214 protein-coding genes and 5 tRNA genes (2 of these 219 cut by a window edge) are annotated in these 228,001 nt (G+C 68.7%); 151 read left to right on the forward strand and 68 right to left on the reverse strand.

Annotated features, from left to right (window positions below):
* The 3 genes in view from kdpB to DDQ50_RS17510 are tightly spaced (at most 3 nt apart) and all read right to left on the reverse strand, a layout consistent with a single transcriptional unit that may run on beyond the window.
* Window positions 1-1,075 carry the 5' portion of a potassium-transporting ATPase subunit KdpB gene (gene kdpB / locus DDQ50_RS10885; protein ID WP_116756754.1) on the reverse strand. It extends 1,100 nt beyond the left edge of the window, so only the first 1,075 of its 2,175 coding nucleotides appear in the window; its start codon is at window positions 1,073-1,075; the stop codon falls past the left edge of the window.
* 3 nt (window positions 1,076-1,078) lie between these two features.
* Window positions 1,079-2,752, reverse strand: a complete 1,674-nt coding sequence (gene kdpA, locus DDQ50_RS10890; protein WP_116756755.1) for a potassium-transporting ATPase subunit KdpA — start codon at window positions 2,750-2,752, stop codon at window positions 1,079-1,081.
* The gene (locus tag DDQ50_RS17510) at window positions 2,752-2,841 is read right to left on the reverse strand and encodes a potassium-transporting ATPase subunit F (RefSeq protein WP_116756756.1); all 90 of its coding nucleotides are present in this window, start codon (window positions 2,839-2,841) and stop codon (window positions 2,752-2,754) included. The genes kdpA and DDQ50_RS17510 overlap by 1 nt, the downstream gene beginning before the upstream one ends.
* 394 nt (window positions 2,842-3,235) lie before the next feature.
* Between DDQ50_RS17510 and DDQ50_RS10900 the strand changes: the two genes are divergently transcribed.
* Window positions 3,236-3,781 (forward strand): hypothetical protein, encoded by a 546-nt coding sequence (locus DDQ50_RS10900; RefSeq protein WP_116756757.1) that lies wholly within the window; start codon window positions 3,236-3,238, stop codon window positions 3,779-3,781.
* 66 nt (window positions 3,782-3,847) lie between these two features.
* Here DDQ50_RS10900 and ppgK read toward each other — a convergent pair whose 3' ends face one another.
* Together ppgK and map are read right to left on the reverse strand one after the other, a co-directional pair.
* Window positions 3,848-4,651, reverse strand: a complete 804-nt coding sequence (gene ppgK / locus DDQ50_RS10905) for a polyphosphate--glucose phosphotransferase (RefSeq protein ID WP_116756758.1) — start codon at window positions 4,649-4,651, stop codon at window positions 3,848-3,850.
* 328 nt (window positions 4,652-4,979) lie between these two features.
* Complete coding sequence (gene map, locus DDQ50_RS10910; RefSeq protein ID WP_116756759.1) at window positions 4,980-5,846, reverse strand: type I methionyl aminopeptidase; 867 nt, start codon at window positions 5,844-5,846, stop codon at window positions 4,980-4,982.
* Between the two features lie 45 nt (window positions 5,847-5,891).
* Here map and DDQ50_RS10915 point away from each other — a divergent pair, with 45 nt between their 5' ends.
* Window positions 5,892-6,068: an SPOR domain-containing protein gene (locus DDQ50_RS10915; protein WP_116757400.1), complete on the forward strand. Its 177-nt coding sequence runs from the start codon at window positions 5,892-5,894 to the stop codon at window positions 6,066-6,068.
* 64 nt (window positions 6,069-6,132) lie between these two features.
* Here the strand turns inward: DDQ50_RS10915 and panB are convergent, their stop codons facing one another.
* Entirely contained in the window at window positions 6,133-6,948 is an 816-nt protein-coding gene (gene panB / locus DDQ50_RS10920; protein WP_116756760.1) for a 3-methyl-2-oxobutanoate hydroxymethyltransferase, read from the reverse strand.
* Between the two features lie 97 nt (window positions 6,949-7,045).
* Between panB and DDQ50_RS10925 the strand changes: the two genes are divergently transcribed.
* The 4 genes from DDQ50_RS10925 (at window position 7,046) to DDQ50_RS10940 (ending at window position 14,821) form a co-directional block, all read left to right on the forward strand.
* A complete protein-coding gene (locus DDQ50_RS10925) occupies window positions 7,046-7,678 on the forward strand; it encodes a DinB family protein (RefSeq protein ID WP_133245958.1) in 633 nt (210 codons plus the stop codon).
* 116 nt (window positions 7,679-7,794) lie between these two features.
* Window positions 7,795-9,153, forward strand: coding sequence for a glutamine synthetase family protein (locus DDQ50_RS10930; RefSeq protein WP_116756762.1), 1,359 nt, complete (start codon window positions 7,795-7,797; stop codon window positions 9,151-9,153).
* Between the two features lie 32 nt (window positions 9,154-9,185).
* On the forward strand, window positions 9,186-12,197 hold the full coding sequence (locus DDQ50_RS10935) for a bifunctional [glutamine synthetase] adenylyltransferase/[glutamine synthetase]-adenylyl-L-tyrosine phosphorylase (RefSeq protein ID WP_116756763.1): 3,012 nt from the start codon (window positions 9,186-9,188) through the stop codon (window positions 12,195-12,197).
* Between the two features lie 446 nt (window positions 12,198-12,643).
* Complete coding sequence (locus DDQ50_RS10940; protein ID WP_116756764.1) at window positions 12,644-14,821, forward strand: glutamine synthetase III family protein; 2,178 nt, start codon at window positions 12,644-12,646, stop codon at window positions 14,819-14,821.
* Between the two features lie 154 nt (window positions 14,822-14,975).
* On the opposite strand, the gene glnA is transcribed toward DDQ50_RS10940, so the two are convergent.
* The gene (gene glnA, locus DDQ50_RS10945; protein ID WP_116756765.1) at window positions 14,976-16,412 is read right to left on the reverse strand and encodes a type I glutamate--ammonia ligase; all 1,437 of its coding nucleotides are present in this window, start codon (window positions 16,410-16,412) and stop codon (window positions 14,976-14,978) included.
* 211 nt (window positions 16,413-16,623) lie between these two features.
* Here glnA and DDQ50_RS10950 point away from each other — a divergent pair, with 211 nt between their 5' ends.
* Window positions 16,624-16,953: an RDD family protein gene (locus DDQ50_RS10950; RefSeq protein ID WP_338065153.1), complete on the forward strand. Its 330-nt coding sequence runs from the start codon at window positions 16,624-16,626 to the stop codon at window positions 16,951-16,953.
* Between the two features lie 17 nt (window positions 16,954-16,970).
* Here DDQ50_RS10950 and DDQ50_RS10955 read toward each other — a convergent pair whose 3' ends face one another.
* The gene (locus DDQ50_RS10955) at window positions 16,971-17,342 is read right to left on the reverse strand and encodes a J domain-containing protein (RefSeq protein WP_116756767.1); all 372 of its coding nucleotides are present in this window, start codon (window positions 17,340-17,342) and stop codon (window positions 16,971-16,973) included.
* A 4-nt stretch (window positions 17,343-17,346) separates the two neighbouring features.
* The gene (locus DDQ50_RS10960; protein ID WP_116756768.1) at window positions 17,347-18,060 is read right to left on the reverse strand and encodes a DUF4191 domain-containing protein; all 714 of its coding nucleotides are present in this window, start codon (window positions 18,058-18,060) and stop codon (window positions 17,347-17,349) included.
* Window positions 18,061-18,218: 158 nt separating this feature from the next.
* Between DDQ50_RS10960 and DDQ50_RS10965 the strand changes: the two genes are divergently transcribed.
* Window positions 18,219-19,565, forward strand: a complete 1,347-nt coding sequence (locus DDQ50_RS10965) for a protein kinase domain-containing protein (RefSeq protein ID WP_165829784.1) — start codon at window positions 18,219-18,221, stop codon at window positions 19,563-19,565.
* A 76-nt stretch (window positions 19,566-19,641) separates the two neighbouring features.
* Here the strand turns inward: DDQ50_RS10965 and sucB are convergent, their stop codons facing one another.
* The 3 genes from sucB to DDQ50_RS10980 all read right to left on the reverse strand — a co-directional run bounded on the left by sucB (window position 19,642) and on the right by DDQ50_RS10980 (window position 24,301).
* On the reverse strand, window positions 19,642-21,243 hold the full coding sequence (sucB, locus tag DDQ50_RS10970; RefSeq protein WP_116756770.1) for a 2-oxoglutarate dehydrogenase, E2 component, dihydrolipoamide succinyltransferase: 1,602 nt from the start codon (window positions 21,241-21,243) through the stop codon (window positions 19,642-19,644).
* Window positions 21,244-21,355: 112 nt separating this feature from the next.
* Entirely contained in the window at window positions 21,356-22,729 is a 1,374-nt protein-coding gene (gene lpdA / locus DDQ50_RS10975; RefSeq protein ID WP_116756771.1) for a dihydrolipoyl dehydrogenase, read from the reverse strand.
* A gap of 63 nt (window positions 22,730-22,792) precedes the next feature.
* On the reverse strand, window positions 22,793-24,301 hold the full coding sequence (locus tag DDQ50_RS10980) for a leucyl aminopeptidase (protein WP_116756772.1): 1,509 nt from the start codon (window positions 24,299-24,301) through the stop codon (window positions 22,793-22,795).
* A 120-nt stretch (window positions 24,302-24,421) separates the two neighbouring features.
* Between DDQ50_RS10980 and DDQ50_RS10985 the strand changes: the two genes are divergently transcribed.
* Window positions 24,422-25,339, forward strand: a complete 918-nt coding sequence (locus DDQ50_RS10985) for a proteasome assembly chaperone family protein (protein ID WP_116756773.1) — start codon at window positions 24,422-24,424, stop codon at window positions 25,337-25,339.
* Window positions 25,340-25,611: 272 nt separating this feature from the next.
* On the opposite strand, the gene DDQ50_RS10990 is transcribed toward DDQ50_RS10985, so the two are convergent.
* Window positions 25,612-26,478 carry an SDR family NAD(P)-dependent oxidoreductase gene (locus DDQ50_RS10990; protein WP_165829785.1) on the reverse strand — a complete coding sequence of 289 codons (867 nt, stop codon included), beginning with the start codon at window positions 26,476-26,478 and terminating at the stop codon, window positions 25,612-25,614.
* 55 nt (window positions 26,479-26,533) lie between these two features.
* Between DDQ50_RS10990 and DDQ50_RS10995 the strand changes: the two genes are divergently transcribed.
* Both DDQ50_RS10995 and DDQ50_RS11000 read left to right on the forward strand, forming a co-directional pair.
* Window positions 26,534-27,874 carry an MFS transporter gene (locus tag DDQ50_RS10995; protein WP_116756775.1) on the forward strand — a complete coding sequence of 447 codons (1,341 nt, stop codon included), beginning with the start codon at window positions 26,534-26,536 and terminating at the stop codon, window positions 27,872-27,874.
* A gap of 346 nt (window positions 27,875-28,220) precedes the next feature.
* Window positions 28,221-29,552 carry an RNA polymerase sigma factor gene (locus tag DDQ50_RS11000; protein WP_116756776.1) on the forward strand — a complete coding sequence of 444 codons (1,332 nt, stop codon included), beginning with the start codon at window positions 28,221-28,223 and terminating at the stop codon, window positions 29,550-29,552.
* Between the two features lie 120 nt (window positions 29,553-29,672).
* Here the strand turns inward: DDQ50_RS11000 and DDQ50_RS17285 are convergent, their stop codons facing one another.
* On the reverse strand, window positions 29,673-30,284 hold the full coding sequence (locus DDQ50_RS17285) for a hypothetical protein (protein ID WP_165829786.1): 612 nt from the start codon (window positions 30,282-30,284) through the stop codon (window positions 29,673-29,675).
* 113 nt (window positions 30,285-30,397) lie between these two features.
* Between DDQ50_RS17285 and DDQ50_RS11005 the strand changes: the two genes are divergently transcribed.
* From DDQ50_RS11005 to DDQ50_RS11035, 7 genes are all read left to right on the forward strand, one after another.
* Window positions 30,398-31,660: a MurT ligase domain-containing protein gene (locus DDQ50_RS11005; protein WP_165829787.1), complete on the forward strand. Its 1,263-nt coding sequence runs from the start codon at window positions 30,398-30,400 to the stop codon at window positions 31,658-31,660.
* Complete coding sequence (locus tag DDQ50_RS11010) at window positions 31,657-32,358, forward strand: type 1 glutamine amidotransferase (protein ID WP_116756778.1); 702 nt, start codon at window positions 31,657-31,659, stop codon at window positions 32,356-32,358. Before DDQ50_RS11005 ends, DDQ50_RS11010 begins: the two co-directional genes overlap by 4 nt.
* A gap of 114 nt (window positions 32,359-32,472) precedes the next feature.
* Window positions 32,473-33,681 carry an inorganic phosphate transporter gene (locus DDQ50_RS11015; protein WP_116756779.1) on the forward strand — a complete coding sequence of 403 codons (1,209 nt, stop codon included), beginning with the start codon at window positions 32,473-32,475 and terminating at the stop codon, window positions 33,679-33,681.
* An 11-nt stretch (window positions 33,682-33,692) separates the two neighbouring features.
* Window positions 33,693-33,986, forward strand: coding sequence for a hypothetical protein (locus tag DDQ50_RS11020; protein ID WP_116756780.1), 294 nt, complete (start codon window positions 33,693-33,695; stop codon window positions 33,984-33,986).
* The gene (locus DDQ50_RS11025) at window positions 33,983-34,630 is read left to right on the forward strand and encodes a DUF3349 domain-containing protein (RefSeq protein WP_116756781.1); all 648 of its coding nucleotides are present in this window, start codon (window positions 33,983-33,985) and stop codon (window positions 34,628-34,630) included. Before DDQ50_RS11020 ends, DDQ50_RS11025 begins: the two co-directional genes overlap by 4 nt.
* 144 nt (window positions 34,631-34,774) lie before the next feature.
* Window positions 34,775-35,203: a MarR family winged helix-turn-helix transcriptional regulator gene (locus DDQ50_RS11030; RefSeq protein ID WP_165829788.1), complete on the forward strand. Its 429-nt coding sequence runs from the start codon at window positions 34,775-34,777 to the stop codon at window positions 35,201-35,203.
* A gap of 18 nt (window positions 35,204-35,221) precedes the next feature.
* A complete protein-coding gene (locus tag DDQ50_RS11035) occupies window positions 35,222-35,629 on the forward strand; it encodes a YchJ family protein (protein ID WP_116756783.1) in 408 nt (135 codons plus the stop codon).
* A gap of 112 nt (window positions 35,630-35,741) precedes the next feature.
* Here DDQ50_RS11035 and DDQ50_RS11040 read toward each other — a convergent pair whose 3' ends face one another.
* Window positions 35,742-35,942: a hypothetical protein gene (locus DDQ50_RS11040; RefSeq protein WP_116756784.1), complete on the reverse strand. Its 201-nt coding sequence runs from the start codon at window positions 35,940-35,942 to the stop codon at window positions 35,742-35,744.
* Between the two features lie 77 nt (window positions 35,943-36,019).
* Here DDQ50_RS11040 and DDQ50_RS11045 point away from each other — a divergent pair, with 77 nt between their 5' ends.
* Window positions 36,020-36,610 carry a TetR/AcrR family transcriptional regulator gene (locus DDQ50_RS11045; protein ID WP_116756785.1) on the forward strand — a complete coding sequence of 197 codons (591 nt, stop codon included), beginning with the start codon at window positions 36,020-36,022 and terminating at the stop codon, window positions 36,608-36,610.
* Window positions 36,611-36,725: 115 nt separating this feature from the next.
* Here the strand turns inward: DDQ50_RS11045 and DDQ50_RS11050 are convergent, their stop codons facing one another.
* On the reverse strand, window positions 36,726-37,169 hold the full coding sequence (locus tag DDQ50_RS11050; RefSeq protein WP_240614345.1) for a VOC family protein: 444 nt from the start codon (window positions 37,167-37,169) through the stop codon (window positions 36,726-36,728).
* Between the two features lie 4 nt (window positions 37,170-37,173).
* Window positions 37,174-38,115: an NAD(P)/FAD-dependent oxidoreductase gene (locus tag DDQ50_RS11055; protein ID WP_116756786.1), complete on the reverse strand. Its 942-nt coding sequence runs from the start codon at window positions 38,113-38,115 to the stop codon at window positions 37,174-37,176.
* A gap of 77 nt (window positions 38,116-38,192) precedes the next feature.
* Here DDQ50_RS11055 and DDQ50_RS11060 point away from each other — a divergent pair, with 77 nt between their 5' ends.
* The 9 genes from DDQ50_RS11060 to DDQ50_RS11100 all read left to right on the forward strand — a co-directional run bounded on the left by DDQ50_RS11060 (window position 38,193) and on the right by DDQ50_RS11100 (window position 46,457).
* Window positions 38,193-38,771 (forward strand): helix-turn-helix domain-containing protein, encoded by a 579-nt coding sequence (locus DDQ50_RS11060; RefSeq protein WP_116756787.1) that lies wholly within the window; start codon window positions 38,193-38,195, stop codon window positions 38,769-38,771.
* Between the two features lie 96 nt (window positions 38,772-38,867).
* The gene (locus tag DDQ50_RS11065; protein WP_240614346.1) at window positions 38,868-40,223 is read left to right on the forward strand and encodes a hypothetical protein; all 1,356 of its coding nucleotides are present in this window, start codon (window positions 38,868-38,870) and stop codon (window positions 40,221-40,223) included.
* A gap of 124 nt (window positions 40,224-40,347) precedes the next feature.
* On the forward strand, window positions 40,348-41,214 hold the full coding sequence (locus DDQ50_RS11070; protein ID WP_116756788.1) for a PhzF family phenazine biosynthesis protein: 867 nt from the start codon (window positions 40,348-40,350) through the stop codon (window positions 41,212-41,214).
* 10 nt (window positions 41,215-41,224) lie between these two features.
* Window positions 41,225-42,547: an MFS transporter gene (locus DDQ50_RS11075; protein ID WP_116756789.1), complete on the forward strand. Its 1,323-nt coding sequence runs from the start codon at window positions 41,225-41,227 to the stop codon at window positions 42,545-42,547.
* A gap of 26 nt (window positions 42,548-42,573) precedes the next feature.
* Entirely contained in the window at window positions 42,574-42,885 is a 312-nt protein-coding gene (locus tag DDQ50_RS11080; RefSeq protein WP_116756790.1) for a hypothetical protein, read from the forward strand.
* 103 nt (window positions 42,886-42,988) lie between these two features.
* Window positions 42,989-44,713: a cation:proton antiporter gene (locus DDQ50_RS11085; protein ID WP_116756791.1), complete on the forward strand. Its 1,725-nt coding sequence runs from the start codon at window positions 42,989-42,991 to the stop codon at window positions 44,711-44,713.
* A complete protein-coding gene (locus DDQ50_RS11090; RefSeq protein ID WP_116756792.1) occupies window positions 44,710-45,090 on the forward strand; it encodes a DUF1801 domain-containing protein in 381 nt (126 codons plus the stop codon). The genes DDQ50_RS11085 and DDQ50_RS11090 overlap by 4 nt, the downstream gene beginning before the upstream one ends.
* Window positions 45,091-45,170: 80 nt before the next feature.
* Window positions 45,171-46,004 (forward strand): polyphosphate kinase 2, encoded by an 834-nt coding sequence (ppk2, locus tag DDQ50_RS11095; RefSeq protein WP_116756793.1) that lies wholly within the window; start codon window positions 45,171-45,173, stop codon window positions 46,002-46,004.
* A 111-nt stretch (window positions 46,005-46,115) separates the two neighbouring features.
* A complete protein-coding gene (locus tag DDQ50_RS11100; protein ID WP_116756794.1) occupies window positions 46,116-46,457 on the forward strand; it encodes a hypothetical protein in 342 nt (113 codons plus the stop codon).
* A 50-nt stretch (window positions 46,458-46,507) separates the two neighbouring features.
* Here the strand turns inward: DDQ50_RS11100 and DDQ50_RS11105 are convergent, their stop codons facing one another.
* A complete protein-coding gene (locus DDQ50_RS11105) occupies window positions 46,508-48,316 on the reverse strand; it encodes an AMP-dependent synthetase/ligase (protein WP_116756795.1) in 1,809 nt (602 codons plus the stop codon).
* A gap of 65 nt (window positions 48,317-48,381) precedes the next feature.
* On the reverse strand, window positions 48,382-49,365 hold the full coding sequence (locus DDQ50_RS11110; RefSeq protein WP_116756796.1) for an NYN domain-containing protein: 984 nt from the start codon (window positions 49,363-49,365) through the stop codon (window positions 48,382-48,384).
* Window positions 49,366-49,452: 87 nt separating this feature from the next.
* Here DDQ50_RS11110 and DDQ50_RS11115 point away from each other — a divergent pair, with 87 nt between their 5' ends.
* The 6 genes from DDQ50_RS11115 (at window position 49,453) to DDQ50_RS11140 (ending at window position 54,798) form a co-directional block, all read left to right on the forward strand.
* Window positions 49,453-49,845, forward strand: a complete 393-nt coding sequence (locus DDQ50_RS11115) for a DUF1304 domain-containing protein (protein ID WP_116756797.1) — start codon at window positions 49,453-49,455, stop codon at window positions 49,843-49,845.
* Window positions 49,842-50,609 (forward strand): putative protein N(5)-glutamine methyltransferase, encoded by a 768-nt coding sequence (locus DDQ50_RS11120; protein WP_116756798.1) that lies wholly within the window; start codon window positions 49,842-49,844, stop codon window positions 50,607-50,609. The genes DDQ50_RS11115 and DDQ50_RS11120 overlap by 4 nt, the downstream gene beginning before the upstream one ends.
* 147 nt (window positions 50,610-50,756) lie before the next feature.
* Entirely contained in the window at window positions 50,757-52,184 is a 1,428-nt protein-coding gene (locus DDQ50_RS11125; protein WP_240614347.1) for an APC family permease, read from the forward strand.
* 2 nt (window positions 52,185-52,186) lie between these two features.
* Window positions 52,187-52,768 (forward strand): dienelactone hydrolase family protein, encoded by a 582-nt coding sequence (locus DDQ50_RS11130; protein WP_205663622.1) that lies wholly within the window; start codon window positions 52,187-52,189, stop codon window positions 52,766-52,768.
* 9 nt (window positions 52,769-52,777) lie between these two features.
* Window positions 52,778-53,650 carry an alanyl-tRNA editing protein gene (locus DDQ50_RS11135; RefSeq protein ID WP_116756799.1) on the forward strand — a complete coding sequence of 291 codons (873 nt, stop codon included), beginning with the start codon at window positions 52,778-52,780 and terminating at the stop codon, window positions 53,648-53,650.
* Window positions 53,651-53,916: 266 nt separating this feature from the next.
* Window positions 53,917-54,798: a hypothetical protein gene (locus DDQ50_RS11140; protein WP_116757405.1), complete on the forward strand. Its 882-nt coding sequence runs from the start codon at window positions 53,917-53,919 to the stop codon at window positions 54,796-54,798.
* A gap of 16 nt (window positions 54,799-54,814) precedes the next feature.
* Here the strand turns inward: DDQ50_RS11140 and DDQ50_RS11145 are convergent, their stop codons facing one another.
* Both DDQ50_RS11145 and DDQ50_RS11150 read right to left on the reverse strand, forming a co-directional pair.
* Window positions 54,815-56,251, reverse strand: coding sequence for a signal peptidase I (locus DDQ50_RS11145; RefSeq protein WP_116756800.1), 1,437 nt, complete (start codon window positions 56,249-56,251; stop codon window positions 54,815-54,817).
* A 96-nt stretch (window positions 56,252-56,347) separates the two neighbouring features.
* Complete coding sequence (locus DDQ50_RS11150) at window positions 56,348-56,953, reverse strand: TasA family protein (protein ID WP_116756801.1); 606 nt, start codon at window positions 56,951-56,953, stop codon at window positions 56,348-56,350.
* 195 nt (window positions 56,954-57,148) lie between these two features.
* On the opposite strand from DDQ50_RS11150, the gene DDQ50_RS11155 reads away from it, so the two are divergent.
* Entirely contained in the window at window positions 57,149-57,619 is a 471-nt protein-coding gene (locus tag DDQ50_RS11155) for a MarR family winged helix-turn-helix transcriptional regulator (protein WP_116756802.1), read from the forward strand.
* A 105-nt stretch (window positions 57,620-57,724) separates the two neighbouring features.
* Here the strand turns inward: DDQ50_RS11155 and DDQ50_RS11160 are convergent, their stop codons facing one another.
* Window positions 57,725-57,949 carry a DUF7455 domain-containing protein gene (locus DDQ50_RS11160; RefSeq protein ID WP_116756803.1) on the reverse strand — a complete coding sequence of 75 codons (225 nt, stop codon included), beginning with the start codon at window positions 57,947-57,949 and terminating at the stop codon, window positions 57,725-57,727.
* Window positions 57,950-58,160: 211 nt separating this feature from the next.
* Between DDQ50_RS11160 and DDQ50_RS11165 the strand changes: the two genes are divergently transcribed.
* Window positions 58,161-60,260: a DNA gyrase/topoisomerase IV subunit B gene (locus tag DDQ50_RS11165; RefSeq protein WP_116756804.1), complete on the forward strand. Its 2,100-nt coding sequence runs from the start codon at window positions 58,161-58,163 to the stop codon at window positions 60,258-60,260.
* Window positions 60,261-60,270: 10 nt separating this feature from the next.
* On the opposite strand, the gene DDQ50_RS11170 is transcribed toward DDQ50_RS11165, so the two are convergent.
* Complete coding sequence (locus tag DDQ50_RS11170; RefSeq protein ID WP_116756805.1) at window positions 60,271-60,726, reverse strand: Lrp/AsnC family transcriptional regulator; 456 nt, start codon at window positions 60,724-60,726, stop codon at window positions 60,271-60,273.
* Between the two features lie 111 nt (window positions 60,727-60,837).
* Between DDQ50_RS11170 and DDQ50_RS11175 the strand changes: the two genes are divergently transcribed.
* The gene (locus DDQ50_RS11175; protein WP_116757406.1) at window positions 60,838-61,311 is read left to right on the forward strand and encodes a DUF2000 domain-containing protein; all 474 of its coding nucleotides are present in this window, start codon (window positions 60,838-60,840) and stop codon (window positions 61,309-61,311) included.
* Window positions 61,312-61,363: 52 nt separating this feature from the next.
* Entirely contained in the window at window positions 61,364-61,774 is a 411-nt protein-coding gene (locus DDQ50_RS11180; RefSeq protein WP_116756806.1) for a VOC family protein, read from the forward strand.
* A gap of 10 nt (window positions 61,775-61,784) precedes the next feature.
* On the opposite strand, the gene DDQ50_RS11185 is transcribed toward DDQ50_RS11180, so the two are convergent.
* A complete protein-coding gene (locus tag DDQ50_RS11185) occupies window positions 61,785-64,244 on the reverse strand; it encodes a DNA gyrase/topoisomerase IV subunit A (RefSeq protein WP_240614348.1) in 2,460 nt (819 codons plus the stop codon).
* Between the two features lie 182 nt (window positions 64,245-64,426).
* Between DDQ50_RS11185 and DDQ50_RS11190 the strand changes: the two genes are divergently transcribed.
* On the forward strand, window positions 64,427-65,566 hold the full coding sequence (locus DDQ50_RS11190) for an alkaline phosphatase family protein (protein ID WP_338065154.1): 1,140 nt from the start codon (window positions 64,427-64,429) through the stop codon (window positions 65,564-65,566).
* 37 nt (window positions 65,567-65,603) lie between these two features.
* On the opposite strand, the gene DDQ50_RS11195 is transcribed toward DDQ50_RS11190, so the two are convergent.
* Together DDQ50_RS11195 and sepH are read right to left on the reverse strand one after the other, a co-directional pair.
* A complete protein-coding gene (locus DDQ50_RS11195) occupies window positions 65,604-66,890 on the reverse strand; it encodes an FAD-dependent oxidoreductase (RefSeq protein ID WP_116756808.1) in 1,287 nt (428 codons plus the stop codon).
* Window positions 66,877-68,013 (reverse strand): septation protein SepH, encoded by a 1,137-nt coding sequence (gene sepH, locus DDQ50_RS11200; protein WP_116756809.1) that lies wholly within the window; start codon window positions 68,011-68,013, stop codon window positions 66,877-66,879. The genes DDQ50_RS11195 and sepH overlap by 14 nt, the downstream gene beginning before the upstream one ends.
* Before the next feature lie 187 nt (window positions 68,014-68,200).
* Here sepH and DDQ50_RS11205 point away from each other — a divergent pair, with 187 nt between their 5' ends.
* Window positions 68,201-68,494 (forward strand): DUF4193 domain-containing protein, encoded by a 294-nt coding sequence (locus DDQ50_RS11205; RefSeq protein WP_116756810.1) that lies wholly within the window; start codon window positions 68,201-68,203, stop codon window positions 68,492-68,494.
* Between the two features lie 205 nt (window positions 68,495-68,699).
* On the opposite strand, the gene DDQ50_RS11210 is transcribed toward DDQ50_RS11205, so the two are convergent.
* Window positions 68,700-69,134 carry a DUF3093 domain-containing protein gene (locus DDQ50_RS11210; protein ID WP_116756811.1) on the reverse strand — a complete coding sequence of 145 codons (435 nt, stop codon included), beginning with the start codon at window positions 69,132-69,134 and terminating at the stop codon, window positions 68,700-68,702.
* Window positions 69,135-69,173: 39 nt separating this feature from the next.
* Here DDQ50_RS11210 and dut point away from each other — a divergent pair, with 39 nt between their 5' ends.
* The 6 genes from dut (at window position 69,174) to DDQ50_RS11240 (ending at window position 77,169) form a co-directional block, all read left to right on the forward strand.
* Complete coding sequence (dut, locus tag DDQ50_RS11215) at window positions 69,174-69,656, forward strand: dUTP diphosphatase (protein ID WP_116756812.1); 483 nt, start codon at window positions 69,174-69,176, stop codon at window positions 69,654-69,656.
* Window positions 69,653-70,294 carry a DUF3710 domain-containing protein gene (locus tag DDQ50_RS11220; protein WP_116756813.1) on the forward strand — a complete coding sequence of 214 codons (642 nt, stop codon included), beginning with the start codon at window positions 69,653-69,655 and terminating at the stop codon, window positions 70,292-70,294. Before dut ends, DDQ50_RS11220 begins: the two co-directional genes overlap by 4 nt.
* Window positions 70,287-71,087 (forward strand): DUF3159 domain-containing protein, encoded by an 801-nt coding sequence (locus tag DDQ50_RS11225; protein WP_116756814.1) that lies wholly within the window; start codon window positions 70,287-70,289, stop codon window positions 71,085-71,087. The genes DDQ50_RS11220 and DDQ50_RS11225 overlap by 8 nt, the downstream gene beginning before the upstream one ends.
* 157 nt (window positions 71,088-71,244) lie before the next feature.
* Window positions 71,245-74,100, forward strand: coding sequence for an aconitate hydratase (locus DDQ50_RS11230; RefSeq protein ID WP_116757408.1), 2,856 nt, complete (start codon window positions 71,245-71,247; stop codon window positions 74,098-74,100).
* 98 nt (window positions 74,101-74,198) lie between these two features.
* Entirely contained in the window at window positions 74,199-76,166 is a 1,968-nt protein-coding gene (dxs, locus tag DDQ50_RS11235) for a 1-deoxy-D-xylulose-5-phosphate synthase (RefSeq protein ID WP_116756815.1), read from the forward strand.
* A gap of 25 nt (window positions 76,167-76,191) precedes the next feature.
* Window positions 76,192-77,169, forward strand: a complete 978-nt coding sequence (locus DDQ50_RS11240; protein ID WP_116756816.1) for an aldo/keto reductase — start codon at window positions 76,192-76,194, stop codon at window positions 77,167-77,169.
* 15 nt (window positions 77,170-77,184) lie between these two features.
* Here the strand turns inward: DDQ50_RS11240 and DDQ50_RS11245 are convergent, their stop codons facing one another.
* Window positions 77,185-78,123, reverse strand: coding sequence for a helix-turn-helix domain-containing protein (locus DDQ50_RS11245; RefSeq protein WP_116756817.1), 939 nt, complete (start codon window positions 78,121-78,123; stop codon window positions 77,185-77,187).
* Between the two features lie 142 nt (window positions 78,124-78,265).
* Between DDQ50_RS11245 and DDQ50_RS11250 the strand changes: the two genes are divergently transcribed.
* On the forward strand, window positions 78,266-79,123 hold the full coding sequence (locus DDQ50_RS11250) for an alpha/beta fold hydrolase (protein ID WP_116756818.1): 858 nt from the start codon (window positions 78,266-78,268) through the stop codon (window positions 79,121-79,123).
* On the opposite strand, the gene DDQ50_RS11255 is transcribed toward DDQ50_RS11250, so the two are convergent.
* The 5 genes from DDQ50_RS11255 to DDQ50_RS11275 form a co-directional block, all read right to left on the reverse strand.
* Entirely contained in the window at window positions 79,120-79,668 is a 549-nt protein-coding gene (locus DDQ50_RS11255; protein ID WP_116756819.1) for a dihydrofolate reductase family protein, read from the reverse strand. The genes DDQ50_RS11250 and DDQ50_RS11255 overlap by 4 nt on opposite strands.
* Window positions 79,669-79,717: 49 nt before the next feature.
* The gene (locus DDQ50_RS11260; protein WP_116756820.1) at window positions 79,718-81,880 is read right to left on the reverse strand and encodes a 3-hydroxyacyl-CoA dehydrogenase NAD-binding domain-containing protein; all 2,163 of its coding nucleotides are present in this window, start codon (window positions 81,878-81,880) and stop codon (window positions 79,718-79,720) included.
* The gene (locus tag DDQ50_RS11265; protein WP_116756821.1) at window positions 81,877-83,151 is read right to left on the reverse strand and encodes a thiolase family protein; all 1,275 of its coding nucleotides are present in this window, start codon (window positions 83,149-83,151) and stop codon (window positions 81,877-81,879) included. Before DDQ50_RS11265 ends, DDQ50_RS11260 begins: the two co-directional genes overlap by 4 nt.
* 78 nt (window positions 83,152-83,229) lie before the next feature.
* Window positions 83,230-84,426, reverse strand: a complete 1,197-nt coding sequence (locus DDQ50_RS11270) for an HRDC domain-containing protein (protein WP_116757409.1) — start codon at window positions 84,424-84,426, stop codon at window positions 83,230-83,232.
* A gap of 82 nt (window positions 84,427-84,508) precedes the next feature.
* Window positions 84,509-85,102 carry a DUF3000 domain-containing protein gene (locus DDQ50_RS11275; protein ID WP_116756822.1) on the reverse strand — a complete coding sequence of 198 codons (594 nt, stop codon included), beginning with the start codon at window positions 85,100-85,102 and terminating at the stop codon, window positions 84,509-84,511.
* Between the two features lie 149 nt (window positions 85,103-85,251).
* Here DDQ50_RS11275 and DDQ50_RS11280 point away from each other — a divergent pair, with 149 nt between their 5' ends.
* On the forward strand, window positions 85,252-86,415 hold the full coding sequence (locus tag DDQ50_RS11280; RefSeq protein WP_165829789.1) for an alpha/beta hydrolase family protein: 1,164 nt from the start codon (window positions 85,252-85,254) through the stop codon (window positions 86,413-86,415).
* A gap of 46 nt (window positions 86,416-86,461) precedes the next feature.
* On the opposite strand, the gene DDQ50_RS11285 is transcribed toward DDQ50_RS11280, so the two are convergent.
* From DDQ50_RS11285 to DDQ50_RS11295, 3 genes are read right to left on the reverse strand one after another with little or no spacing between them, the layout of a single operon-like run.
* Window positions 86,462-87,169 carry a dihydrofolate reductase family protein gene (locus DDQ50_RS11285; RefSeq protein WP_116756824.1) on the reverse strand — a complete coding sequence of 236 codons (708 nt, stop codon included), beginning with the start codon at window positions 87,167-87,169 and terminating at the stop codon, window positions 86,462-86,464.
* A complete protein-coding gene (locus DDQ50_RS11290) occupies window positions 87,166-87,600 on the reverse strand; it encodes a SufE family protein (protein WP_116756825.1) in 435 nt (144 codons plus the stop codon). Before DDQ50_RS11290 ends, DDQ50_RS11285 begins: the two co-directional genes overlap by 4 nt.
* A 27-nt stretch (window positions 87,601-87,627) precedes the next feature.
* On the reverse strand, window positions 87,628-88,527 hold the full coding sequence (locus DDQ50_RS11295) for a sulfurtransferase (RefSeq protein ID WP_116756826.1): 900 nt from the start codon (window positions 88,525-88,527) through the stop codon (window positions 87,628-87,630).
* Window positions 88,528-88,695: 168 nt separating this feature from the next.
* On the opposite strand from DDQ50_RS11295, the gene zapE reads away from it, so the two are divergent.
* The 4 genes from zapE (at window position 88,696) to DDQ50_RS11315 (ending at window position 92,892) form a co-directional block, all read left to right on the forward strand.
* Window positions 88,696-89,730 (forward strand): cell division protein ZapE, encoded by a 1,035-nt coding sequence (gene zapE, locus DDQ50_RS11300; protein ID WP_205663623.1) that lies wholly within the window; start codon window positions 88,696-88,698, stop codon window positions 89,728-89,730.
* A gap of 192 nt (window positions 89,731-89,922) precedes the next feature.
* On the forward strand, window positions 89,923-91,203 hold the full coding sequence (locus tag DDQ50_RS11305; RefSeq protein ID WP_116756828.1) for an ammonium transporter: 1,281 nt from the start codon (window positions 89,923-89,925) through the stop codon (window positions 91,201-91,203).
* A 168-nt stretch (window positions 91,204-91,371) separates the two neighbouring features.
* Entirely contained in the window at window positions 91,372-92,667 is a 1,296-nt protein-coding gene (locus DDQ50_RS11310) for an ammonium transporter (RefSeq protein WP_116756829.1), read from the forward strand.
* 24 nt (window positions 92,668-92,691) lie between these two features.
* A complete protein-coding gene (locus tag DDQ50_RS11315; protein ID WP_116756830.1) occupies window positions 92,692-92,892 on the forward strand; it encodes a multidrug transporter in 201 nt (66 codons plus the stop codon).
* A gap of 98 nt (window positions 92,893-92,990) precedes the next feature.
* On the opposite strand, the gene DDQ50_RS11320 is transcribed toward DDQ50_RS11315, so the two are convergent.
* Entirely contained in the window at window positions 92,991-94,181 is a 1,191-nt protein-coding gene (locus DDQ50_RS11320; protein WP_165829790.1) for an MFS transporter, read from the reverse strand.
* A gap of 124 nt (window positions 94,182-94,305) precedes the next feature.
* Window positions 94,306-94,378: transfer RNA gene (locus DDQ50_RS11325), tRNA-Val, on the reverse strand.
* A 127-nt stretch (window positions 94,379-94,505) separates the two neighbouring features.
* Between DDQ50_RS11325 and DDQ50_RS11330 the strand changes: the two genes are divergently transcribed.
* From DDQ50_RS11330 to DDQ50_RS11340, 3 genes are all read left to right on the forward strand, one after another.
* Window positions 94,506-94,577: transfer RNA gene (locus tag DDQ50_RS11330), tRNA-Gly, on the forward strand.
* Window positions 94,578-94,615: 38 nt separating this feature from the next.
* Window positions 94,616-94,686, forward strand: a tRNA-Cys gene (locus DDQ50_RS11335).
* 42 nt (window positions 94,687-94,728) lie between these two features.
* A tRNA-Val gene (locus DDQ50_RS11340) sits at window positions 94,729-94,800 on the forward strand.
* A gap of 260 nt (window positions 94,801-95,060) precedes the next feature.
* Here DDQ50_RS11340 and DDQ50_RS11345 read toward each other — a convergent pair.
* Both DDQ50_RS11345 and DDQ50_RS11350 read right to left on the reverse strand, forming a co-directional pair.
* Complete coding sequence (locus DDQ50_RS11345; RefSeq protein WP_165829791.1) at window positions 95,061-95,606, reverse strand: DUF2238 domain-containing protein; 546 nt, start codon at window positions 95,604-95,606, stop codon at window positions 95,061-95,063.
* 77 nt (window positions 95,607-95,683) lie between these two features.
* Window positions 95,684-96,520 carry an endonuclease/exonuclease/phosphatase family protein gene (locus tag DDQ50_RS11350; RefSeq protein ID WP_116756833.1) on the reverse strand — a complete coding sequence of 279 codons (837 nt, stop codon included), beginning with the start codon at window positions 96,518-96,520 and terminating at the stop codon, window positions 95,684-95,686.
* Between the two features lie 125 nt (window positions 96,521-96,645).
* Here DDQ50_RS11350 and DDQ50_RS11355 point away from each other — a divergent pair, with 125 nt between their 5' ends.
* Together DDQ50_RS11355 and DDQ50_RS11360 are read left to right on the forward strand one after the other, a co-directional pair.
* On the forward strand, window positions 96,646-97,005 hold the full coding sequence (locus DDQ50_RS11355) for a DsrE family protein (RefSeq protein WP_116756834.1): 360 nt from the start codon (window positions 96,646-96,648) through the stop codon (window positions 97,003-97,005).
* Window positions 97,006-97,187: 182 nt separating this feature from the next.
* Complete coding sequence (locus DDQ50_RS11360) at window positions 97,188-97,457, forward strand: hypothetical protein (protein WP_240614349.1); 270 nt, start codon at window positions 97,188-97,190, stop codon at window positions 97,455-97,457.
* A gap of 47 nt (window positions 97,458-97,504) precedes the next feature.
* Here the strand turns inward: DDQ50_RS11360 and DDQ50_RS11365 are convergent, their stop codons facing one another.
* The 3 genes from DDQ50_RS11365 to DDQ50_RS11375 all read right to left on the reverse strand — a co-directional run bounded on the left by DDQ50_RS11365 (window position 97,505) and on the right by DDQ50_RS11375 (window position 99,768).
* Entirely contained in the window at window positions 97,505-98,566 is a 1,062-nt protein-coding gene (locus tag DDQ50_RS11365) for an endonuclease/exonuclease/phosphatase family protein (RefSeq protein ID WP_116756835.1), read from the reverse strand.
* A 59-nt stretch (window positions 98,567-98,625) separates the two neighbouring features.
* Window positions 98,626-98,835 carry a PspC domain-containing protein gene (locus tag DDQ50_RS11370; RefSeq protein ID WP_116756836.1) on the reverse strand — a complete coding sequence of 70 codons (210 nt, stop codon included), beginning with the start codon at window positions 98,833-98,835 and terminating at the stop codon, window positions 98,626-98,628.
* A gap of 198 nt (window positions 98,836-99,033) precedes the next feature.
* Window positions 99,034-99,768, reverse strand: a complete 735-nt coding sequence (locus DDQ50_RS11375; protein ID WP_165829792.1) for a maleylpyruvate isomerase N-terminal domain-containing protein — start codon at window positions 99,766-99,768, stop codon at window positions 99,034-99,036.
* Between the two features lie 221 nt (window positions 99,769-99,989).
* On the opposite strand from DDQ50_RS11375, the gene ligD reads away from it, so the two are divergent.
* Both ligD and DDQ50_RS11385 read left to right on the forward strand, forming a co-directional pair.
* Window positions 99,990-100,949 (forward strand): non-homologous end-joining DNA ligase, encoded by a 960-nt coding sequence (gene ligD / locus DDQ50_RS11380; protein ID WP_116756838.1) that lies wholly within the window; start codon window positions 99,990-99,992, stop codon window positions 100,947-100,949.
* 118 nt (window positions 100,950-101,067) lie between these two features.
* Window positions 101,068-101,526: a DUF6630 family protein gene (locus tag DDQ50_RS11385; RefSeq protein ID WP_116756839.1), complete on the forward strand. Its 459-nt coding sequence runs from the start codon at window positions 101,068-101,070 to the stop codon at window positions 101,524-101,526.
* A 3-nt stretch (window positions 101,527-101,529) separates the two neighbouring features.
* On the opposite strand, the gene DDQ50_RS11390 is transcribed toward DDQ50_RS11385, so the two are convergent.
* A complete protein-coding gene (locus DDQ50_RS11390; protein WP_338065156.1) occupies window positions 101,530-101,985 on the reverse strand; it encodes a GntR family transcriptional regulator in 456 nt (151 codons plus the stop codon).
* Window positions 101,986-102,024: 39 nt separating this feature from the next.
* On the opposite strand from DDQ50_RS11390, the gene DDQ50_RS11395 reads away from it, so the two are divergent.
* Together DDQ50_RS11395 and DDQ50_RS11400 are read left to right on the forward strand one after the other, a co-directional pair.
* Window positions 102,025-102,447 carry a TlpA family protein disulfide reductase gene (locus DDQ50_RS11395; protein ID WP_116756840.1) on the forward strand — a complete coding sequence of 141 codons (423 nt, stop codon included), beginning with the start codon at window positions 102,025-102,027 and terminating at the stop codon, window positions 102,445-102,447.
* 34 nt (window positions 102,448-102,481) lie between these two features.
* Window positions 102,482-102,976, forward strand: a complete 495-nt coding sequence (locus tag DDQ50_RS11400; protein ID WP_116756841.1) for a DUF4395 domain-containing protein — start codon at window positions 102,482-102,484, stop codon at window positions 102,974-102,976.
* Between the two features lie 63 nt (window positions 102,977-103,039).
* On the opposite strand, the gene DDQ50_RS11405 is transcribed toward DDQ50_RS11400, so the two are convergent.
* A complete protein-coding gene (locus DDQ50_RS11405) occupies window positions 103,040-103,210 on the reverse strand; it encodes a CsbD family protein (RefSeq protein WP_116756842.1) in 171 nt (56 codons plus the stop codon).
* A gap of 317 nt (window positions 103,211-103,527) precedes the next feature.
* On the opposite strand from DDQ50_RS11405, the gene DDQ50_RS17410 reads away from it, so the two are divergent.
* The 14 genes from DDQ50_RS17410 (at window position 103,528) to DDQ50_RS11475 (ending at window position 118,054) form a co-directional block, all read left to right on the forward strand.
* Window positions 103,528-103,824, forward strand: a complete 297-nt coding sequence (locus tag DDQ50_RS17410; protein WP_205663624.1) for a TM2 domain-containing protein — start codon at window positions 103,528-103,530, stop codon at window positions 103,822-103,824.
* A 199-nt stretch (window positions 103,825-104,023) separates the two neighbouring features.
* Window positions 104,024-105,949: a threonine--tRNA ligase gene (gene thrS / locus DDQ50_RS11415; protein ID WP_240614417.1), complete on the forward strand. Its 1,926-nt coding sequence runs from the start codon at window positions 104,024-104,026 to the stop codon at window positions 105,947-105,949.
* A complete protein-coding gene (locus DDQ50_RS11420) occupies window positions 105,946-106,521 on the forward strand; it encodes an HIT family protein (protein ID WP_116756844.1) in 576 nt (191 codons plus the stop codon). The genes thrS and DDQ50_RS11420 overlap by 4 nt, the downstream gene beginning before the upstream one ends.
* Before the next feature lie 144 nt (window positions 106,522-106,665).
* Complete coding sequence (gene pdxS / locus DDQ50_RS11425; RefSeq protein WP_377940126.1) at window positions 106,666-107,565, forward strand: pyridoxal 5'-phosphate synthase lyase subunit PdxS; 900 nt, start codon at window positions 106,666-106,668, stop codon at window positions 107,563-107,565.
* Complete coding sequence (gene pdxT, locus DDQ50_RS11430) at window positions 107,555-108,175, forward strand: pyridoxal 5'-phosphate synthase glutaminase subunit PdxT (protein ID WP_116756846.1); 621 nt, start codon at window positions 107,555-107,557, stop codon at window positions 108,173-108,175. Before pdxS ends, pdxT begins: the two co-directional genes overlap by 11 nt.
* Before the next feature lie 27 nt (window positions 108,176-108,202).
* Window positions 108,203-108,811, forward strand: a complete 609-nt coding sequence (locus tag DDQ50_RS11435) for a hypothetical protein (RefSeq protein WP_116756847.1) — start codon at window positions 108,203-108,205, stop codon at window positions 108,809-108,811.
* A gap of 63 nt (window positions 108,812-108,874) precedes the next feature.
* Complete coding sequence (locus tag DDQ50_RS11440) at window positions 108,875-109,633, forward strand: YebC/PmpR family DNA-binding transcriptional regulator (RefSeq protein WP_116756848.1); 759 nt, start codon at window positions 108,875-108,877, stop codon at window positions 109,631-109,633.
* 6 nt (window positions 109,634-109,639) lie between these two features.
* Entirely contained in the window at window positions 109,640-110,209 is a 570-nt protein-coding gene (ruvC, locus tag DDQ50_RS11445) for a crossover junction endodeoxyribonuclease RuvC (RefSeq protein ID WP_116756849.1), read from the forward strand.
* 412 nt (window positions 110,210-110,621) lie between these two features.
* On the forward strand, window positions 110,622-111,251 hold the full coding sequence (gene ruvA / locus DDQ50_RS11450) for a Holliday junction branch migration protein RuvA (protein WP_116756850.1): 630 nt from the start codon (window positions 110,622-110,624) through the stop codon (window positions 111,249-111,251).
* Window positions 111,248-112,270, forward strand: a complete 1,023-nt coding sequence (gene ruvB, locus DDQ50_RS11455) for a Holliday junction branch migration DNA helicase RuvB (RefSeq protein WP_116756851.1) — start codon at window positions 111,248-111,250, stop codon at window positions 112,268-112,270. Before ruvA ends, ruvB begins: the two co-directional genes overlap by 4 nt.
* Before the next feature lie 191 nt (window positions 112,271-112,461).
* Window positions 112,462-112,875, forward strand: a complete 414-nt coding sequence (yajC, locus tag DDQ50_RS11460; RefSeq protein ID WP_133245961.1) for a preprotein translocase subunit YajC — start codon at window positions 112,462-112,464, stop codon at window positions 112,873-112,875.
* An 87-nt stretch (window positions 112,876-112,962) separates the two neighbouring features.
* On the forward strand, window positions 112,963-114,735 hold the full coding sequence (gene secD / locus DDQ50_RS11465) for a protein translocase subunit SecD (RefSeq protein ID WP_116756853.1): 1,773 nt from the start codon (window positions 112,963-112,965) through the stop codon (window positions 114,733-114,735).
* Window positions 114,735-115,721 (forward strand): protein translocase subunit SecF, encoded by a 987-nt coding sequence (gene secF, locus DDQ50_RS11470; protein WP_116756854.1) that lies wholly within the window; start codon window positions 114,735-114,737, stop codon window positions 115,719-115,721. Before secD ends, secF begins: the two co-directional genes overlap by 1 nt.
* Window positions 115,722-115,795: 74 nt before the next feature.
* Window positions 115,796-118,054, forward strand: coding sequence for a RelA/SpoT family protein (locus tag DDQ50_RS11475; protein WP_116756855.1), 2,259 nt, complete (start codon window positions 115,796-115,798; stop codon window positions 118,052-118,054).
* Window positions 118,055-118,072: 18 nt separating this feature from the next.
* Here DDQ50_RS11475 and DDQ50_RS11480 read toward each other — a convergent pair whose 3' ends face one another.
* The 3 genes from DDQ50_RS11480 to DDQ50_RS11490 form a co-directional block, all read right to left on the reverse strand.
* The gene (locus tag DDQ50_RS11480; RefSeq protein ID WP_205663625.1) at window positions 118,073-118,618 is read right to left on the reverse strand and encodes a type IV toxin-antitoxin system AbiEi family antitoxin; all 546 of its coding nucleotides are present in this window, start codon (window positions 118,616-118,618) and stop codon (window positions 118,073-118,075) included.
* Window positions 118,619-118,749: 131 nt separating this feature from the next.
* Window positions 118,750-119,979 carry a DUF349 domain-containing protein gene (locus DDQ50_RS11485; RefSeq protein WP_116756856.1) on the reverse strand — a complete coding sequence of 410 codons (1,230 nt, stop codon included), beginning with the start codon at window positions 119,977-119,979 and terminating at the stop codon, window positions 118,750-118,752.
* A 138-nt stretch (window positions 119,980-120,117) separates the two neighbouring features.
* The gene (locus tag DDQ50_RS11490) at window positions 120,118-120,912 is read right to left on the reverse strand and encodes a peptidylprolyl isomerase (RefSeq protein ID WP_116756857.1); all 795 of its coding nucleotides are present in this window, start codon (window positions 120,910-120,912) and stop codon (window positions 120,118-120,120) included.
* Window positions 120,913-121,117: 205 nt separating this feature from the next.
* Here DDQ50_RS11490 and DDQ50_RS11495 point away from each other — a divergent pair, with 205 nt between their 5' ends.
* The 15 genes from DDQ50_RS11495 (at window position 121,118) to nusB (ending at window position 136,832) form a co-directional block, all read left to right on the forward strand.
* Entirely contained in the window at window positions 121,118-122,536 is a 1,419-nt protein-coding gene (locus DDQ50_RS11495; protein WP_240614419.1) for a replication-associated recombination protein A, read from the forward strand.
* Window positions 122,537-122,696: 160 nt separating this feature from the next.
* Complete coding sequence (gene rpsD, locus DDQ50_RS11500; protein ID WP_116756859.1) at window positions 122,697-123,326, forward strand: 30S ribosomal protein S4; 630 nt, start codon at window positions 122,697-122,699, stop codon at window positions 123,324-123,326.
* A gap of 278 nt (window positions 123,327-123,604) precedes the next feature.
* Window positions 123,605-124,000: a DUF948 domain-containing protein gene (locus DDQ50_RS11505; protein ID WP_116756860.1), complete on the forward strand. Its 396-nt coding sequence runs from the start codon at window positions 123,605-123,607 to the stop codon at window positions 123,998-124,000.
* Window positions 124,001-124,073: 73 nt separating this feature from the next.
* Complete coding sequence (locus DDQ50_RS11510; RefSeq protein WP_133245962.1) at window positions 124,074-124,283, forward strand: hypothetical protein; 210 nt, start codon at window positions 124,074-124,076, stop codon at window positions 124,281-124,283.
* 111 nt (window positions 124,284-124,394) lie between these two features.
* The gene (gene alaS, locus DDQ50_RS11515) at window positions 124,395-127,046 is read left to right on the forward strand and encodes an alanine--tRNA ligase (RefSeq protein ID WP_116756862.1); all 2,652 of its coding nucleotides are present in this window, start codon (window positions 124,395-124,397) and stop codon (window positions 127,044-127,046) included.
* A 1-nt stretch (window position 127,047) separates the two neighbouring features.
* Window positions 127,048-127,509, forward strand: coding sequence for a Holliday junction resolvase RuvX (ruvX, locus tag DDQ50_RS11520; protein ID WP_116756863.1), 462 nt, complete (start codon window positions 127,048-127,050; stop codon window positions 127,507-127,509).
* 9 nt (window positions 127,510-127,518) lie between these two features.
* Entirely contained in the window at window positions 127,519-128,835 is a 1,317-nt protein-coding gene (mltG, locus tag DDQ50_RS11525; RefSeq protein ID WP_116756864.1) for an endolytic transglycosylase MltG, read from the forward strand.
* The gene (locus tag DDQ50_RS11530) at window positions 128,832-129,662 is read left to right on the forward strand and encodes a shikimate dehydrogenase family protein (RefSeq protein ID WP_240614350.1); all 831 of its coding nucleotides are present in this window, start codon (window positions 128,832-128,834) and stop codon (window positions 129,660-129,662) included. Before mltG ends, DDQ50_RS11530 begins: the two co-directional genes overlap by 4 nt.
* A 2-nt stretch (window positions 129,663-129,664) precedes the next feature.
* Window positions 129,665-130,867 carry a chorismate synthase gene (aroC, locus tag DDQ50_RS11535; protein ID WP_116756865.1) on the forward strand — a complete coding sequence of 401 codons (1,203 nt, stop codon included), beginning with the start codon at window positions 129,665-129,667 and terminating at the stop codon, window positions 130,865-130,867.
* The gene (locus tag DDQ50_RS11540; protein WP_116756866.1) at window positions 130,860-131,372 is read left to right on the forward strand and encodes a shikimate kinase; all 513 of its coding nucleotides are present in this window, start codon (window positions 130,860-130,862) and stop codon (window positions 131,370-131,372) included. The genes aroC and DDQ50_RS11540 overlap by 8 nt, the downstream gene beginning before the upstream one ends.
* Complete coding sequence (aroB, locus tag DDQ50_RS11545) at window positions 131,369-132,454, forward strand: 3-dehydroquinate synthase (protein WP_116756867.1); 1,086 nt, start codon at window positions 131,369-131,371, stop codon at window positions 132,452-132,454. The genes DDQ50_RS11540 and aroB overlap by 4 nt, the downstream gene beginning before the upstream one ends.
* A gap of 140 nt (window positions 132,455-132,594) precedes the next feature.
* Window positions 132,595-135,288, forward strand: a complete 2,694-nt coding sequence (locus DDQ50_RS11550; RefSeq protein ID WP_116756868.1) for an RCC1 domain-containing protein — start codon at window positions 132,595-132,597, stop codon at window positions 135,286-135,288.
* A gap of 29 nt (window positions 135,289-135,317) precedes the next feature.
* On the forward strand, window positions 135,318-135,755 hold the full coding sequence (gene aroQ / locus DDQ50_RS11555; protein ID WP_116757415.1) for a type II 3-dehydroquinate dehydratase: 438 nt from the start codon (window positions 135,318-135,320) through the stop codon (window positions 135,753-135,755).
* An 89-nt stretch (window positions 135,756-135,844) separates the two neighbouring features.
* Window positions 135,845-136,408, forward strand: coding sequence for an elongation factor P (gene efp, locus DDQ50_RS11560; RefSeq protein ID WP_116756869.1), 564 nt, complete (start codon window positions 135,845-135,847; stop codon window positions 136,406-136,408).
* 1 nt (window position 136,409) lies between these two features.
* The gene (gene nusB, locus DDQ50_RS11565) at window positions 136,410-136,832 is read left to right on the forward strand and encodes a transcription antitermination factor NusB (RefSeq protein ID WP_116756870.1); all 423 of its coding nucleotides are present in this window, start codon (window positions 136,410-136,412) and stop codon (window positions 136,830-136,832) included.
* Window positions 136,833-136,896: 64 nt separating this feature from the next.
* On the opposite strand, the gene DDQ50_RS11570 is transcribed toward nusB, so the two are convergent.
* Together DDQ50_RS11570 and deoC are read right to left on the reverse strand one after the other, a co-directional pair.
* The gene (locus DDQ50_RS11570; protein ID WP_116756871.1) at window positions 136,897-138,747 is read right to left on the reverse strand and encodes a choice-of-anchor I family protein; all 1,851 of its coding nucleotides are present in this window, start codon (window positions 138,745-138,747) and stop codon (window positions 136,897-136,899) included.
* 153 nt (window positions 138,748-138,900) lie between these two features.
* Entirely contained in the window at window positions 138,901-139,584 is a 684-nt protein-coding gene (gene deoC, locus DDQ50_RS11575; protein ID WP_116756872.1) for a deoxyribose-phosphate aldolase, read from the reverse strand.
* Between the two features lie 149 nt (window positions 139,585-139,733).
* Here deoC and pyrR point away from each other — a divergent pair, with 149 nt between their 5' ends.
* The 29 genes from pyrR to pyk all read left to right on the forward strand — a co-directional run bounded on the left by pyrR (window position 139,734) and on the right by pyk (window position 174,009).
* Window positions 139,734-140,264 (forward strand): bifunctional pyr operon transcriptional regulator/uracil phosphoribosyltransferase PyrR, encoded by a 531-nt coding sequence (gene pyrR, locus DDQ50_RS11580; protein ID WP_116756873.1) that lies wholly within the window; start codon window positions 139,734-139,736, stop codon window positions 140,262-140,264.
* Window positions 140,261-141,208, forward strand: coding sequence for an aspartate carbamoyltransferase catalytic subunit (locus tag DDQ50_RS11585; protein ID WP_116756874.1), 948 nt, complete (start codon window positions 140,261-140,263; stop codon window positions 141,206-141,208). Before pyrR ends, DDQ50_RS11585 begins: the two co-directional genes overlap by 4 nt.
* Window positions 141,205-142,542, forward strand: coding sequence for a dihydroorotase (locus DDQ50_RS11590; RefSeq protein WP_116756875.1), 1,338 nt, complete (start codon window positions 141,205-141,207; stop codon window positions 142,540-142,542). Before DDQ50_RS11585 ends, DDQ50_RS11590 begins: the two co-directional genes overlap by 4 nt.
* Window positions 142,535-143,080: a PH-like domain-containing protein gene (locus DDQ50_RS11595; protein ID WP_116756876.1), complete on the forward strand. Its 546-nt coding sequence runs from the start codon at window positions 142,535-142,537 to the stop codon at window positions 143,078-143,080. Before DDQ50_RS11590 ends, DDQ50_RS11595 begins: the two co-directional genes overlap by 8 nt.
* Window positions 143,067-144,344, forward strand: coding sequence for a glutamine-hydrolyzing carbamoyl-phosphate synthase small subunit (gene carA / locus DDQ50_RS11600; protein ID WP_116756877.1), 1,278 nt, complete (start codon window positions 143,067-143,069; stop codon window positions 144,342-144,344). The genes DDQ50_RS11595 and carA overlap by 14 nt, the downstream gene beginning before the upstream one ends.
* Window positions 144,344-147,691 carry a carbamoyl-phosphate synthase large subunit gene (gene carB, locus DDQ50_RS11605; RefSeq protein ID WP_116756878.1) on the forward strand — a complete coding sequence of 1,116 codons (3,348 nt, stop codon included), beginning with the start codon at window positions 144,344-144,346 and terminating at the stop codon, window positions 147,689-147,691. Before carA ends, carB begins: the two co-directional genes overlap by 1 nt.
* The gene (gene pyrF, locus DDQ50_RS11610) at window positions 147,688-148,545 is read left to right on the forward strand and encodes an orotidine-5'-phosphate decarboxylase (protein WP_116756879.1); all 858 of its coding nucleotides are present in this window, start codon (window positions 147,688-147,690) and stop codon (window positions 148,543-148,545) included. Before carB ends, pyrF begins: the two co-directional genes overlap by 4 nt.
* Complete coding sequence (gmk, locus tag DDQ50_RS11615) at window positions 148,542-149,447, forward strand: guanylate kinase (protein ID WP_116756880.1); 906 nt, start codon at window positions 148,542-148,544, stop codon at window positions 149,445-149,447. Before pyrF ends, gmk begins: the two co-directional genes overlap by 4 nt.
* Window positions 149,448-149,556: 109 nt before the next feature.
* A complete protein-coding gene (gene rpoZ / locus DDQ50_RS11620; protein WP_116757416.1) occupies window positions 149,557-149,802 on the forward strand; it encodes a DNA-directed RNA polymerase subunit omega in 246 nt (81 codons plus the stop codon).
* A gap of 17 nt (window positions 149,803-149,819) precedes the next feature.
* A complete protein-coding gene (gene coaBC / locus DDQ50_RS11625) occupies window positions 149,820-151,046 on the forward strand; it encodes a bifunctional phosphopantothenoylcysteine decarboxylase/phosphopantothenate--cysteine ligase CoaBC (RefSeq protein WP_377940125.1) in 1,227 nt (408 codons plus the stop codon).
* Window positions 151,047-151,182: 136 nt separating this feature from the next.
* Window positions 151,183-152,397, forward strand: a complete 1,215-nt coding sequence (metK, locus tag DDQ50_RS11630) for a methionine adenosyltransferase (protein WP_116756881.1) — start codon at window positions 151,183-151,185, stop codon at window positions 152,395-152,397.
* A gap of 12 nt (window positions 152,398-152,409) precedes the next feature.
* Window positions 152,410-154,239, forward strand: a complete 1,830-nt coding sequence (locus DDQ50_RS11635) for a primosomal protein N' family DNA-binding protein (protein ID WP_116757418.1) — start codon at window positions 152,410-152,412, stop codon at window positions 154,237-154,239.
* A gap of 27 nt (window positions 154,240-154,266) precedes the next feature.
* Complete coding sequence (gene fmt, locus DDQ50_RS11640) at window positions 154,267-155,196, forward strand: methionyl-tRNA formyltransferase (protein WP_116756882.1); 930 nt, start codon at window positions 154,267-154,269, stop codon at window positions 155,194-155,196.
* Window positions 155,193-156,575, forward strand: coding sequence for an RsmB/NOP family class I SAM-dependent RNA methyltransferase (locus DDQ50_RS11645; protein WP_116756883.1), 1,383 nt, complete (start codon window positions 155,193-155,195; stop codon window positions 156,573-156,575). The genes fmt and DDQ50_RS11645 overlap by 4 nt, the downstream gene beginning before the upstream one ends.
* Window positions 156,576-156,841: 266 nt before the next feature.
* Window positions 156,842-157,510, forward strand: coding sequence for a ribulose-phosphate 3-epimerase (rpe, locus tag DDQ50_RS11650; protein ID WP_116756884.1), 669 nt, complete (start codon window positions 156,842-156,844; stop codon window positions 157,508-157,510).
* Window positions 157,511-157,570: 60 nt separating this feature from the next.
* Window positions 157,571-157,834 (forward strand): phosphoribosyl-ATP diphosphatase, encoded by a 264-nt coding sequence (locus DDQ50_RS11655; protein ID WP_116756885.1) that lies wholly within the window; start codon window positions 157,571-157,573, stop codon window positions 157,832-157,834.
* Window positions 157,835-157,895: 61 nt separating this feature from the next.
* Complete coding sequence (gene hisG, locus DDQ50_RS11660) at window positions 157,896-158,735, forward strand: ATP phosphoribosyltransferase (protein ID WP_116756886.1); 840 nt, start codon at window positions 157,896-157,898, stop codon at window positions 158,733-158,735.
* Between the two features lie 2 nt (window positions 158,736-158,737).
* Window positions 158,738-159,502, forward strand: coding sequence for an imidazole glycerol phosphate synthase subunit HisF (hisF, locus tag DDQ50_RS11665; RefSeq protein WP_116756887.1), 765 nt, complete (start codon window positions 158,738-158,740; stop codon window positions 159,500-159,502).
* Window positions 159,499-159,924, forward strand: coding sequence for a phosphoribosyl-AMP cyclohydrolase (gene hisI / locus DDQ50_RS11670; protein ID WP_116756888.1), 426 nt, complete (start codon window positions 159,499-159,501; stop codon window positions 159,922-159,924). The genes hisF and hisI overlap by 4 nt, the downstream gene beginning before the upstream one ends.
* Complete coding sequence (locus tag DDQ50_RS11675; RefSeq protein ID WP_116756889.1) at window positions 159,905-161,434, forward strand: anthranilate synthase component I; 1,530 nt, start codon at window positions 159,905-159,907, stop codon at window positions 161,432-161,434. Before hisI ends, DDQ50_RS11675 begins: the two co-directional genes overlap by 20 nt.
* Window positions 161,435-161,499: 65 nt before the next feature.
* Window positions 161,500-162,030: a Trp biosynthesis-associated membrane protein gene (locus DDQ50_RS11680; RefSeq protein WP_165829793.1), complete on the forward strand. Its 531-nt coding sequence runs from the start codon at window positions 161,500-161,502 to the stop codon at window positions 162,028-162,030.
* Between the two features lie 62 nt (window positions 162,031-162,092).
* A complete protein-coding gene (locus DDQ50_RS11685; protein WP_116756890.1) occupies window positions 162,093-162,326 on the forward strand; it encodes a DUF6704 family protein in 234 nt (77 codons plus the stop codon).
* A gap of 9 nt (window positions 162,327-162,335) precedes the next feature.
* The gene (gene trpC / locus DDQ50_RS11690; protein WP_116757420.1) at window positions 162,336-163,106 is read left to right on the forward strand and encodes an indole-3-glycerol phosphate synthase TrpC; all 771 of its coding nucleotides are present in this window, start codon (window positions 162,336-162,338) and stop codon (window positions 163,104-163,106) included.
* A complete protein-coding gene (trpB, locus tag DDQ50_RS11695) occupies window positions 163,103-164,329 on the forward strand; it encodes a tryptophan synthase subunit beta (protein ID WP_116756891.1) in 1,227 nt (408 codons plus the stop codon). The genes trpC and trpB overlap by 4 nt, the downstream gene beginning before the upstream one ends.
* Window positions 164,330-164,334: 5 nt before the next feature.
* Window positions 164,335-165,168 carry a tryptophan synthase subunit alpha gene (gene trpA, locus DDQ50_RS11700; protein WP_116757421.1) on the forward strand — a complete coding sequence of 278 codons (834 nt, stop codon included), beginning with the start codon at window positions 164,335-164,337 and terminating at the stop codon, window positions 165,166-165,168.
* Between the two features lie 11 nt (window positions 165,169-165,179).
* On the forward strand, window positions 165,180-166,193 hold the full coding sequence (gene lgt, locus DDQ50_RS11705) for a prolipoprotein diacylglyceryl transferase (protein ID WP_116756892.1): 1,014 nt from the start codon (window positions 165,180-165,182) through the stop codon (window positions 166,191-166,193).
* A gap of 248 nt (window positions 166,194-166,441) precedes the next feature.
* Entirely contained in the window at window positions 166,442-170,983 is a 4,542-nt protein-coding gene (gene gltB, locus DDQ50_RS11710; RefSeq protein WP_116757422.1) for a glutamate synthase large subunit, read from the forward strand.
* Between the two features lie 68 nt (window positions 170,984-171,051).
* A complete protein-coding gene (locus tag DDQ50_RS11715; protein WP_116756893.1) occupies window positions 171,052-172,509 on the forward strand; it encodes a glutamate synthase subunit beta in 1,458 nt (485 codons plus the stop codon).
* A 45-nt stretch (window positions 172,510-172,554) separates the two neighbouring features.
* On the forward strand, window positions 172,555-174,009 hold the full coding sequence (gene pyk, locus DDQ50_RS11720; RefSeq protein WP_116756894.1) for a pyruvate kinase: 1,455 nt from the start codon (window positions 172,555-172,557) through the stop codon (window positions 174,007-174,009).
* Between the two features lie 625 nt (window positions 174,010-174,634).
* Here pyk and DDQ50_RS11725 read toward each other — a convergent pair.
* Window positions 174,635-174,717, reverse strand: a tRNA-Leu gene (locus tag DDQ50_RS11725).
* Window positions 174,718-174,769: 52 nt separating this feature from the next.
* Between DDQ50_RS11725 and DDQ50_RS11730 the strand changes: the two genes are divergently transcribed.
* Both DDQ50_RS11730 and DDQ50_RS11735 read left to right on the forward strand, forming a co-directional pair.
* Window positions 174,770-175,378, forward strand: a complete 609-nt coding sequence (locus DDQ50_RS11730) for an ANTAR domain-containing response regulator (protein ID WP_116756895.1) — start codon at window positions 174,770-174,772, stop codon at window positions 175,376-175,378.
* A 27-nt stretch (window positions 175,379-175,405) separates the two neighbouring features.
* Window positions 175,406-176,326, forward strand: coding sequence for a DUF6578 domain-containing protein (locus DDQ50_RS11735; protein WP_116756896.1), 921 nt, complete (start codon window positions 175,406-175,408; stop codon window positions 176,324-176,326).
* A 68-nt stretch (window positions 176,327-176,394) separates the two neighbouring features.
* Here the strand turns inward: DDQ50_RS11735 and DDQ50_RS11740 are convergent, their stop codons facing one another.
* Window positions 176,395-176,823 carry a PaaI family thioesterase gene (locus DDQ50_RS11740; protein WP_116757423.1) on the reverse strand — a complete coding sequence of 143 codons (429 nt, stop codon included), beginning with the start codon at window positions 176,821-176,823 and terminating at the stop codon, window positions 176,395-176,397.
* 81 nt (window positions 176,824-176,904) lie between these two features.
* Here DDQ50_RS11740 and polA point away from each other — a divergent pair, with 81 nt between their 5' ends.
* From polA to DDQ50_RS11755, 3 genes are read left to right on the forward strand one after another with little or no spacing between them, the layout of a single operon-like run.
* Window positions 176,905-179,598: a DNA polymerase I gene (gene polA, locus DDQ50_RS11745; protein WP_116756897.1), complete on the forward strand. Its 2,694-nt coding sequence runs from the start codon at window positions 176,905-176,907 to the stop codon at window positions 179,596-179,598.
* Window positions 179,599-179,635: 37 nt separating this feature from the next.
* Window positions 179,636-180,109 (forward strand): PTS mannitol transporter subunit IIA, encoded by a 474-nt coding sequence (locus tag DDQ50_RS11750; protein ID WP_116756898.1) that lies wholly within the window; start codon window positions 179,636-179,638, stop codon window positions 180,107-180,109.
* The gene (locus tag DDQ50_RS11755; RefSeq protein WP_116756899.1) at window positions 180,106-181,776 is read left to right on the forward strand and encodes a DUF885 domain-containing protein; all 1,671 of its coding nucleotides are present in this window, start codon (window positions 180,106-180,108) and stop codon (window positions 181,774-181,776) included. The genes DDQ50_RS11750 and DDQ50_RS11755 overlap by 4 nt, the downstream gene beginning before the upstream one ends.
* 109 nt (window positions 181,777-181,885) lie before the next feature.
* Here DDQ50_RS11755 and DDQ50_RS11760 read toward each other — a convergent pair whose 3' ends face one another.
* From DDQ50_RS11760 to DDQ50_RS11770, 3 genes are all read right to left on the reverse strand, one after another.
* Window positions 181,886-182,719 carry a MetQ/NlpA family ABC transporter substrate-binding protein gene (locus DDQ50_RS11760; RefSeq protein ID WP_116756900.1) on the reverse strand — a complete coding sequence of 278 codons (834 nt, stop codon included), beginning with the start codon at window positions 182,717-182,719 and terminating at the stop codon, window positions 181,886-181,888.
* Window positions 182,720-182,856: 137 nt separating this feature from the next.
* On the reverse strand, window positions 182,857-183,612 hold the full coding sequence (locus tag DDQ50_RS11765) for a methionine ABC transporter permease (RefSeq protein WP_165829794.1): 756 nt from the start codon (window positions 183,610-183,612) through the stop codon (window positions 182,857-182,859).
* A complete protein-coding gene (locus tag DDQ50_RS11770; RefSeq protein WP_116756901.1) occupies window positions 183,609-184,607 on the reverse strand; it encodes a methionine ABC transporter ATP-binding protein in 999 nt (332 codons plus the stop codon). Before DDQ50_RS11770 ends, DDQ50_RS11765 begins: the two co-directional genes overlap by 4 nt.
* 254 nt (window positions 184,608-184,861) lie before the next feature.
* Here DDQ50_RS11770 and rpsA point away from each other — a divergent pair, with 254 nt between their 5' ends.
* Window positions 184,862-186,349 (forward strand): 30S ribosomal protein S1, encoded by a 1,488-nt coding sequence (gene rpsA / locus DDQ50_RS11775; RefSeq protein WP_116756902.1) that lies wholly within the window; start codon window positions 184,862-184,864, stop codon window positions 186,347-186,349.
* Window positions 186,350-186,484: 135 nt separating this feature from the next.
* On the opposite strand, the gene DDQ50_RS11780 is transcribed toward rpsA, so the two are convergent.
* Window positions 186,485-187,333 carry a LysR substrate-binding domain-containing protein gene (locus DDQ50_RS11780; protein WP_116756903.1) on the reverse strand — a complete coding sequence of 283 codons (849 nt, stop codon included), beginning with the start codon at window positions 187,331-187,333 and terminating at the stop codon, window positions 186,485-186,487.
* A 133-nt stretch (window positions 187,334-187,466) separates the two neighbouring features.
* Here DDQ50_RS11780 and DDQ50_RS11785 point away from each other — a divergent pair, with 133 nt between their 5' ends.
* Both DDQ50_RS11785 and coaE read left to right on the forward strand, forming a co-directional pair.
* Complete coding sequence (locus DDQ50_RS11785) at window positions 187,467-188,762, forward strand: MFS transporter (protein WP_240614351.1); 1,296 nt, start codon at window positions 187,467-187,469, stop codon at window positions 188,760-188,762.
* A 9-nt stretch (window positions 188,763-188,771) separates the two neighbouring features.
* Entirely contained in the window at window positions 188,772-189,380 is a 609-nt protein-coding gene (gene coaE, locus DDQ50_RS11790) for a dephospho-CoA kinase (protein ID WP_116756904.1), read from the forward strand.
* Window positions 189,381-189,407: 27 nt separating this feature from the next.
* Here the strand turns inward: coaE and DDQ50_RS11795 are convergent, their stop codons facing one another.
* Entirely contained in the window at window positions 189,408-190,304 is an 897-nt protein-coding gene (locus DDQ50_RS11795) for an EamA family transporter (RefSeq protein WP_133245963.1), read from the reverse strand.
* Between the two features lie 68 nt (window positions 190,305-190,372).
* Here DDQ50_RS11795 and DDQ50_RS11800 point away from each other — a divergent pair, with 68 nt between their 5' ends.
* The 14 genes from DDQ50_RS11800 (at window position 190,373) to DDQ50_RS11865 (ending at window position 206,061) form a co-directional block, all read left to right on the forward strand.
* Entirely contained in the window at window positions 190,373-191,239 is an 867-nt protein-coding gene (locus DDQ50_RS11800; RefSeq protein ID WP_165829795.1) for a LysR family transcriptional regulator, read from the forward strand.
* 99 nt (window positions 191,240-191,338) lie between these two features.
* Window positions 191,339-193,420, forward strand: coding sequence for an excinuclease ABC subunit UvrB (gene uvrB, locus DDQ50_RS11805; RefSeq protein WP_116756907.1), 2,082 nt, complete (start codon window positions 191,339-191,341; stop codon window positions 193,418-193,420).
* Window positions 193,421-193,511: 91 nt separating this feature from the next.
* Window positions 193,512-196,403, forward strand: a complete 2,892-nt coding sequence (gene uvrA, locus DDQ50_RS11810; RefSeq protein WP_116756908.1) for an excinuclease ABC subunit UvrA — start codon at window positions 193,512-193,514, stop codon at window positions 196,401-196,403.
* Window positions 196,404-196,415: 12 nt separating this feature from the next.
* Window positions 196,416-198,416 (forward strand): excinuclease ABC subunit UvrC, encoded by a 2,001-nt coding sequence (gene uvrC / locus DDQ50_RS11815; RefSeq protein WP_116756909.1) that lies wholly within the window; start codon window positions 196,416-196,418, stop codon window positions 198,414-198,416.
* Window positions 198,417-198,495: 79 nt separating this feature from the next.
* The gene (gene rapZ, locus DDQ50_RS11820) at window positions 198,496-199,410 is read left to right on the forward strand and encodes an RNase adapter RapZ (protein WP_116756910.1); all 915 of its coding nucleotides are present in this window, start codon (window positions 198,496-198,498) and stop codon (window positions 199,408-199,410) included.
* A 58-nt stretch (window positions 199,411-199,468) separates the two neighbouring features.
* Window positions 199,469-200,443, forward strand: a complete 975-nt coding sequence (whiA, locus tag DDQ50_RS11825; RefSeq protein WP_116756911.1) for a DNA-binding protein WhiA — start codon at window positions 199,469-199,471, stop codon at window positions 200,441-200,443.
* A 165-nt stretch (window positions 200,444-200,608) separates the two neighbouring features.
* Window positions 200,609-201,235: a superoxide dismutase gene (locus tag DDQ50_RS11830; RefSeq protein WP_116756912.1), complete on the forward strand. Its 627-nt coding sequence runs from the start codon at window positions 200,609-200,611 to the stop codon at window positions 201,233-201,235.
* A gap of 100 nt (window positions 201,236-201,335) precedes the next feature.
* Window positions 201,336-202,340 (forward strand): type I glyceraldehyde-3-phosphate dehydrogenase, encoded by a 1,005-nt coding sequence (gap, locus tag DDQ50_RS11835; RefSeq protein WP_116756913.1) that lies wholly within the window; start codon window positions 201,336-201,338, stop codon window positions 202,338-202,340.
* A 3-nt stretch (window positions 202,341-202,343) separates the two neighbouring features.
* Window positions 202,344-203,543: a phosphoglycerate kinase gene (locus DDQ50_RS11840; protein ID WP_116756914.1), complete on the forward strand. Its 1,200-nt coding sequence runs from the start codon at window positions 202,344-202,346 to the stop codon at window positions 203,541-203,543.
* Entirely contained in the window at window positions 203,531-204,325 is a 795-nt protein-coding gene (tpiA, locus tag DDQ50_RS11845) for a triose-phosphate isomerase (protein ID WP_116756915.1), read from the forward strand. The genes DDQ50_RS11840 and tpiA overlap by 13 nt, the downstream gene beginning before the upstream one ends.
* A gap of 112 nt (window positions 204,326-204,437) precedes the next feature.
* Entirely contained in the window at window positions 204,438-204,689 is a 252-nt protein-coding gene (secG, locus tag DDQ50_RS11850) for a preprotein translocase subunit SecG (RefSeq protein ID WP_116756916.1), read from the forward strand.
* A 63-nt stretch (window positions 204,690-204,752) separates the two neighbouring features.
* Window positions 204,753-205,124, forward strand: coding sequence for an RNA polymerase-binding protein RbpA (locus DDQ50_RS11855; protein ID WP_116756917.1), 372 nt, complete (start codon window positions 204,753-204,755; stop codon window positions 205,122-205,124).
* Between the two features lie 63 nt (window positions 205,125-205,187).
* On the forward strand, window positions 205,188-205,637 hold the full coding sequence (locus DDQ50_RS11860) for a helix-turn-helix transcriptional regulator (RefSeq protein WP_116756918.1): 450 nt from the start codon (window positions 205,188-205,190) through the stop codon (window positions 205,635-205,637).
* 10 nt (window positions 205,638-205,647) lie between these two features.
* Window positions 205,648-206,061, forward strand: a complete 414-nt coding sequence (locus tag DDQ50_RS11865) for a VOC family protein (protein ID WP_116756919.1) — start codon at window positions 205,648-205,650, stop codon at window positions 206,059-206,061.
* A gap of 26 nt (window positions 206,062-206,087) precedes the next feature.
* Here the strand turns inward: DDQ50_RS11865 and pgl are convergent, their stop codons facing one another.
* From pgl to tkt, 6 genes are read right to left on the reverse strand one after another with little or no spacing between them, the layout of a single operon-like run.
* Window positions 206,088-206,858 carry a 6-phosphogluconolactonase gene (gene pgl, locus DDQ50_RS11870; RefSeq protein ID WP_116756920.1) on the reverse strand — a complete coding sequence of 257 codons (771 nt, stop codon included), beginning with the start codon at window positions 206,856-206,858 and terminating at the stop codon, window positions 206,088-206,090.
* A 2-nt stretch (window positions 206,859-206,860) separates the two neighbouring features.
* Entirely contained in the window at window positions 206,861-207,844 is a 984-nt protein-coding gene (locus DDQ50_RS11875; protein ID WP_116756921.1) for a glucose-6-phosphate dehydrogenase assembly protein OpcA, read from the reverse strand.
* Window positions 207,841-209,379, reverse strand: a complete 1,539-nt coding sequence (zwf, locus tag DDQ50_RS11880; RefSeq protein WP_116756922.1) for a glucose-6-phosphate dehydrogenase — start codon at window positions 209,377-209,379, stop codon at window positions 207,841-207,843. Before zwf ends, DDQ50_RS11875 begins: the two co-directional genes overlap by 4 nt.
* Before the next feature lie 31 nt (window positions 209,380-209,410).
* Complete coding sequence (locus DDQ50_RS11885) at window positions 209,411-211,018, reverse strand: glucose-6-phosphate isomerase (protein ID WP_116756923.1); 1,608 nt, start codon at window positions 211,016-211,018, stop codon at window positions 209,411-209,413.
* Entirely contained in the window at window positions 211,015-212,139 is a 1,125-nt protein-coding gene (tal, locus tag DDQ50_RS11890) for a transaldolase (RefSeq protein ID WP_116756924.1), read from the reverse strand. The genes DDQ50_RS11885 and tal overlap by 4 nt, the downstream gene beginning before the upstream one ends.
* 32 nt (window positions 212,140-212,171) lie before the next feature.
* The gene (gene tkt, locus DDQ50_RS11895; protein WP_377940123.1) at window positions 212,172-214,289 is read right to left on the reverse strand and encodes a transketolase; all 2,118 of its coding nucleotides are present in this window, start codon (window positions 214,287-214,289) and stop codon (window positions 212,172-212,174) included.
* Between the two features lie 169 nt (window positions 214,290-214,458).
* Here tkt and DDQ50_RS11900 point away from each other — a divergent pair, with 169 nt between their 5' ends.
* Window positions 214,459-215,403, forward strand: coding sequence for a heme o synthase (locus DDQ50_RS11900; RefSeq protein WP_116756926.1), 945 nt, complete (start codon window positions 214,459-214,461; stop codon window positions 215,401-215,403).
* Between the two features lie 175 nt (window positions 215,404-215,578).
* Here the strand turns inward: DDQ50_RS11900 and DDQ50_RS11905 are convergent, their stop codons facing one another.
* Window positions 215,579-216,562: a COX15/CtaA family protein gene (locus DDQ50_RS11905; RefSeq protein ID WP_240614352.1), complete on the reverse strand. Its 984-nt coding sequence runs from the start codon at window positions 216,560-216,562 to the stop codon at window positions 215,579-215,581.
* A 303-nt stretch (window positions 216,563-216,865) separates the two neighbouring features.
* Here DDQ50_RS11905 and sufB point away from each other — a divergent pair, with 303 nt between their 5' ends.
* From sufB to DDQ50_RS11940, 7 genes are all read left to right on the forward strand, one after another.
* Window positions 216,866-218,284: a Fe-S cluster assembly protein SufB gene (gene sufB, locus DDQ50_RS11910; RefSeq protein ID WP_116756927.1), complete on the forward strand. Its 1,419-nt coding sequence runs from the start codon at window positions 216,866-216,868 to the stop codon at window positions 218,282-218,284.
* Window positions 218,285-218,339: 55 nt separating this feature from the next.
* A complete protein-coding gene (gene sufD / locus DDQ50_RS11915) occupies window positions 218,340-219,518 on the forward strand; it encodes a Fe-S cluster assembly protein SufD (RefSeq protein WP_377940300.1) in 1,179 nt (392 codons plus the stop codon).
* Entirely contained in the window at window positions 219,518-219,874 is a 357-nt protein-coding gene (locus DDQ50_RS11920; protein WP_116756928.1) for a non-heme iron oxygenase ferredoxin subunit, read from the forward strand. Before sufD ends, DDQ50_RS11920 begins: the two co-directional genes overlap by 1 nt.
* Window positions 219,875-219,921: 47 nt before the next feature.
* Window positions 219,922-220,680: a Fe-S cluster assembly ATPase SufC gene (gene sufC, locus DDQ50_RS11925; RefSeq protein WP_116756929.1), complete on the forward strand. Its 759-nt coding sequence runs from the start codon at window positions 219,922-219,924 to the stop codon at window positions 220,678-220,680.
* Window positions 220,680-221,009, forward strand: a complete 330-nt coding sequence (locus tag DDQ50_RS11930; RefSeq protein WP_116756930.1) for a metal-sulfur cluster assembly factor — start codon at window positions 220,680-220,682, stop codon at window positions 221,007-221,009. The genes sufC and DDQ50_RS11930 overlap by 1 nt, the downstream gene beginning before the upstream one ends.
* A 157-nt stretch (window positions 221,010-221,166) precedes the next feature.
* Window positions 221,167-222,000: a class I SAM-dependent methyltransferase gene (locus DDQ50_RS11935; RefSeq protein WP_116756931.1), complete on the forward strand. Its 834-nt coding sequence runs from the start codon at window positions 221,167-221,169 to the stop codon at window positions 221,998-222,000.
* Between the two features lie 32 nt (window positions 222,001-222,032).
* On the forward strand, window positions 222,033-223,379 hold the full coding sequence (locus DDQ50_RS11940; RefSeq protein WP_116756932.1) for a CoA transferase: 1,347 nt from the start codon (window positions 222,033-222,035) through the stop codon (window positions 223,377-223,379).
* A gap of 139 nt (window positions 223,380-223,518) precedes the next feature.
* Here the strand turns inward: DDQ50_RS11940 and DDQ50_RS11945 are convergent, their stop codons facing one another.
* Window positions 223,519-224,109 carry a biotin transporter BioY gene (locus DDQ50_RS11945; RefSeq protein ID WP_116756933.1) on the reverse strand — a complete coding sequence of 197 codons (591 nt, stop codon included), beginning with the start codon at window positions 224,107-224,109 and terminating at the stop codon, window positions 223,519-223,521.
* Window positions 224,110-224,265: 156 nt separating this feature from the next.
* Here DDQ50_RS11945 and DDQ50_RS11950 point away from each other — a divergent pair, with 156 nt between their 5' ends.
* Window positions 224,266-225,864, forward strand: a complete 1,599-nt coding sequence (locus DDQ50_RS11950) for an ABC-F family ATP-binding cassette domain-containing protein (RefSeq protein ID WP_116756934.1) — start codon at window positions 224,266-224,268, stop codon at window positions 225,862-225,864.
* Here DDQ50_RS11950 and DDQ50_RS11955 read toward each other — a convergent pair.
* Genes DDQ50_RS11955 through DDQ50_RS11965 form a run of 3 tightly spaced genes read right to left on the reverse strand, consistent with a single transcriptional unit; the run spans window position 225,851 to window position 227,270 of the window.
* Window positions 225,851-226,696 carry an SURF1 family cytochrome oxidase biogenesis protein gene (locus tag DDQ50_RS11955; RefSeq protein ID WP_116756935.1) on the reverse strand — a complete coding sequence of 282 codons (846 nt, stop codon included), beginning with the start codon at window positions 226,694-226,696 and terminating at the stop codon, window positions 225,851-225,853. The genes DDQ50_RS11950 and DDQ50_RS11955 overlap by 14 nt on opposite strands.
* Complete coding sequence (locus DDQ50_RS11960) at window positions 226,693-226,908, reverse strand: hypothetical protein (protein WP_116756936.1); 216 nt, start codon at window positions 226,906-226,908, stop codon at window positions 226,693-226,695. Before DDQ50_RS11960 ends, DDQ50_RS11955 begins: the two co-directional genes overlap by 4 nt.
* Window positions 226,905-227,270: a DUF3099 domain-containing protein gene (locus DDQ50_RS11965; RefSeq protein ID WP_240614353.1), complete on the reverse strand. Its 366-nt coding sequence runs from the start codon at window positions 227,268-227,270 to the stop codon at window positions 226,905-226,907. The genes DDQ50_RS11960 and DDQ50_RS11965 overlap by 4 nt, the downstream gene beginning before the upstream one ends.
* Window positions 227,271-227,434: 164 nt before the next feature.
* On the opposite strand from DDQ50_RS11965, the gene fabG reads away from it, so the two are divergent.
* Window positions 227,435-228,001: the 5' portion of a 3-oxoacyl-ACP reductase FabG gene (gene fabG / locus DDQ50_RS11970; protein ID WP_116756937.1), read on the forward strand. 144 nt of this gene lie beyond the right edge of the window; the window shows 567 of its 711 coding nt (coding positions 1-567); its start codon is at window positions 227,435-227,437; the stop codon falls past the right edge of the window.

Raw genomic sequence — 228,001 nt, forward strand, 5'->3', positions numbered from 1 at the left:
CGAACTCGGTCGCCTGGCGGTTGCCGTACGTGATCGTGCCGGTCTTGTCGAGCAGCAGGGTGGTGACGTCACCCGCCGCCTCGACGGCACGACCCGACATCGCGAGCACGTTGCGCTGCACGAGACGGTCCATTCCGGCGATGCCGATGGCCGAGAGCAGCGCGCCGATCGTGGTGGGGATGAGGCAGACCAGCAGGGCGATGAGGATCGGGATGCTGACCGGGCTCGCCGCGTACGACGCGATCGGGTTCAGGGTGAGCGCGACGACGACGAACACGATGGAGAGCGCGGCGAGCAGGATGTTCAGCGCGATCTCGTTCGGCGTCTTCTGCCGGGATGCGCCCTCGACGAGCGCGATCATCCGGTCGACGAACGTCTCGCCGGGCTTCGAGGTGATGCGCACGACGATCCGGTCCGACAGCACCCGGGTGCCGCCGGTGACCGCGCTGCGGTCGCCTCCCGATTCGCGGACGACGGGCGCCGACTCTCCGGTGATGGCCGACTCGTCGACCGAGGCGATACCCCAGACGATGTCGCCGTCGCCGGGGACGAGCTCGCCCGCCGTCACGACGACGTGGTCGCCGAGTCGCAGGTCGGGGGAGGCCACCTCCGCGATGGCGGCCGTCGCCCCGTCGCCGCCGGTCGCCGGGTCGTAGCCGTCGATGCGATGGGCCATCGTGGTGGTGCGGGTCTTGCGGAGGCTGTCGGCCTGCGCCTTGCCGCGCCCTTCGGCGACCGCCTCGGCCAGGTTGGCGAAGATGACCGTCAGCCAGAGCCAGACCGCGATGGTTCCGGTGAAGACGCCGGGCACGGGGGTCCCGCCCGACTGGGCGGGGCCGCCGAGGAACGGTTCCGCGATGGCGAGGACCGTGGTGAACGCGGCGCCGACCCAGACGATGAACATGACGGGGTTCCGCCACATCTCGCGGGGGTCGAGCTTGCGGAACGCACCGGGGAGGGCCGCGACGACCTGCGCCCAGGTGAAGGCGCCCTTGGGGGCGGTGGAGCCGCCTGCGGGGGCGCCCGGGGTCGCCGGGCCCGTCTCGGTCGAGTGTGCGGGGAGGAGTGTCGACATGGTTTATAGAAGCCCTTCCGCCAGGGGACCCAGCGTGAGAACGGGGAAGAAGGTCAGGGCGGTCACGATGACCGTGACGCCCGCGAGGAGGCCCGCGAAGAGCGGACGGTGGGTGGGAAGGGTCCCCGCGGTGGCGGGCACCCTGTCCTGGGCGGCGAGCGCGCCGGCGAGGGCGAGTACGAAGACGATCGGCAGGAAGCGGCCGAGCAGCATGGCGGCGCCGAGCGCCGTGTTGAGCCACGGGGTGTTCGCGGTGAGACCGGCGAACGCCGACCCGTTGTTGTTCGCCGCGGACGTGAACGCGTACACCACCTCGGAGAGGCCGTGGATTCCGGGGTTCCAGATCGACGTGCTCTCCACGTCCTCACGGACGCCGGGGATCGCGAAGCTGAGCGCGGTTCCCACGAGCACGAGGACGGGCATCACGAGGATGTAGAGGCTCGCGAGTTTGATCTCGCGCGTCCCGATCTTCTTGCCGAGGTACTCGGGGGTGCGTCCGACCAGCAGACCGGCGATGAACACCGTGATGATGGCGAGGATCAGGATGCTGTAGAGCCCCGATCCGACACCGCCGGGTGCCACCTCGCCGAGCATCATGTTGATCATCGGCATGAGGCCGCCGAGTGCCGTGTACGAGTCGTGCATCGAGTTGACGGCACCCGTCGAGGTGATCGTGCTGCCGGTGGCGAAGAGGGTCGAGCCGAAGATGCCGAACCGGGTCTCCTTGCCCTCCATCGCTCCGCCCGCGAGCTGCGGTGCGGTGCCGGCCCCGTTCGCCTCGAAGATCGAGAGGAAAGTGAGCGAGACGAGGAAGAGTCCGGCCATGACGCCGAGGATCGCGTAACCCTGCTTGTTCGAGCCGACCATGCGGCCGAAGGTGCGGGGCAGGCTGAACGGGATGACCGTCATCAGCACGATGGCGAACAGATTCGTCCAGGCGGTCGGGTTCTCGAACGGATGCGCCGAGTTGACGTTGAAGAAGCCGCCGCCGTTCGTGCCGAGCTGCTTGATCGCCTCCTGCGACGCGACCGGGCCGCCCGGGATGCTCTGGGCGCCTCCCGACACCGTGATGATGTCGGTGAAGCCGGCGAAGTTCTGCACGACGCCGCCGATGATGAGCACGATCGCCGCGACCGCGGCGAGCGGCAGCAGCAGGCGGAAGACACCGCGGATCAGGTCGACCCAGAAGTTGCCGAGTGTGCCCGACGAGGTGCGGGCGAACCCGCGGACCAGGGCGATCGCCACGGCGATGCCGACCGCGGCGGAGACGAAGTTCTGCACGGCGAGGCCGAGCAGCTGGACCGTGTAGCCGAGGGTGACGTCGCCCGAGTAGCTCTGCCAGTTCGTGTTCGTCACGAACGAGATGGCCGTGTTGAACGACAGCCCCTCGGGGACCGCGGGGAAACCGAGCGAGTAGGGGAGTACCGCCTGCAGGCGCTGGATCAGGTAGAGCAGCAGCACGCTGACGAGCGAGAACGACAGGACACCGCGCAGGTAGGCCTGCCAGGTCTGCTCGGAGTCCGGGTCGACGCCGATGATGCGGTAGATGCCGCGCTCGAAGCCGAGGTGCCGTCGCGCGGTGAAGGTGTGCGCCATGTAGTCGCCGAGAGGGCGGTACAGCACCACCAGGATGAGGACGAGAGTGGCGACCTGGAGGATCGCGAAGAGAGCCGCCATCAGAACCTCTCGGGCTTCACGAGGGCGAAGACGAGGTAGACGGTTGCGGCCACGCCGAGCACGGCGGCCAGCAGTTCGAAGACGATCACAGCTTCTCCACCGCCTTCGCCACGAGGGCGACCAGTGCGAAGAGGGCTACCGCTCCGAGGATGTACACGATGTCGAGCACGTTGAAGGGACTCCATCACGAGGAAGTTGACCCCGCCGCACACGGCGACGGGCACGCCGGATTCGGCGCGACTCCTGATTGAAAGCCCGTGAGGAGGCGCCCCGCCCGGCCCTAACGGAACCCATACGGCCACTCTGCTGCGCCCTAACGGGCGGGTCGCGAAGGCGTGAGGATCACGCGATGCTCGCCGTATGGAGTCCGTCAGGACCGGCCGCGCGGCGCCGTCCCCGGCGTAGACCTGCAGTCATGGACATCTCAGATCCCGCTCCCGCGGACGACGACCCTCTGCATCGACTCCTCGGCGGAGGCGCTCGATGACGCTCACCTCGATCATGCCGAGCCTGCGTCGCAGCATCCCCGACCCCCTGAACCCGGACCGCTGGCCCGAGTTCACCCACCCCACGACGGATGACGTGGTGGTCGCGGGCGTGTCGCTGACCGCCCTCACGGCGCTCGCCGGGAGCCCGTGCGTGCACACCGCTGCCGCCGTGGTGCCCGGGACGCACGGACGTCCGTCGGCGACGGAGGGCGCGTCGACCGTGGTCGCGACGGTCACACGGCTCGAGATCGATTCGGTCGGGACGCGTCATGCGTTCGTCGACTGCCGGTTCGGTCATCTGCCGGTGATCTGGTCGGAGATGCGGCTGATCGGCCGGGCATCGACCGTGCGCGGGGCGGCGACGGTTCTGCGCCCCGACGACGACAGCGAGGACGCCGGGCATCTCGTGTTCCTGCCGGGCGACCTCGTCGAGGGCGACCTCGTCGTCGTGCCCTGCCCCGGTTACCTCGTCGTGCGCGCGATCCGCTGCGCCCGGCGCGGGGACATGGATGCCGCGCCGCTCGTCGAGCGCTGCGGCTGACGCCAATCGCCCGGTTCGGGCAGTCCGCGAGCGCGCTGACTGCCTGAACCGGGCGACTCGGCGGAGCTAGTTGGTCTTGTCGACCGCGACCTCGGCGCTCTTGCGGCGCCGGGTTCCCGCACCGTGGGCGGCGAGGGATGCGCAGCCGAGGATGCCCGCATTGTTGCGGAACCGGGCCGGCACGATCTCGGTCGTCAGATCGAGCAGCGGCAGGAAGTCGTCGTAGTGCTTCGAGACGCCGCCGCCGACGATGAACAGGTCGGGGGAGAAGAGCCGCTCGAGGTAGCTGTAGTACTTCTGCAGACGCTCGGCCCACTTCTTCCAGCTGAGGTCCTCGCGCTCCTTGGCGGCGTACGAGGCCTGCTTCTCGTAGTCGTCGAACCCGTCGAGGGCGAGGTGGCCGAGCTCGGCGTTGGGCACGAGGTGGCCGTCGTAGATGATCGCGCTGCCGATGCCCGTTCCGAGAGTCGTCATGAGGATCAGGCCGCGCTCGTCTTTGCCGGCACCGAACTGGGTCTCGGCGTAGCCGGCCGCATCGGCGTCGTTCACGAAGGTGATGTCGCGGCCGATGGCCTTCTCGAACAGGTCCTCCGCCTGGAGTCCGATCCATCGGTGCGACACGTTCGCGGCCGACATGGTGACCCCGTGCTGGACGACGGCGGGGAAGCAGACGCCGACGGGCGTGCCCTCGGCGACTCCGGGGATCTGCGAGATGACATCGGTCACGGTCTTCACGATGTCCTCGGGCTCGCCGCCCTTGGGGGTCGCCAGCTTGATGCGCTCGGAGAGGAGTTCTCCGGTGTCGACGTCGACTAGAGCCCCCTTGATGCCGGTGCCGCCGATATCGATGCCGATCGCCTCAGTGCTCACCCCACAAACCTACCCAACGCGGGCGTTCCGGCTAAATGCGCACGTTCCGGCCGGCCCCGCACGCCGGAACGTGCGCGCGGAGGGGCTGCTGAATCCGAACACCCGGCCCGGATCTCAGCCCAGCTGGGTCGGATCTTCGGGGCACATACGCACGTCTCGGCGTGCGCTCATGTCCGGAATATCGGCAGGAGCCCGGAACGTGCGGGCTTGGAGTGCCCGCCGCGCGCACGTTGCGGCGTGCGGGGCCGGCCGCAACGTGCGCTTCCGCCCGGAACGCCCGTCTCGGTTGGCGCTGCGTGGGCGGTCGGTCGGCCCGTCCGTCAGCTGGTCAGGGGAGGGTGAGGATTTCTGCGCCTCGGTCCGTGACGACCAGGGTGTGCTCGAACTGGGCGGTCAGGCTGCGATCGCGGGTGGTGACCGTCCAGTCGTCCTCCCACAGATCCCACGTGATGCCGCCGAGGGTCAGCATCGGCTCGATCGTGAACACCATGCCGGGCTCCATCAGTGCGTCGTACCGCGGCGCCGCGTCGTAGTGAGGGATGACCAGCCCCGAGTGGAACGCCTCGCCCACTCCGTGACCGGTGTAGTCGCGCACGACGCCGTATCCGAACCGCTTCGCGTACGCCTCGATCGCTCGACCGATCACGTTGATCTGCCGACCGGGCGCCACCGCCTTGATGCCGCGGTTCAGCGCCTCGCGGGTGCGCTCGACGAGCAGACGCGCCTCCTCGGAGACGTTCCCGACGAGGAACGTCGCATTCAGGTCGCCGTGCACCCCGTCGCGGAACGCGGTGATGTCGACGTTGATGATGTCGCCGTCGACCAGCACGGTGTCGTCGGGGATGCCGTGGCAGACGACCTCGTTGATCGAGGTGCACACGGACTTCGGGTATCCGCGGTAGCCGAGGGTCGACGGGTACGCGCCGGCCGCGATGATGTGCTCGTGCCCGATCCGGTCGAGCTCGTCGGTCGTCACCCCGGGCCGCACTGCGGCCTCGACCGCCTGCAGGGCCTGCGCGGCGATCCGGCCCGCACTGCGGATGCTCTCGACCGTCTCGGGAGAGACGACATCGGATCCGGCGTACGCGGCGGGAGCGGCCTTGCCGACGTATTCAGGGCGCCCGATCGACTGCGGCACGGCCCGGCGAGGGCTGATGCGTCCGGGGACGAGGTGGCCCTGGGAATCGCGCGGCATAGGATCAAGCCTACGGGCGGAGGCCCGCAGCGGATGGGAGTCAGCATGGCCGACAAGTGGTGGTACAACTCGCGCACCGGCGAGGTCGAGCTCGGACCGCAGTCCAACTCGATCGACCGGGTCGGCCCGTTCGATACCCGCGAGGAAGCGGCTCACGCACCCGAGAAGCTGCGCCAGAACGCGGAGAAGTGGGCTGCGGACGACGCAGCCGAGAACCGCTGACGAGGACGCCCTCCCGCCATGCTCCGACGTGAGTAGGCAGATGGGCGAAGGTGGCCGGCCCCGGTCACTCGTACTGGTGCTCGGGCCCCGGGTACGTACCGCCGGTGACCTCGTCGCGGTACTCGCGGGCGGCATCGAGCAGCTGGCCGCGCAGATCCGCGAACTTCTTGACGAACTTGGGGTACCGCCCGCCGGTCAGGCCGGCGAAATCCGTCCATACCAGGATCTGGCCGCTGACGTGCGGACCCGCTCCGATGCCGATGGTGGGGATGGCGATCGCCTCGGTGACCCGCTTGGCGACCTCGCTCGGCACCATCTCGAGCACGACGGCGAAAGCCCCGGCGCGCTCGACGGCCAACGCGTCGGCGAGCACCTGCTCGGCCCCCTCACCGCGACCCTGGACGACGTGTCCGCCGAACTGATGCTCGCTCTGAGGCGTGAAGCCGATGTGCGCCATCACCGGGATGCCGGCTTCGACGACGCGGCGGATCTGCTCCTCGCTGCGTTCACCGCCCTCGAGCTTGACGGCGTGGGCGCCGGTCTCCTTCATGAATCGGAATGCGGTCTGAAGCGCCTGGTCGGGGCCGAGTTCGTATGAGCCGAACGGCATGTCCGCCACGACGAGGGCTCGGGACACGGCACCTGCGACCGCACGCGCCATCGGGATGAGCTCGTCGACGGTGACGGGCACGGTCGAGTCGTAGCCCAGGACGACGTTTCCGGCCGAGTCGCCGACCAGGAGGAAGTCGATGCCCGCCTCGTCGAAGATCGCAGCCGTCAGCGCGTCGTAGCTCGTCAGCCCCGTGATGGGGATGCCGTTCTCCTTCGCCTGCTGGAAGTGCCGTTTGCGCACCCGCTTCAGCGCGGACTGTTCGCTCATCGGACCAGTCTAGGTCGGCGCGGTCAGCGCTCGCCCAGCCTTCACGCGGCCGTCGAGGAGGGTGATGACAGCCCGGAGGTCCTAGGGTGTGAGGACCATGCGCGCTTACGTCGAGGTGCACACCGACGAGACCGGAGGCATGTCCTCACGCGCATGGACATTCGATCTCGGCTTCTGGGGAACCGCCCGGACCGCGGAGACGGCGGTCGGCGCCCTGGCCATGCTGCAGCGGTCGACGGGGGCGCCGACGATCGAGCTCGAGGAGCAGGTCGACGACTTCGACCCGTCCTTCGCACGCGACCTCGAACCGGCGACGCCGGGCGAACGCGCGACGACGATGGAGATCCTCGAGCGGGCGCGAGCCCGGACGCTCGAACTCGTCGAGAACGCGGAATGGTGGCAGCTGTCCCGCCCGAGCAATGAGGTGCCCGACATCGATCCGCTCGGTTACGCATCGGCCGGCGATCTGGTGCGTGCCTTCGCCGACAAGGAGAGCCGGGTCTACCTGCCCGCTCTCGGCTTCGAGCCGCGGGAGCCGCTGCCCGACCTCGTCGACGAACTCGAGGCATCGCACGAGCACGTGATGCGGGTCGTCGCGTCCCTTCCCGACGTCCTGATCTCGGTCACACCCGACGGCGGGGAGTGGACCTCGGTCAAGCTCCTCCGAATGCTCGCCTGGCATGAGCGCGCCCACCTCGGTCTGCTCGAAGCGCTGATGCGGATCTGGTGACCCGAGCGCGACGGCGCTCCGCTTCGCCGGTGCCAAGCGAAGGTTCCGCAGACCCACTAGCCTGAGAGGGCATCAATCAGGGGTGTTCAGCGCCCCCGAGGCGAGGGGAAACCTAAGTGGTCGACAAGCAGCGCGACTTCGTTCTGCGCACCATCGAGGAGCGCGGCATCAAGTTCGTGCGCCTCTGGTTCACCGACGTCGTCGGCACTCTCAAGTCCGTCGCGATCGCTCCGGCCGAGGTCGAGGGCGCGTTCACCGAGGGGCTCGGCTTCGACGGATCGGCGATCGAGGGCCTCACCCGCGCCTACGAGGCGGATGTCCTCGCCCACCCCGACCCCACCACGTTCCAGGTGCTCCCGTGGCGGGGCGAGATCGATCCGACCGCTCGCATGTTCTGCGACATCACCACCCCCGACGGCCAGCCGCACGCCGCCGATCCCCGCCAGGTGCTCAAGCGCACCCTCGCGAAGGCCGCAGACCGCGGCTTCACGTTCTACACGCACCCCGAGATCGAGTTCTACCTGCTGAAGTCGAGCCAGTTCGGCGCCGACGGCCCCGAGCCGGTCGACCGTGCCGGCTACTTCGACAACGTTCCCGGCGGCACGGCGCACGACTTCCGACGCCGTTCGGTGCGGATGCTCGAAGACCTCGGAATCTCGGTCGAGTTCAGTCACCACGAGGCGGGCCCCGGCCAGAACGAGATCGATCTGCGCTACGCCGACGCGCTGACGACCGCCGACAACATCATGACCTTCCGCACCGTCATCAAGGAGGTGGCGATCGAGCAGGGCGTCTACGCGACGTTCATGCCGAAGCCGCTGCAGAACGAACCCGGTTCGGGCATGCACATGCACCTGTCGCTCTTCGAGGGCGACACGAACGCGTTCTTCGACGCCGGCGCCCAGTACCAGCTGTCGACGATCGGTCGCCAGTTCATCGCGGGTCTGATGAAGCACGCGCCCGAGATCACCGCCGTGACGAATCAGTTCGTCAACTCGTACAAGCGCCTCTGGGCGGGCGAGGGCGAGTCGAAGCTCGGTGAGGCACCCAGCTACGTGACCTGGGGCCACAACAACCGTTCCGCGCTGGTGCGAGTGCCGCTGTATAAGCCCGGCAAGGGGCAGTCGTCCCGTGTCGAGTACCGGGCGATCGACTCGGCTGCGAACCCCTACCTCGCGCTCTCGCTTCTGCTCGCTGCAGGTCTCAAGGGCATCGAGGAGGGCTACGAGCTGCCGCCCGAGGCCGAGGACAACGTGTGGGAGCTCAGCGAGGGCGAGCGCCGCGCTCTGGGCTACGCGCCTCTGCCCGCCAGCCTCGACCACGCGATCTCCTACCTCGAGGAGTCCGAGCTCGTCGCCGAAACCCTCGGCGAGCAGGTCTTCAAGTACCTGCTGCTCAACAAGCGTGCCGAGTGGCGTCAGTACCGTGCCCAGGTCACGCCGTACGAGCTGCGCTCGAACCTCGAAGTGCTCTGATCCCGCCGCGGATCCGTTAGGCGTCACGCACCATGCGACGCGAGCTCGCGAACCTGACCGAGCTGGCTCGGCTCGGCTTCACCGAGCTGGGCGAGGTGCACGGCAGGCTCGATGAGCTGACCACGCTGCTGCCGACCGACGTCGTCCCGCTGCTGCCGTCGTTCGGTCCCGCCGCCGATCCCGACGCGGCCCTCACGTCGCTGTTGATGCTCGCCCGTCGGCATCCCGACGCCGTGGCGTCCACCCTCGAGTCCCCGGCGTCCGCCTCGCGGCTGATCCTCGTGCTCGGAGCCTCATCGGGTCTCGCCGAGTTCCTGCTGCGGCACCCGGAGCAGCTCGTCGCCCTTCGGGAGCCGTTCACCTCGCGTCCCGACGCCGATGAGCTGCGCGCGAGCCTGCTCGAGTCGGTCGGGGCGGTCGACGGAGTGGCGACGATCGCGGGGGATGACGGGCGTACGGCGCTGAGAGTCCGTTACCGACGTCACATCCTGCAGGTGGCCGCATGGGATCTCGGTCAGCCGCGACCGCTCGACGCACTGCAGGCTGTGACCGAGATCCTCGCCGACCTGGCCGGTGCCGCCCTCGAGGCCTCACTGGCCGTGGCGCGCGCCGACGCGACGAAGCCGGGCAACGGACCCGGCACATTCAGAGCCGCAGAGATCGCCGAGACCTGCCTCGCCATCATCGGCATGGGCAAGGCGGGCGCGCGAGAGCTCAACTACGTGAGCGATGTCGATGTGATCTTCGTAGGCGAGGCCGCGGCGGGTTCGGAGATGAGCGGAGAGCGGGCGATGGCCGCTGCGACCCGCCTCGCCATGCTCACGATGCGCGGCATCCACGAGGCGGCGATCGAGCCGCCCCTGTGGGAGGTCGATGCCAATCTGCGACCCGAGGGAAAAGCCGGTGCGCTCGTGCGCACGCTCGAGTCGCATCTCGCCTATTACGACAGGTGGGCGAAGGACTGGGAGTTCCAGGCCCTGCTCAAAGCGCGCCCGATAGCGGGGGACATCCCTCTCGGTGAGCGGTACGTCGACGGCATCTCGGGCAAAGTGTGGAGCAGTGCGAGCCGGGAGAGCTTCGTCGAGCAGGTGCAGCGCATGCGCGGACGCGTGACCGACAACATCCCGGCCGACGAGGTTGACCAGCAGCTGAAGCTCGGTCCGGGTGGACTGCGCGACGTCGAGTTCACGGTCCAGCTGCTCGAACTCGTGCACGGGCAGACCGACCCGACGGTTCGCGAACAGGCGACCCTGCCCGCTCTCGAGGCTCTCGCGGCCGGGGGCTACATCGGCCGGGCCGAGGCGACGGAGTTCGCGGACGAGTATCGCCTGCTCCGCGTGCTCGAGCACCGTCTGCAGCTCCAGCGGCTCTCGCGCACCCATCTGATGCCGCGTGACGAGGAGGCTCTGCGGGTGCTCGCCCGTGCGAGCCGCCTCGGCGGCTCGTCGGCCGAACTGCTGGCGCGCTGGCAGCGCACGAAGGCGGCCGTCCGCAGCCTGCACGAGCGGCTCTTCTACCGTCCGCTGCTGTCCGCGGTCGCGCGGCTTCCCGAGCAGACTCTCGCCCTCACGAGCGATCAGGCCGCGGCCCGTCTGTCGGCGATCGGATTCCGCGATCCCCGAGGAGCGCTGGCCCACATCGCGGCCCTCACCTCGGGAGTCTCGCGCCGTGCGGCGATCCAGCGGACGCTGCTCCCCGTGCTGCTGCAGTGGTTCGCCGATGGGGCGGATCCCGACGGCGGTCTGCTCGCGTTCCGACGGATCAGCGAGAGCCTCGGCGACGCGCACTGGTACCTGAGGATGCTCCGCGACTCGCAGGCGGCCGCTCAGCGCCTGACCGAGGCGCTGTCGGCATCGCGGTTCGTGGTCGAACTGCTCGAACGGTACCCCGAGGCGGCGCGGTGGCTCGAGAACGACGACGATCTGCGCCCACGCTCGTGGGAGTCGCTGCGCGAGGAGACGAGCGCGACCGTGGCCCGGCACGGCGATCGCGACTCGGCGGCCCAGGCGCTGCGCACCGCCCGAGGACGTGAGGTGCTGCGTCTTGCCCTGGCGAGCATTGCGGGCACGATCGACATCGTGGAACTGGGCGAGGGCCTGTCGAACATCACGAGCGCCATCCTCACGGGGGTGCTGCGGAGCATCCGCAGCGGTGAAGGGCCGTGGCCCGAATTCGCGATCATCGCCATGGGCCGGTACGGGGGAGCGGAGCTCGGGTTCGGCTCGGACGCCGACATCATGTACGTCTACCGAGCCGTCGCTGGGATGTCGCCCGAGCTCGCGCAGAACAGGGCCGAGCACATCGTCTCCGAGATCAAGCGGCTGACGACCGACCCGCGGCTGCCGCTCGACCTCGACCTGGGCCTGCGGCCCGAGGGCAAGAACGGCGCGGTCGTGCGTTCGCTGCGCTCGTACGAGGCCTATTACCAACGCTGGTCGCTGACCTGGGAGGCGCAGGCGCTGCTGCGGGCGCGCGGGGTCGCCGGCGACCACCAGCTCGTGCTCGACTTCACCGCACTCGCCGATCGGGTCCGCTACCCGTCAGCGGTGCCCGACACGGAGATCCGCGAGATCAAGCGGATCAAGGCCCGGGTCGAGAGCGAACGGCTGCCGCAGGGCGCTGATCCGACCCGGCATCTGAAGCTCGGGCGCGGCACGCTGAGCGATGTCGAGTGGCTTCTGCAGCTGCTCCAGCTGCGCCACGGCGCCCGGGTGCCCGGGCTACGCACCCCGTCGACCCTTCAGGCTCTTGCAGCCGCGGAGGACGCGGCGCTGCTGCGGTCCGACGACGCGGCCAAGCTGCGGGCCGCCTGGATCCTGTCGTCGCGGCTGAGGTCGGCGATGACCCTGTGGAGTAACAGGACCTCCGACATCCTGCCGACCGAGATGCGTCAGCTCGACGCCGTCGCCCGGCTCCTCGAGTACGCGCCCGGGTCGGCCGCGGTCCTCGAGGACGACTTCCTCCGCACGACGCGCCTCGCCCGCGCGGTGTTCGAGCGAATCTTCTACGGCACCCAGACCCGCCCGCGCCCCTCCACCGCCTGACCCGCGGAGCCGACGACCCGCCCTGGCGCAGGTATTCCGGGCGAGTACGCACGTTCCGGCGTGGCGCAATGTCCGGAACGTGCGTACAAGTCCGGGATATCCGATCCGAGGTCAGGTGCGGAGCGGGACCGGCGAGCGCTTCTCCACCTCGGTCGACGCGGGTTCGCGTGCGCTCGGGCGCGGGGCCGGGGAGACGACCCGGCGCTGCACCTGGTAGCTCCGGAGTACGCACCGAATCCAAGCTGCGATCCGGTATCCGATGTGGTCGACCTATGAGGCCCGCGACTCATGGGCGTCGCATAGAAAGCTCACTGATTCGAGCTGGTGCAAACGGAATCCAGACGGTAATCACGCCGAAACATACGCGGTAGTCGGCATCCCTAGATTGACGGCACAGACGCCGTGCCAACGGTGTTTCCCAGCAGCATTCTCTGAGAGGGGCACCAATGACCGGCAATGTCGTCCGCCTGCAGGCCATCAAGGATGTCGAGGCCTATGTGCCTCCCGCCATCAGCTTCACCGATGCCGAGACGCCCGGGCAGGTCTTCGGCGAGAACGTCTTCAACAAGGTCGTCATGCAGAAGCGCCTTCCGAAGTCGGTCTACAAATCGGTGGTCGCCACGATCGAGAACGGAGCTCCACTCGACCCGCTGGTCGCCGACGCCGTCGCCTCCGCGATGAAGGACTGGGCGCTCGAGAAGGGCGCCACCCACTACGCGCACGTGTTCTACCCGCTCACGGGTCTCAGCGCCGAGAAGCACGACAGCTTCCTCGAGCCCGTCGGTGACGGAACAGCCCTCGCCGAGTTCGCGGGCAAGACGCTCGTCCAGGGAGAGCCCGACGCATCCAGCTTCCCCAACGGCGGCCTTCGCAACACGTTCGAGGCTCGCGGATACACCGGATGGGATGTGACGAGCCCGGCCTATGTACTCGAGAACCCGAACGGCAACACCCTCTGCATCCCCACGGTCTTCGTCTCGATGACCGGTGAGGCTCTCGACCACAAGACCCCGCTCCTGCGTTCGCAGCAGGCCATGGGCACTCACGCCGAGCGCATCCTCAAGCTCTTCGGGCACGAGAACCTCAACAGCATCGTGTCGTTCTGCGGCCCCGAGCAGGAGTACTTCCTGGTAGACCGCCACTTCTTCCTCGCCCGACCCGATCTGCTCAACGCGGGCCGCACCCTGTTCGGCACCAAGCCGCCGAAGGGTCAGGAGTTCGACGACCACTATTTCGGCGCCATCCCCGAGCGCGTGCTCGGCTTCATGATGGACACCGAGCGGGAGCTGTTCAAGCTCGGCATCCCGGCCAAGACCCGCCACAACGAGGTCGCCCCCGGCCAGTTCGAGATCGCGCCCATGTTCGAGCGCGGCAACATCGCCTCCGATCACCAGCAGCTGCTGATGACGACCTTCAAGAGCATCGCCAAGAAGCACGGCATGGAGATCCTCTTCCACGAGAAGCCGTTCCAGGGCGTCAACGGGTCGGGCAAGCACGTCAACTTCTCGCTCGGCAACAATGAGCTGGGCAGCCTGTTCGTGCCGGGTGACACCCCGCACGAGAACGCCCAGTTCCTCGTGTTCTGCGCCGCTGTGATCCGTGCCGTGCACCTGTACGGCGGTCTGCTGCGCGCATCGGTCGCGTCGGCATCGAACGACCACCGCCTGGGCGCGAACGAGGCGCCGCCGGCGATCATCTCGATCTTCCTCGGCGACCAGCTCGCCGACATCTTCGATCAGATCGCGAAGGGCTCGCTGACCTCGTCGAAGGGCAAGGGCACCATGAAGATCGGCGTCGACACGCTGCCCGTGCTGCCGACCGACCCTGGAGACCGCAACCGCACGAGCCCGTTCGCCTTCACGGGCAACCGGTTCGAGTTCCGTGCCCCGGGCTCGCTGCAGACGGTCGCCGCGCCGATGACCACGATCAACACGATCATGGCCGAGTCGCTCGACTACGTCGCCAGCAAGCTCGAGACCGCGGTCGCGAACGGCGAGGACTTCGATGCTGCGGTGCAGACGCTGCTCACCGAGATCATCACCGAGCACGGTGCCGTCGTGTTCAACGGCGACGGCTACTCGGACAGCTGGCCGATCGAGGCCGAGAAGCGCGGACTGAAGAACCTGCGCACGACCCTCGACGCGCTTCCCGAGCTCATCACCGATGAGGCGATGGACCTGTTCGAGAAATACCGGGTCTTTAATCACCGCGAGATGCACTCCCGCTACGAGATCGGACTCGAGCAGTACGCGCTCTCGATCGGAGTCGAGGCTCGCTTGACGCTCGAGATCGGGTCGACGATGGTGCTGCCGGCCGCCGTCCGCTACCAGACCGAGCTGGCGACCAATGTCACCGCCCTCAAGACGGCGGGAGTCGACGCGGACACGACGGCACTCGACGAGGTCAGCGCACCGATCGCCGATCTGCGCAGCGCTCTTGCCACGCTGAAGTCCGCTCTTGCCGCCGACGCGGGACACGAGAGCCTCGCCGAGGCGGAGCACGCTCGCGACGCCCTCCTCCCCGCGATGAACGCGGTCCGCGCGGCGGCCGACACGCTCGAGACCCTCGTGGCCGACGACCTGTGGCCGCTGCCCACCTACCAGGAGATGCTCTTCATCCTGTAGCCCTCGCCCTCAGCAGGCAGCACGACGCCTCAGCAGGAAGGATCAGCCGATCCACTCCTGCTGAGGCGTCGTCGTTCCTGCTGAGGGCGAGGGCCGGGGACGACGAAGGCCCCGGCTCCCTCGGGAGACGGGGCCTCGCGGTCACTCGGCGGGATCAGACGCCGTAGTACAGCTCGTACTCGAAGGGGTGGGGACGCTGCGCGAGGGGCTTGATCTCCTTCTCGCGCTTGTAGTCGATCCACGTGTCGATGAGGTCCTGCGTGAACACGCCACCCGCGAGCAGGTAGTCGTGGTCGGCCTCGAGGGCGTCGAGCACCGCGTCGAGCGATCCGGGGACCTGGGGGATTCCCTTGGCCTCCTCGGGGGGAAGCTCGTAGAGGTCCTTGTCGACGGGCTCGTGCGGCTCGATGCGGTTCTTGATCCCGTCGAGGCCCGCCATGAGCTGAGCGGCGAACGCGAGGTACGGGTTGCCCGAGGCGTCGGGTGCACGGAACTCGATGCGCTTGGCCTTGGGGTTGGTGCCCGTGATCGGGATGCGGATCGCAGCCGAACGGTTACCGGCCGAGTAGACCAGGTTGACGGGTGCCTCGAAGCCGGGGACCAGACGGTGGTAGCTGTTCACCGTGGGGTTGGTGAAGGCCAGCAGCGACGGGGCGTGCTTGAGGATTCCGCCGATGTACCAGCGGGCGATGTCGGAGAGTCCGCCATAGCCCGCCTCGTCGTAGAACAGCGGCTTGCCGTCGCTCCACAGCGACTGGTGGGTGTGCATGCCCGAACCGTTGTCGCCGAAGAGCGGCTTCGGCATGAACGTGGCGGTCTTGCCCCACTGGTGGGCGACGTTCTTGACGATGTACTTGAACTTCAGGATGTCGTCGGCCGCGTGCACCATGGTGTCGAAGCGGTAGTTGATCTCGCCCTGACCGGCGGTGCCCACCTCGTGGTGAGCGCGCTCGAGGATGAGGCCGGCGTCGATCAGCTTGAGCGAGATGTCGTCGCGCAGGTCGGCGTGCTGGTCGAGCGGGCTGACCGGGAAGTAGCCGCCCTTGTAGGGCGTCTTGTTGGCGAGGTTTCCGCCGGCCTCCTCGCGGCCCGTGTTCCACGCCGCCTCGGAGGAGTCGACCGAGTAGAAGCTCGAGTGCTGGTTCACCTCGTAGCGGACGTCGTCGAAGATGTAGAACTCGGCCTCGGGGGCGAAGAACGCGGTGTCGGCGATGCCGGTGGAGGCGAGGTACTTCTCGGCCTTCTTTGCGACCTGACGCGGGTCCTTGCCGTAGACCTCGCCGTTGCGCGGGTTGTAGATGTCGAAGACGACGATCAGGGTGCGCTCGATGCGGAACGGGTCGATGTAGGCCGTCGAGATGTCGGGGATGAGCTGCATGTCGGACTCGTGGATGTTCGCGAAGCCGCGGATCGACGAGCCGTCGAAGAGCTGGCCGACGGAGAAGAACTCCTCGTCGACCGTCGACGCAGGGATGTTGAAGTGCTGCTGCACTCCGGGAAGGTCGGTGAAGCGGATGTCGAGGAATTTGACGTCAGTGTCCTTGATGAACTTGATGACCTCGGAAGAGTCACTGAACTTCGGGTGTGACATAGAGCACGTCTCCAAAACTGCGTGTAGGACCGCGGCTGCGGATACAGCCGTTTCGACAATACGCAGACGCAGTTTCGCCGCCGTGAAGGCATTGTTTCGGCGATGTTACAGAGGTCCTCGTTATGGTGGACCGGTGAGCGCTTCTGCGTCTGCGTCAGAAGCAGACTATCCCGGTCGCCGGTTGGGCCGTCCCGCGGAGGGTCCGGGGTCGGTGGCCCGCACCAATCGCCGACTCGCTGCGATCGGCATCGATTTCGCCCTCTGCGCGATCATCTACTACGCGTTCTTCTTCGGCAGCGACTGGGCGAGCCTCGCCATCTTCGCCGGTGAGCAGATCGTGCTGGTCACACTGCTCGGTGGCGGGGTCGGTCATCTGCTGCTCGGTCTGCGGGTCGTCCGTCTCGACGGTCGGTGGGCGGGCTGGTGGCGGCCCACGGTGCGCACCCTGCTGCTGTGCCTTCTGATCCCCGCCGCGATCTGGGACCGGGACCAGCGCGGCCTCCACGACGTCTTCGCCGGGACGGTCCTCATTCGCCGCTGACAGCTCGGCGTTCCGGCTCAGGGAGCCTGGATGACCCCGCCGCGCAGATTCTGGACCGTGTCGCTGCGGTAGGCATCGGCTGCCGTAACGAAAGCCACGAGAGCTGCGGCGAGGAGCAGAAGGATCACGACGGAACCGCCGATCCCACGGCGCTTGCGCGGCGGGGGAGCGAACTGGACCGGGATGACCGGGTGCTGCGCGAGCATGAGGTCGCGTGCATCGGCCAGAAGGGCGAAGCGGGCACCGGCGCGATGCCATTCCTCGTCATCGGTCTCCGAGAGCAGATCGGGATGATTCTGCCGTGCGGCCCGGACGAAGGCATGCTGAACGTCCTCGATGGACGCGCCCGGGCGTACGCCCAGGAGAGCGGCGGCCTCGGACTCGGTCATCGGATCAGCGCATGCGCTGCGGGCGGACCCGCAGGGGATCGACGCCCTTGGGAATGGGCAGCTGGCTACCGCTCAGCGAGCTGAGTCGGTTGCTGACCGCCACGACCTCGGCGCGAGTGAGGGTGTTCTTGAACTTGCCGAGGCTGCGGTTGATGTTGTGCAGCTGGATCGAGTCCTTGTCGGGCCCGACGTGGAGCACCGACACGGGAACGTTGGGCAGCACTCGGGACACCTTGCGCCGCTCCTCGTCGAGCATGCGGTTGGTGCGCGACTTGGGGCCTTCCGCGATGAGGACCACGCCCGGACGACCGACAGCGCGGTAGATGGCGTCCTTCGACTTCGGGTTGACGGCGACCGGCATCTCGTTGCCGCGCCAGCCGCGACGCAGCGAGCTGCGGAGCACAGCGCCGACCGCCCCGGGCTCTCCGGCGATCTGGCCGTAAGCGGCGCGTTCGGCCCGGCGGCCGAGCACGATGAGGCCCAGCAGGATTCCGAGGAGCACACCGGCGACGACCCAGATGGCGATGACGAAGCCGTTGCCGTCGGAGGTGAAGATGCCGACGAGGATCGACGCGATGATCGGCAGGATCACGACGGCGATCAGGTAGGGGACAGCACGCTTGTCGAGTCGGCGGGTCATCTTGAAGACCTGCCAGAGCTGCCGGAAGCGCCCCGGCTCTTTTTCGGTGGGGCGCGACGAAGCGCTGCTACGAGCCATGCCACCAGGATACCGCCGCCCGGGACGATCCGATGTCGGAACCTCCACGACTTCACGGGGTCGACCCGCGTTCCTCCACAGGCGGTCTTGAGCGGCGGATGCGCACAGGTCGGCGCCGGCGTCGCCCGCTGCAGGGAGCCGCGGATCAGGGTGGAGGCATGGAGTCCGTCTGCGGTTACCGCGTGCTGCGTGACCTCGGAGGCGGGAGGCGCTCCGAGGTCATGCTCGCGCGTGACGCCGATGATCGCGTGGTGGTCCTGCGCCTGTTCGGTACCGACGTGGCGGAGGGTGCGCTGATGAGCCAGATCGGCGCCGCCCGAGCGGTCGACTGCGATCATCTCCTCCCGCTCGTCGATGTCGCCACGACCGCGGAGGGGCGCGTGCTCCTCGTCACCCCATGGCTCGCCGGTGGGTCGCTCGGCGAACTCCTGGCGACACGGGGCGCCCTCTCGGTTGCAGAGGCGGTGGGGGTCCTCGTCGCGGTGCTTCGCGCGGTCGAAGCGCTGCACGACGCGGGCTGGAGTCACGGCCGGGTGCATCCGAGCAGCGTGCTCCTCGCCTCCGACGGTACGCCGGTGCTCGCGGGACTCGGTGATGCGGCGCCGCTCGACGAGCCGACCCGGGTCGATGATCGCGAGGGGCTCGCAGAGCTCGCGACCAGGATCCTGCCCGATGCGGAGGTGCGCGGCATCCCGCGCCTGCTGCGGGAGCGTGCTCTCCGTGAAGCCGAGCTGGCTGTGCTCGCCTCGGCTGACCCCCGACCCGTTTCGATGACGGCTCGATCGGCGACGCCGCCCGACATCCGTTCGCTCGTCGCGGCCGACTCTGGGACCGTTGAGACCGTGAGCCAGCGCCCGTCGCGGCTCGATCCGGTGCTGGGATGGTTGGGCGACTCGCCCGTGGCCGCCTCGATCAGCGACGCCTGGGGCAGGATGCGGACGACCGTCGGCTCGGTGCGGCGCGGCGTATGGCTCGTCGCAGCGCTCTCCGTCTCGGCGCTGATCGCAGCCGCGGTGCTGATCCCGCAGACGGGAAGGCCGGCCGAGGCCCTCTCCACCGATCCCTCGCCGCGCGCCTCGATCGCGGCACCGGAACCCGCCGAGGGGACACGGGATGCGACCGACCGGGCGGCGGAGCCCACCGCTCCGTCGTCGCCCTCCTCGAGCGCTGAGCCGTCCGAGTCTGCGATCGACGGCGACGATCCGCTATCCGCTCTCGTGGCGCTCCTCGACCTGCGCGAGCGATGCTACGACGCGGGTTCGGTCGAATGCCTCGACGGCGTCGATCAGGCGGGCTCGGCCGCGTACGACGCCGACGCTTCCCTCGTCGGCCGTCTGGAGTCGGGGGCCGTCCGCCCGCCGCGTCTCACGACCGGGCACGCGCCGTTCGTCCAGCGGACCGGCGACTCGGCGCTCGTCGCGACGACGTCGGTATCGGTGCTGCTGATCAGAACCGAAGAAGGATGGAGGATCCGCGACACCTTCGACGCCCCTCCCGACCCCTGATCGAGTGGGCCCCGCCCAAAAAGGAAGGAGGCCCCGCCGGAACCGGCGGGGCCTCCTTCGGAGGATGCTCGAGAGGCTAGATGCCGAGGTCGCCCTCGAAGTCGCCCGTCTCGAGGCGATCCTTGATCTGCACCAGGAACCGAGCCGCGTCCGCGCCATCGACGATGCGGTGGTCGTAGCTCAGGGCGAGGTACACCGTCGAGCGGATCGCGATCGAGTCGGAACCGTCGGCGGTGATGACGACCGGCTTCTTCGTGACGACGCCGGTGCCGAGGATGGCGACCTGGGGAAGGAAGACCAGGGGAGTGTCGAAGAGGGCGCCGCGTGAACCCGTGTTCGTGAGCGTGAACGTGCCCCCGGCGAGCTCGTCGGGCTTGAGCTTGTTCTCGCGGGTCCGCGAGGCCAGGTCGGCGATCTGAGCGGCGAGGCCGGCGATGTCGAGGGAGCCGGCGTCTCGGACGACGGGCGTCAGCAGTCCTCGTTCGGTGTCGACCGCGATCGAGAGGTTCTCGGTGTCGGGGTAGGCGATGCTGTCACCCTCGACCGTCGCGTTGATGATCGGGTACGACTTGAGCGCCTCGGTCGCCGCGATGGCGAAGAAGGGCAGGAACGACAGCTTGACGCCCGTCTTCTCGAGGAAGCGGTCCTTCACCTTGGTGCGCAGCTGGGCGACCTTGGTGACATCGACCTCGACGACGGTGGTGAGCTGGGCCGTCGACTGCATCGACACGACGGCTCGTTCGGCGACGACCTTGCGGAGACGCGTCATCTTGACCGTTGTCCCTCGGAGGTCGGACACCGTCGGTGCCGCCTTGGCCGGGGCTGCGGGAGCCGACGCAGCGAAAGCCGCCGGCGTCGCGGACTTCTCGGCGGCGGCCAGGACGTCCTCCTTGCGGATGCGTCCTCCGACCCCGGTGCCGGTGATGCTCGACAGCTCGACACCGCGTTCGCCCGCGAGCTTGCGGACGATCGGCGTGACGTAGGGCGCAGTGCCGTCGGCCGGTGCCGAGGGGGCCTCGGTGGTTCCGGTCTCACTCGGCTGCACGGCCTGGTGGTCGGGAGCGGGCTCGCTCGGCGCCGACTGCGGCTGCGCAGGGGCCGGCGGGGTCACGGGGGCACTGGCTGCAGGGGCCTCTGCCGACTCGGGTGCGTCGACGGAGGGGACCTCGGTCGACTGCTCGGGGGCCGCCGGCTGAGCCGGGGCGGCCTGCTCGGCGGGTGCCTCGGACGGGGCCGGAGCGACCTCCTGCTCGAGAGTGGGCTCGGAGTACGAGCCGCCGAACGAGTCGTCCGCGTTGGGATCGGAGGTCTCAGGCGCCTCGGGCTGAGGTGAGGGTGCCGGTGCCGAGGGCTGCTCGGACACGGGCTCGGGCGCGGTGGCCGCGGGCTGCGCCTCTTCTTCGGGCTCGGGGGTGGTCTCGCCGCTGGGGGCGGACCCCGACCCGTCGCCGATGCGCACCAGCGCGGTGCCGACATCGACGGTCTCGTCCTCCTGGACGAGGATCTCTTCGATCACACCCGCCACCGGAGACGGGATCTCGGTGTCGACCTTGTCAGTCGAGACTTCAAGCAGGGGTTCGTCGACTTCGACGCGGTCCCCGACGTTCTTGAGCCAACGGGTCACCGTCCCCTCGGTGACACTCTCTCCGAGTGCGGGGAGGCTGACGGACTCGCTCATGTGAGGTATTCCCTTCGGGCAGAACTGCTGTTTTCTAGTCTAGGTGGACCGGCATGACGCGCCGGGGTGCGGCGTGCGGGCGGCAGTGCTCGAACCGCCCGCACACCGATCATCACAGTGCGTGCAGCGGCTTTCCTGCGAGTGCGAGGAATGCCTCGCCGAGGGCCTCGTTCTGCGTGGGGTGAGCGTGGATGAAGGGCGCGATGTCCTCGGGGTACGCCTCCCAGCCGACGACGAGCTGCGCCTCGCCGATGAGCTCGCCGATGCGGGTGCCGATTCCGTGGACTCCGACGACGGGGCCGTCCTTGACGCGGACGACCTTGATCGAACCGGATGTGCCGATGATCTCGCTCTTGGCGTTGCCGGCGAGGCTGTAGTCGTAGGCGGCGACCTTGTCGGCGCCGTACTTCTCGACGGCCTTCGCCTCGGTGAGGCCGACGGACGCGACCTCGGGCTCGCTGTAGGTGATGCGGGGGATGTTCGACTCGTCGATCACGACCGGCTTGAGCCCGGCGATCTCCTCCGCGACGAAGATGCCCTGCTGGAAGCTGCGGTGGGCCAGCTGGAGTCCGAAGACGATGTCGCCCACGGCGTACACGTTGGGCTTCGTGGTGAGGAGGCGCTCGTCGGTCTTGACGAAGCCGCGGTCGATCTCGATGCCCGCCTCTTCGAGGCCGAGACCCGAGGTGGCCGGGCCGCGGCCGACGGCGACGAGCAGCAGGTCGGCCTCGATCGTCTCGCCGTTCTCGAGCGTGACGACGACTCCCTGGTCGTTCTGCACGACGCCCTGGAAGCGGCTGCCAAGCTTGTAGTTGATGCCGCGGCGGCGGAACGCGCGCTCGAGGGCCTTGCTCAGCACCTCTTCCTCGTTGGGGACGAGGTGGGGGAGCGCCTCGATGATCGTGACGTCGGCGCCGAACGACTTCCAGACGCTCGCGAACTCGACGCCGATGACTCCGCCGCCGAGGATGGCGACGGACTTCGGGACGAAGTCGAGCTGGAGTGCGTCCTCTGAGGTGATGACGCGGCCGCCGGTCTCGAGGCCGGGCAGGCTGCGCGAGTAGGAGCCCGTCGCGATGACGAGGTGCTTGCCGGTGATGGTGTCATCGCCGACCTGGACGCTCGTGGCGCCGACGACCTTGCCTTCACCTTCGATGGTGGTGATGCCGCGGGCCTTCACCAGCGACTGGAGACCCTTGTACTTCTTGGCGACGATGCCCTCGCGGTAGGAGGTGACGCCGGCGATGTCGACGCCTTCGAAGGTCGTCTTGATGCCGTAGTGCTCGGAGTCGCGGGCCGAGTCGGCGACCTCGGCGGAGTGGAGGAGCGCCTTGGTCGGGATGCAGCCGCGGTGGAGGCAGGTGCCGCCCACTTTGTCCTTCTCGATCATGGCGACGGAGAAGCCGAGCTCGCTCGCTCGAAGAGCTGTCGCGTAGCCCCCGCTTCCCCCACCGAGTACGACGATGTCGAAGTTCTGCTCAGGCACCCAATGCTCCTTGACGCTCGTGGCGGCGGCGATGCTGATCGGCGAATCGCCTCCAATAACCTACTACTTCGTCGCCGTGCTCTCGCCGTTCGCGAAGCGCTCTACCAGGGCGATCAGAGCGCGCACCATGACTCCGGTCGGACCCTTGCCGGTGAATCCGTGGAAGGCGCCCGAGTTGTTCGCGGCCCCCGCGATGTCGAGGTGGACCCAGGGGATGCTCGATCCGTCCTCGCGCTTGCCGATGAACTCCTTGAGGAAGACGCCGGCGATGAGCATCCCGCCCGCGGTGTTGCCGGGGCGCACGTTCGCGATATCGGCGATGTCGGAGTTGAGCAGTGCCCGGAGCTCGCCGGGGAGCGGCATGTGCCAGACCGGCTCGCCAGCGGTCTTGGCTGCAGCGAGCGTGTCGGAGACGAGGCTCTCGTCACCCATCGCCGCGACGTAGCGGGTGCCGAGCGCGACCGACGCGGCGCCGGTGAGGGTGGCGACGTCGACGATGGCGTCGGGCTGCTCCTCGCTGGCGGCGACGAGTCCGTCGGCGAGGACGAGCCGTCCCTCGGCGTCGGTGTTGAGGTTCTCGACCGTCTTGCCGCCGCGGATGCGCAGCACGTCGTTGGGGCGCCCCGCACTGCCGGAGGGCATGTTCTCGGCGAGGCAGAGCCAGGCCGTGACCTTGACCGGCAGGTTCAGGGCAGCCGCGGCCAGCGCGGTCGAGAGCACGGTCGCCGCACCGGTCATGTCGTACTTCATGCCGATCATGGATGCCGCGGGCTTGAGGGAGAGGCCGCCGCTGTCGAACGTGATGCCCTTGCCGACCAGCGCGACGTGGCGGGTCGCGGCCTCGGGGGCCCAGACGACCTTCACGAGACGAGGCGGCCTGACCGAGCCCTGGCCGACGCCGAGGATCCCGCCGAACCCCTCGCGGGCGAGCGCTTCGGCATCCCACACGGTGATGTCGACGTCGACGCCCTCGGCGAGTCCGGGGATGCGGTCGGCGAAGCTCGCCGGGAAGAGGTCGGACGGGGGAGTGTTGACGAGATCGCGGACCGTCTGCATCGCCGTCGCCGCGACGGTGGCGCGGAGCAGGACGTCATCCCCGACCTCCTGGTCGCCGGTGAGGACGACGATCGACGACGCGGGCTTCTGGGTGCTCGCGAGCGAGTCGACGCGGTAGTCGAGGTAGGCGTACGCCCCGATGGCGGCGCCCTCGAGGACGGCCAGTGCGGCCTCGTCATCGGCCACGGGGAGGGCGAACGCGACGGATTCGGGGCCGCGGAGCTGTCGGGTCGCGGATCCGGCCGCCGAGCGCAGCGCCCCCGCGGTGAGGTCACCGGTGCCGACGCCGACGAACGCGACGCTCTTCGCCGCGACACCGCTGGGGGACGGGATGCGGACGAGCTGATCGCGACGGCCCGTCACGCCGAACGACGCGAGGTCGATCCCGAGCGGGTCGAGCCCCGCGACCTCGAGTAGCTGCGGCTCGTCGTCGACGGAGGCGACACCGACGACCAGGACATCCGCCCCGATCGAGGAGGCGGCATCGGAACTGAAGGACAGGGCGGGAAGCGGCATGCTCCAACCCTACGGGCGCACCCGGCCGGCAATCTGGGACACCTCCGGGCCGCGGCTCGCCGGTGTGCGCCCAAAGCGGACAGAGGTTCAGCATCCGAACCCGCTGGCTAGCATCGAAGGATGCGGGATCCGGATGACCTCTACGAACTGACGCCCGCGGCGCATCGAGTGCCGCTCGGTCTCCCTCTCGTGGCAGGCCTCACCGGCTTCGCCGACGCGGGAGGGGTCGTCACCCAACTCGGCCAGTACCTGAAGGACAACCTCGAGGTCACCGAGCTCGCCGTCTTCGACAACGACGAACTGCTCGACTACCGCGCCCGGCGTCCCACGATCCTCTTCGACCAGGACCACCTCGCCGACTACTCGCCGCCGACTCTGACGCTGTCGCTCGCGCTCGACGATCTCTCGACGCCTTTCCTGCTGCTTACGGGATACGAGCCCGACTTCCAGTGGGAGCGCTTCGCGGCCGCCGTGCTCGGCTTCATCGAGCGCTACGAGGTGTCCTCGACGACCTGGGTGCACGCCATTCCGATGCCGGTGCCGCACACCCGACCCGTTCAGGTCACCGTGAGCGGCAACCGCGAAGAGCTGGTCGAGGCCATGTCGGTCTGGAAGCCCCGCACCCAGGCGCCCGCCAACCTGCTGCACCTCGTCGAGTGGAAGCTCCAAGAGGCGGACGCTCCCGTGACGGGATTCGTCGCCCTGGTTCCCCACTACCTCGCCGACACCGAGTTCCCGGGCGCCGCTGTCACCGCGCTCGAGAGCATCAGCGCCGCCACGGGCCTCATCTTCCCGACCGACCGCCTCCGCGAGGAGGGGCGGGTGTTCCTCGGAAAGGTCGAGTCGCAGGTCGCCGGCAACGAGGAGCTCGCCCGGCTCGTCGCGACCCTCGAGGAGCGCCACGACTCCTACATGGAGGGCAACCCCCTCCCGTCGCCTCTCGTCGACCAGGCGGGCGACGTGCCCTCCGCCGACGAGATCGCCGCGGAGCTCGAGAAGTTCCTCGCCGGCCGACGCCCCGAGGACGACCTGTTCTGAGCCCCGACGGCGCTCCGCCTGCAGGCCTCCGGGTCGCCGCCCGCTGAGCCCGTCGCCGCTCGCTGAGGCCGTCGACGCGAAGCCGTCTCGATACGGCCTCCGGCCCACGCGCAGGGTCTCGGTACCCGCTGGGGCGCTACTCGACCTCCGGAGTCTCCGCGGCGCCCACACCTACTGCTTCTCGGAGGTCGAGATGCTGCGGAGCGGCTTACCGAGACCCGTCGAGTAGCGCTCGTATCGAGACGCCCGAGTCCGTGCCGCCTCAGCGGTCGCTACCAGGCGATCCGCGTCAGCTGGCCCGAGATGCGCCAGAGTCGTGCCGACAGCAGCGCGTCGTCCGCGAACGACGGGACCGAGATCGGCTCCGGCGCACCGCGCGTCTGGAAGCGACCAGACGGGGCCAGGTACTCGCCGCCGAGCAGATCGGGATCGGTGACGGCCCTCACGATGGGTCCCGCGCCGGCGGCGTAGTCATGGGCGAACCCGCGCTCGTAGAGGCGGCGCGCCGAACGCAGCCGTTCGGAGCTCACCGCGTAGCCGGGGTGGGTCGCGATCGACCTGATGCCGAGTCGCTCATCGAGGCTCTTGCGGTGCAGGGCGCGGGCGAACACCAGTCCCGCGCGCTTGCTCGCGGCGTAGGCGCGGAACGGGGTGTACCCGTGGTCCCAGCGCAGGTCGTGGAACTGGATGCGCCCCATCCGGGCCGCGATCGAGCTCGCCGTGACGACCCGAGCATTCGGCGCCGCCAGCGGCAGCATCAGGCCGGTGAGGGCGAAGTGGCCGAGATGGTTGACGCCGAGGTGCATCTCGAAGCCGTCCTGAGTCATCTCCCTGTGCGGCACGAGGATCGCTCCCGCATTGAGCACGAGCGCCGACCACGGGTCGAATCGGTCGGCGTAGATCGCCGCGAACTCGCGCACCGAGCCGAGGGAGGCGAGATCGAGAGGGAGCAGATCGACGGAGGCATCGGGAGAGGCCTGGAGGATCGAGCGCCGAGCGGCCAGTCCGCGTTCGATGTCGCGGACCGCGAGGACGAGCGGGATGCGGCGCGCCGCCAGCTGGAGGGCTGCTGCGTGGCCGATGCCGCGGGCGCCTCCGGTGAGGACGACCCGGCTCCCCGTCCCGCTCACCTCAGCCACGTTCACGATGCTAGTCCGGGGTCGTGCCCGTCGTGCGCGGCATACAGTTGTGGGAGTGAACTCGCGGCGGGCATGGCTGATCTGGGCCGTCGGCGTGTTCGCCTACGTCGTCGCCGTCCTCCAGCGCTCGAGCCTCGGTATCGCGGGCGTCGAGGCCAGCGAGCGTTTCGACTCCGGCGCTGCCGCACTGTCGAGCCTCGGGGTGCTCCAGCTCGTCGTCTACGCGGGCCTGCAGATCCCGATCGGGGTCCTGATCGACCGGATCGGCCCGAAGCGGCTCGTCGTCTCGGGAGCGCTTCTGATGGCGATCGGACAGGCCGTCGTGGCCCTGTCGCCGGACCTCGGGGGAGCGATCCTCGGTCGGGTGCTGGTGGGAGCGGGCGACGCGGCCATCTTCACGTCGGTGCTGCGCCTCACGAACACCTGGTTCCGGCCGTCGCGGGTGCCTCAGCTCACCCAGTGGCTCGGCAATCTGGGCCAGCTGGGACAGGTCCTCTCGGCCGTTCCGTTCGCGATCCTGCTGCACGCGGAGGGGTGGACCCCGGCCTTCCTCTCGATCGCGTCGATCTCGCTCCTGTCGTTCGTGCTCTGCCTCGCGGTGCTCTCCGATGGGCGCGGGGTGCTGCCGAACTCAGCGGGCGCCGCCGACATGCGATCGGCTCTCCGCGCGCTCGGTGAGAGCTTCCGCCGCCCCGGCACCCAGCTCGGCTTCTGGGCGCACTTCACGACGCAGTCGCCGGGCACGGTGTTCGCCCTCTTCTGGGGTGTCCCGTTCCTCGTCTACGGGCTCGGATACGACGCGGCTTTCGCCTCGGCGATGATCGCGCTGATGGTCGTGGCCGCGCTGCTCGTCGGTCCGCTGCTGGCCCTGCTGATGGTCCGGTACCCGCTCCGCCGGTCGAGCCTTGCACTCGGGATCGTCGCGCTCATCGGGGTGGTCTGGACGGCCGTGCTGCTCTGGCCCACGCCGGCTCCCGCGTGGCTCGTCGTCCTGCTCGCCATCGCCCTGGGGGTCGGTGGGCCGGCTTCGCAGATCGGTTTCGACTTCGCCCGGACTTTCAACCCGTCCCGGCGCCTGGGCTCGGCGAACGGGATCGTCAACGTCGGGGGCTTCACGGCGAGTTTCATCATGATGCTGCTCATCGGCGTCGTCCTCGACCTCTCGAGTCCCGCCGGGGCGGGAACCGACCCGAGCGAGCTGTACACCTTCGACGGGTTCCGGCTGGCGATGCTCGTCCAGTACCCCGTGGTCGGGTTCGGTGTCGTGATGCTCATCCATGCGCGGCGGCGCACTCGGCGCCTGATGCTGCAGGAGGAGGGAATAGCCGTGGGGCCGTTCTGGGTTGCACTCTTCAGAAGATTGGGGTTGCAGCGCTTCCGACGGCGCGGCCTCTGAACGTCGAGGTCGGCTGACACCGAGAGGTTTCATAGCTCACTGCTATTGCCGCGAAGTGCCGCCGACTGGTAATGCGTCCGGCGAGACCGTGCAATAATTGACGAGGACCCTTGATCGTAAGTCCGACGGACATCCCGTGCTCCAGCACGGTTCGTCCCGGGACTTGACATGGGTCCTAGTGCTGTCCGAAAACAGGTCTCCGCGGGTCCGCCCGTCGAGTCTGAAGAAGGACTACACCGACGAAGCGTTGCCCAGAGCGTGGAATCGGCACAGCCGTACCGGTGGGGTGCGGCTCCCTCGTCTCATCCGATCGCGACCCCCGCTTCCCGGAGTGAAAGGTGCACCGATGACCGCAAGCAAGGCATCAACAGCAGTAGTAGAACCCGAGGCCACCGAGGCCGAGGTGGCAGCGCCCGCAACGAAGCGTCGCGCGCCCGCGAGCAAGACCGCCGCGAAGGCTCCCGCAGCCAAGGCAGCGGCGAAGGCCCCCGTCAAGAAGTCAGCGAGCAAGAAGGCCGCCGATGACGACGAGGTCGACGCCCCCGACGACGATGTCGTCGTGGACGACGAAGTCGAAGAGGTCGAGGTCGTCGTCGAGGCAGTCGCCGACGACGCAGCGGAAGGCGACACCGCCGACGGCGACGACGACGAGGAGGCCAAGCCGGCCGCCGCGGTCGACGCCGACGAGAAGCTCCCGACGGGTGCGCTCGTGCTGTCGCTGGTCGACGACGATGACGAGGTCCCGGTCTATTCGACCCAGATCACCGGCGCCACCGCCGACCCCGTCAAGGACTACCTGAAGCAGATCGGTAAAGTCCCGCTGCTGAACGCGGCCGAAGAGGTCGAGCTGGCCATGCGCATCGAGGCGGGTCTCTTCGCCGAGGACAAGCTGGCCAACGAGAAGGGCCTGTCCAAGGAGCTCACCCGTGAGCTGCGCTGGGTCGCGAAAGACGGACAACGCGCCAAGAGTCACCTTCTCGGAGCCAACCTCCGACTCGTGGTCTCGCTCGCCAAGCGCTACACCGGTCGTGGAATGCAGTTCCTCGACCTGATCCAGGAAGGCAACCTGGGCCTCATCCGTGCGGTCGAGAAGTTCGACTACACCAAGGGCTTCAAGTTCTCGACCTACGCCACCTGGTGGATCCGTCAGGCGATCACCCGCGCGATGGCCGACCAGGCCCGCACGATCCGCATCCCCGTCCACATGGTCGAGGTCATCAACAAGCTGGCCCGCGTGCAGCGGCAGATGCTCCAGGATCTGGGTCGCGAGCCCACGCCCGAGGAGCTGAGCCGCGAGCTCGATATGACGCCGGAGAAGGTCGTCGAGGTCCAGAAGTACGGTCGCGAGCCCATCTCGCTGCACACCCCGCTGGGTGAAGACGGCGACAGCGAGTTCGGTGACCTCATCGAGGACACCGAGGCAGTGGTCCCCGCCGACGCGGTGGGCTTCACGATGCTGCAGAAGCAGCTCGAGAGCCTGCTCGACTCTCTCAGCGAGCGCGAGGCCGGCGTCATCCGCATGCGCTTCGGTCTCGGCGACGGCATGCCGAAGACGCTCGACCAGATCGGTGACACCTTCGGGGTGACGCGTGAGCGGATCCGCCAGATCGAGTCGAAGACGATGGCCAAGCTGCGTCACCCGTCGCGTTCGCAGTCGCTGCGCGACTACCTCGAGTGATCGAGCGGTTCTGACACGAGAAGGGCCGGCACCGTCATGGTGCCGGCCCTTCTGCATTCGCTGACTCGCCCACTTCGGGCAGTGTGCAGGTCGCAGCACTGCCCGAAGTGGGCAGGTCGGCTACCTCGCGGTGAGGATCTCGATCAGCTGCGCCTTGTTCTTCGACGCGTAGGACGGGATTGCCCGCTCGCGAGCGAGGGCGCGCAGTCGCACGACCGTCCACGCCTCGCTCGGCTGGTCCTTGTAGTCGGGGTGCGGCAGCGGAGGAGTCAGGTCGATCGGGGCGTCCTGAGCCGATGCCGCCTTCGTCGTCTCCGGCTCCGTCGCCTCGGGGGTCTGCGGTTCGGGCGACCTCTCCAGTTCGGCAGGTGCCGACTCCCGGGGCGGGGCGGCCGTCGGCAGGGGCGGTGTGTAATCGATCGGCGCACCCGCTCGCGCCTTCGACGATCCGGTTGCGCTGTCGGCGAGAGCACGCGCCCTGGTCGCCTCCACCAGCGCCTTCTCGGCTCGCCGCTCGGCCTTCTGCACCGCCTTCTGGATCTCCGCCAGGCGCTCCTTGCCGTGCTTGCGCGCCACCTTCAGTTCGGCGAGACGCTCTTTCGCTTTCGCCTCGGCGGCATCCGCAACGGCCGCACGCTTCTTCGCGAGCTTCTTGGCGGCCTTGGCCTCCGCCTCCGCCGCCGCACTCTTGGCTGCCTTCGGATCGGGCTTCTTCTTGGACTTCTTCGCCATCGGTCCTCCTTCGTTGCCCCGCATTCTGTCGTAGTCGGGTGAACGGGCGGTTGCCGGGTACTCGGGACGCCTTCCGCCCCGTCCGCGCGTTGCCCGTCTGTCAGGATGGACGGGTGACTCCGCGACCTGCAGGCATCCGCTGGACACCCGCCGTGATCCTGGGCCGGGCCGTGCGAATCGCGGCTCGACTTCGTAAGAAGGGGGGCGGGTCCGCTGTTCCCGGACTGGTCGTGAACCGGTTCGCCCCCGGATTCCTCGGCTCCGTGCTGTCCTCATTCCCGGAGGGGCTCGTCGTCGTGACCGGTTCCTCCGGCAAGTCGACGACCACGAAGATGCTTGTGACCATCCTCGAGGCGCACGGAAAGCGCGTCTTCACCAACCCGTCGACGGCGAACATCAGTCAGGGGCTCACCTCCGCTCTTCTCGAGCGCGCGTCTCTCACGGGCCGGATCGATGCCGACATGGCCGTCCTTGAGATGGACGAGGGCCACGGCGCGCTCCTCTCGCCTCAGTTCGAGGCGCGTCTGGTGCTGCTCACCAACGTCATGACCGATCAGATCGACCGTTTCCACGACTCGGAGAAGGTCGTGGGGATGCTCGACACGATCGCGCGCCGCGCAACCGAGCGACTGGTGCTGAACGGCGACGACGCCATGCTCGACGCCATGGCCGCTGACACGCACGACACGGCGCTGGCCCGCTTCGGCGTCACGGCGGAGGTCTTCGACTCCCTGCCTCGCGGTCTGGGGTACGCGCAGACGACTCCGGGGCGTGACAGCGAGGGAACGCTGGTGTCGCGCGTCGACGGACGATCCGCCTCCATCCGCTGGGACGGCTTCGATCACGACGTGACACTGCCCGCGCGCGGTGTGCACTACGCGGTCGACGCGGCCGCGGCGATCGCCGCGAGCCGCGAACTGCTGGGCGACGCGTTCGAGTCGACGACCGCCGTCGACGCCGTCTCCTCGGTGCGCGCCGTCTTCGGACGGGGCGAGGTGGTGACGGTGCGGGGCAAGAGGATCGAGTTCGTGCTCGTGCAGAACCCCGCGAGCTTCCAGCTCAATGTCGACGAGCTCGAGGAGGGGCTCGATCAGGTCATGGTCGCGATGGGCTCCGACGTCGCCGACCCGTCCTACTTCTGGCCCGTCGATGCGTCGCGCATCGGCCGGGCGCGCATCGTCAGTGGATCGAAAGCGGATGAGATGGCGCTGCAGCTGCTCTACCAGCACGTGCAGGTCGACGAGATCGACGCCGATCTGCCCGCTGCGCTCGACCGCTTCATCGCCCTGCCCGAACCCGAGACGGGAGTGAAGACCATCGTGTTCACCGCTGATCCGATGCGGCGCACCCGCAGCCACCTGGGACTCGCCCAGTGAGCGCGATCCTGCAGCTCTTCCCCGAGCTGACCAACGTCAACGGCGATGCGGAGAACGCGTTGGTGCTCGCACGCCGTGCCCAATGGGTCGGCATCGACGCCGAGCCGGTCCCGGTTCCCGCGGGCGGTGGGCTGCCGACCGAGTCCCCGGTTGCCGTCGTGCTCGGATCGGGGGTGGACTCCGCGCTCGAACAGACCAGAGACGCACTCCTCGGCATCCGCGAGGCGCTGGATGAGTGGATCGCCGCCGGCATCCCCATCCTGGCGGTGGGCACGGGCTTCGAGCTGCTCACCGCATCGATCGAACTCGAGGGCCGCGTACTCGACGGACTGGCGGTCCTGCCCGGCAGGGCCACCCCGCTCGAGACCCGGGCGGCGGGGGAGGTCGTCGTCGCCTCGACCTGGGGCGAGCTCATCGGCTACGAGAACCACGCCCGCGGCTACCGGTCCGAGGGAGCCGCGACCCTGGGCGCTGTGCAGACCGGGGTCGGCAACGGCGACGGGACGGAGGGCGTCGTCTCGGGCTCCGTCTTCGGCACCCATCTGCACGGGCCGATCCTGGCCCGCAACCCGTCGTTCGCGATCGCGATCCTCACCGCGGCGTTCGGCGACGACGGCGATCTCTACGCCAAGACGCGCGCCGACGGGGTCGCCGAGGCGATCCGGGTTGCTGCGCTCCGGAGAGCCCGGACCGTCTGACCCCGCGCCGCTGGCGTGACCCGGACCGTCATGGCGGATGAACAGTGAATGAACCGGGCGGCGAGTCGCGATCGGGGCGTTGAGGTGCGGCGCTGACGGGCGCATGATCCTTGCGTGGACACAACCATCCTGCTGGTGCTCGTCATCGTCACAGCCCTCGCCTTCGACTTCACCAACGGCTTCCATGACACGGCCAACGCCATGGCGACGTCGATCGCCACCGGGGCGCTGAAGCCGAAGGTCGCGGTGGCCCTCTCGGCGACGTTGAATCTCGTGGGGGCTTTCCTCAGCGTGCAGGTGGCCTTGACGGTCACCAACGCGGTCGTGAAGATCCAGGACTCGTCAGGAGCGCCCGACCCCGCTCTGCTGGACGACGGGGGCAGTGCGCTCCTGCTGATCGTCCTGGCCGGCCTCATCGGAGGCATCATCTGGAATCTGCTGACCTGGCTGCTCGGGCTCCCGTCGAGCTCGTCGCACGCGCTGTTCGGCGGGCTGATCGGGGCCACGATCGCCGGTCTCGGCTTCGCCGGCGTCAACTGGGCGGGCGACGGGTCGAAGCTCGACGGGGTCGTCGGCAAGGTGATCCTCCCCGCGCTCATGTCACCGGTTCTCGCCGGAGTCGTCGCCGCCATCGGCACCTGGCTCGTCTTCCGAGTCATCGGGGGCCTGGCGGAGAGGTCCATCACCCACGGATTCCGGATCGGGCAGATCGGCAGCGCCTCGCTCGTCTCCCTCGCCCACGGCACGAACGACGCCCAGAAGACGATGGGCGTCATCACCCTCGCGTTGATCGCGGCGGGCGCGTGGGACGACACCGAGGCGGTTCCGTTCTGGGTCAAGCTGTGCTGCGCGCTCGCGATCTCTCTCGGCACCTACCTGGGCGGCTGGCGCATCATCCGGACCGTCGGCAAGGGCCTGGTCGAGATCAACACGCCCCAGGGCATGGCGGCCGAGAGCTCGTCGGCTGCGGTCATCCTGGCCTCGAGCCACCTCGGCTTCGCGCTCTCGACGACGCACGTGGCAACAGGATCGATCCTCGGATCGGGGGTCGGCCGGCCGGGTGCCCAGGTCCGCTGGCGCGTCGCGCTGCGGATGATCATCGCCTGGGTGATCACGCTCCCCGCCGCCGGACTGGTCGGCGCTGCGATGTGGTGGATCGGCCACCTCGCGGGCGGGGTGATCGGCGGCGTCATCATGGTCGTCATCCTCGCCGGGCTGGCGGTCTTCATGTACCTGCGCTCCCGTCTCAACTCGGTCGGCGCCCACAACGTCAACGACGAGTGGGACGATGCGCCCAAGTCCCGTCAGACCACGTCCGCCTAAGGAGATCGATCGTGTTCCCTCTCTTCCTCGACGCCGCGTGGCAGGTAGCTCTCGCGGCTCTTCTCCTCGGCGCAGGGCTCCCCGCGCTCTTCGCGCTCGGCGTGCGCTCCTTCGCGGTCGCGGGCGGTGCCGTCGACGGCGGCGGCTCCGGTCCCGCGAGACCGGCCCTGCGGTTCGCCGGTGTGCTCTGCTTCGTGCTCGTGGTCTGCGCGGTCCTCGTCGGGCTCACCGTGATCATCGCGACCGGCTTCGGGCAGACGGTGAGCTTCGAGCACATCGTCCCGACCCTCGTGGACAAGGAATGACGACGGACGAGCCGGGAGCGACCCGCGACGACGGGGTCGTCCAGCGGATCGTCGGATGGTTGCGCGCCGGCTACCCCGACGGCGTCCCGCGCCAGGACTACGTCGCACTGCTCGGGATCCTGCGTCGGACTCTGACACCGGTGGAGGTGGACCGGGTGGTCGGGCGCCTGGTCGGCGAGTTGGCCGAAGCCGGGGATGACGGCGTGGTCACGCCGGAGCAGATCAGGGCTCAGGTCGAGGAGGAGCTGATCGGCCCCGCCCTTCCGCAGGACGTGACCCGGGTCGCGGCGCGGCTCGCCGGGGCCGGCTGGCCGCTCGGGTCGGCGACCGAGGTGGTTCCGCCGTCCACCTCACGGCCGGGACTCGTCGGACGGGTCGTCGGATGGCTGCGCGAGGGATACCCCGCGGGCCTGCCGGCGGGTGACTTCGTTCCGCTCGTCGCACTGCTGCGGCGCCGGCTCTCGGACGAGGAGCTCGCCGAGGTCGCGGGGCACCTCACCCGAGCAGGCGTCCTCGCCCCCGATCGAGTGGACGTGGGACAGGCGATCGCTGGGGTCACCTCGGAGCTGCCCTCGGACGAGGACATCGCCCGGGTCCGGCAGTACCTCGTCGACCACGGCTGGCCGGTGGACTTCCCCGTCTGATCCCGGCTCGGGGGCGTGCCCCGTTGAGAGGGTGCGCCTCCATCGTCTGCAGGCTCGCGGATCGGGATAGCGGTGGTGGCAAGTATCGTCATGGGGAGATGACGGCGTGCACCCGGCGCGTGTCACGACGAAGGGGTGGCCGACGTGGTCGACCGGACGAGGTCCACATCGCTCGAGGCGCGACTCGCGTTCGTCGTCGGACGGTTCAACCGGCGTCTGCTGGGCGCTACCGGCGGACTGAGCCACGGGCTCCTCTCCGCGCTGTCCACCGTCGCCAAGCGCGGGCCGATCCGGATGGCGGAGCTGGCGGTGATCGAACTCGTCTCGGCCCCCAGCATCACGCGGGTGGTGGCCGAGCTCGAGAGCCGCGGCCTCGTCGAGCGGAGCGACGATCCCGATGACGGCCGGGCGTTCCTCATCCAGGTCACGCCGGCGGGTGAGGATGCTCTCGTGCGCGCGCGGGATGCTCGCGCCGAGGTGGTGTCCAGCATGCTCGACGGTCTCGACGCGGACCAGATCGCTGCGATCGACTCCGCGATCCCGGCCCTCGAAGCCGCGCTCGGCGACGGCTGACCTGGTGCTCTGAGCGTCGTGGATGAAGAACCGGCGGGTGTCCGCAGCGCGGCATCGGCTGCGTGCCCCTGCGGGAGCGGTCGCCCGTACTCCGACTGCTGCGGCGTCGTACACGCCGGGGCTGCCGCGCTGACGGCGGAGCAGCTGATGCGCTCGCGGTACAGCGCTTTCGTACTCCGGCTCGCGCCCTACCTGCTGAAGACGTGGGATCCCTCGACGAGGCCGCGGACGATCGAACTCGACGACACCCGGTGGAGGCGCCTGCAGATCGTCGACACGGTCGGCGGCGGTCCTCACGACGCGGACGGTGTCGTCGAGTTCCGGGCCAGCTACCGGACCGACGAGGGCGTCGGGGTGCTGCACGAGCGCAGTCGGTTCGTCCGGGCGGACGGCGACTGGGTCTACCTCGACGGCCGGCAGCTCTGATCTCGCCGACCGGGGCCGGCGGTTCCGGCTCGTGATCGACCGGGTCGCGCCACGTTGCAGGCGGCCTCGCACCGGCGACCGGCGTCCACACGCGGCCCGCGGCGACGGGGTGTCAGACGGCTTCGGCGTCGCCCGTCAGCTCGGAGTGGTCGCGCAGGTCGGGGACGGCGCGCTCGAGATCGGCGATCTCCTCCTCGGGGCGCGGAGCGATGTCCTCGTCCTCCTCGAGCTCCGGAATCTCGGGGAACCCCTGACCGGACTCGCCGCCGGGGATTTCACGGTCGGGGCCGGAGCTGTCTGAATCGTTCGACATGGTCTCGCTCTCTTCTCGGTCAGAGCCTATGCCGCCACGTCCTGTGCCACGAGGTCGTCGCCTCCTATAGTGCGGGAATGGATCCGCGTTTCAAACGCTCCCGCGATCTGCTGCGGGCGGCGGTCTACGAGCTCGCCGGGGAACGGCCGATCACCGAGGTGTCGGTGTCGGACCTGTGCCGTCGGGCCGGTGTCTCCCGCGACACCTTCTACCGGCATGCGTCCAGCCCGCTCGTGCTCCTCACCGATTCGCTCGCCGCCGAGGTGATGGCGCTCGCGGAGTCCTACGGGGATCTGCCCGCACGCTCGGCGGACGGATCCAGTGTCTTCGATCCGGCGGAGCGGGCGCTCCTGTCGCACATCGCAGAGCACGCGACCGTCTACCGGAACGCGTTGCAGCCACAGATCGTCGCCCCGCTGCGCGCCAGTCTCGAGGGGATGATCCGGGCATCGCTGCTCGAGCACGTGCGCCGGCACCCCGAGATCCTCCCGGACGCGGTCAGAGCCGCCGACGAGCAGACGCTCACCATGCTGGCCGCCTATGCAGCGTCGGGAACGGTGGGAGCCATCGAGATCTGGCTGGCAGGCGACGACCTCGACGTCGACCGGGGATCGGCCGTCATCCTCGCCGCATCACCCGAGTGGTGGCACGGACACCCCATCGACTGACCGGAACGCGGGCCGACGACGAACAGCGCGGCGCCAGGTGCTCGACCGACGGGGTCGTCGCGCCAGCTGCGCGACCGACGGCGTCGTCGCGTCGACACGAGGACGGGGCAGCGCGTCAGCCGAAGGTCACGGAACCGTCGGCCGCGATGCTCCAACCGGGGTTGTGCGCGATCTCCCAGACGATCCCGTTGGGGTCGCGGACGATCGCGTGGAAGATGCCGCCGAACGCGCCCGGCGAGGGCGCCACGAGCGTGGTGCCGCCCGCCCCGGCCATGGCTTCGGTGATCAGTCGGACCTCGTCGGGGCTGCCGACGTTGTGCGCGATCGTCGAACCCGACACGTTCGTCTCGTCGACCGGGATGCCGAGGTCGGACGCGAACTTCGCCGACTCGAACAGGCCGAGGACGAGCCCGGGAGCGATCTGGAAGAAGACGATCTCGTCCGGGACGTCGAGCAGCGGATGCCAGCCGAGTCCGTCGATGTAGAAGGCCCGTGCCGCGTCGAGGTCGCGGGTCGCGAAGGTGATGAAGTGAGCCTGCTGGCCCATGACGCCTGCCATGACCTCAGACTCGCACAGGGTGCGCGGCGGCGGCACGGATGTCCTCGCCGATGAGATCCATGTTGATCGCGGCGCCCGCGCTCGATCCGGCTCCCATCGCCACCGGTACGCCGGCGGCGGGGTTGACGACGTTCCCCGCGGCCCAGACCCCCGGAACACTGGTGAGCCCCGTCGGGTCGACGGCGACGAACGGCACTCCCATCAGCGCGCTCCGGGTGGCGCCCAATCCGACGAGCAGATCGTCCTGGGGCACCGACGAAGGGTTCACGAAGATCGAGTCGACTGGGATCGTCTCGCCCTCTTCCGTCTCGATGCCGGACAGATCACCGCCTCGGGCGACGATGCGTCGGATCCGCCTCTCCTCGACCCGGATGCCGCGAGCGTCCAACCCGGCTCGCTCCTCCGCGGTCGGGGGAGTCGAGCCGTTCGTCAGGTAGACCACGTCGGCGCTCCACTGCCGCAGCATCTGCGCTTTGAGCACGCCGTGACCGCCGCTGCCGAGCACGGCGATCCGCCGGTCCCGCACCTCCCATCCATCGCAGTAGGGGCAGGTGACGACGCCCGTGCCCCATTGCTCGGCGAGTCCGTCCACCTCAGGGAGCGCATCGCGCAGCCCCGTTGCGACGAGCAGTCGTCGAGCCGTGTGCCGAGCTCCGCTCCCGGTCGTCACCGCGAAACCGTCGCGGACGATCTCCGCCCCGGTCACACCGTCCTCGAGGATCGTTCCGCCGTAGCCCTCGACCTCCCGTCGCCCGTCGGCCAGAAGGTCGAGCGGCGAGTAGTCGTCGCGACTCAGCACCGCGTGCATGTGCGGCGCGGTGCGGTTCCGCGGCTCGCCGCCGTCGAGCACCAGCACCTGCCGCCGTGCTCGAACGAGCATGAGCGCTGCGCTGAGGCCGGCACTTCCGCCACCGACGATGATCACGTCCCAGTTCTTCTGCGTCATACCGACGACTCTCGAACGACGCCAGCAGATCGGCAAGTAAAGTTGCTGAAACCGCAAACAGTCGAGGGGGAAGCCCAGTGGCCGACGACGGTATCTCCGAGGTGCTCGGACTCGTGGCTCCGCGGTTGCGGGCGCTCCGGCGCGCTCGCTCGATGACGCTCGCCGACGTCGCCGCCGCGACCGGCATCGCGGTCAGCACGCTGTCCCGACTCGAGTCCGGGAACCGGCGCCCCTCGCTCGACCTGCTCCTCCCGCTCGCCAGGGTCTACCGGGTCCCGCTCGACGATCTCGTCGGCGCTCCCGCCACCGGCGACCCGCGCGTCCACCCGAAACCGTTCCGGCGGCACGGCTGCACGTTCATCCCGCTCACCCGCAATGCCGACGGGCTGAGTGCGTTCAAGATCATCTACCCCGGTGGTCGCTCGGATGTGCCGATAGAGCAGCGTGTGCACGACGGCTACGACTGGGTCTACGTGCTCACCGGCCGCCTCCGTCTGGCGCTGGGCGACGAGGTCATGGAGCTGTCGCCGGGGGAAGCGGCGGAGTTCGACACCCGTGTGCCGCACGGTTTCGCGAGCGCTGGACCCGAACCGGTCGAGGTCATCAGCCTCGTCAGCCAGCAGGGCGAGCGCGTCCACGTCCGACCCGTCAACTGACCGACCGGAAAGCGGCCCAGGCATGTCGTTGCACGCAAACACATCAACGTCGCTAGCGTGACTTTCGTCGCGCCGTAGCGAATTGAGGGAGTCACTGTGAGTGAAGAGAGCGCCTGGAATGCAGCTCGTCTGATTCCGACGTCTGGGATCAACGGGGCCGAGGAGCAGGAGCGGCGGGCGACATCCGCGCTCTTAGCCGTGATGGCCTCCGTGCGTGAATTCGGGCGTACTCTTGTCGGCCCGCTCGGGGCTCCTGCCGGACACCTCGAAACCTTTATTGAGGTCCCGTTCATGCTGGGCGAAAAGAGGGTTTTCCCGGACGGCTTGATTCGGTCGCGCCGAGGGTCCAAGTCTTGGACTGCTTTGGTTGAAGTGAAGACTGGTACAAACCAGTTAGCTTCGGAACAACTCGAGAACTATCTCGACGTGGCACGCGAGCACGGTTTCCAGGCGGTGATTAGTATCTCGAACGAGATACCGCCCGCGCCTGGGCTTCACCCGACGACTGTCGATCGACGCAAACTGCGGAAGGTCGAACTGCACCACTGGTCGTGGACGGAGGTGGTGACGCAAGCTGTCATGCAGAAGGAGTTCCGAGGCGTGGCCGACCCCGATCAGGCCTGGATCCTCGGCGAGCTCATTCGATACCTCGAACACCCCCGGTCCGGCGCCCTCTCCTTCGAAGACATGGGTGGGAGCTGGGTCGGCGTACGTGAGGCGGTTGCCTCCGGAACCTTGCGCGCCAACGATAAGGGCGTCAGCGACGTCGCCGCTCGTTTCGATGCTCTCATCCGCTTCGCATGCCTACAGCTGGGGCGGAGGCTTGGCACCGAGGTGACTCCAGCGTTATCGCGACAGGAGGTCGCGGACCCTGGCCTCCGCAACGCTGCTCTGGTGGGTGCTCTGGTCTCGGATGGTGTTATGCGTGCGTCCATCCGCATTCCAAACGCAGTATCCCCGTTGCTCGTCGAGGCTGACCTGAGGGGATCGCGCGTTATCTGTTCCTTCGATATCGATGCGCCGAAGGAAGGCCGAGCGACTACGCGGGTCAATTGGCTGATCCGCCAACTGAAAGATTCACCGGACAGTGTTCGTGTCGAATCGTTTGCTGCGAGGTCACGTACTGGTTCAGCCGAGCTACTGAGGGTTGTTCGGGAGACACCCGCGAAGCTGATCAGCGACCCGTCGAAGGAGATCAAGTCCTTCCGAGTAGCGCAGATCCATCCCATGGGTGCGAAGCGAGGCACCGGTCGCGGTGCCTTCGTTGATTCGGTGCTGGCTGCGATCGACGGAACGTACGGCGATGTCGGTCAGCGGCTCAAATCTTGGTCGGCTGCACCGCCCAGGCTTCGGTCCACGGACGAGGTCGAGGTCGACACTACTGTTGAAGCTGACCTGCCCTCCGCCGCGTTCTCGTCTCAGGATGAGGACATCGCCATATCTGTGGAGTAGCAGTCATCTTTGGCCCGCGCGCTGCCCGGCTGACCGCGCTGGCCCGCGGACGCAGGATGCGGGGGCGCGGCGGACCGCCGGTATCGCATCGCGACGTCCGAACGAGACCGCACGAGGAGCAACCATGACCGCCGCCGGATCCGACGTACTGCGCTACGCGGCCTTCTCAGCCGCACCCGGCGGTGGCAATCCCGCCGGCGTCGTGCTCGATGCCGGCGGGTTGGATGACCCCGCCATGCTGGCGATCGCAGCGGAGATCGGGTACGCGGAGACGGCGTTCGTGATCTCGCGCGGCCCCGATCGCAGCGCGGGTCTCCGCTACTTCTCGCCTCACGCCGAAGTCCCCTTCTGCGGGCATGCGACCATCGCAACCGCCGTGGCGCTGGCCGAGCGCGAGGGTGTCGGACCATTCCGCTTCGACACCCCGGTCGGGCCCGTCGTCATCGAGACCTCGGCCCTCGACGGGGTCATCGGAGCGACCTTCACCAGCGTGGAGCCTCGGATCCGCGATCTGGAGGATGCCGTACTCGACGAGCTGCTCGCACTGCTGGGACTCGTCCGCGACGACCTCGACCGTCGCTTCCCACCGCGCGAGTCATTCGCCGGCAACTGGCATCCCATCCTGACCCTGCAGGATGCGGCGACCTTCGACGCGTTCACCTTCGCGCCCGCCGACATGCGGGCCATCATGGACCGCGAGGGCTGGACCGGCACGGTCACGATCGTCCACGCCCTCGGGCGCTTCCGGTTCGATTCGCGCAACCTCTTCCCCGTCGGGGAGATCACCGAGGACCCCGCGACGGGATCGGCCGCAGCGTCTTTCGGCGGTTACCTCCGCGAGCTCGAGCTGGTGGAGGTCCCGGCGACGCTGGAGGTGCTGCAGGGGCGCCACGTGGGTCGGCCGAGCCTTCTCCGCGTCGAGGTTCCGGCAGTCGGAGGGATCAGGGTCAGCGGGGGAGCGGAACCGATTCCGGGGGCGGACGTCCGATAGCGTCGTCGGGATGCCATCATCGCACCGAGGGGTAGTCGCGACCGCCGTCACGCTCCTGCTCACCTCTCTCGTCGGACGTCTCCCGCAGGCGATGAGCGCCCTCGCGATCGTGCGCCTCGTCCTCGACGCCGGCGGCGACTATCTGCTCGCCTCGGGGCTCACCGCCGCGTACGTCCTGGCGCAGACAGTGGGGCAGCCCGTGCTGGCGTTCGCGGTCGACCGGACCGGCCGGCCGCGATGGATCATCCTCGGGGCCGCGCTCCTCGCGGGCGGAGCATTCGTCCTGCTCGCGGCGACGAGTGTCGAGCTCCCTCTCGTCGCCGGGGCGGCAGCTGTCGTCGCAGGACTCGCGACCCCGCCGATCGAGCCCGTGCTCCGCAGCCTCTGGCCGCGCATCATGACGCGAGGCACCCAGCTCTCGCGGGCGTTCAGCGCCGATGCCGCCGTGCAGGAACTGCTGTTCATCATCGGCCCCCTCGTCACCGCCGTCGCCGTCGCCCTCATCGGCGCTGACGGCTCGGTCCTCCTGATGGCCGTTCTCGGCCTCATCGGCGCGTCGGCTTTCGTGCTGCATCGCGAACTCGGTCTCATCGGGCCCTCGCAGCCGGAGCGCAGCCGGCCCGTTGCCGCCGATTCGGCCGGGCGGAAGCCGGTCCGCACCGCGATCGCGATCCCCGGCGTCCAGCTGCTGGTCGCGGTGCAGGTCGCGGTGGGTCTGTCCGTTGGGGTGCTGACCATCAGCGCGACGGCGCATTCCGAGTCTGCGGGCGACCCCGCACTCGCGGGCTGGGCGCTCGCCATCAACGCGGGCGGGGCGCTCACGGGTGCGGTGCTCGTCGCGCGATTCCCTGTTCGACTGAGCATCGGGCGGGCACTGTCCGTCCTCCTCGCTGTGCTCGGGGTGCTCTACCTGCCGACGGCGGTCATCACGGCGCCGAGCCCGTACTGGCTGGCGGCCGCGTACCTCAGCGGTCTGACGCTTCCGCCTCTGCTCACGCAGGTCTTCTCCGCGGTGGAGCGCGCGGCGCCCCGCGAGCGGCTGACCGAGGCGAATGCGTGGACGGTCAGCGGTTTCAGTGTCGGGATCGCGGTGGGGACCCTGGGTGCGGGACTGGCCGCCGACGCGGCCGGATTCGCCGGTACGGGCGCTGCGGTCGTCGTCGCGGCGGTCGTCGCGATCATCGTCGCGCTCATCATGAGGCCCGGAGCGCTCTTCGACGCCTCACCGGACCACGAGACCGTCCCCGAGGGGTCGGAGGTTTCCGGACCGGAGGGTGCGGAACGCGCCGGCACAGTCGAAGATGGGACCGTGGCGGGGCAGCACGACGCCTGATCCACCGCCCAGGACGAGAGGTTCAGATGTCCGCCGACGAGGTGTTCGACGAGTTGGCTGCGGATCTCGTCGAACGCGGTGCCCGGCAGGGTCGCATGATGGGACGACCGATGCTGTCCACCGGCGGGCGGATGTTCGCCTGTCTCAACGCCGGCGCCCTCGGCCTGAAGCTGGGCGAATCGAGCAGGGAGCACGCCGAGGCTCTCGCGATCCCCGGGGCCGGGCTCTTCAGCCCCGCGAAGGGCCGGATCTTCCGCGACTGGGTCTCGCTTCCTCTGACGGCGTCGGATGACTGGGAGCGCTTCGCGGTCATCGCGATGGACCGTCTGCAGGCGTAGACGCGGTAGCGCTCCGACTCGCGGCGGGTCGGGTCGGCGGAAGCTGAGCCCCGCCGGGGATCGATAGCCTGATGCGGGCCGAGAACGTCACGAGGAGGACCGCATGGAGCCGATCATCTTCCTGGTGCTCGCGCTCCTCACGATCGCCGGCGTCACGGCGCTGAGCTCCAAGGCGGGCGTGGCATCTCCGCTCGTGCTGGTCGGTGTCGGCATCGCCGTCAGCTTCCTGCCCTTCGTTCCCGCCATCGAGATCGAACCCGAGTGGATCCTGGCGGGCGTTCTGCCGCCCCTGCTGTATTCGGCGGCCGTTTCGATGCCGTCGATGGACTTCCGCCGCGAGTTCGGGGCCATCAGCGGTCTCTCCGTCGTGCTCGTCGTGGCGAGTTCGGTCGTGCTCGGCGTGGTGTTCGCGGCTCTCATCCCCGGGCTGGGGCTCGCCTGGGGGATCGCGCTCGGGGCCATCGTCAGCCCTACCGATGCCGTGGCCACGTCGATCGTGAAGCGACTCGGGGTATCGCCTCGCGTGACGACCATCCTCGAAGGCGAGAGCCTGCTCAACGACGCGACCGCCCTGGTTCTGCTGCGCGCCGCGGTAGCGGGGGCAGCCGCCTCGATCAGTCTCTGGCAGGTCGCCGGTCAATTCGTGGTCGCCGTGGTCGTCGCCGTCGTCATCGGATTCCTGGTGGGACGACTCAACCTCGTCGTGCGCGCACGGATCACCGACCCGACGGTCAACACGGTCCTCTCGTTCACCGTTCCGTTCCTCGCCTCGATCCCCGCGGAACTGCTCGGCGGGTCGGGACTCGTCGCCGCTGTCGCAGCGGGGATCGTCACGGGGCGCCTGGCTCCCCGCAAGCTGTCGCCCCAGCACCGACTCTCGGATACCCAGAACTGGAGGACGATCGAACTCGTCCTCGAGGGGGCGGTGTTCCTGCTCATGGGGCTGCAGCTGTTCGGCATCGTCGAGGAGGTGGAGGAGGCTCACGCCGGGGCCCTCACCGCCGTCGGCATCGCCGCGCTCGCGCTGCTGCTGACGATCGCGGTGCGGACAGCGTTCGTGTCTCCGCTTCTCGTTCTCCTGAAGCGCCGCGCAGCACGCAGCGCACGCCTGGTCCCGAGACTGACGGCCTTCCAGGACCGACTGGCCCAGCGGGATGACCCGACTGCGCCGATGCTCGTGCCAGCCGGCCCGGGTGGTCGTGGGGGCAGGGAGGGCCGAGGACGGCGCCTGTCCGAGTCGCAGCTCGCCCAGTTCTCGACACGGGTGCGACGCGGGCTCGCCGACATCGACTACCTGCTCGCCGCCCCCCTCGGCTGGCGCGAGGGGAGTGTCGTCGTGTGGGCGGGCATGCGGGGAGCGGTCACGCTCGCCGCCGCTCAGACTCTGCCGACCGAAGCGCCGGCGCGTCCGCTCCTCGTTCTCATCGCCTTCCTCGTTGCGGCCGGCTCACTTGCGATCCAGGGCGGTTCCCTCGCCTGGTTCGTGCGGCTCGTGAAGCCGGCGGTTCCCGATCCGGCGGCCGCCGTGGAGGAGCGCGGGCGCATCCTCGAGCTCCTCGACGAATCGGCGGTCACCGCTGCGACCGATGCCGGCTTCCCGCCGGCGCCGGGCGCCCGGATCGAGCTCACGCATCTGCCGAAGAGCGTCGCGCTCACGGTCATCGATGCCCAGCGAACGATGCTCCTCGACGCCCGCGATGACGGCGCCTTCGCCTCCGACCTTCTCGCGGGTGCGCTCGCGAGCCTCGACGCCGACCAGCTGAATCTCATGCTGAAAGGCGGTCCCGACGACAGTTCGGAAGGCGGCCCGAAAGGCGGCCTCGAATGACCCGCACCGAGACGGACGCGCACCTAGCATCCCTCGACCATCCGCTCACGTCCGCGCTGAGCGAGCTGTGCCGAGTGGTCCGTTCGAGCGATCCGAGGGTGGGCGAGGAGATCAACTGGAACTCGCCCAGCTTCTTCATCTCGGATCATTTCGCGACCACGAATCTGCGTCCTCGAGGCCCGCTGCTGCTCGTGCTCCACGCCGGGGTCAAGAAGACCGACCTCGCTCTGCGTGATCAGGTCGCCGACCCCGACGGTCTTCTCGAGTGGAAGTCCGCGGACCGGGCGATCGTTTCGTTCGCCGGTACCGCCGAGGTCCATGATCGGGAGGACGCTGTCACCGCGATCCTGAACGACTGGATCGCCGCCACCCAGTAGCGCTCCCTCACAGCCGCGGGGGGTCTAGGCTCGCGCACTATCCAGCGGATCGCGCCGGTGAGAGTCCGGGAGGCCCAGCCATGTCGAAGTCGCACAGCAAATCGCACAAGTCGAAGAAGCATCAGCCGGCACGCATGCCCAAGGCCGCGTACGAGGCGGAGCTCGAACGCCTTCAGATCGAGCTGGTCCGAATGCAGCAGTGGATCGTCGACACCGGAGCCCGTGTGGTCGTCGTGTTCGAGGGACGGGATGCCGCAGGCAAGGGCGGCGCGATCAAACGCGTCATGCAGTACCTCAACCCGCGATCCGCTCGTGTCGTCGCCCTGCCGACGCCGAGCGAGCGGGAGAAGGGCCAGTGGTACTTCCAGCGGTACCTCTCCAATCTCCCGACGAGTGGCGAGATCGTGCTCTTCGACCGTTCCTGGTACAACCGCGCCGGTGTGGAACGGGTGATGGGCTACTGCACCGACGAGCAGTACGAGCGGTTCCTGACCCAGGTCCCCGTGCTGGAACGACTCCTCGTCGAGGACGGGATCACCCTGATCAAGTACTGGTTCTCGGTTTCCGACACCGCCCAGGAGCAGCGCTTCCGCAGTCGCCTGAAGGACCCGATGCGGCGGTGGAAGCTCTCCGAGACCGACCTCGCATCGATCACCCGATGGGAGGACTACTCGCGGGCGAAAGACGCGATGTTCGCGGCGACGGACATCGACGAGGCTCCCTGGTGGACGATCGAGAGCGATGACAAGCGCGCTTCACGGATCAACACCATCAGTCACCTCCTCTCGCAGATCCCCTACGAGGCCCGCGAACCCGACCCGGTCGAGATCCCGCCCCGACCCGACGCGACCGATTATGTGCGGCCGCCCCGCGAGGGGCAGCGCTACGTCCCGGACCACGCCGCGGAGGTCTAGGGCACCGACCCGGGCAGACCGCGAGAGCGCGAGCGCGTCGAGCGCTCCGAGCCTCCGTCAGGTCTGGCGCCGCTCGATGCTCGCGGTGGACAATCGTCGGGGGAGGCGCCTGTGGACAGGTACGTCGTGCCCGACGTCGTCGGGATGAGATTCGAGACGGCGCGGTCGTTCGCGTCGCAGCTCTCCATCGCGCTGGCGAATCCGGATCCGGATGGTCCACCGATCTCGCTGCTGGCGTGGTCGGTCCATCAAGCGCGTCCCCTCGATGTCGTCATCGAACGGCAGGATCCCGAGCCGGGCCATCGCTTCACCTCGCCGTGGTGCTCGCTTCGGGTCTGGCTGGCGCCCCGCACCGGCCCCGAAACGCGCGAGTCGGTCCCGGCTCCGCCGGGCTCGGTTCCGCCGTCCCTCGTCGCACACGCCTCTCCGGACCCGGAGGCGGCTCCGCGCTAGTCCGCGCGCCCGGTCCCGTGGGGGTGCCTGCGCCCGGGATCACGCGCGATTCATTTGTAGATCCATTCGACGCTGTCGGCGAAGTGCTCGAGCACGACGGCGCGTCGGACCTTCAGAGATGCTGAGAGCTCTCCCTGCTCCTCGCTCAGCTCGCGGGGCAGCACGGCGTACTTCTTGATCCCCTCCGCATGCGAGACCGTGCTGTTGGCCTCCGCGATCGCGCGGTCGAGTTCGGCTCGCACCTGCGGGTTGCGGGCTGCCTCGTCGACGGTCATCGGACCGAGGCCCTGGCTCTTCAGCCACCCCGGAAGCATTGCGGAGTCGAGTGCGATCAGCGCGGCGATGAACGGACGCCGGTCGCCGATCACGACGACCTCGGAGATGATCGGGTCGGCGCGGATCACGTTCTCGAGCCCGGCGGGCTGCACGTTCTTGCCGCCGGCCGTGATGATGATCTCCTTCTTGCGGCCCGTGATGTACAGGTAGCCATCGGAGTCGAGTCGGCCGTAGTCGCCCGTGACGAACCAGCCGTCCCGGAAGTCGGCGGCGGTCGCGGCGGGATCGCCGAGGTAGCCGCGGAAGACATTCGGCCCCTTGACGAGGATCTCGCCGTCGTCGGCGATCCGCACGCCGGTTCCGGGGTAGGGCGCTCCGACGCTGCCGATCTTGATCAGGCCGGGACGATTCACGGCGGTCGGGGCGGACAGCTCGGTGAGGCCGTAGCCCTCCATCACCGTGATACCCATGCCGCGGAAGAAGTGGCCCAGCCACTCGGCGAGGGGTGCGCCGCCGGAGATGGCGTAGCCGACCTGGCCTCCCATCACTCCGCGGATCCGCGAGAGCACGAGACGGTCCGCGAGCCGCAGGCGGGCCCGGAGGACCGCCGAGGGTCCGCCCGGGGTGTCGAGTGCACGGGAGTAGGCCTGCGCGGTCGCCGCGGACCAGCGGAAGATCCGCTTCTTCGCCCCGCTGCCGGCGAGGGTGTCGGCCGAGTTGTAGAACGTCTCGAACACCCGAGGGACGGCGAGCAGCCAGGTGGGGCGGAAGGCCTGAAGATCGGCGACCAGTGTCTTGGTCGAGGGGGTGTACCCGATGACCGAACCCGAGTAGACGCAGAGGAAGTTGATGAACCGGCCGAAGACGTGCGCGAGTGGCAGGAACATCAGAGTTCGACGCGACTGCCCCTGGACCACGCCTCCGAGGTTGGGGTCGTCGGCACCGTTGACGAGGTGGCTGACGAAGTTCCCGTGGGTGAGTTCGACCCCCTTGGGCCGACCGGTCGTTCCCGAGGTGTAGACGATCGTCGCGAGCGTCTCCATGTCGGACGCTGCCGCGCGATCGCGCACGGTCTGCTCGCTGACGGAGGCCCCGGCGAACTGCAGTTCCTCGAGCGCGCCCCCATCGATGACGAGCACCCGCTCGAGACCGGCACGGTCGACGAGCGGCGTCACGAGGTCGGCCATGGCGGTCGTCTCCGCGATGACGAGCCTCACACCGGCGTCACGGACGATCCACTCCACCTGCGCCGCCGACGACGTCTGATAGATCGGCACTGAGACGCCGCCCGCGAACAGTGTCGCGAAGTCCAGCACGGACCACTCGTAACGGGTGCCCGCCATGATGCCGACCCGGTCGCCGACCTCGACGCCGAGACCGACGAGGCCACGCGCGGCCTGGATCACATCGGCGGCGAACCGTGCAACCCCAATCGCCTCGAACCGGCCGTCATCGGTCTTGCGCTCGGCGAAGACGCCGTCGGGGTCGCGCGCGAGGCGCTCGGTGAGCACCGAGCACAGCGACATATCGGGAGTCGTCGACCCGTGGGCCGGCGTCCAGGTCTCGCGGAGTTGCTCTGGCATTCGTCTCGCTTCGGTTCTCGTCGGTGCCGCTCCGCCACCCTAACCAGCGAACGCGACGAGATCGGTCAGCGCAGACGGACGAGCCGCTCGTTTCCCTCGGCCTTGAACTCGACCAGGCTGTTCCGCGAGCGGATGAACTCGGTGAAGCTCTTGTAGCCGAGAGGACGCTCGCTGAACGACGGGTCGAGACGCCTGATCTGCGATTTCACCGACGCCGCGTTCTTCCACTCGTCGTCGTCCTTCGCCTGCAGGAGTTCGAGCGCGCGGACCAGAAGACGTGTCGCGGCCTTGTCGGACATCTTCGTCGCGGGCCGGTCGACGGGGTTGCCGCCCGGGGGAGTGGCGGCGGGATCGGCGGCGGCGGCCTCGGCGGCGGCCTTTCCGCCCCGACGGCTCTTCGGAGCGGGTTCGGCGACGATGGTCTCGACCGCCACTTCGTCGTCCCGGTCGTCGTCCTCCTCGAGCACGCGGGGTTCGGTGGCGCCCGGGATCGAGTCGTACATCTCGAAGTGGTCGCAGGCGGCGATGAGGGCGGGACTCGTGCGACCGCTCACACCGATGCCGAGCACGAACCGGCCGAGCCGTTTGCAGCGCTGGGCGAGCGCGATGTAGTCGGAATCTCCCGCGACGATCACGACGTGCGTCAGGTCGGGCAGCCGGAAGAGATCCTCGAGCACGTCGACGGACAGCCGGATGTCGGCCCCGTTCTTGAGCGCCTGAGTTACCGGGAAGAGCTGGGTGAGGTCGACGGCGCGGTTGACGAGCTGCCGCCGATAGCTGGCGTTCGCGGGAACCGACCAGTCGGCGTACGCGCGGCTGATGGCGACGGTTCCGAAGGACGATGCGTAGTCGAGGATGGCGCCGACCTCGACCTCCGCTGCCGCGAGCTTCGCCGACACGTCGTCGGGTCCTCCGGACGAATCCGGGGCGACGGTGCGGGCGTTGTCGCGTCGCCAGGCCCCGTTGCCGTGCAGCTGGTCGTATCGCGAGATCACGATGTTGTCAAAGTCGATGTACACCGCGACGCGGCCCTCGGTCTGGTCTGCCATGGTGATCCGATCGTCAGCACGCCGTGTTCGTCGTGCGGCTCACCCTACCGAGGACCGCTCCTGGGCGTCGGTCACTAGGATCGCGCCATGCCCCTCGCCGTCCTCGCCAGCGTGTTCGTGCTCCTCGCGGGTGTGCTGCACGGCTACATCTTCCTGATGGAGAGCGTGTGGTGGACCAGGCCGACGATCTGGCGGCGTTTCGGCGTGGGCTCGCAGGCCGACGCCGAGGTGCTGCGGCCGATGGCCTACAACCAGGGGTTCTACAACCTGTTCCTCGGCGTCGGAGCTGTGCTCGGGACGGTCCTGTTCTGGTCGGGAGCTCCTGAGGTCGGGCGCGGCATCGCGATGTTCGCAACGGGCAGCATGGTGCTCGCGTCCCTGGTCCTCCTGAGCACCGGAGCCCGCAATCTGCGACCGGCGCTCATCCAGGGCGTGCTCCCGCTCATCGGTTTCGTCTTCTTCCTGTTCGTCTGGCGATGACGGACCCGACCCTCGTCGCGCGGCTCCGCGCCGCCGGCTGCGTCTTCGCGGAGGACGAGGCCGAGCTGATCACCGCAGAAGCGACGTCGGCCGCGCAGCTCGAATCGCTGGTCCGGCGTCGGATCGGCGGCGAACCGTTGGAGCAGGTCCTCGGCTGGGCGGCGTTCGACGGGCTCAGGATCGCCGTGGAGCCGGGGGTGTTCGTACCGCGTCGGCGTACGGAACTGCTGGTGCGCGAGGCGGCCGCGATCCTGTCCGAGGGTGACACAGTTCTCGACCTCTGCTGCGGATCGGGTGCGGTGGCAGCTGCGGTCCATGCGCGCGTTCCGGGCGTCGCCGTCTTCGCGGCCGACATCGATCCGGCTGCTGTCCACTGCGCCCGCCGCAACGTCCCCGGCCCGGGAGCGGTCTTCGAAGGGGATCTCTATTCGGCGCTTCCGCGCGAACTGATGGGACGCGTCGACGTCATCGCGGTGAACGCTCCGTACGTGCCGACCGAGGCCATCGACCTCATGCCGCCGGAGGCGCGGCTGCACGAACCGACGGTCGCGCTCGACGGCGGCGAGGACGGGCTCGACATCCAGCGCCGAGTGGCCGAGCAGGCGCCGGAGTGGTTGGCTCCCGGCGGCGACCTCCTCATCGAGACCAGCCGGCGTCAGGCGCCCGTCACGGTGGAGATCATGGAGACCTGCGGTCTCGTCGCCCGCATCGTCCGCTCCGAGGACATCGATGCGACCATCGTGATCGGCTCCGTGGCTCGCTGAACTCGAGGTCCGGCCGTCCAGCGGCGCACGGATGAGTGCTTCGGATACTCCAAGGCCCCTTTCAGCGTGTTCGGAGAACACTGGATGATCAGCACCGACAGAGCACTCCCCAGAGGCGGAAGCCGACGAACAGAGGGACTCATCGATATGGCCATCACCGAGCAACAACCCGCGTCGTCGCAGCCCGAGCTCAAGCGGGTGATGGGCCCGAAGCTGCTGCTGCTGTTCATCATCGGCGACATCCTCGGCACCGGTATCTACGCCTTGACCGGGCAGGTCGCGGCCGAAGTCGGTGGAGCAGCCTGGCTGCCGTTCCTGATCGCCTTCGTCGTGGCCACGATCACCGCCTGCTCCTACCTCGAGCTGGTGACGAAGTTCCCGCAGGCGGCGGGAGCCGCCCTGTACGCGCACAAGGCTTTCGGAATCCACTTCGTCACCTTCCTCGTCTGCTTCACGGTGATGGCGTCCGGGATCACCTCCGCGTCGGCGGCGTCCGGCGCCTTCGCGAGCAACTTCGCGATCGGGTTCGGATTCGAGAAGACTCCGGGGACGCTCCTGTTCATCGCGCTGGCCTTCATGCTGCTCATCGCCGCGGTCAACCTGCGCGGGGTCGCCGAGAGCGTCGGCCTCAACGTCGTGCTGACCCTCATCGAGCTGTCCGGTCTGCTGCTCGTGATCTTCATCAGCTTCTTCGCCATCTTCGGCGGCCAGGCCGACTTCTCGCGGGTGGTCGCCTTCGAGACCGCGGACGACAAGAACGTGTTCCTGGCGATCAGCGCGGCGACCTCGCTGGCGTTCTTCGCGATGGTCGGTTTCGAGGACTCGGTGAATATGGCCGAGGAGACGAAGGATCCGAGCAGGATCTTCCCGAAGATCATGCTGACGGGGTTGGGCATCACCGCCATCGTCTACGTGCTGGTGTCGGTCGTCGCAGTTGCCGTGGTTCCCGTCGGAGAACTGGCCGGCAACGACACCCCGCTCGTCACCGTGGTCCAGACCGCGGCTCCCGATTTCCCGATCTCCGCTCTCATCCCGTTCATCTCGCTGTTCGCCGTCGCCAACAGCGCGCTGATCAACATGATGATGGCGAGTCGCCTGCTCTACGGGATGAGCAAGCAGGGCGTTCTGCCTCCGTTCCTGTCGAAGGTGCTCCCCGGCCGCCGCACCCCGTACGCCGCCATCATCTTCACGACCGTCATCGCACTCGGTCTGACCTCCTACGTCTCGATCGACCCGGCCAACCCCATCGCGGTGCTGCTCGGGGGCACGACCTCGCTTCTCCTGCTGGCCGTCTTCGCGGTGGTGAACGTCGCCGTGCTCGTGCTGCGCCGCCAGCCCGTCGACCACAAGCACTTCAAGACCCCGACCTTCCTGCCGGTCGTCGGCACGATCGCCTGCCTCTACCTCGTGCTGCCCTGGACATCGGGCCGCGATATCAACCAGTACTTCATCGCCGGCATCCTGCTCGTGCTCGGCGTCGTCCTCTGGGCGATCACCTACATCGACCGGCGGGTGCGCGGCTACGACCGCAGCGCCGTCGCGCCGCCCACCGCCGAGATCCCCACGATCGACTGACCGTGTCGAGCGTCGCGATCTTCCACTCGGTGCTCGGCGTCCGCCAGGGCGTCACCGATCTGGCCTCCCTGTTCGAGTCGAACGGGCATCGGGTCGTCGTCGTCGACCAGTACGAGGGTCGGATCTTCGACGACTACGAAACCGCGAGCGGGTACGTCGACGAGGTGGGCTTCCCGGCTCTCATGCGCGTGGCGCTCGACGCGGTCGCCGATCTCGATGACGGGTTCTTCGTCGCCGGATTCTCGAACGGCGCGGGTATGGCGCAGCATGTCGCGCTCAACCGGAGGACCGCCGGGGCGCTGCTGCTGAGCGGTGCGATGCCGATCCAGTACCTCGGTGCCGAGACCTGGCCGCAGGCCACGCCGGTCCAGATCCACTTCACCCTGGGCGACCCGTTCCATGACGACGACGGACCCGAGCAGTTCGCGCAGCAGGTGCTCGCCTCGAGGGCGTCGCTGGAGTTCTACGAATACCCGGGCTCGGGGCATCTGTTCACCGACCCGTCGCTGCCGGGGGAGTACGACGCCCGCGGGGCCGCCCTCGTCGCCGCCCGCTCTCTGCGCTTCGTCGACGACAGCGATTAGCGTGGTGGGGTGACGCTACCCCGCACCGACACGCTCGTCGACTATCCGGCCGGAGCCGTCGAGAGCTCCAGCACGGTCGTCCATGCCGCAGCTCACGGAGACCGCACCGTCGTCCTGCTCGATCGGACCGCAGCCCACGCCGTGGACTCCGCCTGGCCCGATCAAGGTCCCGACCTGGGCGTGCTCGTCGTCCGCGATGTCGAGGTGCCGATCCTCGATGTGGTGGTGGGCGCGACGGATGGCACCGGCCTGTTCCTCGGGACCGACGTCCCTGTCCGCAAGGGGACAGACGGATGGGCCTTCGTCGTCGCTCACCTCGTCGACGCGGCGGCCGAGGTGGTCGAAGGCGATGAGGTGCAGGTCGTCGTAGACGCGGCGTACCGCGGGGCGCTGTCGGCCGGTCACACGGCCTGCCACCTCGCGTCGCTCGCGCTCAACCGCGCCCTGGCGAACGCCTGGTCGAAGGAGGTCGCCGTCGACGCGCTCGGGCAGCCGAACTTCGACGCCCTCGCCGTCGAGACGACGGCGATCCTCGAATACGGTTCCCGCGACGAATACCGGATCGGCAAGTCGCTTCGCCGGAAGGGCTTCGATGTCGGATCGCTCGACGCTCTCGCGTCGCTCGAGGCCGAGGTGAACGAGACCCTCACCTGGTGGCTCGACACGGGAGTCGACGTCCGAATCGATCGCGACGGGGGCGGCCTGACCGATCGGCGCTACTGGGTGTGCGAGCTGCCGGAGGGCGAGGCCCGCATCCCGTGCGGCGGTACCCACGTCTCGTCGCTCAGCGCGCTTGGAGGCATCTCCGTGTCGCTCGAGCTCGCTCAGCTCGAGGGCGCGCTCGGTCTCACGATGCTGACGACCGCCCTTCCCGGCTCCTGATCGAACCGGCACCGCCCGCCCGGTGAGCCCGTCGAAACGCTGGCTGGCACCGCCCGTTGAGCCCGTCGAAACGAAGGCCGGGCGTCGCCCGTTGAGCCCGTCGAAACGCAGGCTGGGCACCGCCCGTTGAGCCCGTCGAAACGCAGGCTGGGCACCGCCCGTTGAGCCCGTCGAAACGCAGGCTGGGCACCGCCCGTTGAGCCCGTCGAAACGAAGACACCGGCGTCCCGTCAGATCCGGTGCCGCACCTGCGGGATGATGGGGTGGTGCCTGATCTCGGTCTTCTCTTCGACGTCGACGGTCCACTCGCGAGTCCTGACTCCCGCACCGTGGCCGTGCCCAGCATCCTCACCGACCTGGTGACCCTCGCCCGCGGAGGTGTCCCGATCGCGTTCATCACCGGGCGGTCCGATGTCTTCATCCGCTCGCAGGTCGTCGAGCCGCTCTTCGCGACCGGTCTCGCTGACGCTTTGCGGCAGGGTGGGGCGGGAATGTTCGCCGTCTTCGAGAAAGGCGGCGCTTGGGCCGAGATAACCCCCGAGGGAATGCCGGAGGCGACGGTCGACGAATCCGTCGCGTTCCCGGACGACGTGGTTCGCGGAATCGAGGCCCTGGTCGCTGACGGTTTCGCCGACACGATGTTCTTCGACGACACCAAGCGGGCGATGATCTCGATCGAGGCGCGCACCGATGTCGACCGCGCCGCCTATCACGCGGCGCAGGGACCCTTCGAGGCGGCGGCGTTCGATCTGATCGCCGGGCGCGGTCTCGGAATCCGGATGGGCGACGAGCTGCGCCCCGACGCAGACGGCGCCGTGTCGTTCCGTGTCGAGCCGACGATCATCTCGACCGACATCGAGTCGATCACCCTCGATAAGGACCGCGGTGCCGAACGCGCGCTCGCCTACTTCGCGTCCTTCGGTGATCTGCCGACGCGGTGGCGGACCGTCGGCGACTCGCGCAGCGACTACCTGATGGCCGATCACCTGCACACTGAGGGCTACGACGTCGCGCATGTCGACGTCCGGCCGAGCGACGGCGTGCTCGAGCGGCCGTATCCGATCGTCACCGTCGGGGACCTGATCCACGACGAGGCCGGAGCCGCATTCCTCGCCCACTGGGTCGAGGAGCTCGGACTCGCCCGCTGAGTTCCCTCTGGAGGGATCAGCGGCCCGCGGCGTAGTGCGCGGCGACCTTGGCGGCAGTGAGGGCTGTCGTGTAGGCAGCGGTTCCGTCGACGGTGCCGGCGAAGAAGTTGCTCGTCGGCGCACTGGGCCATCCGCTGAGCGTGTCACCGCCGACCCGCCAGTACCCGGTCAGAGAACGCGCTGCGGTGACCGACGAGTTCGTGGCCACCTGCGTGCCGTCGATGTAGAGGATCATTCCCGCCGAAGACAGCGTCGCCGTCGCGAGGTGCCAAGCGCCGTCGTTGTACGAGATCGGGCTGGTGATCGCGGTCCTGGTTCCGGTCGGCTGAACACCGAACGAGATCTTGCCGGCGTTCGTCATGTAGAGGTGACGATCGGCGTTGCTCGAGGTGCCGGTCTGCGCGTTTCCGAAGCCGATGATGCGGCCGCCCGAGGCGGTGGTGGTCTTGAACCAGGCCTCGATCGTGAACGTGTTGGTCCCGGCGACGCTGTTCGGCGTGCTGACGTAACCGGTGCTGCCGTCGAGGGTGAGCGCCGGCGTGGCGCCCGCAACGCAGCTGCCGGCAACCCGCGTGGTTGTTCCGCGGAGCGTTCCGGTACGGGCGTTGCCTGAGGTGTCGGTCACGGAGGTGCCCGTGGTCTCGGCGTAGCGGTAGTAGAAGTACGGGCTGTCGGGCGCTGCGGGCGTGAGGCAGTCGTACGCTGCGGCGGCCGACAGAGCGGATGACGGGTTGGGGCTCGCGGCCGAGAAGGCGGCGCTTGCGGGCGCCGACGTGAGTGTCGTGAGTCCGATGCCCGCGAGGATGACTCCGACCACTGCGCCAACGGTACCCACGAGGACGAAGGGTCGGCGGTTCGGGGCCGTCCGCGGGCGGCGGCTCGCGACCGCAGCACGCGACCGCAGGCGGAAGAGAGCCGGCGTGGTCGGGTCCATCTTGACCATCAGGAAGAGAAGGGCGCCGACGGCGGCGGCCGCGACGAGCGGAAGCGGCTGAGCGTCGCGCAGCCAGACGACGGGCAGGCCGACGTAGGGGATGCGGAGGACTCCAGCGCCGACGACGTCGGCCGGGTCGACGTGCGACGAGTCAGGCTCGGGGTTGGCGTCGCCCTTGAGGACGAGCATTCCCTTGTCGTCCGTCGACGCGAAGCGGTGCAGACGCAGCCGGCCTTCGTGGTCGGGATCCTTCACGAGCAGGATCTGACCGACCTTGAGGTCCGTACCGGCCAGGGGCATCGAGACGATGACGTCTCCGGTGCGGACGTTCGGGGCCATCGAGTCGCTCATCACGGTGGTCGGGGCCCAGCCCCAGGTCGCGGGGATCGCGGCCCAGAGCAGCATGCTCGCTGCCGCGAGGAGGATTCCTCGGGCAAGGGATGAGATGGTCGCGGCGACGGGCGCCGGAAGACGACGAGGTCGGCGAGGTGCCGCGTCGTCCATGTTGTTGGTGATCATTGGTTCCTCCCCTTCCTCGTCGTCATTCCATTGCGTCTGTCACGCGTTGTGTTGCCCGACCGATCGATATCCCCCTCGATCGGCCGGACGCTCGGGTCAGCTGTTCTGGGTCTCCCAGGTGAAGCCGAGGGCGGCGGTGCCGCCCTGAGTCGTGTTCGGCGCCGCGGCGTCGACGGTATAGGTGATCTGGTAGGTGCGCGTCTCGGTCGCGGTTCCGGTGGGCGCCCAGTTGCCGAGACCATTCGAGTAACCCGTGTGCGAGGTGCCGAAGGCGGCGAGCGTGCCGTTGTAGAGCGACGATCCCGACGAGAGGGCGGTGAAGCCGGTGCAGGATCCGAACGATCCTCCGGTGCCCTGGACGACGGAGAGGTTGATGCTCGAGCTCAGCGCGTTCGTGGTCGCAGCAGCCGTGCCGTAGAGCTTCACAGCCGAGGGCAGCGAGCCCGACGAGCTGACGACGATGCACTTGGTGCCGGTCGAGCCGGGCTTGAGGTTGCTCGCGGTGAAGAGCGCGGTGGTCGAGTCGTCGTCGGAGAGCGAGACGGTGCCGGCAGCCCAATTGCTGGTCGGGTTGGTCGTGGTCGCCGAGAAGGCCGAGTACGAGGCACCCGCGATGGTCAGGCCGCTGAGCACGAGGGCCGCGGGAATCGCGCCCCACTTGATGACCTGCGAGACGCGGAGAGCGTTGATGGTGACAGACATGATTTGCTCCAGTTCGAAATTTCAACCGCCCCCCAATGAGCCGGCCTGCGCCCCGTTTCCCCCGGGCGCAGAGATAAACTATGAACAAGAAGCTTGGTTGTCAAGATAAAAGATCAAGAAGTTTCTTTTTTTTTCGTCTTCTTGGTAGTTGATGTAATATAGAAGTATCAATTGGCCCACAAATAGGGGACATCAATGCCAGAAGATATGCCGAACGGTGGCGACGACGTCGATTCCGTCATCCCATCCGACTTCGCGGGTCCCATGATGGCGGCCGCGGATTTCTCGGACGCGCTCGACATCATCAAGCACAACCACGCCGTCGCCATGGGGGTGGCCGTGCCCGAGATGATGGCGATGAGCTACATCCTCCAGTCGGGGTCCACGACGCCCAAGGCTCTGGCGAACTACCTGCGGATGTCGACCGGCGCGGTCACCGCGCTTCTCGACCGGCTCGAGACCATCGGGGCCGTGCTCCGCAAGCCGAACCCGAACGATCGGCGCAGCACCCTGGTCGAACTCACGGAGACCGGATCCACCTCCATCTCGGGGGACTGGAGGGACTTCGAGGAACGACTCAGCTCCGTGGCTAAATCGCGCACGAAGATGGAGCTCGAGATCATCACGAGCTTCCTCCTCGACTTCTCGCAGGCGCTCCGGCGCTGAATCGCTTTCCGTGAAACGACGAAGGGCCCGTCCCGATCATCTAGATCGGGACGGGCCCTTCGTTCTTCGAACCGTCAGTGGCTCGATTCGCCCGAGGGCGGAGAGTCAGCTGCGCTGGTCGCCCAGCAGCTTGCTCGACTCGTCGTGCCAGCTGCGCGCGACGCTCTCGAGCTTGTCCTGGTACTTCTTGCCGTGGTGAGCGCAGAACAGCAGCTCACCACTGCCGAGTTCGACTCGGATGTAAGCCTGTGCGCCGCAGCTGTCGCAGCGGTCGAGAGCGGTCAGCTCATAGGTGGGAGCGTCAAGGGCGTCAGTTGCGGTGTTCGACATGTGCTGCTCCTCTAGCGGTGTGGGTCTCACTGAAGTTGAACAATGAAACCACGCGTTTGTTCCGTGTTCGCCCAGTGTCGCGCCGTTTCGCTCTACGCGTAGAAGATCGTTACACGAATGCCGCACGGCGTTCACACGTGCCGGGGGGAGCGGAAGGGCTTCCCGGCGTGGGCCGGTCGTGGTGTCTGCGCGGGCGGTTAACCTTGCACGCGTGGCAGCACAGGATTACTCGGCTCGGCATCTCTCCGTCCTCGAAGGGCTCGAGGCGGTGCGCAAGCGACCCGGCATGTACATCGGCTCCACCGATTCGCGCGGGCTCATGCACTGCCTGTGGGAGGTCATCGACAACTCCGTCGACGAGGCTCTGGCGGGCAACGGCAGTGCCATCACCGTGCTGCTGCACAAGGACGGCAGTGTCGAGGTCGGCGACAAGGGTCGCGGCATCCCCGTCGACATCGAACCCAAGACCGGGCTGACCGGGGTCGAGGTCGTGTTCACCAAGCTGCACGCCGGCGGCAAGTTCGGCAGCGGATCGTATGCCGCCTCCGGTGGACTGCACGGTGTGGGCGCCTCGGTCGTCAATGCGCTCTCCGAGCGGCTCGACGTCGAGGTCGACCGCGGCGGCAAGACCTATGCGATGTCGTTCCACCGGGGTGAGCCCGGCAACTTCGCCGACGGGGCCGGAGTCACGGGGGAGTCGTCGAAGAGTCCCACCTCCGCCTTCTCGCCGTTCGTCTCGGGCAGCGAGCTGGCCGTCGTCGGAAAGGTCGCCAAGGGCGTCACCGGCACCCGGGTCCGGTACTGGGCCGACCGTCAGATCTTCTCGCCCGAGGCGACCTTCTCCCTCGAGGATCTGGTCACGCGTGCGCGCCAGACGGCGTTCCTCGTTCCCGGGCTCGCCATCGAGATCCGGGATGAGCGCGGCGACGAGCCGGTCGAGCAGCGCTTCCACTACGAGGGGGGAATCGGCGAGTACGCCGACTTCCTCGCGCCGGATGAGCCCGTCACCGAGACCTGGCGCGTCGTCGGCTCCGGCACCTTCACCGAGACCGTTCCGGTTCTGCAGGAGAACGGCCACATGGTGCCCACCGAGGTCGAACGCACCTGCGAGGTCGACATCGCCCTGCGCTGGGGGACCGGATACGACACGACCCTCCGCAGCTACGTCAACATCATCGCGACCCCCAAGGGCGGCAGTCACCAGGCGGGCTTCGAGACCGGCCTGCTGAAGGTGCTCCGCACCCAGGTCGAGGCGAACGCGCGACGACTGAAGGTGGGGACCGACAAGCTCGAGAAGGACGATGTGCTCGCCGGGCTCACGGCGGTGCTCACCGTCAGGCTCCCCGAGCCGCAGTTCGAGGGTCAGACCAAGGAGGTCCTCGGCACCCCCGCTGCCCGTGCGATCGTCTCCAACGTCCTCACCAAGGCCCTCACCGACCGCTTCGTCTCGACGAAGCGCGAGGACAAGACCCAGTCCGGCATCGTGCTCGACAAGGTCGTCGCCGAGATGAAGGCCCGCATCTCCGCGCGCGCCCACAAGGAGACGCAGCGTCGCAAGAACGCGCTCGAGTCGTCGTCGCTGCCCACCAAGCTCGTCGACTGCCGCAGCAATGACGTCGCCCACAGCGAGCTGTTCATTGTCGAGGGCGACTCCGCTCTCGGAACAGCGAAGCTCGCCCGCGACAGCGAATACCAGGCCCTCCTGCCGATCCGGGGCAAGATCCTCAACGTTCAGAAGGCCTCCATCGCGGACATGCTGAGCAACAGCGAGTGCGCGTCGATCCTGCAGGTGATCGGAGCCGGGTCCGGTCGGTCGTTCGACCTCAGCATGGCCCGCTACGGCAAGGTCATCCTGATGAGCGACGCCGATGTCGACGGCGCGCACATCCGCACCCTGCTGCTGACCCTGTTCTTCCGCTACATGCGTCCGCTCATCGAGGACGGCCGGGTCTTCGCGGCCGTGCCGCCGCTCCACCGGGTGGTCGTGATGAACCCGGGCAGCAAGCCCAACGACATCCTCTACACGTACTCCGAGAAGGAGTTGCACGGTCTGCTGTCGCAGCTCGAGAAGCAGAAGAAGCGCTACCAGGATCCGATCCAGCGCTACAAGGGCCTCGGCGAGATGGATGCCGACCAGCTGGCCTCGACCACGATGGACCGCAAGCACCGCATGCTGCGCCGGGTCCGGGTCGCCGACGCCGCCTCGGCCGAGAAGGTGTTCGAGCTGCTCATGGGCAACGACGTCGCGCCGCGCAAGGAGTTCATCATCGAGGGGTCCGACCGCCTCGACAAGGAGCGCATCGACGCCTGACCTCGCCGAGTCAGTCGGCGGGGCTGATCACGGCTGGTCGCACGTGCTCGTAGACGACGCTCGTGCGCACGTCGGCGACCTCGGGACGCTCGGTCAGCCGGTCGATGACGAACGAGTAGAGCTCGTCGTTGTCTGCGACCGCGACGTGCAGCAGGAAGTCCTCGTTGCCGGTGACGACGAACACGCCGAGGGTCTCGGTCAGGTTCGATGCCCACGTCCGGAACGCGTCGATGTTCTCCCTCGAAGGAGGACGGATCCTCACTGCGATCAGCGCCTGGACCGCGCGGCCGATCGCCGCGAGGTCGACCTCGAGACGGGCGCCGCGGATGACCCCTCGACGATGCAGTGCCTTCGTCCGGTCGAGCGCCGTGGTCGGCGAGACGCCCACCGACGCGGCGATGTCGCGGTTGGTTCGTCGTGCATCGCGTTGCAGTTCCCGCAGGATCGCCTTATCAAGTGCGTCCATTCCCGTTCCTTTCGGCATTGAGAAGTACTAAGTACGGCGCAGGTCGGCGAGAGTCGATCGCCGGATTACCGTGGACGCAGTATCGCGTACTTGGAACCGGAGGTGGTCGCTGTGGCCGATGATGTCATGTTCGGATTCGATCCCGGGGAGATCGACACGAGCGCACCCACCCGGTCGGCTCGACTGAAATGGGTGATCGTCGTCGACGACGCGCTCTCCGTCGGTCGGCAGTCGAATGCCGTTGCCTGCGTGGCCGCTGCCACCCAGGCCGGAGTGAGCGGCCTCCTCGGTCCCGACGCGGTCGACGCGGACGGTGCACGTCACCCGGGCCTTCCGTGGGCGGGGTGCACGATCCTCGGGGCGGGCACGGAGCGGATGACGACGGTGCTCGCTCGGGCGTCGACACGGCCCGAGGTCTTCGTCGCCGATATGGCGGGCGCGGCACAGGAGACCCGCGTCTACGACGAGTACCTGGAGACGGTCGGGCGAACCCCGAGCTCCGAACTGGGCGTCCGCGCGGTGAGCCTCGTCGGGCCCAGGAAAGCGGTGGACAAGATCATCGGGGGACTCTCGCTACTCGCCTGAGTCAGGTCTACGGTGTCCACATACGCATGGTCTCGACCAGGAAGGTGCTCCGATGTCCGTCATCCTCACCCCGTATCTGAACTTCCGCGACACCGCCCGCGAGGCGATCGAGTTCTACCATTCGGTCTTTGGCGGAGACCTGACGATCAGCACGTTCGGCGAGATGGGCATGGGTCAGGATCCGTCCGAGTCGGACAAGGTCATGCATTCGATGCTGACCGCGCCGAACGGTCTCGTCCTGATGGCGGCGGACACCCCTGACCGGATGGACTACACGCCCGGCACCAACTTCTCGGTGTCGTTGAGCGGCGACGACACCGAGACCCTGACGCGTTACTGGGAGTCGCTGTCCGATGGCGCGACAATTGTGGAGCCGCTGTCGAAGGCGCCGTGGGGTGACAGTTTCGGAATGCTGAACGACCGGTTCGGCATCAGTTGGCTGGTCAACATCTCGGGCTCGTGAGCAGCGGCCCTCACGCGTTGAGGGCGGCGCCGATCGAGGCGACGATGCCGTCTAGCGGGATGCCCGATGCATCCCGTCGCGCACCGGGGTCGGGCAGCGCGACAGCTCCGCCTTCGGCGGTGACGGCGTAGGCCGGATCCGCGCCAACCCAGGCCAGGGCGAGCGAGTCCTCTCCCTTGAGGAAGGTGTGCGCACGCACTCCACCGGTCGCTCGACCCTTGCCGGGGAAGTCGACGAACAGGGACACCTTCGCCTTGCCCGGGTCGGTGCCCGGGAGCGCGCCGATCGTCGTCGACACGGTGGCCACGACCGCGTGCTCGGGCTTGGCGACGGCACCGAAGAAGACGACCTCGGCTCCCGTCGACAGATTGATGCCGGCCATACCTCCGGCGGCGACGCCCTGGGGGCGGACCGCCGAGGCCTGGAAGTGCAGCAACTGCGCATCGCTGCTCACGAAGACGAGCTCGGCGTCATCCGTGGACTGCACGACGCCGACCACCTCGTCGCCCTTCTTGAGCGAGATCACCTCGAAGTCGGGCTTCGTCGGGTAGCCGCCCGCGGTCACCCGCTTGACGGTCCCGCCCTTGGTGCCGAGCGCGATGGGCTCCTCGCTCGTCAGCGAGACCAGCCCGAGGACGCGTTCACCCTTGGCCAGGCCCACGTAATCGCCGATCCTGGCACCCGCCCCCAGCTGCACCGAGTTGGTGGGCACCGCCGGGAGGTCGACGGGCGTGAACCGGACGAGGCGTCCCGTGTTGGTCACGGCACCGAGTTCGCCTCGGCTCGTGCCGCGCACCTGCGACCGGATCGCATCGTGTCTGCTGCGCCGAGCGGGTCGTTCGAGCTCCTCGTCGGCGGGCATGTCGACCCGCACCGCGCGTCCCGTCGTCGAGAGCACCACCGTGCACGGCACATCGGCGATCTCGAGCGACACCGTGGACTTCTTGCCGCGCGTGCTGCCTGCCAGCGATGGGGCCGCCTCGGTGAGCAGGGTGCGCCGGGGGGTCCCGTACTTCTCGGCCGTCGCGTCGAGCTCATCGCCGACCAGCTCGCGGATGCGCTGTTCGCTGCCGAGCAGCTCCTCGAGGTAGGCGATCTCGGCGCGGAGCTCGTCGCGCTCGGTCTCGAGTTCGATGCGCGAGAACCGGGTGAGGCGGCGCAGCCGGAGCTCGAGGATGTACTCCGCCTGGACCTGGTCGAGGTCGAAGATGTCGATGAGTCGGGTGCGAGCGGTCTCGGAGTCATCGCTCGTGCGGATGACCTGGATGACCTCGTCGATGTCGAGGATCGCGGTGAGCAGTCCCTCGACGAGGTGCAGACGTTCGCGGCGCCGGGCGAGACGGTAGCTGGTGCGACGGGTGACCACCTCGACGCGGTGCTTGATGTAGACCTGCAGCAGTTCGAGCAGACCGAGGGTGCGGGGTCCGCCGTCGACGAGGGCGACGTTGTTGATGCCCATCGACTCCTCGAGCGGCGTGAGGCGGTAGAGCTGCTCGAGCACGGCCTCAGGACTGAAACCTGTCTTGATGCCGATGACGAGGCGGAGACCGTTCTTCCGGTCGGTGAGGTCGTTGACGTCCGAGATCCCCTGGATCTTCTTCGACTGGACGCCGTCCTTGATCTTCTCGATGACCCGCTCGGGACCGACGAGATAGGGCAGCTCGGTGACGACGAGTCCGGACTTGCGCGGGGTGATGTTCTCGATCGAGACCCGCGCGCGGGTGCGGAAGCTTCCGCGACCCGTCGCATAGGCGTCTCGGATGCCGTCGAGACCTGAGATGGTGCCGCCGGTGGGCAGATCGGGACCCGGGATGAAGCGCATGATGTCGTCGAGGGTCGCCGCGGGGTTCTCGATCAGGTGGCGAGCTCCGGCCACGACCTCGATGAGGTTGTGCGGTGCCATGTTGGTGGCCATGCCCACGGCGATACCGCTCGCGCCGTTGACGAGCAGGTTCGGGAACGCGGCAGGCAGCACCTCGGGCTGGGTCAGTTGGTTGTCGTAGTTCGGCACGAAGTCGACGACGTCCTCGTCGAGGTTCTCGACCATGGCCATGGCGGCGGGCGCGAGCCGGGCCTCGGTGTACCGGGAGGCGGCGGGGCCGTCGTCGAGGGAGCCGAAGTTGCCGTGCCCGTCGATCAGGGGGAGTCGCATCACGAACGGCTGCGCCAGGCGCACCATCGCGTCGTAGATCGCCGAGTCGCCGTGCGGGTGCAGCTTGCCCATGACCTCGCCGACCACGCGTGCCGACTTGACGTGGCCGCGGTCGGGCCGCAGGCCCATGTCGGCCATCTGGTAAAGGATCCGGCGCTGCACCGGCTTCAGTCCGTCCCGGGCGTCGGGGAGTGCTCGCGAGTAGATGACGGAGTAGGCGTACTCGAGGAACGAACCCTGCATCTCGACCGAGACGTCGATGTCCTCGATGCGCTCGACGATCGCGTCGGCGTCGGGGGTGCGGCCGTCGGGGCTCACCGGACGCTCCGGGCGGGGCGGGGGGAGGTGAGGGCTTGCTGGGGCACGGCGGTACTCGCGGCCTTCCTGATCTCGGGGGAAGCGGGCGGCTCGTCTGGCGACTGCCCGGTGTCTGGGGCCGGTGGGCGCGCGGCCCGTCCGGTGTCGGGGCCGCGCCAAGGCGCTGTGAGAGACTGGCCCCGATGCCCATCATGGTACCCACGGGTCTCGGCGATGGCCCCCATCTGGCCGCGGTTCTCACCAGTTCGCTCGCCGCGATGCGCTCGGAGCAGAACGAGCTGCGGCTGCCGCCCGCGCGTTCGTTCGTGGTCGTGCTGGTCGACGGGCTCGGCATGTCGAGTCTTCGGGCACGATCGGGCCATGCTCGCGTCCTCTCCTCGGCCATCGGCAAATGGTCGACGGCCCGCACGGGCGGCCCCACCACGACGGCGGCTGCGATCACCTCGCTGACGACAGGTGCCGCTCCCGGCCGGCACGGTGTCGTCGGCTACTCGGTCCTCGACCCCGCCACCGACAGACTTGTGAATCAGCTCAGCGGCTGGGGCGGCACCGTCGATCCGGCCGTCTGGCAGCGCTGTCCGACGCTGTTCGAGACAGCGGATGTCCGCTCCGTGGTGGTCGGCGGGCGTCGCTACTCGGATTCCGGATTCACCGCCGCCGCGCTGCGAGGGGCGGAGTACGTGCCCGTCGACGGCATCGCGGAGAGGTTCGGGGCGGCGGCGGAGTTGACGAGCTCAGCCGATCCGACGGTCGTCTACCTCTACGTCCCCGAGCTCGATATGGCGGCGCACGCCGGCGGAACGCAGTCCGACCGATATCTCGCGGGCCTCGAGGCCGTCGACGCCGCCGTCGCTTCGGGCGATCGGGCTCTCGCGCCGGGAGTGGGGATGCTGGTCACAGCCGACCACGGAATGGTCGATGTGTCGGCCGATCGGCATGTGCTGATCGACGAACGCCCCGGGCTCGTCGACGGCGTCCGGCACGTGGGAGGCGACCCTCGCCTGCTGCACCTGTACCTCGAGCCCGACCTCCCCCTTCACGCAGCGGAGGGGCTCGCGGAGCGCTGGCGTGATGCGGAAGGGCATCGAGCTTGGGTCTTCACCCGCGCGGAAGCCGTGGCGGCGGGTGTCTTCGGCCCCGTCGACGACGAGGTGCTCCCGCGGATCGGCGACATCCTCGTCGGCGCACGCGAGCCGATCGCCTACTACGATGCGCGAACGGCGAGCGCGTCGTCGCGGGCGATGGTCGGTCAGCACGGCTCCTTCACGGCGGCGGAGCGCGAAGTGCCTCTTCTGCGGTTCGGGGCGGCGCGGCGCGGGTGATCCCGCACCCTCGCGAGGCTGCGCCCTCCCGGTCCGGTCAGGGAACCGCCGGTGGGATCCGCTCGGGGCGGATTCCGTAGAGCAGCAGTCGCACGATGAGTCGGGCGACCAGGCCGTTGTTCCTGAGGTCGGCGGCGAGCAGGAAGGGCAGCCGCACGGTGCCGTTCGTCAGCACACGGTCGATGACGCGTGCCTGGGCGGTCCTCTGAATCCTCTGCACCAGCACTGCCGGGGGAAGTCGACGTCGCTGGACCCGCGCGAGCGGGCGCGGGTTCAGGGTGCGGCGGAATCGAGACGGATCGTCCTGAGCCCGCAGGAGGACGGGCGCGAGGATCCGCGCCGCGGCGACCGCATCCTGAACCGCCAGGTTGATGCCGACACCGCCGATCGGCGACATCGTGTGCGCCGCGTCGCCGATGGCGAGCACGCCCGGCGAGTACCACCGCTGCAGCCGGCTCAGTCCCACCTCGAGCATCTTGACGTCGTCCCAGTCGACAGCGGCGACGCGATCGACCAGGAACGGCAGCAGCGCGACGAGACGCGTGCGGAGCACGTCGATCCCGCGTGCGCGCACCGCAGCGAACGACCCCTTCGGGATCAGGTAGGCCAGCTGCCAGTAGTCGCCCCGATCGATCGCAACGGCGAGGTCGCCGCTGCCGAGCACCCCTCGCAGGCCCGCCCCGTCGGAGTCGCGACGCGGGAGCCGCAGCCAGAGCACGTCCATGGGAGCGCCCAGGTCGATCAGCGGCGAGTCGACGGCGCTCCTGATGGTGGAGCGGCGGCCGTCGGCCGCCACCGTCAGCACCGCCGGGAGTTCGTGGTCGCCCGCCTCATCGCGGTAGCGGACACCGGTCACCGCTCCTGTCCTCGCAGAGCGGAGGACTCCTGTGCATTCCGCGCCCAGCCGGAGATCGAAGCCGGGGTAGTGCGAGGCGTGCTCGGTGAGGAGGTCGAGGAAGTCCCATTGCGGCGCGAGTGCGATCGACCGGAACCGCGCCCAGGGTGCGGCGCCGGCGATCCTCGCATTCAGGATGACGCTGTCGGCCGTGCCCATGGTGACGCTGTCGACCCTGCCGCGCACGATGCGTTCGAACGCGGCGGTCAGCCCGAGCTCGTCGAGGATGCCCTGGGTCGTGGGGTGGACGGTGTCACCACGGAAGTCGCGCAGGAAGTCGAGGTGCTTCTCGAGGACGGTGACACGGATGCCGGATCGGGCCAGGAGCAGCCCCAGCATGATCCCCGCCGGTCCGCCGCCCGCGATGACGCAGGTCGTCCCCTCGTTCCGGGGATCAACCGGTGTCGGAGTCGGCTCAGGCCTCGTCATCGGGTCGCGCGCCGAAGACGATCTCGTCCCAGCTCGGCATCGAGGTGCGCCCGCGGCGCGCGGGGCGCACCGGCATCGTCTCGGACGACGGCGACTGCCTCTCGGGCGCGGCGACCTGGGTGCGACGTTCCGCGACCTTGCGCTCGGGCGCCCGACGTTCGGGCTGCGGTTCGCGCTCGGCGGTCTTGGGGCGGTCGAGGAGCCGGATCGAGGCCGTCGTGGTGGCCGACTTCTCCTCCTGCGGCGACTCGTCGAATCCGGCGGCCTCGCGTTCGCCGCGCCGACGGCGCAGGGCCTCGAGCAGGTCGGCGGTGCCGCCGTGCTCGGACGACGACGACTCGGGAGTGACGGAGATGGCGCCGGTCCTCGCCTCCATGACCCGACCGCGGCCGTAGGCGATGGGTTCGAGGTGGGGGGCGGGAGCCGCCTCCGACGCCGCGGGAGTCTCGGCCGGCGCCGAGGGGGGCATCTCAGGGAGCTCGAAGACGGCCGAGTCGAAGCGCGATGCATCGCGGGTCGCGAGATCGTTCGGGAGGGCGCGCAGACGGGGGAGCAGCTGCCCTCCGATCTCGGACTGCTGGGACAGCGCGATCGCCTCGGCGTTGAGGGGGGCGAGCGTCAGCTTCTTCGGATCGAAGCGCCACCGCGCGTCGTGGTCGATGGAGTCGGCGGTGAAGGACAGCTTGAGCACCCAGCCGCCCGACTGCTCCTTCCAGCTGACCCAGAGCGTGCCCCGAGCGGAGAGCTGCGCGAGCCTCTCCCCGATGACGGCTCCGAAAGTGGGGTGAGGCCCATCGACCTCGCCGTCGGGCAGCGTGTTGACCGTTACGCCGAGAGCGGATTCGACCACGTACTCGCGCTCGGCGAGAACGGGACCCTCGTAGCGCTGGATGTAGTCGAGGGGCGCACCCGTGAGCGACGCGACCTCCTCGGCCGACAGGCCGGCCCGGATGTGGGTCTGGATCTCGCGCGGCGAGAGCTTGCGGGAAGAACCGCTGGCTGCGGCGCCATCGCGCAGCCGGAGCCTGATCTGGTCGTCGATCTCGATGTGGAATTGGGTGCCGTGCGCATCCGTCGCGACGACTCCGCTGCCTTCGATCGCGACGGCTCTCAGAGTGTGCATGCCGCTTGTCCCCTCGCGTTAACCAGTGGCCCAAGGATGCCACCGAGACGACTTCTATCCGCGGAATACCCTGGGCGCGCCGGAAGTTCCATGAACGGCAGTAAAGAAGACGGTTTCCGGTTTGCGCTTCGACAGGCGATCATGCAGACTGTCGCCGCCGATCAGGCGATGTAACAGAAGGATGGGAATGGCGACCGATTACGACGCGCCCCGCAAGACCGATGACGACTCCGAGTCGATCGAGGCTCTGAAGGAGCGGGTGCCCGACAAGCTCTCGGGTGTTGTCGACGTCGACGACGCCGATAACCCCGGCAGCTTCGACCTTCCCGGCGCGGATCTCTCCGACGTCGAGATGGACGTGGTGGTGCTCCCGCCGCAGGCCGACGAGTTCACCTGCGTGTCCTGCTTCCTCGTGAAGCACCGCTCGCAGATCGATCACGAAGAGAAGATCGGTGCGATCTGCTTGGAGTGCGCTGCCTGATCCAGGCAGTGTTCGAAAGGCCCGGCGTTCCTCATTCGAGGAGCACCGGGCCTTCGTCTTTGGCCCGGCCGCCGCTCACTGAGCCGGTCAAAGTGGAGGTGCTCGTTTCGGCGGGCTCAACGGGCGGGTGCGTTGCCGCCGCTCACTGAGCCGGTCGAAGTGGACATGCTCGTTTCGACGTGCTCAACGGGCGGCGGTGGGATGCTCAGCGACCCGCCGTGATCGCCGCGACGAGCTCGTCGGGCCGCCGCGACGACACGATCCAGTACGGCGCCGGATCGTCGGGGTCGGCCAGCTCCACCTTGACGATCGGGTCGACCCACCCTCGGATGCACAGGTAGGCGCGCGCATCGAGTCGAACACCGCGTTCCGCCGTCGCCTCCTCCTTGCGGTGGGCGGTCGCGCCCGCGATCAGATCGAGGGGGATGCGAGCCCGGCCGGCTCGGAGCATCCCGTCGCGGACCTCGACGACCGGCGCGAGGAGCAGCAGCGCGGCGCACGCGCCGCCGAAGAAGACGACTGCGGCACCGATGGCGACACCGATCGAGACGGGCAGGAAGACGAGGAGTCCGGCGGGGATCAGCAGCGCGCATGCCACGAACACCCAGGGCGACGGGACGAGGCGCTCCGAGAAGGTCATGTCCCTATTGCACCAGCTTCGGTGGGCTAGCCTCGACACGTGCCGCAGACAGTTCCCGTTCTGACCGCAGGCGCCGAGGCGCCGACCTACGCGCACCCCGGTGACGGGGGAGCCGATCTCGTCTCCGCCGAAGAGGTGGTCCTGGCCCCCGGGGAGCGCGCGCTCGTCGGTACGGGCCTGCGGATCGCGCTGCCGTCCGGGTACGCCGCCCTGGTGCTGCCGCGCAGTGGACTCGCGGCGAAGCACGGCATCACGATCGTGAACGCGCCGGGCCTGGTCGATGCCGGTTATCGCGGTGAGATCAAGGTCAACCTCCTCAACACCGACCCGTCCGAGAGTTACACGATCTCGGTCGGCGACCGTATCGCCCAGCTGTTCGTGACCGCCGTCGTCCCGGTCGAGTTCATCCCGGTCGAGAGCCTGCCGGGCTCCGAGCGGGGCGAGTCCGGCCACGGGTCGACCGGCTATGCTTCGGGCGCGACCGACCGGGTCGCAGCCCCCGTGGAAGGAATCGTGCCGTGACCGACGAGGAACTCCTGCCTGACGCAGACGACATCCAGCCCAAATCGGCTCCCGAGGACCGGGACATCAACGGTCCCCTCGACGTGAGCGAGGCCAATGCGGTCCGCCCGTACGTCGACCTCGGCGGGGTGAAGATCGTTCCCCGCGAGGGGCTGCATCTGCGCCTCGAGGTGGAGGAGGCGACCAAGCGCGTCGTCGCCGTCGGTCTCGACTACGCCGGGTCCACGCTTCAGGTGCAGCCGTTCGCGGCGCCCCGATCGAGCGGACTCTGGCACGAGATCCGCGCGCAGATCGTCGAGCAGATCCAGAAGCAGGGTGGCCAGACGCGCGAGGTCGACGGTCCGTTCGGACCCGAGCTCGTCGCGACCATTCCCGTGTCCGCGGGTGCCGGTACCCCGCAGACGACGCGGATCGCCCGCTTCATCGGGGTCGACGGTCCCCGCTGGTTCCTGCGAGGTGTCATCGCCGGCGAAGGCGCGGTCAACCCCGACGCTGCGGCCGCGGTCGAGGACCTGTTCCGCAGCGTGGTCGTCGTGCGCGGCAACACGCCGATGCCCCCTCGTGACCTCATTCCTCTGCACGTTCCCGCGGGCGGCCCCGCCGGCCCTCAGGTCGGAGCACCGATCACCGGTGTCTGACTCCTCCGTTCCCGGGTCGGCAGGATCCGACCGTCCCGACGAGCGCGCAGGTGGCGAACCCTCGCCTGCCGCGGATCGCACGTCCGACGAGGTCCCCGAGACGTTCCGGCAGAGTCTGGCTGAGGCGGCCCGGCGAGCGGGCTTCGGTCAGGTCGCCGATGGGGGAGCGGTCACGGGGCGCGGACTCCTCTCGGCCATCGGCGGAGTGCGCGGTGTGCTCGAGGCCGTGCTGCCCGGAGTGCTCTTCGTCGTGCTCTTCAGCGTCACCCGGTCGCTCCCGCTCTCCCTCGGTATCTCGGTCGGTGCGGCCGCGGTGTTCACCGTCGTGCGGATCGCGCAGCGCACGCCTGTCACACAGGCCATCGGCGGACTGTTCGCGGCGCTCGCGTCGGCCGGCCTCTCCCTCTTCACGGGTCGAGCCGAGGACAACTTCGTGCTCGGCCTCATCACCAACGGCGCCTACGGGGCGGGCCTTCTCATCTCCGTGCTCGTGGGGTGGCCGCTGATCGGTGTCGCGGTCGGCTACCTGTTCGGCGAGGGCACCGCGTGGCGCAAGGATCGCCGCAAGTTCCGGGCCATGCAGGGCCTCACTCTGGCCTGGGTCGCGCTGTTCGCCGCCCGCCTCGCGGTCCAGCTGCCGCTCTACCTCTCCGGGTCGATCGAACTCCTCGGCACCCTGAAGCTCGTGATGGGCCTGCCCCTGTACGCGCCCCTCCTCGTCCTCTCCTGGCTGGTCGCGCGAGCGGTGTTCCGCACGTCGCCGACGCAGGAGCGTCCCGGAGTTGTGAGCTAAGATTCCATTTATCTCGACGTCGAGATAAATTCGCCGGTCGGCGTCTCCGAGTAAGGGTCCCCTTGCTGGTCCTGGCCCGCACCTGGCGAGCAAGATGGCTGAGGGGTGGCCGGCGGGCAGTTCGCACCGCGTGGCCTCGAACGCGGAGGAGATCGTCGTGGCAGCAGTGAACAGCTTCGGAGCGAGGGACACACTCACGGTCGGTGACACCGACTACGAGATCTTCCGCGTGGACACGGTGGCGGGGTACGAGAAGCTCCCGTTCAGCCTCAAGGTGCTTCTCGAGAACCTTCTGCGCACCGAGGACGGCGCCAACATCACCGACGCGCACATCCGTGCCCTCGGCGGTTGGGACCCGACCTCCGAGCCCGACACCGAGATCCAGTTCACGCCGGCTCGCGTCGTGATGCAGGACTTCACGGGTGTTCCCTGCATCGTCGACCTCGCCACCATGCGCGAGGCGGTCAGCGCCCTCGGCGGCGACCCGACCAGGATCAACCCGCTGGCACCCGCCGAGATGGTCATCGACCACTCCGTCATCGCCGACCTCTTCGGCACACCGAACGCCTTCGAGCGCAACGTCGAGATCGAGTACGAGCGCAACGGCGAGCGCTACCAGTTCCTCCGCTGGGGTCAGACCGCGTTCGACGACTTCAAGGTCGTCCCGCCGGGAACCGGCATCGTCCACCAGGTCAACATCGAGTACCTGGCCCGCGTCACCATGACCCGCGAGGTCGGCGGGGTGCTGCAGGCCTACCCCGACACCTGTGTCGGCACCGACTCCCACACCACCATGGTCAACGGGCTCGGCGTGCTCGGATGGGGCGTCGGCGGCATCGAGGCCGAGGCCGCCATGCTCGGCCAGCCCGTCTCGATGCTCATCCCGAAGGTCGTCGGGTTCAAGCTGTCCGGCGCCATCCCCACGGGAGTCACCGCGACCGACGTCGTCCTCACGATCACGCAGATGCTGCGCAAGCACGGAGTCGTCGGCAAGTTCGTCGAGTTCTACGGCGAGGGAGTCGCCGAGGTGCCGCTCGCCAACCGCGCCACCATCGGCAACATGAGCCCCGAGTTCGGTTCGACCGCCGCGATGTTCCCCATCGACGACGTGACCCTCGACTACCTGCGTTTCACCGGTCGCGACGAGCAGTCGGTCGCACTCGTCGAGGCGTACGCCAAGACGCAGAAGCTCTGGCACGACCCGGCGCAGGAGCCGGTCTTCAGCGAGTACCTCGAGCTCGACCTCAGCACCGTCGTCCCCTCGATCGCCGGACCGCGTCGCCCCCAGGACCGCATCGAGCTGACCGACGCGAAGGCACAGTTCGTGCACGACCTCGGCGACTACGCGGGCATCGAGGCCGACGATGAGCGCACGCTGGTCGACGCAGCGGTCGAGGGCACCTTCCCGGCCTCCGACCCGATCGGGCTCACCGCGCAGGACGAGAGCCGCGACCACGAGGACGTCTCGGGCGAGGTCAGCCACGCGCACGATGTCGCGGCGACGGCGAACGAGCCGAAGGCCGCATCGAAGCCCGTTCAGGTCTCCGTCGGCGGTGGCGACGAGTTCACGCTCGACCACGGCGCGGTCGCGATCGCGGCGATCACGTCCTGCACCAACACCTCGAACCCGTCGGTCATGCTGGCCGCGGGGCTGCTCGCCCGCAACGCGAGCAAGAAGGGCCTGAAGGCCAAGCCGTGGGTCAAGACCACGCTGGCCCCTGGATCCAAGGTCGTCACCGACTACTACGACAAGTCGGGCCTCACCACCTACCTCGAGGACCTCGGCTTCTACCTCGTCGGCTACGGCTGCACGACCTGCATCGGCAACTCGGGACCCCTCGAGGACGAGATCTCGCAGGCCGTCCAGGACAACGACCTCGCCGTCACCGCAGTCCTCTCGGGCAACCGCAACTTCGAGGGTCGCATCAACCCCGACGTGAAGATGAACTACCTGGCCAGCCCGCCGCTCGTCATCGCGTACGCCCTCGCCGGGTCGATGAACTTCGACTTCGACACCGAGTCCCTCGGCAACGGCAGCGACGGCAACCCGGTCTACCTCAAGGACATCTGGCCCGACGCGGCCGAGGTGCAGGCCACGATCGACAGCTCGATCTCGACCGACATGTTCACCAGCAAGTACGCCGGAGTCTTCGACGGCGACGAGCGCTGGCGTTCGCTCCCCACCCCGACGGGTGCGACCTTCGAGTGGGACGCCGAGTCCACCTACGTCCGCAAGCCCCCGTACTTCGAGGGCATGGAGCTGAACCCGTCGCCGGTCGTCGACATCGCCGGCGCGCGTGTCCTCGCGAAGCTGGGGGACTCGGTCACGACCGACCACATCAGCCCGGCCGGCTCGATCAAGGCGGGAACCCCCGCCGCGCAGTACCTCTCCGAGCACGGCGTCGACCGCAAGGACTACAACTCCTACGGCTCGCGGCGCGGAAACCACGAGGTGATGATCCGAGGCACCTTCGCGAACATCCGTCTGCGCAACCAGCTCCTCGACGGCGTCGAGGGCGGGTACACCCGTGACTTCACCCAGGCCGACGCGCCGCAGTCGTTCATCTACGACGCCGCGCAGAACTACGCGGAGCAGGGCACCCCTCTCGTCATCCTGGGTGGCAAGGAGTACGGTTCGGGCTCCTCGCGCGACTGGGCGGCGAAGGGCACCTCGCTGCTCGGCGTGAAAGCCGTCATCACCGAGAGCTTCGAGCGGATCCACCGTTCGAACCTCATCGGAATGGGCGTCATCCCGCTGCAGTTCCCCGCCGGCGAGAACATCGAGTCTCTGGGGCTCGACGGGACGGAGATCATCTCGATCTCGGGGATCGAGTCGCTCAACGACGGCGGAGTCCCGAAGACGGTCCACGTCGTCGCGGAGCCCAGTGAGCACTCGGCGGAGGGCAAGCAGCCGATCGAGTTCGAGGCGGTCGTCCGCATCGACACCCCCGGTGAGGCCGACTACTACCGCAACGGCGGCATCCTCCAGTACGTCCTCCGTTCGCTGCTGTGACATCGCCGGCTGCGCCGCCGATCCGGCGGCGCAGCTCGCCGACCGGGTGCACCCGTGATTGATCTCATCCGAAGGATCGCCGACCTAGACTCGGGATCATGAGTCTTCTCGAGAACATCCGCGGCCCCCGCGACCTCGACTCGCTCTCGAAGGACCAGCTCGTCGAGCTCGCGGCCGAGGTGCGGGCATTCCTGGTGGCCAACGTGTCGAAGACCGGCGGTCATCTCGGCCCCAACCTCGGCGTCGTGGAACTCACCATCGCCATGCACCGGGTGTTCGACTCGCCGCGCGACGCCATCGTCTTCGACACCGGTCACCAGAGCTACGTGCACAAGCTCCTCACGGGGCGTCAAGACTTCGACCGCCTGCGCAGCAGTGACGGTCTGGCCGGCTATCCTCAGCGCTCGGAGTCGGAGCACGACATCGTCGAGAGCTCCCACGCGTCGAGCTCGTTGTCCTGGGCTGACGGCATCTCCCGCGCCTTCACGGTCACCGGACAGGCGGACCGCCATGTGGTCGCCGTCGTCGGCGACGGCGCTCTCACGGGCGGTATGACCTGGGAAGCCCTCAACAACATCAGCGACGACAACAACCGCCGGCTGGTCATCGTCGTCAATGACAACGGCCGCTCCTACGCGCCGACGATCGGCGGCCTCGCCCGGTTCCTCAACGAGGTCCGCACCCGTCCCGCCTACCGCGATCTACACGTCTCATCGCGTCGTCTCTTCAACAGGTTCGGGCGTCCGGGTCGCGCCATCTACCGTGCCACCCGCGGCGCGCTGCACGGGTTCCTCAGTCGCTTCGCCGGTAACGAGGGCCTCTACTCGGACCTGGACATCAAGTACATCGGTCCGGTTCACGGACATGACGTCGTCGCACTGGAGGAGGCGCTGCGGCAGGCCAAGAACTACGACCTGCCCGTGATCGTGCACGCGATCACGCAGAAGGGCCGCGGGTACGAGCCGGCCCTGCGCGATGCGGCCGACCAGTTCCACGCGGTCGGACAGATCGACCCCGAGACGGGCGAGCCGCTCGAGTCGAGTGCGGGCCCGTCCTGGACCTCCGTGTTCGCCGACGAACTCGTCGCACTCGCGGACCGCGACCCGCGCATCATCGGCATCACGGCCGCCATGCTGCGGCCGACCGGCCTCTCCAAGCTCGCCGACCGGTATCCCGATCGCGTGATCGACGTCGGCATCGCCGAACAGCATGCGATCGCCTCCTCCGCGGGCCTCGCCTTCGGCGGTCTGCACCCCGTCGTCGCGATCTACGCCACCTTCGTGAACCGCGCATTCGACCAGGTCATGATGGACGTCGCGCTGCACAAGGCGGGGGTCACCCTCGTCCTCGACCGGGCGGGCATCACCGGGCCCGACGGCCCGAGTCATCACGGCATGTGGGACCTCGCCATCCTCCAGGTCGTTCCCGGCATCCGGCTCGCCGCCCCCCGCGACGCCGTCCGGCTTCGCGAAGAGCTCGCCGAGGCTGTGGCGATCGACGACGGTCCCACGGTCATCCGTTTCCCCAAGGGGGCCGCGGTCCCCGAGCTGCCGGCGCTGCGACGCACCGACGACGGTGTCGACGTGCTTCGGGAATCGGCGAACGACGACGTGCTCATCGTCGCCGTCGGTGTCTTCGCCGGTCTGGGGCTCGCCGTCGCCGACCGTCTCGCAGCTCAGGGCATCGGCGCGACGGTCGTCGACCCACGCTGGGTCGTCCCCGTGCCGCAGAGCATCATCTCCCTCGCCGCCAGCCACCGCATCGTCGTCACCCTCGAGGACGGCATCCGAGTCGGCGGCATCGGCACGCGGGTCCGTCAGGACATGCGCGCGGCCGGAGTCGACACCGCGCTCACCGAGCTCGGCCTGCCCGATGAGTTCCTCGGGCACGGTTCGCGGGACGAGATCCTCGATCAGGCGGGCCTCACTCCGCAGAAGATCGCCCGCGATCTCGTCGCCCAGGTGCTCGGCTCCAAGGTGCCGATCGCACGGCCGCTGAGCGACGGCGAAGACCACGCGCTCGCCGAGCGCGCGTCCGAGAACGACACGGCCGGCGATCACAAGTAGCGTCCGGCCAGAGAGGGACCTCCCCATGAAGCACATCACCCTGGGAGCAGATGGCCTCGACGTCTCACGACTGGGCCTCGGCCTGATGGGCATGTCGGCGTTCTACAGCGGCGCCGGCACCGATGACGACGAGTCCATCCGCACGATCCATCGCGCCATCGAGCTCGGCGTGACCTTCCTCGACACGGCCGAGATCTACGGGCCCTACATCAACGAGGAGCTCCTGGCCCGTGCTCTCGTCGGCAAGCGCGACCAGGTCGTGATCGCCACCAAGTTCGGCATGATCAAGCATCGAGGCGACGGTTCCCGCGGCTTCGACGGCAGTCCGGAGAACGCGCGACTGGCGCTCGAGGGCTCGCTCAAGCGACTGGGAACGGACCACGTCGACCTCTACTACCAGCACCGGATGGATCCGGCGGTGCCGATCGAGGACACCATGGGTGCCCTGGCTGAGTTCGTGGCGGAGGGCAAGGTCCGTCACATCGGGCTCTCCGAGGCCGCCCCGGCGACCATTCGCCGTGCTCACGCCGTCCACCCGGTGACGGCGCTCCAGTCCGAGTACTCGCTGTGGACCCGCGACCCCGAAGCCGAGGTACTGCCGACGCTTCGCGAACTCGGGATCGGCTTCGTTCCGTATTCGCCGCTCGGGCGCGGGTTCCTGACCGGCTCGATCCGGTCCGTCGATCAGCTCGACGAGGATGATTTCCGCCGGAACAACCCGCGCTTCGAAGGCGAGAACCTCGCGCAGAACATCCGCATCGTCGAGGTGGTCGACGCCGTGGCCGCCGAGGCCGGTGCGACTCCCGCGCAGGTCGCGCTCGCCTGGCTGCTCGCGCAGGGCGACGACATCGCCCCGATCCCCGGCACCAAGCGAGTCAGCCGGCTCGAGGAGAACGCGGCGGCCGACGAGGTCCACCTGACGACCGAGCAGCTCGAACGTCTCGACGCCATCGCACCGCCCGTCGGCGATCGCTACGCGGACATGACGCCCATCGGGCGCTGACCCGGCGGAGGCCGCTCACCCGGCGCGGTAGTCGCTGGGGGTGACCCCGTAGCGTTCGCGGAACGTCCGCGAGAAGTGCGCGTGATCGGCGAAACCCCAGCGGTGGGCGATCGTCGAGATGGATGCGGTGCGCCACGCCGGGTCCACGAGCATGGCGGCGGCCGCCCTCAGGCGCCGCTCGCGCAGCCAGCGGCGCAGCCCGATCCCGTTCCGGGCGAGTGAGGCGTAGAGCGTGCGCTCGGAGATGCCGTGAGCCGCGGCGAGTTCGGCCGCCGAGAGATCCTGCCGCGCGAAATGCCGCTCGAGGTAGGCGAGCAGGCGAGCGTCGAGCGATTGGCTGTCGTCAGCCCGGTGCGTCCCCGATGTCTCGAGGAGAAGGGCGCGTGTCATCGCGATCGCGGCCGGTCCCATGATTCGCTGCTGATCGAGGGTCATCGTCCGCGCCGAGACGGCCAGTCCGTGGAGGAACGCGGTGACGGAGGCGACGACGGGGTCGCGTCGGTCGAGATGCTCGGCGTGATGGGCGCCGAACGCTCTCTCCGGGAGGTCGAGAACGGAGCGGGAGACGGTCAGCGAGTGGCGCGCTGATCCCGATTCGAAGGTGATGGCGTAGGGGGTCGAGGTCTCGTAGATCACGAGCTCTCCCGGGCGCTGCAGCACCGCACTGCCGCCCTGCGCGACCGTGGACCGGCCCCCGGTCAGGAGACTGAGGACGACCGCGGGCTCCGCGTCGGCGCGTGCCATGGCCGCGGTGCGATGGACCGCCGCGCCGCTGCCCGCGGTCGAGAGAAGAGAAACTTCGTCGCTGAGAGGTGTCGCGCGTGCCCGCACCACGACCGACTCCGCACCGTTCGGCCGCAACTCGAGGGGTGTTCGTGCCGCGAGCATGTGCTGCCGTAGAAACTCGACTCGGTCGGTCCTCGGTAGATCATCGATCTCGATCGATGCCGTCATGAGCGCACACGCTAGTGCACGAGATCGTTGCGGGTACAGCACAGTCGTCGCGGATTGTGACAAGCCGTCGGGGCCGCCCTGTCTTAGCGTGACGGATCAGCGGCGCATCGCGCCCGCAGAGCCGACGGAACGGAGCAGGGACATGGCCACATTGACCGAGTGGGAGCTCGCCGAGATCGAGCGCGCCAATGCGACGGGATTACGACCCGTCGTCTTCGTGCACGGCCTCTGGCTTCTGGCGAGCAGCTGGCAGCAGTGGCGGACGCTCTTCGAGGAGGCGGGGTTCGCCACGATCGCGCCGGGTTGGCCCGATGATCCCGACAGCGTCGCCGAAGCTCTCGCCGACCCGGAGGTGTTCGCACACAAGATGGTCGGCCAGGTCACGGATCACTATCTCGAGGCGATCGCGGCGCTGGACGTCGGGCCCGCGGTCATCGGCCACTCGTTCGGCGGTCTCATCGCGCAGAAGATCGCGGGGACGGGATCGTCCGTCGCGACGGTCGCCATCGACCCGGCACCTTTCCAGGGCGTGCTCGCGCTGCCCGTCTCGTCTCTCAAGTCGGCTGCACCGGTTCTCAGCAACCCTGCGAATCTGGGTCGTGCGGTGGCGCTGACGTTCGAGCAGTTCAGTTACGGCTGGACGAACAATCTCTCGGAGGAGGAGGGACGTCACCTCTACGAGACGTATCACGTGCCCACGTCAGGGGTTCCGCTGTTCCAGGCCGCGACAGCGAACCTGAATCCGTTCTCGGAGACCAAGGTGGACACGAAGAACCCGGAGCGCGGTCCACTGCTGATCATCAACGGCACGAACGACAACACGGTGCCGTTGGCCATCGGGCAGTCCAGTTATCGGCTTCAGGCGCGCAACCCGGGTGTCACCGAACTGGTCGAGGTGCCGGATCGGGGGCATTCGCTGACTCTGGACTCGGGATGGCGTGAGGTCGCCGACATCGCGTTGAACTTCGTCGAGACGCACGCGCCCAACCCGGTCGCCTAGCCCGCGGCCCGCGCCGCTACCTCGTAGACCAGCTCGACGGCGCCGCTCGGGAACGCGGTGGTGCCGGTCAGGTTCAATGGGCCGAGTCGGTCGCGGACGGGCAGCAGGGGGCTGCCGGCCCCCAGGACCACGGGCATGAGCGTCACGTGCAGCTCGTCGAGCAGACCGGCCTCCGCGGCTTGCGCGGCGACCAGTCCGCCGCCGACGACCCAGACGTTGCGCCCGGCTGCGGCGTCGGCCGCAGCGGCGAGCACCGGGCCGATCTCACCGGTCGCGAACCGGATATCGGCGCCCTCGATTCCGGGGAGATCGCGGGAGGTCATGACCCAGGACGGCGTCGTCCCGTAGGTCCAGGACTCGGCGCCCTGGTCGACGATGAAGGCGTACGTCGACGAGCCCATCACGATCGCACCGACGTCGGCGATGAAGGCGTCGTAGTGGTCCTGGAACTCGGCCATGCCGAAAGAGATCAACCAGTCGATATCATCGTCGGGGGCGGCGATGAATCCGTCGAGCGAGCTTGCGACGTAGTACTGGATGGCCATGCGGCGACGCTATCCGGACCCTCCGACAGGGAGGGCCCGGACAGCGCGATCAGTTGACGCCGCGGAGCGGGGGAGTGTGGAACGTGCTCCCGAAGACGCGCTCGGATGCGCCGACCCGGTCGAGGTAGGGGGTGAGCCCTCCCATGTGGAACGGATATCCGGCACCGAGGATCAGGCAGAGGTCGATGTCCTCTGCGGCCTCGACGACCTTGTCGTCGAGCATACGCTTGACCTCGTCGGCGAGGCCGTCCTCGATCCGGCGGCGCAGCTCCTCGGCGGTCATCGGCGAGCCCTTGCCGTCGAACTGCTTCTCCACGATCGCCAGCGCCTGCTTGTCGACTCCCTTGATGCCGCCCTTGCCGTCGCGCTCGTAGATGCGACCGAGGTCGGCGAGTTCGTGCAGGCTCTCGGATCGGAAGAACCGCTCGGGGAAGGCGCTGTGATGCGTGTCGAGCACGTGAGCTCCGACCTTGAGGCCGACCAGCTCGAGCAGCACGAACGGCGTCATCGGAAGCCCGAAGGGCTTGACCGCGTCGTCGACGACCGAGAACGGCGTGCCGGTGTCGACCGCGTGCATCGCCTCGCCGAGCACCTTGGCCAGGATGCGGTTCACGACGAAGCCGGGGGTGTCGCGAGTGATGACCGCGTTCTTCTTAAGCTTCGCCGCGGTGGCCATGGCGGTGGCGAGGGTCTCGTCGTTCGTGAACGGGGTCTTCACGACCTCGATCAGCGGCATGACCGCGACGGGGTTGAAGAAGTGGAAGCCGACGAGTCGCTCGGGGTGCTCCAGGCCGGCGCCGATCTGCTCGACCGACAGCGACGAGGTGTTGGTGGCCAGGATGGCCTCGGGGGAGACGATCCTCTCGATCTCGCCGAAGACCTGCTGCTTCACGCCGAGCTCTTCGAAGACGGCCTCGATCACCCAGTCGCAGTCGGCGAAGAGGGATCGGTCGGTCGTGCCGGTCAGCAGCGCGTTCAGACGGTTCGATTCGTCCTGCGAGATGCGCCCCTTGCCCAGCAGGGTGGCGATCTCACCGCGGATGTAGTCGAGTCCCTTGTCGACGCGCGCCTGATCGATGTCGGTGATGACCACCGGCACCTGGAGGCGACGCAGGAACAGCAGGGCGAACTGGCTGGCCATCAGACCGGCTCCGACGACTCCGACCTTGCCGATCCGGCGGGCGAGCTTCTTGTCGGGCGCCCCGGCCGGCCGCTTGGCGCGCTTCTGCACGAGGTTGAATGCGTAGATGCTCGCCTGGAACTGGTCCCCGGAGATGAGCTCCGACAGGGCGTCGTCCTCGGCGGCGAAGCCCTCGGCCTTGGAGCTGCTCTTCGCGGCCTTGAGCAGTTCGAGGGCCGCGTACGGCGACTTCGGGATCGTGCCGATCTTCGACTCGAGGCTCTTCCGGGCGATGCCGATCGCGATGTCCCACTTGGCGAGGCGTTCGAGCTTGCCGGGGGCGTTCGGGCGCTTGACCTTGATCTTGCCGTTCAGTACCGCATCGGCCCAGGCGATCGAGTTCTCGAGGAACGCGGCGGAGGGGAACAGCGCGTCGGCGATGCCCAGCTCGAGCACATCCGAGGCCTTCAGCATGCGGTTCTGCTTCAGAGGGTTCTCGACGACGACCTTGAGGGCGTTCTCGATGCCGATCAGGTTGGGCAGGAGGTAGGCGCCGCCCCATCCGGGGATGATGCCCAGGAAGACCTCGGGGAGCGCGAACGCCGGTGTCGACGCGTCGATGGTGCGGTAGTCGGCGTTCAACCCGATCTCGACACCGCCGCCGAGCGCGAGTCCGTTGATGAACACGAACGAGGGAACGCCGAAGTCCGCCTGCTTGCCGAGCACGTAGTGGCCGAGCTGCGCGAGCTTCTTGGCGACCGCCTTCGACGGGATGTCGCTGACCTTGCTCAGGTCGGCACCCGCCGCGAGGATGAACGGCTTGCCGGTCGTCGCGACGGCGTGGATCTCGCCGCGGGCCGCGCGGGCGGTCAACTCGTCGTAGACGCGTCCGAGCTCGGTGAGCGAGGCGGGGCCGAGCGTGTTGGGGCGGGTATGGTCGCGACCGTTGTCGAGCGTGACCAGGGCGAGGACCTTGCCGCTGCGCAGCGGAACGTCGCGTGCGTAGGCGTGCGTGACGACCTCGTCGTCGGACAGCGCGAGCAGGTCGGAGAAGTCGATCGAGGCGTAGTCGGTGCCGTTCTTGTCGCTCACTTGCCTGCCGCCTTCGCTTCGTCCTTGCGCCGCTTGGCCAGCTCCTTGGCCTCCTTGCCGAGCGACCCGCTGTCCCACTTCTTGCCGTTCCAGTTGGGGTTCTCCCAGATGACGCTGCCGCCCTGACCGAGTCCGACGCACATCGCGGTGAGGCCGTAGCGCACCTCGGGATGCTCGGCGAACTGCGCGGCGAGCTGGATCATGAGCCGGACTCCCGACGCTGCGAGCGGGTGGCCGATCGAGATGGCACCGCCCCACCGGTTGACCCGCGGGTCGTCGTCGTCGATGCCGAAGTGATCGAGCAGGGAGAGGACCTGCACGGCGAACGCCTCGTTGAGCTCGAACAGCCCGATGTCCTCGATCGACATGCCGGCCTTCGCGAGAGCCTTCTCGGTGGACGGGACAGGACCGATTCCCATGATCTCCGGGGCAACCCCGGCGAAAGCGAAGCTGACGAGCTTCATCTTGGGGGTGAGACCGAGCTCCTTCGCCGCCTTGGCGCTGGCGAGCAGGGAGACGGTGGCGCCGTCGGTCAGCGGCGAGGAGTTGCCGGCCGTGACGCGCCCGTGCGGGCGGAACGGGGTCTTGAGGGTGGCGAGACCCTCCATGTTGGTCTCGGGGCGCATGCCCTGGTCCTCGGTGACGAGGTTCCATCCCTCGGGTGTCGCGGCCGCGACGGGGACGAGGTCGGGCTGGATCTTGCCGGCGGCGTAGGCGGCGGCGAGCTTCTGCTGGCTCCGCATCGCGAAGTGGTCCGAGCGCTCCTTCGTGAGCTGCGGGAACCGGTCGTGGATCCGCTCCGCGGTGTTGCCCATGTTCAGCGCGTCCTCGCTGACGAGCTTCTCGGCGATGAAGCGCGGGTTCGGGTCGGCGTCGAAGCCCATCGGGTGCCGGCCCATGTGCTCGACCCCGCCGGCGATGACCACGTCGTAGGCGCCGAATGCGATACCGCCCGCCGTCGTCGTGACCGAGGTCATGGCGCCGGCGCACATGCGGTCGATGGCGTATCCCGGGACGGAGCGGGGGAGACCCGCCAGGAGGGCGGCGGTGCGGCCCAGGGTGAGGCCCTGGTCGCCGACCTGCGTCGTCGCCGCGATGGCGACGTCGTCGACGCGCTCCTTGGGCAGTGACGGGTTGCGCTCGAGGAGACCGATCATCGCTTTGACGATCAGGTCGTCGGACCGGGTTCCCCAGTACACGCCCTTCTCGCCCGCACGACCGAACGGGGTTCGCACCCCGTCCACGAAAACGACTTCATTGCCTTCGGCCACGTCTGCCTCCTCGCATATCGAACAACCGCAACGATGCTATGCGGGCCGCTGATTCGCCCCGGAATCCTTTGACTCTTCCTACGAAGCCGCATCCTCGGGCTCGACAGCCTCTTGGCTACCAGCGACAAAGGCTTCGCTGATCGTTTGTGCAGTCGCGTCTATCTGCCAGGGCCGCGCTCCGAGGGCGCCGAGAGCCGACGCGATCCATTCGGGCGCGATGTCGGCGGGCGGCTGCCAGGCGACGCGGCGCAGAGTGTCGGGAGTGAGCAGGTTCTCGACCGGCATATCGAGCCGTTCCGCCACGTCGGCGACGGCGGACTTTGCGGCCTTGAGTCGCTTGTCGGCGTCCGGGTTGCGGTCGGCCCACGCGCGCGGCGGCGGCATGGCGTCTCCGGGGATCCGCAGCTGGGGCAGGTCTTCGGTGGCGAGCCCGCGTTCGATGGCCGCCCACCAGCGGTCGAGCTCGGTTCGGCTGGCCCGGCCGGAGAACTCCCGCAGGGCGGCGAGCTCGCGCTTGCTGCGGGGCAGAACGCGAGCCGCGGCGACGAGGGACGCATCGGGGACGAGTCGGCCGGGGGACACGTCGAGTTCCTGCGCGAGGTCGTCACGGGCGGTCCAGAGCTCGCGGGCGACGGCCAGGGCGCGGACGCCCTTGACGGTGTGCAGGCCGGAGAGCCGACGCCACGGGTCGGCGCGGGTGACGACGAGCTCTTTGCCGAGCACCGCGTCGAACTCCTGCTCCGCGATGTCGCGCTTGCCGGACTCGTCGAGGAGCGCGGCGACCCGGTCCCGCAGCTCGGGGAGGAGCTGGACGTCGAGTGCCGCGTAGTCGAGCCAGGAGGACGGCAGCGGACGGGTCGACCAGTCGGCCGCGGAGTGCTCCTTGGCCAGGTGCAGGCCGAGCAGGCTCTCGACGACCGATGCGAGGCCGACCCGGGGCAGACCGAGCAGGCGGGCGGCGAGTTCGGTGTCGAAGATGCTGGAGGGGTCGAGTCCGACCTCCCGGAGGCAGGTCAGGTCCTGGCTGGCGGCGTGCAGGATCCACTCGACATCGCCGATGGCGGCCTGCAGCTCCTCGAACCCGCCGATCGCCGGTGGGTCGAACAGGAAAGTGCCGGATCCGCGGCGGTGGAGCTGGATCAGGTAGGCGCGCTGGGAGTAGCGGAACCCGCTGGCCCTCTCGGCGTCGACGGCGACCGGGCCGACACCCGAGGCGATCGACTCGACGGCGCGCAGGTAGTCGTCGCGCGTCTCGACGAGCTGGAAGCCGTCGATGACCCGCGCGCTCGGCAACGGCGCGGCCGAGGGCTCGCCGGAGCCGGTGCTGTCTGCGGTCGCGGCTGAGCCCGTTGGGGCGTCAGGCACGCCCGGCTCGTCGCGCTGAGAGCAAGGTGACTCCTTCGGTGACGGGAGGCAGTCCCGCCAGCATGCACACCAGCTCGATCCAGGCTTCCACGTGAGCGGAGATGTCCGCTTCCAGTGGCGTCCACGAGGCGCGCAGTTCGATCTTGGCACCATCGCCCTGCTCAGCCAACTCGCCGAATCCCGTGGAGATGATCTTGGTGGCCGTTCCGGACGCCGCCGTGTAGTCGGCCATGCGCTCGTCGAGTGCGTCGGTGAGCCACGACCAGGCCACATCGGCGAGGAAGGGATCGACTCCGATCTCGGTCTCCAGAGGGGCCTGCGCGAAGCAGACGACGCGGAACCGACCGCCCCACGCCTCGGGCGCCGCGGGGTCGAAGAGAAGGACGAATCGGCCCGCCCCGAGGTCGAGCTCGCTGCCGTGGGACGCGGAGTCGATCTCGGCGGCCAGGGCGATGGACCAGGGCGCGAGACCGTCGGGAGCGGGAATGCTGCGCACGATCAAGTCGTTGCGCGTCGAGGCCTGCTCGATGGACTCGAGCGCGAAGGCGAACTCGTCAGGAGTTCGCTCGCTGGGCTCGCCGTTCATGGGTTGAGAATAGGCCAGGAATATGAGAAAGTCCGCGATCGCACGCCGGTGGGTCGGTCACCGCGCACGATGGCCGAACCCTGTTGTTTGGTAGCGTGACACTCCCGACGTGCAGGTTCACGTCGACGGTTCCGAGGAGGCGGGTGAGCGTGGCGCGCAAGTCTCGGTCCGCGCTGGGTCTGCTGGTCGCTCTCGGCGGGGTCGCCACAGCGGGCGCGCTCTTCGCCGGCGCGGTCACGACCACGGTGGCCCGCACGGTCGTCAAGCCCCCGCGCAAGCGCACCGAGGACACCCGGGTCCTCTCCTACGACGAGGTCGCGGGCACCATCGTGCTCAGCGCGAGCGAGGACGCACTGCTGCCCGGCGACTACAGCTTCTGGTTCTCCGGCGGGGCGGGCCACGCTCGTCTCGGGTCGATCGTCGGACGCACGCCGGGGACCGTCACGCGCCGCGTCATCGGGGTCGACTTCGGTGAGCTGTCCGATGCCCGGCAGGGTCGTTTCAACGGCTGGTACTACCTGAGTCCGCGCGAACTCGACGTCCCCTTCGAGAACGTCCGCGTCCAGACCACTCTCGGCCCGGCACCGGCCTGGCTGGTCCCCGCCGACGGCGGGGAGTCGACCCGGTGGGTCATCCAGGTGCACGGCCGTGCGACGGTCCGTCAGGAGGTGCTGCGCGCCATCCCCGTCTTCCGGGACGTCGGGTACACCTCGCTCCTCATCTCGTACCGCAACGACGGTGAGGCGCCTCCGAGCGAGGACAACCGGTACTCCCTCGGAGACATCGAATGGCTCGACGTCGAGGCCGCAATGCTCTACGCACTCGACCACGGGGCGCAGCAGATCGTGCTCATGGGCTGGTCGATGGGCGGGGCGACGGTGCTGCAGGCGGCGACCCGATCCCGGGTCTCGTCCGTCATCACCGGAGTGGTGCTCGATTCCCCGGTCGTCAACTGGGTTGACACCCTGCTCTACCAGGGTGAGGCGATGTCGCTGCCCGGGCCGGTCAAGTCGGGCATCCTCGCGCTGATCAGCAAGCCCTGGGGGCGCCCTTTCACCGGTCAGGCGCAGCCGATCGACCTGAAGCGCCTCGACTTCGTCCGTCGGGCCGCTGACCTTCAGGTGCCGATCCTGGTGCTGCACAGCGACGACGACGGCTTCGTCCCGGCGAGCGGATCCCGGGAGCTGGCCGCCGCCCGGCCCGACATCGTCACCTTCGTGCCCTTCGAGACCGCCCGGCACACCAAGCTGTGGAACTTCGACCGCGATCGCTGGAACGGCGTGATCGCGAAGTGGCTCGCCGAACGCCCCTGAGCCCAGGCGGGGCGTCGTGGCCGTGCCGGTTCAGTCGGCTCCGAGCTCAGTCGGCCCCGAGCGCCCATCGCGCATAGAGGGTGCTGGCGTCGTCGATGATCAGCTGGGTGAGTCGCGCCGGGATGGTGGTTCCGAGCGGACCGAGCAGCGGAACTCCGGGGGAGTGCAGTCGCGCCGCCGTGGTCAGGCAGAGCTCGTCGACGACTCCGGCACTGAGGAACGTTCCGGCGAGGGTCGGTCCGCCCTCGCAGACGATCGACCGCGCCCCGTTGGCCCTCAGTACGCGCACGATCTCGGTCGCGTCGAGCGCCGGGGAGTCGAGGGCCGCGAACTCGTGGGGGATCCCCGTCAATTCGGACTCGACGCGCTCACGCGCCGTCTCGGGGCCCAGAACGATCGGCGGCTGCGGCGCGCTGTCGAGACGGTGGCCCGCGAGGTCGCCTGATCGGGTGATGATCGCGAGGCGACTGCGGGCGGGCGCGAGATAGCCCTCCTGACGCACCGTGCTCGCCCCGACGACGACGGCATCCGATGCGTCGCGGATGACGCCGAGGATGCGGCGGTCGAGCCGGTTGCTGAGCGACTCCGACGTCACGTCGTCTCCCACCGCCGAGCCGTTGATGCTCTCGATCATGTTGACGCGGACGGTCTCGGCCGATGCCGGAGCGTAGAGCTCGACGAGGACCTCGCGCGATGCGTCGCTGCGCTCGTCGTGCGGTCCGGATGGTTCGGGGTGGACGACGCGGAAGCTCATGCGCCGAGCTTGGCGTTGACCTGGCGCTTGGCCCGCGCCAGCATCCCCGTCATGCCTCTGACCCGCAGCGGTGAGACGAGCTCGTTGAGACCGAGCATCTGCGGATAGTCGGAGGGGACCGCGAGCACCTCGTCGGTGCTCAGACCACTCAGACCCTGCACGAGGATCGACGCGAACCCGCGGGTCGTGGGCGCCTCGCGGGGAGCTGTCGCGTGCATCTGCACCACTCCATCGGCGACCTCGAGTGCGATGTACACCGGCGCCTGGCATTCCTCCACCCGTTCGGTGAGTGCGGGATCGTCGCGCAGCCGTTCGGGGAGCGCCGGCAGGTCGTTGGCGAACTCGAGGAGGAGTTCGAGTCGATCCTTGCCCTCAAGTTCGAGGAACTCGTCGCGGATCTCGGCGAGCTGGGCGGGGAGCGTCGTGGTCACTCCACGATTATCCCCGCCCAGGACGACTCAGCGGCCGGGGACCTCGCCCGGCTCGGCGCCCTTGACGATGGGAACGCGCACGGCGCTTCCCCACTCGGTCCAGGAACCGTCGTAGTTGCGGACCTCGTCGAAGCCGAGCAGGTGGGTGAGCACGAACCAGGTGTGGCTCGAACGCTCTCCGATGCGGCAGTACGCGATGACGCTGTCGTCGGGCTTGAGTCCGGCGCCGTCGATGTAGATCGCCTCGAGCTCGGCCCGCGTGCGGAATGTTCCGTCATCCGCTGCGGCCTTCGCCCACGGCACGTTCTGCGCACTGGGGATGTGGCCGGCGCGGAGGGCGCCCTCCTCGGGGTACGCCGGGGCGGTGGTGCGTTCGCCCGAGAACTCCTCGGGGCTGCGCACGTCGATCAGCGGGTTGCCGAGGTGGAGGAGCACGTCGTCCTTGAAGGCGCGGACGGCCAGGTCGTCCCGCTCGACGACGGGGTAGTCGGACGGGGTGACCGAGGGGGCGTCGGTCGTGAACTCACGGCCCTCGGCCTCCCACTTGGCGCGGCCGCCGTCGAGGAGACGGACGTCCTCGTGGCCGAACAGGGTGAAGACCCACAGGGCGTATGCGGCCCACCAGTTGCTCTTGTCGCCGTAGAAGACGACCGTGCTGTCGCGCGAGATGCCCTTGCTGCGCAGGAGTTCGGCGAATCCCTCACCGTCGATGTAGTCGCGGGAGACCGGGTCGTTGAGCTCGGTGTGCCAGTCGATCTTCACGGCGCCGGGGATGTGGCCGACCTCGTAGAGGAGGACGTCCTCATCGGACTCGACGACGACGAGTCCGGGTTCGCCGAGGTGCTCTGCCAGCCACTCGGTGCTGACGAGACGCTCGGGGTGGGCGTACTCCTTGAACTCTGCTGCGGTGTCGGTCTGGACCGCCATCTTGATTTCCTCTCATTGCCGGGCGCGGAGCTTGTGGATCGCGCCCGTCTAGGCTGAACGGGCGCGGAGTGCTCGACTCGCGCCCCCAGCGAGATTACGCCGGTAAGGGGCACCGCCGCCCGGTTCGCTGAAACACATCGACATGAACTCCGTCAGCCGGGAAGCACCGTGACCTCACCTCTCAGTTCGCTCACCGACCGCGCGCCGCGACTCACGGGTCCCGAGATCGCCGGCTACCTGGTGCCGCCGCGCCAATTCGATGAGGCGAGCCTCGACAACTACCGTCCCGATCCCGACTATCCGTCGCAGAGCGAGGCACTCGAGAAGATGAGGGCGTTCGCGGCCGGGTGGTCGGCATCCTCGGGCGGGGGAGGCGGCTGGTTCCGCCGGGCGAAGAAAGCTCCGGAGACGAAGCCCGGCATCTACCTCGACGGCGGGTTCGGCGTGGGGAAGACCCACCTGCTCGCGGCCCTCTGGCACCTGGCGCCCCAGCGCAAGTACTTCGGGACCTTCATCGAGTACACCGCCCTGGTCGGTGCGATGGGGTATCGCGAGGCCGTCGCCCTCCTCTCCGGCGCGAGTCTCATCGCGATCGACGAGTTCGAACTCGACGACCCCGGGGACACGATGGTGATGACCCGCCTGCTCGGCGAGCTCGTCGCGAGTGGCAGCCGCATCGCCGCCACCTCGAACACTCCGCCCAACGCGCTCGGCGAGGGCCGCTTCGCCGCGGCCGACTTCCTCCGCGAGATCCATTCGCTGTCCGCGCACTTCGAGACCGTGCGCATCGACGGGCTCGACTACCGTCGCCGCGATGTCGAGGGCAACGCCCGGGTCACCGACGAGGACGACTTCGATTCACGTCTGGCGACGGTCTCGTCGGGCCGTCCCACCACCGTCGACGATTTCTCCTCGGTGATCCAGCACCTGTCCAAGGTGCACCCCGCGAGCTACGTGCGTCTCGTCGACGGGCTGGGTGCGGTGGGACTCCGCGATGTCAGCACGTTCTCCAGCCAGACCGATGCATTGCGATTCGTGGCGCTCGTCGACCGGTTATACGACGGGGGAGTCCGCGTGGTGTCGACGGGTGCGCCGCTCGATTCCGTCTTCGGCGAGGACATGCTCGCGGGCGGTTACCGCAAGAAGTACCTGCGCGCGATGTCGCGGCTCATCTCTCTGACGACCGGCGGACCTGAGCTTTAGCCGCATCTGCGGCCTCTGAAACACGATGTTTACCGCGCGGCAAGCTGCGTAACACTCCCGAAACACGGGTTAAGTCCTCCGGAAACGTCCGACCGCCAAGATTGGCGCGTACCCGCAGCGTGCACCGTGGTCGACAGCCGACCGAAGCCCGCCGGGTCCATTCCCCCCTTGCAATTTCTAGAGAGGTAATCAATGGATCAGGGCAATACGGCCTTCTTGTTGATCTCAGCCGCACTCGTGCTGCTGATGACTCCCGGTCTCGCATTCTTCTACGGTGGCCTCGTCAAGGCCAAGAGCGTCGTCAGCATGATGATGATGAGCTTCGGCGCTCTCGGTCTGATCGGTGTCCTGTGGGTCATCTACGGCTACGCGATCGCGTTCCCCGGCGCGGAGGGCACCCTCTTCCCCTGGATGATCGACTGGTCCGCCGTCGGGCTCGAGAGCCTCGTGCTCGATGCCGCCGACCCTGCCGGCGACTACCCGGTCCTCGCCTTCGCCGCCTTCCAGGCGACGTTCGCGATCATCACCGTCGCTCTCATCTCGGGCGCCATCGCCGACCGTGCCAAGTTCGGCGCGTGGATGGTGTTCGCCGGAATCTGGGCCACGGTCGTCTACTTCCCCGTCGCCAGCTGGGTCTTCAACTTCGGCCTCGCCGATGACGGATCGTTCGCCTACGGCGGTTGGATCACGCACGGTCTGCAGGACGCGTTCGGCGTCGGCGTCATCGACTTCGCCGGTGGTACCGCGGTCCACATCAACGCCGGTGCTGCGGCTCTCGCCCTCGCCCTGGTGCTCGGCAAGCGCGTCGGCTTCCAGAAGGGCGCCTACACGCCTCACAACCCGCCGTTCGTCCTGCTCGGCGCAGGTCTCCTGTGGTTCGGCTGGTTCGGCTTCAACGCCGGTTCCGAGCTCGCTGCTGACGGCACGGCCTCGCTCGTGTTCATCAACACGATCGCCGCTCCCGCCGCAGCACTGCTCGCCTGGCTGGTCGTCGAGAAGCTCCGCAACGGCAAGGCCACCTCGGTCGGTGCCGCGTCGGGTGCCGTCGCCGGTCTCGTCGCGATCACCCCGGCCTGTGGCGCCCTGACCCCGATGTTCGCCATCCTCCTGGGCCTCATCGCCGGTGCCGTCTGCGCCGTGGCGATCGACCTGAAGTTCGCACTCGGCTTCGACGACTCGCTCGACGTGGTGGGCATCCACCTCGTGGGTGGTCTCATCGGCACCCTGTACCTGGGCTTCTTCGCGAACAACACCGGCCTCTTCATGTCGGGCTTCGACCCCGCGCAGCTCGGTGTCCAGGCGATCGCCGCGTTCGCCGTCCTCATCTACTCGTTCGTGCTGGCGTACGTCATCGGCTTCGCGATCGAGAAGACGATGGGCTTCCGCGTGAAGAACGAGGACGAGATCGCCGGCATCGACACGGTTGTTCACGGCGAAGAGGCGTACCTCTTCGAGGACAAGGCTCGCGCCTGACCCTCGGCTCATCGCCAGCGCCGACAGGGCGTCGCCTCTCACGAGGCGGCGCCCTGTCGCCGTCCGCCCGGGTGTGAAACCCGGGCCTGTTTCAACCCGCTGTGACGGCTGCTCCGCCATAGGCTGAGAGCTCCCGTTACGTTGTGCCGTGTTCGAGTTGGGGGAGAGTTGGACCAGGGCAACATCGCCTTCGTCTTGATCTGCGCCGCGCTGGCGCTCATCATGACGCCGGGCCTGGCGTTCCTGTACGGCGGAGTCGTCCGCGCGCAGAGCGCCATCAGCATGATGATGCTCAGCTTCGGCGCGATGGGGCTCGTCGGGGTCCTCTGGATCCTCTACGGGTACGCGGTCGTCTACTCGGGGGCGGGGTCGCCCACCTACTTCGGCATCGACGGGGTCTTTGGAATCGAGTTCGCCCACCTCGGATTCGCGGGACTCTTCGGAGATGACCCCGCCGATGCGCTGAAGCTCGCCGAGGCGGCGTTCCAGGGCATGTTCGCGATCATCACGGTCGCCCTCGTGTCGGGCGCGATCGCCGACCGTGCCAGGTTCGGCGCGTGGATGGTCTTCGCCGGCGTCTGGTCGACGCTCGTGTACTTCCCGGTCGCGTCCTGGATCTTCAACATGACGTGGGGTGCGGAGGGGATCGTCGACGGCGGCTGGATCGTCTACGGTCTCCAATCCGTCGTCGGCGCCGGTGTGCTCGACTTCGCGGGCGGAACCGCCGTCCACATCAACGCCGGCGCGGCGGCCCTCGCGCTGGCGCTCGTGCTCGGAAAGCGGATCGGGTTCGCGAAGGGAATCCAGAAGCCCCACAGCATCCCGTTCGTCCTGCTCGGCGCCTCGCTTCTCTGGTTCGGCTGGTTCGGTTTCAACGCGGGCTCCGAAGGAGCCGCCGACGGCTTCGCGGCGCTGGCCGTCATGAACACGATCGTCGCGCCGGCGGCCTCGCTTCTGACCTGGCTGATCGTCGAGACCATCCGGGGCGGGAAGGCGACGGCGGTCGGGGCCGCGCTCGGCGCGGTGTCGGGACTGGTGGCGATCACCCCCGGCTGCGCCTACCTGACTCCCGTCTGGGCCGTCGTCCTGGGTCTTCTGTCCGGGGTTGTCTGCGCCCTCGCGGTCGACCTGAAATTCGTGCTCGGGTTCGACGATTCGCTCGACGTCGTGGGGGTGCACCTGGTCGGCGGACTCATCGGCACCCTCTACCTCGGCGTCTTCGCGCTCGGGGACGGATTGCTCTACTCGGGGCGGGCGAACCAGCTCGCCGCCCAGTCGATCGCCGCATTCGCGGTGATGATCTACTCGTTCCTCGTCACCTATGCGATCGGCTTCGTGATCGAACGGACGATGGGCTTCCGAGTTCGCGAGTCGGATGACGTCGCCGGGCTCGACGCCGTCCAGCACGGCGAGTCGGCGCTGACCATCGAAGGCCGCCGTCCAGGCGGTTCACGGCTCGCTTAGGCGCATCGTGGGTAGCCTCACCGCATGGACGACGTGGAATTCGAGAAGAACCGCCGCGATCAGCTGACGTCGGCGCCCGGCGACAAATGGGACGACGAAGCGGCGGCGGAGTCGATCGCCCCGCGCATCGAGGTCACGGAGACCGAGTCGGGGGCGAAGCGCATCGATGTCGCCGACACCGCGGCCGTGCGCCCCGGTGCGGGCGACGCGGCCGACGAGGTCTGATCGGGTCTCCCGACACGGATCAAAGAGACCGGCGGTCTTTCTGCTGCTTCTCGGTCCAATCCGGCTGATCTGACACCCGATCTCCTCGATTCGTGCCGTCAGCCGGCTGAGATCGACTCGCGTGCGGGGCGCGCCGGTCGCGTACGGCGCCAGACGAGGAAGCTGGCGACGGACCCGATCACCGCGAGCAGGACGATCCAGCTGGTGATCGCCGCGGGCAGCGAGATGTCGGCGATCGCCCCGAGCGCCAGGGCGAGCACGCCCTGCACCGCGTATCCGGTGGCGTAGAGGCGCGACATCGTCACCGCTTTGGCTTCGGGAGGAGTCTCGGCAACGACCACGCCCAGCGCGGTCGACAGGAACGCGGCGAACGCGGCCCCCGCGAGCAGTGAACTGACGGAGAAGAGCAGCAGGTCCCGTTGGGTGGACGCGATCAGCAGGACGCCCAGTGAGACGACCGCGGCGACGGTGCCGAGCACCGCGAGGCGGTGGACGGGGAAGTGGCCGAGAGTCAACCCGCCCGCGCCGATCGCGAGCGAGAAGAGCGCGATGACGGCTCCTGCGAGGAACGCGTCGTCGGTGCCGAGCAGGTCGCGCGCGATATCGGCCCCGAGCGACAGCACGAGGGCGCCCATTGCGTAAGCGGCGATCAGAGCGGAAGCACCGGTGGCGATGGCCTTGCGGGGCAGCCGCGGCCGTGACGAGGCACTGTCCGCCTTGCGCACGCGAGCCTCGGGGTGATCGGGCAGGCGCAGCACCAGGAAGGCGATCCCGATCGCGAGCGCGAAGCCGAGCCAGAACGTCAGGTGCAGGGGGAGCGGCGCGTACTCGATGAGGGCGCCCGCGATGAGGGAGGCGATCACGAGTCCCGTCGCCGTCGCCAGGATCGTCACCCGGGACACCCGCGCCGCACGACGCTGCGGCTCGAACTCGACCAGGGCGGCCGTCGCCGCGCTCAGTGCCGTCGCGGTGCCGATCGCCTGGAACAGGCGACCCACGTAGAGGAACGGGAGCGCGGGGGCGAGAGCGAACACGAGGGACCCGACGGCCAACGAGCTCAGACCGATGAGCATGGTGCGCCGCCGGCCGAGCCGGTCCGACAGGCCGCCCAGGATCAGCATGAGGAACGCGACCGTGAACGGGTACGCGGCGAAGACCGTCTCGATCTCCTCAGGGTCGAGATGCCACTGCTCGAGGTACAGCGGGAACACCATCGACGGAGAGGCGCTGCCCCACAGGCAGATGGCGACGACCGAGGCGGACACCCAGAAGGCGGCCGATCCGCTCAACGGCCGAGCAGACGAGCGAACCATGGAAACCCCACCCACCAGACTCCGCGGCGCAAGCCTCAGCGGACTCAGCCTCCGAAACCCCGGAATCAACGAAGGCGGAACAACTGCACAACCAAACGAGTGGGCGATACCGGACTCGAACCGATGACCTCTTCCGTGTGAAGGAAGCGCGCTACCAACTGCGCCAATCGCCCGCGCGGACACAATCCTGCCACACCGGCGCACCTCGTCCACGCAGACGACACTCCGTCGCGCCTCAAGTTGGTGATGGCGCGAAGCATCCGTTAGAGTCGGTGGGCGGTCAGAGATGGCCGATGAAATGCGGATGTGGCGCAGTGGTAGCGCATCACCTTGCCAAGGTGAGGGTCGCGAGTTCGAATCTCGTCATCCGCTCGAGTGAAGTCTCACGGGACACGTGGGGAACCACACATGGTGGCGTGGCCGAGAGGCTAGGCAGCGGCCTGCAAAGCCGTCCACACGGGTTCGAATCCCGTCGCCACCTCACTCACCGAGACAGGCAGTGCTGAGAAGCGCAGTCTCAAACGGGCGATTGGCGCAGCGGTAGCGCGCTTCCCTGACACGGAAGAGGTCACTGGTTCGATCCCAGTATCGCCCACTCGAAAAGCCCCGCCATGCGGGGCTTTTTTGTGTCCGCTACGGGGGATCGAGCAGTGACCTCGCGACGGCATGCGCCGCCGTCGCGCTGGTTCGATCCCAGTATCGCCCACTCGAAAAGCCCCGCCGTGCGGGGCTTTTTTCGTGTCCGCTACCGGGATGGAGCAGTGACCTCGCGACGGCATGCGCCGCCGTCGCGCTGGTTCGATCCCAGTATCGCCCACTCGAAAAGCCCCGCCATGCGGGGCTTTTTTCGTGCAGCTAAGCGCGCCACCGGTCGGCGCGCAGCGCTGCCGGAACCACCAAGCCCGCGGCCGCCGCGCCGAGGCCGCCGACAGCCATGTCGAGGATCGAATCGTCGTAACCGACCAGCACCGAGTCGTCGAGCCTGTTCCCGGCCCACTCTCCGATCTCCCACACGGCCGCAAGAGCGAGACCGACCGTCAGCGTCGCGACGACCAGCACGACTCGCCGCGGGGGCAGATGCAGGCCCGCACGGTCGGCCGCGACGACCGCGAGCAACGCGAGAAGTCCGTTGAGGGCGAAATGGACCGGGATATCGATCCAGGGCAGCGAGCGGTACAGGTCGAGCACACTGCACCACGCCGCTAGGAGAAGCACCACCTGCGACGAGAGATCGAGTGATGCACGGACGCCGAGGAAACGCGGCGCCACCAGACCCAGCAACGTCAGAGCGAGCACGGCCCCGGCGAGGGGTCCCCAGCCGATGAGGCCGACGACGAACAGCACCACTCCGAGGGCTCTGATCGCATCCGCCGCCCACTCGAGAGGAGTCCCCGGCGGCACCAGAAAAGTCGACACGAGGGAGGTGTGGCCGGGTCGGAGAGAGCGATCCGTCTCCGACTCGGACGTCTGGGGTGCATTCATGGAATGTCGGCGCTCCCGGTCGTCGGTTCGAGCACGGCGATGACGGGTTCATGGTCCGAGGCGGCCTTGCCCTCGAACCGGCGGCCGAGCACGGCCGCCTCCCGGACTCGAAGCGCGGAGCCGACGAATATCCAATCGATCCGCGCCCCGAGGCGCGGGCGACCATAGTTCGATAGCGTGCGGTAGGCCGGCGAGGTTCGCCGGTCGGCAGCCGACCACGAGTCGCGCAGCGCCCCACCATCGAGCAGCGCGCGAACAGCAGCGGATCCTCCGCGCGCGTTCAGGTCGCCCATCACGACCACCGATGGCCCGAGCGAGAGTGCCACCTCCCGCAGCCGGTGGGCGGATGCGAGACGCGACCTGGGAGAGAACGGGTCGAGATGCGTGTTGACGACGGAGAGCTGACCGCCGTTGGTCTGGTCCGCGAATGTCGCCACGGTGGCGATGCGCGGGAACACATTGCCCCAGCTCCGAGAACCGGGAACATTGGGGTGGTCGGACAGAGCCGTCTGATGCCAGTGCAGGAGCTCGAGGCGGGACGAGTCGAAGTAGATGGTGCACCGCTCATCCGACCCGTCGGCGTTGCGTCCGTTTCCGATTCGTCGGTAGGTGCTTCCGAGGCCTTCGAGCACGGCGTCGTCCTGGTCGGGAAGAGCCTCCTGCACGCCCAGGACACTGGGTGCTGCCTCTGCAACCAGCTGCTGCACGAGAGGCGCCCTCCGGCTCCAGCTCTCGAGGCGGGGTCGGAGGGTCGGCACGTGCTGCCGGCGCAGGTTGAACGACATCACACGGATGCCTCGCCGGCGTGCGTCCGGAGACTCGGAGGTCGGCATGCCCAAACGTTAACAAATCGACCTCCCGGGGTCGCTGGATGCCCGCCGCTGCTCACCTCCGGCCTTTCGCAGGCTGCCAGTCGTCGCGTTGGGCGTCCGTGCCGCAGTGATGGTAGGAACGGTGGATGAGCAAGCCCAAGACTGTTGTGCACGTCTTCCACGACGACGCGGACTCGCTCCGCACGGGGACCCGGGTCGCGCAGCGCGTGCACGAGGTATCAGGCGAGAACGGGGTCGATATCGAAGTGTTCTGCTTCGGACCCGCGCAGCGTCGACTGATCCGCGCCGAGGACGAGACCTCGCGGATCTTCAACACGCAGATCGATGAGCTCATCGAAGCCGGCGTCCGCGTCGGGGCATGTGTGAATGCGGCGCGCGCCGACGGGACGGAGGATGCGTTACGGGCGCGGGGTCTGGTGCTCAGCGTGGCGCGCGACGAATTCGTGAGGTTCACCGTCGAGGGCGCGACGGTCATCACGTTCTGACCTCGACAGGCGCCGCGAGGCGTCATCGATCCGGCAGCGCGGTGGATCGACCGCCGTCACTGCGTGGTCACTGAGCAGGCGTTGAGAGTACTCCGGATGCCGACCAGATCGTGGCTGACGGGTGCGACGATCGGCTTCTGTGCGGCGCGTGGCGTCGTCACGCCACAAGCGAAGGAGTTCCCATGGCCAAGTCCACTGCGAAGAAGGCGGCGGAGACCGCAGTCGAGTTCAACCCGATCGGCGCGCTCAGCGATATCGGCTTCACGAGCAACGTCGCCTTCGTCGGCGGCTTCGTCTCGATCATCGCCTCGCTCGTCACCTGGCTCGCCTCGCGCGGCAAGAAGGACGACAAGGCGCAGTCCGACCGGTGGGGGATCTTCATCGGCCACTGGGCGCCCACGTTCTTCGCCCTCGGCATCGCGCTGAAGCTCGAGGAGAGCAAGAAGGTCTGACTCGGATCACTTCGAGAGCCCGGATGCCTGTCGGCACCGGGCTCTCGTCATTCCAAGAAGTCGCCTGAGGGACTCAGCACGGCCAGGATCGGTCGGTGATCGCTGCCCGACGTGGACGCACCCGTCAGGACGTCGAAGGACACGACCTCCCAATCCGAACCGACCAGGATGTGGTCGATCGGCGAAGCCAGCAATTCGGGGACATTGGTCGGCCACGTGCCTCGAGCAGCCGATGACGACTCCGCGGCAGCGTCGCGGCAGCGGCCGACCGTCCCGCCATCCACACCGAGACCCGCCATGTGGTCGAGCGTCGCATTCAGGTCGCCCGCGATGACGGCGCGCGGATCCGCGCACTGCGCGACCACCCAATCCAGTCCCGCCGACCAGAGCGGAAAAGCCCAGGGCATCGGCGGGACGGTATGCACGGCGCCGACACGAGGGGCGTCCCTGTTCGTCGGTTCCCATACCGCGCTGGGCTGCCCCGGCGTCGACCCCGCCGCACCCGCGCGCTGGTAGCCCGCGGACGAGAGCTCACCGACGAAGACGACGGACGTCGGAACCGAACCGGGGAAACCCTCGTGGTCCACGGTCTCGTGCTGCGCGGACAGTCCCGAGGCCGTGAGCTCTGCGGCGATGGCTTCGGCCGCTTCGGCGTCAGTCTCCGGCAGCATGACGACGTCCGCTTCAACCTCGCGGATCAGGGACGCGATCGCTTCCGCGCCGGGCGCCGCATGTTCGGTGTTCCAGGACAGGACCCTCACGCCGCCGTCCGCCGGCACCGCTGCGAGCGGCTCGCCCATGCCGCGGGCGGCGATCACGATGCCGTTGAACACCGCGCCGAGCACGAGCACGACAGCGATCGGAACGAGGATCGACCGCCGTGCGCGGCTGCGGCTCGCGAGCACGCTCGTGGTGATGGCGGCGAGAACCAAGGCGAGGAGTAGAAGCCCCCGGGAGGAGACGAGATACACGGGGAGCGGAAATCTCTCCAGGCCGACGCTCTGCGGCCAGACGATCGCTCCGACGACCAGCGCCGCAACCGTGGACACGACGAGCGGCGCGAGCGCGGCCGCGACACGGGGCCGTCTGGTCTCAGCTGCTCCCGGCATGGCGACGTTTCTACCAGTGAACGGCGCCCGGCCACGTCAGCGGCGCGAGCTTCCGGGACCTATCGAACCATCCGGGTTCGAGCGATCCGGCCCTCGCGTGGAATCAGGATCCACATCGCGATGTAGACGATGACCTGCGGGCCGGGCAGCAGGCACGACAGGACCGCGAGTATGCGGATCACGCCAACGGACCAGCCGAACCGGTTCGCGAGCGCCGCGCAGACGCCGGCGATCATCTTGCCGTGGACCGGTCTCACAAGTGTGCTCATGAGTCCAGTCTGAGCCGAAGCGTCTGACCATCCCATACGGATAACCCCCGAGTCGCGACGGGAGGGCGGCGCTGCACGGCTGTTCCCGGATGAGCGATCCGCTCGGCCGCGGCCGCTGGTGCACCGGCTCTCGTCGTCTTCGTGCGGCCGGCTGCCCAGCCGGGCGCCTACTTCCCACCGGAATGAAGGGCGTGCGGGCTACAGGTGGACGGGCGTCTCGCACAGCATGTGCAGCACGTGCTCGTCGCCGGAACGATCGAAGCGGTGGCCGAGGAGCCACGGGTCGGCACGCTCCCACAGCATCAGCGCCAGATCTGCGGTCGAGGCTCGCAGTGCGGCCGAGGAGTCCTCACCCGCTGCATCGCGCCGTACGGTCCAGTCCGGTTCGACGAGCCATGATCGGTCGGAATCCGTCGCCTGCAGCAGCACGCTTCCCTGCAGAGGAGCGATCCCGTTCCGGCGGGCGCGGGCGATGAAGACCTCGTCGAACTCGTCGATGATCGCCGCGGCGGTGGTCGGTTCGATCTCGGCCGGCATCGGCGGGTCGGGGACCACGGCCGTCCTGATGTCCCACAGATGCTTCGTCGCCTCGTGCACCATCCGCCGACCCCAGAACGCATTCGTCCCCGGCCCGACGAATGTCCAGCACCTCGAGGTCGGATCCGCCGAGTCGATCTCACGGACGAGCGCCTCGGCACCCTCGACGAACCATTCGACGCGGTCGCGGCCCGTGGGGCGCTCGTGCCGAGCCTCGTCGACGGTCCGTCCCGTTCGGAGAACCTCGGCGGCCCAGCGTTGGATTGTGCCGAGATGGTCGACCATCTCGCCAGCTGTCGGCCAGATCCGAGAGGCGATCCGGGCTGTGGGATCGGTTCGTGCGGCCGCCTCGGAGAAGGCGAGCGATACCCGTTCCAGTTCGGGAGCGTTTTTCATGGAAGTCATCGTGCAACGACGCACTCCGCTGCCGATACAGCGCGAACGACGCCGAGCCCACTATGGCGGAATTCCCGCGACGAATGACGCTCGGTTCTCATCCTCGGCGCGCAGCAGCTTCCCGCCAGCTCTGAAGCAGGCAGCACCGTCTTCGGATCCGTCCGATACGGCCGGGCGCGACGAGCATCGCACGCTCGGGCTCGAATGCGATACTCGCCGCCATGGCGAAGCGGGAATCGGGCGCGATCGAAATTCCGGTGGGCGGGCGGATGGTCCGGTTGAGCAATCCGGACCGCGTCTACTTCCCCGAGATCGGCGCGACCAAGCGCGATCTCCTCGACTACTACCTGTCGGTCGGTGACGGCATCGTCCGGGCCCTGCGCGACCGGCCCTGCATGCTGCATCGGTATCCGACGGGGATCGGCGGCGAGAAGGTCCATCAGAAACGGCTGCCCGCGGGCGCGCCCGAGTGGATGGAAACGGTACGGGTCTTCTTCCCGCGTCACAATCGCAGCGCAGACGAGCTGTGCGTGACCGAGCTGGCGCAGGTCGCGTGGGCCGTCCAGATGTCTACCGTCGAGTTCCATCCCTGGAACAGCAGGAGGGCCGACACCGAGGCTCCGGATGAGTGGCGCATCGACCTCGACCCCGGTCCGCTCGCGACCTTCGACGGTGTCCGCCGAGTCGCTCATGTCGCCCAGGAGGTGCTCGACGAGCTCGGAGCGACCGGCTGGCCCAAGACATCGGGAGGGAGCGGCATGCACATCTATGTGCGCATCCGACCCGATCATGGTTTCGATGACGTCCGCCGGGCCGCCTACGCCTTCGCCCGCGAGGTCGAGCGCCGAGCTCCCCGTGACGCGACCACAGCCTGGTGGCGCCGGGACCGTGACCCCTCCGCCGTCTTCGTGGACTACAACCAGAACGCACGCGATCACACCATCGCCGCCGCGTACTCGGTGCGGGGGACACCGCGCGCCACGGTGTCGACGCCCGTCGGCTGGGACGAGGTCGACGACATCGAACCCGATGACTTCACCATCGCGACCGTGCCCGCCCGCTACGCGCGATTCGGCGACCTGCATGCCGGGATCGACGATGCCGTCTTCGACATCGCACCGCTGCTCGAGTGGGCGGAGCGCGACGGGGCGTCACCTCCCGACCCCGAGGACACCGACTGACCGGCGCGACGAACAGACCCTGATCGATGACACTGACCGGTGACCCTGACCGGTGACATCGGCGACGAACCCGGCGCCACGCAGACATCGGTCGGTTCGCATCCACCAAGATCGAGGTATGAGCGACAACAACCCGCACGACGCCGCGGCCTGGAAGCGGCTGTGTTCCCTGATCGACGACGATCCCGCGCTCTGGCCGTCGGTCGAAGACGCTCTGACTGAGGGCGACGATGCGTGGGAGGCGCTCATCGGAGGCCTCGACGAGGCCGGGGCCCTCGCCTACCTCGACGTCTCCGACACCGGAATGGAACTCGTCGACGCACTCGCCGGCCTTCCGCGCGTCTTCGCGATCCAACCCGAGTTCGGTGCGGTCAACGACACCGACGACCTCGCCGACGCGATGTCCGCGGCCGACGCAATCCTCGCCGAGTCGGAACTCAGGCTCATCGAGCTCGAAGACGACGACGAAGACGCCCATGCGCTCGTCGTCGTTCCCGCTGCCGCGGTCGACGAGATCCGCTCCCTCGCCGTCGACCTGGAGAAGGAGGTCGTCGCCATGGATCGGGGGAGCAGCTAGATCTCAGGGGGCCGCGCGAAGAGCGGCTGAGACGAATCTCTCCGCATCCTCTGCCGTGATCCCGAGTCGATGCATCCGCTGCGCATAGGCGAGCGCCGCCGCCTGGGCCTCACGCTCGGCCGCATCACCGCGAGCGATCACGAAGGAGCCGTTCCGACCGCGCGTGTCGATGAATCCGTCCGTCTCGAGCTCCCGATAGGCCTTGGCGACGGTGTTCGTCGCGAGCCCCAGCTGCTCGGCGAGACCCCTCACCGTCGGAAGCTTCGACCCGCCCGACAGCTCCCCACCGGCTATGCGCTGGGCGAACCAGGCGCGCACCTGCTCCGACGGCGGGATGGAACTGCTGCTGTCGATCGCGAACGACGTCATCCGCCCAGTCTGCCCCGCCGCGCGCACCCGCGGAACCGGCTGCGGCGTGCCGGATGCCATCAGGCGTTCCGCGTCGTAACAGTCGGTCATGGATGCCTCGGTTCGGTGGGTTCGCCCTAGATTGCTGCGATGGAACCCGTCAGCGCGATCCTCGTGATCGTCGGCCTGGTCGTCGCCACGACCGCCGCCGGTGTGCTCTGGCAGGCGCGGACGGGGCGCGCACGGGCCGCCCGAGCCGATCTCGTCGTCGCGGCGGAGCTCGGCGTCGACGGCGGATTCGGGGCACGGGGCACCCTGCTTCAGTTCTCGGGAGAGTTCTGCTCGACCTGCGGCCCGACCCGTCGTGTGCTCCGTGAGCTCGCCGAGGGCATCGACGGGGTGGTTCACGTCGATGTCGATGTGACGGCCCGTCCGGACCTCGCCGCACGCTTCAACATCCTGCAGACGCCGACCACGTTCGTTCTCGACGCCGACGGGGTCGTGCGCTCGCGCTTCGGAGGCGCGCCCCGGCGCAGCGATGTCGCCGCGAAGCTCGACGAGCTCGTCAGCTGACCCCCACCCGTTACCGATCACGAGGAGTCCCGATATGTCGCAGCAGACGGATTCGACCACGAGGCCGACGACGGGCGAGGGCATCGACCCGAGAAGTCCGCGATTCGGTGCCGGCATCACCGCGTTGCTTCTGCTGGCCGACGTATTCCTGGGCCTGGTCGGCGCCGACACGGCGGCGACACTCCTCCTCGCCGCGATCGTCGCCCTCTTCGCCTGGGGTGCCTTCGCCGGCGTTCGGCGGCACCCCTACGGAGTGCTCTTCAAATCACTCGTCCGACCTCGTCTGGCCGCTCCGGCCGAACTGGAGGACCCGGCCCTGCCGACCTTCGCCCAGGGCGTCGGACTCCTGGTGACAGGTGTCGGTCTTGTGCTCGCGCTCATCGGAGTGCCGTATGCACTCGTCGTCGGTGCAGCCGCGGCGTTCGTCGCCGCTTTCCTCAACTCGGTGTTCGGGTACTGCCTCGGCTGCCAGCTCTACATCCTGCTGGTCAGGGCCGGCGTCATCCGGGTCAGGACAGTCCGCGCCTGAGCGGACGCGAAAAAGGCGGGCGACCCTTTCGGGTTGCCCGCCTTTCGCGTACTTCGGCCGGTTCTATTTGAAGGCGTCCTTGACCTTCTCGCCGGCCTGCTTGAGGTCCGCCTTGGTCTGGTCGTTGCGTCCTTCGGCAGCGAGGTTCTCGTCGCCGCGGTGTTCTCCGACCGCTTCCTTGGCCTTGCCCGCGATGTCCTGCGCGGCGTTCTCGATCTTGTCTCCGATGCCCATGGCGCCTCCTCTGTCTCGGTCCGTCATGCAACGGGTCGATCGTGCTCTCCGGCCCTGAGCGCTCCGTGGGCGAGAAGTGAGAGAAATATGAGAACGACCGCTACCGGCTCCGGCGTGTTGAATGCGAAAGCCCGCCCTGACCAGGGAGTATGCCGGACATTACCGCGAAATGAGCATTCGGCGCCTATTCAGGAAAGTGCCTCTCATTAGGTGTTCTGCGCAATCGGTCCTCATAATGGGGGACTGCCACCCGAAGTGCGCAAACACCCGGTTACAACTCTGTGTCCTTCGGCTCTGGCTCATCCGAGGAGGCATCCGTGACCCAGACGGTCGAAGAATTCGCACCAGCGCTCGAGCGCTTCTATCCCCACCAGACCACCCACCCGTTCGACTCGTGGCTCCCGGCCAAGTCGCTGGGTGTCTCGTACGCACTCATGCTGTTCGGCCTCGTCGGCCTCTTCGGCATCCAGCACTTCTACCTCGGCCGTCCTGTTCGCGGCATCGTCTACCTGTTGACCTTGGGCGTCTTCGGAATCGGCACCATCGTCGACCTCATCACCATGTACTGGCAGGTGCGCGACATCAACATGCGTCACGCCATCGGCGTCCGCTGAGACCTTCCCGGCTCGTTTCACGGGCCTGACCCCGACGGGCGTCCCGACTCCGCGCGGCTAAAGTGGGGGAGTCCCACCGCGAGCCTCAAGGAGCAGCCGACCCGTGTCCGAAATCGTCAGTCCCTCGCCCGCACCGGTGACCGCGAGCGAGGCGACGACCGGCGCCCAGCTCTTCGAAGGGCAGCGCTCCATCGTGGCGATGCGCGTCGACGGCGCGCTCCTCGATCTGAGCCGTGAAATCCGAGCCGGAGCGGTGGTGACCCCTGTCACCATCGAGTCGCCCGACGGCCTCTACATCCTGCGGCACTCCACCGCCCACGTCCTCGCGCAGGCCGTGCAGTCGATCAACCCCGAAGCCAAGCTCGGCATCGGGCCGCCGATCACCGACGGCTTCTACTTCGACTTCGACGTGGAAGAGCCCTTCACGCCCGAAGACCTCAAGGCCTTCGCGAAGGAGATGGAGCGCATCCAGCGCGCCGGGCAGCGGTTCGAACGTCGGGTCGTCTCCGAGACCGAGGCGCGCGACCTCTTCGCTGCCGAGCCGTACAAGCTCGAACTGATCGGTCTCAAGGGCTCGGCCGACGACGGCGACAACGGCGAATCCGTCGAGGTCGGCGGGGGAGAGCTCACCGTCTACGAGAACGTCGACCCCAAGACGGGCGACGTGATCTGGCGGGACCTCTGCCGTGGTCCCCACCTGCCGAGCACCCGCCTCATCCAGAACGGCTGGGCTCTCAACCGTGTGGCCGCCGCATACTGGCGCGGATCCGAGAAGAACAAGCAGCTCCAGCGCATCTACGGCACCGCCTGGGCGACCAAGGACGACCTGCGGGCCTATCAGGCGCGCATCGAAGAGGCGCTGAAGCGCGACCATCGCAAGCTGGGAGCAGAGCTCGACCTCTTCTCGTTCCCCGACGAGATCGGTTCGGGCCTGGCGGTCTTCCACCCCAACGGCGGCATCATCCGCAAGGAGATGGAGGACCACTCGCGCCGACGGCACGAGGAGGAGGGGTACGACTTCGTCTGGACCCCCCACATCACGAAGTCGACCCTGTACGAGATCTCGGGCCACCTCGACTGGTACGCCGACGGCATGTTCCCCCCGATGCACCTCGACGAGGTCGTCCACCCCGACGGTCAGGTCACCCGGCAGGGCGCCGACTACTACCTCAAGCCCATGAACTGCCCGATGCACATCCTCATCTACCGGTCGCGGTCGCGCAGCTACCGCGAGCTCCCGATGCGGGCATTCGAGTTCGGCTCCGTCTACCGGTACGAGAAGTCGGGCGTGATCCACGGGCTGACCCGTGTCCGCGGCATGACCCAGGACGACGCTCACATCTTCACCTCTCAGGAGGACATGAAGACGGAGCTGACCCGCACGCTGAACTTCGTGCTGTCGCTCCTGCGCGACTACGGCCTCACCGACTTCTACCTCGAGCTGTCCACCAAGGACCCGGACAAGTACGTCGGATCCGACGAGGTCTGGGAGCAGGCCACCGAGACGCTCGCGCAGGTCGCGGCCGAATCGGGTCTCGAGCTGGTCCCCGATCCCGGTGGAGCCGCCTTCTACGGTCCGAAGATCTCGGTGCAGGCCCGCGACGCGATCGGACGCACCTGGCAGATGTCGACCGTGCAGCTCGACTTCAACCTGCCGGAGCGCTTCGGGCTCGAGTACGCAGCGGCGGACGGCACGCGCCAGCGCCCCGTCATGATCCATCGTGCGCTGTTCGGCTCCATCGAACGCTTCTTCGGGGTTCTGCTCGAGCACTACGCGGGGGCGTTCCCGGTTTGGTTGTCCCCGGTGCAGGTCGTCGGCATCCCCGTCGCCGAGGAGTACGCCGACTACCTGAACGACGTCATCCGCGCCTTGAAGAAGTCCGGAGTGCGCGCCGAACTCGACGCGAGCGACGACCGCATGCAGAAGAAGATCCGCACGCACACCAAGGCCAAGGTCCCGTTCCAGCTCATCGCGGGCGAGGACGACCGAGCAGCCGGCGCCGTCAGCTTCCGCTTCCGCGACGGCACCCAGCGCAACGGCGTTCCCGTCGACGAGGCCATCGCCCTGATCCGCTCGTCGATCGATTCACACGTTCTCGTGAACGGGGTTGACGACCTGTCATGAGCGACGAGCTGCCCGACGAGTTCGCGGGAGTCGATGCGCGCCCGACGTCGAGCTATGCGGCAGCGCCCGACGCGTTCCAGCGGCTCTGGACGCCGCACCGTATGGCCTACATCGCCGCCGGCGGCCAGCCGCCGAGCGACGAGTGCCCCTTCTGCATAGCTCCCACCCTGTCCGATGAGGACGCCCTCATCGTCCATCGCGGTACCCACGCGTTCGTTCTGCTCAACCTGTTCCCCTACAACTCCGGGCACTTGCTCGTGTGCCCGTACCGGCATGTTGCGTTGTATGACGACGCCACCGAGGCCGAGATCGACGAGATCGCGCGGCTCACCCAGACCGCGATGCGGGTCGTGCGGGAGACCGCGAAGACCGACGGGTTCAACATCGGGATGAACCAGGGACGCGTGGCGGGCGCGGGGATTGCGGACCACCTGCACCAGCACGTCGTGCCCCGGTGGGCGACCGATGCCAACTTCTTCCCGATCATCGCCGAGACGAAGGCACTGCCTCAGCTGCTCGGCGACGTCCGTCGCGCGGTCGCCGACGCATGGCCGGTCGGCGACCCGGCGTAGAATAGCAAGCCGCGTGGGAACACCGCGCGAGCCGGTCCTCTCCGAGCGTGACGGGGCCGGCGAGACGTCCCGCTCGCGGGACGATTCTCCGTGTGGCCCATCGCCTCGCGGATGACACCTCATTTCAAGGACAGGCGAAGAACAGTGACGGACAGCACCGAGGGTTCGATCGGCACCAGCAGGGTCAAGCGCGGCCTGGCGGAGATGCTCAAGGGCGGCGTGATCATGGACGTCGTCACCGCCGATCAGGCCAAGATCGCCGAGGAGGCCGGCGCCGTCGCAGTCATGGCGCTCGAGCGCGTCCCCGCCGACATCCGCGCCCAGGGCGGCGTCGCGCGCATGAGCGACCCCAGCCTCATCGATGACATCGTCGCTTCCGTGTCGATCCCTGTCATGGCGAAGGCCCGCATCGGTCACTTCGTCGAGGCGCAGGTGCTCCAGGAGCTGGGCGTCGACTACATCGACGAGTCCGAGGTCCTGTCGCCCGCCGACTACGTGAACCACATCGACAAGTGGCCCTTCACCGTGCCGTTCGTGTGCGGTGCGACCAACCTCGGCGAGGCGCTTCGCCGCATCACCGAGGGTGCCGCGATGATCCGGTCGAAGGGCGAGGCCGGCACCGGGGACGTCTCCGAGGCGACCAAGCACATCCGCACCATCCTCGGCGAGATCCGCACGCTCGCTGCGAAGACCGACGACGAGCTCTTCGTTGCAGCGAAGGAGCTCCAGGCTCCCTACGACCTCGTCGTCGAGGTGGCGCGCAGCGGCAAGCTCCCCGTCGTCCTGTTCACCGCCGGCGGCGTCGCGACCCCGGCCGATGCCGCGCTGATGATGCAGCTCGGCGCCGACGGCGTCTTCGTCGGATCCGGCATCTTCAAGTCGGGCGACCCCGCCAAGCGCGCTGCGGCGATCGTCAAGGCCACCACGTTCTACGACGACCCCAAGGTCATCGCCGAGGCATCGCGTGGCCTGGGGGAGGCGATGGTCGGCATCAACGTCGCCGACGTCCCCGCTCCGCACCGCCTCGCCACCCGTGGCTGGTAGCACGGCCGACGCATCGGCGGCTCCCACGGTCGGAGTCCTCGCCCTCCAGGGCGACTTCCGCGAGCACATCGCGGTCATCCGCGGCCTGGGTGCGGAGGCGCGACCGGTGCGCCGCGTCGAGGAACTCGCAGAGGTCGACGGCCTGATCATCCCGGGCGGCGAGTCGAGCGTCATGGACAAGCTGTCCCGGGCATTCGGGCTCGCCGACCCGCTGAAGGCGGCGATCGCCGGTGGGCTCCCGGTGTACGGGACTTGCGCGGGCCTCATCATGCTGGCCGATACCGTCCTCGACGCGATCGAAGGCCAGCAGAGTCTCGGCGGACTCGACGTCTCCGTGCGTCGCAATGCCTTCGGCAATCAGCTCGACTCGTTCGAGACCGATCTCGAGATTCCCGAGTTCGGCGATCCGCCGGTGCACGCCGTGTTCATCCGTGCCCCGATCGTGGAAGAGCTCGGCCCGAAGGCGACAGCTCTGGCCACGCTCGACGACGGACGAGTCGTCGCAGTGCGCCAGGGCAACCTGATCGGCACCTCGTTCCACCCCGAGATCACGGGCGAGATCCGCTTCCACCGCCATTTCCTCGACATCGTGCGCGGCGCCTCCGCCTGAGGGGTCTTCGTCCGGCACGCTGGACCGATGAGGCTCTACTCGGATTTCCCCCGCGCACGCACGATTCAGATCGTCGGCGATCTGATCGCACTCGCCTTCCTCGCCGGTGCCGTCGTGGTCGCCGTGACGGTGCATGCCGCGATCGCCGCCCTGGCCGACTTCGGCCGCCAGTTGCAGGAGAGCGGCAGCGGATTCGCGAGCAGCATGACCGACATCGGGGCGACCCTCGGTGACGTCCCGTTGATCGGCGGCACGATCCGCGCACCGTTCACCGGTGCGAGCGAGGCGGGCGGTGCGCTCGAGTCGGTGGGGCGCGACGCTCAGGAGTCGGTCCTCGGCATCGCCTCCGCGGTCGGCTGGACCATCGCCGTCCTCGCGATCCTGCTGGTCCTGGTCGCGCGAGTGCTGCCGCGACTGCGCTGGTCGCGGCGAGCAGGGACCGCGGCGGCCCTGTCCCGCACCCCGGGCGGCATCGACCTGCTCGCGCTCCGCGCCCTGACGGGTGCGGACTCCCGGGCCGTGCTGAAGGTCGTTCCCGCGGGAGCCGATGCCTGGCGCACCGCGGATCCCGCCGCCCTCCGAGCGCTGGCGGCGCTCGGCGCCCGCGACGCCGGAGTGCGCATCCCCGCGCCCTGAACCTCCTGACCGGGGCAGCCTGATCTAGACTGTCGGGGCACGATCGTCGCACCGAGGAGAGACGTGTCCGGACATTCCAAGTGGGCAACCACCAAGCACAAGAAGGCCGTCATCGACAGCCGACGTGCCAAGTCGTTCGCCAAGCTGATCAAGAACATCGAAGTCGCCGCCAAGATGGGCGGGGCCGACCTGTCGGGCAACCCGACGCTCGTCGACGCGGTTCAGAAGGCGAAGAAGACCTCTGTTCCCAACGACAACATCGACCGGGCGATCAAGCGCGGTGCCGGTCTGTCCGGCGAGAGCATCGACTACCAGACGATCATGTACGAGGGCTACGCCGCCGGCGGGGTCGCGCTGCTGATCGAGTGCCTCACCGACAACCGCAACCGCGCGGCCGCTGAGGTGCGCACGGCTATGACCCGCAACGGCGGCACCATGGCCGACCCGGGAAGCGTCGCCTACAACTTCAGCCGCAAGGGCGTCATCGCGGTCAGCAAGGTCGACGGCCTGACCGAGGACGACGTGCTCGCAGCGGTCCTCGACGCCGGAGTCGAAGACGTCAACGACCGCGGCGAGGGCTTCGAGATCGTGACCGAACCGGCCGACCTCGTCGCAGCCCGCACGGCGCTGCAGGACGCCGGCATCGACTACGACTCTGCCGACGCCGAGTTCGTCCCCGGAATCACGGTCGACGCCGACGCCGACACGGCCCGCAAGGTGTTCCGTCTGATCGACGCTCTCGAAGACAGCGACGACGTGCAGAACGTCTTCGCGAACATCGACGTCTCGCCCGAGGTCCTCGCCGAGCTCGAGAACGACTGACCCGCTGTGGCCCTCCGTGTGCTGGGGATCGACCCCGGACTCACGCGCTGCGGCTACGGCGTGATCGATGTCGAACCGGGTCGCAGGGCTCGGCTCGTGACGGTGGGCGTCGTCCGCACCGAGCTCGACCTGCCCGTCGAGCAGCGCGTGCACGGGGTGGCGGTCGGTCTCGAGCGGGTACTCGATGAGTTCACGCCCGAAGTGGTCGCCCTCGAGCGCGTTTTCGCGCAGCAGAATCTGAGCACGGTGATGGGCACGGCGCAGGCGAGCGGTGTCGTCATGTACCTGTCCGCCGCGCGCGGTCTGCCCGTCACCCTCCACACGCCGAGCGAGGTCAAGGCAGCCGTCACGGGATACGGTTCCGCCGACAAGAAGCAGGTCGCGAACATGGTGGCCCGGGTGCTCGGGCTCGACTCGCCGCCGACGCCCGCCGACGCAGCGGATGCTCTGGCTCTCGCGATCTGCCACGCCTGGCGCGGGCCAGCCCGGGTGGCGCCCGTCGCGGGTGCCGGGGGAGCGGCGCTCACGCCCGCGCAGCGCGCCTGGGCTGAAGCCGAGCGGGCCAGCCGGCGCTGACGCCCATCCGCCCGGGGCCGCGGTTCGTGGGTGTTGTCGCGCGGATCAGGAGTTCTGCGCGGATCAGGGCGATTTGTGCACGGATCAGGACCGATCCGGGATTTGTCCGGAACCGCGCACCACCCCCTGATCCGTGCAGGTGGTGGAGGGTCGGGCGGAGGTCGTGGGCGCCGATCGCGGGTTTCGATCCGCTCTCGCCCATTCGAGCCGAGTTCGGGTGCTTTCCGGCTGGATCACCTGATCCGTGCGCAATCTCCGTGAACCTTGTCCGTCCGGCCGCGCGCACGTTGCAGCGTGCGGGGCCGGCCGGAACGTGCGCGCTCGCCCGGAACGCCCAGCTCGGGTCGAACGTGTATTCGACTCGCCGTGGCTCCTCGGCGGGGATGTCCGGGGTCCGATCTAGCGTTGCCGCATGATCTCGTCGCTTCGAGGAACCGTGCTCGCCATCGGCGGGAACCATATCGCCGTCGACGTGCACGGCATCGGCTACTCCGTCTCCGTCACCCCGCAGCATGCCCTCGAGGTCCGGACCGGCTCCGAGATCACCCTCCACACGGCGCTCATCGTCCGCGAGGACGACATGTCGCTGTTCGGCTTCCACGACGTCGATGAACTGCGGGTCTTCGACCTCCTCCGCGGCGTCACCGGCGTCGGCCCGAAATCAGCGCTCGGCGTGCTGGGCGTCATGTCTCCCGCTCAGATCGCGATCGCCGTGACCATGGAGGACGACGCCGCCTTCCGCAAGGTCTCCGGCATCGGCCCCAAGACCGCGAAGCTCATCGTGCTTCAGCTCACCGGCAAGCTGGTCGCTCCCGCGGCCGCCGCCCACACCGAGGCCGTCGTCCCCGTCGTCAGCGCCGCGAACGATGTCGTCATCGCGCTCGTCGGACTCGGGTGGCCCGAGCGCACGGCTCAGCAGACCGTCGACGACGTTCTCGCGGAGCAGCCCGAGGAGCGCAACACGCAGGCGCTGCTCCGGGCCGCCCTTCAGCTCCTCGGTCCGCGCCAGCCTCTCGGCGCCGGGTCGGCGGGCCGCCCGTGACCGAGCCCGCCCTCCAGCCGTCGCCCGAATCCGAGGCGGAGCTCGCCTTCGAGGGCGCGCTGCGGCCCAAGTCCCTCGGCGAGTTCGTCGGCCAGCCCAAGGTGCGGGGCCAGCTGCAGCTCCTGCTGCGCGCGGCCGCGATGCAGAACCGCGCCCCCGACCACATCCTCCTCGCGGGCCCTCCCGGTCTCGGCAAGACGACGCTCGCGATGATCGTCGCTCACGAGAGCGGCCGCCCGCTCCGCATGTCCAGCGGTCCGGCCATCCAGCACGCCGGCGACCTGGCGGCGGTCCTCTCGTCTCTGGTGCCCGGTGAGGTCCTGTTCATCGACGAGATCCACCGCATGGCACGCGCCGCGGAGGAGATGCTCTATCTGGCGATGGAGGACTTCCGCATCGACATCATGGTCGGCAAGGGAGCCGGCGCCACGTCGATCCCGCTCGACCTGGCGCCCTTCACGCTCGTCGGCGCGACGACGCGATCGGGCATGCTGCCCAACCCTCTGCGCGACCGGTTCGGCTTCACCGCCCACCTCGAGTTCTACGAGACGGACGAGCTGCAGCAGGTCCTCGAGCGCGCCGCGCATCTGCTCGAACTCGACATCGACCCCGTCGCCCTCCGCGAGATCGCCGGTCGCAGTCGGGGAACACCGCGCATCGCGAATCGTCTGCTCCGTCGTGTGCGCGACTATGCGCTCGTGCACGGCACCAACGCGGGGCACGACGCCGTCGACGCCGCCCTCGAGCTCTACGACGTCGACGCGGTCGGCCTCGACCGGCTCGACCGCGCGGTCATGCTCGCGATCCTCGAACGGTTCGACGGCGGCCCCGTCGGCCTCGGCACTCTCGCCGTCTCGGTGGGGGAGGAGGCCGACACCATCGAGTCGGTCGTCGAACCCTTCCTGGTCCGCATCGGACTCCTCGGCCGCACCCCGCGCGGCCGCATCGCGACTCACGCGGCCTGGCAGCATTTCGGCGTCACTCCGCGTGCGCCCCAGAACGCGCTCTGGACCGACTGACCACTGTTCCGATCGCCGCGGCGTCCTCGTCCGCAGCGGATCGGCTCGTCGCGAGACCTGCGCCCCCACGGGAGCGGTCATAGCGGGCAGCGGCTAGGATGCCAACAGTCACAGGGGTGGCGCAGACGCGCCCACACCCCATCCGTGAGCCGTAGCCGGCCCGGATCAACTTCACTCGGAAGGCTTTCAGCGTGCCAATCGATCCGTTGACCATCATCATGGTCCTGGTCCTCGCCGTCCTCATCTTCTTCACATTCCGCAACGGACGCAAGCGTTCACGCGACATGGCGGCGATGCAGGACCGTACCCGCGTCGGTGCGGAGATCATGACCAACTTCGGCCTGTTCGGAACCATCGTCGCCATCGACGACGAGGAGAACCAGGTCCAGGTCGAGACCAGCCCGGGAACCATCCTCACCGTGCACCGTCAGACCATCGCCAAGATCATCACGCCCGACGAGGTCGTCAGCGACGATGAGGCCGAGGCCGTCGAAGAGGGCGAGATCGAGAGCGCCGAGGAGCTGGCCGCGCGCGAGCCCCAGTTCGGTGAGCGAGTCGACGGCACGCCCGCCGAATCGAACGCCCAGAAGAAGGCCGACGACTAACCTTCGATTCGTGGATCGCCCGCCCCGACCGGCGGGCGATCGTTTTGTCCCCGCGAGGCTTCCGTCTCCTCGAGAAAGCTGTACTCCTTGGCCAAGTCGAACACCCCGGTGCGCAAAGCACGTCGCGCACTCATCGGGCTCGCCGCCATCTTCGTCGTCCTCATCGGCCTGAACACAGCGGGAGCGCTGTTCGCCGGTTGGAACTGGACACCGAAACTCGCCCTCGACCTCGAAGGCGGCACCGAGATCCGGCTCGCCCCCGTCGTCGAAGGCGATGGCGAGGTCTCGAGCGAGCAGCTCAGCCAGGCCGTCTCGATCATCCGTCAGCGCATCGACGCGGCCGGCGTCTCCGAGTCCGAGATCACGACGGAGGGCGGCAGCAACATCGTCGTCTCCATCCCCGGCCAGCCCGACGAGCAGACCCTGGAGCGCATCGAGGCCTCCGCGAAGCTCGACTTCCGCCCGGTCCTCCTGGCCGGTACCCCGGCGACGAGCGAGGTGGGCGCCGAGGGCACGACCCCCACCCCGGACGCGACTCCGGCCCCCGAGCCGACGGACCCCAGCGACCTCAGCCAGGTGACGCCCGCCCTGCAGACCGCGTACGACAACTTCGATTGCGCGAGCATCGACGAGACCGTCGTACCGCCCGCCGACGAGCCCTTCCTCACCTGCGAGGTCGACAGCAGCGCCAAGTACCTCCTCGGCCCCGTGGAGGTGACGGGCGAGAACCTGAGCGACGCCACCAGCGGCGTCGTCACCACTTCCACCGGAGCGAGCACCGGCACCTGGGCGGTCAACCTCCAGTTCGACGGCAAGGGCACCGAGGAGTTCGCCGCCGTCACGACGCGCCTCACGGGGCTCGAATCGCCGCGCAACCAGTTCGCCGTCGTGGTCGACAACAAGGTGATCATCGCGCCGGCATCGAACGCGGTCATCACCGACGGCCGCGCGCAGATCACCGGGTCGTTCGACCAGGAGACCTCGAAGTCACTCGCCGATCAGCTGAAGTACGGCGCGCTGCCGATCAGCTTCACCGTGCAGAGCTCCGACACGATCTCCGCGACGCTGGGTTCCGAGCAGCTGCGCAGCGGTCTCATCGCAGGAGCGATCGGTCTGCTCCTCGTCGTCGTGTACTCGCTCTTCCAGTACCGCACCCTGGGCCTCGTGACCGTCGCATCGCTCGTGGTCGCGGCCGCGATCACCTACCTCGTGATCACGATCCTGTCCTGGCGAGAGGGCTACCGTCTGTCGCTCGCCGGTGTCGCCGGTCTGATCGTGGCTATCGGTATCACCGCCGACTCGTTCATCGTCTACTTCGAACGAATACGAGACGAGCTCCGCGACGGTCGAGGGCTCGAAGGAGCCGTCGAGTCGGGATGGAAGCGCGCACTGCGCACGATCCTCGCCTCCGACACGGTCAACTTCCTCGCGGCGATCGTGCTCTTCGTGGTCGCGATCGGCAACGTCCGCGGCTTCGCCCTGACGCTCGGCATCACGACCATCATCGACATCATCGTCGTCACCCTGTTCACCCACCCCGTCCTGCAACTGCTGGCGAAGACGAGATTCTTCTCCGAAGGCCACCGGGCGTCGGGACTCGACCCCAAGGCTCTCGGCGCGGTCTACCGCGGCCGCGCCGTGTTCAAGGCGCCCACCGTGGTCGCGGGCAAGACCGCAGCCAGCCGTGGGGAGGCGGTGCGCCGCCAGACCATCGCCGAACGCAAGGCCGCGGAGTCCAGTGGGTCCACCACGACCGCGACGCTCGAACCGCCCGCGACGCCTTCGAGCGACAGCACATCGAGCAGCACGGGATCGACCTCGGCCCGCAAACCGTCGAACAGCAAGAAGGGCAAGCGCTGATGGCCAGCTTCTCCGAGTTCGGAAACGCCCTCTACACCGGTGCGCGCTCGATCAACATCGTCGGTCGCCGTCGCACCTGGTTCATCATCTCGGCCGTGGCCGTGCTGCTCTCGATCCTCATCCCCGTCGCCCGCGGCGGGTTCGTCTTCGGCATCGAGTTCACCGGCGGGTCCGAGTACCAGATCTCGAACCTCGACAACCCCGACCAGAGCATCGCGACCGACGCGGTGACCTCGGTCGTCCCGACGGCCGTCCCCAAGGTCACGACGGTGAGCGGCGACGGCATCCGGGTGCAGACCGACCAGCTCGGCGACGACGAGAGCACGGCGGTCCGCCAGGCCCTCGCCGACGGCTACGACGTGCCCGTCACCGACGTGACCGAGTCGTTCATCGGCCCGTCATGGGGTGCGGACATCACCGGCCAGGCGATCCGCGGCTTGATCATCTTCCTGGCGGCGGCCTTCGTCTTCATGGCGATCTACTTCCGGACCTGGAAAATGTCGATCGCCGCGATGGTCGCGCTGCTCCACGACCTCGTCATCACGGCCGGCGTGTACGGCATCGTCGGCTTCGAGGTCACTCCGGCGGCGGTGATCGGATTCCTGACGATCCTCGGCTACTCGCTCTACGACACCGTCGTGGTCTTCGACAAGATCCGCGAGAACACCCGGGGCGGTGACGCGAGCTCGGCTCGCACCTTTGCCGAATCGGTGAACCTCGCGGTCAACCAGACGCTCGTGCGATCGATCAACACCTCCGTCGTGGCCATCCTGCCCGTCGCCGGCATCCTCTTCATCGGCGCGTTCGTGCTCGGTGCGGGCACGCTGCGCGACATCGCACTCGCCCTGTTCATCGGAATCCTGGTCGGCACCTACTCGACGATCTTCGTCGCGGCGCCGCTGTACTCCCTTCTCCGCGAGCGCGAGCCGGCGGTTCAGAAGGAGACCAAGCGGGCCATCGAACTCCGGGAGAAGAGCCTCTCGTGATGGCGGCGTCCCCGGACCGCGCAGAATAGACAGGCGCTCTCGCGCGTTGTCAGTGACAGGGAGGTGACGAAACGATGACCGAGGTCCAGCAGACCAGCACGTCGTTGCGGCGCCTCGTGCCGCGCATCTTCTCGCGAGCACAGCCGCAGGGCGCCGTCGAGATGCTGTTGCGCACCCTGCGCACCCACCATCCCAAGGCCGACCTGTCGATCATCGAGCGGGCCTACACCGCCGCTGAGAAGGCGCACCGCGGTCAGAAGCGCGACAGCGGCGAGCCCTACATCACCCACCCCGTGGCGGTCGCGCAGATCCTCGCGGATCTCGGCATCGGGCCGAAGACGGTGGCCGCTGCGCTGCTGCACGACACCGTCGAGGACACCGGGTACACCCTCGAGCAGATCCACGGCGAGTTCGGCGACGAGGTCGCTATGCTCGTCGACGGCGTCACCAAGCTCGACAAGCTGAAGTACGGCGACAGCGCGCAGGCCGAGACGGTCCGCAAGATGGTCGTCGCGATGTCGAAGGACATCCGGGTGCTCGTCATCAAGCTCGCGGACCGGCTGCACAACGCCCGCACCTGGGGCTTCGTCTCGCACGAGCGGGCCGCCCGCAAGGCGCAGGAGACGCTCGAGATCTACGCGCCCCTCGCGCATCGTCTCGGAATCCAGGCCATCAAGCTCGAGCTCGAGGACCTGTCGTTCGCGGTGCTCTACCCCAAGCTGTACGCCGAGATCGAGAGCCTCGTCCGTCAGCGCACCCCTCAGCGCGAGGGATTCGTGCAGGAGGTCATCGAGGCGGTCCAGGACGACCTGCGCGTCGCGAAGATCAAGGGCAAGGTCGCCGGTCGACCGAAGCAGTACTACTCGATCTATCAGAAGATGATCGTGCGCGGCCGCGACTTCGACGAGATCTACGACCTCGTCGGCATCCGTGTGCTCGTCGACTCCGTTCGCGACTGCTACGCCGTGCTCGGTGCGATCCACGCGCGCTGGACTCCCGTGCCGGGCCGCTTCAAGGACTACATCGCCACCCCCAAGTTCAACCTGTACCAGTCGCTGCACACGACTGTCATCGGTCCCGACGGTCGACCCGTCGAGATCCAGATCCGCACCCACGAGATGCACCAGCGCGCCGAGTTCGGTGTTGCCGCGCACTGGAAGTACAAGGAGCGGATGGCGGGAGGCCGCGGTTCGTCGAAGGTGGCGACCGCTCCGCAGGACGAGACCGACATGGCCTGGCTGGCCCACCTGTCCGACTGGCAGGCGGAGACCGCCGACCCGGGTGAGTTCCTGGACTCTCTCCGCTTCGAGATCGGAGCGAAGGAGGTCTACGTCTTCACGCCGAAGGGTCGGGTGATCGGCCTGCCCTCGGGGGCGACGCCCGTCGACTTCGCCTACGCGGTGCACACCGACATCGGTCACCGCACCATGGGCGCCAAGGTGAACGGCCGGCTCGTACCGCTCGAGAGCTCTCTTCAGAGCGGTGACGTCGTCGAGATCTTCACCTCGAAGAACCCCGACTCGGGGCCCAGCCAGGACTGGTTGAGCTTCGTCAAGAGCCCTCGGGCGCGCAACAAGATCCGTCAGTGGTTCACGAAGGAGCGCCGCGACGAGGCGATCGAGCAGGGCAAGGACGCGATCACGCGGGCGATGCGCAAGCAGAACCTGCCGCTCCAGCGCCTGATGAGCCAGGACGTGTTCGCCGGGGTGGCGGCCCAGATGCGTTACGACGACGTATCTGCCCTCTACGCGGCTCTCGGCGAGGGACACGTCTCGACCCAGTCGGTCATCGAGAAGGTGCTCGCGAACGTTCAGGGCGAGGAGGAGAGCGAAGAGGTCGAGCCGGCTCTGCCGTCGCGGCCCCGCCGCCCATTGCGCAACAGCGACTCCGGTGTGCTCGTGCGCGGTGCGCCCGACATCCTCGTCAAGCTGGCCAAGTGCTGCACGCCCGTCCCGGGCGACGACATCGTGGGCTTCATCACCCGCGGCTCGGGTGTCTCCGTCCACCGCACCGACTGCAACAACGTGCAGGAGCTGCGCACCCAGCCCGAGCGGATGATCGATGTCGAGTGGGCGCCCTCGTCGAAGAGCGTCTTCCTCGTGCAGATCCAGGTCGAGGCTCTCGATCGGGCGGGCCTGCTGTCGGACGTCACACGGGTGCTGTCCGAGCACCACGTCAACATCCTCTCCGCAACGGTGTCGACATCGACGGACAGGCTCGCGCTCAGTCGCTTCGTGTTCGAGATGGGCGATACGACCCACCTCGACCGGGTGCTCAACGCCGTGCGGCGCATCGACGCCGTCTACGACGTGTACCGGGTCTCCGCGGGATGACATCTTCGTTCTGATCGATCAGTCGGGTATCGGCAGGTCGAGGATCCTCCGGGTGCCGCGGATTCGCTCCCTCTGGAACCGGCGGTCGGCCAAGAGGGCGAGAACGGCTGCCGTGCCGATGCCCTCGTTCCGAAGCAGAGCGGCCACCATCGTCGCCGTGGCGGGGGAGTAGCTCCGCATCCGGACGAGGTCGACCGCGGTTCTGAGCGGCGAGGTCACGCGGAGGCCGCCGATGCCGATGACCTCGTCGTCGCGGAGGACCGATTCGCGCACCCGGACACCGCGCATCGCTTCGGTGGACTGCGATTTGCCGGCCGGCACGATCACCTCGATGGGGCGCGGGCACTCGTCGGTGGCTCCGAAGACCCAGGATGCGGTCTCACGTGCGGCGATCCGCGGGCCGCGCAGGGAGTCGGCGATCGAACCGATCCGCACCGCGGCATCCTCGAAGGTGTCGGCGCAGACATAGCCATCGCCGACGGCGAAGAGGTCGCCGTCCAGCCGGAGAGCGCACAGTTCAGCGGACGAGAAGTCGTGAGGGGTCAGTACCGCCGGAAGAGCCATGACCGAAGACTGCCGCAGTGCAGTCCGATGCAGTCCGCTGTTCCGCCCGTCTGTGGAGAACTCCCCGCCGAGCGCAGCTGTGCAGTCCGCGGCGGGACCGCGGGGTCAGCGCCGGGAGAGCCCCGCCGGGATCAGCCGAGAGCGTCGAGCCAGACGCGGCGAGCCGCGAGCGCCTCTTCCGCCTCGGCGATCTTGCGCTGGTCACCGGCTTCGCGCGCGGTGGCCAGCTCGGACTCGAGCTTGCCGATCGCGGCTTCGAGCTGCGCGGCGAGGCCCTCGGAGCGGGCCTTCTTCTCGGGGTTGTTGCGCTGCCAGTGCTCGTCCTCGAGCGCCTTCACGGCGAGCTCCACCTTGCGAAGGCGATCGCTGACCGTGCGCATCTGCTCCTTGGGCACCTTGCCGATCTCGTCCCAGCGACGCTGGATGCCGGTGAGCTTGTCGCGCGCGGCGATGCGATCGGTGGCGGTGAGCAGCGGCTCCGCCTCGTCGAGGAGCGCGAGCTTCTGCTCGAGGTTCGCGGCGTACTCCTCGTTCTCGACGGCGTCGACCGCGGCCTTGGCGGCGAAGAGAGCGTCCCCGGCGGCCTTGAAGCGCGCCCAGAGCGCGTCGTCCTGCTTCTTCCCCGCGCGGCCGGCGTTCTTCCAGTCGTCGAGGAGGTCGCGGTAGGCGGGGATGCCCTGCGCGCCCTTGGGGGCGAGCGCCTCGGCCCGTTCGACGAGCTCGGCCTTGCGGGTGCGCACCTCACGGTGCTGCGTGTCGAGCTCGGCGAAGAACGCTCGGCGGTGGTGGTCGATCGTCGAGCGGGCGGCGCGGAAACGCTTCCACAGGGCGTCGGCGGTCGACTTCGGGAGACGCGGACCGTCGTGCTGGGCAGCCTGCCACTGGGCGAACAGCTCGTCGAGCTTCGTCGTCGTCTGCTTCCACTGGGTGGTCGCGGGGTCCGTCGCCGCGAGCGCCTCGGCCTTGGCGACCAGCTCCTCGCGCTCCGCCACAGCCTTCTCGAGCTGGGCCTTGGCTTCAGCGCTCTGCTTCTCGGTGAGGTCGGCGACGCCCTCGTCGAGCTTCTTCAGACGTGCCAGCAGGCCCTCGAGGTCGCCGACCGCCGAGGCGGTGCGAACGGTGTCGGCGAGCTTGCGCACACCCTTGGCGAGATCGGTCGCCGAGGCGCCGGCGCGCGAACGCTGCTCGAGCAGCTTCACCTGGCCTTCGAGGTCCAGGAACTTGCGCTCGTAGTACTGGAGAGCCTCTTCGGGCGTGGCGTCGGGATACTGTCCGACGAGCCTTTCGCCTTCAGCCTCGCGGACGTAGACGTTGCCGTCGGGGTCGACGCGGCCCCATGGTGCGGAGTCGGTGGTGGTCACGATGTTCCTCGAGAGAGCCGTTGAGCAAAAGAGCACGCCGAATCGCCCCGGCGCGCGGCCAAGCCTATTGCACCCGCCCCGCAGAGCACGGGCCGGTTACCGGACCGTGACGAACGCGTCGCGGCCGGGCCGCACGCCTCACTGGAGGGTGAACGAGCCGATCGTGGTCGCGACGGCGGGTGCACCGTCGTTCGAGCCGTCCGCGACCCCGGCGTCGGTGATCTGCGCGGCGAGCTGATCGAGTCCGCTCGTGACCGTTCCGACCACGCTGTATCCGCCCGCCTCGTCGGCGGGGATGGTGGTGTCCTCGTAGACGATGAAGAACTGCGTGCTCTGGCTGTAGGCGTTGCCGCCCTGACGCGCCATCGCGATGGTTCCGGCGGGGTAGACATCGTCGGCCGGCGCGTTCTCGATCGGGCCGTACTGGAATCCTGTGTCGCCGGTGCCGTCGCCGTTGACCGAGCCGCACTGCAGCACGAAGAAGCCGCCGTTGGTGAGGCGATGACAGGTCTTGCCGTCGTAGAAGCCCTCGTCGGCCAGGCTGATCAGGGCCGAGACCGCCTGGGGAGCGGTGGCGCCGTCGAGCGAGACGCCGAGATCGACCCCGTTCAGGACCAGCGAGCCCGTCCAGGTGCGCCCCTCGGCGATGTCGGCACTCGGCACGTCGCCGGTGTTCGCGCCGGCCTCGGGGGAAGCCGATGCGGACGGCGTCGGTGTGGGGGTCGGCTCGGGCACGCCCGGTCCGATGGAGAAGAAGAGCAGCTGGGCGACGGTCGCGAGCGCCAGGACCACGACGACGGCGACCACGGCGACGATGTTGTCCCGGCGACGACGGCGGGCCTGTTCGACATGCACGGTCTGCTTCGCGTGGTAGTCGCGCAGCCTCTGCCGCGTCTCTCTCTCGAAGCGGTCGTCGCGCTTGCCGGATGCCACTTCAGTCGTCCTCCCCGCTCCGCGGGTCGCGGATGCCGGACCAGCATACGGCGAGGGCGGCGGCCGACCGCGTCGTGCCGCGCGGCTGAGACGGAGAGCGCCGTCGAGTCGTCGGGGGCGCCCGATGTCGGAGGCGAGTGCCTACGATTGGCCGGTGACGAGTCAGCAGGGTCTGCGATCAGGGGCCACCCCTCTCGCGGTCCGCATGCGGCCCCGCAGCCTCGACGAGGTCGCGGGCCAGCGTCACCTCCTCCGACCCGGCTCCCCTCTCGTCGCCCTCGCCGGCGACGTCACGGGGGAGTCCGGCGCCGTCTCCGTGATCCTCTGGGGCCCGCCGGGCACGGGCAAGACAACGCTGGCTCAGGCGATCGCGCACAGCTCCGGTCGGCGTTTCGTCGAGCTCTCGGCGGTGACCGCCGGCGTCAAGGATGTGCGCCAGGTCATGGAGGAGGCGAGGTCGCAGCGCGACCTCTACGGCGTCTCGACGGTCCTCTTCCTCGACGAGATCCACCGCTTCACCAAGGCGCAGCAGGACGCCCTGCTCCCGGGCGTCGAGAACGGATGGGTGATCCTGGTCGCCGCGACCACGGAGAACCCGTCGTTCTCCGTCATCTCGCCGCTGCTCAGCCGCTCACTCCTCCTCACCCTCCAGGTCCTGAGCGATGACGACCTGGGGCTCCTCGTCGACCGCGCCGTGTCCGACGAGCGCGGCCTCGACGGCAAGGTCGTCCTCGACCCCGAGGCCCGGGCCTCGCTGATCCGGCTGGCATCCGGCGACGCCCGCCGCGCTCTCACCGCGCTCGAGGCCGCCGCGTTCTCGGCGGTGTCGATCGCCAAGACGGGGGATGACACCACCGACATCGAGGATCTCGACGAGGTCGACGGGCTCCTCGCCTTGGACGAGGACGAGGACGACGATGACGACGACGACGAGCCGTTCGATGCGGCGCCTGCCGCCGACAGCGTTCCCACCGGCGACCTTCCCGTCATCACGGCCGAACTGGTCGCCCGCGCAGTCGACCGGGCACTGCTGCGCTACGACCGTCAGGGCGACGAGCACTACGACGTCATCAGCGCGTTCATCAAGTCGGTGCGGGGGAGCGACGCCGACGCCGCCATCCACTACCTGGCCCGCATGATCGAGGCCGGCGAGGATCCGCGTTTCATCGCGCGCCGCATCATCGTGTCAGCCTCGGAGGACGTCGGAATGGCCGACCCGCAGGCCCTCGTCATCGCGATCGCCGCAGCAGACGCAGTCCAGTTCATCGGCATGCCGGAAGGGCGCATCCCACTCGCCGAAGCCGTCATCTACCTCGCCACGGCACCCAAGTCCAACGCGGCCTACACCGCCATCGACAAAGCCATCGCCGATGTCAAGGCGGGCCGGATGGGCCGCGTACCCAAACACCTGCGCGACGCCCACTACCCGGGCGCCAAGCGCCTCGGACACGGCCAGGGCTACAAGTACGCGCATGACTACGAGCACGGTGTCGCGGCGCAGCAGTACCCGCCCGACGAGCTCCGCGGGGTCGACTACTACCGACCGACGGGCAACGGCTACGAGCGCGACGTGTCAGCGCGGCTCGAACGTCTGCGACGCATCGTGCGCGGGGACGGCTCGTGATAGAGTTTCCGACGGCCTGAAACCAGTCTCGAGCGAGCGGCTCCGCAACGGACACGGAAGAGGGATCGAAGCCTGTAGCCGGCCGATCCCGTGGCGACACTCTCTAGTTCTTTTCCCGGCACGCTCACGCGTGCATTGCTTCATGTTCTCGAAGGGAATCATGGTTACCAAGTCACAGGACCGCCGCAAGGTGCGTCTCTCGCGTGCCCTCGGCATCGCACTCACCCCGAAGGCCGCCCGCTACCTGGAGAAGCGTCCTTACGCTCCCGGCGAGCACGGCCGCACCAAGCGCAAGGCCGATTCCGACTACGCGGTCCGTCTGCGCGAGAAGCAGCGTCTGCGCGAGCAGTACGGCATCCGCGAGAAGCAGCTCCGCCGCGTCTTCAACGAGGCACGCCGCACCGACGGCCTGACCGGTGAGAACCTGGTCGAGCTCCTCGAGCAGCGTCTCGACGCCCTCGTGCTCCGCGCCGGTTTCGCCCGCACGACCGCGCAGGCCCGCCAGCTCGTCGTGCACCGTCACATCCAGGTCGACGGCCAGCTCGTCGACCGCCCGTCGTTCCGTGTGAAGCCGGGTCAGCTGATCCACGTCAAGCAGCGCAGCGAGGGCCTCGAGCCCTTCCAGGTCGCCGCTGCCGGTGGTCACGCCGAGGTCCTGCCCAAGGTTCCGGGCTACCTCGAGGTCGAGCTCGACAAGCTCCAGGCGCGTCTCATCCGTCGTCCGCTGCGCGCAGAGGTCCCCGTGACCGCTGAGGTGCAGCTCGTCGTCGAGTACTACGCAGCTCGCTAGCACGGCGGCTTTCGGAAGGCCCGGTGGGCCTTCCGGAAGTCGACGGGCGCGAGCTGTCGTAGGCCGCAGGCCGTACGCGCATGCGGTAGCCGACCATCCCGGGAACGGACGGTCGAACGCAGATGCTCCTGTAAGTCCGTGAACTGCCCAGTTCGGTTGGAAATCCGCCTCGCGGAACCGTCGAACTGGGCAGTTCGCGTTTCCGGGCGGCGGGTCCGTCGGAACCGCCCGTCCGCACGGGTCGGTAGGGTTGAGTGACTTTTGTGGAGGTGGGCGTCATGACCGGTGGAGACATCGCGGGGCTGATCGCGGCGGGTGTGTTCGCGATCCTGGTGGCGCTGCTGGCAGTGCCGCTGCTCAAGCTGGGGAAGGTGCTCGATCAGACGACGGCATCCATCAAGGAGGCCACTGACGGCATCACGCCGATCCTCGACGAGACGACCGAGACGATCAGGCAGGCGAACCACCAGCTGACGCGTGTCGACACGATCACCTCGAACGTCGCCGAGGTGTCCGGCAACGTCTCCGCCCTCGTCGCTCTGTTCGCCGCATCGGTCGGCGGCCCACTGATCAAGCTCGCCGGCTTCAGCGCCGCGGTGCGGGCCGGCATCGTCGGACTGCGCGGTGCGAAGAAGGCCGAGAAGGTCGTCAAGGGCAAGGCACGCGCGAAGTAGTCGCCACGGCCTACGCTTGACCGACGCGTCACACGACGAACATCTCCGCACCTCGCATCCGAAGGGCACGACCATGAAGAAGCTCCTGTGGCTCATCGCCGGTGCGGGCATCGGTTTCCTCGCAGCGCGACGCTTCGCATCGACTTCGCAGGGCAGGGCGTTCTTCGACGCCGTGGATGCCCGCACGAGCGAGTTCCGCGCCACCGTCGTGGACAGCTACCACCAGCGTCAGGCCGATCTCCGGGCCGCCATCGGAGAATCCGACAAGGGTCCGCGCAAGTAGACTCCTTGCGGTCCGCGGTGATCTGATCGGTCGCCGCGCTCGACACGTCACCCGTGCTCGGGGCGGTGTGCATCGCATTCCGTTCCGGGACTCAAGAATCGACAAGGTCCCATGCAGACTGCCGAAATCCGCCGCCGTTGGCTCGACTTCTTCGGTGAGCGCGGCCACACCATCGTCCCGTCGGCGTCCCTCGTCAGCGACGACCCGTCGCTGCTGTTCACCGTCGCGGGCATGGTGCCCTTCATCCCGTACCTGACCGGCGTGGTCCCGGCACCGTACCCGAGGGCGACGAGCGTCCAGAAGTGCATCCGCACCCTCGACATCGAAGAGGTCGGCAAGACCACCCGGCACGGCACGTTCTTCCAGATGAACGGCAACTTCTCCTTCGGCGACTACTTCAAAGAGGGCGCGATCGGCTACGCCTGGGAGCTGCTGACGACTCCCGAGTCCGCCGGCGGGCTCGGTTTCGACGAGAAGGACCTCTGGGTCACCGTCTACGAGGACGACCAGGACGCGTTCGACCTGTGGCGCAAGCAGGGAGTCCCCGCGAGCCGCATCCAGCACCGCGGCAAGGCGGACAACTACTGGAACACCGGCCAGCCGGGGCCGGGCGGCCCCTGCTCCGAGATCTACTTCGACCGCGGCCCCGGCTACGGCATCGAGGGCGGGCCCGAAGCCGACGAGGACAGGTACATCGAGATCTGGAACCTCGTCTTCATGCAGTACCTGCTGAGCGAGGTCCGGTCGAAGACCGACTTCGACATCGCGGGCGACCTGCCGCGCAAGAACATCGACACCGGCATGGGGCTCGAGCGCGTCGCGTTCCTCAAGCAGGGTGTCGACAACCTGTACGAGATCGACCAGGTGCGCCCCGTCCTCGACCTGGCCTCGGAGCTCTCGGGCCGCCGTTACGGCGCCGATCACGGCGATGACGTCCGCATGCGGGTCGTCGCGGACCACGTGCGCAGTGCGCTCATGCTGATGGCCGACGGCGTCGCGCCGGGCAACGAGGGGCGCGGCTACGTGCTCCGCCGTCTCATGCGCCGCACCGTGCGTGCGATGCGTCTCCTCGGCGTCGAGGACCCGACGTTCCCCGCGCTCTTCGCGGCGTCGCGCGACGCGATGCGGACCGCCTACCCCGAGGTGCAGACCGACTACGCGCGGATCGAGCGCACCGCCGTCGGAGAGGAGGAGACCTTCCTGCGCACCCTCGCGGGCGGAACCACCATCCTCGACGTCGCCGTCGGCCGCACCAAGGGCGCGGGAGCGTCCCAGCTGCCGGGTGACACCGCCTTCCAGCTGCACGACACCTACGGGTTCCCGATCGACCTGACGGTCGAGATGGCGGAGGAGGCCGGCCTCAGCGTCGATCGCGGCGCGTTCGACCGACTCATGGCGGAGCAGCGCGCCCGCGCGAAGGCCGACGCGAAGTCGAAGAAGAAGGCGATCGCCGACCTCTCCGTGTACGGCCAGTTCCGCGCGATCGGGGAGACCGAGTTCCGCGGCTACGACTACCTGCAGGCCGAGGCCCGGGTGCTCGGCATCCTGCGCGACGGCGGTTCCGTCGACTCCGCGCGTGCCGGCGACACCGTCGAGGTCATCCTGTCCGAGACCTCGCTGTACCCCGAGTCCGGTGGTCAGGAGGCCGACGCCGGAAGCATCCTCGGGGTCGGGTTCGAGCTCGAGGTCCAGGACGTCCAGCGACCCGTCAAGGGGCTGATCTCCCACCGCGTGCTCGTGCGCTCGGGCGAGGTCGCCGTCGGCGATGCTGCCACCACCGTCGTCGATCCTGTCTGGCGCCGCGGCGCGACCCAGGCCCACTCCGCCACGCACCTCGTGCACGCAGCCCTGAGGCAGGTCCTCGGGCCCGAGGCCCACCAGTCCGGGTCGTACAATAAGGCCGGGTACATGCGCCTCGACTTCAGCTGGAACAAGGCCCTGTCGCCCGAGACGCGCAGCGAGATCGAGGGCGTCGCGAACGACGCCATCCAGCAGGACTACGACGTCGTCACGCGCGTCATCCCGCTCGACGAGGCGAAGGCCCTCGGCGCTATGGCGCTGTTCGGCGAGAAGTACGGCGACACGGTCCGCATGGTGGACATCGGGGGCCCGTGGTCCCGCGAGCTGTGCGGTGGAACCCACGTGGGGTCCAGTGCGCAGATCGGGCTCATCAACCTCGTGGGCGAGTCGTCCGTCGGATCGACGAACCGCCGTGTGGAGTCCCTCGTCGGGCCCGACGCCTTCCGCGACTTCGCGACCGAGCGGGCCATCGTCTCGCAGCTCACGAACGAGCTCAAGACCCCGCGTGATCAGATCCCTGCGCGCATCGCCGATCTGCTGGCGAGCCTCAAGTCGGCCGAGAAGCGGATCGCCGAGTTCGAGCAGCAGGCGCTGTCGAGTCGGGTCCCCGCGCTCGTGGCATCGGCCGGCACGGTGGGCGAGCTCACCGTCGTCGCCCAGCAGATCGGATCGGTCCGCAGCGGAGACGAGCTGCGCGCACTCGCGACCACCGTGCGCGAGCGTCTCGGCGGTCGAACCGTCGTGGCCCTCGCGGCCGATGTGGCGGGCAAGCCCTCGGTGATCGTCGCGACGACGCCGGGTGCCCGTGAGGCGGGTGCCAAGGCCGGCGTGCTGGCGAAAGCGGCGGCGTCGGTTCTCGGCGGTGGCGGCGGCGGCAAGGACGACATCGCTCAGGGCGGTGGTTCCGACCTGTCGGCCATCCCCGCCGCCCTCGACGCGGTCGTCGCGGCCCTTCGGAGCTGACGTGCGGCACGGCGTCCGCATCGGCGTCGACGTCGGACGCGTCAGGGTCGGACTCGCCGCGTCGGATCCCTCGGGATTCCTCGCATCCCCGGTCGAGACGATCCAGCGCGGCGACGACGTCGGCCCCGTGATCGCTCGGATCATCGCCGAGGCGGTGGACCGCGACGCGATCGAGATCGTCGTCGGACTGCCGATGTCGCTGTCGGGCGCCGACACCGCGTCGACCGCCGATGCGCGGGACGTCGCGCGCGCCCTCGCCGGTGCGTCCGAGCTCCCCGTCCGGCTGATCGACGAGCGTCTCAGCACGGTCACGGCGCAGGCCGCGCTGCACGGTGTCGGTCGCAACTCGCGGCGCTCCCGTTCCGTGGTCGACCAGGTCGCCGCCGTTATACTTCTGCAACACGCCCTCGACTCCGAGCGCGCCGGGGGAGCGCTTCCCGGCCAGCTCGCCGAGCACGACTGAGAGTTGCCTGTGCCCCCCGAGACTCCTCCCCAGCGCGGATACGACGATGACCGCGCGACCGTCGTCCCGCCCACCTGGTCGGAACTGCTGGGGGATGAGGGTGCGCGCGAACGCGAGGCCGCTCCCGAGATCCAGGCGTCGTCGCGGCGCGAGCTCCGCGAGCAGGAGGCCGCCCGCGCGTCCGCTGATCCGGGTCGCGGTTCGGGGCAGACCGACCTGCCGATCTACGGATTCGACGGCGACCGTCCGCGCAAGAAGCGCCGGTGGCTGCCCTGGGTGCTGACCCCGCTCATCACCCTCATCGTGATCGGCGGCGGCGGCACCGCCGCGGCGTTCCTCATCATGCCCGACTGGCCGACGCGTCTCGAGGCGCTTCTCGCCGGTCCCGAAGAGCTCGACTACACCGGCAGCGGTGAGGGCGACGTCGTCGTCGTCATCCGCGACGGCGACATCGGCGAGGACGTCGCGAAGACCCTCGTCGCCGCGGGGGTCACGAAGACCTTCGACGCGTTCTACCAGCTGCTCCTGGTCCAGGAGACCGACCCCGGCTTCCAGCCCGGGGCCTACAAGGTCAAGCTCAAGATGAGCGCGCAATCGGCTCTCGACGCGCTCCTCGACCCGGCGAACAAGATCGAGAACCAGGTCGTGCTGCCCGAGGGCGAGACCCTCAGCACGGCCCTGTCGCTCCTGGCCGCAGCCCTGCAGGTCCCCGTCGAGGAGGTCCAGGCCGCGGCCGCCGACTACGGCTCGTACGGTCTCCCCGCCGAGGCGACGAGCCTCGAGGGCTTCATCTTCCCCGCGACCTACCAGTTCGATCCCGGGACGAGCCCGCACGACGCGCTCCAGGCGATGGTCAACCGCTCGTTCCAGGCCCTCGACGAAGCCGGCGTCGCGCCCGAGAACAGGTGGCGCACCGTGGTGCTCGCCTCGCTCATCCAGAAGGAGGCGGGCCTGCGCGACGACTACTACAAGGTGTCGCGGGTCTTCCTCAACCGTCTCGACCAGGGAATGCTCCTGCAGTCGGACGCGACCGTCGCCTACGGCACGGGTAACACCCATCGGGTCGCGACGACCGATGACGAGCGGGCCGACGGGAACAACCCCTACAACACCTACGTCCACGAGGGGCTGCCGGTCGGGCCGATCTCGAACCCGGGCGACCTCGCCATCGACGCAGCTCTCCACCCGGCCGACGGGCCCTGGCTGTTCTTCGTCACCGTCAACCTCGACTCCGGAGAGACCGTCTTCTCCGAGACGGTGGACGAGCACGAGGTCGCGGTCGACCAGTGGCTGAACTGGATGGACGAGCACCCGGAATACCAGTGACGGCGCAGCACAGGCTGGCGGTCCTCGGGTCACCGATCGCCCACTCGCGTTCCCCGCTGCTGCACTCCGCCGCGTACGAGGTCCTGGGGCTCGACTGGCGCTACGAGCGCATCGAGGTCGGTGCCGACGCGCTGGGGGATCTCGTGCGCGGACTCGGACCGGAGTGGCGAGGGCTGTCGCTGACGATGCCGCTGAAGGAAGCGGCCCTTCCGGTCGCCGCGCGAATGGACGACACCTCCCGCATCGCGGGGGCGGGCAACACGGTCGTCTTCGACGAGGGCGGTCCGTCGCTCTGGAACACCGATGTCGAGGGCATCGTCGGCGCCCTCCGCGCTAACGGGGTCGGCTCCGTCGACGACGTTGTGCTGCTGGGCACGGGGGCCACCGCGCGTTCGGCCTTGCTCGCGCTGGCCCGTCTCGGTGCGAGGTTCGTGATGATCGCCGGACGCACCCCGGCGAACGTCGACGCGGCCGTGGTTTTCGCCGTCTCCCAGGGACTCGAGTCGCGCGGCTCGGGACTCGACTTCGCCGACTGGCCTGGGGCCGACCTCGTCGTGAGCACGCTGCCCGCCGCCGCCGGGATCTCTCTCCCGGGCGTCGCCACGTCCGCTGCGCTCTTCGACGCGGCGTACGGCGACCGACTCAGCACCCTCGCGCAGCAGTGGACGGACGCCGGCGGGGCCGGCCGCGTGACCGACGGGGTCGACATGCTCGTCCGTCAGGCTCTGCTCCAGGTGCGCGCGTTCGTCGGCGGTTCCCCTGCCGTCCCGCTCGAGCGCGAGGAGGCGGTGCTCCGGGCGATGCTCGCCGCTGTGGGAAGATCGTGACCATGCTTCGTTGGCTCACCGCCGGGGAATCGCACGGACCCGAGCTGGTCGCGATCCTCGAAGGGCTCCCCGCCGGGACCCCCGTCACACTCGACCTCATCCGCACCGATCTGGCACGGCGAAAGCTGGGTTACGGTCGGGGCTCGCGGCAGAAGTTCGAGGAGGACGAGCTGGCGGTGTCCGGGGGCGTCATCCACGGCCTCAGCATCGGAAGCCCCATCGCGCTCCGCATCGGCAACACCGAGTGGCCCAAGTGGGCCGAGGTGATGAGCTCCGAGCCCGTCGAGCTGACCGAGAAGTCGCGCGGTCGCGGTGCGCCGCTGACCCGTCCCCGCCCCGGGCACGCCGACCTCACCGGCATGCAGAAGTACGGATTCGACGAGGCGCGCCCCGTTCTGGAGCGGGCCAGCGCGCGCGAGACCGCGGCGCGCGTCGCACTCGGGGCCGTGGCCCGCTCGTTCCTGCTGGAGCTCGGCGTCGAGCTCATCAGCCACACCCTGTCGATCGGTCCCGTCCGCGTGCCCGAGGGATCTCCACTCCCGCACCCGTCCGATCTCGCCGCGATCGACGCCGATCCGCTGCGTTGCTTCGACCCCGCGACGAGCGAGCGCATGGTCGCCGAGATCGACGACGCGAAGCGCGCCGGCGACACCCTCGGCGGAGTCGTCGAAGTCCTCGCCTACGGGCTCCCGCCCGGAGTCGGCTCCTACGTCCACGGCGACCGTCGTCTCGACGCTCAACTGGCCGGAGCGCTCATGGGCATCCAGGCGATCAAGGGCGTCGAGGTCGGCGACGGATTCGTGACGACCACCCGGCGCGGTTCCGAGGCGCACGACGAGCTCGTGCCGGGACCTGACGGCATCTCCCGCCTCACCGCCCGTGCGGGCGGCATCGAGGGCGGCATGACGACCGGGACGGTCCTCCGGGTGAGCGCGGGCATGAAGCCCATCTCGACCGTGCCCCGCGCTCTGCGCACCATCGACGTCTCCAGCGGCGAGGTCGCGTCGGCGCACCACCAGCGCTCCGACGTCTGCGCCGTCCCCGCCGCGGGCGTCGTCGCCGAGGCGATGACGGCGATCGTGCTCGCGGGCGCGATGCTCGAGAAGTTCGGGGGCGACTCCGTCGCGGAGACCCGTCGCAATGTCGAGAGCTACCTGTCGTCGATCCCCGAGACCCTGCGCACCGCGGCCGAGCTGAATGCCTGACCCGCGGCCGCGACTGGTCCTGATCGGGCCGCCGGGAGCAGGCAAGACCAAGGTCGCCAAGCGCGTCTCCCGCGCCCTCGGACTGCCCTTCACCGACACCGACAAGGCGATCGTGGCCGAACACGGTGAGATCGCGGCGATCTTCTCCGAGCACGGGGAGGCCCACTTCCGCCGACTCGAGCGCGACGCGGTCGCCGCTGCCCTCACCACCTCGGGCGTCGTCTCGCTGGGCGGGGGAGCCGTGCTGGACCCGCGGACCCAGGCCGACCTCGGTGAGCACACCGTCGTCCTGCTCACCGTCTCGCCCGAGGCGGTCGGACCTCGCATCGCGGGTGCCAAACGGCCACTGCTCGCAGCTGGAGGAGTCGCCGCCTGGAGCGCGCTGGTCGAACAGCGTCGCCCGGTCTACGAGGCACTCGCCGACGCCACTTTCGACACGTCGCACACCCCCATGGATGTCGTCGCGCAGCGGGTCATCGACTGGCTCATTGAGGAGGAATCATGACCGACCTCACCCGGATCCCCGTCGGCGGAGACGGTGCGGGCGGCGGTTACGACGTCCTCGTCGGCCGGGGCCTCGACGATGCCGTCGTGTACGCCCTCGGCACGGGCGTCAGCAAGGTGCTCATCGTCCACCCGCCCACGCTCGGCGCGAAGGCGGAGCGGCTGCGACAGAAGCTCGGCGAGCGCTACCAGGTGCTGCTCGCGGAGATCCCCGACGGCGAGGGGGCCAAGCGCGTCGAGGTCGCCGCATTCTGCTGGCAGATCCTCGGGCAGTCCGACTTCACCCGTTCCGACGCCGTCATCGGCCTCGGGGGAGGCTCGACGACCGATGTCGCGGGTTTCGTTGCGGCCACCTGGCTGCGCGGCGTGACGCTCGTGCAGATGCCGACCTCGGTCCTGGGCATGGTCGACGCGGCCGTCGGCGGGAAGACCGGCATCAACACGGCCGAGGGCAAGAACCTCGTCGGGTCGTTCTACGCCCCGTCCGCCGTCGTCGCCGATCTCGACCTGCTCGACACCCTGCCGCGCAACGAGATCCTCGCCGGGTTCGCCGAGATCGCCAAGTGCGGCTTCATCGCGGTTCCCGAGATACTCGACATCATCGAAGCCGACCCCGAGCGGGTCACCGACCCGACGACGCCCGAGTTCCGCCGCGTCGTCGAGCTCGCGATCCAGCTCAAGGCCGAAGTCGTGTCCGAGGACTTCCGCGAGGCCGGGCGACGCGAGATCCTCAACTACGGGCACACGCTCGGACACGCCATCGAGCACGCCGAGCGGTACCAGTGGCGGCACGGAGCGGCGATCTCGATCGGCATGGTCTACGCGGCGGAGCTGGCGCGCCTCGTCGGTCGACTCGACGACGCCGCGGTCGATCGGCACCGCAGCATCCTCAGTTCGTTGAGTCTTCCGATCGACTACCCGGTCGGGCGTTGGGGCACTCTGCTGGCGACGATGCGCCGCGACAAGAAGGCCCGCGGTGCGCTCCTCCGCTTCATCGTGCTCGACGGCATCGGCAAGCCGACGGTGCTCCAAGGCCCCGAGGATCAGCTGCTTTTCGCCGCCTACCAGGAGATAGCTTCGTAGCGCGAACATTTCGCGCTCCTGCCCGTGGCGGGCCGGTGCGCGGGCGGCGCGCCGTCGCTACCGTGAAACGACCAGGACCTGCGCTGCACGCGCACAGGGGAGTCCTGGCTGACAGATCTCGGTAGGGGACCCACGGCCTGATGGCTCGATTCGCACGCTCATCCGCGCAGCAGCGCCGGCGCACCTGGCTGCGCCGCGCGGGCTTCGCAGCGCTCGCCCTCGTGGTCATGATCCCCATCGGCATCGGCAGCACCGGTGCGTACTTCACCGACGCCCAGAACAACGCCGCCTCGGCTTCCTCCGCCTCGATCGCGTCGCCGACGGGCCTCGCGGTCCAGCGCACCTCCGCGAACATCTACGCATCGGCCAGCTGGAACGGGCTCGCCGCCGACTCTCCTCTGCGCAACTCGCAGCTCGGCGACCGCGCCGTCAGCTACCTGCTCGAGCGGTCGTCGACCGCGGAGTTCGCGAATCCCGTCACGGTGTACTCCGGAACCGGCACGAGCACGCCCGACGCGGGCAAGAGCGCCGCGACCAAGATGATCAACCAGACGCTCGCCGTGGGGCCCACCGCCGAGAGCGCGGTGTGCGCCATCAACGCATTCCGCGGCCTCTCCTGCTGGGGCGCAGGCAGTCGCGGCCAGCTCGGCAACGGCAGCACCAACGCCAGCGCGACCCCGGTCAGCGTCGGCGGCGGCCTCTCCGAGGTCGCGACCGTGGCCGTCGGCGACCGGTTCGGCTGCGCCGTCAACGGCGACGCGGTCTACTGCTGGGGCAGGAACGACTTCGGCCAGCTCGGTGACAACACCCGCACCGACCGCAGCACGCCCGTGCGCGTGCAGGGACTGCCGACCGGCCAGGTCCCGCAGATCCTCTCCGTCGGTTACGACAGCGCCTGCGTCGTGCTCGAGGAGATGTGGTGCTGGGGCCGCGGCGACCGCGGACAGCTCGCCACGGGCAACGCGAACAACCAGCTGACGGCGGTCCGGGCCGGCGCGCTCGGCGACCTGCCGATCAGCGCCGTCGCCATGGGCGTCAACCACACCTGCGTGCTGAGCGAGGGAGCCGTCTACTGCGTCGGGGCCAACAAGCTCGGACAGCGCGGTAACGGCACCGTCCAGGGAGCCTCCGAAGCCGACAGCATGGCCGTGACCCGCGTCACCGGTCTCGGGGGTCAGCAGGCACTCGCTGCCGGCCCGTATCAGACCTGTTCGGCGGCCGCCACGACGATCTCCTGCTGGGGCGAGAACACCCTGTCGCAGCTGGCCGCTCCGGCCTCCGCCTCCTCCAGCACGGCGGTCACCACCTCGGTGACGACCGCGGGTTCCATCCAGAGCATCTCGATGTCCGACGGCGGCGGCTGCGTGCGGCTGGCCGACTCGACGGCCAAGTGCTGGGGGTCGAACTCCAACAAGCAGATCTCGTCCGCCGACACGATCGTCGCGACACCGACCTCGGTGGCAGTGACCGGCACATTGCAGCACATCGTTCGCGGAGGCGTCGTGAGTTGCGTCGTCATCGCCGCGACCATCGACGGCAAAGCCGGATCCGGCATCACCTGCTGGGGAACCGGGGCGAGCGGCCAGCTGGGCGATGGCACGAGCGGCACTCGGGGTGCCCCCGATGCCGCCAAGCTCATCGAGCACCCGGCGGGTGCCGTCAAGTCGATGGTCAAGGTCGTCGCACACAACTACGCCATGTGCGTGATCGTCGGAACCGACGCGACCAAGCAGATCGGCTCGGCCCGCTGCATGGGCGTCAGCTCGCTCATGGGGACCGGATACGCCGACGACGGAGCCGTGCACTGGACACCCGAGACCATCACGCTGCTCGGCGACACCGTCACCGACATCTCGCTCTCGCACGGGACCCACGTGTGCGCCGTCAGCGACGGACTCCCGTACTGCTGGGGACAGAACCCGCAGGGGCAGATCGGCGTTGCCAGAGCGACCACCGCGTACAGCGCCTACCCGCGCCTCGTGCCGCTCCCGGGATCCGGGGCTGTGACGCAGATCGTCGCCAACGATCAGACCTCCTGTGCTCTCAAGGGCACCGACGTCTACTGCTGGGGTCTCGGCACCAGCCCCACCAAACTGCTGAGCGGTGCGACTCAGATCTCCGGCATGGGGGAGCAGTACTGCGCCGTCACGACCGCCGGCAAGGTGACCTGCTGGAAGGGTGTGACCGCCAGCTTCCGACTCAACACCAGCATCTCGAACGCCCGGGATGTGTCGGTCGGCGATCCCGGTGCCTGCGCCGTCACGACGGCCGGCGTCATGTACTGCTGGACGACGGGTTCCGACACCACCGCATCGACCCCGAGCAAAGCATCGGGCATCGCCTGGTCCGACGTCGAATCGGGTCTGCTCGGCAAGTGGTGCGGTCGGAAGACCGCCGACGGGACGGTCTGGTGCTTCCTCGCCAGCGGCGCGTCGAACCATCAGGACGTGCCCGGCGTCAGCGGCGCGTCGGACACCCTTCAGCGCATCGACATCACGGGCGCCGTGACCGTGTCGGTACCGAAGCCGTGGAGCACCGGCTGCGTCATCGTGAACGTCGAGAAGGTCGTCTGCTCGGGCAGCACCTGGAGCCAGATCGTCTCCGCCAAGCAGGGCTCGTGGAGCTCGACGGTCATCTACCCGACGGTCTCGAAGCAGAACCCGACTCCGTCGGTGTCGCTCGGCTGCGCCACAGGGGCGAAGCTCGACACCTCCGACCTCACCTGCTCTCTGCGGCCCGGTTCGACCTACTACTACCGCATCAAGGCGACCGAGTCGGTGGCCGGTTGGCGATCGCCGGCCAGCACGACCGTGACGCTGCCCGCCGCGGGCTGATCGGCCGCTCAGGCGATAGGTTGGCAGGCATGACTCGCGTGCTGGTGCTCAACGGACCCAACCTCGGAAGGCTCGGCACGCGCGAGCCCGATGTCTACGGTTCGCTCACCCTCGCCGATGTGACGACGGCGCTCGAGGCGGACGCCCCCGACGGCGTGAGCATCGAGCTCCGCCAGACGGACGACGAGGGCACCATCATCGGCTGGCTGCACGAGGCGCTCGACACCTCCTCTCCCGTGATCCTCAACCCGGCGGCGTTCACCCACTACTCGTACGCGCTGCGCGACGCCGTGTCGCTCGTCACGAAGGGCGGCGTCCCCGTCGTCGAGATCCACCTGTCCAACCCGCACGCGCGAGAGGAGTTCCGGCACACCAGTGTCGTCTCCGGCGTCGCGACGGGGGTCATCGCCGGGTTCGGGGTCGAGTCGTACCGGCTCGCGCTGCAGGCGCTGCTGCGCCGCTCCTGATCCACGGGAGTCGCTTTCGCGTACACTTCTGGGGGCGTTCCGAGAAGGACGCCCGCTATTCATGCTTCCCAATCGAAGGGCGCAGGCTCATGGCCTCAACCTCTGACATCCGCAACGGCGTGGTGCTCAACATCGACGGCCAGCTCTGGAACGTCATCGAGTTCCAGCACGTCAAGCCCGGCAAGGGCGGTGCATTCGTGCGCACCAAGCTCAAGAACGTCGTCACCGGCAAGGTCGTCGACCGCACCTACAACGCGGGCGCCAAGATCGACGTCGAGAACGTCGACCGCCGCGACTACCAGTACCTCTACCGTGACGGCGACGCGTTCGTCTTCATGGACACCAGCGATTACGACCAGGTCTCGATCCCCGCGACCGTCGTCGGCGACGCCGCCAACTTCCTGCTCGAGAACCAGAACGCGACGGTCGCCCTCAACAACGGCAACCCGCTCTACGTCGAGCTCCCCGCATCCGTCGTGCTCGAGATCACCTACACCGAGCCCGGTGTCCAGGGCGACCGCTCGAACGCCGGCACCAAGCCCGCAACCGTCGAGACCGGCTACGAGATCCAGGTCCCGCTGTTCGTCGGCATGGGCACGAAGGTCAAGGTCGACACCCGCACGGGCGACTACCTCGGCCGTGTGAACGACTGACGTGAGCGCACGTTCGAAGGCTCGCAAGCGCGCGCTCGACCTGCTCTACGCGGCCGATGTGCGCCAGACCCCGGTCGCGGAGCTCCTCTCCGCCGAGGCGGCACGCGCTGCAGGGGAGCCCGCGCGCGAGGCCAGCTGGTTGTATGCGCGCGACATCGTCGACGGAGTGGGCGACCACGCCGCCGAGATCGACGGACTCATCTCCGGCAACGCGCAGGGGTGGACACTCGCCCGGATGCCCGCCGTCGACCGCGCGCTGCTGCGCATCGGCGTGTGGGAGCTCGTCTTCAACGACGAGATCCCCGCCGGTGTCGCCATCGACGAGGCGGTGGAGCTGGCGAAGGAGCTGAGCACCGACGACTCCGCCGGATTCGTGCACGGGGTTCTGGCCGCGGTGGCACGGGAGCGCACCGCCCAGGCCTGACGCTCGAGCGGACACGGAAAGGGACGCCCCTCGGGGCGTCCCTTTCGTTGTTCCGGCGCTCGGATCAGCTGCGGCCGAGGCCGATGCGTCGGCGCAGCAGGATCAGGGCGAGGCCCGCGATCACAACGCCGGCCGCTGCTCCGAGGTAGGGGAGCCCGTCGTACCCGGTGTCCGGGAGGGTCGCGGCGGGTGCCGCGGCGCCGCCGGACGGGAGCACCGTCGTCGAGGCGGTGATGCCGAACACCGTCGTCGTGCCGGACACCTCGTTGCCGACCGCGAGAAGCGGCTGGCCCGTCGGCGACTCGGCGGCCGGGATGAACGCGAGGCCCTCGGGACCGAGGTCGCCCGCGGCGGAGGTCTCGGCGTCGGCGGCGAAGTCGCGGTTGTTGACGTAGGTCACGAACACCGGTGCGGCGGGGTCGGTGATGTCGTAGGCGGCCACCCCGCCGATCCGCTCGAAGCCGATGAACGCGTAGGAGCGGCCGTCGATCTCACCGAGAGCCAGTCCTTCGGGCTCCGGGCCCTTGTCGTCGCTGCGATTGTCGAAGGTGCCGTTCTCGTCGTTCGTCGAGTTGAAGTCGTCCGGCAGCGCGGCGGCGGTGATCTCCTCGAAATCGCTGCCCGAGTCGAAGACCAGAGTGCCGTCGGACGACCAGATGCTGAACGAGCGCGCGCCGTGGGAGTACAGGGTGTCGAAGCAGCTGTCCGCCGTGTTGTAGCCGCTCGCGGTCGAGATGTTCAGGCGGCCGAGGTTCTCGTCCTCCTGCAGGTCGGCGGGGGAGAGCATGGAGCCGTCGGCCGCGGTCCAGCTCGGGAACGTCGCGCAGAGGTCGACATCCTTCACTCGCTCGTCCTCGGCGTAGCTGCCCCACTCGCGGGCATCGCCCTCGTTCGCGGTGACGAGGTAGGTGACGCCGTTCGCGGAGTACGCGCCGATCGAGTCGGGCTGGTACATGCCGAGGACCGGCCAGGAGGCGATCTCGATTCCGGCGTCCTCGTTCGACGGGTCGAGACCGCCCACGGACGGATCCGACCAGTCCTTCGTGCCCAGGGGCGCGATGCCGGTGATGGTGCCCGACGCGACGTCGATGGTCGCGATCGCGTTCGCCTCCTGCAGGGTCGCCCACGCGGTGGCGGAGTCGGCCGACACCGCGATGTACTCGGGCTCGAGGTTGCGGGCGTCGTAGAAGTCGGCTTCGACGTCGGGGCCGAAGGTGCGGACCCCGGCGGGGAGTGCTCCCTCGAAGGCGGTGAAGTCGGCGACCGTCACGTCGGAGGCCGCGGGGAGCACCTTGCCGGCCGGGGTCGCGATGACGCCGATCGTCCCGAACGGGTCGGAGCTGTAATCGTCGGCGGGCTCGCCCTCACCGGCGACGAGGACGTGGCCCCCGTCGGGTGTGAAGGTCACCATGTCGGGCAGAGCGCCGACTCGCACGGCGCCGAGGGGGCCGAGGGTGTCGCCGTCGAGGAAGACGACCCAGCCGTCGTCGGTCTTCACATCGGACTGGACGGCCACCGCGACGAGGCCGTCGGCGCGGACCGAGACGGAATTGACGGAAGCGCCGACGGGGATGGTCGTGCCGTCGACGTCGACGATGCCGTCCACGGTGATGAGAGCGACCGGAGTCGGCGAGGCGGGATTCGTCAGATCGAGCACCTGCGCTGCGCCCTCGAGAGCGTTGACGACGAACAGGCGCTTCGCTGCGGCGTAGTACTCGACGATCTCGGCCGCGCTCTCGCCGAACACGCCCGATTCGAAGGACCCGACGGCGGAGAGGGACAGCGGCGCGTCAGGCGCCGAGTAGCTGGTGGGTGCCGCGACGACGGCGGCGGACGCTGCGAGCGGCAGCCCGAGGGTCAGGGCGCACGCGACGGACGCGGCTCCGGCGGACAGGGCGAGGCGGTGCGGACGCACGGAAGCTCCCAGGGGTCGAAAGAACGGGGGTCTTTCGAACGTAGAGACGGGTCGTGGCCGCGGCATGACCGCGAGGTGAACGGACGATGGCGCACGACCCGGACGCCGTCATCCGAGACGGGACGACGGGACCCGTGCATGCGGCTCTCGGGGTCAGTAGGTGGCGGGGGCTGCGGTCGCCTCGCCGAGGACGGCCGCCGATGCGGAGACGCCGAGACGGGTCGCGCCGGCCTCGATCATCCGGATCGCGTCCTCCCGCGTGCGGATCCCTCCCGATGCCTTCACTCCCAGCTCGCCCTCGACGGTCTCCGCCATGAGCCTGACGGCCCGCTCACTCGCGCCACCGGCCGGGTGGAAGCCCGTCGAGGTCTTGACGAAGTCCGCGGACGCGGCGACGGCGGCCACGCAGGCCGCGACGATCTCGGCGTCATCCAGCGCCGCCGCCTCGATGATGACCTTGAGCACGGTCGGGGCAGGCACGGCGTCGCGCACCGCCTGGATGTCGGCCTGCACGTCGGCGATGCGTCCGTCCCGCACCGCGCCGACGTCGATGACCATGTCGATCTCGTCGGCTCCCGCCGCGACAGCCAGTGCGGCCTCGCGCGCCTTGACTTCGGACAGGTGCTTGCCGCTCGGGAATCCGCACACGGCGGCGACCTTGAGTCCGCTGCCCTCGGGGATTGACAGGGGCAGCATGTTCGGCGAGACGCAGACCGAGTAGGTGCCGAGTCGCACCGCCTCGGCGATGAGTGCCTCGACGTCGGCGTGCGTCGCCTCGGGCTTCAGGAGCGTGTGGTCGATGTAGCGGGCGAGCTGATCGGAGGTGAGGTCGGACATGACTCCTGTGCTTTCCGAGCCCGCTGGAGGAGCTCACGGTGGGGACGGGGTCGGCCGCGACGGCGAACCCGACCCGCTGGCAAGTGTAGGCTGGCACGCGATCCAGACATCCTTTAAAGCCGTCCTGAGAGGCGGGGAAGGGGGTCGACTTGGACGCACGAGTAGTGCTGCACCGAGCTGACGTCACACGGGCGCTCACCCGTATCGCGCATGAGATCCTCGAGTCGGCCAGAGGCCCCGAGAATCTCGTCCTCCTCGGCATCCCGACGCGCGGCGTCGAGCTGGCGAACCGTCTCGCTGCGCTGATCGGCGAGTTCTCCGACGCGGACATCCCCGTCGGCTCGCTGGATGTCACCCTGTACCGCGACGACCTCGACCGGCAGCCCACCCGCGGTCCCGCACCGACGCTCATCCCGTCCGGAGGCATCGACGGTGCGACCGTCGTGCTGGTCGACGACGTGCTCTACTCGGGCCGCACCATCCGCGCCGCGCTCGACGCGATCGCCGACGTCGGCCGCCCTGCCGCCGTGCGCCTCGCGGTCCTCGTCGACCGCGGCCACCGCGAACTGCCGATCCGCCCCGACTTCGTGGGCAAGAACCTGCCGTCATCGTCGAGCGAACGCGTCAACGTGCGCCTCGACGGCAACGACGGCGTCGAGGAGGTGACGATCGAAGGATGAGACACCTCCTCTCGACCAAGGACCTGAGCCGTGACGAGGCCGTGCACGTCCTCGACGTCACCGAGGACATGGCCGCCACGCAGCTGCGCGAGGTCAAGAAGCTGCCGACACTGCGCGGCAAGACCGTCGTGAACCTGTTCTTCGAGGACTCGACGCGCACCCGCATCTCGTTCGAGGCGGCGGCCAAACGCCTCTCCGCCGACGTCATCAGCTTCGCCGCGAAGGGTTCGAGCGTCTCGAAGGGCGAGTCCCTGCAGGACACCGCGCAGACGCTCGAAGCCATCGGAGCCGACGTGATCGTGCTCCGCCACCCCGCATCGGGCGCGCCCGCGGTGCTGGCGGAGTCGGGCTGGATCGCCGCGAGCGTTCTCAACGCCGGTGACGGCACGCACGAGCACCCCACCCAGGCGCTGCTCGACGCCTTCACGCTGCGCCGCCGCATCCACGGCGATGGGAGTCGCGGCCGCGGGCTCGACGGCGTGCGCGTGCTCGTCGTGGGCGACATCCTCCATTCCCGGGTGGCCCGCTCGAACCTGTGGCTGCTCACGACTCTCGGCGCCGAGGTCACGCTCGTGGGTCCGCCGACGCTCATGCCGTTCGGCATCGGCGACTGGCCGGCCACCGTCTCCTACGACCTCGACGCCGCCATCGCCGAGGTCCGACCCGACGCCATCATGATGCTCCGCGTCCAGCGGGAGCGGATGAGCGACGCCTTCTTCCCGAGCGCACGCGAGTACTCCACCCTGTGGGGCCTGTCGGCCACGCGCTTCGCCGCACTGCCCGAGACCTGCGTGGTGATGCATCCGGGGCCGATGAACCGCGGCTTCGAGATCGCCTCCGTCGCCGCCGACTCACCCCGCTCGACCGTGCTCGAACAGGTCACCGCGGGCGTCTCGACGCGCATGGCCGCCCTCTACCTGACCGCGACGGGAGCAGGAGCATGACCGACCCGCAGCGCAACGCGCCTCAGCACTTCGTCCTCGCGGGCGCGACGCTCAGCGACGGACGCACGCTCGACATCCGGATCGACGGCGGCATCGTCGCGGAGCTCGGCTCCCGGCTCGACCCACGCGGCGCGACCCGCGTCGATGCGGTCGGTCTGATCGCGCTCCCCGGACTCGTCGATCTGCACACCCATCTCCGCGAACCCGGGGGAGAGGGAGCCGAGACCGTCCGCACGGGATCGCAGGCGGCGGCGGTCGGCGGCTTCACGGCCGTCAACGCCATGGCGAACACCAGTCCGGTCGCCGACACGGCGAGCGTCGTCGAGCAGGTCCTCGCCCTCGGCGACGCCGCAGGCTACGCGACCGTCCGACCCATCGGCGCGGTCAGCAAGGGTCTCGCGGGCGAGCACCTCGCCGATATCGGCGCGATGGCGCGCTCGAGGGCCCGCGTGCGCGTCTTCAGCGACGACGGCATGTGCGTCAGCGACCCGCTGCTCATGCGGCGAGCGCTCGAGTACATCAAGACCTTCGACGGGGTGCTCGCGCAGCATGCGCAGGATCCGCGCCTGACCGAGGGCGCCCAGCTCAACGAGGGCGCCGTGAGTGCGGAACTCGGTCTCGCCGGGTGGCCGGCGGTCGCCGAGGAGGCGATCATCGCTCGCGATGTGCTGCTCGCGCAGCACACCGGCGCCCGTCTGCACGTCTGCCACATCTCGACGGCGGGCAGCGTCGAGGTGCTGCGCTGGGCGAAGAGCCGGGGCATCCGCGTCACCGCGGAGGTCACCCCGCACCACCTTCTGCTCACCGATCGGCTCGCGGAAGGCTACGACGCCCGGTACAAGGTCAACCCGCCGCTGCGGACCGACTCCGACGTGGCCGCCGTGCGCGCCGGACTCGCCGACGGCACGATCGACATCGTCGCCACCGACCACGCCCCCCACAGCGCCGACTCGAAGCACTGCGAGTGGAGCGCCGCGGCGAACGGCATGGTCGGTCTCGAGTCGGCGCTCTCCGTCGTCCACGAGACCATGGTCGAAACAGGGCTGCTCGACTGGGCCGGTGTCGAGCGCGTGCTGTCCGTCACGCCGGCCCGCATCGGCGACGTCCGCGGCCACGGCGAGCCCATCGCCGAGGGCTCGGCCCCCGAGATCACCCTCTACGACCCGGCCGCCCGGCACGAGTTCGGCACGAGCGACCTCGCGGGCAAGAGCCGCAACTCGCCCTATCTCGGCCGTTCGCTGCCGGGTCGGGTCATCGCGACGTTCCACCACGGGTATGCGACGGTGCTCGACGGGCGGCTCGTCGAGCTCGAGAGCGGAGCCGTGCGTGGCTGATCTCACCGTCCCGCTGATCGTCGTCGCGGTCCTCATCGTGCTGGCCTGGCTCGGCATGTACCTCGGCTGGCGCGCGCGCGGACGTCGGCAGGGCGCCCTGCCGGCGCCTCCGGCGGTGCCCGTCGATCTGGGGCCGGCTTCCCTCACCGCGGAGGTCGCCTACGTGGCGACCACCCTCGCCGAGAAGCCGCTCGAGCGCGTGGTCGCCCGCGGGCTCGGCATCCGCGGCAAGGCCACCGTGGCGGTCCACCCCGAGGGGATCGTGCTCGCGATTCGCGGAACCGACCCGGTGTTCCTCGCGGCGGAGCGCATCGAATCCGCCGGCACCGGTACCTTCGCGATCGACCGCGTCGTCGAGCGCGACGGGCTCGCCGTCATCACCTGGCGTCTCGGCGACACCCTCGTCGACAGCTACCTGCGCCCCCTGACCGGCAGTGCGAAGCAGGCGATCATCGCCGCCGCCCGGTCTCTCACCCCCGCTTCTGTAACGTCGGATACCGACATCCCCGAAAGGAACGACCCCAGTGGCATCTCGTGAACCCGCCGTCCTCGTGCTCGAGGACGGCCGCCGCTTCCGCGGACGCGCGTACGGCGCGACGGGCCGCACGGTCGGAGAGGCCGTCTTCGCGACCGGCATGACCGGCTACCAGGAGACCCTCACCGATCCGTCCTACGCGGGCCAGATCGTGCTGCAGACCGCGCCCCACATCGGCAACACCGGCGTCAACGGCGAGGACCCCGAGTCGTCGCGGATCTGGGTCGCCGGCTACGTCGTGCGCGACCCCTCCCGCGTCGTCTCCAACTTCCGCGCGACGGGCAGCCTCGACGACGACCTCGACGCCCAGGGGGTCGTGGGCATCAGCGGCATCGACACCCGCGCGGTCACGCGTCACCTGCGCGACAGCGGTGCGATGCGCGCCGGCATCTTCTCCGGCTCCGATGCGTCCCTGGACGAGACCGAGCAGCTCGCCATCGTGCGCGAGGCGCCCGAGATGAGCGGACTGAGCCTCTCCGCCCAGGTCTCGACCGGCGCCACCTACACGGTCCCCGCCGAGGGGGAGCGGCTCGGATCCGTCGCCGTCCTCGACCTCGGCATCAAGACGGCGACGCTGCGCGCCCTCGCCGATCGGGGCTTCGACGTCCACGTCGTCCCGCAGTCGATCACCGTCGACGAGCTGTACGCGCTCGAACCGAGCGCCGTGTTCTACTCCAACGGCCCGGGCGACCCCGAGGCGTCGGGCGACCACGTCGAGCTCCTGCGTCAGGTCCTCCGCCGCGGCACCCCGTTCTTCGGCATCTGCTTCGGCAACCAGCTGCTCGGCCGCGCGCTCGGTTTCGGCACCTACAAGCTGCCCTTCGGTCACCGCGGAATCAACCAGCCGGTGCTCGACAAGCGCACCGGACGCGTCGAGATCACCGCCCACAACCACGGCTTCGCGGTCGATGCGCCGCTCGAGGGCGTCGTCGACACGCCTGCCGGCTTCGGCCGCGCCGAGGTCAGCCACATCGGTCTCAACGACCGCGTCGTCGAGGGACTCGCCTGCCTCGACATCCCCGCCTTCTCGGTGCAGTACCACCCCGAGGCCGCAGCCGGTCCGCACGACTCCGCCTACCTCTTCGACCGCTTCGTCGCGATGATCCTCGACAGCGCGAAGGGTGACACGGAGAGCGCGATCGACGACGAGGCCGTGCCCGGCGTCGACCGCGAGGCGCGTTCGCCGCGCTCCGGCTCCGAGCTGGCCGGCACGACTCCCGACGGCGTCCGAGCCGTCGATACGCAGAACGAAGGGGAGCAGGCCTGATGCCCAAGCGCACCGACATCTCGAGCGTGCTCGTCATCGGCTCGGGGCCGATCGTCATCGGGCAGGCCGCCGAGTTCGACTACTCCGGCACCCAGGCGTGCCGCGTCCTCCGTGAGGAGGGCATCCGCGTCATCCTCGTGAACCCCAACCCGGCGACGATCATGACGGATCCGGACTTCGCCGACGCGACCTACATCGAGCCGATCAGTCCCGCCTCGCTCGAGGCGATCATCGCCAAGGAGCGGCCCGACGCGATCCTGCCGACCCTCGGCGGCCAGACGGCGCTCAACGCCGCGATCGGCCTGAGCGAGTCCGGCACGCTCGAGAAGTACGGCGTCGAGCTGATCGGTGCCAAGGTCGAGGCGATCCGCAAGGGCGAGGATCGCCAGCTGTTCAAGCAGCTCGTGCTCGACGCGGGCGCCGACGTCGCGCGCTCCTACATCGTGCACACCGTCGACGAGGCGGTCGGCTTCGCCGAGGACCTCGGATACCCCCTTGTCGTGCGACCGTCATACACCATGGGCGGTCTGGGGTCGGGCTTCGCCTACAACCCCGACGAGCTCGTACGCATGGTCGGCGACGGCCTGCACCAGAGCCCGACCACCGAGGTGCTGCTCGAGGAGAGCATCCTCGGCTGGAAGGAGTACGAGCTCGAGATGATGCGCGACACGGCCGACAACACGGTCGTCGTCTGCTCGATCGAGAACGTCGACCCCGTCGGTGTGCACACCGGTGACTCGATCACGGTCGCCCCCGCGCTGACCCTGACCGACCGCGAGTACCAGCGGCTGCGCGACATCAGCATCGACATCATCCGCGCGGTCGGCGTCGACACCGGTGGCTGCAACATCCAGTTCGCCGTCGACCCGACCAACGGCCGTGTCATCGTCATCGAGATGAACCCGCGCGTCTCGCGCTCCTCGGCACTCGCGAGCAAGGCGACGGGCTTCCCGATCGCCAAGATCGCCGCCAAGCTGGCCATCGGCTACCGCCTCGACGAGATCCCCAACGACATCACCAAGGTCACGCCCGCGAGCTTCGAGCCGACGCTCGACTACGTGGTCGTCAAGGTGCCGCGTTTCGCGTTCGAGAAGTTCCCGGCCGCCGATGCGCGTCTCACCACGACCATGAAGTCGGTCGGCGAGGCCATGGCGATCGGCCGCAACTACGCGACCGCCCTGCAGAAGGCGCTCCGCTCGCTCGAGAAGCGCGGCTCCTCGTTCACCTGGGCTGCCGACGCACCCGCCCGCACGTCGAGCATCGACGACCTCGTCGTGAAGGCCGAGATCCCGACCGACGGCCGGATCGTCACCGTGCAGCAGGCCCTGCTCGCCGGCGCGACGGTCGAGCAGCTGCACGAGGTCACGGGCATCGACCCCTGGTTCCTGGACCAGATCGCCCTCATCAACGAGGTCGCGGCGGAGGTCGAGCAGGCCGAGACCCTCGACGCCGACCTTCTCCGCTACGCCAAGGAGCACGGCTTCTCGGACGCCCAGCTCGGCGAGCTGCGCGGACTCGAGGAGAGCGAGGTGCGGGCTCAGCGCCACGCGCAGAACGTTCGGCCCGTCTTCAAGACGGTCGACACCTGCGCAGGCGAGTTCCCCGCTCTGACGCCGTACCACTACTCGTCCTACGACGAGGAGACCGAGGTCGCGCCGAGTGATGGCCGGAAGGTCGTCATCCTCGGCTCCGGACCGAACCGCATCGGCCAGGGCGTCGAGTTCGACTACTCGTGCGTGCACGCCGCGTTCGCCCTGTCGGCGGCCGGCTACGAGACCATCATGATCAACTGCAATCCCGAGACGGTGTCGACCGACTACGACACCTCCGACCGGCTCTACTTCGAGCCGCTCACCCTCGAGGACGTGCTTGAGGTCATCGACGCGGAGAGCGCCTCCGGTGAGCTCGTCGGGGTGGTGGTCCAGCTCGGCGGCCAGACCGCGCTCGGTCTCGCGAAGGGACTCGAGGCGGCCGGCGTTCCCATCCTCGGCACCTCGCCCGACGCGATCGATCTCGCCGAGGAGCGCGGACTGTTCTCGGGGATCCTCGAGGACGCGGGTCTGCTCGCGCCGAAGAACGGCACCGCGGTCGACCTGGCGGGCGCGGTGGACATCGCGGTCGGCATCGGGTACCCGGTGCTCGTGCGTCCGAGCTACGTGCTCGGCGGGCGCGGCATGGAGATCGTCTACGACTCCGAGACCCTCGTCGACTACTTCTCGAGGATCGAGGGCCAGGGGATCGTGGGCCCGACCCATCCGCTGCTCGTCGACCGGTTCCTCGACGACGCGATCGAGATCGACGTCGACGCCCTCTTCGACGGCGAGCGGCTCTACGTCGGCGGCATCATGGAGCACATCGAGGAGGCCGGCATCCACTCCGGCGACTCGAGCTGCACGCTGCCGCCCGTCACCCTCGGCCGCGACCAGATCCAGCGGGTGCGCGAGGCGACCCTCGCGATCGCACGCGGCGTCGGCGTCCGAGGACTTCTCAACGTGCAGTTCGCGATCGGGGCCGGCGTGCTCTACGTGCTCGAGGCCAACCCGCGTGCCTCGCGCACCGTGCCCTTCGTGTCGAAGGCGCTCGGCATCGCCCTCGCGAAGGGCGCGTCGCTGATCATGGTCGGCAAGACCATCGACGAGCTCGTCGCCTCGGGACTGCTTCCCGAGCAGGACGGCTCGAGCGTGCCCATGGATGCACCCGTCGCCGTCAAGGAGGCGGTGCTGCCGTTCAAGCGGTTCCGCACCGCCGACGGACGTGTCGTCGACTCGGTCCTCGGGCCCGAGATGCGCTCCACCGGCGAGGTCATGGGCATCGACCGCGACTTCCCCCGTGCGTTCGCGAAGAGCCAGGAAGCCGCCTACGGGGGACTGCCGCGCAGCGGCACGGTGTTCGTCTCGGTCGCCGACCGCGACAAGCGCGCGATCATCCTCCCGGTGCTCCGGCTGCAGCAGCTCGGCTACTCGATCTGCGCGACGGAGGGAACAGCCGAGGTGCTGCGCCGCAACGGCATCCGCGCCGACATCGTGCAGAAGTTCAGCAGCCGCGGGAATCGGGGCGACGAGCGCGACATCGTCGATCTCATCGACGCGGGCGAGGTCGACATCGTGATCAACACACCGAGCGGGCGGTCCGCTCGCGCCGACGGGTACGAGATCCGGGCGTCCGCCGTCGCCGCGGACAAACCGCTCTTCACCACCATCGCCGAGCTGTCCGCGGCGGTCGGTTCGCTCGAGGTGGACCAAAGTGAATTCGAAGTGACGAGTCTTCAGGAATACGCTGATCAGCGTGCGATCGCTCTGGAGGCGGTGAGCACGGCGACGGCAGACGACGGAAGGGCGGCGGTATGAGCTCTCCCGCACCGTTCGGGGACCGGCTCGCCGCGGCGATCGGGTCGTTCGGGCCGCTGTGCGTCGGCATCGACCCGCACGCCCACCTGCTGGAGGACTGGGGTCTGAGCGACTCCTCGGCGGGAGCCGAGCAATTCGGCCTGCGCGTTGTCGAGGCGTGCGCGGGCGAGATCGCCGTGATCAAGCCGCAGGTCGCGTTCTACGAGAGATTCGGCTCGGCGGGCTTCGCCGCGCTCGAGAGCGTCATCGGCACCGCTCGTGCGGCGGGCATCCTCGTGATCGCCGACGCGAAGCGGGGCGACCTCGGCAGCACGATGGCCGCCTACGCCTCGGCCTGGATCGAGCAGGGGTCCGCCCTCGAATCCGACGCGATGACCGTCAGCCCGTACTTGGGCTTCGGCTCGCTCGAGGGCACCCTCGACACGGCGAAGGCGAACGGGAAGGGTGTGTTCGTGCTGTCGGCCACCTCGAACCCCGAGGCGGCGGAGCTGCAGACCTCGGTCCGCGACGGCCGCACCGTCGCCGGCGCGATCGCCGGTCTCGCAGCGGCCCGCAACGCGGCGGACTACCCGACCTCTCCGCTCGGCTCCGTCGGAGTCGTGCTGGGGGCGACGGTCGACTTCGATGCCCTCGGCGTCGACCTCGACGTCCTCGCCGCTTCTCCCGCCACCCCGGTGCTCGCTCCGGGATTCGGACACCAGGGCGCACGCTTCGACGAGGTGCGCCGACTCTTCGCCGCTGCGACACCGGGCACCCTCATGTCCGCGTCGCGCAGCATCCTCGCCGCGGGGCCCGACGGAATCGTCGAGGCCATCCGCGCCCAGAAACGTCAGGTCTTGGAGGCCGTCGCGTGAAACCCCCCGAGGTAGACCGGATCGCGGGATCGCGTGCCGCAGTCGCCGCCCGCCGTGCACGAGCCGAGGTCAAGCGGCAGATCGCGTCGGGGGAGCGCCCCGCGGTCGACGTGCTCGACTCGGCCGACGAGGAGCACCCCGCCGAGGCGTCACTGCGTGTCAGCGAGCTGATCGGCAGCATCCCGTGGCTCGGTCCGACCCGCACCGCGCGCGTCATGGAGGAGCTCGCGATCTCGCCGAGCAAGCGCGTCGGCGGTCTCGGAACGCACCAGCGAGTCCGGCTGAGGGAGTTCCTGCAGCGCCGACAGCGCAACGGCGCCGGAGCTGGCGCCGGCCCCATCGCCCCCGGATCCCTCGTCGTGCTCGCGGGACCCACCGCGGTCGGCAAGGGGACCGTCGCCGGACACATCCGCGCCCACCACCCCGACGTGCTTCTCTCGGTCAGCGCGACCACGCGGTCACCGCGTCCCGGCGAGATCGACGGCACCACCTACTTCTTCGTCAGCGACGAGCAGTTCGACCGGATGATCGCCGACGGCGAGTTCCTCGAGTGGGCGACCGTGCACAACTCCCACCGGTACGGCACTCCGCGCGGGCCCATCGAGGCCGCGCTCGCACGGGGCCGCAGCGTCCTGCTCGAGATCGATCTGCAGGGCGCCCGCCAGGTGAGGGCGGCGTTCCCCGCGGCCCGACTCGTGTTCCTCCTGCCGCCCAGCTGGGAAGAACTGGTGCGCCGACTCGTCGGCCGCGGCACCGAGGACGAGGAGGAGAGGGAGCGTCGATTGAGCACCGCGAAGGTCGAATTGGCGGCCCAGGACGAGTTCGATTACAAAGTCGTGAACTCCGACGTGGAGACAGCGGCCCAGGAGGTCGTACAATTGATGGCGGTCTCCCGCGCGTAACCGCGCGTTTCCCGCTGCATCAGGCGTCGCACTCGCGTCGAACCTCGCAGCTCGGGCACCCCTGGTGCCGAGACCCACAGACGCTGACGAAAGGCCGAACATGTCCAGCATGAAGTCCGAAGGAATCATCGACCCGCCCATCGACGACCTCCTGTCGAAGGTCGACTCGAAGTACGCGCTCGTCCTGTTCGCCTCGAAGCGCGCCCGCCAGATCAACGACTACTACGCCGACCTGCACGAAGGAAGCCTCTTCGACAACGTCGGACCCCTCGTCGACGCACCGATCGATCAGAAGCCTCTGACGATCGCCCTGCACGAGATCAACGAGGACAAGCTCATCGCCCAGGCTCTCTGAACCGCAGAGCCGCTTCCGTGACGGGGCATGCCGGGACCGAGGCGAGACGTCTGAACATCGTCGTCGGCATCACCGGTGGTATCGCCGCCTACAAGGCGGTGTCCGTGGTCCGTGAACTGGTCCTCCGAGGCCACGACGTCCATGTCGTGGCCACGGAGGCCGCGCTTCGATTCGTCGGCTCGCCGACTCTCGAGGCGATCAGCAGGAACCAGCTCAACACCGACCTCTACGAAGGGGTCTCCGAGGTTCGCCACGTCGCCCTCGGACAGCGCGCCGACCTGATCGTCGTGGCCCCGGCGACCGCCGACTTCCTCGCCAAGACGGCGAACGGTCTGGCCGACGATCTGCTCGGCAACACCGTCCTCGCCAGTCGCGCGCCCGTCGTCGTCGCCCCCGCCATGCACACCGAGATGTGGCAGAACGCGGCGACCGTCGACAACATCGCCACGCTGCGCTCGCGCGGCGTGCACATCGTGGGCCCCGAGAGCGGACAGCTGACGGGGACCGATGTGGGCCCCGGGCGCATGAGCGAGCCTCTCGACATCGTCGACGCAGCCCTCGCCGTCGTGCGCCCGAACGACCTCGCCGGTCGTCGAATCGTCATCACCGCGGGCGGCACCCGTGAGCCCCTCGATCCCGTCCGTTTCATCGGCAACCGCTCGAGCGGCCGCCAGGGCATCGCCCTCGCCGAAGCCGCCCGCGACCGCGGCGCCCACGTGACCCTGCTGGTCGCGCATCTCGAGGTCCCGCCGCCCCGCGGCGTCGCGCTCGTCGAAGTGGGAACGGCGGCCGAGCTGTCGGATGCCGTCGCCGAGCACGCCGCTCACGCCGACATCGTGATCATGGCGGCCGCCGTCGCCGACTACCGGCCTGTCGAGGTGGCCGACGGCAAGCTGAAAAAAGAGGCACTGGGCGACGAGCTGACCGTGCACCTGGTCGCCAATCCCGACATCCTCCGCTCGCTCACGTCCGGCACGCTGACCCCCCACCGTCCCGACGGCCAGGTGGTCGTCGGCTTCGCGGCCGAGACCGAGGCCGACGACGAGCGCTTCCTCCAGATCGGACGCGAGAAGGCGGCCCGCAAGGGCGCCGATCTGCTGGTCGTCAATCGCGTGGGCTGGCAGCTCGGCTTCGCCACCGAGAGCAACACGATCGTCGTGCTCGACCGCACCGGCTCTATAGTTGGTGAGGCCGCGGGCGACAAGGTGTCGGTGGCCCATCGGATACTCGACCTGCTCGTCTGACCAGGCGAGGAGTCGCAGTCGGCACTCCGGTCACGGAGGACGCTGACACCACGATGTCGACGGCCCAGCGCCGCACGGATCATGTGGGCGCCATCCGATCGGGCCGACAAATCCCGCGCATTCCTTGGAGCTCCTATTGGCTGCGCTGCGCCTCTTCACATCCGAGTCCGTGACCGAAGGTCACCCCGACAAGATCTGCGACCAGATCTCCGACTCGATCCTCGACGCCCTCCTCGAGCAGGATCCCGAGAGCCGGGTCGCCGTGGAGACCCTCGTGACAACCGGGCTCGTCCACGTCGCGGGCGAAGTCACCACGGAGGGGTACGCGGACATCCCCGGCATCGTGCGCTCGCGCATCCGCGAGATCGGCTACGACTCGTCCGAGAAGAGCTTCGATGCCGAGAGCTGCGGGGTCTCCGTCTCGATCGGTGCGCAGTCGCCCGACATCGCCGGCGGCGTCGACCGGGCGCTCGAGGCACGCGAGGCCGATGCCGACGGCACCTCGGTCGATGCGCTCAGCACCCTCGGTGCGGGCGACCAGGGCATCATGTTCGGTTTCGCGACGACCGAGACTCCCGAGCTCATGCCCGTGCCCATCTGGCTGGCGCACCGTCTGGCCGAACGCCTCGCCTTCGTCCGCAAGGAGGGCATCCTCGACTACCTGCGCCCCGACGGCAAGACGCAGGTCACGGTCGGCTACGAGGGCCTCACGCCGCGCTCCGTCGAGACGGTCGTGCTGTCCACCCAGCACGCGCCGCACATCGAGACCGCCCGGCTGCAGGCAGAGGTCGCCGAGGCCGTCATCCGTCCCGTGCTCGAGGCGAGTTCGCTCGACAGCGACGCCGTCAAGCTGCTCATCAACCCGACGGGCCGATTCGAGATCGGCGGACCCAAGGGCGACGCGGGGCTCACCGGTCGCAAGATCATCGTCGACACCTACGGTGGCGCGTCGCGGCACGGCGGGGGAGCGTTCAGCGGCAAGGACCCCTCGAAGGTCGACCGCTCCGCCGCCTACGCCATGCGCTGGGTCGCCAAGAACGCGGTCGCCGCCGGATTCGCCGAGCGCTTGGAGCTGCAGGTCGCCTACGCGATCGGCCGCGCGGCACCCGTCGGGCTCTACGTCGAGACGTTCGGCACCGGGGCCCTCTCCGACGACGAGATCATCGCCGCGATCGACGAGGTGTTCGACCTCCGCCCCGCCGCCATCATCCGCGACCTCGACCTCAAGCGCCCGATCTACGCGCAGACCGCTGCGTACGGCCACTTCGGTCGCGACCTTCCCGACTTCACCTGGGAGAGGCTCGACCGCGTCGGCGCTCTCCGTCGGGCGGCGGGTCTCGGCGCCGCCTGATCCGTGACCACGATGCCCACCGACGGACCCTCCGCGCCGCCCGGCGAGCACCGTGTGGCGAGCGTCCTGATCGACTCGCCGCTGCCGCAGCTCGACCACCTGTTCGACTACCGCATCCCCGATGCGCTCGTCGGCCAGGTGGTTCCCGGTGTGCGGGTGAAGGTTCCGCTGCGGGTGGCGCGCCGCATCGCCGATGCGCTCGTGGTGACGACCTCGGCGACCAGTGAGGTGCCGGGCGAGCTCACCCCGATCGAGGAGCTCGTCTCGCCGATCCCCGTCCTGACTCCCGAGGTCTTCGCCCTCGCGCGCGCGGCAGCCGACCGGGCGGCCGGCAACGCGAGCGACATCCTCCGACTCGCGGTGCCCCGACGTCATGTCAGGGTCGAGAAGGCGTGGCTCGAGCGCGAGATCCTCCCCGAACAGCCGCTGCCCGCCGCGCCCGACGTCACCGGGTTCTCCGACGACGCCCTGGGTGCGGGGCGGCACGCTCTCGCCGCACCCCCGGGAGTCGTCGAGGTCGACGGCACGTGGATCGGCGAGTGGGCGGTCACTCTCGCCCGGCTCGCCGTCGCTCAGCTGGCACAGGGTCGCAGCGCGATCCTCGCCGTCGCCGACTACCGCGACCAGGACCAGCTGACGCTCGCCCTCGCCTCCCTCGTCGAGCCGCACTGGGTCGTTCGGGTCGATGCGCGGCAGACGGCGCCCGCCCGGTACAGGTCGTTCCTCGAAACGCTCGAGCCTGCTCCGCGGATCGTCATCGGTGCGCGGTCGGTCGTCTACGCCCCGGCGCACAGGCTCGGGCTCATCGCGTTCTGGAACGACGGGGACGGGCTCTTCGCCGAGCAGCTGGCCCCCTACGTCCATGCCCGCGACGCGGCGCTCATCCGCCAGGAGCAGTCGGGCTGCGCGCTCGTCTTCGCCGCCCATTCCCCGTCCAGCGCCGTCGAGCGACTCGTCGGGCTCGGCTGGCTGACGATGGCCGAGCCGGTTCGCAAGCGCACGCCCCGGGTCGTGCTCACCCCCGAGGACCCGACGTCGCCCCGGATCCCGCACGCCGCCTGGCGCGCCGCCAGCGAGGCCCTCGCGGCCGGGCCGGTGCTCATCCAGGTCGCCCGCCCCGGCAGCGCCGCGCTCGAAGCGCGCGGCAGGGGCGAGCCGATGGCGGCGGACGCCGGACAGACGGCGCACGATCTCGCCCGGGCCTTCCCCCGGGTGCGGGTGATCCTCGCCGACGGTGAGCACCCGGTCGAGCGGATCGGGTCGGAACCGGCACTCGTCATCGCCACTCGGGGTGCAGAACCGATCGCGGCCGGCGGCTACCGTGCCGTCCTTCTGCTGGACGGGCCGCGCATGCTCTCCCGGGAGAGCGCCCGCGTGGCCGAGGACTGTCTGCGCTGGTGGTCGGCGGCCGCGAGTCTCGCGGCACCCGGTGCGGCGGTCCACCTCGTCGGGATCGACGGTGACCTGGGTCTCGCAATGGCCACCTGGCGGCAGAACGACTTCATGGCTCGCGAGGTGGCGGAGCGCAAGCATCTGCGCTTCCCGCCCGCCGTCCGGATCGCCTCGGTCACCGGAACTTCCCGCCTCGTATCCGACGCGGTCAGTGCGGCAGAGGCCGCCGGTGCCCAGGTGCTGAGCACCGAACCCGTCGACGGTCCCGGATCGGGGTCCGTCCGCACCGTGCTGCGCTTCGACTACGGACACGGCGCGGCGGTCGCCGGGGCTCTCCGCACCGCGATCGTCACCACGGCCACCGGGCGACGCCGTCCGGCCAAGGACGAGCGGGGTTTCCGGCCGCCGCCTACACTCAGAGTCCGGATGGATGACGTCGATGCACTCTGACCCGCAGAGCCCGTATGGAGGCCGACGATGAAGATCGTGTTCGCCGGCACGCCCGCGGTCGCGGTGCCGAGCCTCGACGCCATCGCGTCGAGCGGGCACGACATCGTCGCGGTCGTCACCCGTCCCGATGCCCCTCTCGGCCGCAAGCGCGTCCTCACCCCGTCACCGGTCGGTCTGCGGGCGGAGGAGCTCGGGCTCCCCGTTCTCAAAGCCGCTCGAGCGGACGACGAGCTGACCGACGCCATCGCGCGGCTCGCGCCCGACCTGGGAGTCGTCGTCGCCTACGGCGCCCTGCTGCGACAGCCGCTGCTCGATACTCCGCGGCTCGGCTGGATCAACCTGCACTTCTCGCTCCTCCCGCGTTGGCGCGGCGCGGCCCCGGTGCAGCACGCGGTCATCGCCGGCGACACGGTCACCGGAGCGAGCGTCTTCCAGCTCGAGGCGGGCCTCGACACCGGACCGGTCTTCGGCACGATCGAGCAGCCGATCGCACCGCACGCCACATCGGGCAAGCTCCTCGAGACGCTCTCGCACAGCGGCTCCGAACTGCTGCTGTCCGTCGTCGACGCCCTCGCGGACGGCTCCGCCACCGCCGTCGCGCAGGTCGGCGAGGTGACGCTCGCCCCGAAGCTCGGCATCGTGGATGCGGCCATCGACGCCGGGCGGAGCGCAGCCGAGGTGTCCGGACGCATCCGGGGGACCACGCCCGAGCCGGGCGCCTTCGTGACGATCGACGGTCTCCGCCTCAAACTCCTCGATGCCGCCATCGCCCTCGATGCTCCACGCATCGAGCCGTACGTCATCGAGTCGCACGGCGGTCGCCTGCTGCTCGGCACGGCGACGGACCCCATCGAGCTCACCAGCGTGCACCCGGCGGGCAAGCGCCCGATGCCGGCGCTCGACTGGTGGAGGGGACGCGGCGATCGCGGGCCCGTGCGAGTGGATTCGCCCTCATGAGCGCGCCCGCAGCCGTGCATGCCAAGACCGCGCGGGACATCGCGCTCGACGTCATCCGAGCCGTCAACACCGACGACGCCTACGCCAACCTCCTGCTGCCGGCGAGACTGCGACGGGCGGGCCTGAGCACCCCGGACGCCGCCCTCGCCACCGAGCTGACCTACGGCACGCTCCGGCGCTCCGGCTACTACGACAGGGTCATCGAGCTCGCCGCCGGCCGGTCCATCGACCGGATCGACGCGCCCCTCCGCGACATCCTGCGCCTCGGCACCCACCAGCTCCTGTCGATGCGCGTCCCGCCCCACGCCGCCGTCAACGAGGCCGTCCAGCAGGCCAAGAGCTCGGGGAAACGCTCCGGCACCGGGTTCGTCAACGGCGTCCTCCGTTCGATCGCCCGAGTCGACCGGGAGGAGTGGCAGCACCGTGTACTCGGCGACTCCGCGGACGACGACAGCAGACTCGCCGTGCTGCATTCGCATCCGAGCTGGGTGGTCAGCGCCCTGCGCGATGTCCTCGACGCCGACGGGCAGGGATCCGAGCTGACCTATCTGCTCGAGGCCGACAACGCCCCTCCCAAGGTCGGGCTGGTCGCTCTGCCCGGTCTCGCCGATCGCGACGGGGACCTCGCGCCGCTGCCGCATACCGAGTTCTCCCCGCTCGGAGTCGTTCTCAGCGGGGGAGACCCGCTCGACGTCAGTGCCGTCGCGGCCGGTCGCGCGCGCGTCCAGGACGAGGGCTCCCAGCTCGCCGCCCTCGCGCTGTCGCGGGCGCGCCCCGTCGTCTCCGGCGAGAAATGGCTCGACATGTGCGCGGGTCCTGGCGGCAAGGCCGCGCTCCTCGCGGCGGAGGCCGCGATCGGCGGCGCGCACGTCACCGCGAACGAAGTGGTGCCCGCTCGAGCCCAGCTCGTCCGGAACGCGCTCGAGGTGCTCCCCGGCGATCCCGTGGTCGTGGAGGGCGACGGTCGTCGCTTCTCCGATCAGCCCGGCGCCTACGACCGGGTCCTGCTCGACGCCCCGTGCACCGGACTCGGCGCGCTCCGGCGCCGCCCCGAGTCGCGCTGGCGCAAGCAGCCGAGTGATGTGGAGGCCCTGGTGCCTCTTCAGCGCGAGCTCCTGGACGCCGCGATCGCCGCGACAGCGGTCGGCGGCCTCATCGCCTACGTCACCTGCTCTCCCCATCTGGCCGAGACGCGCGAGGTGGTGGCCGACGCGCTCGCCCGTCACCCGGGCCTCCGAGCGGTCGACACCCCGGCGGTGCTCGACGAGGTGACGGCGGGGAGCCTGAGCCGGGCGAAGGTCGGCGATGCCGTTCAGCTGTGGCCCCACCGCCACGGCACCGACGGCATGTTCATCGCGCTGCTGTCGAAGAACGCCTGACCCAGACACCACCCGCGCCTGCGGATATTCCGGGCTTGTACGCACCTTCCGGCGTCTCTATATGTCCGGAACGCACGAGTTCGGTGGGCTAGTCCTGCCAGGCCACCGGGCATCCGAACCCGTGAACACCGAACCGGCAGGCCTGAGTCCGCACGTTCCGGACAGATGTGCACGCCGGGACGTGCGTATCTGACCGGAATTTCCGCAAGACGGACGGCGGGACGCTTCGGATCCAGTTCGGGCCGGAGCCGCGACAGAATAGGAGCGTGTCGATCCGCATCCATCCGAGTATCCTCGCCGCCGACTTCGCGAACTTCGAGAGCGAGCTGAGGCGGATCTCGCGGGCCGATTCCGCGCACGTCGACGTGATGGACAACCACTTCGTCCCGAACCTCACCTTCGGGCTGCCCGTGGTCGAGCGTCTCGCCGAGGTGAGTCCGGTCCCGCTCGATCTGCATCTGATGATCGACGACCCCGACCGATGGGCGCCCGACTATGCGACGGCCGGTGCCGACTCGGTGACGTTCCACGTCGAGGCGGCTCGCGAGCCGGTGACGCTCGCCCGGGCGATCCGCGCGAAGGGCGCGAAGGTCGGCCTCGCCCTCAAGCCGGGTACTCCGGTGGAGCCGTGGCTGGACCGTCTCGACGAGTTCGACATGATCCTCGTGATGACGGTCGAACCGGGCTTCGGCGGTCAGGAGTTCATGCACGACATGATGCCCAAGGTGCGCCTCGTCGCCGATGCGGCGAAGACCGGCGGCCACCCCACCCGGGTGCAGGTCGACGGCGGGGTCGGGCCGGCCACGATCGGCGAAGCGGCGCGAAACGGCGCCGACACGTTCGTCGCCGGGTCGAGCGTGTTCCGCAGTCCCGACCCCGACGCGACCATCCACGAGCTGCGTCGCCTCGCCGAGAAGGCCGTCGGACGGGCCTGACCTCGCCCGCGCGCGCCGCGGGACGGGGTGCGTGTCCGACGAACCGGTAGCCTGTGAGGCGTGAAGACCTTCGACGAACTGTTCGCGGAGCTCGCCGACAAGGCGGCCACACGCCCCGAGGGCTCCGGCACCGTCGCAGAGCTCGACGCGGGCGTGCACGCCATCGGCAAGAAGATCGTCGAGGAGGCCGCTGAGGTGTGGATGGCGGCGGAACACGAATCCGACGACCGGTTCGCCGAAGAGGCATCCCAGCTGCTGTACCACGTGCAGGTCATGCTGCTCGCCCGGGGACTCACACCGGCCGACGTGTACCGACATCTCTGACGCCCCGGCTGCGAGGCCGGACCGTCCACTCCTTCCCGTCGACCATCCTGCAGAGAAGACCATGTTGAAGATCGCAGTGCCCAACAAGGGCACGCTCAGTGAGAACGCCGTCGCGATGCTCCGCGAGGCGGGCTACGCGGTTCGCCGCGACCCCAAGGAGCTCATCGTCGCCGACCCGCGCAACCAGGTGGAGTTCTTCTACCTGCGCCCCCGCGACATCGCCACCTACGTCGGGTCGGGAGCGCTCGATGTCGGCATCACCGGCCGGGACCTCCTCCTCGATTCGCACTCCACCGCGAAGGAGGTCGAGGCGCTCGACTTCGGAGCGTCGACCTTCCGCTTCGCCGGGCCCATCGGCGGGTTCACGACGCTCGGCGACCTGACGGGCAAGCGGGTCGCCACCAGCTACACCAGCCTCGTCGGCGACTACCTCGAGGCCCAGGGCATCGAGGCGAACCTGATCCACCTCGACGGGGCTGTCGAGTCGGCTGTCCGCCTGGGCGTCGCGGACGCCGTCGCCGACGTCGTCGAGACCGGATCGACCCTGCGCAAGCAGGGCCTCGAGATCTTCGGGCCCGTCATCCTCGAGTCCAACGCCGTGCTCGTCTCGAACGATGCCGCCGTGGCCGGACTCGACACCCTGCTGCGCCGCCTCCAGGGGGTGATGGTCGCCCACCAGTACGTGCTGATGGACTACGACCTCCCCACCGCGCTCATCGACGTCGCGACCGCGATCACGCCCGGCTTCGAGTCGCCGACCGTGTCACCGCTGCGCGGCGACGACTGGGTGGCGGTCCGCGTCATGGTTCCCCGGGACGACACCAACGAGCTGATGGACCGTCTGTACGAGATCGGGGCGCGGGCGATCCTCGTCAGCCCCATCCACGCCGCGAGGATCTGACCGTGTCGCTCGCCGTGCGGGTGATCCCGTGCCTCGATGTCGCAGCCGGTCGCGTCGTGAAAGGCGTCAACTTCCAGAACCTGCAGGACGCCGGCGACCCGGTCGAGCTGTCGCGCCGCTACTTCGAGCAGGGCGCGGATGAGCTGACGTTCCTCGACGTCACCGCGACGACCGAGGAGCGGGCCACGACCTACGACGTCGTCCGACGCACCGCCGAGCAGGTCTTCATCCCGCTGACCGTCGGCGGGGGAGTGCGCTCCACCGAGGACGTCGCGCGTCTTCTCGCGCACGGCGCCGACAAGATCGGCGTCAACAGCGCCGCGATCGCCCGTCCCGCCCTCATCGCCGAGATCGCCGACCGGTTCGGCGCTCAGGTCGTCGTCCTCTCGCTCGATGTCACACGCAGCGCCGAGGCACCGTCCGGATTCGTCGTCACCACGCACGGCGGACGCAGGCTGACCGACATCGACGCGATCGAATGGGCGCAGCAGGCGATCGAGCTCGGCGCGGGAGAGCTGCTCGTCAACTCCATCGACGCCGACGGCACCAAGGCCGGATTCGACCTCGAGCTCATCGCCGCGATGCGCGAGATCAGCAGCGCCCCGGTGATCGCATCGGGCGGCGCGGGCAAGGTCAGCGACTTCGCCCCGGCCGTCGCGGCGGGAGCCGATGCGGTGCTCGCCGCGTCCGTGTTCCATCAGGGCACGCTCACGATCGGCGACGTCAAGCGAGAATTGGCGGCGGAAGGTGTGGTGATCCGCTCATGACCATGACGACGGCGCAACTCGGCGAGGCTCTCGACGCCGCGCGATTCGACGCGAACGGTCTGCTGCCCGCGATCATCCAGGAGGAGAGCACGCGCGATGTGCTCATGCTCGGCTACATGGACCGTGAAGCCCTCCGGCGCACCCTCTCGGAGGGCCGGGTGACCTTCTGGTCGCGCAGCCGGCAGGAGTACTGGCGCAAGGGCGACACGTCCGGCAACGCCCAGCACGTCCGCGGTGCGGCCTTCGACTGCGACTCCGACGCGCTGCTCGTGACCGTCCACCAGACCGGCCCCGCCTGCCACACGGGCGCCCACGCCTGCTTCGACGTCGGGCCGCTCGACCCTTTCACCGCACTCCCCGGGGATCCCCTCCCCGCCGATACCGACTCTCCCGGAGAAACCGATGCCCAGCACGACGCGTGAGCAGTTCGAGGAGCTCCACCGCGACCACCGGGTGATCCCGGTCGTCCGCGAACTGTTCGCGGGGGAGGAGACCCCGGTCGGGATCTTCCGCAAACTCGCTCTGCGCGCGAGCGGCGAGCCCCGGCCCGGCACGTTCCTCCTCGAGTCCGCGGAGCAGGGCGGGATCTGGTCGCGCTGGTCGTTCGTCGGGGTGTCCTCGTTCGGCGTCCTCACCCAGCGCGACGGTGCCGTTGCCTGGCAGGACTACGGCATGCCCGCCGAGCGTGTGCTGGGCGATATCTTGGTCGGCCCGATCGACGCGCTCGGGGCCATCGTCGAACGCTGGAGGACTCCCCGCATCGAGGGGCTCCCGCCGCTGACCGGCGGCCTCGTCGGTTTCATCGGATGGGAGGCGGTCCGTCAGCTGGAGCGTCTGCCCGGTGCGCCGGAGGCCGACTACGAGGTGCCGGGGCAGGCGATGAGCTTCGTCTCCGAACTCGTCGCCGTCGACCACCGCATGGGCACCGTGCTGCTCGTCGCGACCGCTCTGTCCGACGGCGAGGAGACCCCCGACGAACTGTGGGCCGACGCCCAGCGCCGGCTCGACTCGCTGCAGCGCCGCCTCGCCCAGCCGATCGAGGCGGACCTCTCCGAGGTCGACCTCTCGGTGCCGGTCGATCCCGCCCTCCGCACGCCGCGCGGCGAGTTCTTCGCGGCCGTGGACCGCTCCAAGGAGTACATCCGCGAGGGCGATATCTTCCAGGTCGTCATCTCGCAGCGCTTCGAACTCGACCTCACCGCGTCGGCGCTCGATGTCTACCGGGTGCTCCGCACCCTCAATCCGAGCCCGTACATGTACCTGCTCGCCTTCGAACGGCTCGACGGCACGCCCTACTCGATCGTCGGCTCGTCGCCCGAGGCGCTCGTCAAGGTGTCCGACGGCCGGGTGTTCACGCACCCCATCGCCGGTTCGCGCCCGCGTGGCGCCACGCCCGAGGAGGACAGCGCGAACGCGGACGACCTCCTCGCCGACCCCAAGGAGCGGGCCGAGCACCTGATGCTCGTCGATCTCGCCCGCAACGACGTGCTCAAGGTCTGCCGGTCGAATTCCGTCGAGGTCACGGAGTTCATGCGGATCGAGCGGTTCAGTCACATCATGCACATCGTCTCCTCCGTCGAGGGCGACCTGCGCCCGGACCGCAACGCGGTCGACGTCTTCCGGGCGACTTTCCCGGCCGGCACGCTCTCAGGAGCGCCCAAGCCGCGGGCGCTCGAGATCATCGACGAGCTCGAACCCGCGCAGCGCGGCGTCTACGGGGGAGTCGTCGGGTATTTCGACTTCGCGGGCGATGCCGATCTGGCCATCGCCATCCGCACGGCGCTCCTGTCGGACGGGGTCGCCCGGGTCCAGGCGGGGGCGGGTCTCGTGGCCGACTCCGACCCGGCGACGGAGTACATCGAGTCGCAGAACAAGGCGGCCGCTCCTCTGCGCGCCGTCGCCGTCGCGAACGCTCTGAGGAGGGTCAACTGACCTCCCTCCGCGCGGCCGCACCGCCCGCACGGCGGGCAAAGAACGCGAGCATCCTCGGGATCATCGTGACCTCGGGTCTCGTGCTCATCTGCGGCAACCTGACCTGGTTCACCGTGCAGCTCGGCACGGCACCGCTCGAGGTGACGGGTCAGAGCGCGGCACCCGCGCTCAGCGGTCTGGCTCTGGCAGGTCTCGCCCTCGCGGGAGCGCTCAGCATCGCCCCGCTGATCCTGCGCTACATCCTCGGCGCCCTGCAGACACTGCTCGCCCTCGTGTCCGCCTCGGCGGTCCTGCCCGTCCTGTCCGACCCCATCGCAGGAGTCGCCGCCGCCGTCACCGACGCGACCGGCATCCAGGGCGACGAGTCGGTGCGCGGCATCGTGGTCTCGCTGGAGTCCTCGCCGTGGCCCGTCGTGAGCCTCGCCGCCGCCATCGCCGGAGCACTCGTCGGCCTGCTCGTCATCGTCACGGCGCGCCGCTGGCCGACGCCCGGTCGCAAGTACGACGCCCCCGTCGAATCGCGGACCGCCGAGCCGGCTGCCCGCGGTCGGGAGGACGACTGGGACGCACTGACGCGCGGTGAGGACCCGACCTGACGCCGATCCACCCGCCCCGCATGCAGCGAGCGGCCCGGCGCGTGCCTCTAGAATCTGTTGTCATGAGCAACGAGCACACCGAACCGGGCCACGGAGACTCGCCGGCCGCGTGGACCGCGGTCGTCATCATGCTGGTGGGCTTCGCCGTGGGCACAGCAGCTCTCTTCCTCGACCTGTACCCGGTCGTCTACGTCGGCGGCGCGATCGTCATCCTCGGTCTCATCGTCGGCTGGGTGATGAAGCGCGCGGGGTACGGCGTCAACGGGCCGCGCTACGTGCCCAAGGCGCACAACTAGCCGGTGTCCATACTCAGCGACCTCGTCGAAGGGGCGCGTGCCGACGCCGCAACCAGGCGCGAGAACACCCCCCTCAGCGATCTCGAGCGCGCCGCGGCCGATGTCGCTCCCGCACTCGACGCCCTCGAGGCACTCCGCCCGGCCGAGAAGGTCAAGATCATCGCCGAGGTCAAGCGCAAGAGCCCCTCGCGCGGCCACCTCGCCGACATCCCCGACCCGGCCGAGCTCGCCTCGACCTATGCGGGTGCCGGTGCGAGCGCGATCAGCGTGCTGACCGAGGAGCGCCGCTTCGGCGGTTCGCTCGACGACCTCCGCGCGGTCCGGTCCGCCGTCGACATCCCGATCCTCCGCAAGGACTTCATCGTCGAGGAGTACCAGGTCTTCGAGGCACGGGCGGCGGGAGCCGATCTCGTGCTACTCATCGCCGCGGCGCTCGATCAGCGCCGGCTCCACGAGCTGCACGAACTCGTCGGCGAGCTCGGCATGACCGCGCTCGTCGAGACCCACGACGAGGACGAGGTGCTCCGCGCGCTCGACGTCGGCGCGCCCATCATCGGCGTGAACGCGCGCGACCTCGGAACGTTCGAGCTCGACCCCGACCTGTTCGGCCGTCTCGCGGGGGGCATCCCCGGCTCCGTGGTCCGCGTGGCCGAGTCGGCCGTCAAGCAGGCCGCCGATGTCGCCCACTACCGAGCCGCGGGGGCCGATGTCGTCCTCGTCGGCGAAGCTCTCGTGACCGGGGACCCGGCCGCCCGACTCGAGGAGTTCCTGGCCGTATGACGAGCGACACCCGCACCAGCCTGCAGGAGCAGGGGCCGTACTTCGGCGCCTACGGCGGACGGTACGTCCCCGAGTCCCTCATCGCCGCTCTCGACGAGCTCACCGAGGCGTGGGAGGCCGCGAAGGCCGACCCCGCCTTCCATGCCGAGCTCGACGCGCTGCACCGCGACTACACGGGCCGCCCCTCGATCATCACAGAGGTTCCCCGCTTCGCCGAGCACGCCGGTGGCGCACGCATCATCCTCAAGCGCGAGGACCTCAACCACACCGGATCGCACAAGATCAACAACGTGCTGGGCCAGGCGCTGCTGACGAAGCGCATCGGCAAGAAGCGGGTCATCGCCGAGACCGGTGCCGGTCAGCACGGCGTCGCGACCGCCACCGCTGCGGCTCTGTTCGGTCTCGACTGCGTCGTCTACATGGGCGAGGTCGACACCGAGCGTCAGGCGCTCAACGTCGCCCGCATGCGACTGCTGGGGGCCGAGGTGGTCCCCGTCACCGCCGGATCCCGCACCCTCAAGGACGCCATCAACGAGGCCATGCGCGACTGGGTGACGAACGTCGACACGACGAACTACGTCTTCGGCACCGTCGCCGGACCGCACCCGTTCCCAGCGATGGTCCGCGACCTGCAGCGCATAATCGGCGACGAGGCGCGCGAACAGGTCCTCGCGCTCACCGGCGCCCTGCCCACCGCCGTCGCGGCATGCGTCGGCGGGGGGAGCAATGCCATGGGCATCTTCACCGCGTTCATCGACGACCCCGACGTCGCCCTCTACGGCTTCGAGGCCGCAGGAGACGGTGCTGAGACACCCCGCAACGCCGCGACCATCACGAAGGGCCGCCCCGGCGTGCTCCACGGCGCGCGCAGCTACATGCTCCAGGACGAGGACGGGCAGACGCTCGAGTCGCACTCCATCTCTGCCGGACTCGACTATCCAGGCGTGGGTCCAGAGCACGCATGGCTCGCGGACCTCGGACGCGCCCAGTACCGCCCGATCACGGACACCGAGGCGATGACCGCCCTGCGGCTCCTCGCGCGCACCGAGGGCATCATCCCCGCGATCGAGTCGGCGCACGCCCTCGCGGGCGCGCTCGAACTCGGCAGGGAGCTCGGCCCCGACTCCGTCATCCTCGTCAACCTGAGCGGCCGCGGCGACAAGGACATGTCGACGGCGGGCGCCTGGTTCGACCTCATCGACGCCGACGCGGACCAGGTGTGACCTCCATGACAGACACAGCAACCTCCTCCGTCGAGAAGGCGATCGCCGACCGCCGTGCCGCGGGCAGCGGTGCCCTCGTGGGCTACCTGCCCGTCGGATTCCCCGACCTCGGAACCAGCATCGACGCCGCGGTGGCGCTCGTGGAGAACGGGGTCGACGTGCTCGAACTCGGGCTCCCGTACTCCGACCCGGTCATGGACGGCCCCGTCATCCAGGCCGCGACCCAGCAGGCGATCTCGAACGGGTTCCGCCTCCGACACGGCTTCGAGGCGGTGCGAGAGGTCCGCGCCCGCGTCGACGCCCCCGTGCTGCTGATGACCTACTGGAACCCCGTCCTCCAGTACGGGGTCGACCGGTTCGCCGACGATCTCGCCGAGGCCGGGGGAGCCGGGCTGATCACGCCCGACCTGATCCCCGACGAGGCCGACCTGTGGCTCGCCGCGTCCGACCGAGCCGGACTCGACCGGGTCTTCCTCGCGGCGCCCTCGTCCTCCGACGACCGACTCCGCCACGCCGTCGAGATCAGCCGCGGATTCGTCTACGCCGTGTCGACGATGGGCATCACCGGTGCGCGGTCCGATGTCGACAAGGCGGCGCGGCTGCTCGTCGACCGGCTGCGCGGCGTCGGCGCCGAGAGCGTCTGCGTCGGAATCGGGATCTCCACTGCCGAGCAGGTCACCGAGATCCTCGGATACGCCGACGGAGCGATCGTCGGGTCGGCTCTCGTCAACGCTCTCGCCCAGGGCGGAGTATCGGCGGCCGCCGAGCTCGCAGCGCGACTGGCCGAGGGCACCCGCGCGGCGTCCCGCAGGCCTGACGCCGGTCCGTCGGCACTGTAGTAGCCTCGAGGATCGTGACGCCGCTCAGCATCCCGAGTCCGCCCTACGAATTCCAGGGCATCGAACTCGGCATCTTCGACATCAAGACCTATGCGCTCTGCATCCTGGTCGGCATCGTCGTCGCAGCCCTTCTGACCTCGCGCCGCCTCACCAAGCGCGGCGCCGAGCCGGGCGTCATCATCGACATCGCCCTCTGGGCCGTCGTCTTCGGAATCCTGGGCGCGCGCATCTGGCACGTCGCCACCCACCCCGCCGACTACTTCTTCGTCGAGGGCCGCAACCTCATCGACACCCTGTACAACATCGTGGCCATCTGGGAGGGCGGCAACGCCATCTTCGGCTCGCTCGTCGGCGGTGCGTTCGGCATCTGGATCGCCTCCCGCACGACGGGACTCCGCTTCTGGTCGATCGCCGATGCTCTCGCCCCCGGGCTCCTCTTCGCCCAGGCGATCGGGCGTCTCGGCAACTGGTTCAACCACGAGCTGTTCGGCCAGCCGACCGACCTGCCGTGGGGTCTCGAGATCGAGTACTCGAACTCCGCCTACCCGATCGGCCTCGCCGAGGGCACGCTGTTCCACCCGACCTTCCTCTACGAGATCCTCTGGAACGTCTTCGGCGCCGTCCTCATCCTCCTGATCGAGCGTCAGTGGCGCCTCCAGTGGGGCAAGGTCATCGCCCTCTACCTGATCTGGTACGGCTCGGGCCGCATCTGGTTCGAGTCGATCCGCGTCGACCCGAGCGAGGTCATCTTCGGTCTCCGCAGCAACGTGTGGGGCGCGATCCTCGCCGTCGCGCTCGGTGTGATCATCTGGATCGTGCAGACGAGGCGTCACCCCGGCATCGAGCCCGGCCCCTACCGCCCCGGCAAGGAGTGGGTCGCCCCCGGCAAGGCGGTAGACTCCGTCTACACCGCCTCGGATTTCGAGCACGGCGACGATGCCGAATCTCCCTCCGACCCTGCGAAGGGTGAGGGAGCAGGTGCAGGTCGTCCGCCCGCCACAAGCGGTAGCGCATCCCGACCGTAGCGCCACACCGGCAGTTTTCCGCCGTCTTGCGTCGACTCAGCGCACACCATCACCCGCAAGCGCGGGTGGGGCCCATTTCTGCAGACAGAATGGTGCCGAGGCCTCACCGATAACGGTGCCTCGAACATCTCTCAAACCGCTCTCATCGAGAAACCCGTGAGGAGGGACCGTCGATGAACCCGCACTCCGCTTCCCGCAGCACCACCGCATCGCGCGAGATCCCGTCGCCGTTCCGCCAGTTCTCCACCATGCCCGAGCAGTCCGGCATGTTCGATCCGACCAACGAGCGCGACGCATGCGGTCTCGCCATGGTCGCGACCATGCGCGGCACGGCGGGGCACGACATCGTCGATGTCGCCCTCGGCGCACTCCGCAACCTCGAGCACCGCGGTGCGGTCGGGTCCGACGCCGGCACCGGCGACGGTGCAGGGATCCTCACCCAGATCCCCGACGAGTTCCTCCGGGCCGTCGTCGACTTCGACCTGCCGCCCGTCGGGCAGTACGCCGTCGGACTCGGCTTCCTGCCGACCGGTGAGGCGGAGCGCGCCGCGCTCAAGTCCGCGGTCGAGCGGATCGCCGACGAGGAGAGCCTCACCGTGCTCGGCTGGCGCGAGGTCCCGCACGAGCCCGACGAGATCGGCAACCTCGCGCGCGGCGCCATGCCCGCGTTCGAGCAGGTCTTCGTCGCGAGCCAGCGCCACGACGTCTCGGGCGTGCCGTTCGAGGGCCTCGCGCTCGACCGTCAGGTCTACCGCCTGCGCAAGCGGGCGGAGCGCGAGCAGGGCGCCTTCTTCTGCTCCCTCTCCTCCCGCACCCTCGTCTACAAGGGCATGGTGACGACGCTCCAGCTCGAGCCGTTCTACCCCGACCTGTCCGACGAGCGCTTCGCGACCAAGCTCGCGCTCGTGCACTCCCGCTACTCGACCAACACGTTCCCGTCCTGGCCGCTTGCCCAGCCGTTCCGCGTCATCGCCCACAACGGCGAGATCAACACGGTCCAGGGCAACCGCAACTGGATGCGCGCGCGCCAGTCCCAGCTCGAGAGCGAGCTGATCGGCGACATGGCGCCGCTGCTCCCGATCGTCACCCCGGGTGCGAGCGACTCCGCCTCGTTCGACGAGGTGGCGGAGCTGCTCAGCCTGTCCGGCCGCTCGCTGCCGCACTCGATCATGATGATGGTGCCCGAGGCGTGGGAGAACAACCCCGCCATGGACGCCGAGCGTCGCGCGTTCTACGAGTACCACTCGATGCTCATGGAGCCATGGGATGGCCCCGCCGCCCTGGTCTTCACCGACGGATCGCTCGTCGGCGGAACCCTCGACCGCAACGGTCTGCGTCCCGGCCGTTTCGTCGTCACCGACGACGGACTCGTCGTCGCGGCGAGCGAGATCGGCGTGCTCGACATCGACCCCGCCAAGGTGGTCCGCAAGGGCCGCCTGCGTCCCGGTCGCATGTTCGTCGTCGACACCGTCGAGGGCCGCATCATCGAGGATGACGAGATCAAGGCCGAGCTCACCGCGCTCCGGCCGTGGGAGAAGTGGCTCGCCGAAGGTCGCATCAACCTCAAGGACCTCCCCGAGCGCGAGCACATCGTGCACACCCCGGCCTCGGTCGTGCGCCGTCAGCGCACGTTCGGGTACACCGAGGAGGAGGTGCGGATCCTTCTGACCCCCATGGCCAAGGCGGGTGCGGAGCCCCTCGGCGCGATGGGATCGGACACCCCGATCGCGGTGCTCTCCGAGCGTCCGCGTCTGCTGTTCGACTACTTCACCCAGCAGTTCGCGCAGGTGACCAACCCGCCTCTCGACTCCATCCGCGAGGCCGTCGTCACCTCGCTCGGGTCCGGACTCGGTCCCGAGCGCAACCTGCTCGACGCAGGACCTCAGCACGCCCATCAGGTCGCGCTCGACTTCCCCGTCATCGACAACGACGAGCTGGCCAAGATCCAGCACATCGACCCGTCGCCCGGAAGTGCGATGACCACCACGATCCGCGGCCTTTACCGGGTCGACGACGGCCCGCAGGCCCTCGAGCGCCGGCTCGCCGCCATGTGCGACGAGGTCGACCACGCGATCGACCACGGTGCGCGGTTCATCGTGCTCTCGGACCGCGACTCGACGAGCGACCAGGCCCCGGTGCCGTCGCTGCTGATGACCGCGGCCATCCACCACCACCTGATCCGGCGCGAGAACCGCATGAAGGTCGGCCTCGTGATCGAGGCGGGCGACGTGCGCGAGGTCCACCACGTGGCGCTGCTCATCGGCTACGGGGCGTCGGCCGTCAACCCGTACCTCGCGATGGAGACCTGCGAGCAGCTCGTCCGCAGCGGGATGATCACCGGTGTCACGCCCGAGAAGGCCGTGAAGAACGTCATCAAGGCGCTTGGCAAGGGCGTTCTCAAGATCATGTCGAAGATGGGCATCTCGACGGTGTCCTCCTACGCCGCCGCCCAGACGTTCGAGGCCGTCGGTCTGGCGAAGGAATTCGTCGACCAGTACTTCACCGGAACCGTCACGAAGCTCGGCGGCGTCGGCATCGACGTCATCGCATCCGAGAACGCATCCCGCCACGCGGCCGCGTACCCCACGGACCCGGCGGCGCTCGCGCACGAGCGGCTCTGGGACGGCGGCGAGTACCAGTGGCGCCGCGACGGCCCGCCGCACCTGTTCAACCCCGACACGGTGTTCCGGCTGCAGCACTCGACGCGCAACCGGCGCTACGACATCTTCCGCGAGTACACCGCGCTGATCGACGAGCAAGCGGAGCGCCTCATGACGCTGCGCGGACTCTTCTCGCTGCGCACCGGCGTGCGCCCCGAGGTCCCGCTCGACGAGGTCGAGCCGATCGAGAGCATCGTCCGCCGGTTCAACACCGGCGCGATGAGCTACGGCTCGATCAGCGAGGAGGCGCACGAGACCCTCGCGATCGCGATGAACAGCATCGGCGGACGCAGCAACACGGGTGAGGGCGGCGAGGACGTCGCGCGTCTTCTCGACCCGCAGCGGCGCAGCGCGATCAAGCAGGTGGCGTCCGGCCGGTTCGGCGTCACGAGCATGTACCTGACTCACGCCTCCGACATCCAGATCAAGCTCGCGCAGGGCGCCAAGCCCGGCGAGGGCGGCCAGCTGCCCCCGGGCAAGGTGTACCCGTGGATCGCGCGCACCCGGCACGCGACACCCGGAGTCGGCCTCATCTCGCCGCCGCCGCACCACGACATCTACTCGATCGAGGACCTCAAGCAGCTCATCTTCGATCTGAAGCGCGCCAACCCCGAGGCTCGGGTCCACGTCAAGCTGGTCAGCCAGAACGGCATCGGCGCGGTTGCCGCGGGTGTCGCGAAGGCCAAGGCCGACGTGGTCCTCGTTTCCGGCCACGACGGCGGAACGGGCGCCAGCCCGCTCAACTCGCTCAAGCACGCGGGCACGCCGTGGGAACTCGGCCTCGCCGAGACCCAGCAGACCCTCATGCTCAACGGTCTGCGCGAGCGGGTCGTGGTGCAGGTCGACGGTCAGATGAAGACCGGGCGCGACGTGATCGTCGCAGCCCTGCTCGGCGCGGAGGAGTATGGTTTCGCGACCGCTCCTCTCGTCGTCGAGGGCTGCATCCTCATGCGCGTCTGCCACCTCGACACCTGCCCCGTCGGCGTAGCGACCCAGAACCCCGAGCTGCGCAAGCGGTTCACGGGCAAGCCCGAGTTCGTCGTCAACTTCTTCGAGTTCCTCGCGCAGGAGGTGCGCGAGTGGCTGTCGAAGCTCGGCTACCGCTCGCTCGACGAGATCATCGGGCGCAACGACCTGCTCGACGTGCACCGCGCCATGGCGCACTGGAAGGCCGACGGTCTCGACCTCGAGCCGATCCTGGTCGGCCCGGAGTTCTCCGCCGAGGAGCCGCGCATCGGTCGCGTCGCGCAGGACCACGAGCTCGACGAGCACTTCGACAACCTGCTCATCCGGCGCGCAGCCGACGTCCTCGACCACGGGGGCGAGTTCTCGATCGACCTGCCCATCCGCAACACCGAGCGTGCGGTTGGCACGATGCTCGGACACGAGGTGACGAAGCGCCACGGTGAGCACGGTCTGCCCGACGGGTCGATCGACGTCACCCTGCGCGGATCCGCCGGGCAGTCGCTCGGCGCGTTCGTCCCCGGCGGGATCACCCTCCGCCTCATCGGCGACAGCAACGACTACGTCGGCAAGGGACTCTCGGGCGGGCGCATCGTGCTCCGCCCGGCCGAGACCGCGGGCTTCGTCGCCGAGGAGAACGTCATCGCCGGGAACGTCATCGGCTACGGCGCCACCCAGGGCAGCATGTTCATCCGCGGGATCGTGGGGGAGCGCTTCATGGTGCGCAACTCCGGCGCGACCGCCGTCGTCGAAGGCGTCGGCGACCACGCCCTCGAGTACATGACCGGTGGTCTCGTCCTCATCCTCGGCTCCACCGGGCGCAACCTGGGCGCCGGCATGTCCGGCGGCACCGCGTACGTGCACCGACTCCGCACCGAGGACGTCAACCGCGACGCCCTGTCGGAGGGCGAGCTCGAGCTGCGCGAACTCGACTCCGCCGACCTCGAGATCGTGCGCGACCTGCTCAGCGAGCACCTCGCCGAGACCGGGTCCGCCGTCGCGGAGCGCATGCTCGCCGACTTCGAGACCGCGGCCACCGAGTTCGTGAAGGTCCTGCCGCGCGACTACGCGGCGGTTCTCGCGACCCGCAGCGACGCCGTCGCCGAGGGACTCGACCCGGACGGCGACGTCGTCTGGACCCGCATCCTGGAGGTGACCGGTGGCTGAGCTCGTTCTCGTCCGGAGCGGTCCGACCGCAGGTGTCCCAAGCCTTCTTTTCCCGAGGAGTGTTCTGAATGGCTGATCCGAAGGGCTTCCTCAAGGTCCAGAAGCGGGAGCTGCCGAAGCGGCGTCCCGTTCCCGTCCGCATCCAGGACTGGAAGGAGGTGTACGAGCATCAGGAGAGCGGTGAGCTGCGCCGGCAGGCGGGTCGCTGCATGGACTGCGGCATCCCGTTCTGCCACCAGGGCTGCCCGCTCGGCAACCTGATCCCCGAGTGGAACGACCTCACCTGGCGCGGCGAGGGACGGCAGGCGATCGACCGTCTGCACCTCACCAACAACTTCCCCGAGTTCACCGGCAAGCTGTGCCCCGCCCCCTGCGAGGCGAGCTGCGTGCTCGGCATCAACCAGCCTCCGGTGACCATCAAGCAGGTCGAGATGACCATCGCCGACGACGCCTACAGCAACGGGTGGGTCGAACCGCACCCGCCGCAGCGGCTCACCGGCAAGACCGTCGCGGTCGTCGGGTCCGGTCCTGCCGGCCTCGCCGCTGCGCAGCAGCTGACCCGTGCGGGCCACACCGTCGCCGTCTACGAGCGCGACGACCGCATCGGCGGCCTCCTGCGCTACGGCATCCCCGAGTTCAAGATGGAGAAGCGCTACCTCGAGGCCCGCCTCGGGCAGATGCTCGCCGAGGGCACCCGGTTCCGCGCCGGCGTGAACATCGGCGTCGACATCACCTGGGACGACCTGCGTGCCCGGTACGACGCCGTCGTCGTCGCGACCGGTGCCACCGTGCCGCGCGATCTGCCCATCCCCGGTCGGGACCTGAACGGCATCCACTTCGCCATGGAGTACCTCGTGCAGGCCAACAAGGTCGTCGCGGGCGACGAGGTCCCCGATCAGATCACGGCCGAGGGCAAGCACGTCATCGTCCTCGGCGGCGGCGACACGGGTGCGGACTGCCTCGGCACCGCGCACCGCCAGCTGGCCGCATCCGTCACCACCCTCGCGATCGGCAAGCAGCCCCCGCACGAGCGGCCCGAGACTCAGCCGTGGCCGACCTTCCCGACCCTCTTCGAGGTCGCGTCCGCGCACGAGGAGGGCGGCGACCGCGAGTACCTCGCCTCCACCGTCGAGTTCATCTCCGACGGAGAGGGCAACGTCAAGGGCCTGCGCGTCGCCGAGACCGAGTACCTCGACGGCCGTCGTGTTCCGAAGGCGGGCACCGAGCGTGAGATCCCCGCCGATCTCGTGCTCCTCGCGCTCGGATTCACCGGTCCCGAGTCCGATGACCTCGACACGCAGTTGCGCGTGCCGTTCGACGGCCGCGGTAACGTGGAACGCGGTGGTGACTACCAGACCAGCCAGCCGGGCGTCTTCGTCGCGGGTGACGCCGGTCGCGGCCAGTCGCTCATCGTGTGGGCGATCGCCGAAGGCCGTGCGGCTGCGGCAGCGGTCGACACGTACCTCGAAGGTGAGACCGAACTGCCGTCACCGGTACGTCCCACCGACCGCGCCATCGCGGTCTGACACCTGACTTCACTTCCCACAAGAGCCCGGAGGACAAGACCCCGAATGAGACGCGCCAAGATCGTCGCAACGCTAGGCCCCGCGACCGCGAGCTATGAGCAGATCAGAGCCATCGTGGACGCCGGCGTCGACGTCGCCCGCCTCAACCTGAGCCACGGCAGCTATGACGTCCACGAGGGCGTCTATGCGAACGTGCGCAAGGCCTCGGAGGACAGCGGCCGCGCGGTCGGCGTCCTCGTCGACCTGCAGGGTCCGAAGATCCGCCTCGGCCGTTTCTCCGACGGGCCGCACGAGCTCGCAGAGGGTGACATCTTCAAGATCACCGTCGAGGACATCCCCGGCACCAAGGACATCGTCAGCACCACGTTCAAGGGGCTCCCGCAGGACGTCGCTCCCGGCGACTTCCTGCTGATCGACGACGGCAAGGTCCGCGTCGAGGTCGTCGAGACCGACGGCGTCGTCGTCACCACCAAGGTGATCGTCGCGGGGCCCGTCTCGAACAACAAAGGCATCAACCTGCCCGGTGTCGCCGTCAACGTGCCTGCCCTGTCCGAGAAGGACGAGGCGGACCTGCGCTGGGGCCTGAACATCGGCGCCGACATGATCGCCCTGTCGTTCGTCCGCAACGCCAGCGACATCGAGCGCGTGCACGAGATCATGGACGAAGAGGGCCGCCGTGTCCCCGTCATCGCGAAGATCGAGAAGCCGCAGGCCGTCGATGCGCTCGAGGAGATCATCGAGGCGTTCGACGCCATCATGGTCGCCCGCGGCGATCTCGGTGTCGAGCTGCCCCTCGAGGCCGTTCCGATCGTCCAGAAGCGCGCCGTCGAGCTGTCCCGCCGCATGGCGAAGCCGGTCATCGTCGCCACGCAGATGCTCGAGTCGATGATCCACAGCCCCGTCCCGACCCGTGCGGAGACCTCCGACGTCGCCAACGCCGTCCTCGACGGTGCCGACGCGGTCATGCTGTCCGGCGAGACCAGCGTGGGGGAGTATCCCGTCGTCACGGTGCAGACCATGGCCCGCATCGTCGCCTCCACCGAGGAGCACGGGCTGGAGCGCATCCCCCCGCTCGGCACCAAGCCGCGCACCCAGGGCGGCGCGATGACCCTCGCGGCAGCCGAGGTCGCCGACTTCGTCCAGGCCAAGTTCCTCGTCGTCTTCACCGAGTCCGGCGACTCCGCGCGCCGGATGTCGCGACTCCGGTCGTCCATCCCGATGAAGGCGTTCACGACCTCCGAGTCCACGCGCGACAAGATGTCCGTCATCTGGGGCATCGAGAGCTACGTCGTCGACCGGGTGACCCACACGGACGAGCTCATGCACCAGGTCGACGAGGTCCTCCTCCGCGAGAAGCTCGTCGAGATCGGCGACAAGGTCGTCGTCATCTCGGGATCCCCTCCTGGAATCCCCGGCTCGACGAACGACGTCCGCGTCCACCGCATCGGTGACGCGGTCCAGGCGGTCGTCCCCGCCTGGCAGAACGGCCACGCCGACTGACCCGAGAAGCCCGAAAAAGCGGCGGTCCCCACAAGGGGGACCGCCGCTTCGCCATTCCCGAACTCGAATATTCCGGGCGCATACGCACCTTCCGGCGTACGCACCCGTCCGGAACGTGCGTCCTCGCCCCGCCAAGGTCGGGCGTTCCGGCGCGCCGCGCACGTTGCGGCCGGCCCCGCACGCCGCAACGTGCGCGCACGACGTCTTGTCCACGGTTCTAGAACCGGAGCGCCGCTTCCGGCGAGTGCGTGCGCCGGCCTCGCCAAGCCCTGATGGCTGGGGCGCGAAAGAGCTGGCGCTCCTTCGCTGCCGCGGTCGTTGCGCGAACCCCGCCCCACCGGCACGGCCGCCACCTCGCTCCGCGCCGCGTCGGAACCGGCGCGGTGAGGACCCCTGCAGTGTTTTCTCGATCCACCGTCGACCCATGAGAAGAGGCGTCACCCTTCGGGCGGCGCCTCTTCTCATGTACCGGTGGTGGGACTCGAACCCCGCCCCACCGGCACGGCCGCCACGCCGCTCCGCGCCGCGTCGGAACCGGCGCGGTGAGGACCCCTGCAGTGTTTTCTCGATCCACCGTCGACGCATGAGAAGAGGCGTCACCCTTCGGGCGGCGCCTCTTCTCATGTACCGGTGGTGGGACTCGAACCCACATGCCCTTTCGGACAAAGCATTTTGAGTGCTCCGCGTCTGCCATTCCGCCACACCGGCCCGAACCCAACCGTGAGGTCGGCCGCGGTCAGAATACCGTAGGCTCAGAAACGTGTCAGACCCTGTTGCCAACTCCTCAGCACCGCGCCGCGTCGTCGTAGCAGAAGACGAATCGCTCATCCGCCTCGACATCGTCGAGATCCTGCGCGACAACGGATTCGAAGTCGTCGGCGAAGCAGGCGACGGTGAGACCGCCGTCGCACTCGCAACAGAACTGCGCCCCGACCTCGTCATCATGGACGTCAAGATGCCTCAGCTCGACGGCATCTCCGCCGCTGAGCGACTGAGCAAGAACCACATCGCCCCTGTCGTCCTCCTCACGGCGTTCAGCCAGAAGGAACTCGTCGAGCGCGCCAGCGAGGCCGGCGCTCTGGCCTACGTGGTCAAGCCGTTCACCCCCAACGACCTGCTGCCCGCCATCGAGATCGCGCTCAGCCGCTACCAGCAGATCGTCACCCTCGAAGCCGAGGTCGCCGACATGGTCGAGCGCTTCGAGACCCGCAAGCTCGTCGACCGCGCCAAGGGACTGCTCAACGAGAAGATGGGCCTCAGCGAGCCCGACGCCTTCCGTTGGATCCAGAAGGCCTCGATGGACCGCCGCCTCACCATGCGCGACGTCGCTCAGGCGATCATCGAGCAGCTCTCCGCCGCCAAGAAGTAGGTCCGAGCGCACCTCGCGCCGAACCAGATGCTGATCGAGGTCAAGGTCGCCGGCTGGGAACAGCGGTGCTGCGGGGAGGCCTTTGCGGTCGGCGGTGTCGGAAGCTGGAACGTCATCGCGGACGATCCTGCGCAGACGGTCCACCTCTCGACATTCCACACGGAGCAGCACGGCCAAGCCGAGCCGGAAGTCCCGAACTGGTCTGTCGAAGGCACCATCAGAGCGATCGACGGGCTGGTGGGGCAGCATGCGCGCGTTCCCGGCCGACCGGGAATGCTGGTGTGGGCCGAGGACCGCTCGAAGTCCTATCCGATGGAATCCGTGACGGCCGAGGGCGAGGATGACGACCAGTACTACGACACCTACCTCGTCACCCTCGAGGTCCCCGATGACTTCCTACTCCCGGACTACGTCGAATCGGAGTGGTCCATCCGGCGGCGTGAGGCAGAGGCGGCGAGACGTGCGAGGTCTCGAGCGGCGATGACGGATGAGGTGGGGCGTGAGCTCGAGGCACTCGCCGATCAAGCGCAGACCCGCTTCGCTCGCGCAGCTGACATCCTGCGCGACACCGATTCGTCGGCGATCAGCTTTCGCCCGCATGCGCAGTACACCGCCGACCTTCACTGGGCCCGCGTTGACGACCAGGGGCCCGACCTGATCCAGGTCGAAGTCGCCGACGGGTCGTGGACGATCCCCGCTTCGCTGGAGTCAGTCGCCGAGCTGCGGGGGGTTCTCGAATCGGCCTCCGCAGGCCGGGTCGAGGAGAGATTTGAGGGACGGCCGGTCCTCGGACTGATCACGACCGTGACGATCCGGGACTTTCGGTCGGATGTCGATCGAGGATCGGATCTGAAGGCCGGTGGCCGGGAGCGCAAGTGGGTTTCGACCCCTGGCTCGATGGACTCGCGGAAGACGTCCGGAGTGCGGATCTTCCGTCCGTGGAGCTGAGCGCGCGCACGTTGCGGCGTGCGGGGCGGGCCGGAACGTGCGCGCTCGCCCGGAACGCCCGGCTTGGGTCAGGCTTCGCGGACGAGGTTCGTCATCCGCACCGTCGAGAGGCGGCGGCCCTGATCGTCGCGGATGACGATCTCGTGGGTGGCGAGAGTCCGGCCCAGCACGAGGGCGTCGCACGTCGCCGTGACCCAGCCCTCCGTCACCGAACGGGAATGCGTGGCGTTGATCTCGATTCCGACCACGTAGCGCTCGGGGCCCGCGTGGATGGCCGACGACACCGAGCCCAGCGTCTCGCCCAGCACCACGTGCGCGCCGCCGTGCAGCAGCCCGATGACCTGCGTGTTCCCCTCGACCGGCATCCGTGCCACCGAGTGCTCGGCCGACAGTTCGAGGAACTCGATGCCCATCTTCTTGGCGAGGGCGCCGCCGTCGCTGTCGAGGAGGCGCGCCCGCAGTTCGGGGTGCAGATCGTCCGGCACTTTGGTGGTCATCGCGGTCCTCATCACACGCCGCGATCGATGCATCTGAACGACGGCGAATGCCGTGTCGGCGGCCGCGGCTAGGCTGGCAGGGTGTCAGAGAGCGACAAGCCTACCCTTCTGCTGATCGACGGCCATTCGCTCGCGTTCCGCGCGTTCTACGCCCTCCCGGTCGATAGTTTCCAGACCTCCGACGGTCAGCACACGAACGCCATCCACGGCTTCCTGTCGATGCTGCTCCTCCTTCTGCAGAAGGAGAAGCCCACCCATCTCGGCGTCGCGTTCGACATCTCGCGGCACTCGTTCCGCACCCGTGACTACCCCGAATACAAGGGCACCCGTGGCGAGACGCCGTCCGAGTTCGTCGGCCAGGTCCCGCTCCTGCAGGACGCCCTCAAGGCCATGAACATCGTCACGATCACCAAAGAGGACTACGAGGCCGACGACGTCATCGCGACCCTCGCCCGTCAGGGCCGCGAGCAGGGGTACCGGGTCCTCGTCGTCTCGGGCGATCGCGACACGATTCAGCTCGTCGGCGACGACGTGACTCTGCTCTACCCCTCGGGGCGTCAGGGCGGGGTCTCCGATCTGACCCGTTACGACACCGCGAAGGTCCGCGAACGCTACGGGATCGAACCCTGGCAGTACCCCGACGTGGCAGCCCTCGTCGGCGAGACGAGCGACAACCTCATCGGCATCGACAAGGTGGGGGAGAAGACAGCCGTCAAATGGCTCGGCCTCTACGGAAGCCTCGATGGCATCCTCGAGCACGCCGACGAGATCAAGGGCGTCGTCGGCAACAACCTCCGGGAACAGCGGGATCGGGCCGAACGCAATCGTCGCCTCAACCGACTCGTCGACGATGTCGAGCTCCCCGCGGGGCCGGCCGACCTCGCCCGCGGTCCGATCGACCACGCCGCGGTGCGCGAACTCTTCGCTCGCCTCCAGTTCCGTACGCTCCTCGAACGGGTCATGAAGCTCGAAGGCGGTGAGGACGCGTCGTCGGCGGGCACTCTCGAGGGGGCCATCGAGCAGGAACCGAGTACCGCGCCGCCGGCACCTCGCCCGCAGACCGAGCTCCTCGACGAAGAGCTGGGAGCCTGGCTCACCCGGCAGAGCGAGGCGAACCCGGGTGGTCTGGGCCTGACCGTCGAGACGACGGGCGGGCAGGTCACCGGTATCGGTGTCGCCAGCCAGACCGAGTCGGTTCTTCTCAACTGGATACCTGGCCGCACCGATTACGCACCGCTCGAGACGTGGCTCGCGAGCGACGCGCCGAAGGTCATGCACGACGCCAAGACTCAGCTCAAGAGCCTCCGCCGTGCAGGGCTCGCACTCGGGGGGCTCGCCTTCGACACCCTCGTAGCCGGTTGGCTGCTCCGCCCCAGCGGCATCGACAAGACCCTCGCCGACATCGTGCTGCGCTACCTTTCGGAAACGCTGCCGGTCGCCGACCCCAATCAACTGGTCCCCGAAGACGACGCCGACACCAGCGTGGCAACCTACGCCTGGTTCACCGTCCGCGCGGCCGAGACCCTCCGCGAGGTGCTCGACGAGCGCGACCTGGGTGTGCTCACCGACATCGAGCTCCCCACCCTGCAGGTCCTCGCCACGATGGAACTCGACGGAGTCGCCATCGATGCCGACCTCCTTCGCGGGCTCGGCGGCGATCTCTCGGTCAAGATCGAGGCGCTGGCGACCGAGGCGTTCGGAGTTCTCGGCCACGAACTCAACCTCGGCTCACCCAAGCAGCTTCAGCAGGTGCTCTTCGAAGAGCTCGGCATGCCCAAGACCCGTGCCACCAAGACCGGGTACTCGACCGACGCCGACTCCCTCGCCGACCTCATGGATCGCAACCCGCACCCGTTCGTCGATCTGCTGCTCCAGCACCGCGACGCCACGAAGCTGCGACAGATCATCGAGACGCTGGAGCGCGGCATCGGCTCCGACGGGCGGATCCACACCACCTACGTGCAGACGGGCACCACGACCGGGCGCATCTCGTCCAACGACCCCAACCTGCAGAACATCCCCATCCGCGCCGAGGAGGGCCGACGCATGCGCGCCGCCTTCGTCCGCGGCGACGGCTTCGACACCCTCCTGACCGCCGACTACTCTCAGATTGAGATGCGGATCATGGCGCACCTCTCGCAGGACGCCGGGCTCATCGAGGCCTTCCAGGGTGGCGAGGACCTGCACCGCTTCGTCGGTTCGCGGGTGTTCGGCGTCGACCCCGTCGACGTCACTCCCACCATGCGCACGAAGGTGAAGGCCATGTCCTATGGCCTCGCCTACGGTCTCAGCGCATTCGGACTCTCCAAGCAGCTGCGCATCGAGACGAGCGAGGCGAAGCAGCTCATGACCGAGTACTTCGCCCGCTTCGGCGCAGTCCGCGACTACCTCCGCAACGTCGTCGAACAAGCCCGAGCCGACGGGTACACCGAGACCATCCACGGCCGTCGCCGCCCCTTCCCCGATCTGACGAGCGCCAATCGGGTGCTCCGCGAGAACGCCGAGCGCGCCGCGCTCAACGCACCCATCCAGGGCACGGCGGCCGACATCATGAAGATCGCGATGATCGCCATCAACGCCGACATGCAGCAACGCGAACTGCGCTCGCGCATGCTGCTCCAGGTCCACGACGAACTCGTGTTCGAGGTCGCCGACGGCGAACGCGACGAGCTCGCCGCCATCGTCACCGACCGCATGGCGAACGCCGCCGAACTCCGGGTCCCGCTCGAAGTCCAGGTCGGACTCGGCGACAACTGGGACGCCGCCGCGCACTGACGGCCTCGATTCGAACCCACTACGACAAGAGGCACAGATGACCCGACCAGAGCGTGAGTCACTCGCAGGGCTGCTCGACGACGACTCCATCCGGCTCGGGCTGACGGCGAGCGACCGCTTCGACGCGGTCACGCAATGCGGCCAGGCCCTCGTCGCGACCGGCGCCGTCGCCGAGGCCTACGTCGAATCGATGCTCAAGCGCGAACGCTCCGTCTCCACCTACATCGGCGAGGGAGTCGCCATTCCGCACGGCACACTCGCGGGCAAGGACTCCGTCTCCCGGCCCGCCATGGTCGTGCTCGGCTTCACCGACGGCGTCGACTGGGGCGACGGGCATATCGCCCGCGTCTGCGTCGGCATCGCCGCACCCGCGGGCGGCCACGTCGCCCTCGTCGCACGTCTCGCGGAGATCCTCCTCGACGCCGAACTCGCTGAGCGCCTGCGCTCGGCGACCACCGCGGAGCAGATCAAGGTCCTGTTCGCCGCAGGCGACGACCGAGGCGAGAGGTGAGCGGCATTCCGCGCGAACCCACCCCGATCGACGCCGTCGCGGAGGAATGGGTCGACACGGTCGTCGAACTGTCGCCCGAGTACGGAGTCTGGCTCGGCCGACCGGGCCGCGAGGGTGAATACGGCGACTACTCGCCCGACGGGCATGCGCAGCGCGATGCGGCCGCTCGACGCACGCGCGCAGCCCTGCTCGACGCCGTCGTCGTCGATGCCGTCGACGAGGTCACCCGTCGCGATCTGCTGCGCGAGCTCGACCTCGCGATCGACGACTACGACGCCGGCACTTTCCGCCACCAGCTCAACGTGATCGCCTCACCCGCGCAGGACATCCGCGAGGTCTTCGACCTGATGCCGACCGACCGCGAGGACCAGTGGGAGCACATCGCCCAGCGTCTCGCGGCCGTCGATGCCGCCGTCGACGGCTACATCGCCACCCTGCGCTCCGGCGCCGAACGGGGGCAGGCGCCCGCCCGCCGTCAGGTGCGCGAAGTCGCCGCCCAGGTGCGCGCTGTCGCCGCACCCGACGGGTTCTTCGCCACCCTCAGCTCCGGAGCCGAGGTGGGCGGGGTGCCCGTGGCCGACTCGCTCCGCCGCGACCTCGAGGCCGGCGGCATGCTCGCCGCCCGTGCGTACGCCAAACTCGCCGACTACCTCGAGACCGACCTGATCCTGTCGGCCCGCGAACAGGACGCGGCGGGTCGGGAGGCCTACGCCCTGGCCTCGCGCGGCTTCCTCGGCGCCGAGGTCGACCTCGACGAGACGTACGAATGGGGCCTCGAAGAGCTCGCCCGCGACACGCGCGAACAGGAGGACATCGCCCGTCGCATCGTCGACGGCGGGGGAGTCCAGGAGGCGATCGCCCACCTGAATGCCGACCGGTCGCGCAAGCTCCACGGCACCGACGCACTCCGTGACTGGATGCAGGACCTGAGCGATCGTGCCATCGAAGGTCTGGGCCGCACCGAGTTCGACATCCCCGCGCAGGTCCGCGCACTCGAATGCCGGATAGCGCCCACCCAGACCGGGGGCATCTACTACTCGCCGCCGAGCGACGACTTCTCGCGACCCGGCCGCATGTGGTGGTCGGTCCCCGAGGGGGTGACCGAATTCGACACCTGGATCGAGACGACGACCGTCTACCACGAGGGCGTCCCAGGACATCACCTCCAGAACGGCATCGCGATCGCCAATCGGGCGCAGCTGAACAGCTGGCGCCGCGGCAATTTCGTGTCCGGCCACGGCGAGGGCTGGGCGCTCTACGCGGAGCGCCTCATGGACGAGCTCGGCTACCTCGACGACCCCGCCGACCGGCTCGGCATGCTCGACGGTCAGCGCACACGCTCAGCTCGCGTCGTCCTCGACATCGGCGTGCACCTCGGCAAGCGGAGGCCCGACGGCGGGGGAGTCTGGGACGCCGAATACGCGCTCGAGTTCATGCGCGCGAACGCGAACATGGACGACGCGTTCATCCGGTTCGAGGTCGACCGCTACCTGGGCTGGCCGGGCCAGGCGCCGTCGTACAAGATCGGGCAGCGGATCTGGCAGCAGATCCGAGCAGAACTGGCCTCGCGTCACGGAGCCGACTTCGATGTGAAGGACTTCCACCGGCGCGCGCTCGAACTCGGGGGAGTCGGTCTCGACACCCTCCGTGCCGTACTGCTCGGCTGAGAGATTCCGATCTGCCCTGGTTCAACGAGGAACCGGCCGCCGGACGCCTCCGGTGAACTCGTCACCATCGACATCCGACGACCGGTCACAGGGTCGAGTCGGTCGGCTGTCAGCCCTCGAACGGGACCACGAGGCCGCCCCACGTGTCGTTGATGTAATCGACCGTCGCCGGGTCGAGGAGGAGCTCCTTGAGCTTCTGCACGCGGGGGTCGTCCTTCAGCTCGGCGCGGGTGGCGAGCACGTTGTAGTACGGGCTGTCCGAACCCTCGATGAGGATCGCCTCGTCGGCGGTGAGACCGGCGGGGAGCGCGAAGCTGAGGGTGACGAAGGCGGCATCGGCGTCGGCGATGGCCTGCGGGAGGCTCGCGTTCTCGATCTCGACGAACTGGAAGTCGTGCGTGTTGTCGGTGATGTCGGCGAGCGTCGTCGGCTCGTCCGTCGTCTCGATGAGGCCCTCGGCGGCGAGGATCTTCAACGCGCGACCCTCGTTCGTCGGGTCGTTCGGGATGGCGATGGTCGCGCCGTCCTTCAGGTCGTCGAGGGACTTGACGGTGTCGCTGTAGAACGCGGCGGTGGGCAGGTAGATCTCGCCCTCGCTGATGAGATCGGTGCCGGAGGCCTCGTTGAAGGTCTTCAGGAACGTGGCGTTCTGGAACAGGTTCGCGTCCGTCGAGCCCTCGTCGAGCGATGAGTTGGGGGTGTTGTAGTCGGTGAACTCCGTGAACTCGATGGTGAGCCCGGCGTCCTCCGCCAGGTTGTCCTGGACGAACTTGAGGATGTCGCCCGCGGGAGTCGCGAGCGCGCCGACCTTGATGGTCCCGAGCGAGTCGGACCCGGTCTCGGCGGCGGGCTCATCGGAGGAGCCGGCGCAGGCCGACAGTCCGAGGGCGAGGGTGACGGCGGCGATTCCGCCGACCAGCTTGAGGCTGCGAATACGAGGCATGGCTGTGCTTCCTTCTGTGGTGCGCCGGAGCGCGAGGATGGTGGTGGAACGTGGGCGGTGCAGGTGCTCGGTGCAAGTCGTGGGTGCGGGACCGGACTGTTCGGCCGTTCTGCCGGCCGGCGGCGATCCGCTGGGGTTCAGCTCTCGGGACCGCCCGCCAGCTGGATCGCTCGAGACATTCGCTCACCCGATCTGCGGTGCGCGAGGCGGCGCGAGAGCAGCGATGCGAGACCCTGGAGCACCATGACCAAGGCGAAGAGGACGATGATGACCGCGACGATGTGCGGCCAGCTGTAGCGCTGATAGCCGTACCGGATCGCCACATCGCCGAGACCGCCCGCGGCGACGACACCCGCCATGGCCGAGAAGTTGATGATCGAGGTGATCGTCGTCGAGGTGCCGAGCACGATGCTCGAGAGTGCCTCCGGCACCAGCACCTTGCGGATGATCTGCCAGTTCGACGCACCGAGCGACTGACCGGCCTCGATGAGTCCGCCGTCGACCTCCTTGAGGGCGATCTCGACCATCCGCGCGAAGAACGGGATGGCGACGACCGAGAGCGGCACGATCGCGGCGTCCGTTCCGATGAACCGGCCGATGAGCAGGCGCGTGAACGGGATGAGCGCGATCATCAGGATGATGAACGGCACCGAGCGGCCGAGGTTGACGACGAAGTCGATGACCTTGTTGATGGTCGACCCGAGAGCCCGCGAGCCGAACGGGCGCTCCAGCAGCCCGCCGCGCTCCGTCGTCACGAGCAGCACGCCGAGTGGGAGCCCGATCACGATGGTGAAGAACAGCGAACCGGCCACCATCTGCAGGGTCTGCAGGAGACCGACCCACAGCACCTCGAAGAGCTCGGGCCAGAACTGCGGGGCGTTCATGTCGATCATTCCGCGCCTCCTCTGACGACCTCGACGAGTAGGCCCTGTGCTCGCAGGCCTGCGATGGCATCTCGGTGGATGGCGGCGGGGCCGGGCAGCTCGAGCCGGGTCCGCCCCGCCTGCTTGCCGCCCAGGTGCTCGATCGACGCGCCGAGGATGCTGACGTCGAGGTCGTACCGCCGGGCGAGCTGCGAGATGACCGGCCGGTCGGCGCTGCCGCCCGAGAAGGTGATGTCGAGCACGGTGTCCGCATCGCCCTCGGGTAGAGGGCCGAGCGGGAACAGCTGGCGGGCGAGACGCGATCCGGGGGTCGAGACGAGGTCGACGAGGCCGCCCTGCTCCAGGATGCGCCCGTCCTCGATGAGGGCGACGCCGTCGCAGATGCGCTTGACGACATCCATCTCGTGGGTGATCAGCAGCACGGTGAGGCCGAGCTCGGTGCTGATGCCCTTGATGAGGTCGAGGATCGACGCGGTGGTCTCGGGGTCGAGAGCGCTGGTCGCCTCGTCGGAGAGGAGGACGGCGGGCTTGGCGGCGAGTGCACGGGCGATGCCGACGCGCTGCTTCTGACCACCGGACAGCTGTGCAGGATAGGACTCCGCGCGGGAGCCGAGCCCGACGAGGTCGAGGATCTCATCGGAGCGGCGACGGCGCTCGGCGGCGGCCATGCCGGCGACCTCGAGCGCGAGTTCCACGTTCCCCCGGGCGGTGCGGCTGCCCAGCAGGTTGAAGTGCTGAAAGACCATGCCGATCCGTCGCCTCGCCGCGCGGAGCTCGTTGTCCGACAGTGCGGTCAGCTCCTCGCCGTTGATGGTCACGGTGCCGGAATCGGGCCGCTCCAGCAGGTTCAGGGTGCGGATGAGCGTGCTCTTGCCCGCCCCGCTCTGCCCGAGCACTCCGAAGATCTGTCCCCGGTCGACGTTGAGGCTCACGTCGTCGAGCGCGCGGACGGGTGTCCCGTCGGGCGCGGTGTACGTCTTCACGACGTGGCTGGCGGTGATCACTGTGCCTCGATGCAATCAGGAGGAATGTGGAACGGCGAATCAGCGTTACACAATGTGACGCGCCGTGCCTGCAATCGGGCTCCGAACCGGTCGGTTCGAGGGTTGGGCGCGCGCTCTCGTCTTGATAGACTGACGTGTTGCGTCTGCGCCCACGGGTTTCTGCGCGTCACCACATCCGCTCGTCACGAGCGCTCGGCATACCGCCGTCTCGCCCTGTGGCCTAACACCATGTCCACCTCTGGAGTTTCTACTACATGTCAACCACCACGACCGCCCCGGCAGCCAAGCAGGTCGCCATCAACGACATCGGATCTGCTGAAGACTTCCTCGCAGCGGTCGAAGCGACCCTCAAGTTCTTCAACGACGGAGATCTGATCGAGGGCACTGTCGTCAAGATCGACCGCGACGAGGTTCTCCTCGATGTCGGTTACAAGACCGAGGGTGTCATCCCCTCCCGCGAGCTCTCCATCAAGCACGATGTCGACCCCAACGAGGTCGTCAACGTGGGCGACACGGTCGAAGCCCTCGTTCTCCAGAAGGAGGACAAGGAAGGCCGCCTCATCCTGTCCAAGAAGCGGGCTCAGTACGAGCGCGCATGGGGCGACGTCGAGAAGATCAAGGAGGCCGACGGTGTCGTCACCGGTACGGTCATCGAGGTCGTCAAGGGTGGCCTCATCGTCGACATCGGCCTGCGCGGCTTCCTCCCCGCATCGCTCATCGAGCTCCGCCGTGTCCGCGACCTGACCCCCTACCTGGGCCAGGAGCTCGAGGCCAAGATCCTCGAACTGGACAAGAACCGCAACAACGTCGTGCTGTCGCGCCGCGCCCTGCTCGAGCAGACGCAGTCCGAGAGCCGCAGCACCTTCCTCGCCAACCTCCACCCGGGACAGGTCCGCAAGGGCGTCATCTCGTCGATCGTCAACTTCGGTGCGTTCGTCGACCTGGGCGGCGTCGACGGTCTGGTCCACGTCTCCGAGCTCAGCTGGAAGCACATCGAGCACGCCAGCGAGGTCGTCGAGGTCGGTCAGGAAGTCACCGTCGAGGTGCTCTCCGTCGAGCTCGACCGCGAGCGCGTCTCCCTGTCGCTCAAGGCGACGCAGGAGGACCCGTGGCAGGTCTTCGCCCGCACCCACGCGATCGGCCAGATCGCACCGGGCAAGGTCACCAAGCTGGTTCCGTTCGGTGCGTTCGTCCGCGTCGCCGACGGCATCGAGGGTCTCGTCCACATCTCCGAGCTGTCGAACAAGCACGTCGAGCTCGCCGAGCAGGTCGTGTCGGTCGGCGACGAGGTCTTCGTCCGCATCATCGACATCGACCTCGAGCGTCGCCGCATCTCGCTCAGCCTCAAGCAGGCTGCCGAGGCGATCGACCCCTCCAACCAGGAGTTCGACTCCGGACTCGCGGCGCTCTACGGAATGCCGACCGAGTACGACGACCGCGGGGAGTACAAGTTCCCCGAGGGCTTCGACCAGGAGACCGGCGACTGGAAGGAAGGCTTCGACGAGCAGCGCGCGAAGTGGGAGCAGGACTACGCCGAGGCGCAGGCCCGTTGGGAGCTCCACAAGGAGCAGATCCTCAACGGCATCGCCGACGAGGCGGCCGGCATCACCTCCAGCAGCAGCTCCTCGTCCGAGAGCTCGGCGGCATCGTCGTCGTTCTCGAGCGACAGCCGCGGTGCGGGAACCCTCGCCGACGACGAGTCGCTTGCGGCTCTGCGCGAGCGTCTCAGCAGCAACAACTGATCGCACCAGCGTCCGGATGAGCGGCAGCAGCCGCTGACCTGATCACGCGATACACGAAGGGCCGGATGCCGAGGCATCCGGCCCTTCGTCGTCGATCCGCGACTCCGGCCGCGACGGGCCCGGCAGGGCCCGCCGTCAGCGCATGATGGATTGCGCGGTGATGGCGGCGGTGAGCGCCTCGAGGGGCTCGCGAGCCGCAAGAGGGTTCGAGTGCAGGCGGAACTCCACCTCTCCCACGTCGGGGAGGTCGAATCGCCGACTGACCTTCACCAGGTCGGCCGGCAGCAGGGAGTGCGGGAACACGGCAAGGCCCAGCCCCGCTCGCACGGCCGCGAGGAGACCGTTCACCTCGCGGACGCTGCAGGTGATCCGCCACGTCCTCCCCGCCGCCTCGAGGGCGTCGATGGCGGCCTGCCGGCTGATGCTCGGCGACTGGTAGACGACGAGCGGGACCGGGTCCGCGGATTCGAGGACGGTCCGCTCCTCGGCCACCCAGACCATCGACTCCCGGCTGACGAATGTGCCATCGGTCGTGCCCGGCAGCTCCTTCACGAAGATCAGATCGAGGTGGCCCGCGGCGAGGCGCCGCCGCAACGGATCGCTCTGGTTGACGGTGAGCTCGAGGTTGACGCGCGGGTGCAGCGCCCTGAACTGGCGCAGGATCCGGGGGAGCTGGGTGGTCGCGAGGTCGTCGGCCGCTCCGAACCGGAGCCGGCCCTGCATCGCGGCCCCTCCGAAGTAGCTCTCCGCCGCGGCCTCGGCGGCGAGGATCGCCCGGGCGAATCCGGCCATCGCGTCGCCGTTGTCGGTGAGCCGAACCTCGCGGGAGTCCCTGACGAACAGGCGTCGTCCCACGGCCTCCTCGAGTTTCCGGACGTGCTGGCTGACGGTCGGCTGGCTGATCCTCAAGCGGGCAGCGGCGCCCGTGAAGCTCGAGGTGTCGGCGACCGCGAGGAAGCTCTGAAGAAGAACGGGATCGAGCACGACGCTCCATTCGAAAATCCAATGCGAGTGATAGTTCAATCTATCTGCGCAATGGACAGCTCGCGGGTACCGTCGAAAGGGTCCGCTCAGGACCTCTACTTATACGTAACGCATCGGAACATCAGAAACACACGTGACCACTTACTCGAACACCGCAACTGCTCCCATCCCCGTTCTCGAGCGACGACCGCCATGGCGGCACACCCTCATCGCCCTCTCGGTGCCCAACTACCGGCTCTTCGCCTTCTCGCACCTCATCGCGATGACCGCGATCTGGATCCAGCGGGTCTCCCAGGACTGGCTGGTCCTCCAGCTGTCCGGGAACGTCGCCGCCGTGGGGATCACCGTCGCGATGCAGTTCGCGCCCATGCTGCTGTTCGGCATGCTCGGCGGCCTGATCGTCGACCGCTTCCCGAAGCGCACCCTGCTCATGGTGACGCAGGCGGTGAGCGCCCTGCTGAGCGCCGGTCTCGCCGTGCTCGCCCTCACCGGCACGATCCAGGTCTGGCACATCTGGGTGATCGCCCTCGCCTCGGGCTTCGTCACCGTCGTCGACAACCCCGCGCGTCAGGTCTTCGTCAGCGAGGTCGTCGGACACCGCCACCTGACGAATGCGATCAGCCTCAACGCGTCGATCTTCCAGCTCGGCGGGCTCATCGGGCCCGCCGTGAGCGGTGCCCTCCTCCTCTCGGTCGGCGCCGGGTGGTCATTCGCGATCAACGCCGCGGCATGCCTCGTCGTGGTGACCGTGCTCCTCTGCCTGCGCACCTCCGACCTCCTGCCCGCTCCCGCGGTCCAGCGTGCCCGCGGCCAGCTGAAGGAGGCCCTCGTCTACGTGCTGGCGAAGCCGGAGATCCTCTGGACCCTGGTCATGGTCGGCGTCCTGGCCGTCTTCGCGTTCACGATGCCCGTCCTCCTCGCGGCCTTCGCGGATGACGTCTTCCACACGGGAGCGGGCGGCTACGGACTGTACAACTCCGTCCTCGCCGCCGGCGCCCTGGTCGGTGCGATCGCGTCGACACGCCGGGCGAGCCTCCGGCTGCGCACCGTCCTCATCGCGGCGGGCCTGTTCGCGCTTCTCCAGGCTCTCGGGGGACTCATGCCCGTCGAGTTCGCGTTCTGCCTCGCCCTGTTCGCCATCGGGGTGCTGAATCTGCTGTTCATCACCGGCGCGAACGCGCTCGTGCAGCTCTCGAGCAACCCCAGCATCCGGGGTCGGGTGATGTCCCTCTACATCCTGCTGCTGCTGGGAGGCCAGGCCATCGGCGGACCGGTCATGGGGTGGATCGTGCAGGCCTACGGTGCGCATGTCGGGATGATCATCTCGGGGACCGTCCCGGCGCTGGCCGCCGTGGCCATCGGGCTGATCCTCCGCCGCTCGCGACGCAGGACGGCCCTGCTCGTCGATCCTGCAGCAGTGCGCGGGTAGTTTGGGCGGGTGCCTCTCATCGCGCTCACCGGCGGCATCGCGTCGGGCAAGTCCACTGTCGCCGCCCGCCTGCAGGCCCTGGGCGCCGTCGTCGTGGACGCCGACGCCCTGGCCCGCGTCGCCGTCGAGCCGGGGAGTCCGGGGCTCGAGGCGGTAGCCCGCGAGTTCGGCCCCGAGATCCTCGCCGCCGACGGCTCACTCGATCGGGCTCGACTGGGAGCCGTGGTATTCGCCGACTCCACCGCCCGTCAGCGCCTCAACGCGATCGTGCACCCCGAGGTCGGACGGCTCTCGCACGAGCTCTTCACCGCCGCTTTCGCCGCCGACCCGGGCGCGGTCGTGGTCTACGACGTGCCGCTTCTCGCCGAAGCGCGAGGACGCGCGGAGTTCGACGCGGTGGTCGTGGTGCACGCACCCGCCGACGAGCGGATCCGGAGGATGGTCGAGCTGCGCGGTATGAGCCGGGACGATGCGGAGAGACGTGTCGCGGCGCAGGCCACCGACGCGGAACGGCTGGCGATGGCCGATCACGTCGTCGACTCCTCGCGAACCCTGGGGGAGACCCTGAGCGCCGTCGACGAGCTGTGGCCCGAGCTCGTCGCGACCGCCCGACGCTGAGCGCCTCGATCGGCGCGGGTGCGTCGGTCAGGCGAGCAGGGCCTGTTCCGCCCGGCGGGCGAGGCGCTCGCGTCGAGCGGAGCCGAGCACGGCAGCGGCATTGGCGGCGCTGATCGCCGCGAGACCGATCACCTGGAGCAGTCCGAGCGTCTGCCCGAGGATCACCAATCCGGCGAGTGCGGCCACGGCGGGATGCACGCTCTGCAGCACGCTGAAGAGGCCGCGCGGGATCCGCCGCAGGACGGCGATGTCGAGCGAATAGGGGAGTGCGGACGACAGGACCCCGACGGCGAGGCCGATCGACAGCACCCGGACGAACTCGTCGGCCGGTAGTTGGACGAGCGCCGCGATGAGGAACGGGAGGGTGATGACGGCGGCGACGCCGCTGGCCACCGCGGTGCCCTGCGTGCCGCTCATCCGATCGGCAACGCGCTGACCCGTGACGATGTACCCGGCCCATGCCGCGCCCGCGACGAGGGCGAGGAGCACTCCGATCGGGTCGACGTCGTCGATGGTGCCCGTGAGGAGGAACACCCCGACTCCGGCGGCGATCCCGCAGATCAGGTCGAGCGCGCGGCGCGATGCGAGGAGCGCGAGCGCGAGCGGTCCGAGGAACTCGAGAGTGACGGCCAGGCCGAGGTCGATGCGCGCGAGCGACATGTAGATGGTGATGTTCATCACGACGAGGATCAGGCCGAGCAGCAGTGCCGCTCGGACTCCGTGCCAGCGGAGCGAGCGCCGACTGCGGATGAGCGGGATGAGCAGTACGAGGGCCGCGAAGAGCTGCCGTAGGCCGACGACCCCGACCGGACCGATGACGGGGATGAGGGTGGTGCCGAATGCGGCACCGGACTGAACCGAGACGGCGGATGCGAGCGGGCCCGCCGCGGCGATCCTGCCCCCGCGCCGGTCCTTGTCGTCCACGGTCCGACGTTACGGGCCGTCGGAGCGATCGAGAAATGCATGACACGTCAGACTTATGCTTCTTGCGTATGGATCTCGAGCTGCGCCATCTCCGCGCCTTCGTCGCCGTCGCGGACGAGGGCGGCTTCACCGACGCCGCCATCGCGCTCGGAATCTCGCAGGCGTCCGTGTCGAGGACTCTCGCGTCGCTCGAAGCAGTGCTCGGCGCCGAGCTGATCCGGCGCACGACGCGCACGATGTCGCTGACCGACGCGGGTCTCCGGCTGCTCCCGGAGGCGCGTGCGACGCTCCGAGCGGCGGGGCAGGCGTACGCGGCGGTGCGGGAGGAGGAGCGGCCGCTTCTCGTCGGCCACTCCTGGTCGGCCCTCGGGGCGTTGACGACGCCCGTTCTGCGAGGTTGGGCCGCGCGACATCCGGGCACGCCGCTCGAGCTCCGTCGGCACAACGAGCGGACATCCGGGCTCGCTGATGCCCGCGTCGACGTCGCGATCGTCCGCCACCGCCTCCCCGAAGGCCACTACACCTCCGTCATCGTGGGCCGCGAGCCTCGGGTCTGCGCGGTCGCTGCCGACGATCCGCTCGCCGAGCGTTCGGAGCTGATGCTCGCCGACCTGCTCGACCTCGTCGTGGCCGTCGACCGCCAGACGGGGACGACGGGGCCGTCGCTGTGGCGGGACGCGGGCCTCGACAGGTCGCCGCGCTTCGTCTGGACCGGTGATGTCGACGAATGGGTCGACCGGATCTCCGCAGGCGGCCTGGTCGGCGTGACGGCGACGTCGACGAGTCACCAGTACCCGCGAGCCGGAGTGCGCTACCTCCCGCTCGTCGGAGCTGCCCCGCTCACCGTCAGCCTCGCCTGGCACACCGCCCGCGAGCATCCCCTCACCCCGGAACTCGTGGAACATCTCCGAAGCGCGTACCGCGATGCGGCATGAGGCTCCGCCGCCACGGCCGACTCGCGCCTCGCGACGGAGGGGGCAAGCCTGCAGCGAACTCCGGGTGGCGTGTCGGAGGCGGTACTTACACTCGAGAGCATGCAGCCAACTCGCGCCGTGCGTCCGTTCGAGGTCATCAGCGACTACCAGCCGAGCGGCGATCAGCCGGCGGCGATCAAAGAGCTGGCGGGGCGGATCAACGCGGGCGAGACCGATGTGGTGCTGCTCGGAGCGACCGGTACCGGAAAGTCCGCGACGACGGCCTGGTTGATCGAGCAGGTGCAGCGTCCGACGCTGGTCCTCGCCCACAACAAGACTCTGGCCGCTCAGCTGGCGAACGAGTTCCGAGACCTGATGCCGAACAACGCCGTCGAGTACTTCGTCTCGTACTACGACTACTACCAGCCCGAGGCCTACGTCCCCCAGACCGACACCTTCATCGAGAAGGACAGCTCGATCAACTCCGAGGTCGAGCGGCTCCGGCACTCGACCACGAATTCGTTGCTGAGCCGCCGCGACGTCGTCGTGGTCTCGACGGTGTCCTGCATCTACGGTCTGGGCGCGGCGGAGGAGTACTTGGAGGCGATGGTCGCCCTCCAGGTGGGTCAGCGCATCTCGCGCGATCAGATGGTCCGGCGCTTCATCAACATGCAGTACGAGCGCAACGACTACGACTTCTCGCGCGGCCGCTTCCGGGTCAAGGGCGACACCGTCGAGATCATCCCGGTCTACGAGGAGCACGCCGTCCGGATCGAGATGTTCGGCGACGAGATCGAGGCGCTCTACTCCCTGCACCCGCTGACCGGTGAGGTCATCAAGCAGATGGACGCGGTGTCGATCTTCCCCGCGACCCACTACGCCGCCAGCCCTGTGACGATGCAGCGCGCCATCAAGACGATCCGCGAGGAGCTCGCGGAGGAGCTGCCCAAGCTCGAGCGGGCGGGCAAGCTCCTCGAGGCGCAGCGACTGCGCATGCGCACTTCGTTCGACCTCGAGATGATGGAGCAGATCGGCTTCTGCTCCGGTATCGAGAACTACTCGCGACACATCGACGGCCGCCGCCCTGGCGAGGCTCCGAACTGCCTCATCGACTACTTCCCCGAGGACTTCCTCGTCGTGATCGACGAGTCGCACGTCACGGTCCCGCAGATCGGCGCCATGTTCGAGGGGGACGCCTCCCGCAAGCGCACGCTCGTCGAGCACGGGTTCCGTCTTCCGAGCGCGATGGACAACCGTCCGCTCAAGTGGGAGGAGTTCAAGGATCGGGTCGGCCAGACCGTCTACCTGTCCGCGACTCCCGGTCGCTACGAACTGGGAATGGCCGACGGCTTCGTCGAGCAGATCATCCGGCCGACGGGTCTGATCGACCCCGAGATCGTCATCAAGCCGAGCAAGGGGCAGATCGACGACCTCCTCGAGGAGATCCGCGTCCGCGCGGAACGCGACGAGCGGGTCCTCGTCACCACGCTGACGAAGAAGATGGCGGAGGAGCTGACCGCCTTCCTCGCCGAGTCCGGTGTCAACGTGCGCTACCTCCACGCGGATGTCGACACCCTCCGGCGTGTGGAACTGCTCACCGAGCTGCGGCAGGGCGTCTACGACGTCCTGATCGGCATCAACCTGCTTCGCGAAGGTCTCGACCTGCCCGAGGTCTCGCTGGTCGCGATCCTCGACGCCGACAAGGAGGGCTTCCTCCGCTCGTCGACCTCACTCATCCAGACCATCGGACGTGCCGCCCGCAACGTGTCGGGCCAGGTGCACATGTACGCCGACAAGCTCACCGACTCGATGGCGCTGGCGATCGAGGAGACGACACGTCGTCGCGAGAAGCAGGTCGCCTACAACCTCGAGCACGGCATCGACCCGCAGCCGCTGCGCAAGAAGATCGCCGACATCACCGACCAGATCATCCGCGAGGGCGCCGACACCAAGGAGCTCCTCAGCGGACGTCAGTCGGGCAAGCGGTCGCCGACGCCCAACCTCCGCGACAAGAACCACGAGGGGATCGCGGCCAAGGGTGCCGCCGAGATCGAGTCGATCATCGCCGACCTCAACGATCAGATGCTGCAGGCCGCCGCCGAGCTGAAATTCGAGCTCGCCGGTCGACTGCGCGACGAGCTCAACGACATGAAGAGCGAGCTGCGGCAGATGGCGAAGGCCGGGCACCTGACCGCTCGGTGACGAGGTGGCTGCGGGGGCGACGCGCCGCGTCCGCAGTCACCTTCAAGCGAAACCGGACCCCGGTGTCGGAGGGTCGACCTAGACTCATTCGGTGCCGATTTCCCCCGTTCCCGGTCCCAAGTTGAGCGTGCGCGGAGCACGCGTACACAACCTCCAAGACGTCGATCTCGAGATCCCTCGCGACTCGCTCGTCGTGTTCACCGGCCTGTCCGGTTCGGGCAAGTCGAGCATGGCCTTCGACACGATCTTCGCCGAGGGCCAGCGTCGCTACGTCGAGTCGCTCTCGGCCTACGCCCGCCAGTTCCTCGGTCAGGTCGACCGTCCCGACGTCGACTTCATCGAGGGCCTCAGCCCGGCGGTGTCGATCGATCAGAAGTCGACGAACCGCAACCCCCGGTCGACCGTGGGCACGATCACCGAGATCTACGACTACATGCGTCTGCTCTGGGCGCGCATCGGGGTCCCGCACTGCCCGATCTGCGGCGAGGTCATCTCGCGGCAGACCGTTCAGCAGATCGCGGATCAGCTGATGGAGCTCGAGTCCGGCACCCGGTACCAGGTCACCGCCCCCGTCGTGCAGCAGCGCAAGGGGGAGTTCGTCGACCTCTTCGGCGAGCTCGCCGCCAAGGGATACTCCCGGGCGATGGTCGACGGCAAGATGATCCAGCTCACCGAGCCGCCCACGCTGAAGAAGCAGTACAAGCACGACATCGCGGTCGTCGTCGACCGTCTCGTCGCCTCCGACGACCTGCTCACCCGGCTCACCGACTCGCTCGAGACCGCCCTGCGTCTCACCGACGGGATCGTCCAGATCAACTTCGTCGACCAGGAGGGCGAGGATGCCTGGCGCACCTACAGCGAGAAGCTGTCCTGCCCCAACCAGCATCCGATCCAGCTGACCGAGATCGAGCCGCGCACCTTCTCCTTCAACGCCCCGTTCGGTGCCTGCCCCGAGTGCTCGGGCCTCGGCACCCGCATGGCCGTCGACGCCGAGCTGCTACTCGGAGATCCCGACCTGAGCATCAAAGAGGGCGTCATCATCCCGTGGACCAGCCAGGGGAAGGGGCTCTACAACTACTACGAGCGTCTGCTCAAGGGCCTCGCGAAAGATCTCGGCTTCTCGTTGACGACGCCGTGGCGCCGACTGTCGCCCGAGGCGCAGGACGCGGTCCTCCGCGGCAACAACTTCGAGGTGCACGTCCGCTGGAAGAACCGGTTCGGTCGTGAGGTCACCTACTCGCAGGGCTTCGAGGGCGTCATCCCCTACCTCGAGCGCAACTACCTGCAGGCCGAGTCCGACACTCAGCGCGCTCGCTGGGCCGAGTACCTGCGCGAGGTGCCCTGCCCGGTGTGCAATGGGAAGCGGCTCAAGCCCGAGGTGCTCGCCGTGCTCGTCGAGGGCCGCAGCATCGCCGACATCGCCGATCTGAGCCTCGCCAACGCCAGCGAGTTCGTGAACGGCCTCGCGCTGAACGACCGCGATGTGAAGATCGCCGCCCAGGTGCTGCGGGAGATCCGCGTCCGACTCGAGTTCCTCCTCGAGGTCGGACTCAGCTATCTGACTCTCGGCCGATCGGCCGGTTCGCTGTCGGGCGGCGAGGCTCAGCGCATCCGGCTGGCGACCCAGATCGGGTCGGGGCTGACCGGCGTCCTCTACGTGCTCGACGAGCCGAGCATCGGACTCCACCAGCGCGACAACCGGCGTCTCATCGACACCCTCGTCAAGCTGCGCGATCTCGGGAACACCCTGATCGTCGTCGAGCACGACGAGGACACCATCCGCATCGCCGACTGGATCGTCGACATCGGCCCGGGCGCGGGCGAGGGCGGCGGCCGGGTGGTCCACTCGGGCGACTACGCCTCCCTCCTCGCGGAGAAGGAGTCGATCACCGGTGACTACCTCGCCGGCCGGCGCAGCATCGAGACGCCGAAGAAGCGCCGCAAGATCGACAAGAAGCGCATGGTGTCGGTCGTCGGCGCTCAGGCGAACAACCTGAAGAACGTCTCCGCCGATTTCCCGCTCGGCGTCTTCACCTCGGTGACCGGGGTCAGCGGGTCGGGAAAGAGCACCCTCGTCAACGACATCCTCTACCGGGTGATGGCGAACCGGTTGAACGGTGCACGCAAGGTCCCGGGCAAGCACCTCCGGGTGACGGGTCTCGACAACCTCGACAAGGTGGTGCACGTCGACCAGGCCCCCATCGGTCGCACCCCGCGCTCCAACCCGGCGACCTACACCGGGGTCTTCGATCGCATCCGCACGCTGTTCAGCGAGACGATGGAGGCCAAATCGCGCGGCTACCAGCCGGGCCGGTTCAGCTTCAACGTCAAGGGCGGCCGCTGCGAGAACTGCCAGGGCGACGGCACGATCAAGATCGAGATGAACTTCCTGCCCGACGTCTACGTCGTGTGCGAGGTCTGCCAGGGCGCTCGATACAACCGCGACACCCTCGCCGTGCACTACAAGGGCAAGAACATCGCGGAAGTGCTCGACATGCCGATCTCCGAGGCGGCCGAGTTCTTCGAGCCGATCTCGGCAATCCACCGGTTCCTCAAGACGCTCGTCGATGTCGGACTCGGCTATGTCCGGCTCGGCCAGAGCGCGACCACCCTGTCGGGCGGCGAGGCGCAGAGGGTGAAGCTCGCGACGGAGCTGCAGCGCCGATCCAACGGGCGCACGGTGTACGTGCTCGACGAGCCGACGACCGGTCTGCACTTCGAGGACGTCCGCAAGCTCCTCCAGGTGCTGAACAGCCTCGTCGAGAAGGGCAACACCGTCATCGTGATCGAGCACAACCTCGACGTGATCAAGTCATCCGACTGGATCATCGATCTCGGGCCCGAGGGCGGGTCCGGCGGTGGCACGATCATCGCAACGGGCACGCCGGAGAAGATCGCGTCGGTCGAGGAGAGCCACACGGGCAAGTTCCTGTCCGAGGTGCTGTACGGCAGCGACGAGAGCGCGCTCTCGCGTGCGTCCTGACCCGCGAGCCCGATGAGCGCACGAAGCACTACGACCGTCGACTACCGGCCGAAAGCGGGGGAGATCCCCACCGAGCCCGGCGTCTACCGGTTCTCCGACGACACCGGGCGGGTGCTGTACGTCGGCAAGGCGAAGAACCTGCGGGCTCGGCTCAGCAACTACTTCGCACCGCTGCACACCCTGCATCAGCGGACACGACACATGGTGACCCACGCCACCAACGTGCAGTGGACGACCGTCGGGAGCGAGTTCGAGGCGCTGCAGCTCGAATACACCTGGATCAAGGAGTTCTCGCCGCCGTACAACGTCAAGTTCCGCGACGACAAGACCTACCCGTACCTGGTCGTCACCCTCGGCGACGAGGCGCCGCGCGTCATGGTCACCCGCAACAGGCGCATCCCGGGCGCCCGCTATTTCGGGCCGTATCCGAAGATCTGGGCGGTCCGCGAGACCATCGAGCAGATGGTGCGCGCCTTCCCGATCCGCACCTGCTCCGACTCGAGCTACAAGCGCGCCATGGAGACGGGGCGCCCGTGCTTCCCGGGTCAGATCGGCCGCTGCGGCGGTCCCTGCTCGATGAAGGTGTCGGTCGCGGAGCACCGCGCGATCGTCGACCAGTTCGTCGCATTCATGGCGAGCCCCGATCCGAGGATGATCTCCCGCCTGCAGGCCGAGATGAAGGCCGCTTCGGCGGCGCTGGAGTTCGAGCGCGCGGCGGACCTGCGAGATCGGGTCTCCGCTCTCGAGAACGTGCTCGAGTCGAGCGCGGTCGTGCTGAGCGACACGGTCGAGGCCGACGTCTTCGGCATCGAGCACGACGAGCTCGCCGCTGCCGTCCAGCAGTTCCGGGTCCGCGGCGGCCGTGTGCGGGGTGTGCGCTCCTGGGTCGTCGACAAGGAGATCGACGTCGGGCTGGGCGAACTCGTCGACTCGGTTCTGCAGAGCGCGTACGACGATGGTGAGCCACCGCCGCGGGAGATCATCGTCCCCGAGCTGCCCGACGACTCCGACGCGCTCGAACAGCTGCTCAGTCAGATCAGGGGTCGCGGAAGCGTCCACCTGCGGGCCGCTCAGCGGGGTGACAAGGCGGCGCTGCTCCAGACCGCCACTCTCAACGCCAAACAGGCGCTCGCGCTCTACAAGACGAGGCGCAGCGCCGACTACGTCTCCCGCAGTCAGGCCCTCACCGACCTGCAGGAGGCGCTCGGCCTCGCCGATGCGCCGCTCCGCATGGAGTGCTACGACGTGTCGCATCTCTCCGGCACCAACATCGTCGCCTCGATGGTCGTGTTCGAGGACGGCCTCGCCCGTAAAGACCAGTACCGCCGATTCAACGTCGCCGACTCGACGGACGACACCGAGTCGCTCTACCAGGTGCTCTCGCGGCGCCTGTCCTACCTCGACAAGTCCGCCGAGGAGCAGGCCAAACTGGATCGTCTGGTCGGCGCCGACCCGCAGGACATCCTCGGCGACGACGCCGGCGAGACCGCGGGGGAGGAGCTCGCGGAGCTCGAGTCGGAACTCGAGGAGGGCGACGACCTCGACGAGCTCGGGGCCGCGCCACGGAAGCCGGGCAAGTTCTCCTACCGTCCCAACCTCCTCATCGTCGACGGCGGACAGCCGCAGGTGCAGGCGGCCGCACGTGCCATGCGCGACTCGGGCATCGAGGGCATCCAGATCTGCGGCATCGCGAAGCGCCTCGAGGAGATCTGGCTGCCCGACAACGATTACCCGGTCATCCTGCCCCGCAACAGCGAGGCGCTGTTCATGATCCAGCGGATCCGCGACGAGGCCCACCGGTTCGCGATCACTCATCAGCGCTCCCGGCGCAAGCGCGACATCACCAGTGTGCTGAGCGAGATCCCCGGCCTCGGCCCGGCACGTGTCCGCGATCTCCTCCGTCATTTCGGTTCGGTCGCCAAGCTCAAGAAGGCGACCGTCGAGGAGATCATGGAGGTCAAGGGCGTGGGCCCGACCACCGCGCAGACCGTCTACGAACGCCTGCGCAGCTGAGCCGGCAGAGCGGGGGTGCCCGTCGGCCGCACCGCCGTCTAGTCTTGGGGAGTCAGATGAGATCGGGGTCGGCGTCGAGATGAGCAACGCAGAACCATCTTCCGGTCCACCGGCGGCGGGGGAGCCCGCCTCAGCGGCGCAGACCGTGCTGGTGGTCACGGGGATGTCCGGCGCGGGTCGGACGACCGCCGGCAATGCTCTCGAGGACGTCGGCTGGTACGTCGTCGACAACCTTCCGCCGCAGATGCTCCTGCCTCTCATCGACGTCGCAGAGCACGCGGGTGACAGCCTGCCCCGCATCGCCGTCATCGTCGACGTCCGCGGCGGCGCCCGATTCTCCGAGGTCGATGAACTCGTCCGCGAGCTCCGGTCCCGCACCCAGATGCGCGTGCTCTTCCTCGACGCGAGCGATACCGCACTGGTTCGCCGCTTCGAGCAGGTCCGGCGACCGCATCCGTTGCAGGCGGGCGGAACCCTGCTCGACGGCATCACGGCGGAGCGGGATCGCACGGCGCAGATCCGTGCGACGGCCGACGTGGTCGTCGACACGTCCGAGCTCAACGTCCACCAGCTGGCGAGCACCATCACCGAGCTGTTCGGCGAGGCGGACACCCCCGGAGTCCGGGTCACCTTGACGAGCTTCGGCCACAAGTACGGCGTTCCGACGGATGCCGACATCGTGGCGGATGCGAGGTTCCTGCCCAATCCGTTCTGGGTGCCCGAACTGCGTCCGGGGACCGGACTGGATTCCAATGTGAGCGACTACGTCTTCGCCCAGGAGGGCGCGGGAGAGTTCGTCGATCGGTTCGCAGCCATGCTCGAGCCCGTGCTCGCGGGGTACAGCCGCGAGAACAAGCGGCACGCGACCATCGCGGTCGGCTGCACGGGTGGGCGGCATCGGTCCGTCGCACTCGTCGAGGAGCTCGCGAAACGTCTCGGCTCGCTGCCAGGAGTGGGTGTCACGGTGAGGCATCGAGACCTCGGACGTGAATGAGGTCCCCGGAGCGGTGTAAGACTGGGGGCTACAGATCAACGGGTGGAGGGCGAGCAGCTTGGCATTGACCGCGGACGTCAAGGAAGAACTCGCGAAGGTCGACGTGGGCAAGACCAGCGTGCGAGCGGCGGAGTTGGCGACGATCCTTCGTTTCGCGGGAGGGCTGCACCTCATCTCCGGCCGTATCGCCGTCGAATCCGAACTCGATTCGGTCGGCCTCGCGAAGCGGGTGCGCAAGGATCTCGCCGAGCTGTACGGGGTACGCGGCGATGTCGCCGTGATCTCGGCATCGGGCACCCGCCGCGCCAGTTCGTACGTGGTCCGGGTCATCGACGGCGGTGAGACGCTCGCCCGTCAAACGGGTCTGCTCGACGCACGGCGACGCCCCATCCGCGGGCTCCCCAACCGGCTCACGACGGGGTCGATCGACGATCTCGAGGCGATCTGGCGCGGGGCGTTCCTGGCGCGCGGCACGCTCACCGACCCCGGCCGCTCAGCCGCCCTCGAGGTGACCTGCCCCGGCAACGAGACGGCGATGGCGCTCGTCGGTGCAGCCAACCGCTTGAAGGTGCCCGCGAAGGCCCGCGAGGTCCGCGGCGTCCACCGCGTCGTCATCCGCGACGGCGAGGCCATCAGCGACATGCTCGAGCACATGGGGGCCGTCGCCAGCCGTCGCAACTGGGAGGAGATGCGTCAGCGCCGCGAAGTGCGCGCCACGGCAAACCGCCTGGTCAACTTCGACGACGCCAACCTCCGTCGCTCGGCGCAAGCCGCGGTCGCCGCCTGCGCCCGGGTCGAACGCGCGCTCGAGATCCTCGGCCCCGGCATCCCCGAGCATCTCCGTTACGCCGGCGAGCTGCGTCTCGCGCACCGCGATGCGAGCCTGGACGAGCTCGGCCATCACGCCGACCCGCCGATGACCAAGGACGCCGTCGCCGGTCGTATCCGCCGTCTTCTCGCGATGGCCGACAAGCGAGCATCCGAGACGGGCGTCCCCGGCACCGACGCCAACATCCCTGCCGATCTCGACTAGGCGCTTCCGAACGGGCCACCCTTCGTGCGAAGAGTCCGAGTGTTCTCCGAAGCCGAATGTTTCCGGCAAGGTGGCTTGACGTCGGCTCGCGGTATCTAGACTGAAAGAACTCCTGGAGGAAGCCTCCACGGCCGTCCAGGACCGAGATGAGGAGAACGAGACTCTATGGCTGAGTACACCCTGCCCGAGCTGGGCTACGACTACGCGGCGCTCGAGCCGCACATCAGCGCGCAGATCATGGAACTGCACCACAGCAAGCACCACCAGACCTACGTGACGGGCGCCAACACCGCCATCTCGCAGATGGCGGAGGCCCGCTCGACCGGCAACTTCGCCGCAATCAACAAGCTGTCGAAGGACCTCGCGTTCAACCTCGGCGGCCACGTCAACCACTCGATCTTCTGGACCAACCTCACCCCCGACAGCCAGGGCCGGCCCGAGGGCGAGATCGCCGCGGCGATCACCGACGGCTTCGGCTCGTTCGAGACGTTCCAGGCGCAGTTCACCGCCGTCGCGCTGGGCGTCCAGGGATCCGGCTGGGCGATCCTCGCCTGGGATACCGTCGGCCAGCAGCTCGTCATCGAGCAGCTCTTCGATCAGCAGGGCAACATCCCCGCCGTGACCATCCCGCTCCTCATGCTCGATGTGTGGGAGCACGCGTACTACCTCGACTACAAGAACGTCCGCGCCGACTACGTGAAGGCGTTCTGGAACATCGTCGACTGGCAGAACATCGGAGATCGTCTCGCCGCCGCCCGCGGGGTCGGAAGCGGATTGGTCATCCTGCCGTAACGCTAGGCTCTTTACCGGCGCGGGAAACATTTCTTCTCGCGCCGGTCCCACCCAGATTCATCCGATGGCGCGTGTTGCGCCCAGTTCTCAGGAGTTCTCGTTGGCAGTTCGTGTCGGCATCAACGGATTCGGCCGCATCGGCCGCAACTACTTCCGGGCGGCTCTCGCCAAGGGGAGTGAGCTCGAGATCGTTGCGGTCAACGACCTCTCCGACAACAAGGCGCTCGCCCACCTGCTCAAGTACGACTCCATCACCGGCCGCCTCGACGCGACCGTCGAGCTCGACGGCGACTCCATCGTCGTCAACGGCAAGCCGATCAAGGTCCTCGCCGAGCGCGACCCCGCCAACCTCGGCTGGGGCGACCTCGGAGTCGATATCGTCATCGAGTCGACCGGTCGCTTCACCAAGGACGTCGACGCCCGTAAGCACCTCGAGGCCGGCGCCAAGAAGGTCATCATCTCGGCTCCCGCTTCGGGTGATGTCGCAACGTTCGTCATGGGCATCAACAACCAGGACTACGACCCCGCGGTCGACGACCTCATCTCCAACGCGTCCTGCACGACCAACTGCCTCGCGCCGCTGGCCAAGGTGTTCAACGACAAGTTCGGCATCGAGCGCGGTCTCATGACCACGGTCCACGCCTACACCGCCGACCAGAACCTGCACGACGGCCCTCACAGCGACCTGCGCCGCTCGCGTGCCGCCGCTCTCAACATCGTGCCGACGAGCACCGGTGCGGCGAAGGCCATCGGCCTCGTCCTCCCCGAGCTCAAGGGCAAGCTCGACGGTTTCGCGCTGCGCGTTCCCGTTCCCACCGGTTCGATCACGGACCTCACGGTTGTCACCAACAGCGCCGTGAGCGTCGACGAGATCAACGCCGCCTACAAAGAGGCCGCTGAGGGCTACCTCAAGGGCTACCTCCTCTACACCGAGGACGAGATCGTCTCGAGCGACATTGTCTCCGACCCGCACTCGGCCATCTTCGACGCGGGTCTCACCCGTGTCCTCGGCAACGAGGTCAAGATCTCGGCCTGGTACGACAACGAGTGGGGCTACTCCAACCGCCTCGTCGACCTGACCGAGTACGTCGGCGCGCGCCTGTAACGCATGACGCTCCGCACCATCGACACCCTCGGTGACCTGAGCGGCAAGTCGGTCGTCGTCCGCTGCGATCTGAACGTCCCCCTGAAGGACGGGCAGATCACGGACGACGGCCGTATCCGCGCCTCGCTGCCCACGCTCGAGCTCCTGCTCGGGCGGGGCGCGAAGGTCGTCGTCATCTCGCACCTCGGCCGTCCCGACGGCAAGCCCGACGCGAAGTACAGCCTCGAACCCGTCGGCGTGAGGCTGGGCGAACTTCTTGGCCGCCCGGTGACCTTCGTCGACGGCCCGCCCGCCGACGCGGGCGAGGTCGACGGCGACGTCGTGCTGCTGCAGAACCTGCGCTTCGATCCGCGCGAGACCAGCAAGGACGCGGGGGAGCGCGCTGCCTATGCCGCCGAGCTCGCCGCGTTCGGCGACGTCTTCGTCTCCGACGGCTTCGGCGTCGTCCACCGCAAGCAGGCGAGCGTCTACGAGCTGGCCGAGGCGCTTCCCAGCGCAGCCGGCACACTCATCGCCACCGAGCTCGAGGTGCTCGACCGGCTGACGGAGTCACCGGAGAAGCCGTACACGGTTGTTCTCGGCGGCTCGAAGGTCAGCGACAAGCTGGGCGTCATCGACCATCTGCTTCCCCGGGTCGACTCGCTGCTCATCGGCGGCGGCATGCTCTTCACCTTCCTCGCGGCCCTCGGCTACAAAGTCGGCGCGAGCCTGCTCGAAGCCGACCAGATCGACAAGGTCAAGGGCTACCTCGACCGCGCTGCCGAGCTCGGCGTCGACCTGATCGTTCCGACCGATGTCGTCGTGGCATCGAAGTTCGCGGCCGACGCGGACCACGAGGTACGTCCGGCCGATGACATCGAGGGCGGCTCGTTCGGGTCCTCGGGCATCGGTCTCGACATCGGACCCGAGACCGCGAAGCGGTTCGCGGAGGTCGTCGCATCGTCGAAGACCGTGTTCTGGAACGGGCCGATGGGCGTGTTCGAGTTCGATGCATTCGCCGCCGGCACCAAGGCTGTCGCGCAGGCACTCTCCGAGGTCGATGGACTCTCGGTCGTCGGCGGCGGAGACTCCGCGGCCGCCGTGCGTTCCCTCGGCTTCGAGGACGACGCTTTCGGACACATCTCGACGGGCGGCGGCGCGAGCCTCGAGTTCCTCGAGGGCAAGAAGCTACCTGGACTGGAGATACTCGGATGGCAAGCGTGACCGACAGAACCCCGCTGATCGCGGGCAACTGGAAGATGAACCTCGACCACCTGCAGGCGATCGCCTTCGTGCAGAAGCTCGCATGGACGTTGAAGGACGCGGGCCACGATTACCGCGACACCGAGGTGGCGCTGTTCCCGCCGTTCACCGACCTCCGTTCGGTGCAGACCCTGGTCGCCGCCGACAAGTACGACCTCGTCTACGGCGGCCAGGACCTCTCCGCTCAGGACTCGGGCGCCTACACGGGCGAGATCTCCGGTGCGTTCCTGGCAGCTCTCGACGCCAAGTACGTGATCATCGGTCATTCCGAGCGTCGCAGCTACCACAACGAGACCGACGAGGTCGTGGCGGCCAAGGTGAAGGCGGCTCTCCGCCACGGTCTCGTCCCCGTCATCTGCGTCGGCGAGACCGCCGAGGACCTCGAGAAGCACGGTCCCAGCGCGGTCCCGGTCGGTCAGCTGCGCGTCGCGCTCGAGGGTGTCCCGGCTGATGCCGACATCGTCGTGGCGTACGAGCCCGTCTGGGCGATCGGCTCCGGTCAGGCGGCGACCCCCGAGCAGGCGCAGCAGGTGGCCGGCGCTCTCCGTGCGCTTCTCGGCGAGCTCCTCTCCGCCGACGCCGCTGCCGCGACCCGCATCCTGTACGGCGGATCGGTCAAGGCGAACAACATCGCCGGCTTCCTCCGCGAACCCGATGTCGACGGGGCTCTGGTCGGTGGCGCGAGCCTCGACCTGGCCGAATTCGCCAGCATCGTTCGATTCAAGAAGCACGTCGGCGCGTGAGGTGTGCGCCCCTTTCGGGGCGCGCACCCGCGGTTCTCCGGGCCTCGGGCCCGTATTTGTCTATACTGCTCTAGGCCCGTCTCCGCGGGCCGCTCGCGACGAAAGGCTGCGCATGGAGATCCTCGAGGTTGTACTTCAGGTCCTTCTCGGCATCACAAGTCTTCTGCTGACCATGCTGATCCTTCTGCACCGCGGTCGTGGTGGCGGCCTCTCCGACATGTTCGGCGGCGGCGTGACCTCCAACCTCGGCGCGTCGGGTGTGGCGGAGCGGAACCTCAACCGCATCACGGTGATCCTCGGACTCGTGTGGGTCGCCTGCATCGTCGTCCTCGGTCTGATCACGCGTTTCGGCGCGGGAGTCTGATCCTCTCTACGGGTTTTCCATCAGCTACGGCGCCCGGGCGCCTTTCGATGAATCGGGACAGTAATGGCTTCTGGCGGTAGTGCTATTCGTGGCTCGCGTGTCGGCGCGGGCCCCATGGGCGAGCAGGACCACGGCTTCCACGCCGAGCGTGTCGCCGTCTCCTACTGGGATGCCCTCGGCAACGAGACCGTTCGCTACTTCGCGGCCAACGTTCCCGACAACGAGATCCCCGAGACGATCGACTCGCCCTCGAGCGGGCTCCCCGCCGGGCGCGACAAGGAGAACCCTCCCGCGGTCGGCAAGACCGAGCCGTACAAGACGCACCTCGCGTACGTGAAGGAGCGCCGCACCGCCGAAGAGGCGGAGCAGCTTCTCGAGGACGCCCTCAACCAGCTCCGCGTCCGCCGCGGGAAGGTCCCTGCCCAGAACGCGTAGCGTTCGGAGCGGCGAGGCCTGATCGGCTGGCATCCGGACGACCTCCGGACCACCGTCGTCTCCATGACACCCCAGGATCTTCAACTGCTGACGCATCTGCGTCGCGCGCGAGACCTGATCGACCGCGATTACGCGAAGCCGTTGGATGTCCCCACGATGGCCGCCCGGGCCCTGATGTCGCCGTCGAATTTCTCCCGCCGTTTCCGGGCGACGTACGGGGAGACGCCGTACAGCTACCTGATGACGCGCAGGATCGAGCGGGCGATGGCTCTTCTCCGAGAGGGGCACACGGTCACCGAGGCATGCATGGCGGTCGGCTGCACGTCGCTGGGATCGTTCAGTGCGAAGTTCGCGGAGGTCATGGGAGAGTCCCCGAGCTCCTACCAGAGGCGTGAGCACCCCGCGGTGCGGGCGATGCCGAGCTGCGTCGCGAAGACGAACACCCGCCCCATCCGGAACGCGGCTTCGCCATCGAGCAGGATCGGAGAAGCGCAGACGTTGGCGGGTCAATAGTGTCGTCGTCATGACCACCACACTCCAGTTCTGCAACATCTCCGTCAACGACGTCGACGAGTCGATCGTCTTCTACCGCGCACTGGGGCTCGACGTCGTGATGGACGTCGCCTCCGGCGACTTCCGCTGGGTGACGCTCGGCAGTGACGCGCAGCCGGGGCTCGGCATCACCCTCTCGGTTCCCCACGCCGGCAGGTCGCAGGCCGACGGCGATGCGCTTCAGGAACTCCTGACCAAGGGTGTCCTGCCGATGCTGGTCTTCAGCACGGACGACCTGGACGCCGCATTCGAACGGGTCAGGGCGACGGGCGCCGAGGTGCTCCAGGAGCCCATCGAACAGGATTGGGGCCCCAGGGACTGCGCCTTCCGAGACCCGTCCGGCAACATGGTGCGCCTCTCCCAAGCGCAGACTCAATCGGCCTGACCCTGGGCCGCCGACCGCGACCGACGTCAGTAGGTCGAGGCGATGAGGTTCTCGGGTACCTGTGCGGCAGCAGCCTGGTCGACGAAGAACACGGTCCTGCGGCGTCCCTGGACGCCCGCAACGGGAACCTCGTTCGCCGTAGCACCTGCCAGCGCGAGACCGAGCGCGGGAGCCTTGTCGGCGCCGGCGAGGGCAGCCCAGATGCGGTCCGATGAGTTGATCACGGGGAGAGTCAGGCTGAGACGCTCGGGAGGCGGCTTCGGGGAGTTCAGCACGGGGATGACCGTCGCAGCACCCGTGTTGGTGATGTCGCGGTTCGGGAACAGCGACGCGATGTGGCCGTCGGGTCCGACGCCCAGGAAGGTGATGTCGAACCGCGGATAGAGCGCGTCGTGCGGGGCGGCATCGCGCAGCTCGGCCGCATAGGCTGCCGCCGCCTCGTCGATGTCGGGGATCTCGTCGCTCGCGGGGAACGCGTGGATGTTCGACTCGGGCGTCGGCAGAGCGTCGAGGAGGGCCTCGCGGGCCTGCACGTCGTTGCGGTCGGGGTGTCCGGCCGGGACGAAGCGCTCGTCACCCCACCAGAAGTGCACACGTGTCCAGTCGACGGAGTCGCGGGCGGCCGAGTCGCGCACTGCTCGTTGGGTCGCACCGCCGACGGTTCCACCGGTGAGGACGATGTTGATCTCGTCGAACTCGTCGAGGAGATCGATCGTCTTCGTGATGAAGCGTGCTGCGACCGACCCGATCAGTGCGTCGCTATCGGGGTGGACGAGGACACGACGCGCATTAGTCACGGTTACGAGCCTATCGTCACCGACATGGGTGTCTCGGTGACGTTCTCCATCGGCCCGTGCAGACGCGAGATGCCCTCCCGGATGACGGTTCCGTAGAGATCGTCGGGGTCGAGCCGGCGCAGCTCCTCGGCGAGGCAGTCGCGGAGGCTGCGACGGGGGAGGGAGATGTCGTGCGTCGGCTGGCCCGGCTGGACGAGCGTCGCGACATTGCCCTCGGGGCGATCCAGTTCGATGATGCCGGAACGACGGATCAGCCGTACCGCGTGGATGCCGCTGGACCCGGTCGCACGGTCGGACACCTCGTGCGCCACGGGGACCTCGAGCTGCAGCCCGAGCCACGCCGCGAGAAGTGCGGTGGACGGGGAGTCGGCTGCGCCGTGCACCTCGACGCCGATGACGGGCTCGAACGGCGGCTGATCGAGCACCGCCGCCAACTGGGCGCGCCACAGCGTCAGGCGGGTCCAGGCGAAGTCCGTGTCACCCGGCGCGTAGGTCGCGGCGAGGTGTCGCAGGTAGGCGAGAGGATCGGGTTGCGACGAGGCGTCGGTGATGCGCCGCTGGGCGATCGCCCCGACCGAGGCCTGAGACGCCACCTGGGGCGCCGCACCGGGCCACCAGGCGACGACGGGTGCGTCGGGGAGCAGGAGACCCGTGACGAGGCTCTCCTCGTCGGAGGCAGCCGCGCCGACCGCGCGGAGCACGATGACCTCGCTCGCCCCGGCGTCTCCACCGACGCGGATCTGCGCGTCGAGGCGCGCCGGCACGTCGTCCGAGATGTCGGCGCTGTGCGCGACGACGATCACCCGCATCGGATGCTCTCGAGACGCGTCGTTCGCCGCCTCGATCGCTTCCTCCTCGTGCCCGAACTCGGTGTCGATGACGAGGGTCAGCACCCGGCCGAGGGCGACGGCGCCGCCCTCTTCACGGATCTTGACGAGGGTCTTGGAGATCCCCGCGGTGGTTGTGTTCGGAAGGTCGACGATCACGGGCGTCTCCAGCTTCGGCCGTCACGGGCCATCAAGTCGTCTGCCGACTCGGGACCCCAGGTTCCCGGACGGTACTGATCGGGCTGTCCCTGGGTGGCCCAGAACTCCTCGATCGGGTCGAGGATCTTCCAGGAGAGCTCGACCTCCTCGTGGCGGGGGAACAGCGGCGGGTCGCCGAGGAGCACGTCGAGGATGAGTCGCTCGTACGCCTCGGGACTCGCCTCGGTGAAGGCGTGGCCGTAACCGAAGTCCATGGTCACATCGCGCACCTGCATGCCGGCACCCGGCACCTTGGAGCCGAAGCGGATGGTGACGCCCTCGTCGGGCTGGACGCGGATCACGAGCGCGTTCTGGCCGAGGGTCGCCGTCTGACTCTCCTCGAACAGGTACTGCGGGGCGCGCTTGAACATCACGGCGATCTCGGTCACGCGGCGGCCGAGGCGCTTGCCGGCCCGCAGGTAGAACGGCACGCCCGACCAGCGACGGGTGGCGATGTCGAGTCGCATCGCGGCATAGGTCTCGGTGGTCGACTCGGGGTTCATGCCGTCTTCCTCGAGGAAGCCGAGAACCTTCTCGCCGCCCTGCCATCCGCCGGCGTACTGACCGCGCGCCGTGGACTTACCGAGATCGGCGGGCAGACGGACCGCGGAGAGCACCTTCTGCTTCTCGGCGCGCAGATCGCGGGCGTCGAACGAGACCGGCTCCTCCATCGCCGTGAGGGCGAGAAGCTGCAGAAGGTGGTTCTGGATGACGTCGCGCGCCGCGCCGATGCCGTCGTAGTACCCCGCGCGCCCACCGACGCCGATGTCCTCGGCCATCGTGATCTGCACGTGGTCGACGTAGTTGGCGTTCCAGATGGGCTCGTAGAGCTGGTTGGCGAAGCGGAGGGCCAGGATGTTCTGGACCGTCTCCTTGCCGAGGTAGTGGTCGATGCGGAACACCGAATCGGCCGGGAAGACCGATTCGACCACGTCGTTCAGCTCCCGAGCCGTCTTGAGGTCGCTGCCGAACGGCTTCTCGATCACGACACGCCGCCACTGTCCGGGGACCTGGTCGGCGAGTCCGGAGCGCCGCAGCTGCTCCGTGACGATGGGGAACGACTTCGGCGGGATCGACAGGTAGAAGGCGTGGTTGCCCCCGGTGCCGCGTTCTTCGTCGAGCTGGGTGATCACCCGATGGAGCTCCTCGAACGACGCGTCGTCATCAAAGGTGCCGGAGACGAAGCGGATGCCCTGGGCGAGCTGCTTCCACACATCGTCGTCGAAGGGCGTCCGCGCGTACTGCTTGACGGCGTCGTAGACGACCTTCTCGAAGTCCTGGTCCTCCCAGTCGCGACGGGCGAAACCCACCAGGGCGAACCCGGGGGGAAGCAGGCCGCGGTTGGCCAGGTCGTAGACGGCGGGCATCAGCTTCTTGCGCGACAGGTCGCCCGTCACGCCGAAGATCACCAGACTGCTCGGACCCGCGATGCGGTTCAGACGACGGTCGGATGGCAGGCGCAGCGGGTTGAAACCCGGTGAGATCTCTACCGGCACAGCAACTCCTCAATAGTGATCGCCGAAGCGGTCATGATGCGAACAGATCGAGGAGCGCCGTCGTCGCCGCATCCGAGGTGAGGTTCAGGCGGAGGACCGGGCGGCCGTGCTCGGCGAGCACCGTCGCATCCCCGGTCGCCTGCGCCTGGATGAGCTGCCCGAATGTGAACGGACGCCCGGGGATTTCGAGGTCGACGGGGGAGTCGGCCGTGATCTGGAGGAAGACACCGTCCGCGGGACCGCCCTTGTGGTACTGACCCGTGGAGTGCAGGAACCGGGGTCCCCAGCCGAAGGTCACGGGGCGACCGGCGCGCCGCGCGAGCAGGTCGCGCAGATCGGCCAGCTGCGGCGAGGCGTTGCGGTTCACGTAGGCCTGGATCGACAGGTAGCCGTCCGGACCGATCGTGCCGAGGAGAGCCTCGACCGCATCGGCGGCCGTGCTGACACCCGAGAGGAGGGACGCGTCGCCGCGGACCTCGATGCCGTCCGCGGTGAATGCAGGCGGCGTCGGCTCGGGACGTGCGTCGAGGAGCCCGCGTGCAGCCACTTTGGCCGACTCCACATCGGGCTGGTCGAACGGGTTGATGCCGAGGATGCGTCCCGCCACCGAGATCGCGTACTCCCACGTCATGATCGACCCGCCGAGCGAACCGCTCATGACGATGTCGCCCTCCCCGAGCTGTCGCTCATGGAAGATGCGGCTCGCGTCGCGCACGAGGCGGACGACCTGGACGTCCTTGAGGCGCTCGGAGAGCTCTGGCGATTCCTTGTCGAGCACGACGGGGAGAAGGCCCTTGCCGTCCTTGCCCGTCGACTCGGCGACCAGCTGCTCGGCCCAGTCGGCGAAGCCCACGATGTGGGTGCCGTCGGAGAGGATGGCGAGCTTGTCCTTCAGCGGATCGGTGCCCGCGATCGCCGCGCCGAGGATGAGGCCGGGGTTCTCGGGCTGGTCGGAGGCGAGGTAGATCAGGATCGCCTCGGCCTCGTCGAGCAGCTCTCCGATGTCGGCGCCGGCCAGCCCGGAGGGGACAAGACCGAATGCGGTCAGAGCAGAGAAGCGACCGCCGACGTTGGGGTCTGCGTTGAAGACGCGGTAACCGGTCTCACGTGCCGACGCATCGAGAGGCGATCCCGGGTCGGTGACGACGATGATCCGCTCGAGCGGGTTGATGCCCGCGTCGGCGAAGGCCTTCTCGTAGGCGCGGCGCTGGCTGTCGGTTTCGACGGTGGAACCGGACTTCGACGAGATCACGACGACGGTCTGCGAGAGGCGGTCGCTGATCGCGTCGAGCACCTGACCGGGATCGGTCGAGTCGAGCACGGTGAGTTCGACACCCGCGGTGCGGGTGATGACCTCGGGGGCGAGCGACGAGCCGCCCATCCCGCCCAGCACGACATGATCGAGGCCCTGCGCGAGCAGCTCCTCGCGGAGCTGCTCGATCTCGGCGACCAGGGGGCGGGACAGCGCGACGGCCTCCGTCCAGCCGAGGCGCTTCGACGCTTCGTCGATCGCGGCCTCACCCCAGAGGTCGGGGTCCTGGGCGGTGATGCCGGAGGCGACGCGGTCGGCGACGAGCTGGGGGACTACCCGCTCGATCGCCTTCTCCGCGTCGCCGCCGGCCTCGATCTGAACGCTCACTTAGCGCCTTCGAGGGCGTTCTTCACGGTGTCGAGCAGCTCGTTCCAGGACACGATGAACTTCTCGACGCCCTCCTTCTCGAGCAGCTCGGTGACCTCGGCGAGGTCGATGCCGAAGCCGGGAAGGGCTTCGAGTACCGCGTCGGCGTCGGCGTAGTGGTTCGTGACCTGGTCGCCTTCGATGACGCCGTGGTCGAACGTCGCCTCGAGGGTCTTGCCCGGCATCGTGTTGACGGTGTCGGCGACCGCGAGCTCGGTCACGTAGAGGGTGTCGGGCAGGCTCGGGTCCTTGACTCCGGTCGAGGCCCAGAGCGGACGCTGCTTGTTGGCTCCCGCTGCGAGCAGTGCGGTCGCACGCTCCTCCGCGAAGACGGTCTGGAACGCACGGTACGCGACGCGGGCATTCGCGATGCCCGACTTGCTCTTGTGCGCCTTCGCCTCCTCGGTGCCGACGGCGTCGAGACGCTTGTCGATCTCGGTGTCGACACGCGACACGAAGAACGAGGCGACCGAGTGGATGGTCGAGAGGTCGATGCCCGCGGCCTGAGCCTTCTCGAGTCCGGCGAGGTAGGCGTCGACGACCTCGAGGTAGCGCTCGAGACCGAAGATCAGGGTCACGTTGACGCTGATGCCGGATCCGATGACCTCGGTGATGGCGGGGAGACCCGCCTTGGTGCCGGGGATCTTGATCATCGCGTTGGGCTGATCGACCTTGGCCCAGAGCGCCTTCGCCGCGGCGATGGTGCCCTCGGTGTCGTGAGCGAGACCCGGCTCGACCTCGATCGAGACGCGACCGTCGAAGCCGTCGGTCGAGTCGTAGATGGGACGGAACACCTTCGAGCCGTGTGCGACGTCGGAGGTGGTGATCTCGAAGACCGCGTCGGTGACGCCGACCCCGGCGGCCGCGAGTTCGCGGACCTGCTCGTCGTAGGCCTCGCCCTTGGCGAGGGCCGACGCGAAGATGGTCGGGTTGGTGGTGACGCCGACGACGTTCTTCTCGTCGATCAGCTTCTGCAGAGCACCGCTGTTGAGCAGTTCGCGCGACAGGTCGTCGAGCCAGATGCTGACGCCGACGGCGGACAGCTCGGCGGTGGGCGTGGTGGTGGAAGCGGGTGTAGTCATGATCCCTCGATCTTTATCGGTCGCTCGGTCGCTCAGAGAGCGGCCAGCGATTCCTTCGCGGCCGCGACAGCAGCCTCCTTGGTGAAGCCGAACTTCTGGTAAAGCGTCTGGTAGTCGGCCGAGGCACCGAAGTGCTCGATCGAGACGCTGCGACCGGCGTCGCCGATCCAGGGGCGCCAGCTCAGTGCGATACCCGCCTCGATCGAGACGCGCGCCTTGACAGCGGCCGGGAGGACCGACTCGCGGTACTCGGGGCTCTGCTCGGCGAACCACTCGAGCGACGGCACCGACACGACCCGGGCGTTGATGCCCTCGGCCGCGAGGTCCTCGCGAGCGGCGACGGCGATCTGCACCTCGGAACCCGTTGCCAGGAGGATCACATCGGGTGTTCCATTCGGCGCCTCGGCGAGCACATAGGCACCCTTGGCGACTCCGCGGGCGTGGGCGAAGGTGTCGCCCGTGGCCTCGCCGTCGCCGCGCGCGAAGACGGGCAGGTTCTGGCGGCTGAGCGCCAGTCCGGCCGGGCCTTCACGACGCTCGAGGATGGTCTTCCACGCCCACGCGGTCTCGTTGGCGTCGGCGGGACGGACGACGTCCATACCGGGGATGGCGCGGAGAGCGGTGAGCTGCTCGATGGGCTGATGGGTGGGGCCGTCTTCTCCGAGTGCGATGGAGTCGTGCGTCCACACGTAGATCGTCGGTGCCTTCATCAGGGCGGCGAGACGCACCGGCGGGCGCATGTAGTCGCTGAAGATCAGGAAGGTGCCGCCGAAGGGGCGGGTGTTGCCGTGAAGCACGATGCCGTTGAGGATCGAGCCCATGGCGTGCTCTCGGATGCCGAAGTGGAGCACTCGACCGTGCTCGTTGCCGGAGAACTCGTGGGTGGACCACTCCTCCGGGATGAACGACGGCGCGTCGGTGATGGTCGTGAGATTCGACTCGGCGAGGTCGGCTGAACCGCCCCAGAGCTCGGGCATGACCGCGGCGATCGCGTTGATGACCTTGCCGGATGCGGCGCGGGTGGAGACGTCCTTGCCCGCTTCGAAGACGGGGAGCGCCTCTTCGAGCCCGGCGGGGAGCTCCTTGGCCAGGAGTCGGTCGAGCAGCTGCTTGCGCTCGGGGTTGGCGTCCGCCCAGACGTCGAAGCCCTTCTGCCACTCGGCGTGCTCGGCCTGACCGCGCTCGACCGCTTTGCGGGTGTGGTCGATGACGGCGGGCTCGACGTCGAAGTTCTTCTCGGGGTCGAAGCCGAGAACCTCCTTGACGCCTCGCAGCTCGTCAGCGCCCAGGGCGGAGCCGTGGATCTTGCCGGTGTTCTGCTTCTTCGGCGAGGGCCAGCCGATGATCGTCTTGAGGATGATCAGCGACGGCTGGTCGGTCTCGCCCTTGGCGGCCTCGATGGCGGCGTTGAGCTCGGCGACGTCCTCGACGTACTCGCCCGTCTTCTTCCAGTCGACCGTCAGCACCTGCCAGCCGTACGCCTCGTAGCGCTTCGCCACATCTTCGGTGAAGGCGATGTTCGTGTCGTCTTCGATGGAGATCTGGTTGCTGTCGTAGATGACGACCAGGTTGCCGAGCTTCTGGTGGCCCGCGAGGGAGGAGGCCTCGCTGGTGACGCCCTCCTGGAGGTCGCCGTCGCCGGCGATGACGTAGACGAAGTGATCGAACGGGCTGGTGCCCACCTCGGCGTCGGGGTCGAAGAGACCGCGCTCGAATCGCGAGGCGTAGGCGAAGCCCACAGCGGACGCGAGGCCCTGGCCGAGGGGACCGGTCGTGATCTCGACCCCGTCGGTGTGGCCGTACTCGGGGTGACCCGGAGTCTTGGAGCCCCACTTGCGGAGGTGCTCGAGGTCGTCGAGCTCGAGGCCGTAGCCGCCCAGGTAGAACTGGACGTACTGGAGGAGGGACGCGTGTCCGCTCGACAGGATGAACCGGTCGCGACCGATCCACTCGTTGTCACTCGGGTCACGGCGCATGACCTTCTGGAAGAGGAGGTAAGCGGCCGGCGCGAGGCTCATGGCCGTGCCGGGGTGACCGTTGCCGGCCTGTTCCACGGCGTCAGCGGCCAGGATGCGGGCGGTGTCGACCGCCTTGTTGTCGATCGGTTCCCACTGGAGGTCAGGCACGTGCGGGTAGCCCCTTTTCGTCATGAAGTTGTCTGAGCCCCACAAAGGGGCCTCGTCAAGTATAGAGACGCGCCCCGACCGCGACCTCCGTCTTGTGTCGGGATTGTTCTCGCCAGCTGCAAATCTGTCCGGCGCGGCGAGGTGAGGGCCCGGAGCCGTCGGGTTGCGCGACCAGCGGATAGGATCGACGCCAGTGAGCACCGCGACCGAGAACCAGAGCACAGCAGGCGAGAGCCCCCTCCGCGACCGCGCACGCCTCGGCTTCGCAGCCAAGGCCCGCGCCTACGTCGCCCTGACGAAGCCGCGGGTGATCGAGCTGCTCCTGGTCACGACCGCCCCGGTCATGATCCTCGCCCAGAACGGCATCCCGAACCTCTGGCTCGTGGTCGCGACCCTCATCGGCGGCTCCATGAGCGCGGGGGCGGCCAGCGCCTTCAACTGCTACATCGACCGCGACATCGACGCCGTCATGCACCGGACGAAGAAGCGACCACTGGTGACGGGGGAGCTGACTCCCCGCGAGGCGCTCGTGTTCTCCTGGGTGCTCGCGGCGGTCTCGACCGTCTGGCTCCTGATCTTCACGAACTGGGTGGCCGCCGCGCTCTCGGTCGCCGCGATCCTCTTCTACGTCGTCGTCTACACCCTGTGGCTCAAGCGCCGTACCGAGCAGAACATCATCTGGGGCGGCATCGCGGGCTGCTTCCCGGTCCTCATCGGCTGGTCGGCCGTGACCGGTTCTCTGACCTGGGCCCCGTTCATCCTCTTCGCGGTGGTGTTCCTCTGGACGCCCCCGCATTACTGGCCGCTGTCGATGAAGTACCGGGACGACTACGCCGCCGCGCACGTCCCCATGCTCGCCGTCGTGCGCAGCCGCCAGGTCGTCGGGCTCCAGACCATCCTCTACGCGTGGGCCACCGTGGCCTGCTCCCTGCTGCTCATCCCCGTGGCCGGCATGGGCATCGTCTACTCCGCCACCGCCGCCGGGTCGGGCATCTGGTTCATCTACGAGACGCACCGCCTCTACGGGCTCGCCATCCGGGGCGAGGAGCCCCGCCCGATGCGCGTCTTCCACGCCTCGATCACCTACCTGACGCTGCTGTTCCTCGCCGTCGCGATCGACCCGCTGCTGCCCTTCTGATCATCCGCGCCGCACTGAGCTGAGCTAGGGCTCGGCGCGCTCATTTCGCTCCGCTCAATGGACGGGGATGCACCGCGTCCCACCAGCTGAGCGCCGCGAACCCAACGGATGCTCGGAGCCGCCTGTCGATGTGGTCCCGCCCACTGAGCGCAGCGAAGTGAAGGTCGAGAAGCGCCTAGGCCTTCTCTGCGACCTCGACCGGGGGAGCGGAGTACGGGGAGGCGAGGACCGTCGCCGGCTGGCGGAGCGCGAGGCAGGTGGCTGTCATCGCTGCGGCGACGCAGCAGGCGACGACCATGTGGATTCCCACGAGAATCTCGGGGAGTCCGAGTCGCGCCTGGGCGATTCCGACGACGATCTGGACGATCAGCACCCCCAGGAGGGCCGAGGACCAGCGCAGCACGAGCGGCGAGCGGATGTACCGGGCCCCGGCGACGACGGCGATGGTGAGGGCCAGGAGCGCGTAGGCCGGGTAGCTGTGCAGGTGCTGCAGCAGCTCGGCGTCCAGCCCGTTGCGGCTCGCCCCGGAGTCTCCGGCGTGCGGCCCTGATCCGGTCGTGAGTACACCGACGCACAGCGTGACCGCAGTGGCGACAGCTGCTGCCCCGACCGTCACCGAGAGCCAGCGCGGCGAGACGGAACGGCGGTCGCGCCGGTCGAAGTAGATGCGCCACACGTACCACGCGGCGAAGGAGACGATCACGATGGAGGCGAGGTAGTGCAGTCCGACGATGTACGGGTTGAGGCCCGTCAGCACGGTGATGCCGCCGATCACCGCCTGGATGGGGATGTAGAGACCCACGAGGAAAGCCGGAAGCACGAGTCCGCGCCCGGTCGCGCGGGTGCGGATCACCGAGAGGAAGGTCAGCACGGCGACGAGGACGAGGACGAAGGTGAGCATGCGGTTGCCGAACTCGATGATCCCGTGCACACCCATCTCGGGGACGGCGACGTAGGAGTCCGCGGTGCACCGAGGCCAGGTGGGGCAGCCCAGCCCGGATCCGGTCAGCCGAACCGCGCCTCCCGTTCCGACGATGGCGATCTGAGAGACGAGAGTTGCCCAGCCGAGACCTCGGGTCCACCGTGTGATCGTCGTGGGCAGAAGCCTGTCGCGAAGACTCGGCGTCGTGGTCTCCGTCGTCGACGGCCCTGCAGTCACTGGTGCCTTTCGCCTCAGGGGGTGATCCCCTGTAGAATTTCGGGGTTCGCGCGATCCGCGCGACGAGCGCCGGAGCACGTCGACGTGTGTGGAACGACATACCGCAGTGCGTGTCGACGGGAACAGTGCGTGTCGACGGGAACTCAGGTTGCCGGGCGACAATCCAGTTTAGGTCCGGGTTCCTGAACAGCCGAAACGGCCCAGTCCGCGAAGAACGGACAGAAGCCTCCCAGGGGCGGAATGCCGCAGCCTCCGGCGCGGTTGCCTTGAAGAGGAACGTAAGACGAGGAAGAAGAGGTAGCCATGTCCGACGTCTTGATCGACCGCCCAGAGCTCGAAGGTCTCGGCCAGTACGAATTCGGCTGGTCCGACGACGACGCAGCCGGTACGGGTGCGCGCCGTGGGATCTCGCCCGAGGTCGTCGCCGACATCTCGGATATCAAGAGCGAGCCCGAGTGGATGCGCAAGAACCGCCTCAAGGCGCTTCAGATCTTCGAACGCAAGCCGATGCCCACGTGGGGCGCCGACCTCTCCGAGATCGACTTCGACAACATCAAGTACTTCGTCCGCTCCACCGAGAAGCAGGCGCAGACGTGGGAGGACCTCCCCGAGGACATCCGCAACACGTACGAGAAGCTGGGCATCCCCGAGGCGGAGCGTCAGCGCCTCGTCGGCGGCGTCGCGGCTCAGTACGAGTCCGAGGTCGTCTACCACCAGATCCGCGAGGACCTCGAGCAGCAGGGTGTCCTGTTCCTCGACACCGACACGGCTCTGCGTGAGCACCCCGAGATGTTCAAGGAGTACTTCGGCACGGTCATCCCGTCCGGAGACAACAAGTTCGCGGCCCTGAACACGGCCGTATGGTCGGGCGGGTCGTTCGTCTACGTGCCTCCCGGCGTGCACGTCGACATCCCGCTGCAGGCCTACTTCCGGATCAACACCGAGAACATGGGCCAGTTCGAGCGCACGCTGATCATCGCCGACGAGGGCAGCTACGTGCACTACATCGAGGGCTGCACGGCTCCCATCTACAAGAGCGACTCCCTCCACTCCGCGGTCGTCGAGATCATCGTCAAGAAGAACGCGCGAGTGCGCTACACGACCATCCAGAACTGGTCGAACAACGTCTACAACCTGGTCACCAAGCGCGCCATCGCCCATGAGGGCGCGACCATGGAGTGGATCGACGGCAACATCGGCTCCAAGGTGACGATGAAGTACCCGTCCATCTACCTCGTCGGCGAGCACGCCAAGGGCGAGACCCTCTCCGTGGCCTTCGCCGGCCCCGGCCAGCACCAGGACGCCGGCGCGAAGATGATCCACATGGCGCCCTACACACAGAGCTCCATCGTGTCGAAGTCGATCGCCCGCGGCGGTGGTCGAGCCGGCTACCGTGGCGAGGTCCGCGTCGACGCGGGCGCGCACCACTCGGCGAACACCGTCCGCTGCGACGCCCTGCTGGTCGACACCATCTCCCGCAGTGACACCTACCCGGCGATCGATATCCGCGTCGACGATGTGCAGCTCGGCCACGAGGCCACCGTGTCGAAGGTCAGCGAGGAGCAGCTGTTCTACCTGATGTCGCGCGGCATGCCCGAAGACGAGGCGATGGCCATGATCGTGCGAGGGTTCATCGAACCCATCGCACGCGAACTCCCGATGGAATACGCCCTCGAGCTCAACAAGCTCATCGAGATGGGCATGGAAGGCAGTGTCGGCTGACGTGAGCGACGAAGTAACCGATCTCAGCACGCCCGAAGGGGATACCGCGGTCGAGGTGACCGGCACGGGCACCCGTCCGTCCATCATCTCCGATGCGACGACTCGGCACGGCGACGTCCCGGTGCAGACCCGGAACGCGCGCTTCACCTCGGCTGACGTCGCCGACTATCCCGAGGTGACCGGTCGAGAGGGCAACTGGAAGCTGACCCCCGTCGACAGGATCGGCGACCTCATCGCGGGCGAGCTCGACGGCGGACGCTACGAGTTCGCCGCGGCGACGGTTCCCGGCATCGACGTGTCATGGGTGCCGCGCTCGGACGAGCGCATCGGCCTGGCGGGCATCCCCGAGGAGAAGTCGTCGGCGAACGCCTGGTCGACCTTCGGCGAGGCGCTCGCGATCACGATCTCGGGCGAGGAGCTCGTCGAGCTGACCGTCGATCGCTCGTCCTTCGGTTCCGGAGCGCGCGGTGCTCACACGATCATCGAGGCCAAACCGTTCAGCAACGCGGTCGTCGTGCTCGACAACTCGGGGGCTGCGACACTCAGCGAGAACGTCGAGATCATCGTCGGGGACTCCGCCCGACTGACACTCGTCACCGTGCAGGACTTCGACGACGATGCGCGCTACCTCGCCACCCACTTCGGATCGGTGGGCCGCGACTCGTACCTCAAGCACGTGGTCGTCTCGCTCGGCGGCAGCATCGTCCGGGTCAACCCGTCGGTCACGCTCGGCCAGCCGGGCGCCGAGGGCGAGCTGCTCGGCATCTACTTCTCGGACGCGGGACAGCATCTCGAGCAGCAGGTGTTCATGTTCCACAAGGCCCCCAACACGAAGGGGCGCGTCAACTACAAGGGAGCACTCCAGGGCCAGGGCGCCCGTTCCGTCTGGATCGGCGACGTCCTGATCGGACCCGACGCATCGGGCACCGACAGCTACGAGCAGAACCGCAACCTCGTCCTCACCGACGGCACGCGTGCGGACAGCATCCCGAACCTCGAGATCGAGACGGGCGACATCCTGGGTGCCGGCCACGCGAGCGCGACGGGTCGTTTCGACGACGAGCAGCTGTTCTACCTCCGCTCCCGCGGCATCTCCGAGGAGCAGGCACGGCGCCTCGTCGTGCGCGGCTTCCTGGTCGAGATCGTCCAGAAGATCGGGTCTCCCGCTCTCGAGGAGCGCCTCCACGACGCCATCGAGGCCGAATTGGCCGGTCCCTCAGCGGTCGGTGCCTGATGGCCGCGGTGAACATCGGCCCCTCCGATGAGATCTCGGTCGACCAGGCGAAGCGGGTCGTCCTCGACGGCATCGCGATCGCCGTGGTGAAGGACAGCGCCGGCGTCGTCCACGCGATCGGCGACACCTGCACGCACGGAGACATCTCGCTGTCCGAGGGCTTCGTCGAAGACGCTCCCTCCTCCGATGGGTCGGTGGGGCCCACGCTCGAATGCTGGGCCCACGGCTCGCGCTTCGAGCTCACCACCGGCAAGCCGCTCACCCTTCCGGCCTACGAGCCGGTCCCGGTCTTCGAGGTCACCGTCGTCGACGGCGACGTCTGGATCGACCCCACTCCCCGCACCGTCGACGCCTGACGTCGTCCACTCTCTCCGCACAACGCAAACTCCGTAAGGAACATCCGATGTCAACACTCAAGATCGAAGACCTGCACGTCAGCGTCGACACCGATCAGGGCACCAAGCAGATCCTGCGCGGCGTCGACCTCACCATCAACAAGGGCGAGATCCACGCGGTCATGGGCCCCAACGGCTCGGGCAAGTCGACCCTTGCGTACGCGATCGCCGGTCACCCGAAGTACACGGTCGACAGCGGCTCGATCACGCTCGACGGCGAGCAGGTTCTCGACATGACCGTCGACCAGCGCGCCAAGGCGGGCCTCTTCCTCGCCATGCAGTACCCGGTCGAGATCCCCGGGGTCACGAACTCGAACTTCCTCCGCACCGCGAAGACCGCCATCGACGGCGAGCAGCCCGCGATCCGCACCTGGATCAAAGAGGTCCGTGGAGCGATGGAGAAGCTCCGCATGGACTCGTCCTTCGCCGAGCGCAACGTGAACGAGGGCTTCTCCGGCGGCGAGAAGAAGCGCAACGAGATCCTCCAGCTCGAGCTGCTCAAGCCCAAGTTCGCCGTCCTCGACGAGACCGACTCCGGTCTCGACGTCGACGCGCTGAAGATCGTGTCCGAAGGCGTCAACCGCGCTCACCAGAGCACCGACCTCGGCATCCTGCTCATCACCCACTACACGCGCATCCTCCGCTACATCAAGCCCGACTTCGTGCACGTCTTCGTCGCCGGTCGCGTGGCGGAAGAGGGCGGCCCCGAGCTCGCGTCGCAGCTCGAGGATGAGGGTTACGACCGCTTCCTGACGGCGGCGGTCTGATGCCCGTCTCCCTGAGCGACGCGCGCTACGAGGAGTTCACCGAGGCGCTCAAGGACGTCGTAGACCCCGAGCTCGGCGTCAACGTCGTCGACCTCGGTCTGATCTACGACCTGGCATGGGACGAGGAGAACGACGCGCTCATCATCTCGATGACGCTCACCTCGGCCGGCTGCCCGCTCACCGATGTCATCGAGGACGAGACCGCACAGGCTCTCGACGGGCATGCCGAGCGGTTCCGCATCAACTGGGTGTGGATGCCGCCGTGGGGTCCCGAGAAGATCACCGACGACGGCCGCGAGATGATGCGCGCCATCGGTTTCGCGATCTAGCTCGCCTCAGCTCGGACGCCAGAAGAGCCCCGCCGTCTCCGGATGGCGGGGCTCCTCCGTATGCCCGGCGGTCTTCCCGGACGGGGATCGCTTCGGATAATCTGGTCGGCTCGCCATCGCACGGGGGAGCAGCACACCGGAGCGAGGAGAGCGGGCCATGCAGGAGTATCTGGACACCAACCGGGCCAACTGGGATGACAGAGCGTCGATGCACGCCGCCCGGAACGGCACGGGGTATCTCGTGCAGCGCTACATCGACGACCCGGATCTGCTGTCCGATGTGGTCCGCTTCGACCTGCCGAGGCTCGGCGACATCCAGGGCCTGCGCACGGCGCACCTGCAGTGCCACATCGGCACCGACACCCTCTCGCTCGCTCGGCTCGGCGCCCGCGTGACAGGACTGGATTTCTCGTCCGTCGCCGTCGCGGAGGCGCGGGCACTCGTGGCGGAGACGGGGGACGACGTCGTCTTCGTCGAGTCCGACGTCTACTCGGCCGACGAGGTCCTCGTGGGCGGATCCTTCGACCTCGTCTACACAGGGATCGGAGCCCTCTGCTGGCTGCCGAGCGTCACCCGCTGGGCCGGCGTCGTCGCGAAGCTGCTCGCTCCCGGGGGCAGGCTCCACATCCGCGAGGGGCATCCTCTGCTGTTCACGCTCGACGAGCGCCTCGACGACGATCTGCACCCGCGATTCCCGTACTTCGAGCAGGCCGAGCCGCTCGTCTGGGATCAGGACAGCAGCTACGTCGAGACCGACCGACCGCTGACCGCGACGAAGACCTACGAGTGGAACCACGGCATCGGCGAGGTCGTGACCGCGCTCCTCGACGCGGGCCTCGTGCTGACGACCCTGGTGGAGCACGACTCGGTCCCGTGGGAAGCCCTGCCCGGACAGATGGTCGAGCGGTCCGGCGGAGAATGGGCTCTGGGTGCGCGCGCAGGAGTCGCACCGCTGACGTACACGATCCAGGCTGTCAAACCGCTCGTGTGACGGGGCCCGGACGGAACAGGTGGGGAGCGGACATGACGTCGACGGAGCAGGAGCTTCTGAGCGAGATCCGCGACGCCCTGCCCGGGGTGGACGCCTCCATGCTCGTCTTGGAGACGCAGGGCGGACTGCCCGGTGCCTTCCCGGTGTCCGAGCTCGCAACGGCTGCCATAGCCTCGGCTGGTCTGGCCGCAGCCCGGCTGAGCGGGGCGTCGGAGGTGACGGTCGATCGGCAGCTGGCATCGACCTGGTTCGGAATGACTCTGGACCCGATCGGCTGGGAGCTGCCGCCGGTGTGGGATGCCGTGTCCGGCGACTATTCGACCCTCGACGGCTGGATCCGGATCCACGCGAACGCCCCGCGACACCGAGCTGCGGCGCTGACCGTCCTCGGTGTCACGGAGTCGGCTGAGGCGGTGCGGGCCGCGGTGTCGCGATGGACCGGCGCAGACCTGGAGGACGCGGTCGTCGAGGCGGGAGGCTGCGCCGCGGTGATGAAGACAGCTGACGAGTGGGCGCACAGCCTCGGAGGCAGGGCGGTTAGCAGACAGCCCGTCATCGAGTGGCGCGACCTGCACTCCGGGGCAGAGGAGCGTGCCTGGGGGACTCCGACCCGGCCGCTGGCGGGGGTCAGGGTCCTCGACCTCACGCGTGTGCTCGCCGGGCCCGTCGCGACCCGCTTCCTCGCGCTGCTCGGGGCGGATGTGGTGCGCATCGACCCTCCTGAGTGGAACGAGGGGGTCATCCCCGAGGTGATGCTGGGCAAGCGGTCCGCTCGGCTCGACCTCACGACCGACGCGGGGCGGGCGGCGTTCGTCGGTCTTCTCGCCTCCGCGGATGCCATCGTGCACGGGTACCGTTTCGGTGCGCTCGAAGATCTGGGTTTCGGGCTCTGGAAGCGGCAGGCCATCCGGCCGGGGCTTGTCGATGTCACCCTCGATGCCTACGGCTGGTACGGTCCGCTGTCGCTTCGGCGCGGGTTCGACAGTCTCATCCAGATGAGCACCGGCATCGCCCACGCCGGCATGATCACCACCGGCGCCGACAAGCCGGTTCCGCTGCCCGTCCAAGCCAACGATCAGGCGACCGGCTATCTGATGGCGGCCGCGTTGCTCAGTGCCTTGGCCTGCCGCCGGGAGACGGGTACGGGACGCGCGGCGCGTCTCTCGCTGGCACGGACAGCGCAACTGCTGCTCGACCGGCCCGGCGCGGGGGAGCACGGGGGATTCGATCGACCCCGAAGCGAACTCTTCGCGGACGAGGTGGAGGACACGGCCTGGGGTCCCGCGCGCCGGATCCGGGTGCCGCTGTCGATCGACGGCGTCACTTTCGCAGCGTCGGGCGCCCGAGCGCTGGGAGGCGACGAACCCCGCTGGGCGTGACCGGGCCGCGGGGTCTCAGTCGAGTCGCGCCCCCGGCGCGTATCGAGACCCGCCGGCTCCGAGAGCCCTGCCCTGGAGCCTCGAACGAGAAAGGGCCCCGCCGGATCACCGGCGGGGCCCCTTCGCAGGATCGGAGAAGTCAGCTCTCCGCTGAACGGCGTCCGACCGCGAACCATCCGGCGCGGATGAGGCCCGCCGCGATGACGGCCTTGATGATGCCGCCGATGATGAACGGGAAGAGACCCGCGGCGAGCGTCTGCTCGACGGTCAGGCCGAGGGAGAAGCCGAGCCAGGGGAGGCCGACCGCGAACACCACCGCCGAACCGGCGAGGTAGCTGACCATGCCGCCGAGGAAGCGGCGGTCCCATTTGCGCTCCGCCAGCCAGCCGGTGAGGGCCGCGGCGAGGATGAACCCGACGATGTAGCCGCCGGTCGGACCGCCGAGGACCGCCCAGCCGCTCGCGGCGTCGCTGTAGATCGGGGCGCCGAGGGCACCGACCAGCAGGTAGAGCACCATCGAGAGCGAACCGCGGAGTGCGCCGAGCGAACCGCCGACGAGCAGGACCGCAAGCGTCTGGCCCGTGATCGGGACCGGCCACAGCGGAACGGCGACCTGGGCGAGAGCCGCGGTGAGCCCTGCTCCCGCGACCACGAGCAGGGCATCGGTCGCGAGCGATCGCGTGATGACGCGGTCGGCGAGGACGGGGCGGCGGACGACTGTCGACGACATCGGGCTCCTGGAGTTGAGGGGCGCCGCGCGAGCGGCGGTGCGGGAGCGGCCAACGACGGCCGCCGTGAACTTATACTAGGAGATCGCCGAATCCGGCCCTGTGTGGCATCGCCGCCAAACTTTCCTCGCGTTCCTTCAACGAATCGGACTATTCCTGTGCTTGCCGTCACCGACCTGGAGATCCGCGTTGGCGCTCGAGTGCTCATGTCCGAAGTCAGCTTCCGCGTCGACCGCGGCGACAAGGTGGGGCTCGTCGGTCGCAACGGCGCCGGCAAGACGACGCTGACGAAGACCCTCGCGGGCGAGACCCAGCCCACGTCCGGCACCATCCAGCGTCACGGCGAGATCGGCTACCTGCCCCAGGACCCGCGTGCCGGCGATCCGGAGCAGACCGCGCGCACCCGCATCCTCGACGCCCGCGGGCTCGGTCAGCTGGTCCTCGGCATGCAGAAGGCCACGGACGACATGGCCAGCACCGACCCGGCCGTCGCCGCCGACGGCATGAAGAAGTACGGCAACCTGACCGACCGCTTCCTCGCACTCGGCGGGTACGCGGCGGAGGCCGAGGCGGCATCGATTGCGAGCAACCTCAGCCTGCCCGAGCGCATCCTCGACCAGCCGCTGAACACCCTGTCAGGTGGTCAGCGCCGCCGGATCGAGCTGGCGCGCATCCTGTTCTCCGATGCCGAGACGATGATCCTGGATGAGCCGACCAACCACCTCGACGCCGATTCGGTCGTCTGGCTGCGGGAGTTCCTGAAGAACTACCAGGGCGGATTCATCGTCATCAGCCACGATGTCGAGCTCGTCGGCGAAACGGTGAACAAGGTCTTCTACCTCGACGCCAACCGTCAGTCGATCGACATCTACAACATGGGCTGGAAGCACTACCTGCGCCAGCGCGAGGCCGACGAGGAGCGACGCCGCAAGGAGCGCGCCAACGTCGAGAAGAAGGCCAGCGTCCTCCAGCTGCAGGCCGCTCGCTTCGGCGCCAAGGCGAGCAAGGCCGCGGCGGCACATCAGATGGTCGCCCGGGCGGAGAAGATGCTCTCCGGGCTCGAGGAGGTGCGTCAGGTCGACCGCGTCGCCGCGCTCCGCTTCCCCGATCCGGCGCCCTGCGGCAAGACGCCGCTGATGGCCCACGGACTCAGCAAGAGCTACGGCTCGCTCGAGATCTTCGCCGCCGTCGACCTCGCCATCGACCGCGGCTCCAAGGTCGTCGTGCTCGGACTCAACGGTGCAGGGAAGACCACGCTGCTGCGCATGCTGGCCGGGGTCGACAAGCCCGACACCGGCGTGATCGAACCCGGGCACGGACTTCGGATCGGCTACTACGCGCAGGAGCACGAGAATCTCGACGTGAGTCGCACGGTCCTCCAGAACATGGTGTCCTCGTCGCCCGAGATCACCGAGACCGAGGCTCGCCGCGTGCTCGGTTCGTTCCTGTTCACCGGTGATGACGGCTACAAGCCGGCCGGGGTCCTCTCCGGCGGGGAGAAGACGCGCCTGTCCCTGGCGATGCTCGTCGTCTCCAAGGCCAACGTGCTGCTCCTCGATGAGCCGACGAACAACCTCGACCCCGCCAGCCGCATGGAGATCCTCGGGGCACTCGCCAACTACACGGGCTCCGTCGTCCTCGTCAGCCACGACGAGGGCGCCGTCGAGGCGCTCAACCCGGAGCGGGTGCTCATCATGCCCGAGGGCACCGAAGACCTCTGGACCAAGGACTACGCGGACCTGATCAGCCTCGCCTAACGGCTCCCGCGTCGATGAGCTCGTCCTCCTCGTCGGAGTCCGTCCGCTTCGCGGCGCGCTTGCGCTCCCGACGCGCGGCACGCTCCTGCTCGGCGGGATCCTCCGCGTTGCGGTAGCGGTACTCCTGTCGGATGGCCACCCCGAGACCGGCGAACCCGATGATCGCGAAGACGAGCCACTGGAACGCGTAGGACAGGTGGGGGCCCTCGTCGGGCTCGGGCTTGACGGAAGCGACAGGCATCTCAGCGACGGCGGGGGATTCGCTGACGACGAGCCCATAGGTCGCCGAGTACACGTCTCCGCCGACGATCTTCGCGACCTCCGTCGGCTGAATCGACGCGAGAACGCCCTCGTCCGACGTGCCGCCGGGCAGTGCCGGCTCCGCGGCTTTGAGACGTGCCACGACGGTGACCTCGCCGGTCGGGGCCGTGGGGACATCCATCTCGTCCTCGGTCGTGTTCCCCGCCGGCACCCAGCCGCGGTCGACGACGAACACCGACCCGTCGTCGAGCCGCAGGGGAGCGAGCACCTCGAACCCGGCCTTGCCGTTCAACGGCCGGTTGCGCACCAGGAGCTCGTCCTCGTACACCCCCGTCATCGTCACCGGATGCCACTCGTCGTCCTCGGAGTAGCTGGTGAGGGTGGGGATCAGATCGTCGAGAGGAACGGGGGTCGCGTCGTAGTTGCCCGTGACCCTGTCGATCTCCGCGACCTTCTCGGCCCGGCGCGAGAGCTGCCAGTTCGAGAGGAAGACGCAGGCGATCGCGAACGCGACGGCGAAGGCCAGGTAGCCGAACCACCTCTTCGAGAGGACGAACCGCCAGTTCCTCACCGGGCATTCTCCATACTGGCGCCGTCGCGCACCGTCACGGGGAAATCGCGTGAGGCCAGGTAGTCGCGCAGGTACTCGCGGTGCGCATCGCAGGCCAGCCAGACCTTCACGCGGCTCTCGTCGTGGATGCGCGGGTTGCGCCACTCCACGCTCGACGTCGCGATCTCGTCGCAACCGGCGCGGGAGCAGACGAAGGTGGCCTCAGCCGTCACGGCTCGCGCGGCCCATCGTCGCGCTGGTCGCGCATCCGCGGACCGAACGCATCCGCGTCGAAGTCGTCGTCCATGATGCGCACCGGCACGGAGACGGGCACGATCGCGCCCGGGCGAGCGGCGCCGGTCGACTCGGGCCGCATGCTCACGTTCGCGATGACGACGGCGATGTAGGGGAGGACGATCGCCCCGACGAGCGCCACCGCCATCCACCACCCGCTGAGGAACACCAGCGAGATGACGCACAGCGTGCGGATGCCCATCGCGATCGAGTACTTGATCATGCGCGAGCGCCGGTCGTCCTGCGCCGAGGAAGGCAGATCGGTGAGTGATTGCGGCTTGCCGCGCTTGGCGAGTGTCAACGGAGTACGTCCATTTCTGTTCGGCAAGCCTACGCCGATCCCGCGGAACCGGGCGCCTGAGGCTGGGAGTCAGCGCAGAGCTGCTGGGGGTCTGCGCATAGGGTGGGAGACGGTCTCCGCGCCGCATTCCGAACGCCGCCCGCATCAATCGAGGAGTCGATCCCATGACATCACGCACCGTTCTCATCACGGGCGGCAACCGGGGGATCGGCTATGCGATCGCCGAGGAGTTCGTGCGCCAGGGGCACCGCGTCGCCGTCACGTCGCGTTCGGGCAGCGGCGGTCCCGAGGGGGCGCTGACGGTGAAGGGCGACGTCACCGATTCGGCGAGCATCGACGCGGCGTTCAGTGAGATCGAGTCGGCGCTCGGGCCCGTCGAGGTCGTCGTGGCGAACGCCGGGATCACTCGCGACACCCTCGTGCTCCGCATGACAGAGGACGACTTCAGCGAGGTCATCGACACCAACCTGACGGGCGCGTTCCGGGTGGTGAAGCGCGCGTCCAAGGGCATGCTCAAGGCGCGGTTCGGTCGGGTCATCCTGATCTCGAGCGTCGTCGGACTGCTCGGCGGAGCCGGTCAGGTCAATTACTCGGCGTCGAAGGCCGCCCTCGTGGGCATGGCCAGGTCGCTGACCCGGGAGCTCGGTGCGCGCGGACTCACCGCCAATGTGGTGGCCCCCGGCTTCATCGAGACCGAGATGACGGCGGAGCTGCCCGAGGCGCAGCAGGCG

This window comes from Amnibacterium flavum (assembly GCF_003097495.1).
GTDB classification, from domain to species: Bacteria; Actinomycetota; Actinomycetes; order Actinomycetales; family Microbacteriaceae; genus Naasia; species Naasia flava.

Excerpts from the sequence above, each read along its gene's own strand:
- kdpA (WP_116756755.1), bottom strand. The coding sequence starts at position 2,752 with ATGGCGGCTCTCTTCGCGATCCTCCAGGTCGCCACTCTCGTCCTCATC.
- DDQ50_RS10900 (WP_116756757.1), top strand. The coding sequence starts at position 3,236 with ATGACGCTCACCTCGATCATGCCGAGCCTGCGTCGCAGCATCCCCGAC.
- map (WP_116756759.1), bottom strand. The coding sequence starts at position 5,846 with ATGCCGCGCGATTCCCAGGGCCACCTCGTCCCCGGACGCATCAGCCCT.
- DDQ50_RS10915 (WP_116757400.1), top strand. The coding sequence starts at position 5,892 with ATGGCCGACAAGTGGTGGTACAACTCGCGCACCGGCGAGGTCGAGCTC.
- panB (WP_116756760.1), bottom strand. The coding sequence starts at position 6,948 with ATGAGCGAACAGTCCGCGCTGAAGCGGGTGCGCAAACGGCACTTCCAG.
- DDQ50_RS10925 (WP_133245958.1), top strand. The coding sequence starts at position 7,046 with ATGCGCGCTTACGTCGAGGTGCACACCGACGAGACCGGAGGCATGTCC.
- DDQ50_RS10935 (WP_116756763.1), top strand. The coding sequence starts at position 9,186 with ATGCGACGCGAGCTCGCGAACCTGACCGAGCTGGCTCGGCTCGGCTTC.
- DDQ50_RS10940 (WP_116756764.1), top strand. The coding sequence starts at position 12,644 with ATGACCGGCAATGTCGTCCGCCTGCAGGCCATCAAGGATGTCGAGGCC.
- glnA (WP_116756765.1), bottom strand. The coding sequence starts at position 16,412 with ATGTCACACCCGAAGTTCAGTGACTCTTCCGAGGTCATCAAGTTCATC.
- DDQ50_RS10955 (WP_116756767.1), bottom strand. The coding sequence starts at position 17,342 with ATGACCGAGTCCGAGGCCGCCGCTCTCCTGGGCGTACGCCCGGGCGCG.
- DDQ50_RS10960 (WP_116756768.1), bottom strand. The coding sequence starts at position 18,060 with ATGGCTCGTAGCAGCGCTTCGTCGCGCCCCACCGAAAAAGAGCCGGGG.
- DDQ50_RS10965 (WP_165829784.1), top strand. The coding sequence starts at position 18,219 with ATGGAGTCCGTCTGCGGTTACCGCGTGCTGCGTGACCTCGGAGGCGGG.
- sucB (WP_116756770.1), bottom strand. The coding sequence starts at position 21,243 with ATGAGCGAGTCCGTCAGCCTCCCCGCACTCGGAGAGAGTGTCACCGAG.
- DDQ50_RS10980 (WP_116756772.1), bottom strand. The coding sequence starts at position 24,301 with ATGCCGCTTCCCGCCCTGTCCTTCAGTTCCGATGCCGCCTCCTCGATC.
- DDQ50_RS10985 (WP_116756773.1), top strand. The coding sequence starts at position 24,422 with ATGCGGGATCCGGATGACCTCTACGAACTGACGCCCGCGGCGCATCGA.
- DDQ50_RS11000 (WP_116756776.1), top strand. The coding sequence starts at position 28,221 with ATGACCGCAAGCAAGGCATCAACAGCAGTAGTAGAACCCGAGGCCACC.
- DDQ50_RS17285 (WP_165829786.1), bottom strand. The coding sequence starts at position 30,284 with ATGGCGAAGAAGTCCAAGAAGAAGCCCGATCCGAAGGCAGCCAAGAGT.
- DDQ50_RS11025 (WP_116756781.1), top strand. The coding sequence starts at position 33,983 with ATGACGACGGACGAGCCGGGAGCGACCCGCGACGACGGGGTCGTCCAG.
- DDQ50_RS11040 (WP_116756784.1), bottom strand. The coding sequence starts at position 35,942 with ATGTCGAACGATTCAGACAGCTCCGGCCCCGACCGTGAAATCCCCGGC.
- DDQ50_RS11045 (WP_116756785.1), top strand. The coding sequence starts at position 36,020 with ATGGATCCGCGTTTCAAACGCTCCCGCGATCTGCTGCGGGCGGCGGTC.
- DDQ50_RS11050 (WP_240614345.1), bottom strand. The coding sequence starts at position 37,169 with ATGGCAGGCGTCATGGGCCAGCAGGCTCACTTCATCACCTTCGCGACC.
- DDQ50_RS11055 (WP_116756786.1), bottom strand. The coding sequence starts at position 38,115 with ATGACGCAGAAGAACTGGGACGTGATCATCGTCGGTGGCGGAAGTGCC.
- DDQ50_RS11070 (WP_116756788.1), top strand. The coding sequence starts at position 40,348 with ATGACCGCCGCCGGATCCGACGTACTGCGCTACGCGGCCTTCTCAGCC.
- DDQ50_RS11075 (WP_116756789.1), top strand. The coding sequence starts at position 41,225 with ATGCCATCATCGCACCGAGGGGTAGTCGCGACCGCCGTCACGCTCCTG.
- DDQ50_RS11080 (WP_116756790.1), top strand. The coding sequence starts at position 42,574 with ATGTCCGCCGACGAGGTGTTCGACGAGTTGGCTGCGGATCTCGTCGAA.
- DDQ50_RS11085 (WP_116756791.1), top strand. The coding sequence starts at position 42,989 with ATGGAGCCGATCATCTTCCTGGTGCTCGCGCTCCTCACGATCGCCGGC.
- DDQ50_RS11090 (WP_116756792.1), top strand. The coding sequence starts at position 44,710 with ATGACCCGCACCGAGACGGACGCGCACCTAGCATCCCTCGACCATCCG.
- ppk2 (WP_116756793.1), top strand. The coding sequence starts at position 45,171 with ATGTCGAAGTCGCACAGCAAATCGCACAAGTCGAAGAAGCATCAGCCG.
- DDQ50_RS11105 (WP_116756795.1), bottom strand. The coding sequence starts at position 48,316 with ATGCCAGAGCAACTCCGCGAGACCTGGACGCCGGCCCACGGGTCGACG.
- DDQ50_RS11110 (WP_116756796.1), bottom strand. The coding sequence starts at position 49,365 with ATGGCAGACCAGACCGAGGGCCGCGTCGCGGTGTACATCGACTTTGAC.
- DDQ50_RS11115 (WP_116756797.1), top strand. The coding sequence starts at position 49,453 with ATGCCCCTCGCCGTCCTCGCCAGCGTGTTCGTGCTCCTCGCGGGTGTG.
- DDQ50_RS11120 (WP_116756798.1), top strand. The coding sequence starts at position 49,842 with ATGACGGACCCGACCCTCGTCGCGCGGCTCCGCGCCGCCGGCTGCGTC.
- DDQ50_RS11125 (WP_240614347.1), top strand. The coding sequence starts at position 50,757 with ATGGCCATCACCGAGCAACAACCCGCGTCGTCGCAGCCCGAGCTCAAG.
- DDQ50_RS11145 (WP_116756800.1), bottom strand. The coding sequence starts at position 56,251 with ATGATCACCAACAACATGGACGACGCGGCACCTCGCCGACCTCGTCGT.
- DDQ50_RS11150 (WP_116756801.1), bottom strand. The coding sequence starts at position 56,953 with ATGTCTGTCACCATCAACGCTCTCCGCGTCTCGCAGGTCATCAAGTGG.
- DDQ50_RS11155 (WP_116756802.1), top strand. The coding sequence starts at position 57,149 with ATGCCAGAAGATATGCCGAACGGTGGCGACGACGTCGATTCCGTCATC.
- DDQ50_RS11160 (WP_116756803.1), bottom strand. The coding sequence starts at position 57,949 with ATGTCGAACACCGCAACTGACGCCCTTGACGCTCCCACCTATGAGCTG.
- DDQ50_RS11170 (WP_116756805.1), bottom strand. The coding sequence starts at position 60,726 with ATGGACGCACTTGATAAGGCGATCCTGCGGGAACTGCAACGCGATGCA.
- DDQ50_RS11180 (WP_116756806.1), top strand. The coding sequence starts at position 61,364 with ATGTCCGTCATCCTCACCCCGTATCTGAACTTCCGCGACACCGCCCGC.
- DDQ50_RS11190 (WP_338065154.1), top strand. The coding sequence starts at position 64,427 with ATGCCCATCATGGTACCCACGGGTCTCGGCGATGGCCCCCATCTGGCC.
- DDQ50_RS11195 (WP_116756808.1), bottom strand. The coding sequence starts at position 66,890 with ATGACGAGGCCTGAGCCGACTCCGACACCGGTTGATCCCCGGAACGAG.
- sepH (WP_116756809.1), bottom strand. The coding sequence starts at position 68,013 with ATGCACACTCTGAGAGCCGTCGCGATCGAAGGCAGCGGAGTCGTCGCG.
- DDQ50_RS11205 (WP_116756810.1), top strand. The coding sequence starts at position 68,201 with ATGGCGACCGATTACGACGCGCCCCGCAAGACCGATGACGACTCCGAG.
- DDQ50_RS11210 (WP_116756811.1), bottom strand. The coding sequence starts at position 69,134 with ATGACCTTCTCGGAGCGCCTCGTCCCGTCGCCCTGGGTGTTCGTGGCA.
- dxs (WP_116756815.1), top strand. The coding sequence starts at position 74,199 with ATGAGTCTTCTCGAGAACATCCGCGGCCCCCGCGACCTCGACTCGCTC.
- DDQ50_RS11240 (WP_116756816.1), top strand. The coding sequence starts at position 76,192 with ATGAAGCACATCACCCTGGGAGCAGATGGCCTCGACGTCTCACGACTG.
- DDQ50_RS11245 (WP_116756817.1), bottom strand. The coding sequence starts at position 78,123 with ATGACGGCATCGATCGAGATCGATGATCTACCGAGGACCGACCGAGTC.
- DDQ50_RS11250 (WP_116756818.1), top strand. The coding sequence starts at position 78,266 with ATGGCCACATTGACCGAGTGGGAGCTCGCCGAGATCGAGCGCGCCAAT.
- DDQ50_RS11255 (WP_116756819.1), bottom strand. The coding sequence starts at position 79,668 with ATGGCCATCCAGTACTACGTCGCAAGCTCGCTCGACGGATTCATCGCC.
- DDQ50_RS11275 (WP_116756822.1), bottom strand. The coding sequence starts at position 85,102 with ATGAACGGCGAGCCCAGCGAGCGAACTCCTGACGAGTTCGCCTTCGCG.
- DDQ50_RS11285 (WP_116756824.1), bottom strand. The coding sequence starts at position 87,169 with ATGAGCTTCCGCGTCGTCCACCCCGAACCATCCGGACCGCACGACGAG.
- DDQ50_RS11295 (WP_116756826.1), bottom strand. The coding sequence starts at position 88,527 with ATGGCGGTCCAGACCGACACCGCAGCAGAGTTCAAGGAGTACGCCCAC.
- DDQ50_RS11305 (WP_116756828.1), top strand. The coding sequence starts at position 89,923 with ATGGATCAGGGCAATACGGCCTTCTTGTTGATCTCAGCCGCACTCGTG.
- DDQ50_RS11315 (WP_116756830.1), top strand. The coding sequence starts at position 92,692 with ATGGACGACGTGGAATTCGAGAAGAACCGCCGCGATCAGCTGACGTCG.
- DDQ50_RS11350 (WP_116756833.1), bottom strand. The coding sequence starts at position 96,520 with ATGCCGACCTCCGAGTCTCCGGACGCACGCCGGCGAGGCATCCGTGTG.
- DDQ50_RS11355 (WP_116756834.1), top strand. The coding sequence starts at position 96,646 with ATGAGCAAGCCCAAGACTGTTGTGCACGTCTTCCACGACGACGCGGAC.
- DDQ50_RS11360 (WP_240614349.1), top strand. The coding sequence starts at position 97,188 with ATGGCCAAGTCCACTGCGAAGAAGGCGGCGGAGACCGCAGTCGAGTTC.
- DDQ50_RS11365 (WP_116756835.1), bottom strand. The coding sequence starts at position 98,566 with ATGCCGGGAGCAGCTGAGACCAGACGGCCCCGTGTCGCGGCCGCGCTC.
- DDQ50_RS11370 (WP_116756836.1), bottom strand. The coding sequence starts at position 98,835 with ATGAGCACACTTGTGAGACCGGTCCACGGCAAGATGATCGCCGGCGTC.
- DDQ50_RS11375 (WP_165829792.1), bottom strand. The coding sequence starts at position 99,768 with ATGAAAAACGCTCCCGAACTGGAACGGGTATCGCTCGCCTTCTCCGAG.
- ligD (WP_116756838.1), top strand. The coding sequence starts at position 99,990 with ATGGCGAAGCGGGAATCGGGCGCGATCGAAATTCCGGTGGGCGGGCGG.
- DDQ50_RS11385 (WP_116756839.1), top strand. The coding sequence starts at position 101,068 with ATGAGCGACAACAACCCGCACGACGCCGCGGCCTGGAAGCGGCTGTGT.
- DDQ50_RS11390 (WP_338065156.1), bottom strand. The coding sequence starts at position 101,985 with ATGACCGACTGTTACGACGCGGAACGCCTGATGGCATCCGGCACGCCG.
- DDQ50_RS11395 (WP_116756840.1), top strand. The coding sequence starts at position 102,025 with ATGGAACCCGTCAGCGCGATCCTCGTGATCGTCGGCCTGGTCGTCGCC.
- DDQ50_RS11400 (WP_116756841.1), top strand. The coding sequence starts at position 102,482 with ATGTCGCAGCAGACGGATTCGACCACGAGGCCGACGACGGGCGAGGGC.
- DDQ50_RS11405 (WP_116756842.1), bottom strand. The coding sequence starts at position 103,210 with ATGGGCATCGGAGACAAGATCGAGAACGCCGCGCAGGACATCGCGGGC.
- thrS (WP_240614417.1), top strand. The coding sequence starts at position 104,024 with ATGCGCGTCGACGGCGCGCTCCTCGATCTGAGCCGTGAAATCCGAGCC.
- DDQ50_RS11420 (WP_116756844.1), top strand. The coding sequence starts at position 105,946 with ATGAGCGACGAGCTGCCCGACGAGTTCGCGGGAGTCGATGCGCGCCCG.
- DDQ50_RS11435 (WP_116756847.1), top strand. The coding sequence starts at position 108,203 with ATGAGGCTCTACTCGGATTTCCCCCGCGCACGCACGATTCAGATCGTC.
- ruvA (WP_116756850.1), top strand. The coding sequence starts at position 110,622 with ATGATCTCGTCGCTTCGAGGAACCGTGCTCGCCATCGGCGGGAACCAT.
- secF (WP_116756854.1), top strand. The coding sequence starts at position 114,735 with ATGGCCAGCTTCTCCGAGTTCGGAAACGCCCTCTACACCGGTGCGCGC.
- DDQ50_RS11475 (WP_116756855.1), top strand. The coding sequence starts at position 115,796 with ATGACCGAGGTCCAGCAGACCAGCACGTCGTTGCGGCGCCTCGTGCCG.
- DDQ50_RS11480 (WP_205663625.1), bottom strand. The coding sequence starts at position 118,618 with ATGGCTCTTCCGGCGGTACTGACCCCTCACGACTTCTCGTCCGCTGAA.
- DDQ50_RS11495 (WP_240614419.1), top strand. The coding sequence starts at position 121,118 with ATGCGGCCCCGCAGCCTCGACGAGGTCGCGGGCCAGCGTCACCTCCTC.
- rpsD (WP_116756859.1), top strand. The coding sequence starts at position 122,697 with ATGGTTACCAAGTCACAGGACCGCCGCAAGGTGCGTCTCTCGCGTGCC.
- DDQ50_RS11505 (WP_116756860.1), top strand. The coding sequence starts at position 123,605 with ATGACCGGTGGAGACATCGCGGGGCTGATCGCGGCGGGTGTGTTCGCG.
- DDQ50_RS11510 (WP_133245962.1), top strand. The coding sequence starts at position 124,074 with ATGAAGAAGCTCCTGTGGCTCATCGCCGGTGCGGGCATCGGTTTCCTC.
- alaS (WP_116756862.1), top strand. The coding sequence starts at position 124,395 with ATGCAGACTGCCGAAATCCGCCGCCGTTGGCTCGACTTCTTCGGTGAG.
- aroC (WP_116756865.1), top strand. The coding sequence starts at position 129,665 with ATGCTTCGTTGGCTCACCGCCGGGGAATCGCACGGACCCGAGCTGGTC.
- DDQ50_RS11540 (WP_116756866.1), top strand. The coding sequence starts at position 130,860 with ATGCCTGACCCGCGGCCGCGACTGGTCCTGATCGGGCCGCCGGGAGCA.
- aroB (WP_116756867.1), top strand. The coding sequence starts at position 131,369 with ATGACCGACCTCACCCGGATCCCCGTCGGCGGAGACGGTGCGGGCGGC.
- DDQ50_RS11550 (WP_116756868.1), top strand. The coding sequence starts at position 132,595 with ATGGCTCGATTCGCACGCTCATCCGCGCAGCAGCGCCGGCGCACCTGG.
- aroQ (WP_116757415.1), top strand. The coding sequence starts at position 135,318 with ATGACTCGCGTGCTGGTGCTCAACGGACCCAACCTCGGAAGGCTCGGC.
- efp (WP_116756869.1), top strand. The coding sequence starts at position 135,845 with ATGGCCTCAACCTCTGACATCCGCAACGGCGTGGTGCTCAACATCGAC.
- deoC (WP_116756872.1), bottom strand. The coding sequence starts at position 139,584 with ATGTCCGACCTCACCTCCGATCAGCTCGCCCGCTACATCGACCACACG.
- DDQ50_RS11585 (WP_116756874.1), top strand. The coding sequence starts at position 140,261 with ATGAGACACCTCCTCTCGACCAAGGACCTGAGCCGTGACGAGGCCGTG.
- DDQ50_RS11590 (WP_116756875.1), top strand. The coding sequence starts at position 141,205 with ATGACCGACCCGCAGCGCAACGCGCCTCAGCACTTCGTCCTCGCGGGC.
- carB (WP_116756878.1), top strand. The coding sequence starts at position 144,344 with ATGCCCAAGCGCACCGACATCTCGAGCGTGCTCGTCATCGGCTCGGGG.
- pyrF (WP_116756879.1), top strand. The coding sequence starts at position 147,688 with ATGAGCTCTCCCGCACCGTTCGGGGACCGGCTCGCCGCGGCGATCGGG.
- rpoZ (WP_116757416.1), top strand. The coding sequence starts at position 149,557 with ATGAAGTCCGAAGGAATCATCGACCCGCCCATCGACGACCTCCTGTCG.
- DDQ50_RS11635 (WP_116757418.1), top strand. The coding sequence starts at position 152,410 with ATGCCCACCGACGGACCCTCCGCGCCGCCCGGCGAGCACCGTGTGGCG.
- fmt (WP_116756882.1), top strand. The coding sequence starts at position 154,267 with ATGAAGATCGTGTTCGCCGGCACGCCCGCGGTCGCGGTGCCGAGCCTC.
- DDQ50_RS11645 (WP_116756883.1), top strand. The coding sequence starts at position 155,193 with ATGAGCGCGCCCGCAGCCGTGCATGCCAAGACCGCGCGGGACATCGCG.
- hisG (WP_116756886.1), top strand. The coding sequence starts at position 157,896 with ATGTTGAAGATCGCAGTGCCCAACAAGGGCACGCTCAGTGAGAACGCC.
- hisI (WP_116756888.1), top strand. The coding sequence starts at position 159,499 with ATGACCATGACGACGGCGCAACTCGGCGAGGCTCTCGACGCCGCGCGA.
- DDQ50_RS11675 (WP_116756889.1), top strand. The coding sequence starts at position 159,905 with ATGCCCAGCACGACGCGTGAGCAGTTCGAGGAGCTCCACCGCGACCAC.
- DDQ50_RS11685 (WP_116756890.1), top strand. The coding sequence starts at position 162,093 with ATGAGCAACGAGCACACCGAACCGGGCCACGGAGACTCGCCGGCCGCG.
- trpB (WP_116756891.1), top strand. The coding sequence starts at position 163,103 with ATGACGAGCGACACCCGCACCAGCCTGCAGGAGCAGGGGCCGTACTTC.
- trpA (WP_116757421.1), top strand. The coding sequence starts at position 164,335 with ATGACAGACACAGCAACCTCCTCCGTCGAGAAGGCGATCGCCGACCGC.
- gltB (WP_116757422.1), top strand. The coding sequence starts at position 166,442 with ATGCCCGAGCAGTCCGGCATGTTCGATCCGACCAACGAGCGCGACGCA.
- DDQ50_RS11715 (WP_116756893.1), top strand. The coding sequence starts at position 171,052 with ATGGCTGATCCGAAGGGCTTCCTCAAGGTCCAGAAGCGGGAGCTGCCG.
- pyk (WP_116756894.1), top strand. The coding sequence starts at position 172,555 with ATGAGACGCGCCAAGATCGTCGCAACGCTAGGCCCCGCGACCGCGAGC.
- DDQ50_RS11735 (WP_116756896.1), top strand. The coding sequence starts at position 175,406 with ATGCTGATCGAGGTCAAGGTCGCCGGCTGGGAACAGCGGTGCTGCGGG.
- DDQ50_RS11740 (WP_116757423.1), bottom strand. The coding sequence starts at position 176,823 with ATGACCACCAAAGTGCCGGACGATCTGCACCCCGAACTGCGGGCGCGC.
- DDQ50_RS11750 (WP_116756898.1), top strand. The coding sequence starts at position 179,636 with ATGACCCGACCAGAGCGTGAGTCACTCGCAGGGCTGCTCGACGACGAC.
- DDQ50_RS11760 (WP_116756900.1), bottom strand. The coding sequence starts at position 182,719 with ATGCCTCGTATTCGCAGCCTCAAGCTGGTCGGCGGAATCGCCGCCGTC.
- DDQ50_RS11765 (WP_165829794.1), bottom strand. The coding sequence starts at position 183,612 with ATGATCGACATGAACGCCCCGCAGTTCTGGCCCGAGCTCTTCGAGGTG.
- rpsA (WP_116756902.1), top strand. The coding sequence starts at position 184,862 with ATGTCAACCACCACGACCGCCCCGGCAGCCAAGCAGGTCGCCATCAAC.
- DDQ50_RS11800 (WP_165829795.1), top strand. The coding sequence starts at position 190,373 with ATGGATCTCGAGCTGCGCCATCTCCGCGCCTTCGTCGCCGTCGCGGAC.
- uvrB (WP_116756907.1), top strand. The coding sequence starts at position 191,339 with ATGCAGCCAACTCGCGCCGTGCGTCCGTTCGAGGTCATCAGCGACTAC.
- uvrC (WP_116756909.1), top strand. The coding sequence starts at position 196,416 with ATGAGCGCACGAAGCACTACGACCGTCGACTACCGGCCGAAAGCGGGG.
- rapZ (WP_116756910.1), top strand. The coding sequence starts at position 198,496 with ATGAGCAACGCAGAACCATCTTCCGGTCCACCGGCGGCGGGGGAGCCC.
- DDQ50_RS11830 (WP_116756912.1), top strand. The coding sequence starts at position 200,609 with ATGGCTGAGTACACCCTGCCCGAGCTGGGCTACGACTACGCGGCGCTC.
- DDQ50_RS11840 (WP_116756914.1), top strand. The coding sequence starts at position 202,344 with ATGACGCTCCGCACCATCGACACCCTCGGTGACCTGAGCGGCAAGTCG.
- tpiA (WP_116756915.1), top strand. The coding sequence starts at position 203,531 with ATGGCAAGCGTGACCGACAGAACCCCGCTGATCGCGGGCAACTGGAAG.
- secG (WP_116756916.1), top strand. The coding sequence starts at position 204,438 with ATGGAGATCCTCGAGGTTGTACTTCAGGTCCTTCTCGGCATCACAAGT.
- DDQ50_RS11855 (WP_116756917.1), top strand. The coding sequence starts at position 204,753 with ATGGCTTCTGGCGGTAGTGCTATTCGTGGCTCGCGTGTCGGCGCGGGC.
- DDQ50_RS11860 (WP_116756918.1), top strand. The coding sequence starts at position 205,188 with ATGACACCCCAGGATCTTCAACTGCTGACGCATCTGCGTCGCGCGCGA.
- DDQ50_RS11865 (WP_116756919.1), top strand. The coding sequence starts at position 205,648 with ATGACCACCACACTCCAGTTCTGCAACATCTCCGTCAACGACGTCGAC.
- tal (WP_116756924.1), bottom strand. The coding sequence starts at position 212,139 with ATGACTACACCCGCTTCCACCACCACGCCCACCGCCGAGCTGTCCGCC.
- tkt (WP_377940123.1), bottom strand. The coding sequence starts at position 214,289 with ATGACGAAAAGGGGCTACCCGCACGTGCCTGACCTCCAGTGGGAACCG.
- sufB (WP_116756927.1), top strand. The coding sequence starts at position 216,866 with ATGTCCGACGTCTTGATCGACCGCCCAGAGCTCGAAGGTCTCGGCCAG.
- DDQ50_RS11920 (WP_116756928.1), top strand. The coding sequence starts at position 219,518 with ATGGCCGCGGTGAACATCGGCCCCTCCGATGAGATCTCGGTCGACCAG.
- sufC (WP_116756929.1), top strand. The coding sequence starts at position 219,922 with ATGTCAACACTCAAGATCGAAGACCTGCACGTCAGCGTCGACACCGAT.
- DDQ50_RS11930 (WP_116756930.1), top strand. The coding sequence starts at position 220,680 with ATGCCCGTCTCCCTGAGCGACGCGCGCTACGAGGAGTTCACCGAGGCG.
- DDQ50_RS11935 (WP_116756931.1), top strand. The coding sequence starts at position 221,167 with ATGCAGGAGTATCTGGACACCAACCGGGCCAACTGGGATGACAGAGCG.
- DDQ50_RS11940 (WP_116756932.1), top strand. The coding sequence starts at position 222,033 with ATGACGTCGACGGAGCAGGAGCTTCTGAGCGAGATCCGCGACGCCCTG.
- DDQ50_RS11945 (WP_116756933.1), bottom strand. The coding sequence starts at position 224,109 with ATGTCGTCGACAGTCGTCCGCCGCCCCGTCCTCGCCGACCGCGTCATC.